Annotated in this window: 201 protein-coding genes, 1 tRNA gene, 1 rRNA gene and 1 pseudogene; 140 read left to right on the top strand and 64 right to left on the bottom strand. The window is 42.6% G+C overall.

The window, feature by feature from the left end; translation table 11 throughout:
• Positions 1-99: ribosomal RNA gene (gene rrf / locus KO473_RS18840) — 5S ribosomal RNA — on the top strand; the annotation flags it as partial.
• A 274-nt stretch (positions 100-373) separates the two neighbouring features.
• On the opposite strand, the gene KO473_RS18835 is transcribed toward rrf, so the two are convergent.
• On the bottom strand, positions 374-1,246 hold the full coding sequence (locus KO473_RS18835; protein ID WP_005781629.1) for an NAD kinase: 873 nt from the start codon (positions 1,244-1,246) through the stop codon (positions 374-376).
• A gap of 132 nt (positions 1,247-1,378) precedes the next feature.
• Here KO473_RS18835 and KO473_RS18830 point away from each other — a divergent pair, with 132 nt between their 5' ends.
• From KO473_RS18830 to folE, 14 genes are all read left to right on the top strand, one after another.
• Positions 1,379-2,092, top strand: coding sequence for a pyridoxine 5'-phosphate synthase (locus KO473_RS18830; protein ID WP_005781628.1), 714 nt, complete (start codon positions 1,379-1,381; stop codon positions 2,090-2,092).
• Positions 2,092-2,814 (top strand): MotA/TolQ/ExbB proton channel family protein, encoded by a 723-nt coding sequence (locus KO473_RS18825; protein ID WP_005781627.1) that lies wholly within the window; start codon positions 2,092-2,094, stop codon positions 2,812-2,814. Before KO473_RS18830 ends, KO473_RS18825 begins: the two co-directional genes overlap by 1 nt.
• Before the next feature lie 70 nt (positions 2,815-2,884).
• Positions 2,885-3,307 carry a biopolymer transporter ExbD gene (locus KO473_RS18820; protein WP_005808668.1) on the top strand — a complete coding sequence of 141 codons (423 nt, stop codon included), beginning with the start codon at positions 2,885-2,887 and terminating at the stop codon, positions 3,305-3,307.
• Positions 3,304-4,146, top strand: a complete 843-nt coding sequence (locus KO473_RS18815; protein ID WP_005821938.1) for a cell envelope integrity protein TolA — start codon at positions 3,304-3,306, stop codon at positions 4,144-4,146. Before KO473_RS18820 ends, KO473_RS18815 begins: the two co-directional genes overlap by 4 nt.
• Before the next feature lie 69 nt (positions 4,147-4,215).
• Positions 4,216-4,767 (top strand): DJ-1 family glyoxalase III, encoded by a 552-nt coding sequence (locus KO473_RS18810; RefSeq protein ID WP_005808664.1) that lies wholly within the window; start codon positions 4,216-4,218, stop codon positions 4,765-4,767.
• Positions 4,768-4,771: 4 nt separating this feature from the next.
• Entirely contained in the window at positions 4,772-5,434 is a 663-nt protein-coding gene (locus KO473_RS18805; protein ID WP_005808662.1) for a 2-C-methyl-D-erythritol 4-phosphate cytidylyltransferase, read from the top strand.
• A complete protein-coding gene (recG, locus tag KO473_RS18800; RefSeq protein WP_005781618.1) occupies positions 5,434-7,530 on the top strand; it encodes an ATP-dependent DNA helicase RecG in 2,097 nt (698 codons plus the stop codon). The genes KO473_RS18805 and recG overlap by 1 nt, the downstream gene beginning before the upstream one ends.
• A gap of 218 nt (positions 7,531-7,748) precedes the next feature.
• A complete protein-coding gene (gene ndk / locus KO473_RS18795; RefSeq protein WP_005781616.1) occupies positions 7,749-8,213 on the top strand; it encodes a nucleoside-diphosphate kinase in 465 nt (154 codons plus the stop codon).
• A 23-nt stretch (positions 8,214-8,236) separates the two neighbouring features.
• Positions 8,237-9,118, top strand: a complete 882-nt coding sequence (locus KO473_RS18790) for a M23 family metallopeptidase (RefSeq protein WP_005781615.1) — start codon at positions 8,237-8,239, stop codon at positions 9,116-9,118.
• Positions 9,119-9,222: 104 nt separating this feature from the next.
• Entirely contained in the window at positions 9,223-9,765 is a 543-nt protein-coding gene (locus tag KO473_RS18785) for a DUF1599 domain-containing protein (protein ID WP_005781613.1), read from the top strand.
• Positions 9,755-11,098, top strand: a complete 1,344-nt coding sequence (locus KO473_RS18780) for a BT_3928 family protein (protein ID WP_005808654.1) — start codon at positions 9,755-9,757, stop codon at positions 11,096-11,098. The genes KO473_RS18785 and KO473_RS18780 overlap by 11 nt, the downstream gene beginning before the upstream one ends.
• A 40-nt stretch (positions 11,099-11,138) precedes the next feature.
• A complete protein-coding gene (gene tpiA / locus KO473_RS18775) occupies positions 11,139-11,894 on the top strand; it encodes a triose-phosphate isomerase (protein ID WP_005781610.1) in 756 nt (251 codons plus the stop codon).
• A gap of 92 nt (positions 11,895-11,986) precedes the next feature.
• Positions 11,987-12,436, top strand: coding sequence for an SPOR domain-containing protein (locus KO473_RS18770; protein ID WP_005781608.1), 450 nt, complete (start codon positions 11,987-11,989; stop codon positions 12,434-12,436).
• Between the two features lie 2 nt (positions 12,437-12,438).
• Positions 12,439-13,023 carry a GTP cyclohydrolase I FolE gene (gene folE, locus KO473_RS18765; RefSeq protein ID WP_005821937.1) on the top strand — a complete coding sequence of 195 codons (585 nt, stop codon included), beginning with the start codon at positions 12,439-12,441 and terminating at the stop codon, positions 13,021-13,023.
• Positions 13,024-13,037: 14 nt separating this feature from the next.
• Here the strand turns inward: folE and dnaG are convergent, their stop codons facing one another.
• From dnaG to recJ, 8 genes are all read right to left on the bottom strand, one after another.
• Complete coding sequence (gene dnaG / locus KO473_RS18760) at positions 13,038-15,041, bottom strand: DNA primase (protein WP_122130975.1); 2,004 nt, start codon at positions 15,039-15,041, stop codon at positions 13,038-13,040.
• A gap of 742 nt (positions 15,042-15,783) precedes the next feature.
• Positions 15,784-16,557 carry a prephenate dehydrogenase/arogenate dehydrogenase family protein gene (locus KO473_RS18755; protein WP_005781592.1) on the bottom strand — a complete coding sequence of 258 codons (774 nt, stop codon included), beginning with the start codon at positions 16,555-16,557 and terminating at the stop codon, positions 15,784-15,786.
• A 15-nt stretch (positions 16,558-16,572) separates the two neighbouring features.
• Positions 16,573-17,634: a bifunctional 3-deoxy-7-phosphoheptulonate synthase/chorismate mutase type II gene (locus KO473_RS18750; protein ID WP_005808636.1), complete on the bottom strand. Its 1,062-nt coding sequence runs from the start codon at positions 17,632-17,634 to the stop codon at positions 16,573-16,575.
• A 22-nt stretch (positions 17,635-17,656) separates the two neighbouring features.
• The gene (locus KO473_RS18745) at positions 17,657-18,841 is read right to left on the bottom strand and encodes a pyridoxal phosphate-dependent aminotransferase (protein WP_005808632.1); all 1,185 of its coding nucleotides are present in this window, start codon (positions 18,839-18,841) and stop codon (positions 17,657-17,659) included.
• A complete protein-coding gene (locus KO473_RS18740; RefSeq protein ID WP_005781586.1) occupies positions 18,816-19,661 on the bottom strand; it encodes a prephenate dehydratase in 846 nt (281 codons plus the stop codon). The genes KO473_RS18745 and KO473_RS18740 overlap by 26 nt, the downstream gene beginning before the upstream one ends.
• Positions 19,662-19,975: 314 nt before the next feature.
• A complete protein-coding gene (locus KO473_RS18735; protein WP_005781582.1) occupies positions 19,976-20,938 on the bottom strand; it encodes a lipopolysaccharide assembly protein LapB in 963 nt (320 codons plus the stop codon).
• Positions 20,939-21,000: 62 nt separating this feature from the next.
• Entirely contained in the window at positions 21,001-22,905 is a 1,905-nt protein-coding gene (locus KO473_RS18730) for an ATP-dependent DNA helicase RecQ (protein WP_122130970.1), read from the bottom strand.
• Positions 22,902-24,620: a single-stranded-DNA-specific exonuclease RecJ gene (gene recJ, locus KO473_RS18725; RefSeq protein ID WP_005808615.1), complete on the bottom strand. Its 1,719-nt coding sequence runs from the start codon at positions 24,618-24,620 to the stop codon at positions 22,902-22,904. Before recJ ends, KO473_RS18730 begins: the two co-directional genes overlap by 4 nt.
• Positions 24,621-25,045: 425 nt before the next feature.
• Between recJ and KO473_RS18720 the strand changes: the two genes are divergently transcribed.
• From KO473_RS18720 to KO473_RS18710, 3 genes are all read left to right on the top strand, one after another.
• The gene (locus KO473_RS18720) at positions 25,046-25,213 is read left to right on the top strand and encodes a hypothetical protein (RefSeq protein ID WP_234060266.1); all 168 of its coding nucleotides are present in this window, start codon (positions 25,046-25,048) and stop codon (positions 25,211-25,213) included.
• Positions 25,214-25,293: 80 nt separating this feature from the next.
• Entirely contained in the window at positions 25,294-26,370 is a 1,077-nt protein-coding gene (locus KO473_RS18715) for a YhcG family protein (protein WP_122130977.1), read from the top strand.
• A gap of 111 nt (positions 26,371-26,481) precedes the next feature.
• Positions 26,482-27,054, top strand: a complete 573-nt coding sequence (locus KO473_RS18710) for a DNA-3-methyladenine glycosylase I (protein WP_032541847.1) — start codon at positions 26,482-26,484, stop codon at positions 27,052-27,054.
• Positions 27,055-27,382: 328 nt separating this feature from the next.
• Here KO473_RS18710 and KO473_RS18705 read toward each other — a convergent pair whose 3' ends face one another.
• On the bottom strand, positions 27,383-28,216 hold the full coding sequence (locus tag KO473_RS18705; RefSeq protein ID WP_005821928.1) for a DUF4373 domain-containing protein: 834 nt from the start codon (positions 28,214-28,216) through the stop codon (positions 27,383-27,385).
• A gap of 138 nt (positions 28,217-28,354) precedes the next feature.
• Positions 28,355-28,702 carry an SH3 beta-barrel fold-containing protein gene (locus KO473_RS18700; RefSeq protein ID WP_005821926.1) on the bottom strand — a complete coding sequence of 116 codons (348 nt, stop codon included), beginning with the start codon at positions 28,700-28,702 and terminating at the stop codon, positions 28,355-28,357.
• A 1,084-nt stretch (positions 28,703-29,786) separates the two neighbouring features.
• On the opposite strand from KO473_RS18700, the gene updY reads away from it, so the two are divergent.
• The 35 genes from updY (at position 29,787) to KO473_RS18530 (ending at position 62,887) form a co-directional block, all read left to right on the top strand.
• Entirely contained in the window at positions 29,787-30,326 is a 540-nt protein-coding gene (updY, locus tag KO473_RS18695; RefSeq protein WP_005808609.1) for a capsular polysaccharide transcription antiterminator UpdY, read from the top strand.
• A gap of 58 nt (positions 30,327-30,384) precedes the next feature.
• A complete protein-coding gene (locus tag KO473_RS18690) occupies positions 30,385-30,867 on the top strand; it encodes a UpxZ family transcription anti-terminator antagonist (protein WP_005821923.1) in 483 nt (160 codons plus the stop codon).
• Between the two features lie 170 nt (positions 30,868-31,037).
• Entirely contained in the window at positions 31,038-31,277 is a 240-nt protein-coding gene (locus KO473_RS18685; protein WP_005808604.1) for a hypothetical protein, read from the top strand.
• A gap of 674 nt (positions 31,278-31,951) precedes the next feature.
• Entirely contained in the window at positions 31,952-33,046 is a 1,095-nt protein-coding gene (locus KO473_RS18680) for a polysaccharide biosynthesis protein (protein WP_005808600.1), read from the top strand.
• Between the two features lie 15 nt (positions 33,047-33,061).
• Positions 33,062-34,192, top strand: a complete 1,131-nt coding sequence (locus tag KO473_RS18675) for an NAD-dependent epimerase/dehydratase family protein (RefSeq protein WP_005821921.1) — start codon at positions 33,062-33,064, stop codon at positions 34,190-34,192.
• Positions 34,193-34,196: 4 nt separating this feature from the next.
• Entirely contained in the window at positions 34,197-35,222 is a 1,026-nt protein-coding gene (gene pseB / locus KO473_RS18670) for a UDP-N-acetylglucosamine 4,6-dehydratase (inverting) (RefSeq protein ID WP_005821919.1), read from the top strand.
• Positions 35,223-35,228: 6 nt separating this feature from the next.
• Positions 35,229-36,392, top strand: a complete 1,164-nt coding sequence (gene pseC / locus KO473_RS18665) for a UDP-4-amino-4,6-dideoxy-N-acetyl-beta-L-altrosamine transaminase (RefSeq protein WP_005821917.1) — start codon at positions 35,229-35,231, stop codon at positions 36,390-36,392.
• Positions 36,393-37,229: an aldo/keto reductase gene (locus KO473_RS18660; protein WP_005821915.1), complete on the top strand. Its 837-nt coding sequence runs from the start codon at positions 36,393-36,395 to the stop codon at positions 37,227-37,229. It abuts the gene before it with no gap.
• Position 37,230: 1 nt separating this feature from the next.
• A complete protein-coding gene (locus tag KO473_RS18655; RefSeq protein WP_005821913.1) occupies positions 37,231-38,010 on the top strand; it encodes a cytidylyltransferase domain-containing protein in 780 nt (259 codons plus the stop codon).
• Positions 38,011-38,022: 12 nt separating this feature from the next.
• Complete coding sequence (locus tag KO473_RS18650) at positions 38,023-39,330, top strand: aminotransferase class III-fold pyridoxal phosphate-dependent enzyme (protein WP_005821911.1); 1,308 nt, start codon at positions 38,023-38,025, stop codon at positions 39,328-39,330.
• A gap of 6 nt (positions 39,331-39,336) precedes the next feature.
• Positions 39,337-40,287, top strand: coding sequence for a UDP-2,4-diacetamido-2,4,6-trideoxy-beta-L-altropyranose hydrolase (gene pseG / locus KO473_RS18645; protein ID WP_005821908.1), 951 nt, complete (start codon positions 39,337-39,339; stop codon positions 40,285-40,287).
• 38 nt (positions 40,288-40,325) lie between these two features.
• Positions 40,326-40,940, top strand: coding sequence for a UDP-4-amino-4,6-dideoxy-N-acetyl-beta-L-altrosamine N-acetyltransferase (pseH, locus tag KO473_RS18640; RefSeq protein ID WP_005821906.1), 615 nt, complete (start codon positions 40,326-40,328; stop codon positions 40,938-40,940).
• Positions 40,941-40,945: 5 nt separating this feature from the next.
• Positions 40,946-41,182 carry an acyl carrier protein gene (locus KO473_RS18635; RefSeq protein ID WP_005821903.1) on the top strand — a complete coding sequence of 79 codons (237 nt, stop codon included), beginning with the start codon at positions 40,946-40,948 and terminating at the stop codon, positions 41,180-41,182.
• A 1-nt stretch (position 41,183) separates the two neighbouring features.
• Entirely contained in the window at positions 41,184-42,206 is a 1,023-nt protein-coding gene (locus KO473_RS18630) for a 3-oxoacyl-ACP synthase III family protein (protein WP_005821901.1), read from the top strand.
• An 82-nt stretch (positions 42,207-42,288) separates the two neighbouring features.
• Positions 42,289-42,663: a hypothetical protein gene (locus tag KO473_RS18625; RefSeq protein WP_005821898.1), complete on the top strand. Its 375-nt coding sequence runs from the start codon at positions 42,289-42,291 to the stop codon at positions 42,661-42,663.
• Complete coding sequence (gene tnpB, locus KO473_RS18620) at positions 42,657-42,953, top strand: IS66 family insertion sequence element accessory protein TnpB (protein WP_005821897.1); 297 nt, start codon at positions 42,657-42,659, stop codon at positions 42,951-42,953. Before KO473_RS18625 ends, tnpB begins: the two co-directional genes overlap by 7 nt.
• A gap of 16 nt (positions 42,954-42,969) precedes the next feature.
• Positions 42,970-43,236 carry a hypothetical protein gene (locus KO473_RS23555; protein ID WP_005821895.1) on the top strand — a complete coding sequence of 89 codons (267 nt, stop codon included), beginning with the start codon at positions 42,970-42,972 and terminating at the stop codon, positions 43,234-43,236.
• Between the two features lie 21 nt (positions 43,237-43,257).
• Positions 43,258-43,929 (top strand): transposase, encoded by a 672-nt coding sequence (locus tag KO473_RS23550; protein WP_005821894.1) that lies wholly within the window; start codon positions 43,258-43,260, stop codon positions 43,927-43,929.
• 185 nt (positions 43,930-44,114) lie between these two features.
• Complete coding sequence (gene pseI / locus KO473_RS18610; protein WP_005808577.1) at positions 44,115-45,143, top strand: pseudaminic acid synthase; 1,029 nt, start codon at positions 44,115-44,117, stop codon at positions 45,141-45,143.
• Position 45,144: 1 nt separating this feature from the next.
• Positions 45,145-46,128 carry a glycosyltransferase family 2 protein gene (locus KO473_RS18605; protein WP_005821893.1) on the top strand — a complete coding sequence of 328 codons (984 nt, stop codon included), beginning with the start codon at positions 45,145-45,147 and terminating at the stop codon, positions 46,126-46,128.
• Position 46,129: 1 nt separating this feature from the next.
• Positions 46,130-47,401, top strand: coding sequence for an NAD(P)/FAD-dependent oxidoreductase (locus KO473_RS18600; RefSeq protein ID WP_005808573.1), 1,272 nt, complete (start codon positions 46,130-46,132; stop codon positions 47,399-47,401).
• Positions 47,402-47,404: 3 nt separating this feature from the next.
• The gene (locus KO473_RS18595; protein ID WP_005808571.1) at positions 47,405-48,493 is read left to right on the top strand and encodes a polysialyltransferase family glycosyltransferase; all 1,089 of its coding nucleotides are present in this window, start codon (positions 47,405-47,407) and stop codon (positions 48,491-48,493) included.
• A gap of 2 nt (positions 48,494-48,495) precedes the next feature.
• Complete coding sequence (locus tag KO473_RS18590; RefSeq protein ID WP_005808569.1) at positions 48,496-50,340, top strand: hypothetical protein; 1,845 nt, start codon at positions 48,496-48,498, stop codon at positions 50,338-50,340.
• Between the two features lie 4 nt (positions 50,341-50,344).
• Positions 50,345-51,628: an oligosaccharide flippase family protein gene (locus KO473_RS18585; RefSeq protein WP_005808567.1), complete on the top strand. Its 1,284-nt coding sequence runs from the start codon at positions 50,345-50,347 to the stop codon at positions 51,626-51,628.
• Positions 51,615-52,841 (top strand): hypothetical protein, encoded by a 1,227-nt coding sequence (locus tag KO473_RS18580; RefSeq protein ID WP_005821892.1) that lies wholly within the window; start codon positions 51,615-51,617, stop codon positions 52,839-52,841. The genes KO473_RS18585 and KO473_RS18580 overlap by 14 nt, the downstream gene beginning before the upstream one ends.
• 22 nt (positions 52,842-52,863) lie before the next feature.
• A complete protein-coding gene (gene wecB / locus KO473_RS18575) occupies positions 52,864-54,033 on the top strand; it encodes a non-hydrolyzing UDP-N-acetylglucosamine 2-epimerase (RefSeq protein ID WP_005808563.1) in 1,170 nt (389 codons plus the stop codon).
• Between the two features lie 3 nt (positions 54,034-54,036).
• Positions 54,037-55,158: a capsule biosynthesis protein CapK gene (locus tag KO473_RS18570; RefSeq protein WP_005808560.1), complete on the top strand. Its 1,122-nt coding sequence runs from the start codon at positions 54,037-54,039 to the stop codon at positions 55,156-55,158.
• Between the two features lie 13 nt (positions 55,159-55,171).
• Positions 55,172-56,026, top strand: coding sequence for a sugar nucleotide-binding protein (locus KO473_RS18565; protein WP_005808557.1), 855 nt, complete (start codon positions 55,172-55,174; stop codon positions 56,024-56,026).
• A 3-nt stretch (positions 56,027-56,029) separates the two neighbouring features.
• Positions 56,030-57,022, top strand: a complete 993-nt coding sequence (locus KO473_RS18560; RefSeq protein ID WP_005791043.1) for a hypothetical protein — start codon at positions 56,030-56,032, stop codon at positions 57,020-57,022.
• Between the two features lie 5 nt (positions 57,023-57,027).
• On the top strand, positions 57,028-58,041 hold the full coding sequence (locus tag KO473_RS18555) for an NAD-dependent epimerase/dehydratase family protein (RefSeq protein ID WP_005821891.1): 1,014 nt from the start codon (positions 57,028-57,030) through the stop codon (positions 58,039-58,041).
• A 27-nt stretch (positions 58,042-58,068) separates the two neighbouring features.
• Positions 58,069-59,019: a glycosyltransferase family 4 protein gene (locus KO473_RS18550; RefSeq protein WP_032537697.1), complete on the top strand. Its 951-nt coding sequence runs from the start codon at positions 58,069-58,071 to the stop codon at positions 59,017-59,019.
• A 6-nt stretch (positions 59,020-59,025) separates the two neighbouring features.
• Entirely contained in the window at positions 59,026-59,610 is a 585-nt protein-coding gene (locus KO473_RS18545; RefSeq protein WP_005821889.1) for an N-acetylmuramidase family protein, read from the top strand.
• A gap of 322 nt (positions 59,611-59,932) precedes the next feature.
• A complete protein-coding gene (locus KO473_RS18540) occupies positions 59,933-60,412 on the top strand; it encodes an HU family DNA-binding protein (protein WP_005821888.1) in 480 nt (159 codons plus the stop codon).
• A gap of 25 nt (positions 60,413-60,437) precedes the next feature.
• Positions 60,438-60,530, top strand: coding sequence for a smalltalk protein (locus KO473_RS18535; protein ID WP_005781518.1), 93 nt, complete (start codon positions 60,438-60,440; stop codon positions 60,528-60,530).
• A gap of 287 nt (positions 60,531-60,817) precedes the next feature.
• Positions 60,818-62,887, top strand: coding sequence for an LruC domain-containing protein (locus KO473_RS18530; protein ID WP_005821887.1), 2,070 nt, complete (start codon positions 60,818-60,820; stop codon positions 62,885-62,887).
• Positions 62,888-62,934: 47 nt separating this feature from the next.
• On the opposite strand, the gene KO473_RS18525 is transcribed toward KO473_RS18530, so the two are convergent.
• Entirely contained in the window at positions 62,935-63,369 is a 435-nt protein-coding gene (locus KO473_RS18525) for a thioesterase family protein (RefSeq protein WP_005821886.1), read from the bottom strand.
• A 79-nt stretch (positions 63,370-63,448) separates the two neighbouring features.
• Between KO473_RS18525 and KO473_RS18520 the strand changes: the two genes are divergently transcribed.
• The 11 genes from KO473_RS18520 (at position 63,449) to KO473_RS18470 (ending at position 80,073) form a co-directional block, all read left to right on the top strand.
• Positions 63,449-64,012, top strand: coding sequence for an L-threonylcarbamoyladenylate synthase (locus KO473_RS18520; RefSeq protein ID WP_005781511.1), 564 nt, complete (start codon positions 63,449-63,451; stop codon positions 64,010-64,012).
• Complete coding sequence (locus tag KO473_RS18515; protein ID WP_005781508.1) at positions 64,012-65,802, top strand: chloride channel protein; 1,791 nt, start codon at positions 64,012-64,014, stop codon at positions 65,800-65,802. The genes KO473_RS18520 and KO473_RS18515 overlap by 1 nt, the downstream gene beginning before the upstream one ends.
• Positions 65,803-65,846: 44 nt before the next feature.
• A complete protein-coding gene (fmt, locus tag KO473_RS18510) occupies positions 65,847-66,821 on the top strand; it encodes a methionyl-tRNA formyltransferase (RefSeq protein WP_005781505.1) in 975 nt (324 codons plus the stop codon).
• A 187-nt stretch (positions 66,822-67,008) separates the two neighbouring features.
• Entirely contained in the window at positions 67,009-67,659 is a 651-nt protein-coding gene (gene rpe / locus KO473_RS18505; protein WP_005781503.1) for a ribulose-phosphate 3-epimerase, read from the top strand.
• Between the two features lie 9 nt (positions 67,660-67,668).
• Positions 67,669-69,768: a ComEC/Rec2 family competence protein gene (locus KO473_RS18500; RefSeq protein ID WP_122130653.1), complete on the top strand. Its 2,100-nt coding sequence runs from the start codon at positions 67,669-67,671 to the stop codon at positions 69,766-69,768.
• 50 nt (positions 69,769-69,818) lie between these two features.
• Entirely contained in the window at positions 69,819-70,850 is a 1,032-nt protein-coding gene (locus KO473_RS18495; protein WP_005781501.1) for a bifunctional oligoribonuclease/PAP phosphatase NrnA, read from the top strand.
• A 204-nt stretch (positions 70,851-71,054) separates the two neighbouring features.
• Positions 71,055-71,699 carry a DUF4827 domain-containing protein gene (locus KO473_RS18490; RefSeq protein ID WP_005781500.1) on the top strand — a complete coding sequence of 215 codons (645 nt, stop codon included), beginning with the start codon at positions 71,055-71,057 and terminating at the stop codon, positions 71,697-71,699.
• A gap of 36 nt (positions 71,700-71,735) precedes the next feature.
• Complete coding sequence (gene glmM / locus KO473_RS18485; protein ID WP_005808542.1) at positions 71,736-73,124, top strand: phosphoglucosamine mutase; 1,389 nt, start codon at positions 71,736-71,738, stop codon at positions 73,122-73,124.
• 181 nt (positions 73,125-73,305) lie between these two features.
• On the top strand, positions 73,306-76,311 hold the full coding sequence (locus KO473_RS18480) for a glycoside hydrolase family 2 TIM barrel-domain containing protein (RefSeq protein WP_122130655.1): 3,006 nt from the start codon (positions 73,306-73,308) through the stop codon (positions 76,309-76,311).
• 39 nt (positions 76,312-76,350) lie between these two features.
• Positions 76,351-78,660 carry a beta-galactosidase gene (locus tag KO473_RS18475; RefSeq protein WP_122130656.1) on the top strand — a complete coding sequence of 770 codons (2,310 nt, stop codon included), beginning with the start codon at positions 76,351-76,353 and terminating at the stop codon, positions 78,658-78,660.
• A 216-nt stretch (positions 78,661-78,876) separates the two neighbouring features.
• Entirely contained in the window at positions 78,877-80,073 is a 1,197-nt protein-coding gene (locus KO473_RS18470) for a 6-bladed beta-propeller (protein ID WP_005808539.1), read from the top strand.
• Between the two features lie 131 nt (positions 80,074-80,204).
• Here KO473_RS18470 and hydF read toward each other — a convergent pair whose 3' ends face one another.
• The 8 genes from hydF to KO473_RS18430 form a co-directional block, all read right to left on the bottom strand.
• Positions 80,205-81,389, bottom strand: a complete 1,185-nt coding sequence (gene hydF / locus KO473_RS18465) for a [FeFe] hydrogenase H-cluster maturation GTPase HydF (RefSeq protein ID WP_122130657.1) — start codon at positions 81,387-81,389, stop codon at positions 80,205-80,207.
• Positions 81,386-82,804: a [FeFe] hydrogenase H-cluster radical SAM maturase HydG gene (hydG, locus tag KO473_RS18460; RefSeq protein ID WP_005781494.1), complete on the bottom strand. Its 1,419-nt coding sequence runs from the start codon at positions 82,802-82,804 to the stop codon at positions 81,386-81,388. Before hydG ends, hydF begins: the two co-directional genes overlap by 4 nt.
• Before the next feature lie 12 nt (positions 82,805-82,816).
• Positions 82,817-83,854 (bottom strand): [FeFe] hydrogenase H-cluster radical SAM maturase HydE, encoded by a 1,038-nt coding sequence (gene hydE, locus KO473_RS18455; RefSeq protein WP_122130658.1) that lies wholly within the window; start codon positions 83,852-83,854, stop codon positions 82,817-82,819.
• The gene (locus KO473_RS18450) at positions 83,835-85,304 is read right to left on the bottom strand and encodes a monomeric [FeFe] hydrogenase (RefSeq protein WP_032529799.1); all 1,470 of its coding nucleotides are present in this window, start codon (positions 85,302-85,304) and stop codon (positions 83,835-83,837) included. The genes hydE and KO473_RS18450 overlap by 20 nt, the downstream gene beginning before the upstream one ends.
• Positions 85,305-85,392: 88 nt before the next feature.
• Positions 85,393-86,172 (bottom strand): LytTR family DNA-binding domain-containing protein, encoded by a 780-nt coding sequence (locus tag KO473_RS18445; protein ID WP_005781490.1) that lies wholly within the window; start codon positions 86,170-86,172, stop codon positions 85,393-85,395.
• Positions 86,169-87,230 (bottom strand): sensor histidine kinase, encoded by a 1,062-nt coding sequence (locus tag KO473_RS18440; RefSeq protein ID WP_005808531.1) that lies wholly within the window; start codon positions 87,228-87,230, stop codon positions 86,169-86,171. The genes KO473_RS18445 and KO473_RS18440 overlap by 4 nt, the downstream gene beginning before the upstream one ends.
• A 28-nt stretch (positions 87,231-87,258) precedes the next feature.
• A complete protein-coding gene (locus KO473_RS18435; RefSeq protein ID WP_005808529.1) occupies positions 87,259-88,146 on the bottom strand; it encodes an efflux RND transporter periplasmic adaptor subunit in 888 nt (295 codons plus the stop codon).
• A 20-nt stretch (positions 88,147-88,166) separates the two neighbouring features.
• Complete coding sequence (locus KO473_RS18430; protein ID WP_122130659.1) at positions 88,167-92,486, bottom strand: CusA/CzcA family heavy metal efflux RND transporter; 4,320 nt, start codon at positions 92,484-92,486, stop codon at positions 88,167-88,169.
• A 178-nt stretch (positions 92,487-92,664) separates the two neighbouring features.
• Here KO473_RS18430 and KO473_RS18425 point away from each other — a divergent pair, with 178 nt between their 5' ends.
• Together KO473_RS18425 and KO473_RS18420 are read left to right on the top strand one after the other, a co-directional pair.
• Positions 92,665-95,007, top strand: coding sequence for a GH92 family glycosyl hydrolase (locus KO473_RS18425; RefSeq protein ID WP_122130669.1), 2,343 nt, complete (start codon positions 92,665-92,667; stop codon positions 95,005-95,007).
• A 62-nt stretch (positions 95,008-95,069) separates the two neighbouring features.
• Positions 95,070-95,612 (top strand): glutathione peroxidase, encoded by a 543-nt coding sequence (locus tag KO473_RS18420; RefSeq protein ID WP_005781482.1) that lies wholly within the window; start codon positions 95,070-95,072, stop codon positions 95,610-95,612.
• A 119-nt stretch (positions 95,613-95,731) separates the two neighbouring features.
• Here KO473_RS18420 and KO473_RS18415 read toward each other — a convergent pair whose 3' ends face one another.
• Together KO473_RS18415 and KO473_RS18410 are read right to left on the bottom strand one after the other, a co-directional pair.
• Positions 95,732-96,262, bottom strand: coding sequence for an NUDIX domain-containing protein (locus KO473_RS18415; protein WP_005808522.1), 531 nt, complete (start codon positions 96,260-96,262; stop codon positions 95,732-95,734).
• A 3-nt stretch (positions 96,263-96,265) separates the two neighbouring features.
• A complete protein-coding gene (locus KO473_RS18410; protein ID WP_122130670.1) occupies positions 96,266-97,486 on the bottom strand; it encodes an S-adenosylmethionine:tRNA ribosyltransferase-isomerase in 1,221 nt (406 codons plus the stop codon).
• 80 nt (positions 97,487-97,566) lie between these two features.
• Here KO473_RS18410 and KO473_RS18405 point away from each other — a divergent pair, with 80 nt between their 5' ends.
• The 5 genes from KO473_RS18405 to KO473_RS23545 all read left to right on the top strand — a co-directional run bounded on the left by KO473_RS18405 (position 97,567) and on the right by KO473_RS23545 (position 102,199).
• Positions 97,567-98,616, top strand: a complete 1,050-nt coding sequence (locus KO473_RS18405) for a DUF2027 domain-containing protein (RefSeq protein WP_005781479.1) — start codon at positions 97,567-97,569, stop codon at positions 98,614-98,616.
• Between the two features lie 198 nt (positions 98,617-98,814).
• Positions 98,815-99,942 carry an ATP-binding protein gene (locus KO473_RS18400; protein ID WP_122130660.1) on the top strand — a complete coding sequence of 376 codons (1,128 nt, stop codon included), beginning with the start codon at positions 98,815-98,817 and terminating at the stop codon, positions 99,940-99,942.
• Positions 99,943-100,759: 817 nt separating this feature from the next.
• Positions 100,760-101,338: a Crp/Fnr family transcriptional regulator gene (locus KO473_RS18395; RefSeq protein WP_065739519.1), complete on the top strand. Its 579-nt coding sequence runs from the start codon at positions 100,760-100,762 to the stop codon at positions 101,336-101,338.
• Between the two features lie 64 nt (positions 101,339-101,402).
• Positions 101,403-101,825 (top strand): GNAT family N-acetyltransferase, encoded by a 423-nt coding sequence (locus KO473_RS18390; protein WP_065739518.1) that lies wholly within the window; start codon positions 101,403-101,405, stop codon positions 101,823-101,825.
• A 134-nt stretch (positions 101,826-101,959) separates the two neighbouring features.
• On the top strand, positions 101,960-102,199 hold the full coding sequence (locus KO473_RS23545; protein WP_081305273.1) for a hypothetical protein: 240 nt from the start codon (positions 101,960-101,962) through the stop codon (positions 102,197-102,199).
• 134 nt (positions 102,200-102,333) lie between these two features.
• Here the strand turns inward: KO473_RS23545 and KO473_RS18385 are convergent.
• Positions 102,334-103,116, bottom strand: a pseudogene (locus KO473_RS18385) (tyrosine-type recombinase/integrase).
• Positions 103,117-103,664: 548 nt separating this feature from the next.
• On the opposite strand from KO473_RS18385, the gene KO473_RS18380 reads away from it, so the two are divergent.
• Both KO473_RS18380 and KO473_RS18375 read left to right on the top strand, forming a co-directional pair.
• Positions 103,665-103,937, top strand: coding sequence for a helix-turn-helix domain-containing protein (locus KO473_RS18380; RefSeq protein WP_005821865.1), 273 nt, complete (start codon positions 103,665-103,667; stop codon positions 103,935-103,937).
• Entirely contained in the window at positions 103,888-104,772 is an 885-nt protein-coding gene (locus tag KO473_RS18375; protein WP_005821864.1) for a type II toxin-antitoxin system HipA family toxin, read from the top strand. Before KO473_RS18380 ends, KO473_RS18375 begins: the two co-directional genes overlap by 50 nt.
• 247 nt (positions 104,773-105,019) lie before the next feature.
• Here KO473_RS18375 and KO473_RS18370 read toward each other — a convergent pair whose 3' ends face one another.
• The 9 genes from KO473_RS18370 to hemW all read right to left on the bottom strand — a co-directional run bounded on the left by KO473_RS18370 (position 105,020) and on the right by hemW (position 113,440).
• The gene (locus KO473_RS18370) at positions 105,020-105,373 is read right to left on the bottom strand and encodes a hypothetical protein (protein WP_005808506.1); all 354 of its coding nucleotides are present in this window, start codon (positions 105,371-105,373) and stop codon (positions 105,020-105,022) included.
• 265 nt (positions 105,374-105,638) lie between these two features.
• A complete protein-coding gene (locus tag KO473_RS18365) occupies positions 105,639-106,241 on the bottom strand; it encodes a lysine exporter LysO family protein (protein WP_005781476.1) in 603 nt (200 codons plus the stop codon).
• Positions 106,238-106,525 (bottom strand): LysO family transporter, encoded by a 288-nt coding sequence (locus KO473_RS18360; protein WP_005808502.1) that lies wholly within the window; start codon positions 106,523-106,525, stop codon positions 106,238-106,240. Before KO473_RS18360 ends, KO473_RS18365 begins: the two co-directional genes overlap by 4 nt.
• Before the next feature lie 37 nt (positions 106,526-106,562).
• On the bottom strand, positions 106,563-107,597 hold the full coding sequence (locus KO473_RS18355) for a DUF4249 domain-containing protein (protein WP_122130661.1): 1,035 nt from the start codon (positions 107,595-107,597) through the stop codon (positions 106,563-106,565).
• A 6-nt stretch (positions 107,598-107,603) separates the two neighbouring features.
• Positions 107,604-110,282 carry a TonB-dependent receptor gene (locus KO473_RS18350; protein WP_122130662.1) on the bottom strand — a complete coding sequence of 893 codons (2,679 nt, stop codon included), beginning with the start codon at positions 110,280-110,282 and terminating at the stop codon, positions 107,604-107,606.
• A gap of 2 nt (positions 110,283-110,284) precedes the next feature.
• On the bottom strand, positions 110,285-111,163 hold the full coding sequence (locus KO473_RS18345; protein WP_032536982.1) for a FecR family protein: 879 nt from the start codon (positions 111,161-111,163) through the stop codon (positions 110,285-110,287).
• Positions 111,164-111,174: 11 nt separating this feature from the next.
• Positions 111,175-111,612, bottom strand: a complete 438-nt coding sequence (locus KO473_RS18340; protein WP_122130663.1) for a hypothetical protein — start codon at positions 111,610-111,612, stop codon at positions 111,175-111,177.
• A gap of 124 nt (positions 111,613-111,736) precedes the next feature.
• Positions 111,737-112,294: an RNA polymerase sigma-70 factor gene (locus KO473_RS18335; RefSeq protein WP_005821857.1), complete on the bottom strand. Its 558-nt coding sequence runs from the start codon at positions 112,292-112,294 to the stop codon at positions 111,737-111,739.
• 12 nt (positions 112,295-112,306) lie between these two features.
• A complete protein-coding gene (hemW, locus tag KO473_RS18330; RefSeq protein ID WP_122130664.1) occupies positions 112,307-113,440 on the bottom strand; it encodes a radical SAM family heme chaperone HemW in 1,134 nt (377 codons plus the stop codon).
• A gap of 790 nt (positions 113,441-114,230) precedes the next feature.
• Here hemW and KO473_RS18325 point away from each other — a divergent pair.
• From KO473_RS18325 to KO473_RS18300, 6 genes are all read left to right on the top strand, one after another.
• The gene (locus tag KO473_RS18325) at positions 114,231-114,542 is read left to right on the top strand and encodes a hypothetical protein (protein ID WP_005808483.1); all 312 of its coding nucleotides are present in this window, start codon (positions 114,231-114,233) and stop codon (positions 114,540-114,542) included.
• Between the two features lie 6 nt (positions 114,543-114,548).
• Positions 114,549-115,535 (top strand): hypothetical protein, encoded by a 987-nt coding sequence (locus KO473_RS18320; RefSeq protein WP_005781464.1) that lies wholly within the window; start codon positions 114,549-114,551, stop codon positions 115,533-115,535.
• Complete coding sequence (locus tag KO473_RS18315) at positions 115,522-116,016, top strand: hypothetical protein (protein ID WP_005781462.1); 495 nt, start codon at positions 115,522-115,524, stop codon at positions 116,014-116,016. Before KO473_RS18320 ends, KO473_RS18315 begins: the two co-directional genes overlap by 14 nt.
• 272 nt (positions 116,017-116,288) lie before the next feature.
• Positions 116,289-118,445, top strand: a complete 2,157-nt coding sequence (locus KO473_RS18310; protein WP_005781460.1) for a translation factor GTPase family protein — start codon at positions 116,289-116,291, stop codon at positions 118,443-118,445.
• A 389-nt stretch (positions 118,446-118,834) separates the two neighbouring features.
• Positions 118,835-120,394, top strand: coding sequence for a sensor histidine kinase KdpD (locus KO473_RS18305; protein WP_005781458.1), 1,560 nt, complete (start codon positions 118,835-118,837; stop codon positions 120,392-120,394).
• Between the two features lies 1 nt (position 120,395).
• The gene (locus tag KO473_RS18300; protein ID WP_005781457.1) at positions 120,396-121,097 is read left to right on the top strand and encodes a response regulator transcription factor; all 702 of its coding nucleotides are present in this window, start codon (positions 120,396-120,398) and stop codon (positions 121,095-121,097) included.
• 75 nt (positions 121,098-121,172) lie between these two features.
• On the opposite strand, the gene KO473_RS18295 is transcribed toward KO473_RS18300, so the two are convergent.
• Positions 121,173-121,349 carry a hypothetical protein gene (locus KO473_RS18295; protein ID WP_005781456.1) on the bottom strand — a complete coding sequence of 59 codons (177 nt, stop codon included), beginning with the start codon at positions 121,347-121,349 and terminating at the stop codon, positions 121,173-121,175.
• Between the two features lie 138 nt (positions 121,350-121,487).
• Complete coding sequence (locus KO473_RS18290; protein ID WP_005781455.1) at positions 121,488-121,934, bottom strand: MarR family winged helix-turn-helix transcriptional regulator; 447 nt, start codon at positions 121,932-121,934, stop codon at positions 121,488-121,490.
• A 161-nt stretch (positions 121,935-122,095) separates the two neighbouring features.
• On the opposite strand from KO473_RS18290, the gene rpsF reads away from it, so the two are divergent.
• From rpsF to rplI, 3 genes are read left to right on the top strand one after another with little or no spacing between them, the layout of a single operon-like run.
• Complete coding sequence (gene rpsF / locus KO473_RS18285; protein WP_005781453.1) at positions 122,096-122,440, top strand: 30S ribosomal protein S6; 345 nt, start codon at positions 122,096-122,098, stop codon at positions 122,438-122,440.
• Positions 122,441-122,442: 2 nt separating this feature from the next.
• Positions 122,443-122,715, top strand: coding sequence for a 30S ribosomal protein S18 (gene rpsR, locus KO473_RS18280; RefSeq protein ID WP_005781450.1), 273 nt, complete (start codon positions 122,443-122,445; stop codon positions 122,713-122,715).
• Positions 122,716-122,726: 11 nt separating this feature from the next.
• Positions 122,727-123,170 carry a 50S ribosomal protein L9 gene (rplI, locus tag KO473_RS18275; protein WP_005781448.1) on the top strand — a complete coding sequence of 148 codons (444 nt, stop codon included), beginning with the start codon at positions 122,727-122,729 and terminating at the stop codon, positions 123,168-123,170.
• 230 nt (positions 123,171-123,400) lie between these two features.
• Here rplI and KO473_RS18270 read toward each other — a convergent pair whose 3' ends face one another.
• On the bottom strand, positions 123,401-123,619 hold the full coding sequence (locus tag KO473_RS18270; protein ID WP_005790940.1) for a hypothetical protein: 219 nt from the start codon (positions 123,617-123,619) through the stop codon (positions 123,401-123,403).
• A gap of 158 nt (positions 123,620-123,777) precedes the next feature.
• On the bottom strand, positions 123,778-125,451 hold the full coding sequence (locus KO473_RS18265) for a long-chain fatty acid--CoA ligase (RefSeq protein WP_005808472.1): 1,674 nt from the start codon (positions 125,449-125,451) through the stop codon (positions 123,778-123,780).
• 139 nt (positions 125,452-125,590) lie between these two features.
• Here KO473_RS18265 and mtaB point away from each other — a divergent pair, with 139 nt between their 5' ends.
• From mtaB to KO473_RS18245, 4 genes are read left to right on the top strand one after another with little or no spacing between them, the layout of a single operon-like run.
• Entirely contained in the window at positions 125,591-126,910 is a 1,320-nt protein-coding gene (gene mtaB / locus KO473_RS18260; protein ID WP_005808470.1) for a tRNA (N(6)-L-threonylcarbamoyladenosine(37)-C(2))-methylthiotransferase MtaB, read from the top strand.
• A gap of 2 nt (positions 126,911-126,912) precedes the next feature.
• Positions 126,913-127,809, top strand: a complete 897-nt coding sequence (locus KO473_RS18255; RefSeq protein ID WP_032537576.1) for a lysophospholipid acyltransferase family protein — start codon at positions 126,913-126,915, stop codon at positions 127,807-127,809.
• Entirely contained in the window at positions 127,802-128,833 is a 1,032-nt protein-coding gene (locus tag KO473_RS18250) for a glycosyltransferase family 2 protein (RefSeq protein WP_005808466.1), read from the top strand. Before KO473_RS18255 ends, KO473_RS18250 begins: the two co-directional genes overlap by 8 nt.
• A gap of 4 nt (positions 128,834-128,837) precedes the next feature.
• Positions 128,838-129,356, top strand: a complete 519-nt coding sequence (locus KO473_RS18245) for a methylglyoxal synthase (RefSeq protein WP_005781440.1) — start codon at positions 128,838-128,840, stop codon at positions 129,354-129,356.
• A gap of 563 nt (positions 129,357-129,919) precedes the next feature.
• Here the strand turns inward: KO473_RS18245 and KO473_RS18240 are convergent.
• The 5 genes from KO473_RS18240 to KO473_RS18220 all read right to left on the bottom strand — a co-directional run bounded on the left by KO473_RS18240 (position 129,920) and on the right by KO473_RS18220 (position 138,388).
• Complete coding sequence (locus KO473_RS18240) at positions 129,920-131,341, bottom strand: TlpA disulfide reductase family protein (protein ID WP_005821827.1); 1,422 nt, start codon at positions 131,339-131,341, stop codon at positions 129,920-129,922.
• A gap of 23 nt (positions 131,342-131,364) precedes the next feature.
• Positions 131,365-131,733 carry a dihydroneopterin aldolase gene (gene folB / locus KO473_RS18235; RefSeq protein WP_005781435.1) on the bottom strand — a complete coding sequence of 123 codons (369 nt, stop codon included), beginning with the start codon at positions 131,731-131,733 and terminating at the stop codon, positions 131,365-131,367.
• A 51-nt stretch (positions 131,734-131,784) separates the two neighbouring features.
• On the bottom strand, positions 131,785-132,816 hold the full coding sequence (locus tag KO473_RS18230) for an acyltransferase family protein (protein WP_005781433.1): 1,032 nt from the start codon (positions 132,814-132,816) through the stop codon (positions 131,785-131,787).
• 128 nt (positions 132,817-132,944) lie between these two features.
• The gene (locus tag KO473_RS18225) at positions 132,945-135,647 is read right to left on the bottom strand and encodes a 4-alpha-glucanotransferase (protein WP_005821823.1); all 2,703 of its coding nucleotides are present in this window, start codon (positions 135,645-135,647) and stop codon (positions 132,945-132,947) included.
• 197 nt (positions 135,648-135,844) lie between these two features.
• The gene (locus KO473_RS18220; RefSeq protein ID WP_032537575.1) at positions 135,845-138,388 is read right to left on the bottom strand and encodes an adenosylcobalamin-dependent ribonucleoside-diphosphate reductase; all 2,544 of its coding nucleotides are present in this window, start codon (positions 138,386-138,388) and stop codon (positions 135,845-135,847) included.
• Positions 138,389-138,636: 248 nt separating this feature from the next.
• Here KO473_RS18220 and KO473_RS18215 point away from each other — a divergent pair, with 248 nt between their 5' ends.
• Positions 138,637-139,425, top strand: a complete 789-nt coding sequence (locus KO473_RS18215) for an NADPH-dependent oxidoreductase (RefSeq protein WP_005821817.1) — start codon at positions 138,637-138,639, stop codon at positions 139,423-139,425.
• Positions 139,426-139,497: 72 nt separating this feature from the next.
• On the opposite strand, the gene dnaA is transcribed toward KO473_RS18215, so the two are convergent.
• From dnaA to KO473_RS18200, 3 genes are all read right to left on the bottom strand, one after another.
• On the bottom strand, positions 139,498-140,925 hold the full coding sequence (gene dnaA, locus KO473_RS18210; protein WP_005821814.1) for a chromosomal replication initiator protein DnaA: 1,428 nt from the start codon (positions 140,923-140,925) through the stop codon (positions 139,498-139,500).
• 348 nt (positions 140,926-141,273) lie between these two features.
• On the bottom strand, positions 141,274-142,167 hold the full coding sequence (locus KO473_RS18205) for an MlaD family protein (RefSeq protein WP_005821812.1): 894 nt from the start codon (positions 142,165-142,167) through the stop codon (positions 141,274-141,276).
• 19 nt (positions 142,168-142,186) lie between these two features.
• A complete protein-coding gene (locus KO473_RS18200) occupies positions 142,187-143,440 on the bottom strand; it encodes an N-acetylmuramoyl-L-alanine amidase (RefSeq protein WP_032537574.1) in 1,254 nt (417 codons plus the stop codon).
• Between the two features lie 108 nt (positions 143,441-143,548).
• Between KO473_RS18200 and KO473_RS18195 the strand changes: the two genes are divergently transcribed.
• The 5 genes from KO473_RS18195 (at position 143,549) to KO473_RS18175 (ending at position 147,855) form a co-directional block, all read left to right on the top strand.
• The gene (locus tag KO473_RS18195; RefSeq protein ID WP_005821805.1) at positions 143,549-144,442 is read left to right on the top strand and encodes a hypothetical protein; all 894 of its coding nucleotides are present in this window, start codon (positions 143,549-143,551) and stop codon (positions 144,440-144,442) included.
• A 51-nt stretch (positions 144,443-144,493) separates the two neighbouring features.
• Positions 144,494-144,889, top strand: coding sequence for a hypothetical protein (locus KO473_RS18190; RefSeq protein ID WP_005821803.1), 396 nt, complete (start codon positions 144,494-144,496; stop codon positions 144,887-144,889).
• A 201-nt stretch (positions 144,890-145,090) separates the two neighbouring features.
• Positions 145,091-146,194 (top strand): YhcG family protein, encoded by a 1,104-nt coding sequence (locus tag KO473_RS18185; protein WP_032537694.1) that lies wholly within the window; start codon positions 145,091-145,093, stop codon positions 146,192-146,194.
• Positions 146,195-146,296: 102 nt separating this feature from the next.
• Positions 146,297-146,767, top strand: coding sequence for a GNAT family N-acetyltransferase (locus KO473_RS18180; protein ID WP_005821800.1), 471 nt, complete (start codon positions 146,297-146,299; stop codon positions 146,765-146,767).
• A gap of 347 nt (positions 146,768-147,114) precedes the next feature.
• Positions 147,115-147,855 (top strand): CPBP family intramembrane glutamic endopeptidase, encoded by a 741-nt coding sequence (locus KO473_RS18175; protein WP_005821798.1) that lies wholly within the window; start codon positions 147,115-147,117, stop codon positions 147,853-147,855.
• Between the two features lie 63 nt (positions 147,856-147,918).
• On the opposite strand, the gene KO473_RS23540 is transcribed toward KO473_RS18175, so the two are convergent.
• From KO473_RS23540 to KO473_RS18165, 4 genes are all read right to left on the bottom strand, one after another.
• Positions 147,919-148,344, bottom strand: a complete 426-nt coding sequence (locus KO473_RS23540) for a hypothetical protein (protein WP_232303467.1) — start codon at positions 148,342-148,344, stop codon at positions 147,919-147,921.
• Positions 148,298-148,498, bottom strand: a complete 201-nt coding sequence (locus KO473_RS23535; protein WP_234060273.1) for a hypothetical protein — start codon at positions 148,496-148,498, stop codon at positions 148,298-148,300. The genes KO473_RS23540 and KO473_RS23535 overlap by 47 nt, the downstream gene beginning before the upstream one ends.
• Position 148,499: 1 nt before the next feature.
• Positions 148,500-148,730 (bottom strand): hypothetical protein, encoded by a 231-nt coding sequence (locus KO473_RS23530; RefSeq protein ID WP_005821796.1) that lies wholly within the window; start codon positions 148,728-148,730, stop codon positions 148,500-148,502.
• Positions 148,731-148,924: 194 nt separating this feature from the next.
• On the bottom strand, positions 148,925-151,231 hold the full coding sequence (locus tag KO473_RS18165; RefSeq protein ID WP_122130665.1) for a family 20 glycosylhydrolase: 2,307 nt from the start codon (positions 151,229-151,231) through the stop codon (positions 148,925-148,927).
• 462 nt (positions 151,232-151,693) lie between these two features.
• On the opposite strand from KO473_RS18165, the gene KO473_RS18160 reads away from it, so the two are divergent.
• Both KO473_RS18160 and KO473_RS18155 read left to right on the top strand, forming a co-directional pair.
• Entirely contained in the window at positions 151,694-152,230 is a 537-nt protein-coding gene (locus tag KO473_RS18160) for an HD domain-containing protein (protein WP_122130666.1), read from the top strand.
• A gap of 89 nt (positions 152,231-152,319) precedes the next feature.
• Positions 152,320-155,028, top strand: coding sequence for a putative LPS assembly protein LptD (locus KO473_RS18155; protein WP_005821793.1), 2,709 nt, complete (start codon positions 152,320-152,322; stop codon positions 155,026-155,028).
• Positions 155,029-155,224: 196 nt separating this feature from the next.
• On the opposite strand, the gene ung is transcribed toward KO473_RS18155, so the two are convergent.
• The gene (gene ung / locus KO473_RS18150; RefSeq protein ID WP_005821792.1) at positions 155,225-155,887 is read right to left on the bottom strand and encodes a uracil-DNA glycosylase; all 663 of its coding nucleotides are present in this window, start codon (positions 155,885-155,887) and stop codon (positions 155,225-155,227) included.
• Positions 155,888-155,893: 6 nt separating this feature from the next.
• Entirely contained in the window at positions 155,894-156,931 is a 1,038-nt protein-coding gene (gene asnA, locus KO473_RS18145; RefSeq protein WP_005821791.1) for an aspartate--ammonia ligase, read from the bottom strand.
• Positions 156,932-157,149: 218 nt separating this feature from the next.
• Between asnA and KO473_RS18140 the strand changes: the two genes are divergently transcribed.
• Positions 157,150-157,221 (top strand) — tRNA-Arg (locus tag KO473_RS18140).
• Between the two features lie 208 nt (positions 157,222-157,429).
• On the opposite strand, the gene KO473_RS18135 is transcribed toward KO473_RS18140, so the two are convergent.
• Together KO473_RS18135 and KO473_RS18130 are read right to left on the bottom strand one after the other, a co-directional pair.
• Positions 157,430-158,086, bottom strand: coding sequence for a hypothetical protein (locus KO473_RS18135; RefSeq protein ID WP_005821790.1), 657 nt, complete (start codon positions 158,084-158,086; stop codon positions 157,430-157,432).
• Positions 158,083-159,336, bottom strand: coding sequence for a C10 family peptidase (locus KO473_RS18130; protein ID WP_005821789.1), 1,254 nt, complete (start codon positions 159,334-159,336; stop codon positions 158,083-158,085). The genes KO473_RS18135 and KO473_RS18130 overlap by 4 nt, the downstream gene beginning before the upstream one ends.
• 182 nt (positions 159,337-159,518) lie before the next feature.
• Between KO473_RS18130 and KO473_RS18125 the strand changes: the two genes are divergently transcribed.
• Positions 159,519-159,698, top strand: a complete 180-nt coding sequence (locus KO473_RS18125) for a hypothetical protein (protein WP_005821788.1) — start codon at positions 159,519-159,521, stop codon at positions 159,696-159,698.
• 90 nt (positions 159,699-159,788) lie between these two features.
• Here the strand turns inward: KO473_RS18125 and KO473_RS18120 are convergent, their stop codons facing one another.
• Together KO473_RS18120 and KO473_RS18115 are read right to left on the bottom strand one after the other, a co-directional pair.
• Positions 159,789-160,304: a hypothetical protein gene (locus tag KO473_RS18120; protein ID WP_005821786.1), complete on the bottom strand. Its 516-nt coding sequence runs from the start codon at positions 160,302-160,304 to the stop codon at positions 159,789-159,791.
• A gap of 103 nt (positions 160,305-160,407) precedes the next feature.
• Positions 160,408-160,797, bottom strand: coding sequence for a hypothetical protein (locus tag KO473_RS18115; RefSeq protein WP_005821785.1), 390 nt, complete (start codon positions 160,795-160,797; stop codon positions 160,408-160,410).
• A gap of 153 nt (positions 160,798-160,950) precedes the next feature.
• Here KO473_RS18115 and KO473_RS18110 point away from each other — a divergent pair, with 153 nt between their 5' ends.
• From KO473_RS18110 to KO473_RS17915, 40 genes are all read left to right on the top strand, one after another.
• Positions 160,951-161,157, top strand: coding sequence for a hypothetical protein (locus KO473_RS18110; protein WP_005821784.1), 207 nt, complete (start codon positions 160,951-160,953; stop codon positions 161,155-161,157).
• 12 nt (positions 161,158-161,169) lie between these two features.
• On the top strand, positions 161,170-161,403 hold the full coding sequence (locus KO473_RS18105; RefSeq protein ID WP_005821783.1) for a hypothetical protein: 234 nt from the start codon (positions 161,170-161,172) through the stop codon (positions 161,401-161,403).
• 32 nt (positions 161,404-161,435) lie between these two features.
• The gene (locus KO473_RS18100; protein ID WP_005821782.1) at positions 161,436-161,993 is read left to right on the top strand and encodes a hypothetical protein; all 558 of its coding nucleotides are present in this window, start codon (positions 161,436-161,438) and stop codon (positions 161,991-161,993) included.
• Between the two features lie 16 nt (positions 161,994-162,009).
• Entirely contained in the window at positions 162,010-162,324 is a 315-nt protein-coding gene (locus KO473_RS18095; protein WP_005821781.1) for an AlpA family transcriptional regulator, read from the top strand.
• The gene (locus KO473_RS18090) at positions 162,308-162,541 is read left to right on the top strand and encodes a hypothetical protein (protein ID WP_005821780.1); all 234 of its coding nucleotides are present in this window, start codon (positions 162,308-162,310) and stop codon (positions 162,539-162,541) included. Before KO473_RS18095 ends, KO473_RS18090 begins: the two co-directional genes overlap by 17 nt.
• 18 nt (positions 162,542-162,559) lie before the next feature.
• Entirely contained in the window at positions 162,560-162,988 is a 429-nt protein-coding gene (locus KO473_RS18085; protein ID WP_005821779.1) for a hypothetical protein, read from the top strand.
• Positions 162,989-163,042: 54 nt separating this feature from the next.
• Positions 163,043-163,393 carry a hypothetical protein gene (locus KO473_RS18080; protein ID WP_005793652.1) on the top strand — a complete coding sequence of 117 codons (351 nt, stop codon included), beginning with the start codon at positions 163,043-163,045 and terminating at the stop codon, positions 163,391-163,393.
• On the top strand, positions 163,371-163,808 hold the full coding sequence (locus tag KO473_RS18075) for a recombination protein NinG (protein WP_005821776.1): 438 nt from the start codon (positions 163,371-163,373) through the stop codon (positions 163,806-163,808). Before KO473_RS18080 ends, KO473_RS18075 begins: the two co-directional genes overlap by 23 nt.
• Before the next feature lie 22 nt (positions 163,809-163,830).
• Positions 163,831-164,043 (top strand): hypothetical protein, encoded by a 213-nt coding sequence (locus tag KO473_RS18070; protein WP_032537572.1) that lies wholly within the window; start codon positions 163,831-163,833, stop codon positions 164,041-164,043.
• 2 nt (positions 164,044-164,045) lie between these two features.
• A complete protein-coding gene (locus KO473_RS18065; protein WP_250716580.1) occupies positions 164,046-164,390 on the top strand; it encodes a hypothetical protein in 345 nt (114 codons plus the stop codon).
• Positions 164,390-165,145, top strand: coding sequence for a site-specific DNA-methyltransferase (locus tag KO473_RS18060; RefSeq protein WP_005793656.1), 756 nt, complete (start codon positions 164,390-164,392; stop codon positions 165,143-165,145). The genes KO473_RS18065 and KO473_RS18060 overlap by 1 nt, the downstream gene beginning before the upstream one ends.
• Before the next feature lie 68 nt (positions 165,146-165,213).
• Positions 165,214-165,633, top strand: coding sequence for a PcfK-like family protein (locus KO473_RS18055; protein ID WP_005821775.1), 420 nt, complete (start codon positions 165,214-165,216; stop codon positions 165,631-165,633).
• 3 nt (positions 165,634-165,636) lie between these two features.
• Positions 165,637-166,920 carry a PcfJ domain-containing protein gene (locus KO473_RS18050; protein WP_005821774.1) on the top strand — a complete coding sequence of 428 codons (1,284 nt, stop codon included), beginning with the start codon at positions 165,637-165,639 and terminating at the stop codon, positions 166,918-166,920.
• Between the two features lie 668 nt (positions 166,921-167,588).
• Positions 167,589-168,530, top strand: coding sequence for a hypothetical protein (locus KO473_RS18045; RefSeq protein WP_005821773.1), 942 nt, complete (start codon positions 167,589-167,591; stop codon positions 168,528-168,530).
• 195 nt (positions 168,531-168,725) lie between these two features.
• Positions 168,726-169,007: a DUF3127 domain-containing protein gene (locus tag KO473_RS18040; RefSeq protein WP_005821772.1), complete on the top strand. Its 282-nt coding sequence runs from the start codon at positions 168,726-168,728 to the stop codon at positions 169,005-169,007.
• 19 nt (positions 169,008-169,026) lie between these two features.
• Positions 169,027-169,578 (top strand): hypothetical protein, encoded by a 552-nt coding sequence (locus KO473_RS18035; RefSeq protein ID WP_005821771.1) that lies wholly within the window; start codon positions 169,027-169,029, stop codon positions 169,576-169,578.
• Between the two features lie 14 nt (positions 169,579-169,592).
• Positions 169,593-169,871, top strand: a complete 279-nt coding sequence (locus tag KO473_RS18030) for a hypothetical protein (protein WP_005821769.1) — start codon at positions 169,593-169,595, stop codon at positions 169,869-169,871.
• Between the two features lie 475 nt (positions 169,872-170,346).
• Positions 170,347-170,649 (top strand): HNH endonuclease signature motif containing protein, encoded by a 303-nt coding sequence (locus KO473_RS18025; RefSeq protein WP_005821766.1) that lies wholly within the window; start codon positions 170,347-170,349, stop codon positions 170,647-170,649.
• A gap of 77 nt (positions 170,650-170,726) precedes the next feature.
• Positions 170,727-170,882 carry a hypothetical protein gene (locus KO473_RS18020; protein WP_225481586.1) on the top strand — a complete coding sequence of 52 codons (156 nt, stop codon included), beginning with the start codon at positions 170,727-170,729 and terminating at the stop codon, positions 170,880-170,882.
• Positions 170,883-170,930: 48 nt separating this feature from the next.
• Complete coding sequence (locus tag KO473_RS18015; RefSeq protein ID WP_005821764.1) at positions 170,931-171,323, top strand: DUF5053 domain-containing protein; 393 nt, start codon at positions 170,931-170,933, stop codon at positions 171,321-171,323.
• A gap of 302 nt (positions 171,324-171,625) precedes the next feature.
• On the top strand, positions 171,626-172,009 hold the full coding sequence (locus tag KO473_RS18010) for a phage terminase small subunit P27 family (RefSeq protein WP_005821762.1): 384 nt from the start codon (positions 171,626-171,628) through the stop codon (positions 172,007-172,009).
• Complete coding sequence (locus tag KO473_RS18005) at positions 172,006-173,628, top strand: terminase large subunit (protein ID WP_005821761.1); 1,623 nt, start codon at positions 172,006-172,008, stop codon at positions 173,626-173,628. Before KO473_RS18010 ends, KO473_RS18005 begins: the two co-directional genes overlap by 4 nt.
• Positions 173,629-173,668: 40 nt before the next feature.
• Positions 173,669-174,919 carry a phage portal protein gene (locus tag KO473_RS18000; RefSeq protein ID WP_216035135.1) on the top strand — a complete coding sequence of 417 codons (1,251 nt, stop codon included), beginning with the start codon at positions 173,669-173,671 and terminating at the stop codon, positions 174,917-174,919.
• 2 nt (positions 174,920-174,921) lie between these two features.
• Complete coding sequence (locus KO473_RS17995) at positions 174,922-175,518, top strand: HK97 family phage prohead protease (RefSeq protein WP_005821759.1); 597 nt, start codon at positions 174,922-174,924, stop codon at positions 175,516-175,518.
• Positions 175,519-175,528: 10 nt separating this feature from the next.
• Positions 175,529-176,773, top strand: a complete 1,245-nt coding sequence (locus KO473_RS17990; protein ID WP_005821758.1) for a phage major capsid protein — start codon at positions 175,529-175,531, stop codon at positions 176,771-176,773.
• A 24-nt stretch (positions 176,774-176,797) separates the two neighbouring features.
• Complete coding sequence (locus KO473_RS17985) at positions 176,798-177,085, top strand: head-tail connector protein (protein WP_229067008.1); 288 nt, start codon at positions 176,798-176,800, stop codon at positions 177,083-177,085.
• Positions 177,082-177,405, top strand: a complete 324-nt coding sequence (locus KO473_RS17980; protein WP_005821755.1) for a head-tail adaptor protein — start codon at positions 177,082-177,084, stop codon at positions 177,403-177,405. The genes KO473_RS17985 and KO473_RS17980 overlap by 4 nt, the downstream gene beginning before the upstream one ends.
• On the top strand, positions 177,402-177,857 hold the full coding sequence (locus tag KO473_RS17975) for a hypothetical protein (RefSeq protein ID WP_005821754.1): 456 nt from the start codon (positions 177,402-177,404) through the stop codon (positions 177,855-177,857). Before KO473_RS17980 ends, KO473_RS17975 begins: the two co-directional genes overlap by 4 nt.
• Positions 177,857-178,225, top strand: a complete 369-nt coding sequence (locus KO473_RS17970; RefSeq protein ID WP_005821752.1) for a DUF3168 domain-containing protein — start codon at positions 177,857-177,859, stop codon at positions 178,223-178,225. The genes KO473_RS17975 and KO473_RS17970 overlap by 1 nt, the downstream gene beginning before the upstream one ends.
• A gap of 31 nt (positions 178,226-178,256) precedes the next feature.
• Positions 178,257-178,736 carry a hypothetical protein gene (locus KO473_RS17965; protein ID WP_005821751.1) on the top strand — a complete coding sequence of 160 codons (480 nt, stop codon included), beginning with the start codon at positions 178,257-178,259 and terminating at the stop codon, positions 178,734-178,736.
• A gap of 66 nt (positions 178,737-178,802) precedes the next feature.
• Positions 178,803-179,420, top strand: coding sequence for a hypothetical protein (locus tag KO473_RS17960; protein ID WP_014299363.1), 618 nt, complete (start codon positions 178,803-178,805; stop codon positions 179,418-179,420).
• A gap of 100 nt (positions 179,421-179,520) precedes the next feature.
• The gene (locus tag KO473_RS17955) at positions 179,521-182,514 is read left to right on the top strand and encodes a tape measure protein (protein WP_252733285.1); all 2,994 of its coding nucleotides are present in this window, start codon (positions 179,521-179,523) and stop codon (positions 182,512-182,514) included.
• Positions 182,511-184,559: a hypothetical protein gene (locus KO473_RS17950; RefSeq protein WP_122130956.1), complete on the top strand. Its 2,049-nt coding sequence runs from the start codon at positions 182,511-182,513 to the stop codon at positions 184,557-184,559. The genes KO473_RS17955 and KO473_RS17950 overlap by 4 nt, the downstream gene beginning before the upstream one ends.
• Positions 184,556-189,019, top strand: coding sequence for a hypothetical protein (locus KO473_RS17945; RefSeq protein ID WP_122130954.1), 4,464 nt, complete (start codon positions 184,556-184,558; stop codon positions 189,017-189,019). The genes KO473_RS17950 and KO473_RS17945 overlap by 4 nt, the downstream gene beginning before the upstream one ends.
• 50 nt (positions 189,020-189,069) lie before the next feature.
• Positions 189,070-189,354, top strand: a complete 285-nt coding sequence (locus KO473_RS17940; protein WP_005821743.1) for a hypothetical protein — start codon at positions 189,070-189,072, stop codon at positions 189,352-189,354.
• 3 nt (positions 189,355-189,357) lie between these two features.
• Positions 189,358-189,690 carry a hypothetical protein gene (locus tag KO473_RS17935; RefSeq protein ID WP_005821742.1) on the top strand — a complete coding sequence of 111 codons (333 nt, stop codon included), beginning with the start codon at positions 189,358-189,360 and terminating at the stop codon, positions 189,688-189,690.
• Between the two features lie 288 nt (positions 189,691-189,978).
• A complete protein-coding gene (locus tag KO473_RS17930; RefSeq protein WP_032497314.1) occupies positions 189,979-190,413 on the top strand; it encodes a bacteriophage holin in 435 nt (144 codons plus the stop codon).
• Between the two features lie 885 nt (positions 190,414-191,298).
• Positions 191,299-191,793 (top strand): N-acetylmuramoyl-L-alanine amidase, encoded by a 495-nt coding sequence (locus KO473_RS17925; RefSeq protein ID WP_005821740.1) that lies wholly within the window; start codon positions 191,299-191,301, stop codon positions 191,791-191,793.
• Positions 191,790-192,254, top strand: coding sequence for a DUF6808 domain-containing protein (locus KO473_RS17920; protein WP_005821738.1), 465 nt, complete (start codon positions 191,790-191,792; stop codon positions 192,252-192,254). The genes KO473_RS17925 and KO473_RS17920 overlap by 4 nt, the downstream gene beginning before the upstream one ends.
• Before the next feature lie 404 nt (positions 192,255-192,658).
• On the top strand, positions 192,659-194,767 hold the full coding sequence (locus KO473_RS17915; protein ID WP_371820700.1) for an SLBB domain-containing protein: 2,109 nt from the start codon (positions 192,659-192,661) through the stop codon (positions 194,765-194,767).
• A 225-nt stretch (positions 194,768-194,992) separates the two neighbouring features.
• Here the strand turns inward: KO473_RS17915 and KO473_RS17910 are convergent, their stop codons facing one another.
• On the bottom strand, positions 194,993-196,327 hold the full coding sequence (locus KO473_RS17910; protein WP_005821732.1) for a site-specific integrase: 1,335 nt from the start codon (positions 196,325-196,327) through the stop codon (positions 194,993-194,995).
• A 229-nt stretch (positions 196,328-196,556) separates the two neighbouring features.
• Positions 196,557-197,285, bottom strand: a complete 729-nt coding sequence (locus tag KO473_RS17905; RefSeq protein ID WP_032537570.1) for an HAD family hydrolase — start codon at positions 197,283-197,285, stop codon at positions 196,557-196,559.
• A 97-nt stretch (positions 197,286-197,382) separates the two neighbouring features.
• Between KO473_RS17905 and KO473_RS17900 the strand changes: the two genes are divergently transcribed.
• Positions 197,383-197,889 carry a DUF5035 family protein gene (locus KO473_RS17900; RefSeq protein WP_005821730.1) on the top strand — a complete coding sequence of 169 codons (507 nt, stop codon included), beginning with the start codon at positions 197,383-197,385 and terminating at the stop codon, positions 197,887-197,889.
• Between the two features lie 84 nt (positions 197,890-197,973).
• Here KO473_RS17900 and KO473_RS17895 read toward each other — a convergent pair whose 3' ends face one another.
• The 3 genes from KO473_RS17895 to lysS form a co-directional block, all read right to left on the bottom strand.
• Positions 197,974-199,311 carry a glucose-6-phosphate isomerase gene (locus tag KO473_RS17895; RefSeq protein ID WP_005821728.1) on the bottom strand — a complete coding sequence of 446 codons (1,338 nt, stop codon included), beginning with the start codon at positions 199,309-199,311 and terminating at the stop codon, positions 197,974-197,976.
• Positions 199,312-199,358: 47 nt separating this feature from the next.
• A complete protein-coding gene (locus KO473_RS17890; RefSeq protein WP_005781396.1) occupies positions 199,359-200,354 on the bottom strand; it encodes an NAD(P)H-dependent glycerol-3-phosphate dehydrogenase in 996 nt (331 codons plus the stop codon).
• Positions 200,355-200,453: 99 nt separating this feature from the next.
• Positions 200,454-202,181, bottom strand: coding sequence for a lysine--tRNA ligase (gene lysS / locus KO473_RS17885; protein WP_005821724.1), 1,728 nt, complete (start codon positions 202,179-202,181; stop codon positions 200,454-200,456).
• Between the two features lie 107 nt (positions 202,182-202,288).
• Between lysS and KO473_RS17880 the strand changes: the two genes are divergently transcribed.
• Positions 202,289-203,677: an MATE family efflux transporter gene (locus KO473_RS17880; RefSeq protein WP_181996076.1), complete on the top strand. Its 1,389-nt coding sequence runs from the start codon at positions 202,289-202,291 to the stop codon at positions 203,675-203,677.
• A 79-nt stretch (positions 203,678-203,756) separates the two neighbouring features.
• The gene (locus KO473_RS17875; protein ID WP_122130950.1) at positions 203,757-205,967 is read left to right on the top strand and encodes a patatin-like phospholipase family protein; all 2,211 of its coding nucleotides are present in this window, start codon (positions 203,757-203,759) and stop codon (positions 205,965-205,967) included.
• Positions 205,968-206,672: 705 nt separating this feature from the next.
• On the opposite strand, the gene KO473_RS17870 is transcribed toward KO473_RS17875, so the two are convergent.
• From KO473_RS17870 to KO473_RS17860, 3 genes are all read right to left on the bottom strand, one after another.
• Positions 206,673-207,026, bottom strand: a complete 354-nt coding sequence (locus tag KO473_RS17870) for a hypothetical protein (RefSeq protein WP_044300621.1) — start codon at positions 207,024-207,026, stop codon at positions 206,673-206,675.
• Positions 207,027-207,679: 653 nt separating this feature from the next.
• A complete protein-coding gene (locus KO473_RS17865; RefSeq protein WP_122130949.1) occupies positions 207,680-208,249 on the bottom strand; it encodes a Crp/Fnr family transcriptional regulator in 570 nt (189 codons plus the stop codon).
• Positions 208,250-208,290: 41 nt separating this feature from the next.
• On the bottom strand, positions 208,291-209,643 hold the full coding sequence (locus tag KO473_RS17860) for an MATE family efflux transporter (protein WP_005821710.1): 1,353 nt from the start codon (positions 209,641-209,643) through the stop codon (positions 208,291-208,293).
• Positions 209,644-209,805: 162 nt separating this feature from the next.
• On the opposite strand from KO473_RS17860, the gene KO473_RS17855 reads away from it, so the two are divergent.
• Positions 209,806-210,435, top strand: coding sequence for an AAA family ATPase (locus KO473_RS17855; RefSeq protein WP_005781380.1), 630 nt, complete (start codon positions 209,806-209,808; stop codon positions 210,433-210,435).
• An 87-nt stretch (positions 210,436-210,522) separates the two neighbouring features.
• Here the strand turns inward: KO473_RS17855 and KO473_RS17850 are convergent, their stop codons facing one another.
• Both KO473_RS17850 and KO473_RS17845 read right to left on the bottom strand, forming a co-directional pair.
• On the bottom strand, positions 210,523-212,187 hold the full coding sequence (locus tag KO473_RS17850; protein ID WP_032536999.1) for a putative transporter: 1,665 nt from the start codon (positions 212,185-212,187) through the stop codon (positions 210,523-210,525).
• Positions 212,188-212,991: 804 nt separating this feature from the next.
• Positions 212,992-213,265: transposase (locus KO473_RS17845; RefSeq protein WP_371820690.1), on the bottom strand; the 274-nt coding region annotated here is incomplete at its 5' end.

The following is a 213,265-nucleotide window of genomic DNA, read 5'->3' as shown; positions in this document are numbered from 1 at the left end:
AGCATCAGGGTTCCACCTCTTCCCATTCCGAACAGAGAAGTTAAGCCTGATCACGCCGATGGTACTGCGTAACAGTGGGAGAGTAGGTAGTCGCCGTTTTCAGAGAGTTCATCCCCTCGGGTCAGAAGACACGAGGGGATGACTTGTTTATAGACGTAGGAAAAGAAGGAGGGAGGATAACAACCGAACTGATGCACTCGTTTATAAATAAAGAACTTTACTCTTCCGGATAAACAACATCCCCTGTCAATCATTTTATCAGCTTTATTCGGAATGTTTCTGGTTAAAAGAAGCTGTGTGGGACAGAACCCTAATGGCGAAAGTCAAGGAGGCTATGAGAAAAGCCTCCCTGTTATTAGTGATAAATGAAATATTATACTCTGCTGTCAGCTCCCCACATCATTTTAGTGCGAAGAGTGTCGAAAAAGATGTGATTAAAGCGTTTTACTACTTTAATGCTATAGTCAGCTCTCCGGATTGTGAGGCGGGTTGTTTCCTTACAGGTTTCGCTACTGCCGTCAATTGCAACCAGGAAATTGTGGCTACGACTTTCTACATCTAAAGTGATTTCCCAGTCATCACAGATCACTATAGGCCTTACGTTTAAACTGTGTGGAGCAACCGGAGTAATTGCGATGGTTTTGGAATGGGGAACAATGATAGGACCACCTACGCTTAACGAATATGCAGTGGAACCTGTTGGAGTGGCGATAATGAGCCCGTCAGCCTGGTAAGTCGTGAGGTGTGCTCCGTTAATAGCAGTACGGATACTGATCATGGATGAACTGTCCCGTTTTAATACGGCTATTTCATTGAGCGCATAAGGTGAATCTTGCAAATGTTTGTCGTCACAAAGCAATTGGAGTACACTCCGTTCTTCAACTGTATAATGGTTCTGGTAGATTTCTTCAATCGTTTCTTCCATTTCTTCCGGGGATACATCTGCTAAGAATCCTAATCGTCCGGTATTGATACCCAAAATAGGGATTCCTTTGTTACCTACCCGTCGTGCCGCTTTTAGAAAAGTACCATCTCCGCCGATACTGATCACCATGTCTGCATCAAAATAGTCTTCATCGAACAAATTATCCGCCTTGACGTTCAGTTTTAAGTCGGATTTCAGGAAACGATGAAATTCTCTGCATACACAGATTTCTGCTCCATGTTTTTCGAGCAAATTGAACAAAGTAGCAGCATGTGAAGACTTCTTGGCTTGGTATGTATTTCCGAAAATGGCAAATTTCATGTTGATAAAAGTTTCTAGTGTGTCGCAAATTTGGGATTTTTTTTCGGTATTGCTGTTATCTTATCGCTAATATTTGTACTTTTGCGCAAAACATATGGGTAAAAGGTCCGTATTATATTAAGACATGGAACTATGACTAAATTAAGTGTGAACATAAACAAAGTGGCTACCCTTCGGAATGCCCGTGGGGGAAATGTTCCGAACGTGGTTAAGGTGGCGTTGGATTGTGAGAGTTTCGGTGCTGACGGCATAACGGTTCACCCACGTCCGGATGAACGTCATATCCGTCGTTCGGATGTGTATGATTTGCGTCCGTTGCTTCGGACTGAATTTAATATTGAAGGATATCCTTCTCCGGAGTTTATCGATTTGGTGTTGAAGGTGAAACCTCATCAGGTGACTTTAGTGCCGGACGATCCTTCTCAGATAACTTCTAATTCAGGATGGGATACAAAGGCTAATTTTGATTTTCTGACGGAAGTCTTGGACGAGTTTAACGGGGCAGGTATCCGTACATCTGTATTTGTGGCAGCCGATGCGGAAATGATTGAGTATGCGGCAAAAGCAGGTGCCGACCGTGTAGAGCTATATACCGAACCTTATGCTACTGCTTATCCGAAAGATCCGGCAGCGGCTGTTGCTCCTTTTGTTGAAGCTGCTAAAGTGGCCCGCCGGTTGGGAATTGGTCTGAACGCCGGTCACGACTTGAGTTTATTGAATCTGAATTACTTTTATAAAAACATACCCTGGCTGGACGAGGTCTCTATCGGTCATGCTTTAATAAGTGATGCGCTGTATCTGGGATTGGAACGTACCATTCAGGAATATAAAAACTGTCTTCGCTAATGAATGCAATGCTACTATTAGCCCAAGTGGCTACCAACCTGGCTGATTCCGTTGCATCGGCCAACCCTGTACTGACTCCTGTATCTGCTCCGGCTGAAATGAATATGCTTGATATGGCTATTAAGGGTGGATGGATTATGATTGTTTTGGGAGTACTGTCTGTAGTTTGTTTCTACATCCTGTTTGAACGTAACTATGTGATCCGAAAAGCCGGTAAGGAAGATCCGATGTTTATGGAGAAGATCAAAGACTATATCCATAGTGGTGAGATTAAGTCGGCAATTAATTATTGCCGAACGATGAATACCCCTTCCGCCCGTATGATCGAAAAAGGGATTAGCCGTCTGGGACGTCCGGTAAATGACGTACAGGTTGCTATTGAGAATGTGGGAAATATTGAGGTGGCTAAGTTGGAAAAAGGCCTGACTGTGATGGCTACTATTTCAGGTGGTGCTCCGATGCTCGGTTTCCTGGGTACAGTAACCGGTATGGTGCGGGCTTTTTATGAAATGGCAAATGCCGGAAGCGGTAATATTGATATCACACTGCTTTCAGGAGGTATTTATGAAGCTATGATTACTACCGTAGGTGGTCTGATTGTCGGTATTATTGCTATGTTTGCTTACAACTATCTGGTGATGCTGGTAGACAGAGTGGTCAATAAGATGGAGTCCAGAACCATGGAGTTTATGGACCTGCTTAATGAACCTGCACAGAAATAAGGTGCTGAGATAAAATAGAGTGCGTAGCCAATTGGCACATTGACATATTGGCATATTGAAGAATTATTTTATGGCATTAAAGCGTCGAGCAAAAATATCACCCAACTTTAGTATGGCATCTATGACGGACGTCATATTCCTGTTGCTTATCTTTTTTATGATAACCTCAACTGTTGTGTCGCCCAATGCGATTAAAGTGTTATTGCCACAAGGCAAACAGCAAACTTCGGCTAAACCGTTGACAAGAGTTATCATTGATAAGGACCTGAACTATTATGCAGCGTTCGGTAATGAAAAAGAGCATGCTTTAGGCTTGGAGGAATTGACTCCATTCCTGCAAAGCTGTGCGGATAAAGAACCTGAGATGTATGTTGCTCTCTATGCGGATGAAACTGTGCCTTACCGTGAGATCGTTAAGGTGCTGAATATCGCGAATGAGAATCATTTTAAAATGGTGCTGGCTACCCGCCCGCCGGAAACAAGGAAGAAATGAACATAAAAAGAAAGAGTGAATATATAGGGGCGTTGGGTGCATTGTTGGTGCATGTGGCTATTATTGCTCTTTTGATTCTGGTAAGTTTTGCTGTTCCACGTCCGGACGAAGAAGCCGGCGGTGTACCGGTGATGATGGGAGATGTGGATGCGGCTTATGGAAATTATGATCCCTCCACTATGGTGGACGTAGAAGTAATGCCTGAAGAAGTGCCGGCTCCGCAACCCGTACCCGAAGTGGAAGCCGAACAGGAAATGATTACGCAGACCGAAGAAGAAACGGTTGCTATAAAACCCAAGGTCGAGCCTAAGAAGGAGAAGCCGAAAGTAGAGAAGAAGCCTGAAAAAACAGCCGAAGAAAAGGCTGCCGAAGCTAAAAAACTTGCTGAAGAAAGGGCAGAGCGTGAGCGCAAGGCCGCTGCAGAAGCTGCCAGTAAACGAGTAGCCGGTGCCTTTGGTAAAGGCTCGCAGATGGGGGGAAGCAAAGGTAGTGCTACTTCGGGTGAAGGAGTAGAAGGAAGTAAAGATGGCAATTCGTCGACCGGAGCAAAGTCCGGAGTCGGGGGATATGGAACATTTAATCTTGGCGGACGTTCTATAGGAGAGGGAGGTTTGCCCCGTCCCATATACAACGTTCAGGAAGAGGGGCGAGTAGTTGTTTCTATTACCGTGAATCCAGCTGGTCATGTGATTGCTACCAGTATCAACCGATTGACTAACACGGTAAATTCGACTTTGCGTAAAGCTGCTGAAGATGCGGCTAAAAAAGCACGTTTTAATGCCGTAAACGGAGTGAACAACCAGACTGGAACGATTACTTATTATTTTAATTTGAAATAATTAATGCTTAAAGTACCGTGTTTTTAGAAAGGTGGGCTTTGAGTTTATAACATCTAAATGATATAGATTATGGGAACAGTTTATGCATTTTTCGCAGACGGATTTGAAGAAATTGAAGCGCTTACTACAATTGATACATTGAGACGCGCTGGTTTAGATGTAGAAATTGTATCTGTTACGCCAGACGAGATTGTAGTCGGAGCGCATGATGTATCTGTGCTTTGCGATAAGAATTTTGAGAATTGTGATTTCTTTGATGCTGAGTTGCTGTTTTTGCCGGGAGGAATGCCGGGTGCTGCCACTTTGGACAAACATGAAGGGTTGCGTAAGTTAATTCTTAGCTTTGCGGAGAAAAACAAGCCTATTGCCGCTATTTGTGCCGCCCCGATGGTACTTGGAAAACTGGGACTTCTGAGAGGTCGCAGAGTAACCTGTTATCCCAGCTTCGAACAGTACCTGGAAGGTGCGGAGTGTACTAACGAGCCGGTTGTCAGAGATGGTAACATCATTACCGGTATGGGACCGGGTGCTGCGATGGAATTTGCATTGACTATTGTAGATACATTGTTAGGCAAGGAAAAAGTAAACGAGCTGGTAGAGGCCATGTGCGTAAGACGTTAAGCCTATGTATCGGACTGCTTTGATTGTAGCCGGGGGGAAGGGACTCCGCATGGGAAGTGAACTTCCCAAACAGTTTCTTCCCATTGGCGGAAAGCCTGTATTGATGCATACGTTGGAAGCTTTTCATCGATTCGACAAGAGAATGCAGCTTATTCTCGTATTGCCCCGGGAACAGCAGGGGTTTTGGCGGGAACTGTGTGAAACGCACGGATTTAACATCAGGCATGAAATTGCCGATGGAGGTGAAACCCGTTTCCACTCGGTTAAAAACGGATTGGCTTTGATAAACGGTATCGGTGGTATGGTGGGGGTGCATGACGGTGTTCGTCCTTTCGTATCGCAGGAAGTGATTGCCCGTTGTTTCCGGGAAGCTGCTGTGCGAAAAGCCGTAATTCCTGTCATCGATGTTGTAGAAACCGTGCGCCATCTCACAGGATCAGGCAGTGAGACTGTAAACCGTAATGATTATAAACTGGTTCAAACTCCCCAGGTATTCGATGCCGATTTACTGAGAAGAGCTTATGAACAAGAGTTTACTCCCTTTTTTACTGATGATGCCTCCGTGGTAGAGGCTATGGGAGTTCCTGTCCATCTGGTGGAGGGAAACCGTGAAAATATAAAAATAACTACTCCATTTGATTTGAAAGTAGCTTCAGCCTTGTTGTAATGTTCGATTTAGCTACACGAGACATAAAGTACTTATCCGGTGTTGGTCCGCAAAAAGCTGCGGTTCTGAATAAAGAGTTGGAGATTTATTCATTGCATGATCTGCTCTATTATTTTCCTTATAAATATGTAGACCGGAGTCGCATCTATTACATTCATGAAATAGATGGTAATATGCCGTATATACAGTTGAAGGGAAAGATACTTGGCTTTGAAACTTTTGGTGAAGGGCGCCAGAGAAGATTATTAGCACATTTCTCGGATGGCACAGGAGTCGTTGACCTCGTGTGGTTTCAGGGTATAAAGTATGTCACAGGTAAGTATAAACTTCACGAAGAATATATTATCTTTGGTAAGCCGACCGTGTTTAACGGAAGAATTAACGTAGCCCATCCCGATATAGATAATCCCGCTGATTTGAAATTGTCATCAATGGGACTCCAACCTTATTATAATACAACGGAGAAGATGAAACGTAGCTTTCTCAACTCCCATGCCATTGAAAAGATGATGGCAACCATTATCGGACAGATTCAGGAGCCTTTGCCCGAGACACTTTCACCTAAACTAATTGCCGACCATCATCTGATGCCTTTGACGGAAGCTTTACGGAATATTCATTTTCCTTCTAATCCGGAACTGTTGAGGAAGGCGCAATATCGTCTTAAGTTTGAAGAGCTCTTTTATGTACAGCTCAATATTCTGAGATATGCCAAAGACCGGCAACGTAAATACCGCGGTTATGTTTTCGAAACAGTCGGTGAAATCTTCAATACATTTTATTCTAAGAATCTTCCTTTCGAACTGACCGGGGCTCAAAAGCGGGTTTTGAGAGAAATCCGGCAGGACGTCGGTTGCGGAAAGCAAATGAATCGCCTGTTGCAGGGGGATGTGGGAAGTGGGAAAACACTGGTGGCCTTGATGAGTATGCTGATTGCCCTTGATAATGGTTTTCAGGCTTGTATGATGGCGCCTACTGAGATTTTGGCTAACCAACATTACGATACAATCAAAGAGTTGTTGTTTGGAATGGATGTGCGGGTGGAACTCCTGACAGGTTCGGTGAAAGGAAAGAAACGGGAAGCTATCCTTGCGGGACTCCTGACCGGAGATGTACATATATTGATCGGTACCCACGCCGTTATTGAAGATACTGTAAATTTTGCTTCTTTAGGATTGGCCGTAATTGACGAACAACACCGCTTTGGTGTGGCACAGCGTGCCAGACTGTGGAGCAAGAGTATTCAGCCGCCCCATGTATTGGTTATGACTGCTACTCCGATTCCACGTACGCTGGCAATGACACTTTATGGTGATTTGGATGTCTCTGTCATAGATGAATTGCCTCCCGGACGTAAGCCGATCTCTACTATTCACCAGTTTGATAACCGGAGAGAAAGTTTATATCGTTCGGTACGTAAACAAATTGAAGAAGGGCGCCAGATTTATATTGTATATCCCTTGATTAAGGAGAGTGAAAAGATTGATTTGAAAAATCTTGAAGAAGGGTATTTGCATATTTGTGAGGAGTTTCCCGACTGTAAGGTTTGTAAAGTGCATGGCAAAATGAAACCTGCCGAGAAAGATGCGCAGATGCAACTTTTTATTTCGGGTGAAGCGCAGATTATGGTAGCTACTACAGTGATTGAAGTAGGAGTGAATGTGCCTAACGCTTCGGTGATGATTATCGAAAATGCCGAACGCTTCGGACTTTCACAGTTACATCAGTTGCGTGGCCGGGTAGGGCGTGGAGCCGACCAATCATATTGCATTCTGGTCACTACCTATAAGCTGACTGAAGAGACCCGGAAACGTCTGGAAATAATGGTACGCACCAATGACGGATTTGAAATAGCTGAAGCCGATCTTAAACTCCGGGGACCAGGTGACCTGGAAGGTACACAGCAAAGTGGTATTGCTTTCGACTTAAAGATTGCGGATATTGCCCGTGACGGTCAACTCTTGCAATACGTGCGTAATATCGCAGAAGAAATAACGGATGCCGATCCGGGTGGCGTGTTGCCGGAGAATGAAATTCTATGGCGGCAGCTGAAAGCATTGCGCAAGACGAATGTTAACTGGGCTGCCATTAGCTGAAAAACGGTTAAACATGTAGCTTTTTTACATAAACATGTTGCATAACATATTTCTCTTTATTTCCTCTGTTTATGGAGGTTTAGAGAAATATTTCTTTAATTCTGCTATTTATCCTTATAAAAAATAGTTAAGAGGATACCTGCCGTTTCGCTTAGAAATGCTATCTTTGGAGGAATTTTAAAATAAATGAGCACTTTAACCTTTTGAAACTGTACGTTATGATGGAAAAAACATTGGTCATTCTGAAACCTTGTACTCTTCAGCGAGGACTGGTTGGCGAGATTACTCGTCGTTTTGAGCGTAAAGGATTGCGTTTGGCAGGAATGAAAATGATGCAGTTGACAGATGAAGTGTTAAGTGAGCATTATTCACACCTTAGTTCGAAACCATTCTTTCAGCGAGTGAAAGATTCTATGATGACGGCTCCCGTTATCGTTTGTTGTTTTGAAGGTGTGGATGCTATTCAAGCCGTTCGTGCATTGGCAGGACCAACTAACGGACGTCTGGCAGCCCCGGGGACCATTCGCGGAGATTATAGTATGAGCTTTCAAGAGAACATTGTTCATACCTCTGATTCGCCGGAAACCGCAGTTGTCGAATTAAACAGATTCTTTAAACCGGAAGAAATATTCGATTACAAACAGGCTACTTTTGACTACCTGTATGCAAATGACGAATATTGATTGAATTGAATTAAACAAGACGAATGAATTTCAATTGCATTAAAACAGTAATGATTGCCGCTGCGGCTATGATCAGCCTGAACTCTTTTTCTCAGGATTTGATTGCCCGTCAGGCACCGATTGACAGAAAATTAAAAAGTGTAGATTCATTAGCATTGCAGAAACAGATTCGCGCAGAACAGTCTGAATATCCTGCACTGAGTCTGTATCCTAATTGGAACAACCAGTACGTACATGCTTACGGAAAGGATGCTATAATTCCCGATTCTTATACAATCGATCTCACGGGCTTCCACATGCCTACTCCCAGTACCCGTATCACTTCTCCCTTCGGACCACGCTGGAGAAGAATGCATAATGGACTTGACATCAAAGTGAACATTGGAGATACTATTGTAGCTGCTTTCGATGGAAAGGTACGTATTGTGAAGTATGAACGTAGAGGTTATGGTAAATATGTCGTTATTCGTCACGACAATGGACTGGAAACCGTATACGGTCACTTATCCAAACAGCTTGTAGAAGAGAACCAATTGGTAAAAGCCGGTGAACCCATTGCCTTGGGAGGAAATACCGGACGTTCAACGGGATCTCACTTGCATTTTGAGACCCGTTTCCTGGGTATTGCCATCAATCCTGCATTAATGTTCGACTTCCCGAAACAGGATATCGTTGCCGATACATATACATTCAGAAAAACAAGAGGTTACGAACGTAACAAAGCCGGTTCACATGATACTAATATAGCATCGGACGGCGAAATCAGATATTACAAGGTTAAGAAAGGCGACAGTTTGTCCAGAATCGCTAAACTGCGCGGTGTTTCAGTTAGCACACTTTGCAAGTTGAATCGTATTACCACGAAGACAACACTTCGTCCGGGGCAAGTATTGCGCTGTTCATAATAGTTATACTACATAGACGGAAGAGGGCACTTTAATATTATTTAGAGTGCCCTCTTTTCATTTTTCTTTAATTATTGTTACCTTTGCACACTATTTGTAAGGAAATGAAAGATACCAGGCAACAATTTGAACATGTCATAGCATTATGCCGTGACCTATTCTCTAAGAAACTGCATGATTACGGTCCTGCATGGCGTATTCTGCGTCCTGCTTCCGTAACAGATCAGATATTTATCAAAGCCAACCGTATTCGTAGTATTGAAGTAAAAGGGGTGACTCTTGTCGACGAAGGAATCCGTTCCGAGTTTATTGCTATTGTCAACTATGGTATTATCGGGTTGATACAATTGGAACTCGGATATGCAGAGTCGGCTGATATAACAGTAGATGAAGCATTGGCTTTGTACGATAAGCATGCAAAGGAAGCATTGGAATTGATGCTTGCCAAGAATCATGATTATGATGAGGCATGGCGCAGTATGCGCGTTAGCTCGTATACTGATTTGATACTGATGAAGATTTATCGTACCAAGCAGATAGAGAGCCTTGCCGGTCAGACATTGGTATCAGAAGGCATTGACGCTAATTACATGGATATGATTAACTATTCTGTTTTCGGATTGATTAAGATAGAATTTGAAGGATAAGGAGCTACATATTATTCAGAAAGTATGGACCAATCTGTGCCGCTTCGTGCTGGCAGGGGTGTTCATCTTTTCAGGATTCGTGAAAGCAGTCGATCCGTTGGGATCGGAATATAAGATACAAGATTATCTGGACGCTTTCGGGATGGGAACGTGGTTTCCGGCCTTTTTCCCTTTGTTGGCGGGTATTGTTTTGTCAGCTGTCGAGTTTTCGGTAGGTGTGTTTCTGTTTTTTGGTATCCGGAAAACAACCGCTACCTGGTTGGCTTTGTTGCTGATGATCTGTATGACCCCTCTTACTCTGTATTTGGCATTGGCTAATCCGGTATCCGATTGTGGTTGTTTCGGTGACGCCTGGGTATTGACAAACTGGCAAACATTTTGGAAGAATGTTATTCTGCTGATTGCAGCAATTTCCGTTTTCCGGTGGAAGCATCAGATGATCCGTTTTATCAGTGCTAAGATGGAATGGCTCGTATCTCTATATACTTTCCTGTTTGTGTTTGCGCTTTCGTTCTATTGTCTGGGCAACTTGCCGATACTGGATTTTCGTCCTTATAAGATAGGGAAGAATATTCCGGAAAACATGAGTATCCCGGCAGGGGCAAAGCCGACGGTTTACGAGAGTGTTTTCGTGTTGGAGAAGAATGGTGAAAAGAAAGAGTTCTCGTTGGAAAATTATCCCGATAGTACCTGGAAATTCATTGAAGCGCGGACCGTTGTGAAAGAGAAAGGTTATGAGCCTTCTATCCATGATTTCTCAATGACTAATCTTGAAACAGGTGAAGATATTACAGATAAAGTACTGGCAGATAAAAACTATACATTCTTATTGGTAGCCCATCGGATTGAAGAGGCAGATGACAGTAACATCGATCTGATAAATGAGATTTATGATTATGCGGTAGAGCATGGTTATGGCTTTTACTGCCTGACCTCTTCGCTGGATTATCAGATAGAACAATGGAAAGATAAAACCGGAGCGGAATATCCGTTCTGCCTGATGGATGATATTACGTTGAAAACGATGATACGTTCCAATCCGGGACTGATGCTGATTAAAGAAGGTACCATTTTAAATAAATGGAGTGATAGTGAATTGCCTGATGAATATGCCCTGACTGACAAACTGGAAAATCTTGAACTGGGAAAACAGAAACAAGAGAGCGATGTGCATACGATCGGTTATGTACTCCTTTGGTTTGCTATCCCTTTATTGATGGTTCTGGGAGTTGATATTCTGGTTGTGAAGCGTCTTGAAAAGAAACGTAAAAAGGCTGCAGACAAAGCTGCCGGAAATTCACAAGTCTCTTCTGAAACGCAGAAGAATGAATAATTGAATCGTAAATTTATTAACCCTTTTAATAAAAAACAAAATGAGAAAAAACATTGTTGCAGGAAACTGGAAAATGAACAAAACCCTCCAGGAGGGTATTGCTCTTGCAAAAGAACTGAATGAAGCATTGGCTAACGAAAAGCCTAACTGTGATGTTATCATCTGTACTCCGTTTATCCACCTTGCTTCTGTAACTCCTCTTGTAGATGCTGCCAAGATTGGTGTTGGTGCTGAAAACTGCGCTGATAAAGAATCAGGTGCTTACACAGGTGAAGTTTCAGCCGCTATGGTTGCTTCTACAGGTGCTAAATATGTCATCCTGGGTCACTCAGAACGTCGTGCTTACTACGGTGAAACAGTTGAAATCCTGAAAGACAAAGTGAAATTGGCTTTGGCTAACGGTTTGACTCCTATTTTCTGTATCGGTGAAGTTCTGGAAGAACGCGAAGCTAACAAACAGAACGAAGTGGTTGCTGCTCAGTTAGAATCTGTATTCGATCTTTCTGCAGAAGACTTTGCTAAGATCGTTTTGGCTTACGAACCGGTTTGGGCTATCGGTACAGGTAAAACTGCTACCCCTGACCAGGCACAGGAAATCCATGCATTTATCCGTTCTGCTGTAGCCGGAAAATATGGAAAAGAAATTGCCGACAACACTTCTATCCTTTACGGTGGTAGCTGTAAACCTTCTAATGCAAAAGAACTGTTTGCCAACCCGGATGTTGACGGTGGCTTGATCGGTGGTGCTGCTTTGAAGGTTGCCGATTTCAAAGGTATCATTGATGCATTCAATTAATTAAAAGATTAAGAACTGGAAGTTGGGAATGTTGGTTATACCAATCAATCCATTCTCAATTTTCAGTTCTCCATTCCTCAATTGACAAGCTTATGAAGAAATTGAGCTTACTGTTTTTATTATTGGTTCTTGCGGCAGGCGTACAGGCTCAAAGCGATATTGTGAAGAGTCTGGAACGTAACGTGCCGGGGCAAGGGAAAGTGACCATTCATCAAGATCCACGCATTGCAGCTTTATTGGGTAGTGTTCCTCCCAGTACCGGTGAACAGAAGATACTCAAGTCTTCCGGATACCGGATACAGACTTATGCCGGCAATAATACTCGCCAGGCCAAGAACGAGGCGCATAACGTAGGCTCCCGGGTTAAGGAGTATTTTCCGGAACTTTCCGTTTATACCTCTTTCAATCCTCCACGCTGGTTGTGCAGGGTAGGCGATTTTCGTAGTATCGAAGAAGCTGATGCCATGATGCGCAAGCTGAAAGCAACCGGTGTGTTTAAGGAAGTCTCTATTGTTAAAGATCAAATCAATATCCCTCTGTAATTATGTTAGAAAAAGAAGAAATCAACTCTCCGGCTTTGGAGGATTTAAAGAAGCATTATCGCAGTATTATCACTCTTTTAGGTGAGGATGCCGAACGGGAAGGTTTACTGAAGACCCCCGAACGTGTTGCTAAAGCTATGTTGACTCTGACCAAAGGTTATCACATGGATCCGCATGAAGTGCTTCGTTCGGCTAAGTTTCAGGAAGAATACAGCCAGATGGTGATTGTGAAAGATATCGATTTCTTCTCTCTTTGCGAACATCACATGCTGCCTTTCTACGGCAAAGCGCATGTGGCTTATATTCCTAACGGTTATATCACCGGACTTAGCAAGATAGCCCGGGTGGTAGATATTTTCTCTCACCGGTTGCAAGTGCAGGAGCGCATGACGCTCCAGATTAAAGAGTGCATCCAGGAAACCCTCAATCCATTGGGAGTGATGGTTGTCGTTGAAGCCAAACACATGTGTATGCAGATGCGTGGTGTTGAGAAACAAAATTCTGTAACTACTACTTCCGATTTTACAGGTGCTTTCAACCAGGCTAAAACCCGCGAAGAGTTTATGAATCTGATTCGTCAGAGATAATAAATTCCGATGGGTCAGCGCAACACCACCCGGTCGCCCAGGCGTTTGGCCATCAGGTTCTGTATTTCCTTCATCTCCTTATACCGTTGCATGACGGCGTCACATTGAGCGTTGTCATTGGCTATCGCAGGATCTTGCAGCGCATACATGATGTGCTTCAGTTCTTCTGCCACGATGGCATTCTTGAAGTTGATCATCAGCATCGGAACCATTTCGTACAAACGCTCTTCGTCCGTTACCAGCTTTTGTGTTTTCGAGTGATATTTACTCAGTTGATACCGGTCGCTTGCCAGTTCGGTGGCTATTGTGCTGATAGCCGGATCGGGGTGCGCCACAAAGAAACGTTCGGAGGCGAACTCCTGTTCGCGGATATGTTCGGCGGCTTCCGAGAGGATACGGCGGTGCAGCGGGTTATGGAAAGCCAGTTCGTCTTCTTTCAGGTCGTTGATGACATACTCCACCACTGTGACCGGTACTTCGTTCCCCTCTTCATCCGTCATGTTGCACATCACCCTTTCTCCGTAGCGGATGATCATCTGGATGATAAGGCGTTCGTATTTGTAGAACTCCTGTCCCTCTTTGCCCTCCTGGGGGATAAACGACTGGTAGGTATCGATTTCTGCCTCTTCCGGCGGAAATGGAGGAGGTATCTCGCCTGCTTCCGGTACCGGAGCATGGTTGGCGACGGTCGGTTTATTCCCTTTCTCGGCCTGAAGTTCACGGCGCTTGGCCACTTCCGAAACCAACAGTTTGTCTTCTATCCGCAATAACTGTCCGCACTCTTTGATATAAACATCCCTGACGATGGCTTCCGGAATGACCGCGATGCTGCGTACGATGTCGTTTATCAGTTCCGCCCGTTTCATCGGATCTTTGCCCGCATCCTCCATCAGGAGTTGTGCCTTGAAACGTATAAAGTCCGTTTCGTGTTCCTGTATAAAGTTCTGGAACTCCGTGGCGTTGTGTTTCCTTGCAAAAGAGTCCGGGTCGTCGCCATCGGGCAAGAGGCATACTTTGATGTTCATTCCCTCTTCGAGCAACATGTCTATACCTCGGATCGACGCTTTGATTCCCGCCATGTCGCCGTCATAGAGCACGGTGATATTGTTGGTGAAACGGTGAATCAGCCGGATCTGTCCCGGTGTCAGGGACGTACCGGAAGAGGCCACTACGTTTTCCACCCCCGATTGGTGCATCGAGATCACGTCCGTATATCCTTCCACAAGGAAGCAGCGGTCCTGCTTTACGATGGCCTGTTTGGCAAAGTAGATGCCGTAAAGTTCGTTGCTTTTATGATAAATTTCCGACTCCGGAGAGTTGACATACTTGGCGAGTTTCTTGTTTTCCGTACTGAGCACACGCCCGCCGAACGCAACCACTTTGCCCGAAAGCGTGTGGACCGGGAACATGACACGTCCCCAGAAGCGGTCACGCAGTTTATGGTCGTCCGTCTCATAGCAAAGCCCCGTCTTTACGAGAAACTCTTTTTTGAAGCCTTTGCGCATCGCCTCCTGTGCCAGAGCGTCACGCCCTTCGGTGCTGAACCCCAGTTGGAATTTGTCGATAATATCATCGCGGAAGCCTCGCTGGCGGAAGTAAGCCAGTCCGATGCTGCGTCCGTCTACATGGTTTTTCAGGATATTCTGAAAGTAGTCGCGGGCGAAGTTGTTGACAATGAACATACTTTCGCGGTTGCTTTGCACCTCTTTCTCTTCATTGGTCAGCTCCCGTTCCTTGATTTCTATATTATATTTCTTGGCCAGATAGCGGAGTGCTTCGGGGTAGGACATCTGTTCGTGCTCCATGATAAAGTGCACCGCGTTGCCGCCCTTACCGCAACTGAAGCATTTGCAAAGTCCCTTTGAGGGAGACACGCTGAACGAGGGTGTTTTCTCGTTATGGAAAGGGCAAAGTCCCACGTAGTTCACACCGCGTTTGCGCAGCGTGACGAAATCCGAAACCACTTCTACGATTTGTGCGGCATCGAGTATACGGTCTATGGTTGCCTGGTCTATCATTGTTTTATCTCCTTGCGGATGCAAATGTACGTGATATTTCTTGGATAATCAAATGGCTTTTCAGTGGATTCGGCAAGCCGTGCCGATTTATCGGATATTTGCTTTATGTCGCAAATACGGATTGTTTTGCATTAAAAAGTCAGCCAATAAGGCTTTTGTCTGGCGGATACCCGATTGTTTTTGATCCAACGGGAGGAAGAAAAAGGAAATCGGCGGGCTTTTTCGGTTGGAGAGCCGGGCTTTTGAGTGGGCAGAGCCTTTGTCCGGGGTGAAAAGAGCCTTTGTTTTCCGAAAAAGACGGTTGCATTTCCACCGAAAGACGTAAGCATTTTCCAAAAATGATTACTTCTTTTTCAAATATCTCTATATGTTTTTCATAATTACATATATTGTTCCGTTTAAGATCCTGGTTTTCCCTGTTTTTCTCTCTGGTTGCTTGCCCGTCCCGGAACTTCCTTTTCTGCCAGAAAGGTACTCTCGTCACTCCTGAGTGGATAATATGATACAGGAAGAGCTCTTTTCTGCTCAATATGCTTCTTATATCGATAAATGCGATCAATCGGATCGGAGGAAAAATGAATTAGAGCCGTTTTTTCCTTCTTGCCTTTCCCTCGGGACTAAAGAATGAAAACTGAGCGTTTCTTATTATCATTTTGACATTTTGCTCATCCCGCAAATAATAAAAGAAAGGAGAGGGGTGTCTGTGGTGAATGACACCCCCTCATACTTATGATAAAGATTCTTATTTAATCTTTTCCCGTATCTTCGTCAGATACTTTTTCATTCCTTCCGCATCTTTACTCGTGATAATTTCAAGCAACTGTTTCAGCTCTGTGCGGATGTTCTCTACCTGTGACGGCGTGCGCGGATTGAACAGGATTTCCTGCAATAAGTAATCATCTTCGCTCAAAAGCCCTTTTGCAATAGCCATGTGCTTCTTGAATGTGGTTCCCGGTGCCTCTTGGTGTTTCATGACAGCTGCGAAAACAAACGTCGAAACAAACGGGATGGACAAGGAGTAAGCCACTGTTTCATCATGCTCGTCGAAGGTATACTCAAAAATATTCAGGTTCAGGCTATTGTATAAGTCTTTAAAGAATACTTTCCCCAAATGATCGCTCTCACTGATGATGATGGCACTTTCGCTGCTCAGATTGCTCAGACTGGCAAAAGTAGGGCCAAACATCGGGTGAGTGGAGACATAACGGAATCCGCTTTCTTCGTAGAACTTCTTCAGTCCGGTTTTCACCGAAGCGATATCACTCAGGATACAGTCTTTGGGCAAAACAGGCAGAATTTTGCGGAAAGCGTCCAGCGTATACTTCACTGTGGCAGCATTGATCACCAGTTCCGGTTCGAACTCCTTGATCTCCTCCAATGTTGTGAAGCGATACGTGTTGTACACGAACCGAAGCTGATGCGGGTTGACGTCGAACACGGCCGTCTCGTGCTGGAAACTTAGTATGTCAGTAAAGAAGGAGCCCATCTTGCCGGCTCCCAAAATTAGAATTCGCATAATATGAATGATTTGCTATTTATTGATAATCTCCATCTGTTGACGAACCGATTCTTCGTGGATGGCTTCGAAGATCACTTTCACAAACTCTGCACTCATGCCGCACTGTTCGCCCTGAGCACCGCGTTTCTCAAGAATCTCGTTATAACGTCCGGTCTGAAGCACTGTGATGTCGTGTTCTTTCTTATAAGTACCGATCTCACGTGCTACGCGCATGCGTTTTGACAGTTCCTGAATGATGTTATCATCGCATTCGTCAATCTGTTTACGCAGTACGTTCAGGTTCTCCGTTGTCTGCGTCTCTTTACGGATGACGAGCAGGTTGAGGATGTAGTCCAGTACGTCCGGAGTCACTTGTTGTGAAGCGTCGCTCCATGCACAGTCCGGGTTACAGTGACTTTCCACTATCAGTCCGTCGAAGTTCAGGTCCATGGCCTGCTGACAGAGAGGAGCTACCAGTTCGCGCTTTCCTCCGATGTGGCTCGGGTCGCAGAAGATAGGCAGTTCGGGGATGCGGCGGCGCAACTCGATAGGAATGTGCCATTGCGGCAGGTTGCGGTACAGCTTCTTGTCGTAGCTGCTGAAGCCGCGATGAATGGCTCCCAGACGTTTCAGTCCGGCGTTGTTGATACGTTCCAGAGCACCGATCCATAATTCCAGATCCGGATTTACCGGGTTCTTCACCAGCACAGGGATGTCTACACCTTTCAGTGCGTCTGCTATTTCCTGTACGGCAAACGGATTGGCGGTGGTACGGGCACCTACCCACAACACGTCGATGCCCGCTTTCAAGCATTCGTATACGTGCTTGGCTGTAGCCACTTCGGTAGATACGTACATGCCGGTCTCTTTCTTCACCTCTTTCAGCCAGGCGAGGCCTTCTACGCCGATACCTTCGAAACCTCCCGGTTTGGTGCGCGGTTTCCAGATTCCCGCACGGAAGATTTTTACTCCTTTGGCTGCCAGTTGTGTGGCGGTTGACATTACTTGCTCTTCTGTTTCGGCACTGCAAGGGCCGGCTATCACCATCGGGCGTTTATCTTCTACGCCCGGCAATAAGATTGATTCGAGTTCCATATCGATCTAATTCGTTTAGTTGTTATTTCATTATTGATTTGATTCTTTCCAGCGCTTCTGCCAGCTTGGCGTCTTTGCAGCAGAGAGAGATGCGGATGTATCTCGCTCCGTTGCTTCCGAAAATAAATCCCGGAGTGATGAAGACGCGTGCCTCCTGCAGCACTTTCTCTGTCAGTTCTTCTACATCGGCGCAACTTGCGGGGATTTTTCCCCAGAGAAACATGCCCACTTGCTTTTCGTCGTACGTACATCCTAACGTTTTCATAATCTCTCCGGCCAGGTGGCGGCGGTTCCGGTAGTTGACATTGTTGCCTTCGTACCATTCTGCATCCGCTTCGAGTGCTTTGGCAGCTGCCAGTTGCATGGCACGGAACATTCCGCTGTCGATGTTGCTTTTCACCTTCAGAATCCATTGTACAAACTCTGCGTTCGAAGCTAACATACCGATACGCCATCCCGGCATATTGTGACTTTTACTCATGGAGTTGAATTCGATACAGCATTCTTTGGCGCCCGGAACACTCAGGATACTGATCGGCTTATCGTTCAGGATAAAGCTGTATGGATTGTCGTTCACAATCACGATATTCTTGCGGAGGGCAAACTCCACCAGGCGTTCGTAAAGTTCCGGTGTGGCATTGGCACCGGTCGGCATATTCGGATAGTTGGTCCACATCAGTTTCACGCGGCTCAGATCCATCTTTTCCAGTTCATCGAAGTCCGGCATCCATCCGTCCTCTTCTTTGAGGTTATAGTTCACCACCTCGGCACCCAGTATTTTGCTTAACGAAGTGTAGGTGGGATATCCCGGATTGGGTACCAGTACCTGTTCTCCCGGATTGACAAAAGCGAGTGTCACGTGCAAGATGCCCTCTTTCGATCCGATCAGCGGCTGAATTTCTGTTGCCGGATTCAGTTCCACTCCATACCAGCGTTTATACCAGTCGGCAAAACCCTTGCGAAGTTCCGGTATGCCCACATACGGTTGATAACCGTGTCCGTTCGGGTCGTGAGCATTGTTACACAGCGTTTCGATGGTCTGCTCCGAAGGGGGCATGTCCGGGCTTCCGATTCCCAGGCTGATTACGTCTTTACCTTCTGCGTTCATCCGTGCCACTTCTTTCAGTTTCTTCGAAAAGTAGTATTCGCTTACACCGCCCAGTCTGTCGGCCGGCGCTACTTTATACGTTTGATTTTCCTTCTGCATATTCGCCTAATATTTTAAGTTCTTTCGTCAATGGAGTGATTGCTGTAATCGATTGTTTGTATCTCAGATAATCGTTGAAAGCCACATCTACGTAGAACTGGTATTCCCATTCCCGTCCGATGATAGGGAGCGATTGTATTTTTGTTAAGTTGATATTGTAAAAAGATAAGATAGACAGAACCTGTGAGAGGCTTCCTTCGGAGTGGGGGAGAGTGAAAACGATGTTTGCTTTGTTGAGAACGGTGTTTTGTTTTCGTATCTCGTCCACCTGCCATGGATCTGCCACTACCAGAAAACGGGTGAAATTATGTTTGTTCGTTTCTATGCCTTCTTGTAGTACTTTCATTCCGTACCGTTCGGCGGCGGCATGTGAGCAGATGGCGGCATGTCCTTTCAGGTTTTCCCGTTTGATGATTTCAGCACTCAAGGCCGTATCTTCAGCTTCTACCACTTTGATACGCGGGTGTTGGTTCAGGAATTCCCGGCATTGCATCAGGGCGATCGGGTGTGAGTTCACTTCGGTGATGTCATTCCAGTCCTCTTCGGGCAGGCAAACGAAGCTGTGCGAAATGCGTAATTTGTATTCGCCGATAATCTGCGTGCCGCTTTGGCGCAACAGTTCGTTGTTGTGCAGCAGGCTTCCTGCAATCGTGTTTTCAATGGCCAGCATCCCGATTGTCTGACTATCTTTCCGGATGGCAGCAAACACATCTTCAAAGTTGGCGCAACAGATTAACTCTATTTCTTCCCCTTCGAAGTACTTGTGTGCGGCTATATCGTGATACGAGCCCAGTGTTCCTTGAATTGCTATTCTTTTCATTCCTAATTGAGGTATATGGTATAAAAAAATCCCGCGTCCATGTCGGAGCGGGATTCATATTATTAGTTTCTCTTAATCTCAGTTCTTAAGCACCCTGTCACTTGATACATACAAACTCCCGCTCTACTTTCTGGCTAAAGTAAAAGTAAAAAAAGAAGTAATATGTAAAAGTGAATACGTTCATAACGTTTTGCTTTATTTCTTTGTTTCAGGGGACAAAAGTAATACTTTTCTTTTAAATGCAAGCAAAAAGCCACTTTTTTTTCATGTTTTCTTGCTTTTGCAGTATTAAACCGTCCTATGCAGCGGGCGGATTACAATCCCAATACGTTTGGAGTAGTCTCTGCCTGCTGATTATTGAACTGTCCGTTCAGGTTCTCCCCCTCTTTCGGGTTCAGTTCCAGCGATTTCTTCATATCTTCTACTGAGCCTTCTTTGTCACCGTTCAGCAGTTTGGCACGTCCTCTTTCGTGGTAGGCCGCAGCAAAGTTCGGATTCAGGTCTATTGCTTCATCGAACAGTTCGATAGCCGCAGACAGTTTCTTCTGTGTAATGAACAATTGTCCCAGATATAGATAGGCCTGTTCGTTGAAAGGGTTCATTTCCGTCACACTGAGGTAATCGTTTTCGGCTTCTTCCTGCTTTCCGGTGGCTTCTTTTATTTTGCCACGTAACAGGAGGGCAGCTTCTTCGTCCGGATTCTGCGCAAGTATGGCTTCAATATCTTCCATAGCCTCTGCGAATTGCTGCATTTTGTACAGTGCTTCGGCACGAAGCAGCCGGGCTTCCGTGAAATCATCTTTCAGCACAATGGCCTTTGTCAGATGGGCAATGGTCATTATTCCGTTATCCAATCCATGATTGGCTTTACCTAACAGGTAGTGTGCCATTGCGTTACCCTCTTCCAATGCGATGGCCTTCTGGGCAGCATCGGCCATTTCCTGATAATTTTCTTGCATGAAGCACAGATTGGCCAGCGTCAGGTACGTGCTCGTCAGTTCCGGTTCCAATGCAATCATACGTTCCAGCAGTTCATGTGCTTTCACGAACTCTCCGGTCTGCATGTAAATCTGGCTCAGATAGTTCAGTGTTTCGAAATCCTCTTCGATGGCCAGGGCTTCGTTGAAGCATTTAATGGCATAGTCCGGGCGTCCCATACGTTGAGCACGCAGGCCGTCATATTTAAATATCTCAAAGTTCTTTTTGGCGTTTTTCTGTTTTTCCTCCTCAGGGTTTTCTGTTTTACCTGAGAAAAAAGATTTAAAGAAGTTTGGCATGATCGATGTTTTTTTAGTTTGGTTGCAAATGTAGTAATTTCATCACATACCCTTACTGCTTTTCAGGAAGTTTTTTCGGTGAGCAACCCGTTCTCTGAACTTAGCAAGCCCTCGTCCAGCATAAACCGTACCACTTCGCCCAACTGTTCTTTATCTGTATTTATGTGCGAAGCTATCTCTGCCGGAGTCATCGGGTGTTCTTTCAGCAGGGTCGTTATTTGTTCCTTTAATTCGTCGAAGCTGCTTTGTGGCACGTCCGGTTGTGTGCGGTGGCTGAGGCAGACATCACATTGTCCGCAGTTGTGTTCGTTCTTCTCTCCGAAGTAGCGGAGCAACATCCGGCTGCGGCAGACATTCTCTGAAGTAACATACTCCACCATGGCATGAATACGTTTTTTGTAGCGTTCTTTCCTTTCTTCGTATACCGCCCGGGGAATCTGCAGATAATGCAAATCTACCCGTTCGCGCGTATATATAATGTAAGGTGTCTTTTTATGCGGAATGTAGTCGACGATACGGCGCTTGCTCAGCATCACCAGCAAGTCGTAAATCTGCTGCCGGGTCAGTCCTGTGCGTACCGACAGCGTTTGTTCGCTGATGTAGGCGTAATCTGTAAAAACACCCGTGTAGGAGCGAAGGATCATCTGTATCAGTTTCTCCGCAGGCTCACCCATTTCGCGGAGTTTATATAACTCATCCCGGCGGATCGTGAAGATGATTCGTGAAGCATTGTCCTGTTCGTCGGTATATTCCAGGTATCCGGCCTGTGTGAGTATCTTCAGAGCACTGTCGGCAGGTACGGGGAAGTATTTGAATTTGCGGCAAAACTCTTCCAGACTGAAGTCATACATGCATCCCAGTCCGTCGCCCATCGCCATTTGATAGTGGTATTGCAGATGTTCGTACACATCTTTTATATAATCCTTATCCGGAAAGGTATCCGCAATACGTTTGTTGAGTGTCGTTTTATCCGATTTTGCGTAGAGTATGACTGCGTATGCTTTCTGACCGTCACGCCCTGCCCGTCCGGCTTCCTGGAAATAAGCTTCGGGGGAGTCGGGGAGGTCCAGATGGATCACGATGCGTACATCCGGTTTGTCAATACCCATACCAAACGCATTGGTGGCTACCATGACCCGGCTCTCACCGTTTTGCCATCGTTTCTGGCGGAGATCTTTGGTTGCATTGTCTAATCCTGCATGATAAAAGTCGGCAGTGATTCCTTCATTTACCAGTAGCTCGGTGGTCTCTTTGGTTTTCCGCCGACTGCGTACGTATACGATTGCACTGCCCTGTATCCGGTTCAGGATGTGAAGCAATTCTCCGTTTTTATTATCGGTGGAGCGGACAATGTATGCCAAGTTTTTCCGTTCGAAACTCATACGGAATACATTTTCCCGGCGGAAGTGGAGACGTTCCTGTATGTCTTTCACCACTTCGGGGGTGGCGGTAGCGGTCAGTGCCAAGACCGGAGCATCCGGTACGAGATCCCTGATATCTGCTATTTTCAGGTAGGCCGGACGAAAGTCATATCCCCATTGCGAGATGCAATGGCTTTCGTCCACGGTGATCATGCTGATTTTCATGGACCGGAGTTTGGCCCGGAAAATTTCCGTATCCAGCCGTTCGGGAGAGATATAGAGAAACTTATAGTCTCCGAAGATACAGTTCTCTAATGCCACTACAATCTCTTGCCGTGTCATTCCGGAATAGATGGCTACCGCTTTGATTCCGCGTTTTTTCAGGTTCTGCACCTGATCTTTCATTAAGGCGATCAGTGGAGTGATGACAATGCACAATCCCTCTTTGGCAAGGGCAGGAACCTGAAAGGTGATTGACTTTCCGCCTCCGGTGGGCATCAGTCCCAGTGTGTCTTTGCCATTGCCAATGCTGGTTATGATGTCCTCCTGCAAATCGCGGAAGGAATCATAGCCCCAGTATTGTTTTAAAATCTCTTGATAAGTCACTCTATCGGCATGATATCTTCAATCTGCAACTGCACTTCCCCTCGTTTGTGGGTGTTCTCCTCAATGGTGTAGCAGATATCAAATGAGCGTTTGGTTTTGATGTATCTTACGTGCGAACTTTGTCCGAAAGCGATTCCGTTCATCACGTTGTTCGATTTGTTATCTACCAGTTCCAGCTTGATATGTTCCTGATCGCGTCCGACCACTTTGCTTGTTCCATAGTCGTACACGTGGTGTGTGCAGAACACCGGTTTCTGATTATCGGGACCGAACGGGTTGAATCGCTTCAATTCATTAAAGAACTTCGGAGTGATGTCTTTAAAGTCTATTTCGGCATCGATGTCGATCACTGCACTGGTCTGTTCAGGCAGTATGTGTTCCGACACGAAACTTTCGAACCGTTCGGTGAATGCCTGTACATTTTCCACTTTCATCGAGAGTCCGGCAGCATAGGTATGCCCTCCGAAGTTTTCGAGTAAGTCGCGGCAATGCTCAATAGCTTTGTAAACATCGAAGCCGGATACCGAACGTGCCGAACCTGTCGCCATGTCATCTGTCCGCGTCAATACCACTGCCGGACGGTAGTAAATTTCTGTCAACCGTGAGGCTACGATTCCGATCACTCCTTTATGCCAGTCTTCATTGTAAAGCACTATCGAACGGCGATCCACTAATCCTTCCAGCTCGGCTACAATCTTATTGGCCTCTTCCGTCATGCTTTTATCCAGATCCTTCCGGGTTTCATTGTATTGGTTGATTTGTCCGGCTTTCTCAAGTGCTGCCGAGAAATCCTTCTCAATCAACAAGTCTACCGCTTCTTTTCCGTTCTGTATACGTCCGGAAGCGTTGATACGCGGACCTATTTTGAATACAATGTCGCTCACCGTAATTTCTTTCTCCGATAATCCGCATACATCGATAATCGCTTTCAGCCCTACGCTCGGATTGCTGTTCAGCTGTTTCAGTCCATGATAGGCTAAGATACGGTTTTCGCCCATGATCGGTACAATATCCGATGCAATGCTTACAGCGGTCAGGTCGAGCAACGGAATCAGATGATGAAACTCGATGCCGTTACTGATGGCAAAAGCCTGCATGAATTTGAACCCCACGCCACATCCCGAAAGATGGGTGTATGGGTATGTATTATCCAGTCGTTTGGCATTCAGAATGGCAACGGCCGGCGGCAATACATCGTCCGGTACATGATGGTCGCAGATGATGAAGTCAATTCCCTTCTCTTTGGCATACGTAATCTCCTCCACTGCTTTAATTCCGCAGTCCAGCACAATGATAAGCCCCACTCCTGTCTCTGCGGCATAGTCAACTCCTTTTTTGGAAATTCCGTATCCTTCGTTGTAACGGTCGGGGATGTAATAGTCAAGGTTCGAGTAGAACTGTTGAATGAACTTGTAGACCAGTGCCACAGCGGTGGTACCGTCCACATCGTAATCTCCATAAATCAGAATGCGCTCTTTCTTTCCCATTGCCATGTTCAGGCGTTCCACTGCTATGTCCATATCCTTCATCAGGAATGGATCATGCAAATCGGGCAATTGTGGACGGAAGAATTTCTTGGCATCCTGTGCCTTTGTAATTCCCCTTTGCACCAAAAGTTGTCCCAGGACCGGGCTGATACCCAGTTCCTGAGCCAGTGCCCGGCTTGTCTCTGCCTGTTCTTGTGTAATGGGTCGATAATTCCATTTGTGATTCATTTTATATATTGTTTTTTCTTTTTATCTGTTCTCAGATGCCGGAAGTGCATAACTTTCCAACAAGCTGTAAAAGTACGAAAAAAACCGGAAGTGAGGGGTATATACTGAAAAAAATAATTGCCATTGTCCGAGATACAAAATACTATTTGCGCACATTTTAGAAAGATATTATCGGGACTTCGAGGCTTTTATACCGATATGGGCGGGATGTCCGGGCATTCATACGCCTTGGAAACGAGAAGTGATGCAGGAAAGCGGTTGTTGCAAACCGTATCTGCCAAAAAAACTGCCTGACTCCTCACGCATCGAATTCTGGTTTGACGTATTTGTAATTTGTTGATTGTCAATAATAAAATTAGTACCCATGCCGCACTGGAATGGGTAGGGGGATTGTACCCCTAAATCAAAGCTTAAATGAAAAAGCCGTGGTCATTACCGACTTTACCGATGAAAACGGTATCGACCGGATGAAGGAGCAGATACAGGAGAAGTACAACCGTATCAAAGTCTACGGGCGTCATATTGCCGCCGACGAATTGCAACGTATCCAGAACGATCCTGCATTGGCACATCTCATTCAGCAGAAAGGATAATTTCATGCTGTATATAATAAGGAAAGGATTTAAAATTGTATCTTCGCCATATAATTTAATGGTAATCTATGGATTGTATCATGCAAAACAATATATTCGACTATGCCGCACTGCTTAGACAGGTCAAAGCAAGAGTGGCACTCGCCCAGAAAAAGGCTATCTATGCCGCCAATGGAGAAATGCTTTCTATGTATTGGGACATCGGCAAGTTATTGTCCGAAAGCCAAACACAAATCGGCTGGGGTAACAATGCGTTGGAGCAGTTGTCCGGTGATTTAAAGAACGATTATCCGAAGGTGAAAGGTTTCTCTGTGAGGAACTGCCAGTTTATGATACAATTCTACAATGAGTATAACCAGCAACTTACAAATACGAAACAGCCTGTTTCGTATTTGGATGATGTTCCTTTATGCCTTCCTGTCACGCATTTGAGTTGGTCGCACAACATCGTATTGATGCAAAAAGTAAAAGACCTCAAAGCACGTAACTGGTATATGATTCAAAGTCTGAAAAATGGTTGGGGGCGCAATTTTCTGATTGAAGCCATCAATCAGGATTACTACCATGCCCACGGGGCACTGGCTCATAACTTCGATACCACTCTCCCCGAAATTCAAGCCAAGCAAGTGAAAGAGACATTGAAAGACCCCTACATCTTCGATATGCTTACATTCACGGACGAGTATGACGAACGGGATGTGGAGTTGGGCTTGGTAAAACATATCGAGAAGTTCCTTGTCGAGATGGGAGCCGGGTTTGCCTTCATGGGCAGACAATACCACATAGAGGTGTCCGGCAATGACTTTTATATCGATATATTGATGTACAACGCATTTATGCACAGGTATTTAGTTGTGGAATTGAAGCGGGGAGAGTTCCAACCCGAATATATCGGTAAGTTGAACTTCTATTGTTCGGCGGTGGATGACATCCTTTGCCGGGCAGGAGACAACCAGACCATCGGGTTGCTCCTTTGCCAGAACAAGAACCGCATCATGGCGGAATACGCCCTGCGTGATGTGCATAAGCCGATAGGCATTTCCGATTATGAATTGGGGAAAGCGTTGCCCAAAGATATTAAGTCAGGGTTGCCTTCCATTGAAGAGTTGGAAAGCAAACTCAGTCGGGAGTTGGAGGATAACACGCAAAGTATATAATTCAAATTTCGCAGGTTCAACTTGCCAGTTTCAATTTGTAAATATCACAAATATGGTTTGTTTATTCCAGAGATTTCTGTAAGTTTGTATTGTACTATAACTATCATAATTATGCAAGATATAATAAACGGACGTTGCGGTTGGTGCGGAAGTGACGAACTGTATGTGAAGTACCATGATCAAGAGTGGGGGAAGTTGGTGACCGATGACAAGACGCTGTTTGAGTTTCTTGTGTTGGAGAGTGCTCAGGCCGGCTTGAGTTGGATAACCATCCTTAAGAAACGTGAGGGGTATCGCAAAGCCTTTTGCAATTTCGATGCTGAGTCGGTGGCACAAATGACCGATGAAGATGTTGAACGGTTGATGCACTTTGATGGCATTGTGAAAAACCGTCTGAAGATCAAATCGACCATCACAAATGCAAGGTCATTTCTCGCCGTACAAAAGGAGTTCGGTAGTTTTTATGACTATACTCTATCATTCTTTCCCGACAGAAAACCAATAGTCAACAGTTTTCAGTCATTAAGTGAGATTCCGGTATCATCTCCCGAATCTGATGCCATGAGCAAGGATATGAAAAAACGGGGATTTAAATTCTTCGGAACTACGATTTGTTACGCCCACTTGCAGGCCTCCGGATTTATTAATGATCATCTGGCGGATTGCATCTGCCGGAATAGGTAAATAACAATATAACTATGTACAGTGGGAGAGGATATCTTATGCCTTTTGCCCGTTAACATTGTTAATGCCATTTTCCGATGGTTTTGTTCTTGTCTGCAAATAACAAGTCTTTTGCATTTAAAGAATTTGTTATTTGCAGACGAAAAACGAACTTTAACTCTGTGTTAAAACAAAGCTTTTACTGACAGATATTTTGTATTTTGAATGTCTTGTTTTTCAGTTTGTTAAGTTCGATCCTCACTTCTTAGCCTTACTGAAGGTCTTTGCGGGCTATAATCGATATACTTGCTTTTTTGTCAACTATAAACAGAGATCTTGCACTATCCGTTTATTTCCTTTTTGCCTTATTCAGTGCCGCAATCAGATACCTTCCTTTCGCCCCAATGTCACTCCAGCAAGTGTTGGCAATCAGCCGCCACACCGTTGTTCCCTTTCTTCCATAGTCCGACAGCCTGAGAATGGCGTTTACTTCGCTCACTTCGTTTATTCCCAATCTTTTTAGTGTGTCCGTCAGTCCCGGATAATTGTGCGTCATCGTATTGAAAGCGTATCCCGGTATCGGGAGAGAAGCAGAATCCTCCTTCCTTTCTTCCTCCTTCCCCTTGGGGGGAGCTGAGGGGGGAAATTCTTTATTTTCCTCTGCTTTATTTTCTTTTACTTTACTTTGTCCGGAATTGCATGCATTTTTTGCGTTAACGGCTACATCATGTACTACATTTCCCGGATTAACGGTTACATTTTCACCTTCCGGCGCTTCATCTTCCTGCTGAGTCAAGTCTTTCACCAGCAGATAGGGTAATGCTTTTAGATCCCTTTTTCTTCGCTTTGTCGCCTCCATCCATACCTTCTGTATGTTTGCCGAAGTCAGTATTTCGTTTTCCAGATAACTGTTTCTGTCCAATATTCCTTTGATGAAGAGAATTTCGATGATCCCCTGTACCTCAGCTACCTGCACTTCCCTTCCCGCCTTGTTGGCAAAGATCAGGCACTGTTCTTCATCCCAACGGATGAAGTATCCCTCCTTGTATATTTTACAAAGCAGCTTCAGTACGATTGCCGCCCCCTTTATTCCGTATTTTGCCTCTATCACTTCCATTGCGTTCTCTTCCATGAAGTTTACGCCTACCGGGAAATAGTTGATTCCGTCGTATGCTATTGCCATTGTTTTTTTAGATTAGTTGTTTTTTATCTGTAATACTTTTATCACAAATTACCCCGGATTCCCAAAGATGTTTTCATTTGATTCCTCAAAATAGAAATAATTCATCTGTGAAAATCCGTGTAATCTGTGGTGTCCGATCTATACTGTCGGTCTCCATTCCATAAAGTTCTCCACCTGGAATGTTGTCCATCGCTGTTCGTCCACATTCCAGTAGACTACGGCACCTTCCACAGCCATCGGATCGTACTTTTTGCGGAACTCCGTCTCGTAGTGGATCAGTGTTGTCTTTACCATCCGGAAACTCCCGTCCTGTTTTCGGTAAGCTACCGTCGCATGCCCGTATAGCATATGATCTAATAACGCTTCCAATCGTTCCGCCATCCATTCTGCACAGGACTCTGTGTATCCTTTTTCGAAGATGATGCGTCTTTTCCATTTCAGTCTCAGTGATTCGCTTTGTGAGGCGTGTCTTTTTCTCTTTTTCATATTCCTATGATTTAAAAGGTTAATAAATAGATTGTTGCCTCAAAGATAAGTCGGTCCGGACGTACTCCGGTTCAATAAAATTCATTGTACGTATTTCGGCGGTTGATCTTCGGTTTCGTATTTTCCTTTTCTACCTCTTTCCACAGGTTATTTATATAAGTCTTGATTGTGCTATAATCCAGTGGTTTAAATACTCCGTCTCTGAGTTTTCCGAAGAGCTCTTTTACATAAATGTAGCGTGTTAGTGAAGCCTGACATGTATTGATGTTTTGTAGCTTTGCATCTATGATATAGGATCTTATCAACGCTTTTATGATCCCTTCATTGTTGGAGATAATCCCTTGTATCGGTACTCCCTTTTTTCTTCCTCTTGTTTCTATAACTGTTTTTGTTATAGTTGATTGTGTTTTCTTATTGGCGTTTTTTTACACTTTTGTTCATGACTTGAGATAATACCTTTTCTTTCTTCATTGGATGATTTATTTAGTTAATATTTAAATGAAGTTAATATGTTGCAAAGGTAGAAAGGAATCTGTCAGTGAACAAGTAAATGTGAAATTAAAGGGGAAATGAATACTCTTCTATAATTTAATTATTTGATATACAATGTCGTATTGGCTAAAAAGATAAGTGTTTCAATAAACGTTCGTTTAATTGAACGCAAAGATAGAGGGTATTTTTAGAACTACAAAATGTTTAATAAAAAAAATGATTTTGCTCTTTTGATTGTTGTCTTAATATGCTAAACAATAGGTGTTTATGAATTAATAAAAAGCTATTTATTATCTGTCTGATTTTGTTTTCTGCCCTCTTCTGATTTATATACAAAAATCATGTGTTTTTAAACGAACGTCTATTGAAACATTTCTGCTTCATAATACGCTTGTTTACAAAATCTAAGATCAAAAATTCCCTGCTTCTTTATGAAGATGGTCTTTTTTGCTCTGAATTCCTTTTCAAACCGTCTCTCCTGCGATAGGGGAGTACCTGATGAAATGATATACGCTGCGAGGCAAATAATAGAATTAGCAAACTTGACCGGAAGGTATTTCACTACCCCGGTGTCCCCCAATCATATCCTTTCGTGAACAACAGCATTGATAAATCCTGGTACGCCCTTCGTATCACCTATAGCCGTGAGCTTGCTTTTAAGGAATACCTGGACTCCCGTGGAGTGAAGAATTTTCTTCCCATGCGCTACGAATACGTATTCCGTGGTGAGCGTAAGATCCGCAAACTGGTTCCTGTTGTTCACAACCTGGTTTTTGTTTATGCCACCCGCAGTGAAGTTGACGAAATGAAATCCACTGTCGGGGCTTCTCTTCCCATTCGTTATATCATGGACCGTGAGACCCGTCAGCCCATTACCATTCCTGAAGTCCAGATGCGTAGTTTTATTGCTGTTGCCGGTAATTACGATGAACAGGTTGTTTATCTGGACCCTTCCGCCGTTTCCATGAAGAAGGGAGACCGTGTCCGTGTCACCGGTGGCATCTTTGAGGGTGTCGAGGGTGAGTTTGTCCGTATCAAAGGTGACCGCCGCGTGGTGGTTTCCATCCAGGGGGTTATGGCGGTTGCTACTGCTTTCATTCATCCTTCTTTAATCGAGCTAATAAAGAATTAAAAACTCAGTGAACTCTGTGCCCTCTGTGGTGCATATTCCAATACGTAAATAAATCACCATGTTGTCTTTGCAATCAGAAATCGATTCTTTGTGCGCCGTTTCGCACGAACTTCTCCATTTAGGTCTGGATGGCGAACCCATCTACTCCGACCGTTTCCGTCAGTTGAATACGGATGTGTATCATCGTTGTGAGCATCTTTTCGGTTCGCACGGACGTACTCTTGAAGAGGAAGCTTCTCTTTGTATCGCTTTGTTGACCGGCTATAATGCTACCATTTATAATCACGGTGATAAGGAAGATAAAATCCAGTCGGTTCTCAATCGTAGTTGGGATATCTTGGATACACTTCCCGTCTCGCTTTTGAAATGCCGTTTGTTGGTAGCCTGTTACGCCGAGGTCTTTGATGAAGAGTTGGCAGCGGAGGCACACGCAATAATAGACGGTTGGAAGGAGCGGGAATTGACGAGGGAAGAGTTTGAGATTGTAGAGCATTTAAAGAATTTGGAGGAAAACCAGTATCCGTGTAGCGAGGTAGACTGATCGGTATAACCGTAAATTTAATGATACATCGTTTAAATGTGAAAATTTTTCGTAAATTGCTTGCCAAATTCTATCTTTAATTTCAAAGAAAGAGTTAAGTGTCCAAAAATGACGTCTTAACTTGTTTTCGATAAGACTTTACCTTTGCTGCACATTTTAAAAATAATTTTATGTACAGCAGCAGTGATTTTGAGAAGTTATGGTTCCTCTACAAGACTGAGGGTGAACCGAAAGGCATTTCGATCAATTCTTTTTGTTTGACCCACGGTGTTCCTTATCATGATTTTAATAGTTGGTTTGTGAAGACCCGTAAGAAAATTGTTCTGGTTCAGATTGAAGGTGTTCCTTCTTCAGATTCTCTTATGGGAGAATCCCTCGCTCCAGTTTGTGATGATGTTGTTCTAAAGTAGGCTATTCCCCGGAATGACTTCGGGTAATATTTTGGTCACCATTCAGACCCGTGACGGTCTTAATATCCGTAAGAGTAACTTGGACTATCGTGGTTTAAAAGCCTTGGTAGAGAAACTGGAGGGTTTATGTTGACGATTTCCGGCTCTATTATCTTCCCAGTTTTCACGATATGCGCTGCAAGGCTCCCCGTGCTTCAGAGCTCATCCGCTCCCGTTATCATCGTGATCCTCTTCGAGGGGATGTTTATATTTTCATGTCTAAAGACTAAAAAAGTTAAAATGATCCATTACGAGCGTCACAGGCGATTAACTGTTATGAGGCGTTATGTAGAACGTTTACCGAACAGATTATGAGAATCTGTTTCCTATGATGATCAGTCTAACAAATTAGTGAAAACAATTTAAAACTTAATATCCAAGGCAAGTGACGAGTGCCTATTGGCACTCGCCTGAAAGGGGGGTACCATGTTTTGGACGCTTACGCCCAATAGCTATGTCACTCATTTTTAAATGGGGGTAAGTAATTGGGTGCTTATATTTCTCCTTTCAGTCGAAAAGAGTGCTTAAAGGGCAAACTCAACAAACCCGCCGCTGCTCCCGAAAGGCTTCAGAGACTCCATAAGAATAAAAAAAAGAATTTTAATAGTATAAACCTAATTAAACAATTGAAAAATATGAGCTGTTTTGCAGGCAAGACCCTGTTGATAACAGGTGGTACTGGTTCATTTGGTAACATGGTACTTAAGCGCTTCCTTGAGAGTGATATTAAGGAAATTCGTATCTTCTCACGTGATGAAAAGAAACAGGATGACATGCGTCATCATCTCCAGAGTACCTATTCAGCTAATATCGCAAGCAAAGTGAAATTCTATATTGGTGACGTTCGTGATCGTAAGAGTGTTGATATTGTGATGCGTAGTGGTGTGGATTACGTTTTCTCAGCAGCTGCCCTCAAGCAGGTTCCTTCTTGTGAGTTCTTCCCAATGCAGGCTGTCGAGACCAATGTATATGGCACAAATAATGTACTTGAATCAGCTATTGAGTATGGTGTAAAGAATATCGTCGTTCTTTCTACCGACAAGGCTGCATATCCTATAAATTCCATGGGTATCTCTAAGGCTATGATGGAGAAGGTTGCTACTGCAAAAGGTCGTCAGCTTGGCGCTAATGCAGGCACCACTATCTGTTGCACTCGTTATGGTAATGTAATGGCTAGCCGTGGTTCTGTAATTCCTCTTTGGGTCGAGCAAATGATGGAGGGTAAACCCATAACTATAACTGATCCAAACATGACCCGCTTCATGATGACTCTTAATGATGCTGTTGATCTTGTTGTTTATGCATTTGAGCATGGTGAGAATGGTGACCTCTTCGTTCAGAAAGCACCTGCTGCTACACTTGATGTTCTTGTTCGGGCTTTGAAGGAAACATACGCAGAGCTTGATCCTAAATATCTTGATACAGAGGTTAAGGTTATAGGTACTCGTCACGGTGAGAAGCTTTATGAGACTCTTGTAACTCGCGAGGAGATGGCGCGTGCAATCGATATGGGCAGTTACTATCGTATCCCTTGCGATGGTCGCGATCTTAACTACGATAAGGTTGAGGGTGGCAATCCAGAAATTGACAAGATGGAGGAATATCATAGCCACAACACAGCTCGTCTTGATGTGGAAGGTATGAAGGTGCTTCTACACAAACTTACCTTCATTCGTGAGGACCTTGGACTCCAGCTACGAGCTAAGGCAAAAGAAATTCGTTCTGAATAATAGTTTTATTGACTAATGAAAATATTGGTAACAGGAGCAAAGGGATTCGTAGGAAAGAACCTTTGCTCTCAACTCCATAACATTGCTGACCAGAAGGCACGCTGGTACAAGCTCCCCGAGCCTATTGAAGCCATCTATGAGTATGACAACGATAGTACTCCTGAGAAACTGGACGAATGGTGCAAAAACGCAGATTTTGTCTTCAACCTAGCTAACGTAATCCCATTGCTTGACACGCTAAAGAAGTATCGCAATAGTTGTCCTGTCATGATCAGTTCGTCTTCTTTGGCGGCTCTTGACAATCCATACGGTCAGTCAAAGAAAGCAGATGAGGAGCTCATGTTCCTATACTCTCAGGAGATCGGAGCCAAAGTTCTTGTCTATCGTTTCCCAAATTTGTTCGGTAAATGGAGCGACCTTACAGACGTTGATATAGTTTCATGCATGTGTAATAATATAGCAAATGGACGTCCCATCCAGATGGACGATCCTAGCTTAATGCTAAATGTTTCATATATCGACGATGTAGTCGATAGTTTGATTTCTTGTCTTGCTGGTAAGGAATATAAGGAGGGCAAGTACTGCTACGTGCCTAATGTATATAAGGTACGTCTAGGCGATATTGCAGACCTTCTCTATTCATTTGACAAGGGGCGTTACGACCTGCAGATTCCTTGCGTTTCTGATGGTTTCCGTAAGGCACTCTACAGCACCTTCGTTTCTTACCTTCCAGATAATAAGATCTCTTATCCGCTTGAGATGAAGACCGATGATCGTGGCTCATTTTCTGAGTTCATCCGTACTGAGAACCATGGTCAGGTCAGTATTAATATCAATAAACCTGGAGTCACAAAGGGTCAGCATTGGCACCATAATCTTGTGGAACGCTTCCTTGTTGTCTCTGGCCATGGACTCATTCAGCTTCGCAAGGAGGGGCTTGATGAGAGTGGTCAGCCTTATCCTGTACTCAGCTATGAGGTGAGCGGTAAGCAACTGGAGGTGGTAGAAATGATAGCCGGTTACACGCACAATCTGATCAACCTCTCCGATACTGAGGATATGGTTACCGTCATTTGGGCAAACGGTTGTTTCGATTCTAACCGTCCTGATACTTATTTTGATCCTGTAGAACCAAAGAAAGATTAAGCCTATGTTCAATGATAAATCTATTCTGATAACAGGCGGTTCCGGACTCTTTGGTCGTTGCTTCATAGAGACCATTCTTCGTGACTATCCAAGCGTGAGACGTATCATCGTCTTTTCACGCGATGTACAAAAACATAATGAGATACAGCAGCTCTATCCTGAGAAGCAGTTCCCTCAGCTTCGTTTTTTCATTGGTGATGTGCGCGACCGTGAACGTTTGATTCGTGCTTGCGAAGGGGTTCATATCATCATCCATGCAGCAACCATTGCTTCAATCGAGGCTGCAGAATACAACCCAGAGGAGTGTATCAAGACTAATATCAATGGTGCCGAGAATGTTATTGATGCTGCACTCAAGGCCGGTGTACATGATGTGATTGCCCTTTCATCAGACAAGGCATGTGCTCCTCTCAACCTATATGGAGCTACTCAGTTGGTGTCCGACAAACTCTTTGTGGCAGCCAACAACATGAAGGGTTCTAAGGATATCAGTTTCTCCGTAGTTCGTTATGGTAACGTGATGGGTAGCAAGGGTTCTGTTATACCTCTTTTTCTTAAGCGTAAGGAATTAGGGGGGCGTAGCCTTCCTATTACCGACAAGCGCATGACCCGCTTCATTATCTCTAATCAAGAGGTGGTAACAGCGGTTGAGTTTGCTCTTGAGCATCATCTGGGTGGCGAAATATTTGTTCCGAAGACTCCATCTTACCGTATTACAGATTTGGCTACTGCTATTGCACCTAATATGGGACAAGAGGAGGTTGGTATTCGTCCCGGTGAGAAAATCTATGAGGAACTCATTTCAAGAGCAGAAAGTGGGAATACAATAGAAACGGATGGTTATTACGTTATCCTACCTTCCCTAACATATACTGGTCATCGAGCATTAGATAACTACCTTGAGCACTATAACGCTCAAGTTGTTACCGATGGTTTTCACTATTGCTCTAACGAGAATCCTGTATTCGAAACGGTAGAATCCCTTCGTGAAAAGATTCACCTCTACATCAAACCGGCAATAAAATTTTAATTACTTATGATAGACAAACCCATTTCATATGGTCGTCAATTCATTTCCGAAGACGACATTCAGGCGGTTGTCGAGACTCTGAGAGGTGATTACCTCACTTGTGGCCCCGCTATTGCCAAGTTTGAACAGGCTTTCTGTGAATATGTAAACGCGAAGTACTCTGTAGCAGTTTGCAATGCTACTGCGGCTCTTCACATTGCTGCCATGGCATTGGGTGTTAAGGAGGGTGATAATGTCATCTGTACTCCTATGACCTTTGCTTCTTCTGCCAACTGTATCCGCTTCTGTGGGGGGAATGTTAAGTTTGTTGATATCGACCCTGAGACTTATCTCCTTGATATCAATAAGCTTAAGGAGATTCTATCTACTGCTCCTAAAGGTACTTACAAGGGTATGGTACTCGTAGACTTTGCCGGATATCCTCACAACATGGAGGAGTACCGCAAGGTAGCCGACGAATACGGCATGTGGATTCTCGAAGATGCTTGTCATGCCCCTGGAGCATACTTTATTGACTCTACTGGCGAGAAGGTATATTGCGGATGTGGTAAGTATTCTGACATAACCGTCTTTTCTTTCCATCCAGTTAAGCACATTACTACCGGTGAGGGCGGTATGGCATGCACTCAAAATAAAGAGTACTATGAGAAGATGGCTCTCTATCGCACCCATGGTATCACGCACGAGGCAGAAAAGCTTCAGCGCGAGGATGGTCTTTGGTATTACGAGATGCAGGAACTTGGTTACAATTATCGTATCACTGATATTCAGGCAGCTCTCGGAACCTCACAACTCAAACGCGCACGCAAGAATGTAGAAATCCGTCGTGAACTCGTCCGTAAGTACAATGAGGCATTCGTAAGCATCTCAGAAATCAAAACCCCATACGAGGCCGCTGATGTTTATCATGCTTACCACCTTTATGTCATTCAGGTGGAAGACCGACTTGGCCTCTATAACTTTCTCCGTGAGAACGGGATATTCGCGCAAGTACTCTATTATCCGCTCAATCTCATGCCGTACTACAAGCAGTTTGGCAACAAGGAGGGCGATCTGCCAGTCGTTGAGGAATACTACAAGCATTGCCTTGCATTGCCTATGTTCCCAACTCTCACCGACGAACAGCAGCAGTATGTAATCAGTAAGGTTAAAGAGTTTATTTGCAAGTAAATGAGAAATTTAAGTAAACTTGTTCTCGGTACCGTTCAGTTTGGACTCCAATACGGAATAAATTCTGCTGGTCACCCTTCAATAGAACAGGTATCAGACATACTAAACAATGCCAAGACAGGGGGTATCTTGATTTTGGATACTTCCTCCGCCTATGGTAATGCAGAAGAAGTCCTAGGTTATGTAAAGGCTGGCGAATTTTTCAAGATTGTCAGTAAGTATTCAGAGTGTGATAAATCGGTTGCCGAGACTTTCGGCAACTCTCTGAAGTTTTTTAGTACAGAGCATCTTTATGGATACCTTCTTCATCATTTTGAGGCTTATCGTGAGAATAAGTCCATTTGGAATGATTTCGTTCAGCTTCAGAAAGAAGGCAAGGTAGATCGTATTGGTTTCTCTCTCTATGAACCTTGGGAACTCGATCTGATTCTCAAGGATGGTATTCCTTTTTCGCTCATTCAAGTGCCTTACAATATCTTCGACCGTCAGTTTGAGCCATACTTCAAACAACTTAAGGAGATGGGTGTGGAGATACATGTCCGCAGCACCTTCCTCCAAGGGCTTTTCTTCAAGGATAGGGAAACACTTCCTGAGAAACTTCAACCGCTCAAAAAGTATCTTATTCAGCTCGATGAATATGCAGTAAGCAAAGGTATCTCTGTAGGAGACCTTGCTCTTAACTACAACCTCCATAATCCATATATTGATGGTGTATTGATAGGAGTGGACAACAAAGAACAGCTTCTTCAGAATTTTGCTTCTGTAAAGGATATAGAAATTAATCCTAATATAAAGGTTGAAGAACTGGAATTATTAAAACCGGTTAATTGGAAATAATATGAAGATTTTAGCTATTACGCAGGCACGTTATGGTTCAACCCGTCTGCCTGCAAAGATTCTTAAGGAGGTGAACGGACAGACGCTTCTCGAAATCCATCTCAAGCGCATCCTTCAGTCAAAAACGGTAAGCAAACTTAAGATTGCCACTACCGACGAAGAAGGTTCTAAATACATTGTAGAGGTTGCCGATAAGGTTGGTGTTGAGTACTTCAAAGGCTCTGTTGAGGACGTACTTTCACGCTTCTACGGAACAGCAGAACCAGAAAAGCCTGATTATGTGATCAGACTTACTTCAGACTGTCCTTTGATTGATCCAAATGTTATTGATACCGTAGTTACATTCGCACTCGAACATCCAGAGTATGATTATGTGCATACCGATGCAAAAAGTTTCCCTGATGGCATCGATACAGAAGTTGTGAAATTTTCTGCTATTGAGAAGGCATATGAAGAGGCTGACTTGAAGTCTGAACGAGAGCATGTTACTCCTTATGTCTGGAAGAATGGAACAGCAAATGGAGGTAATATTTTCAAGACGTACAATTATCCAAATCCCGCAGGTGATTTCAATGCAGATGACTATCGCATAACTATAGATGAGCCGGAAGATTTTGAGGTAATAAAGACTCTTATCGAGCATCTCGGTATAGACAAGGACTGGAAGGCTTATATTGACTATCTCCTTGAACATAAGGAAGTTTATGCAATCAATAGCAAGTTTTCAAACAATGAGGGTTATGCCAAATCACTTGCTAACGATTCAGTAATTAATAAATAAATATTCAGTACAATGGGTAAAGGACAAGAGCTTTACAAAAAAGCAAAAACGTTGATCCCCGGGGGGACATCGTTGTTATCAAAAAGACCCGAGCAGTTGTTGCCCGAGAATTGGCCGGCATATTATAGCAAGTCAAAGGGATGTCGCGTATGGGATCTTGACGGTCGTGAGTATATCGACTGCGGTCTTATGGGTGTGGGTACCAACACACTTGGATATGCTCGTGAGGAGGTTGATGAAGCTGTGATGAAGGTTGTTCGTGATGGTAACCTTACTACTTTCAACTGTCCTGAAGAAGTTTATCTTGCAGAACGGCTCATCAAGATGAATCCATGGGCCGGTGGTGTACGATACACCCGTGGTGGTGGTGAAGCCAACTCTATGTGCATACGTATTGCACGTGCCTATACCGGTAAGGATAAGGTGGCAATCTGTGGCTATCACGGTTGGCACGACTGGTATGTATCTGTAAACCTTGGCGAAAACGATGCCCTTGCGGGACACCTTCTCCCTGGCATTCCTACAGCAGGCGTTCCTAAAGGACTCCGGGGCTCTTCTATACCTTTTCATTACAACAATTTCGAAGAGATAGAGAACATCATTCGCAATACGCCTGATCTTGCAGCTGTCAAGATGGAGGTTTGCCGCAATTTCGGTCCTGCTGAGGGTTATCTTGAGCATATTCGCAATCTTTGCAACGAATATGGTGTAATACTCATTTTCGATGAATGTTCTTCAGGTTTCCGAGAGACATTTGGCGGACTTCACAAGAAATATGGTGTTTATCCAGATATGACCATCTATTCTAAGACTATGGGTAACGGATACGTTATTGCTGCAGTTCTTGGAAAGAAAGAAATAATGGATGCTGCTCAGGGTTCCTGGATTAGTTCAACATTCTGGACCGACCGTATTGGACCAACTGCAGCACTTGCCGCCCTTGATGTAATGGAGAAGGAAAAGTCTTGGGAACAGATTACCGCAAAGGGGCTGCAGAACAAAGAACGTTGGCAGGCACTAGCTGATAAGTATGGTTTGAAGATAAATCAATGGGGTATTCCTGCACTTGCCGGTTACACATTCGACTCTCCTAATGCCCTTGCATACAAGACTTATGTGACCCAGGAGATGCTTAAGAAGGGCTATCTTGCAGGAACAATCATGTACACTTCACTTGCTCATACGCAGGAAATACTTGATGGCTATTTCGAGGCTCTTGATTCTATTTTTGCAGATATTCGCGATTTTGAGGATGGCAAAGATGTAATGGAGGCTCTCGAAGGACCTGTATGTCAGGCCGGTTTTAAGCGACTTAACTAATTTCAAATGACTAAACGAAAGATCTTCTTTCGGGCAGACGCGGGTGTGCGGATAGGTTATGGGCATTTCATCCGTACCCTTGCGCTTGCCGACATGCTCCGAGACGATTTTGATTGTACATTCTTCACTCAGTCTCCCTCTGAATATCAGCAGAGGGAGACTGAGAAAGTATGTTCTCTCGTAGCTTTACCATCCGACAATAGCAAGTTCGAAAAGTTTCTAGACTGTCTTAAAGGCGAAGAAATCGTTGTACTTGATAACTATTTCTACACTTCAGAGTACCAGAAACAGATCAAAGAGAAAGGATGTAAACTTGTTTGCATTGACGATATGCACGACAAGCATTACTATGCAGATGTGGTAATCAACCACGGCTTGACTGATGGGAGACTCTTTGACGTAGAACCTTACACGCGCCTGTGTCTTGGTCTCGACTATGCTCTACTTCGCAAACCTTTTATTCAAGCTTCAAGTACCGCTAAAAATCCTAATAGTTGGTTTATCTCATTTGGAGGAACAGACTATTTTAACCTGACAGAAAAATACCTCTCTATTTTGCAACAGGATGACAGAGTCAAGACAGTTACAGTGGTGGTAGGTGATGCTTGTCAATATATCGAGGATTTGCAAAACTATGACAAGGCAACTATTTTTAAGAACCTCACCGCTAGCCGGATGGCTCGCGAAATGCAACGGGCAGAATATGCTATTCTACCGTGCAGTACGGTTTGCATTGAGGCACTGGCTTGCGGATGCAAGGTTGCTGCAGGTTATTTTGTGGATAATCAAAAAGAATTTGCATACTCATTGAAAGCTGCTCATTTTATTTATGGGTTGGATAACCTTGGAAATAAAAGCAAAGGAATTGTGGATAATATGATCAGTTACCGATACAAGTTTCATCATTCGTTCCAAGGCATTCCAGTACGTTATGTTCACTTGTTTAAGACCATATAATCCCTAAGAAAATAGATATTTAAAAATAATAGTATCATATGCAAATAGACAGAAATACCATTTATACTTTAAGCGGCTACCAATTTAAGAACTTTAGTCTCTTGACGGAAGAAGAAGTGGAACAGGTATGGAAATGGCGTAATCATGAAGCCATTAGGAAATACATGTACACAACAGAAATCATTCAGTTTGAATCGCATGTGAAATTTATAACCTCTTTAAAGACGCGCAAGAACGTTTGTTATTGGCTAGTATTAAAGAGCGGGAATCCCATAGGTGTTATCAACTTGACGGACATAGACGATGGAAAATCATCAGCAGAATTGGGCTATTATATAGTTCCGGAAATGTTGAATGCTGGAATTGGTTTAGAATTCGCCTATTATAATTTCATGTTTGCATTCCAGACTATAGGATGCGCTCACTTGCATGGAGGTATAAACAGGACAAATATCAATGCACTTATGCTTGACAGCTATTTGGGTTGTAAAGTACGTCTTGACCAATTACAAACGGGAGTAGAATTTATAGCATGGGAGGCATATCGCGAAGAATTTCTTAGTACACACCAAGGCAAAAATGACATGAAGACATTTGTCAGATATGTGAAATCCCACCGCAAAGATTTTTTAATTTCTAATATAAATCAATAAGCAACATGATGTGCATTGACGAATTTGTAAATTTAATAAAAGAACAGTATTTTGATGCAGATAGCATTGAGATGGGCGCAGAAACCATTTTTCGTTCCTTAGATTCATTTGACTCTCTGACGGGAATGGCAATACTCGTGGAAATCAAGGAAAAGACAGGGGTAAGTTTAAGTGATGAAGAGTGGAAATCTTTCCATACAGTCCAGGATATTTATGATTATGTCATAGCTAAACAAAAGTAAAATGCAAGCATACTTAAATCATCTTTCTATTTACCTCCCTCAAGAAATAAGGACGAATGCTGACATTTCACGCGAGCATCCAGAATGGTCGGTAGAAAAAATATCGGCCAAAGTTGGCATTGAAACACGCCATCTTGCTGCAAGTGAAGAAACTGCTTGTGACATGGCATGCAAAGCTGGTAAACAATTGTTCGATGATTATAAAATAGACAAGGGAACAATTGATTATGTTATCTTGTGTACTCAAAGCCCTGATTATCGTCTGCCTAGTTCGGCTTGTATTCTGCAAGACCAGCTTGGACTACCTAAATCCTGTGGGGCATTCGACTACAACCTGGGTTGCTCAGGTTACATTTATGGTTTAGGATTGGCTAAGGGATTAATTATCTCAGAACAGGCAAATCGTGTGCTTCTGCTGACCGCAGAAACTTACAGCAAATATCTTTCTCCTAAGGATAAGGGAAATAAAACAATATTCGGTGATGCAGCCACGGCCTCACTAATATCCTCCGAATTAACAAATAGAGGAGTTAACTATTCCATTGAAAAATTAAGCTATGGCACCGATGGAAGCGGTGCCGCTTCCTTAATCATCAGGAATGGTGGCTCACGCCATCCACAGTGTGTGGCAGAAGACGTGTACGATGAAGAGGGTAATTTCATTTATAATCCTAACTATTTATATATGGACGGTAAGTCCATTTTCAATTTCACAGCTTTTGAAGTACCTCAACTAGTGAGAGAGAACTTGAAAAAGAATAAATTGCAAATAACCGACATAGACCTTGTCATTTTTCATCAAGCCAATGAGTATATGCTCAATACCGTGCGGAAACGTTGTCGGATAGAAGCAGAAAAGTTTTTTGTGGACATTCAGGATGTCGGTAATACCGTCTCGAATAGCATTCCAATCGCGATAAAAAAAGCGGAAGAGAATGGGCGTTTAAAGAATGTGAAAAAAATGCTTCTTTCAGGATTTGGTGTTGGACTTTCCATGGGAACAGTAGTATTAACAAAACAATAATTAGTTAGCGTCCAAAAATGACATATAGGATAAATGCTATAAAAGGGAGAACTTTGCTTCCGTTAAATGAAAAGCAAAGTTTATGTATAGTTACATTGATTTTGAGCGTCTGTTTTTGCGCTATAAATTGGAAGGCGTCTCTTCCGGTGTTTCGATTGAGCAATTCTGTTTGTCGAACCAGGTCTCTTATAACCTGTTTGCAAAATGGTACAAGGATACCCGCAAGAAGATAGTTCCTGCTCAAGTTTTGGGTGCTCTCTCCCCGGAAGCAGAAATGCAGGAAATTCCTTCCCCGCTTTCGGAAGGAACTCCGGAAGTGGACACCCGGCTTTCTTCGAGTACCGGACTTCGAATTCTGGTGGACATCCGCATGAGTAACGGTGTTCATATCAGTCAGAAAAATTTAAGCTACGCAGGTTTGAAAAGCCTGGTAGAGAAACTGGAGGGCTTATGTTGAATATAACAGGTCTCAACCGCTTTTTCTTTGTTCGCAATTTCCACGATATGCGCTGTAAATATGATAAGGTTTTGTCCATCATCCATCAGCAGTTGAATCGTGAACCGGAAGACGGGGATGTTTTTATCGTGATGCCCAAAGATTTACGTCTGGTCCGCTTATTCAGTTATGATCAACTGTCTTACAGTATGTTTGAGAAACGTTTCAGGCGCGGATACAAGTTTATGTATGTAACTGCTTTCTTTCGCAAGGAAGCTGAAGGAACGGGAGGGTACTCCTGCACCTTTTAAAGACCCATATTCAGATATGACACCCGAAGAGAAATCTAAAATGATAATGGAGCTGGTGGCTGCCCGTGAGCGGGATGCCGAACGCATCCAGCGTGACGAGGCCTGCATAGACGCACTGTTGTCCAAGGTTGACGAACTGTTGTCCTTGCAGAAGGCTGCCATGGCTGCAGAAAAGGAACTGGACGATTATAAAGCGATGAACAGTAATCTGTTGTCTAAAATAACAGCTTTGGAGGAGCGGCTAAAAGTCCGCAACAAGAACCTTTATGGATGCAAGAGCTAGAAGGGAATCCGTAAAAAGCGTGTGAAGGACGGAGAGGACCATACCCGTGACAAGGATGATTTCGATGGTACTCCGCAATCCATCGGATCTCCTTCTGCGGAGGCTGGTGGGGAAGCGGTGGAGGAAGAGGGTGCTGAAGCAAAACCAAAGGAGGCGCGTCTTTATCGCCAGGGACTTTCTTACCGTACCATGAGTGCCGACAATACGGTTTGTCACAACAGTGATATCGGCCGGCTTCCCGCAGGTGCCGTCATCATCAAACGTTTCCGTAAATATGCCTACGAGCAGGTAAGCAGGCTGGTGGAGCATGATTACGAGGTTATCCGCTATAAGACGCCGGACGGGAAAATCCACGAAGGCTATTTCCCTTTCAGCGGCCATCCTGAAATCATTGACGTTGTTCCGGGAACGCACGCCTCCGGTTCCAGAGGACGGGATGCTCTGAAGCATATCCTGGGTGACAGTCAGGTGAAAGCCCTTCAGTCGGACGGCTACAATGTATATATGTATCTGGATGATCATATGGTCGATATAGAACATCTTTGTTGCATGGCCCATGCCCGTGTCTCAGGGTGTATCATACCATCATCTCAACATGCAAGATGCAGGGTGTGGCTGTGCTGGATTATTTCAAGAGATTTTTCAGTGAGATTGTTAAAGGGCGTAGGGATTATGAACATTTATTGCCCTTGACTATCGGATTGAGCTAACAATAAACCTTAAAAATCAGTATCCTTTTTGACGTTATTTATTGGGAGACCACCTTGTGGCGGCTTTCCTTGGGCTATACGTCAAAATTGGATGCTAACCCACTTGAAGGTAGGATATCAAGTTTATCAAGAAGATGAAAAGTATTATTATTTAGAACGATATATATAATGAGCAAAACATTTATTGTCGCTGAACTTTCGGCAAATCATGGGCACAATCTTGAGACTGCATTAGTATCCGTTCGCGCTATTGCCGAAGCAGGTGTTGACGCTATCAAAATACAAACCTATACGGCTGATACCATCACTTTGGATAGTCGTAAGGAAGATTTCATAGTGAGGGGTGGTACACTTTGGGATAATACCAATCTCTATGATCTCTACAAAGAGGCTTATACACCTTGGGAGTGGCATCAAGCAATCTTTGATGAAGCAAAGAAATGTGGTCTTGTATGCTTCTCAACCCCATTTGACAATACTGCAGTTGACTTTCTTGAAACCTGTGGTAATCCAATCATGAAGATTGCCAGCTTTGAGATTACAGATGTTAACCTTATCCGCTATGCTGCAAGTAAGGGAAAGCCAATGGTTATTTCTACCGGAATTGCAACTCTGGAAGACATTGAACTTGCCATCAAGACTTGTCATGAAGCAGGCAATTATGATGTCACCCTTCTTCGTTGCGTATCAGCATATCCAGCACCATTGGAGAATGTCAATCTTCGCACTATGCTCGATATGAAGGAACGTTTTGGTGTTAAGGTAGGCCTCTCTGACCATACTATGGGCTCTGATGTGGTTCTTGCAGCAGTAGCTCTTGGAGCCGAAATGGTTGAGAAACATTTTATTTTCGATCGAACCATTGGAGGTCCGGATGCAGCTTTCTCAATGACTGTTGAAGAGTTTAAGGCAATGGTTATCAGTATCCGCAATGTAGAGAAGGCTCTGGGTGTTGTTGATTATCCAACCGATCCTTCTCAAATCAAAGGCCGCCAGTTTTCCCGTTCACTCTATGTAGCAGAAGGCATGAAGGCAGGTGATATCATCACCGAAATGAATGTCCGTTCTGTTCGTCCAGGATATGGTCTTCATCCAAAGTATCTTAATGAGATTCTTGGTAAGAAGGTGGCTTGTAATTTAGAAAAGGGGGAGAGAATAAGTTTGGAATATGTTTTGAATAATACAATTTCTAAATAATATGGCAAAACTCCTATCTGTAATCGTTCCTTCATACAATGTAGAACAGTATTTGAAGAAAACTGTTGAGTCTTTTTTGAAGTGTAAGACTTTATCTGAAATTGAGCTAATAATCGTAAGTGATGGTTCAACAGATAAAACAGTTGAGATTGCGAATAAGTATAAAGAAGAGTATCCTGAGGCTGTCGTTGTTATTGATAAAGAGAATGGAGGTCATGGCTCAACAATCAATAGTGGATTGAAAGTAGCAAAAGGTAAATATCTGATTGTTGTTGATGGTGATGATTGGATAGATGCAAATGCTATTGATTTGATTGTTAAACAGCTTAGAAATGTAGAGGTTGATGTAGTTATATCTGGTCACTATCGAAATTACATGGACGAAGGAACGGAGGAACATCGGGGTTACGACGAGGCTACAGGAGAGGTTCGAACATTAAAGTATCTTCTTGATAAGGGCTACCAGATTCCAATGACTGATACGTGTTATCGGACTGAGATGCTTAGAGAAATTGGATTACAGATTCAAGAGAAAACATTCTATGTGGATGAAGAATTTTGTACTATTCCATATCTAAAAGCCAATCGTTTCCTTTTTACAGGACAATCTTATTATCATTATCGTCTCGGTAGTGCGACACAAAGCGTTTCTCCCGATAATATGGTAAAGCGTGTTGATCATAGATTAAGAGTGTTCAATAAACTCTTTGATATTCTTAATACCGCTAAGTTTAATGTAAACAGTAGAGAATACTTTGTGCGTCGATTATCTGCTGTAGTGAATACCACCTATCTGATTTATTATGTTTATTATAGTAATCGGAAAGAAGGTCGAATTCTAGGCGATAATTTTTACATAAAACTCTGTGGCTTAAATAAGGAGTTAGCTGTCAGAACAAGTCGCATCAGAAATCAGATGAGGCTTTTAAATATACTTCACATCTCGCGTGAAGGTTATGAATTATTTAAGAAAATTATTCGCTAATATGGAACAGGTGCAATATCTAATCGTGGGAGCCGGTATTTCTGGCTTAAGCCTTGCTAGATCCTTAAAGGGAAAATCTTACTTAGTTGTAGAAAAAGAGCCCACTGCAGGAGGTCTATGTCGTACACATTATAAAAATGGGTATGTATGGGATTTTGCAGGACACTTTTTCCACTTCTCAAATGAGGAGATTAAATCTTTTTTTGACAAAAGAGTAAAAGCTGATGACCTTGTCTTCTGTAATAAAGAAACAAAGATTATTCTTAAAAATAAGTATATAGATTATCCTTTTCAGACAAATATTCACCAGTTGGAGAAGCAGGATTTTATTGATTGCTTATACGATCTTTACTTTAAGGACTCAAAGGAAAACTTTAAGGATTTTGAAGAGATGTTATATGCAAAATTCGGCAAGAGTATAACAGAACTCTTCCTTAAACCATATAATGAAAAGCTATACGCTTGTTCATTGAAGAAACTCGATACAAATTCCATGGGGCGCTTCTTCCCTTATGCCGATTTGAAAGATATTATAAAAAACATGAAAGAATCTCGAGATTCTTCATATAATAATTCCTTCGAATATCCCAAGAAAGGTGCTCAGGTTTTTATTGAGGCTTTGTTGAGCGATATTGACATGGACAATTTGATGCTTAATACTGAGGTTAAGAATGTTGATACAAAGAATAAGAAAGCTACAATTGAAAGTGATGGAGAAGAGATGACTGTAGAATATGAGTATCTTATTAATACTGTACCACTTAATGTCTTTACCGAGCTCTGTAATACCGAAGTCCCTGAAAACGTGTTGAGTTATAATCAGGTGTTAGTATATAACATTGGTTTTGATTCTGCATTAGAAGATACATCGAGCCATTGGATTTACTTCCCTGAAAAGAAGTATTGCTTCTACCGTGTTGGTTTTTATAATAATATTTTGTCCGAAACAAAGGGGAGTACATATGTAGAGCTTGGTTTTGATCCAAATACGGAGATCACAGAAGAAATAAAGGATATGTATTATCATAAGACTCTCGAAGATTTGCGAGATTGTGGTATAGTTTCCGATCAGAAGGCAGTTGTACATGAAACTCTGGTAATAAACCCTGGTTACGTACATATTACGGAGCAAGGTAAGAAGTGGGTGGAGAGATATATGGTAGAAATGGCGAAAAAGAAAGTATATTCTATTGGACGTTATGGTGCATGGACCTACTGTTCTATGGAGGATTGTATGCTTCAAGCATTGAAACTTTCAAAAGAGATTGGCTAAAAGATGATTGCAATAATTGTAGCGACACCGTTGCAGATGTTTAATGCAACGATGATAATGAGACATCATTATCCTAAGGCAAAGGCTGATTTATTCGTACTGAACATCGCATGTGACATGCATGACATAATCAGTAAATATCAGAAACTTTCTTTTGTAAATAATGTATACTATTTGGACGATGTATGCCATAGATTATCCAGAATAGGAATAATCCGAGACTTTTTAATAACCACGAAGAAACAGAAGCGTATCTTAGATTCTGTAAAGAATGTTGAATATACAAACCTGCTTTCCACATGGGTCGGAAAAACTAATACTTGGCTATTCTCTAAGTTAAAGAGGACAAATCCTGGCTTAAAGCTTCATTTTTATGAAGAAGGATTAGGGGTATATCTTAAAGGACTTTTCGATACAGTACATGGCTTAAAGTATATGTATTATCTCTTGGGATACAAGTATGAAGGAGACTATTTACAAGATCTGTATTTGTACAATCCAGACTTGGCATTTAATAATGAGATCATCAAGATGGTTTCTATAGGAAGTGCCAAAGAAGAAGATATAAAGTATATCAAACCTGCTTTAGAGGTCGACAATATACTTCAATACAGGACTAAAGGTGTTTATTTCGAGAATGATTTTCGTAATACGGAATTTGAGGGGGTTGATGAGAAACAGATAATTGATTTGCTCTACAAGTCTTTGGGAAAGGATCAACTTACAGTACGTATGCACCCAAGAAATCCAAAGGATAAATACCAGTCTCAAGGCTATATTATTGATCAGAACAATAAGAACTCATGGGAGGATATTCTTGTTGCTTTGGACAATCTGAATGATTTGGCTCTAATTACTCTCAATTCTACTGCAGTTTTTACCCCAAAGATGATTTATGGAAAGGAGCCTGTTATCGTTATTCTTGGGAAGATGATAATGAACGAATATTCTTATCAACCGTGGGCCCAGTATTTCTGGGATGATAAGTATTCAAAGTTTGTGCAAAGAATACATGAGAGCTACAACAATAAGAAAAAAGTAATTATACCTGAGTCGTTTGACGAGATGGTGACACTTCTTAAACAATTGTAACTATGGGAAGAATTGTTATTTCAAATCAAATAGAATCCCTTGCAAAAATAGAGAAGAAAAACGAAATGCAAGGCTTTGTCGTTAATAAGCAGACAAAGATCGGATCTCTGAATATAGTGTCTTATCATAAGAGACTAAGACGTATTGAGAATGTGTATATAAATGGCGATGATTATTGCATTTCTGCAGGAACTCTCACATATAATAAAGCGATTGGAACAGAAGCCTTGAAGGGAATATTTGAGGCATTTGATGGCGATGTGGATAAGCTTCGAAAGCAAATTTTGGGCAACTATTGCTTGTGTATATGTAAAAATGGCGTAGTTTCAATCTTTGTAGATAAATATCATGTGTATAAAGTATTCTATCAAATAGTTAATGGAAGAATCACTCTTTCTTCAGATTTGATAGATGTACTTCTTGGAATATCTGATTTTGATGAATCAGAGTATGACCTAATGCTTGAATCTTTTCAATGCAGTCCTTATGGAGAAAATACGTTTGTAAAAGATGTGAAAAAGCTATTGGGTCGCCAAATTATTTTAATTGATACAGGAAAAAATAATATTGAAGTTAGGAACATTGGATACGAACGTGAGCATAAACAGCACAATGATATAGATGCAGCAGCAAAGTTTATGGCTTCAAAAATCCAAGAGGGTTATAGGCAATTGACTGAAGGATTTGGGCAAGATGTAGGTATAAATATGACAGGAGGTTTGGATAGTAGAGTCGTGCTTGGAGGTTGTCTCGCGGCTGGCATAAAACCTACTCTTCTACATGCTCAAGGAAATTCTCCAGCAGTTACAGGAACAGAGGTTGGAGATTTAAAGTGCGTAGAGTCTATGTCAAAAAAAATAGGACTTTCAGTTTTGCTGATGGATTGGAAGTGTACATATCCTGATAACTTTAACCTATGGGATGATCTTTTTGCAAAGTATGGCTTTGATTACAAGTTTTATGGCGGTAATCCCAATTTTTTTACATCCTATGAAAGTTTGGGTAGCTCAATTCCATTGGTTTTAGAGACGGGGCTTTTTGGAGAATGCATGCGTATAAGGGAACAGTATAATGAAAGGAAGAACCCATTTGAAAATATTCAAGCTTTTTTGCAAGAGTATCAATTAAGTGGAACCAATAGCTCATATCTTGTGAGAGATGATTTTTACTCTAATTCTCATAATCTCTTTGATTATGTAAAAGATAAATTTTCCTCAGATTTGAGAGCCTTTGGTTTTAATCCAGATGGACCTCTTTCTATGGATCAGTTTGAAGAAATACGATATGTCCACCATAGATCGACTGATGCAGTATTAATCAATTTCCTGAATCAGTTGACAGGATGTATTTCAGTATTAAGTACGGAACAGGTGTGTGAGTATCTGTATGATTCTACTCGCGAGTTTAGAGCCTATGGAACTCTTCAGTTGAAGATTATTGAAAACTTATCACAAGAATTGTTCAATATTCCATTCTTTTCTCATTGCCGTGAATGTGTTGTAAATAAGTCTGATTGTAGATTGTATAGAAAGGTGTCGTTCAATGAAAGGGTAGGTGAGTTCTTGCGTACTCTTGGATTAAAAGATTCTTCTTTTTATTCGCTTTTGAGGAATTTGAAATACAAATTTCTTAAGAATGACTCTGGAGTCCAGCATAATATGGTGTATTCTTCTGAACTGGATAGGATATTACCTGCAGTTAAACAATCAATAGATGCTGATACAGATGTAATTCCTAAATACATCAATACTGACCATATTCCATCGGATGATTCTCTTATACACATTATCTATTATGCGATGAATATTCACGGATTAAAATTGATAAAACAAGGTGTATTTAAATAATTTAATGAAAGTATCTTTTCTTCAAAATAATTTTCTGCAAAAGTTAAGTGTCTATACCATATCATCTTATATAAATAAGGCAATACCTTTTCTGATGTTGCCGATACTAACTAATTATCTGTCAACTGACGAATATGGTGAAGTCTCTATGTTTTTAGCACTTATAAACCTTCTCGTGGCGGTTTTTGGGCTGAGCATAGAAGGTGCGCTTATGAGGAAATTCTATGATAAAGGGGAATCTTTTCCTGCTGTCTTATTCAATTACTTGTTTTTGCTTATATCTTCGTTTTCAGTATGCTCGGTGTTATTTGTGATATTTTCAAGTGAGATCGCAACATATAGTGGTGTGTCTGTACAGTACTTAGCAGCGGCAGTACTTAGCTCCTTCTTCTCTGTTGCCTGTTATTGCGTTAATTCTTTACATCAGGTTGAGGGTAAGGCTGCTGCCTATGCTATATTTACTAATGGCTGGAGTTTTTTGAATACACTTCTGTCCATAATTCTTGTAGTGTTCTTTAGCCTTGGTGTAGCAGGCCGTGTTTATGGCATTGCAATATCTACTATACTCATGGGAATTGTTGGAATCCTTTTGTTGTGTAAAAATGGTATTATACTATCGATAGATAAGAATTTAATCTCAGAGGAATTGATGGTATTTGGACTTCCTATGCTACCTATGAACTTGCGCGGAACTATTCTTGGGTTTACTGATAAACTATTCATTGCGAATATCATTGGATTATCGGCCGCGGGTGTATATACGGTGGGCAACCAGTTGGCGATGGTAATAGATGTTTTTGTTAGATCGATAGCACTTGCCTATACACCATGGGTATATGCAAAACTACAGGATGAAAGTCACGAATCCTTAAAGAAAATAGTGAGATTGACTTATACGCTAATTTTGGTAATAATCATCGTCTCTTTTTTATGGATAGCCGTTGCTCGTTTAGCATCGACACTGTTGATTAGTTCAGACTACGAGGATGCATTTGTATATCTTAACTGGCTTGTTGCCTGTAATGGTATTTTGGGTGTTCAATTATTGTTGGTAAATTTTGTTTATTATTCTAAGAAGACAAAGCTTTATTCCCTTCTGAGCACTTTTTCAATATTCCTGAATGTCTTTTTAAATTATGCATTCATTACGACTCGAGGAGCAATAGGGGCTGCTCAGGCAACTCTGGCGGTCTATGCCACAACATTGCTATTCACGGTGCTTATTGTATATAAGCAGTATAAACAAATACCTTGGTTTACAATATTCATTCGTCATGAATCAAAATAGTATTATATCATATACAAAAGCGCAAAGATATCAAGCTGACTTATTGTTATTTTTATGCGTCTTTGTGATAGATGCAATGAGTATACCATTGTCTCAAAATATCAAAGTAGCATTGTCTACAGTTTTATGTGGATTTATTGTATTGAAAGATGTAGCAAATGGGAAGTTGTTTAAAGACAATTATAAAACTAAATGGGTTTTAATGCCTTGTTTGTTACTGATAATACCACAACTTCTTTATTCTGATTTTGTACTGTCGTATGAAAGTAAAATCTTGCAAATTTGGGCGGGTTATATACTGTTCAAAAAGGTTCCCAAGGAATTATTTACCCAAAAGTATATAAAACTTTTGTATTATATATGCATTATTTCTATTCCAATATGGTTCTCCACAGTTATGGGATTAAATCTTTGGGCATGGGCTCCATCATCAGGTGATGGTCAATATAAAACCTTGTTCCTTTATTGTGTTGATACTTATGGTGATAACGGCAGAAATAATGGTCCATTCTGGGAACCTGGCGTATTCCAAATGTATATAAATATTGCTGTATTATTTTTGTTGTATTCGAAAAAAAATATAAATATAAAATATTTATTAGTTTTCGTTATAGCATTAGCTACAACGTATTCTACTACTGGTTATATATGCTTTGCATTAGTTTTGATAACTTATTATTATGATAAAAGTGACTCAATTAAAGGTTATCAGTTTTTTTTATTAATGCTAGGTGCAGTTGGTGTATATGTCTTTTTTACAACAAACCTAGAGCTGTATGATAGGGTATTTGGAAAGTTTGATTCTACTTCGGTAGCAAATGCATCCATGGTAATACGTGTAAATGAAATTATTTTTTATTATGAATTATGGAAATCAAACTTGGGCTATATGCTTTTAGGTGCCGGAGCTACAAATGCATATAATTTCGTTATGGGGCAACATTTCATAGCGGATGTATTCTTTGAAGGGTCTACACAAACAACACTTAGGGAACTTGCAAGTTTCGGTGTCGTATTTACATTTATTCGTTTATGCTTATTTTATCGATTCTCTAAGATTTTTTGTAAAAAGATTTTGGCGCGAGCTATTGTTGTATTGATTGTAATAATAATGATAAATACTGAAAGTATGATTTATTCGATGTTGTTTAACTGCCTATGGTATCTAGGTGCAAATGATATAGATAACAAGATTCTTCCAGATAATATATAGTTGAATAATTAATAAACATTATATGAAAGTAATGCTCGTATTTGGCACTCGTCCTGAGGCTATTAAAATGTGTCCACTAGTTAAGGAATTCCAGAAACACCCGTCAGAGTTCGAAACTATTGTTTGTGTAACTGGCCAGCATCGCGAAATGTTGGATCAGGTACTAAAGATCTTCGATGTGATCCCTGATTACGACCTTAACATTATGAGACTGGGTCAGAATCTCACCGATATAACCGCACGCGTCCTCACTGGTCTGCGTGACGTGTTCAAGGAGTGCCATCCTGATGTTGTACTCGTTCATGGCGATACCACCACCTCTACCGCTGGTGCCCTGGCTGCATTCTACGCCCAGATTCCAGTAGGTCACGTTGAGGCAGGTCTTCGCACAAACAATCTCTACAGCCCATGGCCAGAGGAGATGAACCGTCAGCTGACTGGACGTATTGCTACCTATAACTTTTCACCAACCCTTCTCTCTGAGAGCAACCTTAAGGCTGAGTCTGCCCTTGGCAATATTTATGTGACTGGCAATACCGTTATTGATGCCCTCCACATGGTGATTGATAAACTCAATGCTGACGAAGCTTTGGCTAAGGAGCAGGACAACGTGCTTACAGCTGCTGGTTATGACATAACCCGTCTGGCTGATGGCAAGAAGCTCGTTCTTATCACCGGCCATCGTCGCGAGAACTTTGGAGACGGCTTCATCCGCATGGTTACCGCCATGAAGGACCTGGCAGAAAAGTATCCTGAGGTGGATTTCGTTTACCCAATGCACCTCAATCCTAATGTGCGCAAGCCTATCCACGAGGTGTTTGGTGAAGATCTTACCCGTCCAAACTTCTTCTTTATCGAGCCTCTACAGTATCTAGAGTTCGTTCATCTTATGAGCAAGGCCAACATCGTACTTACCGATTCTGGTGGCATCCAGGAAGAGGCTCCAGGTCTAGGCAAACCAGTACTCGTGATGCGCGATACCACCGAGCGACCTGAGGCTCTCAAGTCAGGTACCGTACATCTTGTAGGTACTGATTATGAAAAGATTATGAAGGAGGTCAGTACCCTCCTCGACGATGCCGAGGCATACGCCAAGATGTCGCAGGCTGTCAATCCTTATGGTGACGGTAAGGCATGTGATCGTATCGTGAGAGCTTTGAAGGGTGAAGAAGTCGAACGTTATGGAGAATAAAATATGGTAGTACTCATTAGATGCAATGATATTCTATCTGATCCAAGAGCAATGAAATATGTTCGATACTTGCAAGAAAAAGGTATTGAACATAAGTTCATCGGTTGGGATCGCGACGGAAAGAATATAGATTTGCCTAATTCCGTCATGTGGAAAGAGCGAGCGGAATATAACGTTGGTGGTTTCAAGGCCGTTAAGAATCGTATTGGATGGATGTGGTTTGTGTATAAGCAGTTATGTGCATTGAAGCGTAAAGATGCAATACTCCATGGATGCGATATAGATTCTGCATTTCCTGCAGCCTTCTATAAAGCAACACATAATAATGGTAATAAGTTAATATTTGATGTATTCGATTGGTTTTCTGCTGCACTCTATAACCAAAAGTGGTATGTTTTGACAGCTTTTAAGCTTATGGAGAAATATACGACCAAAAGGGCTGATAGGGTTATTCTTTGTGAACCAGAACGTATTGAGCAAATACCATTTGAGATCCCTTCTTCAAAAATTAGTGTACTTCCAAATATTCCGTTTTTTGATTGTAGCGATTTTCTGACAAAAGACCAGGAGAAGCAATTCAATAACAATAAAATTACTTTTTCTTATGTTGGCGGCTTTTCAACTGATCGTTGTCTTTTTGAAATCGTATCATTGGCAGAAAAGGGGATTATTAATTTGTCTATTGCAGGTTTTGGTAACGCTAAATTAGAGGAAAGATTATTGAAAGACAATGGTCTATATCCAAATATCAGATATTATGGAAGGGTTAAATATGAAGATGGTCTGAATATATCTTATAATTCGGATATAGTATATGCAATGTATCAAAAAGTAAATCCTAATAATGTATATGCAGCTCCTAACAAATATTACGAGGCAATGTTTCTTGCTAAACCGATTTTTTCAACTAAAGGAACAATTGTTGAAAAGAAAGTATTGCAAAACAACATGGGCTATGTGTCTGATGAAAAGGAAGAGGATATACTTGCAGTCATAAGCAGAATTGATATAGATGATGCTTTAGAAAAAGGTGAAAATGCGAACAAAGTCTGGAGAGAAACATTCTGTAACTATACAAGAAGATATTTGGAAGGGGAATATCTTGAATTAAAAAAACTAATGTAACACATTTAAGGTAATGAAATTCTTTATTTGTGGGTGCAATGGTATGGCTGGTCATATCATCTCCCTTTATCTTAAGGAACAAGGGCATGAGGTGTTTGGTTTTGATTTGAAGGAATCTATTCTTATTCCCTCTATTGCATGTAATGCTTTTGATACAGAAACCCTTCGTAAGGTTATTGCTGAAGATAATTACGATACTGTTATTAATTGTATTGGTATACTTAATCAATTTGCCGAGCAGAATCATGCACTTGCTTCATATATCAATTCTTATTTTCCACACTTTCTTGCGGATGTAACAAAAGGAACAAATACTCAGGTCATACACATGAGTACTGATTGCGTCTTTTCTGGAGCAAGAGGGGATTATACTGAAACTGACCATCGAGACAACGAAACGTTCTATGGACGGTCTAAGGCGTTAGGGGAGTTGGATGATGATAAGAATGTAACGTTGCGTGATTCAATTGTTGGTCCTGATACAAACCCTAATGGTCCGAGCCTGTTGAATTGGTTTATGGCACAAGAAAGTGAAATAAATGGATTTACCAATAAGATGTGGACAGGCTTGACAACTTTAGAATTGGCAAAAGCGATGGAAGCAGCTGCAAAGGAGCGTGTTTATGGTATCTTCAATTGTGTACCTGATTATTCTATATCTAAATATGAACTTGTTTCATTATTTAATCATTATCTGAAGAACGATTCAGTAAAAATTAACCCAGTTCAAGGTACGCCAGCAAATCTCTCTTTGAGAAGAACTCGTTTTGAGTTGTCATACATCATTTCTGATTACGACACTCAAATTAGAGAACTTGCGGAATGGATTAAGTTACATAAAGATATGTATCCTCACTACAATCTGTAATATATGACTGTATTTGGTAATAAAAGAATCCTTTTGTTTTCCCCTTATGGTTGCACCAAACATTATGGTGTTGCCATTAAAGAGGAGTTAGAGAAGAGGGGCGCTCATGTAGATGAATATGATGAACGACCTTCTGAGGAAGCTTATATGAAAATCATTATACGCTTGCTAAAGAAGAAAGTTCCACAGATATTCCTGCGCTATATACAAAATGTGATAAAAGAGAATAAGACTAAAGATTACGATTATATCCTAATATGTAGAGGAGAGGCTTTTACTCCAGTAGCTATTGATTCTTTAAGGAAAGCATATCCTAGAGCGAAGGTTATTCTATATCTCTGGGATGTAATGCGTAATTGTGCTATGGATGATGTGCTTGCCTCATGCAATAAGGTAATGTCTTTTGATCCCGAAAATGCCAAAAAGTACAACGTAGGCTTTAGGCCGACATTTTTTGTGAATGACTACCTTCAAGTAAATGAATCGGTTGAGTTTGATTATGATTTGGAGTTCATTTGTACCTTATATCATCCTCGGCATAAAATGGTGAAGCAATTGCGAAAGAACTTTGAATCTCAAGGTTTAAGGTTCTATACGTATCTTTATGTCCCAGGCTTGATTCGTTACATACAGGAGTCGCTCTTTCACTTCCCGTTCTATAGTTTTAAGGAGATTAATCTGAAGCCGATTTCAATTCCAGAAACAGTTGAAGTTCTGAATAAGACAAAATGTATACTGGATGTCAATCCGCCATACCAAGTTAGCTTGTCCACTCGTGCCCACGAGGCAATTGCAGCCCGTAGGAAATACATTACTACAAATAAGCATATTATGGATTATGAGTACTATGATCCAAATAATATCCTAATCATAGATATTGATAATCCTGTAATTTCAAAAGAGTTTGTTCAGACACCATTTAATCCTGTAAGTGAGGAGGTTCTTTATAAATATTCTGTTGCCGGATTGGTGGATGATTTATTTAACAACATGTAGCTAATATGAATATATTGATAACTGGCGTTCATGGATTTGTTGGAAGTAATCTTGTTAAAGCATTGTCGTCAAACAATATAATCTATGGACTTGATATTGTCACCCCTGAGAAGGAGGGGGTGGCAAAGACTTTCTCATGGGATGAACTGCCTCAGTTGACCAACATGCAGATTAATGCAGTTATTCATTTGGCAGGTAAAGCTCATGATACACATAACAAATCAGCAGCTGATATTTACTTCAAGGTAAATACAGGCTTGACTCAGAAGATCTTCGACTGGTACATGGCTAATCCAACGCCAAAGAAGTTTATCTTCTTCTCTACCGTAAAGAGTGTGGCTGACCATGTGCCTGGGGATATCCTGACCGAGGAGTGTGTGCCTACTTCCGTAGGCCCTTATGGGGAGAGTAAGGTTCAGGCTGAGAACCATATTATCCAGAGTTTTGCTCCTGCCGCTATGGAGCGTCCGTTCCATAATTTCAGCGATGCTGATGTTTCAGATAGTTTCAAGGTTTCAGACGGTTCTAATAAGCAGGTGTACATTATGAGGCCTTGTATGATTCATGGACCTGGCAACAAGGGTAATTTTAACCTGCTGTATGGTGTAGTGAAGAAAGGAATACCCTGGCCTTTGGGCGCTTTTGAGAATAGACGCTCATTTACTTGCATTGACAATCTATGCTATGTGATTAATGGATTGCTTACAAAGGATGTGGAGAGTGGTATCTATCACATGGGTGATGATGAAGCACTCTCAACTAACGAACTGATTGAGCTGATCTGTGAGGCACTGGGTAAGAAGGCTCATATCTGGCATCTGCCTAAAGGATTGATGAACGGTATGGCAAAGTTGGGTGGCTGGTGTCATTTGCCATTGAATCCATTGCGTATGCAGAAGCTTACAGAAAATTATGTGGTCAGCAATGATAAGATTAAGAAGGCTTTAGGTGTCGATAAAATGCCTGTACGAGCAAATGAAGGGATAATGAAAACAGTACGTAGTTTTACTATCGAGTAATATGATGTTTAAAGATAAAGAAATATGGTGTATTATCTGCTAATCTTAGTTCTGCTATTCCTGGCAGAACTTTTTTATTTCTGTATTGCTGATAAATGTAATATTATCGACAAACCAAATGAGCGGAGTTCACACACCCGGATTACTCTGAGAGGTGGAGGAATCATCTTCTATTTGGGTGCATTGACTTTTTTCCTGACGAGTCAGTTTGAATACCCTTGGTTTATACTGGCTTTGACCTTGATCACTTTTATCAGTTTTGTAGATGACATCCGTTCTACTTCGCAAGGTTTGCGTTTAGTCTTCCATTTTATGGCAATGGCCCTGATGTTCTATCAATGGGGATTGTTCAGCTTGCCTTGGTGGACGTTGCTTGTCGCTCTGATCGTCTGTACGGGGATTATCAATGCCTATAACTTTATGGATGGCATTAACGGCATTACCGGCGGATATTCATTGGTTATCCTGATTTCTTTGGCATATGTGAATGCGGAAGTGATCTCCTTCACAGAACAGAGTTTTATTTATACGATGATTTGTTCTGTGTTGGTGTTTGACTTCTTTAATTTCCGTAAGAGAGCGAAATGCTTCGCCGGTGATGTGGGTTCGGTCAGTATAGCTTTTGTGGTCCTGTTCCTGATCGGGAGTTTGATTCTTCAAACTAAGGATTTCAGCTGGCTTGTATTGCTTGTTGTGTACGGGGTGGATAGTGTGTTGACGATCGTACACCGCCTGTTACTACATGAAAATATTGGTTTGCCTCACCGGAAACATTTGTATCAGATCATGGCCAATGAACTGAAGATACCACACGTGGCAGTGGCATTGACCTATATGTCGGTGCAAGCTGGGGTTGTAGCAGGATATTTGGCATTGCGGGAGTATGGATATGGGTATTTATTAGGGAGTATCTTGGTGTTGGGGCTATTATACTTCCTATTTATGAAGAGATTCTTCTATTTACATAAATCAAATTAATAACTCATGGAAAACTTAACAGAGAATGATTTTCAGCGTGTGGCAGATTGGCTTGGCGTTGAAATGGCAGTGGTAAAAGCCGTACAGACAGTTGAAACCGGTGGTCGTGGGGGCTTTGTGGCTCCGGGGCGACCGGTGATTTTATTCGAAGGACACATCTTTTGGCGTGAACTCAAGAAGCAGGGGCTTGATCCGGAGAAATATGTTGCGGGCAATGAAAATATTCTTTATCCTAAATGGGAGAAGGGGCATTATTATGGAGGGATAAGAGAGTATGAACGTCTGGAAAAGGCCCGGAAAATACATAAAGAAGCTGCTGACGCTTCCACTTCATGGGGAATGTTTCAGGTGATGGGCTTTAACTATGTGATGTGTGGGTATGGCAGTGTAGATGAAATGGTGAAAGATATGTGTACCGGAGAAGATAAGCAACTGGAGGCATTTGCGAGGTTTGTTAAACTTACTGGGTTACGGCCCAATCTGGAGCGGAAAGACTGGACCGGTTTTGCCAAAAGATATAATGGTTCCGGATATGCTCAGAATCAGTACGATAAAAAATTAGAAGAGGCTTATCGGAGATTAGCGAAGTAGAAAAGAGATATACCCGGTTTTCGGGTGTAGATTTTTGTTTCGTCCCCAACTTTATACTATATCGGGTATAAATCTGGGGACATTCCGTTAAACGGATATAATATGAATAATCGAACAATGGCAGAGTATGTGAAGTAGATGTATGAGAAAGAATTAAGTAATAACTCTGATAATGTGATGATTATAACTTGTTCTGTATAACTTGATCCGGACGCCTCATTTTCCTTTGTCATCTTCCTGCAAATGTGCACCTTTGCAATGTTGATCAACGCAATGTGAATAAAATCAGTGGTAATAACATTAAAAAAAGGAGATTAGGAATATGGCATTATTTTATAAAGCAGTAAAATCGACTATGGCAACTAAGGCTGGTGATAAGAAATGGCACTTGAATTTGGTGAAGGTAGGCAGGGTGGTATCTACTCAGCAATTGGCTGAAATGATTGCGGAAAAGTCGTCGTTGACTCCGGGTGATGTGCATAATGTGGTTCGGAACTTGATGACAGCGATGCGTAGTGCACTGCTGGACAGTAAGACGGTACGTCTGGACGGATTGGGTACTTTTACGATGAAAGCGCGTACACGGGGAAGGGGAGTGGACAAAGAGGAAGAGGTGAATCCGAATCAGGTGGCAGCCCTTCTTTGTCATTTTACTCCTCAATATACTCGTCCTGCGGCTATCGGTACTACCCGGGCTTTGTTTCAGGGTGTTGAGTTTCAGAAGGCGAGTGGGATCGGTGCTTCGGGCAATAATGGCTCCGGAGGTGGTGATGGAGACATAGTAGATGATCCGACTGCGTAGTTGCATTTTTAATAGGGTGAAAAAGATGAAGAAAAATAATTGGAACGTTATTTTGAAAGTGATTATTGCTGTAGCAAGTGCTATTGCCGGGGTGATCGGAGGGCAGGGATTGCTTTGATAGGCGGCTGACAGCTTCGGTTGGAATGATAAATGCCGGTGTCCGTTTAGAAGAATGGATGCCGGCATTTTATTATATTACCTGTAGAACCGGGAATGCAAAAGAGCATTAATAATAGGGCCTATATAGTGGTGTGAATGATATTATAAGATAAAGGAGAATAAAATCTACATTAAAATGATCAAATTTTGTAAGTTTCTGTTTTTTTTGATATTTTTGTACAGTGGAATGGATTACTGAGATTACTGATATATGGTGACCTCGCACAAACGAACAAACAGAGTCTTATGGGAAATAATGTATCATTGCTGAAGTATGCACTGCTGATAGTACTTTTTTGTACCTCATGTGTAAAAGAAAAAGATTTGTATGAACCGTCGGGTAAGAATCCTGATGATACGGAAGAACTGGATTTATCATTTAAATTCTCTTTGAGAACCGATAAGCAGATCGGTGTGATGGCTACCTCTGCGGATGAGAAGGTTGCTGAAGGCATCTTGATAGGGATTTATCCCCAACAACCTTATGAGGAGGATGGGACTATTGTCATTAAGCCTCTTTATGTTGGTTATACAGATGTGGATGGATGCATTTATGCTATTATATCTGTTCCGGTAAATGTCGATAAGGTATATATAACTTCATTGACTGCCGGTTTTCCCGGCGTGCAGGAGGTTGATGTGCAACCGGGAATGACGTGTGTCTTGTCTGCCGTACCCTTTCAAGTCAGTACCAATGCTTCTACTCGCATGGCTGTTGCCCGGGGCGGGGCAGAGTTGGCGATTCCTGTCAGCCAGAAGCTAAGCAATCTTTATGAACTGTATAGTCCATATGCGGATGCAGAAGTTGGGAAAGACGGCATCCCGCTTTTAAATGCTTCGCCGCTTGTTTCAAAAGAAGAATTGTCACCTAAATTTTTAAACCGGGTGAATAGTTGGTATCCGGAACAGAAGAATGTACAGGATGTGGATCTGAATAAGAGTTCGGATCTGGTGGTTACTGACGAACTGGGAGCAGAAGTGTGGGCTACGTATGTTGGTGATGGGGGATTCTATGTAAATAATAGGACTGTTTACAATGTTTTGACTTACTATAGTTATAAAGAAGGGGAACTCAATAAACGCGAAGATATACGGGGACATCGTATGACCTTACTGTTGCCGAACACCCATCAGGAAAAATGTCCGTCGGGACTGAAAGTGCAATTATTATATTGGGACGGAAACAAGTATGATACAATATTTCCGAAGGGTACACGCATCGGTTTTGCCGTGGCACGTGACGGGTTAAACATTACGAATATCGCTACTGGCGGTGTAAACTTGAAGAGCGCCTATAAATTCCAGAATCAGACATTTCCTAATGCGAATGTAAACGGATTCTATTATTCTACTCCAACCTTGAATACAACTAAAAAAACAAATGCCGTGATCCGTAGCATGTCCGATTACAACTGCTGCATTATGGGGTTTGATATCCGTCCTTATGGCGATGCGAAGGCTGATTATGATTTCAATGACGTGCTGATAAAGCTTACCGCATCACCGGTATCTGCCGTTAAACCGGAAGAAGATATTCCGGTAATTGATGAATTCGCTCCTTCGGAGGCTGTTTATGGAACACTTGCTTTTGAAGACCAGTGGCCTAAGATGGGAGATTATGATTTCAATGATTTTGTGATGAATTATGCTTATGAGCTGGAGAAAGGAGATGATAATTCTATTACTGCCGTGAAATTGACTTTCACACCAATTGCGAAGGGGGCAGCCCCGTGGACGCATATTGGGGTCGGGATTGAACTTCCGCTTTCCGAGGACATTATTGACCGGTCAAAACTGGAAGGTGCTATTATTGAGGAAGGGAATGAATGGGCCACTTTCATTGTGTGGAACGATGTAAATGTAGCTTTGGGGACTACTGAGGGATATGTGAATACGGAAGGGACGGCAACCGGAATTTCCGGGACTCCCGCTGAAATAACCGTTCGGTTGAAAACTCCTGTCAGCAATCTGCAGACTCAAAAATTTAATCCGTTTATCTTTGTCAACAGCCGTCAAAAAGAGATTCATCTGGTAGATTATAAACCGACAAAGCATGCGGATGTTTCACTTTTCAAAACAGAAAATGATCGCTCGGATCCTAAGTCCGGAGTTTACTATCGCATGGACAACCGCTATCCCTGGGCACTTGATTTCCCACGTAAAGAAGCCTCCTCACCGGCATGGAAGTATCCGAAGGAGAGAATTAATATCATACAGGCATATCCTAATTATGAAAAATGGGTGCTTGATCAATCGAACCTTTCGTGGTTTGATGCGAGTGTGTCGGGGAACGTGAATAAGGAATTCTTATATTAAGGAGAAAATAAAATCCTCCGTAGAAAAAGGCATCTACGGAGGATTATTTATTTTTTCTTTCTCAAGTCTCTTCCTTCAAATCGGCAAATTGCCTCTATCCACTCTTCGGTCAGTGGCTTGGATTGATGTTTCTCCAAGTCGAATGTCACCATGACCGAGCGACAAATACATTTCACTTCCATTGTTTCGGTATTGATAACCCGTTGCATCAGATGAAAACTTTTGGTTCCGATCTCACAGACGGCAGTTTGAACGGCAATGTGGTCGGACGAAAAAATCTGTGCCAGAAAGTCGGCTTCAATGTGTACTACTACAATACCATCTTTTTCCCAGTCAACCCCCGGACAAACCGAGGCAAAGTATTCTGTTTTGCCGAGGTCGTAGAATGAAAAATAGACGGTGTTGTTGACGTGTCCGAACTTGTCTACGTCATTGAATCGTAGTTGTATAGGTAAACTGTGATGAAATTCGATTTCTTCCATTTGTTTTCTCTTAACCTTTGTTATTATTGGGCAAAATTAGTATTTTTGCACGTTATTCTCACAAGAAATAGATCAAGAAATGATAGAAGACATTAAAAAAGCTTGTCAAGTGATGAGCGAAGGCGGGGTGATTCTCTATCCCACCGATACGGTTTGGGGAATTGGCTGCGATGCTACCAATGAAGACGCTGTGCGCCGGGTGTATGAGATAAAACAACGTGCTGACAGCAAGGCGATGTTAGTATTGGTGGATTCGCCGGTGAAGGTCGAATTTTATGTGCAGGATGTCCCTTCGATTGCTTGGGATTTGATGGAAGTTGCCGATAAACCATTGACTATCATTTATTCCGGTGCTCGTAATTTAGCTTCAAATCTGCTTGCCGAAGACGGTAGCGTAGGCATCCGGGTGACGAACGAAGCATTCTCCCGTCGTTTGTGCCAGCAGTTTCGTAAGGCTATTGTTTCGACATCTGCCAATATCAGTGGACAGCCGGGAGCTGCCAATTTCAATGAAATCAGCGAAGAAATAAAATCGTCGGTAGACTACATTGTCAATTTCCGGCAGGATGATATGAGTCGTCCTAAACCATCGAGTATCATTAAGCTGGATAAAGGTGGAGTGATTAAGATTATTCGCGAATAATGGAAAAAGAAAAGATAAGTTTATTACAGCGCTTTATTATTTGGCGCGAGAATAAGATTAAAGAAAAGCAGTTTATTCTCATTTTAAGTTTTCTGGTAGGTATTTTTACAGCTATTGCTGCATTGATCCTGAAGTTCTTCATTCATACGATACAGAACTTTCTCACAGATAATTTTAATACGACAGAGGCCAACTACCTTTATCTGGTCTATCCGGTAGTCGGTATTTTCCTTGCCGGATGGTTTGTGCGCAATATCGTAAAGGATGATATCAGTCATGGGGTTACGAAGATCCTTTATGCAATTTCACGTCGTCAAGGACGTATCAAACGCCATAATATCTGGTCGTCGACCATTGCCAGTGCCATTACCATCGGCTTCGGCGGATCGGTAGGAGCCGAGGCCCCTATTGTACTTACCGGATCGGCTATCGGATCGAATCTGGGAAGTATGTTCAAGATGGAACACCGTACGTTGATGTTGCTGGTGGGATGTGGTGCTGCCGGTGCCATTGGAGGTATTTTCAAAGCGCCGATAGCGGGATTGGTATTCACTTTGGAAGTATTGATGATTGATCTTACCATGTCATCTTTGTTGCCGTTGTTAATCTCGGCTGTTACGGCTGCTACTGTTTCGTATATTACAACCGGGCAAGAGGCTATGTTTAAATTTCATTTGGATCAGCCTTTTGAGTTGGAACGTATTCCTTATGTGATTCTCTTAGGTATCTTTTGCGGATTGGTATCACTCTATTTCACACGTGCCATGAGTTCTGTAGAAGGGGTATTTGGCAAACTGTCCAATCCGTATAAGAAGTTGGCATTGGGTGGTGTGATGTTGAGTGTACTCATCTTTCTTTTTCCGCCTCTTTACGGTGAAGGTTACGATACGATTGAATTATTGCTGAACGGTACGAGTAATGCCGATTGGGATACGGTATTGAATAACTCCTTGTTCTATGGATATGGCAATCTGCTGTTGGTTTATCTGGTATTGATTATCCTGTTGAAGGTATTTGCATCGAGTGCGACTAACGGTGGAGGCGGATGTGGTGGTATTTTTGCTCCTTCGTTGTATTTGGGATGTATTGCCGGTTTTGTTTTCTCCCACTTTAGCAATGATTTTGATTTTACTTCGACTTTGCCGGAAAAGAACTTTGCTCTAATGGGAATGGCAGGGGTTATGAGCGGGGTCATGCATGCCCCGTTGACCGGTGTGTTTCTGATTGCTGAACTGACCGGTGGATATGACCTTTTTCTGCCTTTGATGATCGTTTCGGTCAGTTCTTATCTGACAATCATTGTGTTCGAACCCCACAGTATTTATTCCATGCGTCTGGCCAAGAAAGGACAGTTGCTGACCCATCATAAGGATAAGGCTGTACTGACATTGATGAAAGTGGAAAATGTAGTCGAAACAGACTTTGTCTGTGTACGTCCGGAAATGGACTTAGGTGAATTGGTAAAGGCTATTTCGACCTCCCATCGTAATATGTTTCCTGTGACAGACAAGGATGGAATTCTATTAGGTGTCGTGCTGCTGGATGATATCCGGAACATCATGTTCCGTCAGGAACTTTATCATCGTTTTACCGTTAGTAAATTGATGACTTCTGTTCCTGCCCGTTTGTATGATACCGACAGTATGGAACAGGTGATGCAGACATTTGACGATACAAAAGCGTGGAACTTGCCGGTAGTCAACGAAGAAGGAAAGTATCTGGGATTTGTTTCAAAATCTAAAATATTTAATTCGTATCGCCAGGTATTGGTGCATTTCTCGGAAGATTGACGGGTTACAATTTCCGGAAACTTATAACTCATAGCTTTTTAAATATGAAAAAAGAAGATTTAAGAATCGTATATATGGGGACTCCTGATTTTGCAGTGGAGGCTCTACGCTGTCTGGTGGAAGGCGGCTATAATGTAGTCGGGGTGATTACAATGCCTGATAAACCTGCCGGCCGTGGACACAAAATCCAATATTCTCCGGTAAAGCAATATGCGCTGGATCATCAGTTGCCTTTATTACAGCCGGAGAAACTGAAAGATGCAGAATTTGTTCAGGCACTTCGCGAATGGAAGGCCGATCTGCAGATTGTTGTGGCTTTTCGGATGTTGCCGGAAGTGGTATGGAACATGCCTCGTTTTGGAACTTTCAATCTTCATGCTTCTTTGCTTCCGCAGTACCGTGGGGCAGCTCCTATCAATTGGGCGGTTATCAATGGAGATACGGAGACGGGGATTACTACTTTTTTCCTGAAACATGAAATCGATACAGGTGAGGTGATCCAGCAGGTGCGCGTTCCTATTGCTGATACGGACAATGTGGAAGTGGTGCATGACAAATTGATGCAGTTGGGCGGACGGCTGGTGATAGAAACGGTAGATGCTATTCTGGAGGGAAATGTAAAGGCAATTCCCCAGGAAGAAATGGCAGTGGTCGGCGAGCTTCGTCCAGCTCCGAAAATCTTCAAAGAAACCTGTAGGATTAATTGGAATCAGCCGGTGAAACGGGTTTATGATTTTATCCGCGGGCTTTCTCCTTATCCTGCTGCGTGGAGTGAATTACTTAATCCGGAAGGTGAAGCGGTTGTAGTGAAAATCTTTGAGAGTGAGAAAGAAGAGAAAGTACATGCACTGACTCCGGGGAGCATTATTACAGATGGAAAGCACTTCCTGAAAGTAGCCGTGTCGGATGGGTTTGTAAATATCCTTTCTTTACAGTTGCCGGGTAAAAAGAGGCTGAAGACAGATGAACTTTTGCGTGGGTTTCATCTGACTGAGGCATTTAGGATGAAGGCGGAATAATTGACGGTGAGGCTCTCTATCTTATGCTTTGATAGTGTAAAGGCAACGTACTGGAAAGCAGAGTCTGTCACTTGCAATTGTGGAATTAGAATAGAAGGAAAGAATTTCTGCCAAATAAACTGTTATAGAAGAGGGAGCTCTGATGTTTTTTTGTTAATTTTGTGCTATTATTAAAATATTGATGAATATGAAACCTATTATATCCCCTTCTATCCTTTCGGCAGATTTTGCATATCTGGCAAAGGATCTTGAGATGATTAACCGTAGTGAAGCCGACTGGGTGCACATTGACATTATGGACGGAGTATTTGTTCCGAATATATCCTTTGGCTTTCCGGTGCTGAAGTATGTTGCTAAGTTGACTCAGAAACCGTTGGATGTACATTTAATGATAGTCAATCCTGAGAAGTTTATTCCTGAAGTAAAGGCATTGGGGGCGCATATTATGAATGTACATTACGAAGCATGTCCACACCTTCATCGGGTGGTGCAACAAATCCGTGAGGCCGGTATGCAGCCTGCTGTTACCATAAATCCGGCCACTCCGGTAGCTTTGTTGCAGGACATTATCCGGGATGTATACATGGTGTTGATCATGAGTGTGAATCCCGGTTTCGGAGGACAAAAGTTTATTGAGCACTCGGTAGAGAAAGTACGTGAACTTCGTGAACTGATTGAGCGTACCGGATCGAAAGCGCTGATCGAGGTAGATGGTGGAGTGAATCTGGAAACAGGTGCCCGTCTGGTGGCTGCCGGGGCGGATGCGTTGGTAGCAGGAAATGCCATTTTTGCTGCTGAGAATCCGGAAGAGACGATTCATGCCATGAAAGGGCTGTAAGGCCGGCTTGTGAGCTTCCGGTATTTACATCGATATCCATTTTTACGCCTGCTATTACCTCTGATAGCAGGCTTTCTTGTTGGTAATTATTTGTTTTTCAAGGAGGTTTATATTCCGGATACCGTGTTGGTGGGAGTTTCTGCCGGATTATTTTTTCTGCTGCTGGCAGTCTATTTTTCACGTCGCTATTCGTTTCGGTGGATATTCGGCAGTGTTGCCTATCTACTTGTTTTTGGGGCCGGAACCGGCGGCATGAATCAGGTTTTACAACAAACTGTATATGCTTTCCAAAAACAAGAATGCGTTTATCGGGCTATCCTGACTGATCGGCCCGACGAGAAGGAACATACTTTTCTCTGTCCGGCATTTCTGACAGAAAAACAAGATTCAGTAGGAGTCGTACCGGTGAATCGGAAAGTATTGCTTTACATTTCGAAAGATTCACTCGCCGGAAGTTTACATAAGGGGGACGAATTAGTACTGATGGCACGCGTATCTCCACCTTCCAATAATGGTAATCCCAATGAATTTGATTATGCCCGTTATTTACGTTACAGAGGGATTGGAGGAGTTGCTTTTGTTGCAGAGGGAAAATGGCAGATAATCGGACACAGGATGTCCCGTTCCTTTCGGCAGATTGCATTGGACTGCCGGGACCGGATTCTGGATAAATATCGTGCTTTGAAGTTCGAACCGGATGAGTTTGCCGTACTTGCCGCGCTTACTGTTGGCTACAAAGAGGAATTAGGTGAAGATATTAGGGAGACTTATTCCGTGTCAGGGGCCAGTCATGTACTGGCACTTTCCGGACTTCATATCGGATTTTTATATATGCTGCTTCTTTTACTTCTGAAGTGGTTGCCGGGGAATGTTTGGGGGGTGAGGCTGTTTCGTGCGATAGTGATAATTACTGCATTGTGGGGATTTGCTTTCATTACAGGGCTGTCCCCTTCTGTGGTTCGTTCGGTTATTATGTTTTCATTGTTAGCTTTGTCGGTCTTATCCGGGCGTACGGGTATTTCACTTAATACGCTTGCGCTGACTGCATTTATTATGCTGGCGGTTCATCCTTTCTGGCTGTTTGATGTTGGATTTCAACTCTCTTTTTCGGCTGTTACTGCCATTCTACTGATATATCCCCGGTTGTTCAGGTTGCTTCCGATTGGTAATGGAGTATTAAAAAAAGTCTGGGCATTAATGTGTGTTTCGCTTGCTGCGCAGATAGGTACAGCCCCTTTGGTATTGTTGTATTTTTCCAGATTTTCCACCCATTTCTTATTGACTAATCTGTTGGTAATTCCACTTGTGTCGGTGATTATGTATTCAGCGGTTATTCTGCTGGTGGTCAGCCCTTTTTCTCAGCTTTATACTTGGTGTGCTGTGGCGGTGAAGTTTCTTATCGATTTACTGAATGCTGCGGTTCGTTGGGTAGAGCATCTACCGTTGGCATCTATCGATAATGTTTGGATTTATCCGGCGGAAGTTCTTGCCTTTTATCTGGCTTTGTTGGCCTGTATGCGTCATATGATGGTTCGTAGTGCGAAAAGTTTGTACCTTGTAGGTGTTTGCCTGTTGGTTACAGGTAGTCTTCATTGGGCATGGAGGATGGCTGACCGACCGGTGCAGAGCATTGTTTTCTATAATGTCCGGGGATGTCCGGTTGTACATTGCATTGAGTCTCAAGGTAAATCCTGGCTTGCCTATGCAGATAGCATTCCGGATGAAAGACGGCTTTCGCGTGCGGTAACCGGCTATTGGAACCGGTTACACCTGAATACCCCGATACCCATAACAAAAGACTATTGCTCTTCCGGCTTCTGGATGCAGGACCACCTGCTCCTGTTCGGTAATAAACGTATTTGTATGGTCAGTGATAACCGTTGGCGGAACAAAACTGTCGCTGAACCGTTAAACATAGATTATTTGTATTTGTGTAAGGGCTATACAGGACGATTGGAGTCATTGGCCCAACTGTTTCATTGCCGGGAGGTTATTCTGGATTCTTCCCTGTCCGCTTATTATAAGGGAGTGTTCAGTGAAGAATGCCGTCGGTTGGGATTGCATTTTATCTCCCTTTCCGACGAAGGTTCTGTGAGGTTTTTGCTCTAAGTACAAAGATTTATCGTATTTTTGCCAACTCATATTTATACAAACAAGTTATGCTGACTAAAGTAATTGCTCAAACCCATATTGATCATTTTACTAAATGGTTTGAACGGGCCGACAAAATAGTAATCGTATCCCATGTGTCGCCTGACGGAGATGCCATTGGATCATCGTTGGGATTGTATCATTTTCTGGATTCTCAAGATAAAATTGTAAATGTAATTGTCCCTAATGCTTTCCCCGATTTCCTGAGATGGATGCCGGGTAGCAAGGATATTTTGCTGTATGACCGTTATAAAGAGTTTGCCGATAAGTTGATTATGGAAGCAGACGTCATCTGCTGTCTTGATTTTAATGCATTGAAGCGCATTGACGAGATGGCTGATATAGTAGCTTCCTCACCGGGACGTAAAATAATGATAGATCATCATCTTCATCCCGAAGACTTTTGTCGGATCACTGTTTCACATCCTGAAATTTCTTCTACTTCCGAATTGGTGTTTCGCCTGATTTGCCGGATGGGATATTTCAGTGACATTTCCAAAGAGGGGGCTGAATGTATTTATACCGGTATGATGACAGATACCGGAGGATTCACTTATAACTCTAATAATCGTGAGATTTATTTCATTATCAGCGAACTGCTTTCAAAAGGAATCGATAAAGATGATATCTACCGGAAAGTCTACAATACTTATTCCGAAAGCCGTTTGCGTTTGATGGGATATGTATTATCGAATATGCGGGTGTATAAAGATTACAATTCTGCGCTTATATCACTGACCAAAGATGAACAGGGAAAATTTGATTATATCAAAGGCGATAGCGAAGGGTTTGTAAACATCCCGCTTTCGATTAAGAATGTCTGTTTCTCTTGTTTCCTCCGTGAGGATACGGAAAAGAAAATGATTAAAATTTCACTTCGTTCCGTAGGTAAGTTTCCTTGCAACCAGTTAGCTGCCGAGTTTTTCAATGGTGGTGGGCATCTCAATGCGTCAGGCGGAGAGTTTTACGGTACGATGGAAGAGGCTGTGAAAGTGTTTGAACAGGCATTGGAGAAATATAAGCCGCTTCTGAAACAATGAGGTCGCGGGTTGTCGGTTACAATTTATGAATAAGGAATGACAAGTGTATAACTTCTTGTTACTTTTGACTTATAGCCCATGGCTCCTTGCTCTTCCGTTAAAAGTTGAAAGTCAAAGGTTAAAAGACTTGAACTTTCTGCTTTTAAATCTAAAGATTCGACTAATTTAAAATACATTTGTACGGAATATACATAAGATACAGAAATGAAAAAACTTCTATTGTTATTTTTTTCCTTGTTAGCCTTCGGATATATGTTCCAGGCTTGCGACAATTCGAAGACTTATGCAGAAATGCTGGATGAAGAGAAAGATGCGGTAAACGCTTTTATTAAAAAGCACGATATCCGTACTATTTCTGAGAGTGACTTTGAAGCAAACGGATATAAGACGGATACGACCAAGAATGAATATGTAGCTTTCTCAAACGGAGTCTATATGCAGATTGTGGATAAAGGTATTGTTACCGATAAACCGGAAAATGACTCTATCAAGAATAACAATATTGTAGCCGTACGCTTTGTAGAGCACGATATCAAGGCTAACGATACCACTTGCTTCAATGTGGTGCTTCCCGGTTTCGAAAATTATCCGAACTACTATACTTATCCGGACGTTTTCCGTTATGTGGATAACGGTACTTCAGTAGCCGGTGTATTTACAGAGGGGTCGATGTATGCCAAATATGGTACGACGGATGTTCCTCCCGGATGGCTGCTTGCTTTAAAGTATGTTACCAATTATGCCCATGTGAGAATGATTGTACCTTCGAAGATGGGACATCAGAGTGCAAACCAATATGTAAACCCCTATTTCTACGATATTCGTAAATTTCAGAAAGCATTGAACTAAAACTACTAAATAACCAATTTTCTAAAACAACAACCTATGACTCTAATCAAATCTATCTCTGGTATCCGTGGAACCATTGGCGGAGGCGCAGGCGAGGGACTGAATCCGCTTGACATTGTAAAATTCACGTCGGCTTATGCCACTTTGATTCGCAAGACATGCAAATCGAACAGTAACAAGATAGTAGTGGGCCGCGATGCCCGCATCTCGGGTGAGATGGTGAAGAACGTTGTAGTCGGTACCTTGATGGGTATGGGCTGGGACGTGGTTGATATCGACCTTGCTTCTACCCCGACAACAGAATTAGCTGTGACAATGGAAGGGGCTTGCGGAGGGATCATCCTGACTGCATCACACAATCCCAAGCAGTGGAATGCACTGAAATTACTGAACGAACACGGAGAATTTCTGAATGCAGCCGAAGGACAAGAAGTGCTTCGCATTGCTGCGGCCGAAGAATTCGATTATGCAGATGTTGATCATCTGGGTTCTTATCGCAAAGATCTTACTTATAACAAAAAACATATCGACAGTGTATTGGCGCTTGACCTGGTAGATGTAGAAGCTATCAAGAAAGCTAACTTCACTGTAGCCATCGATTGCGTAAACTCCGTAGGGGGTATTATTCTGCCTGAACTGTTGGAACGTCTGGGAGTGAAACACGTAGAAAAACTCTATTGCGAACCAACCGGTAATTTTGCCCACAATCCCGAACCTCTGGAAAAGAATCTGGGTGATATCATGAACCTGATGAAGGGGGGAAAAGCAGATGTCGCATTTGTTGTTGACCCTGACGTAGACCGTCTGGCCATGATCTGCGAGAACGGTGTGATGTATGGTGAAGAATATACATTGGTCACAGTGGCCGACTATGTACTGAAACATACTCCGGGTAATACGGTATCTAATTTGAGCTCTACACGTGCTTTGCGCGATGTGACCCGTAAATATGGTATGGAGTACAATGCTTCTGCAGTAGGTGAAGTGAATGTAGTGACCAAGATGAAGGCAACCAATGCGGTGATCGGAGGTGAAGGTAATGGTGGAGTGATTTATCCTGCCAGCCATTACGGACGTGACGCTTTGGTAGGTATCGCATTATTCCTTAGCCATTTGGCTCACGAAGGCAAGAAGGTGAGCGAGTTGCGTGCAACTTATCCTCCTTATTTTATTGCTAAGAATCGTGTAGATCTGACTCCGGAAATAGATGTAGATGCTATCCTTGCTAAGGTAAAGGAAATCTATAAGAACGAAGAAATCAATGATATCGACGGTGTGAAGATTGACTTTGCAGACAAGTGGGTACACTTGCGTAAGAGCAATACCGAAGCCATTATCCGTGTATACAGTGAAGCATCGACTATGGAGGCTGCTGAGGAAATAGGACAGAAGATTATGGATGTAATCAATGAATTGGCTAAGTAAAGATTCTAAAAAATAATAGAAGGGCTGCATTGACGACGATGCAGCCTTTTTTATGAATTATAATGGAGTAATCTTCTAAAAATCATAAGATTGTCCATCTTTTAAGAAATAAAATCTATTTTTTGTAAATGATATTTCTTGTTCCTTTGTACCTTCAATTAACCCTCTTATATCGTATATCATGAAATTGAGACTTTCTTTGTTTACTATAGTGGTCGGTCTATTTTTCTTGTTTTCTGCTACGTCGGCTACCGCTGCACCTTTTACCTCTTCTTCGTATCCTGCTTATACTATCCCTGTGGAACAGGAAGGAGTTCGACAGCCTGTAATACTGCTAAATGGAATCTGGCAATTTAAATATTCACCCCAAAGCAAATGGACTACAATTAAAGTTCCCGGTGAGGCAGCTATGCAAGGATATGCCATAGAACACGACAAGCCTTTTTTCTACCGGAAATCGTTTACTATTCCTGCCGATTATGCCGGAAAACGTATTATTCTCCGTTTTGACGGAGTTTACAGCCATGCCAAATTAAGTGTCAATGGGCAGTTGGTGCGCGAACATCACGGTGGCTTTACTCGTTGGGAAACCGATATAACAGCACAGGCCCGTCCAGGGAAGAAAAATGAAATACAGTTGGAAGTGACCGACCGGCTGGATGAAATCTCTTATGCTTCGGGATATGCACATCACCCTGTTGGAGGGATTCTTCGGGATGTGACTTTGTTCACGTTACCTGTTACCCATCTTTACGATATTAGTGTAGAGACTCATTTGGACTCATTGTACCGGGATGCTGTCCTTCGTTTTGCCTGTACATCTGCCGGAAATGAACCTGCTGAAGTCCGGTTGCAGCTGACAGCCCCTGACGGAAAACCTGTACAACTTCCTCAGGATTGTTTTCCGTTGAAGGCCGGAGCAGAAGAACAGGTCTGGTCGCTGCCTGTTTCACGTCCGTTGAAGTGGGATGCTGAACATCCGAATTTATATACCCTGACTGTTGTACTTCTGCAGGATCGGAAAGAAATCAGCCGTTTTATCCGTAAAGTGGGATTTCGTGAAGTTAAAATAACAGGTAATCGTATGTTGGTGAACGGACAGCCTGTGAAATTGCGCGGAGCCTGCCGGCATGATATTCATCCCACTCTGGGACGAACCACTACCGCTGAATTGGACAGCCTTGATGTACTTCTGTTCAAAGAGGCGAACATGAACTTTGTACGTACGTCGCACTATCCTCCTTCTGAAAGATTCCTGGAATACTGTGACCGTTATGGGGTGTATGTAGAGAGTGAGACTGCTGTCTGTTTTGTAGATACTTATCGGCAGAAAAACTATGCTCCCGGTAAAACACAAAGCAATCCCGAATATACTGACCGTTATCTGGGACAGTGTCAGGAGATGGTGAAGAGTTTCCGCTCTCATCCGTCTATTTTGTTTTGGAGTATCGGTAATGAGAGTGTGTATGGTACTAACTTTCAGCTTTGTTGGGACTGGGTGAAGGCAACAGACACGACTCGTCCCGTTATTTTCAGTTATCCGGGATCGGTAGACACAAAGGAGAAAATTTATGATATACTCAGTATGCACTATCAGGATGTGAACGGTAACCTTTCGCAATGGGGAATGAATACCCGCCACTTTCAGGGACATGGGATTCCTGCTCTTTTTGACGAATGGGCACATCCGGCCTGTTATACTTATTCTACTTTGCAGACTGACCCGAATATCCGTGAGTTCTGGGGAAAATCACTTGACATGATGTGGAGTGGACTGTTTGATGCGCCCGGAGGATTGGGAGGAGCTATTTGGGGGTATGTAGATGAAACTTTTGCTTTGCCTGTGCCCAAAGCCGGTACTTCGTTCTGGAAAGAGTTTGCCCACACAGCCAAGCCCGAAGGCTATCAAGGTAATTGTGTAGGTTATGGTGAGTGGGGAATCGTAGATGTATGGAGACGTCAGAAACCGGAATTTTGGGCTACGAAGAAAGCGTATTCGCCGGTGCGTCTGTTAGTTGATGATATTCGTAACTTCACTTCCGGACAGCGTTTGGTGCTTCCGGTTTATAATCGCTTTGATCATACGAGCTTGAACGAACTTCAGATGAGTTATACTTATCGGGGGGTGAAGAAGAATCTTGCACTTCCGGCCATTCCGCCCCATCAGAAAGGGAGCATAGTGATCCCCGCTGGCCGGTGGGAAGAAGGTGAGCATCTGTTGATTGAATTTTGGACGGCCGATGGAAGCCTGATCGACACTTACCGTCCGATACTCGGAACGGAGAAGATTGTTTTTCCACCTGTGCTTGACGGAAATAAGCTATCGGTGGAAGAAACCGATGATTGGCTGATTATTCGTGGGGAAGGTTTTGAAATACCGTTCAGTAAAGAGACAGGGTTGATTACACAAGCCAAAGCCGGCGACCGGATACTGATAGAAAAAGGACCTTTCCTGAACTTGTATATTAACTTGAATCATTTGACAGGAGCGGAAGTACGCAAAGCAGCTACGCGGTTTATGATTTTGGAAGAGGACTGGAAGAAAAGTGCATTCAGTTACCGGCAGGAAACAAACGGAGATGTATATATCGACCTTGCCGGAAATTATAAGGAGGTAACTGTTGATTTTTCGATAAAAATAACTCCCGATGGACAGTTGGAGGTGGATTACCTGACAGATGGAGCTCCCAACGGATTTCTGCGTGAAACAGGTTTGTCTTTCCATCTGGCAGATGCCATACAGCAGTTGGACTGGAAACGTAAAGGGTATTGGAACTATTATCCGGAAAAAGCTTTTGCTGGAAATGAAGGAAAGACTGCTTTATACATTTCGAAGCAGGCTGCTTACGGTAAAGAACCCCTTCAACCTTGGGGAGACGATACACACAACTATTATTATTGGGCAGATGCAGGAGCCAATTGCCGCTACCCGTTGACTCAAACCGCTAAGGGGATGAAAGAAAACATCTATTATTATACTCTTTCGACAGCTTCCCCTTCTATCCATCAGCTTTCGGTTTTGTCTACAGATGCTTCGGTGGCATGCCGGATCAATAAACAACCGGATGACCAACTGATCCTGTATGTCAACAATTGCTGGGATTATCCCGAAATAGCATGGGGGAATTTTTGCAAAACCCTTGAAGCGCTGCCTTGCTTCGGAAAAATAAAGATGAGGCTTAAATAATAATAATTCAATAAAACCCAAGAACAATACAATAATAACATGAAAAAACTGATTTTACTTCTCGTACTGATTTTTTCGTTGCCTGTCGCGGCGCAGAACTTTACGATCGGGAAGAATACCTTTCTTTTAAATGGCAAGCCTTTCACCGTAAAGGCTGCCGAGTTGCATTATACCCGTATTCCGGCACCTTACTGGGAACATCGCATCGAGATGTGTAAGGCATTGGGCATGAATACCATTTGTCTTTATGTGTTTTGGAACATTCACGAGCAGACTGAGGGTAAATTTGACTTTACCGGACAAAATGATATAGCAGCTTTCTGCCGTCTGGCACAGAAGCACGGAATGTACGTTATTGTCCGTCCAGGTCCTTATGTCTGCGCCGAATGGGAAATGGGCGGACTTCCCTGGTGGCTATTGAAGAAGAAAGATATCGTTCTCCGTACACTCGATCCTTACTTCATGGAGCGTACAGCTATTTTTATGAAGGAAGTTGGCAAGCAGCTCGCACCTTTGCAAATTACCCGGGGAGGGAATATCATTATGGTACAGGTAGAAAATGAATACGGTGCCTATGCTGTTGATAAACCTTATGTCTCGGCGATTCGTGACATCGTGAAAAGTGCCGGGTTTACTGAGGTTCCCCTTTTCCAATGTGATTGGAGCAGTACTTTCGACCGGAATGGTCTGGACGATCTGCTTTGGACTATCAACTTTGGTACGGGAGCCAACATTGAGCAACAATTTAAACGTCTTAAGGAGGCTCGTCCGGACACACCGTTGATGTGCAGCGAGTTTTGGAGTGGGTGGTTTGATCATTGGGGGCGCAAACACGAGACTCGTCCCGCCAAGAGTATGGTACAGGGCATAAAGGATATGCTCGACCGCAATATCTCTTTCAGTCTTTATATGACACATGGGGGTACTACTTTCGGCCATTGGGGAGGTGCCAACAACCCTGCTTATTCTGCTATGTGCAGTTCGTATGATTATGACGCTCCCATCAGTGAACCGGGATGGGCTACAGATAAATATTTCCAACTGCGTGATCTGCTGGAAAACTATCTGCCTGCAGGTGAACAGTTACCGGCTGTTCCCGTAGCTTTTCCGGTCATAGAGATACCCGAGGTGAAGTTTACGCGGGTGGCTCCCCTCTTTGCCAATCTGCCGGAAGCGAAACAGAGCACGGATATACAACCGATGGAAGCTTTCGATCAGGGATGGGGAACTATTTTGTATCGGACTGTTTTACAGCAGCCTGTAGATGCCGGTACGACGATGAAGATTACAGAAGTACACGATTGGGCACAGGTTTTTGCGGATGGTAAACTATTGGCTCGCCTCGATCGCCGTCGTGGTGAATTCACTTTGCAGCTGCCAGCTTTGAAGAAAGGGACCTGCATCGATATTCTGGTAGAAGCTATGGGGCGTGTCAACTTCGATGAATCCATCCATGACCGTAAAGGTATCATTGAGAAAGTAGAACTTGTCTGTGATAAGCAAACCACGGAGTTGAAGAACTGGACAGTTTACAATTTCCCGGTCGATTACTCATTTGTGCAAGACAAAAAATATAAAAGTGGAACGGCCCAGACAATGCCTGCTTATTATAAGGCCACTTTCCATTTGGATAAAGCCGGCGATACGTTCCTTGACATGAGTACCTGGGGTAAAGGTATGGTATGGGTCAATGGTATTGCTATCGGACGTTTTTGGGAGATCGGTCCGCAACAAACACTTTTTATGCCCGGTTGTTGGCTGAAAGAGGGAGAAAATGAAATAATTGTCCTCGATCTGAAGGGACCTGAGAAAGCCTCTGTTCGCGGTCTGAAGAAACCCATACTGGATTGGTTGCGTAATGAAGGTGCTTCTACCCATCGAAAGAAAGGTGAACAACTGAATCTGAAGCAGGAAACTCCTGTTGCTACAGGTACGTTTACTCCGGGTAACGGATGGCAGGAGATCCGTTTGGATCGTCAGTATACCGGACGCTTCTTCTGCCTCGAAGCTCTTTCGGCCCAAGACGGAAAGAAGATTGCAGCCATTGCCGAACTCGATGTGTTGGGAGTAGACGGCAAACCGATTTCGCGTGAAAAGTGGCGGATACGTTATGCCGATAGCGAAGAGACGCGTAGTGGCAACTGTACGGGAGATAAAGTGTTCGATCTTCAGGAATCTACTTATTGGATGACTGTTGCCCGTGATGCTTATCCGCATCAGTTGGTTATTGATTTGGGAGGTGACTATACTGTAACCGGTTTCCGCTATCTGCCCCGTGCGGAAAAAGGATACCCTGGTATGATAAAGGATTATCGGGTGTATGTCAAAGGGGAAGAGTTTCAATACTGAAACAGGAATTTCCACTGAAGATTAGGTAGATAGATTGTGAATGTTATAAGATCCAATTATAACATTCACAATCTATTACGCTATGCTGTCTGATTTCAAAATTACAGAGATGTTTTCTTGAACATATCTTTTCGGTTCATAGAAAAATATTCGGGGGAAAAATGGTAACATAATAAATGTTTTGTATCTTTGACCAAAACATAACTTTAAAACATGATGAACACAAAATCTTTTTTCATGGTTGCCATTAGCGTATTTGTTTTGGCATCTTGTAATTTAAATCAAGTCAACCAAACGGGTCTATTAACCGCTTCCGTTCGTGAAGCACTTCATTCGCCGGCAACTTTGTCTATTGCTGATGAGATAGAGTCAGTCGAATATATCCCTTTAGAAATGACCAGTGACAATGCTTCATTGATAGACGGTGTAGTCGATTTTGCCATCACAAGCAAATATATTTATGTATTGGTGGGCAAGGAAGCTCGTATCGTACTGTTCGATCGCCAAGGACACTTCTTGCGTACATTTCTTCGCCAAGGTCAAGGTCCCGATGACTTTAATGGTATGATAGGTTTTATACAGGCTGATGAGACTGATAACCGTTTCTACGTCATCGGCAATAAGGTTGGCGTATATACATTGGAAGGCACGTTTGTGGAAGACCTACCTATAAATTCTCCCATCATCTATGCTCATCACCTCGGTAGTAAGCGCATTGGCGCCATCGCCATGCCTCTTATGCCTTTCCAGGGTGGCAGTTTTGGTATTGGTATATTTCAAGAGGATGGCGAGGCGATAATCACCAAGAATGATTTCTATTCGCCGTTGGTGCCTCGAGAAGATTCAGGCTTTACATTTGGAGTAATGGGTTCACCTTCAGGTGGAAAGCAGTCTTCAGTCTTGTTTAAAACAGCCAGTAACGATACTGTTTTTCGTTTGTCGGCAGACACCATACAGCCTGTTTTAGTGGCCGGATTAGGCAATTCGGATGAAGAGGTTATTCGTGGACTCAATATTCGAGATATTAAAAGGTTTCCTGCTGATGGCGATATTTTTGTAAGCGATATTTTTGAGACACCTCGTCGTTTTTATTTGCGCATGATGTTGAACAAGAAGTATTATGTGGCTTCGGTGGATAAACATAGTGGAGAAACAGTTGTGGAACAGTGTGATATTCCTGAGACAAGTGCTTTCAACTTAGCTGATATCAATATGCAGTTAGGCATGGTAGGTAGTAAGGGGTATAACCAGTTTCCGGTATGGGGGCGTTCTTTAGGAAATAATCTGGTGCAGGTTGTGACACCTTACGAGATAGAGACGTTTGAAGAACATACAAAAATTACTATACCACAAGAATTGCAAAAGAGAAACACGAATGAAAACCCGATTTTTATCATATATAAGATAAAATAATATTCTTAATATATCGGACTCCTTGGATAAATTCCCTGTTGTTTCAGGTTATGGTTTGATTGCACTTTTGCATCTGTAACATTGCAATAACCTTTTTTCTGAGCTAATACTATTAGGGTATTGGGGATAGCCTATTTATCTATCTGTTCTAAAATACCATTGATATATGCGATAACTACCCCATAGTTAGTCATCGGGACACCTTGCGTTTTAGCTTTGGCTATCCGGTTCAGAACATGTTTGCGGTTGAACATACATGCTCCACAATGGATAATCAGGTCGTAACAATTCAGGTCCTTAGGGAAATCATTTCCGGAAACAATATCGATATGCAGTTGCTCTCCGATCCGTTTGCGCAACATTCGCGGAAGTTTCACTCTGCCGATGTCTTCGGACAGGGGAGCATGGGTACAGGCTTCGGCTATCAGGACACGGGAGTTTTCCGTCAGTTGGTCTATGATATACGCTCCTTCGGTATAGTAGTCAATGTCTCCCTTGTACCGGGCGAATAATACCGAAAAGGAGGTCAGCCGGCTTTGTGGCGGCTTTTTCTCGTATACGGTCCTAAAGATTTGTGAATCGGTGATGATCAGTGCAGGAGGGGCTGACAAAACATTCAGGGCACTGTCTAACTGGTCGGTAGTGCAACTCAGGGTGATGCACTTCTTGTCGAGCAATTCGCGTAGCGTCTGTACCTGTGGCAGGATGAGCCGTCCTTTGGGAGCTTGAATATCTTGTGGCATGACGAGTAGAACTACATCGCCTTTGTTAACCAGATCGCCCACAATATCCGGCTGTCCGCCCAGTTCCGGTAGTTTTTGGAGGATGGACCTGCAGATAGAATCCATGCCTGTTTTCTCTTTGGCGCTGACAATCAGAGGACGTTCTCCTGTCTGCCGTTCCAGTTCGTTGGCTGTTTCTTTCGGGTTTTCTGACAGATCGGCTTTGTTCAGTATCAGTAGATAGGGGATGCCTTTTTCTTTCAGCAGTTCTATCCATCGCTTCTCTTCGGATAACTCCGTATCACAACAAACCATCAGTGCAATGTCGGTTTTGTCCACTGCTTGCACAGTCCGTTCGATACGCAGGGACCCCAGTTCACCGTTGTCATCGAATCCGGCCGTGTCGATGAATACACACGGGCCGATGCCGTGTATCTCCATCGGTTGGTATACAGGGTCGGTAGTGGTACCGGCGATATTCGATACCAAAGCAGCATTTTGATTGGTCAGTGCATTGATCAATGACGACTTGCCACTGTTTCGCTTACCAAACAGGGCAATATGCAGGCGGTTGGAGAGCGGAGTTGTTTTCAAAATCTGAAATCCCTTTCTCCCGCTGCTATTTGCTTCAGGTTTTCCAAGGCCCTTTCCCGGATTTTGGGATTGGGGATGTGTTGCATTTCTTGTTTTATCATGGCCGCTCCGCGGACTTTCGTTTCTTCCGAAGCATAATCTTCCAGATACTCCTGTAAGGTCATCAGCGCATTGGGTGAACAGCAATTGGCTATTTGCCCCGATTTGACAAGTGACATAAACCGGTCACCTGTGCGTCCCGCACGATAGCAGGCTGTACAGAAGCTGGGAATATATCCGAGTTTCAGAAGCCAGTTAACTACTTCGTCCAGTGTACGGGTATCGCTGACATCGAACTGCGCAGAATTTTCCTCCGGAGTTTCCGTTTCGGCATATCCACCTACGCTGGTCCGTGAGCCTCCGCTTATCTGTGAAATGCCCAGATCGAGTACTTTTTCACGGGTTTTTTGTGATTCGCGTGTAGAGATGATCATGCCGGTATAGGGGACGCTGATGCGAATGACCGCTACTATTTTCCGGAAGATTTCATCGGAAATAGCATTCTCGAAGTCTCCGGCATCGATGTCGTCTGCCGAACAGATACGTGGAACGCTGATGGTATGTGGTCCCACACCATAGACAGCTTCCAGATGTTCGGCGTGCATCAGCAGGCCTACAAAATCGTAACGATATGTATTCAGTCCGAACAGGACTCCCATTCCCACATCGTCAATTCCCCCTTGCATGGCACGGTCCATGGCTTCGGTGTGGTAGGCATAGTTGCTTTTGGGGCCTGTGGGGTGCAACTGTTCATAGTTCTCTTTATGATATGTCTCCTGAAAGAGGATATAGGTGCCGATACCCGCCTCCTTCAGTTTGCGGTAATTTTCCACTGTTGTGGCGGCGATATTTACGTTCACCCGGCGGATAGCTCCGTTTTTATGATGAATGCTGTAGATGGTGCGGATAGATTCCAATATGTAGTCGATGGAGTTACGCACCGGGTCTTCGCCGGCTTCAAGTGCCAGACGTTTGTGTCCCATATCTTGCAGGGCAATCACTTCCCGGCGTATTTCTTCCTGAGTCAGTTTTTTGCGGGCGATAGTTTTGTTTTTGAGATGATACGGACAATATACACAACCGTTGACACAATAATTGGATAGGTAAAGCGGAGCAAACATTACGATGCGGTTGCCGTAGAATTTTTGTTTGATTTCTTTGGCAAGACGAAATATTTCTTCAGTCAGGTCCTCTTCAACACATTCCAGCAATATGGCAGCTTCCCGGTGGGTGAGTCCTTTGCAAGTGCGGGCTTTCTCTATCAGTTCCCGAATCAGTTTCCGGTCATTTCGGTGCGCACGGGCATACTCCAGAGTTTCAATTATTTCCTGATGGTCGATGAAGTCGGTGGCATCAGGTGAATCTACTTTATACATATCATTTATTGATTAGTCGTTATAGTCTCCCCTGCTGTAGTCGATGTGGTATCCGACATCTGCCAGTTGCTTTTCCAGCAGGGCAAGTCCTTCGGCAGCTTCGGCACCGAAAGCTACTTTCTGGTCGTACAGGTCATATTTATTTCTCACAATAATGGGTGACAGATTGGGCATGACCACATTGGCTCCGGCAAGGATGCCACGTACTCTTCCATCCGGTGCCAAGCTTGCCAATGCCGTTGTCGAAGGGATCAGCGCCTGGGGGTGCATCAGCCTGAAGATGGAAAGCAGTAACAGGGTCAGTTCCACGCTGCCCGGCTTTTCGTCACAAAATGGAGTTCGCTGATGGGGAATGAAGGGGCCGATGCCAATCATTTCCGGATGAAAACTTTCAATAAAGCGGATATCTTCTATCAAGTATTCTACAGTTTGAAGAGGGCTGCCCACCATGATACCTGTTCCTGTCTGATAACCGATTCGTTTCAGCTCGTGGAGGCATTTGATACGCCTCTCGTTGGACATTTCGTAAGGGTGCAGACAATAGTAATGTCCCCTGTCGATTGTTTCGTGACGTAACAGGTAGCGGTTGGCTCCTTTCATGAAATAGCGTTCGTAGGCTTTCGGTGGTTTCTCGCCGATGGATAATGTAATGGCACACTCCGGATAGCACCGGCGGATTTCCGCGATGATCTCCTCCATGTCGTAATCAGATCGTTTCGGATCTTCTCCTCCCTGAAGAACGAATGAGCGAAAACCGAGCTTGTAGCCGTGTTCGCAGCAATCCAGAATCATTTCTTTGCTGAGGCGGTATCGGTCGGCTTGCCAATTATCCTTCCGGATACCACAGTATTTGCAATTGTTCCGGCAGTAATTACTTATTTCAATGAGTCCGCGTATGTAGACCCCTTTTCCAAAGTGTGCGTTGGCCACTTCGCGTGCCTGCAGGTTGATGTATGCCAGAGTTTCGTCATCATAATGCGATAGCAGGTGTGCAAACTCTTCGTTGGTGAGGGTGTGTTCCCCCTTTAATTTATCTATGAGTCTCTTCATATGATTCGCGGCGTTTTATCAGTTCCTGGTTCAACTGCCGGCGTCCGCCGACAGCGTCATTATGGGCGCTGGGGCCACTGATACATCCGCCTTCGCAAGCCATGACTTCGATGAATTGTCCTTGCGCTTTGCCTGTTTTGGCAGCAGCACGCAGTAAACCTATGTTTTTCTTATTCAGGTCTGAAACCTGGATGGCAGAGAATCTCTTTGCCTCTTCGCCCAGATATGCCTGAATCGCTCCCATCACGCCTCCGGCTTGTGCGAAGCCGTGTGCTTCGCGCACTGAAGTGTAGAGTACAGAGAACGGTTGTGTCTGTTCAAGCTGGATATCCAATCCTTCGAAGATGGAAGCCATTTCCTCAAAAGTGAGTATATAGTCTACACATTCGTCGCGACGGGCTTCTTTACGTTTGGCTACGCATGGGCCGATGAATACGATTTTTGCGTCCGGATGGCGTTCTTTGGCGATACGGGCGGCATAATACATCGGTGATCCGGTAGAAGAAACATAAGGCTTCATTCCCGGTATATGCTTGTTTACCAGTTCGATGTAGGATGGGCAGCAAGAGGTTGTCATGAATGGTTGTCCCTCTTCCAGCTTTTCTTTCAGTTCGGCAGCTTCGTGGCTTACGGTATCCATGGCTCCTTGAGCCACTTCGACCACATCGGCAAATCCCATTTGGCGGAGTGCACCGTATACTGCCTCGATCGATGTGTTGAATTGTCCGAGAATGGAAGGAGCGGGAATTGCAACCATTTTTTCACCGCGGCGGATACCTTCGAGCACATCAAAGGCTTGTGAGATTTCGAAGATAGCCCCGAAAGGACAAGCGTTGAGGCATTTGCCACAGTAGATGCATTTGTTTTCGTCAATGTGTTCGATACCGTTTTCGTCTTTGCTGATGGCTTTCACAGGGCAGGCTTCTTCGCAAGGTACCGGAATGAATACGATGGCGTGGTACGGGCAACTTTGATGGCATTTTCCACAACTGATACAGGCGTCATGGTCGATCTTTGCCTGTCCGTTTTTCCGGAAGCGGATAGCGTCTTTAGGACAGTTCATGTAGCAACTGCGAGCCACACAACCACGACAGAGGTTGGTTATCTCGTAATTGACCTGTACACAGGATGAACACGCCTCGTCGATGACACAGAGTATGTTTTCTTTTTGTTCGTTTTTACGCTCCAGGGCGTGACGGGCATACTCTGAAAGCGGAGTGAGTTCATCTGCTTCATCTGTCATGTCGAAGCCCAACAACGGGAACAGCTTGTATTTGTACACTGCACGCTCTTTGTGGATGCAGCAGCGTCCGAGCGGGCGTGAACGGCGTGGGCTCAGTTCAATGGGAAGTCTGTCAATTTCATTAGTCAGTTTGTTCTCTTTCCAGAGATTTACCAGTTTTGCCAGCAACTTGTGGCGTACAATCATTACGTTGTTGGTGAAAGCCATATTTGAGTATTTAGAATTAGGGTTACAAAGATACGGCTTGCAGGGGTATCCTGCAAGCTTGCATTAATATTTGTTTTTTATTCCTTAATTATTTAACACAGAACCACTCTTTAAACTCGGCTACACGTGCCTTGCTCACCAGAATCTTTTCCCCCGCAACCGGATGACGTAGATTGATGGAGAGGCGGCTGTTGAACCAGAGGTCTATATCCTTGATAGCTTCTCGTGAAAGCAGGTATTGTCGGTTTGCGCGGAAAAAGAGTGCCGGATCCAGACATTCCGTCAACTCATCAAGAGTCTGTGGAAAGGAGTATTCCGTATTATCTGTCAGGACAGCTTTCACCTGGCAGTCTTTGATATAGAACAACATGATCATATCGACCGAAACCGGGAGTAGTTTATCCCCTTTCACTGGAATCAGGAAATGGGTTTTATAGCTTTCTTGTTTTTTTAATGAACGTATCAGTTTCAACAGTTCGTCTGTTTCCAGGCCAGCGGGTCCGGATGTGTTGGAACTGAAGAGAGATAACTTTTCCAGTGCCTGTTCTACATCTTTTCGTCCGATGGGTTTCAGCAGATAATCGATACTGTTGACTTTGAAGGCCCGTAAAGCATATTCGTCGTAGGCAGTCGTGAAAATAATGGGACATGTGATGTGGATGTGTTCGAATATCTCAAATGCCGAACCGTCCGCCAGATGGATATCCATAAATATCAATTCAGGCATAGGGTGGCTGGCAAACCATTCGATGGTGCCGGCAATGCTGTCGAGTTCCGTCACCATTTCTATTTGCGGACAGACTTCGGTGAGGAGTGAAGTCAGATTCCGTATTGCTGCTTTTTCGTCTTCAATGATAATTGTTTTCATGGGTATTTCCGGATGAGGGGTATACGAACGGTAAAGTTACTATCTTCTGTGATTTGTATTTCCTGCCGGAACAAGAGATGGTAACGTTTGTCGAGGTTAGCCAGTCCGATGCCGGTACCGGTGGCTGCTGTCAGTTTAGGTTGGATAGGGTTACTTACAGAGAGGCTGCCCTCCGGATCGGTGACGATTGTGATGGTGAGCGGACGACGGTTACTGATTTCATTGTGTTTTACAGCGTTTTCAATTAACATCTGTATCGACATAGGTGGTAGAAAATAGTCTTCAAGGTTACATTCTATGTCAATTTCGAATTGCAGATTATCTTCAAAGCGCATTTTTAAAAGAAAGATGTAGGCCGATACAAAATCCATTTCTTCACGTAAGGTGACAGATTGAGATTCGTTGCCTTGCAATGTATAGCGTAATACGCGTGACAATTCTTGAATGTAATCTTGTGCCCGGTCTTGATTTTCACGGACGAGTGAACGCAGCGTGTTGAGCGAATTGAATAGCATATGTGGATTCAGCTGGTTTTTCAATACTTCGAACTGGTTGCGTATGTTCTCTGCCTGCAATTGTTCATTTTCAATGATTACTTGTTGTTGACGGCGGATCAGGTAGATGATGTAACAACTGCTGGTGACAAGGCATGACATGATAAAATCGCGTAATGGGTGCAGGTAGTGGTGTACCATGGCATCGATTGCGGGAATATCGAATGTTTTGTGCAGATAGACAAAACATTGTCCCAATAGGTTACTCAATATCCAGGTCAGTACAAAAGAGAGAACAATCTTTTGCCACGTGATTTTCATCGAGGTCTGATTGAAATGAAACAATCTTGTGTTGACAGCGAACAGGGCCAATAGTGAGAGGAAAGTGAAGATAATCTCGTTGGCTACATCTGCAAATTTCATGCCTGGGAAAAGGGTATGGCTCTCAAACCCGTCAAAGAGGGAGACGGATTCGGGGAAGTGGATAAGTACCGCCACAGCCATTGAAATGATAACCGTGGACAGAAGGTATTTATCGTTATATAGAGCTCTGATTCTTTTCATGGGAACAAAGATAAGATAATCTACCGGATTATTTCTGTATTCTTGCTGTTACATACATGCCGGGACGGAACTGTGGAGCGGTGCTGTCAATCCGGGCGTATACTTCGAGTGAACGACTCGTTTCATCTACTTTCTGCCCGATTGAGACCAAGGTAGCTTTAAATACTGTTTTGCCCATGCCGTTTACCCGGAATTGGACGGGGCTGCCTACCTTCATATCTGCCAGGTCTTTTTCATAAGTTGTCAGGCAGAGTAGGGGAGATGATTTGTCAATGACCTCACAAAGCGCTTCTCCGGGTTGAATGTATTTGCCTATATTCATGGTTACATCGCTGATATAGCCGCTTATAGGAGCTTTCACCTGCAACAGAGGCTGTATACCACTTTTCAATAATTCTTCAGGGGTAATACCTAATAAGGAAAGTTGTGCAGCTGTAGCTTCCAGTTTGCTTTTCATTGATAAGTAGTCTGCTTTGCTTTGTTGAAACTTTTTTTGCGAAGCGGCCTGTTCGGCTGAGAGTGACTTTTGGCGTTCATATTCCGCTTGCAAATATTCTGTTTGGGCATGACTGTCAAGGTAGGTCTGTTGCAACATGATGAAGTCCGGATTCTCAAGGGTTGCCAGCAGGGTACCTTTCTGCACCTGTTGTCCCGGTAAAAGTGAAGTGTTTCTTACTACTCCTCCCATGGTAAGGGCTACGGTGGCCTGGCGTTGGGGAGATAGTACGATAGTTCCGTTGAAAGATACTTGATTGGGTTTTGAGGTGGCTGATGTAATTCCATCCACTTGCGTAGCAGTAGTATCTGTTTGTACCTTAGCGATGGAAGGAGCTGTTGTTGCTGTTTCGGAAGTTTGTTTTGTCTCTTTGCATGCTATAAGAGCCAACAAGAGAATGGGATAAAATATTCTTTTCATATTATTTATGTTTCAACAGGTTATTGATAAAGTTCATACTCCAGTGAGGCGATGTTATATTGATATACCGTTTCGATATAACCTTTGCGTATTTCACGTGCGGCACTGACCGATTGGATAAATTCCGCGATGCTCGTTTCGCTGTGTTGCAATTGTAGATTAGCCACCTTGATTAATTCGTCTGCTTCTTTGAGTGCAGACGAGGTATAAAACCGGAGACTCTCTTCGTGACGGCGTAAGGTGGCACTCAGTTCAGTAACTTTATTGTTCAATTCGCGAATATTGGCTTCTGCTTGTATTTGTGCGGCAGAAGCGGCAAGTTTTGCTTGTTTGATCCGGCTCTTTTGTGGTAAGAAGTAGATAGGAAATGATACCCCCACCATCCATGCATTCAGGTTTTTCAGGGGCAGAATATTTTGGCGGCTATATCCTATGCTGAGTTCCGGAAAGAAACGACTGCGCTCTACGTTCAGTGCTGCCCGTGTTTCGGAAATCTGGCTGTTGAAAAATCCGAGATGGGCTTCGGATACGCTTCCTGGCTGAATATTTGTCGGGAAGAGCTGCATGCTCGTGTTTTCCGGTATGATGGGCGCATCTGCGTAGCAACTCCATTGAAAACGGGTAAGAGCCATTTTTTCTTCTTCTTGTGCCTGAAAGAGTCGGTTGTGCAGGTCCGCAGCCGATGTAGCCATCATGTTTTTTTCCAACAGGGTGATTTCTCCTTGTTCGTATCTCAGTTCGCTGATGCGCTTTAATTCAGCAGCCATGCGATCTTGGTCGCGATAAAGTGAACATATTGCTGAAGCATACTGATAATAAGCCCATGCACGTTTTACTTCTGCCGTTACTTCTTTTTCTACCATTTGGCGGTAGTAAGTGCCGGTTTGTACTTGACGGTTGATAAGGGTATTCTTGTAGAACGGTGTCAATAGTGAACCCAGGTTTTGTTCGAGAACCATTTCTTTATCTTTCTTGTTTTCGCCGTTCAGTTGTCCCCAGGAGTAACTGAATGTGGTAGGGGAGGCTTCTACAATCTCGCCTCTTGTGGCCTGTGCCTGCCGGATGGCGGTTGTGGCTGTCTTAAGCCTTGGATGGTTCTGTCTGGCTATTTTTATTGCTTGTTCCAGGCTGACGGTTTGTGGCGCTTGTGCTGTGACGGTGGCACTCAGCAGAAGTGCCGGTAGCAGGATGAACAGATGCAACCGTCTCTTAGGTTGTTTCCAACCGGCACTTGTCGCATTTACTATTTTATAAAAAACCGGAAGGATAATCAGGGTCAATATGGTTGATAGAATCAAGCCTCCGATTACAACAGTTGCCAGTGGGCGTTGTACTTCAGCTCCGGCGGATGTGGCAATGGCCATCGGTACGAAACCCAGTGAAGCTACCAGCCCGGTTAGGAATACCGGACGTAGCAGGTGTGGTGTTCCTTTTTTTATAATCTGATTAGTGGTCATGGCATATTTATTTTGTTTTCTTAAGTCGTTGAAGTGGTTAATCATCAGAATTCCATTGAGCACAGATACCCCAAACAATGCGATGAATCCTACTCCTGCCGAAATACTGAACGGGAGTCCGCGTAGCCAAAGAGCCAGGATACCACCTATTAATGATAATGGCACTGTAGAGAATACCACCAGTGTATAGGTTACATTCTTGAAAGCGAAGAATAAAATCAGCAGGATCAACATCAGGGCTACCGGTATTACGATAGTCAGTGTACGGATGGCGTTCTGCAGATTTTCAAACTGCCCCCCGTATTCAAAATAATATCCCGGTTTCAACCGGATGTTTTTGTCCAATGTTTGTTGGATTTCTGATACTACCTGTTGAATGTCGGCATCGCGCACATTGACTCCGATCACGATGCGGCGTTTAGTGGCATCCCGGTTAATTTGGAGTGGACCGCTTACCAGGTCAATACTTGCCACTTCGCTGACAGGAATCTGTACTCCTTCTGAAGTACGGATAAAGAGTTTATCGAGGTTCAGGTCTGCCACTTTCTCTTGATCGAGGCGTACTACCAAATCGAATCTTCTTTCGTTTTCAAATACTACTCCGCTTACTTCGCCGGCATAAGCTGTACGGATCATTGTGTTTAATTCCTCGATGTTAATGCCATAACGGGCTATTTTCCCCCGGTTGTATTTTACTACCAGTTGGGGTAATCCCATGGTTTGCTCGACAATGACATCAGCAGCGCCCGGAATCTGTTCGACAAACTTTGCAGCCTCTTTCGCTTTTGCATAAAGTTCGTGAGTGTCTTCGCCGTATAGCTTGACCGCTATGTCAGCCTTAGCTCCGGTCATCAGCTCGTTAAAACGCAACTGAATGGGTTGAGAGAAGTTGAATTCTGCACGGTTCTCTAAAGGCAGGAGGGCTTCTTTCATCTTTTCTACCATTTCCGCCCTGCTCGAAGCAGAGGTCCATTCCTTGAAGGGTTTCATTACAATCATCACATCGGCATCTTCCACAGCCATTGGATCGGTAGGAACCTCGGCAGTTCCGATTTTGGCAACTACATGTTTGATTTCCGGAAATTGATCCATCAAAACCTTTTCGGCCTGGTTGGATACTTCAATACTTTCAGAGAGTGAACTTCCGGCCGGTAATGTCATTTGCATGGCAAAATCGCCTTCGTCCAAAGTAGGGATAAATTCTGCTCCCAAACGTCCGAAGAATAAGAAAGAACCTATTAAAGCAGCGAAAGCTATAGTGACTGTCTGCCATTTGAAACGCAGGCAGAAGCATAGGCAACGTTGGTATATGACATTAAGTTTTTTAAAGAAACGGTCGGCAAACGTAGGTTTTACCACAATGGTGTGTTTCAGGAAGAGGGAAGCCATCATCGGTACATAAGTCAGAGAGAGTAATAGGGCTCCGATAATGCAGAATACCAGTGTCTTTGCCATTGGAGTAAAATATTTTCCTTCAATTCCGTTCAGAGTCAGGATGGGGAAGAATACGATCAGGATGATGAAAACGGCAAATGTAGCCGAACGTACTACCCCCGAAGCACCCTTCTCCACTTCTTCATCCATTTCTGTTTTCGATAAAGTGCGGCCTTTTAGTTTATTGCCGTAGAGGTGAGCTAATATACCTTCTACTATTACAATAGAACCGTCTACCACAATACCGAAGTCGATGGCACCGAGACTCATCAGGTTGGCTGTCACACCGAAAATACGCATAAGGATAAATGCAAACAGCATGGCCAGTGGGATAACTGAGGCTACGATGAGTCCTGCACGTACGTTACCCAGGAAAATGATAAGTACTACGAATACGATAATTGCACCTTCTATCAGGTTGTGTATGACGGTGGAGATATTTCGGTTGACAAGTTCCGAACGATTCAGATAAGGCTCTATACTTACCCCTTCGGGTAATAGTTTCTGTATTTTTTCCACCCTTTTTTCCAACTCTTGTGTCACAACGTTGGCGTTGGCTCCTTTCAACATCATCGCAATGCCTCCTACACATTCACCATTTCCGTCTTTGGTCATTGCGCCAAACCGCTTTGGAGCTCCAAAGCGGACAGTACCTACATCACTAATGTGCACAGGAATGCCGTTGCGGTTGGCAACAACAATCTGCTCGATGTCTTTAGTGCGGCTGATCATTCCCTCTGAACGGATATAATAAGCATTTCGAGCCTTCTCAATATAGCTTCCTCCGGTGTTCTGATTGTTTTTGCTTAAAGCTTCGAACACCTCACCGATGGTGATATTCAGCGAAAAGAGCGCATCCGGATCAACGGCTACTTCATATTGTTTCAGGTATCCGCCAAAACTATTAATTTCCACAATACCCGGTATGCCGGATAATTGGCGTTTCACCATCCAATCCTGAATTGTGCGGAGTTCCATCGCATCATATTTGTTTTCGTAACCGGATTCTACCTTTAGGATATATTGGTAGATTTCTCCCAATCCGGTAGTGATGGGCATCATTTCCGGCATACCCAATTCCGATGGAATTTCTCCTGCTACGGATTGTATCTGTTCGTTAATCAGTTGCCGGGCATCCAAGGTCGGTACACTCTCTTTAAATACAACTGTCACTACCGATAGTCCGAAGCGACTTACCGAACGGATATCTTCCACATTCATGATATTGCTCATGGCAATTTCGATGGGCATTGTGATCAGTTGCTCTACTTCCTGTGGGGCAAGTGTCGGCGAGACAGTTACGATTTGTACCTGATTGTTGGTGATGTCCGGTACGGCATCAATTGGCAAGGTCATCATCGCATAAATGCCTCCGATAAGAAGAAAGAGGGTAGTGAGTCCTACGAATAGTTTCTTCTTTATAGAAAAACGTACGATAGCTTTAAACATAATCCTTAAGTGTTTGAATATCGGTACAAAGGTAGATCGCTGAAACTTTTGTTGTTGATGAAAAATTGCGAGGTGGAAAGATTGGCAGGTGAAATGGCAAAATGTGGGAATGAAGTGGAACGGAATTGTTGAAAAAGGCTATCTTTGCATATCAACAACACATCACAATAATAAGATTATGAAGAAAAAAGCACTTTCCTTGCTGGCATTCATCCCGGCATTTATGACAGTGACGGCTCAACAGCCGGCGGTATCGGATGTATGCGCACTTGTCAATCCCATTATCGGAACCAATGGTATGGGGCACACCTTTCCCGGGGCCTGCGCTCCGTTCGGACTTGTACAGTTGAGCCCTGATACGGATACAATTCCTCACAATGTGGATGGAGTTTATCAAAAAAATGCATATGAATATTGTGCCGGGTACCAGCATCGCGATCAAACAATAGTAGGATTCAGTCATACCCACTTGAGTGGTACGGGACATTCTGATCTGGGGGATATCTTGATTATGCCTGCTACAGGTGAATTGAAACTGAATCCCGGAAGGGCGGACACCCCAGACGAAGGATACCATTCCCGTTTCAGCCATGAAACTGAAGTGGCTCGTCCGGGCTATTATGAAGTGGAGCTTACAGATTACGGTATAAAAGCACAGTTGACAGCTACCCAACGGGTAGGGATACATAAATATACTTTTCCGGACGGTGCCGACGGACGCATTATTCTTGACCTGGTACACGGCATCTATAATTATGACGGGAAAACGTTGTGGGCTAATATACGCGTAGAAAATGATACATTGCTGACGGGGTATCGTATCACGAACGGGTGGGCCCGCACCAACTATACTTATTTTGCCATATCCTTGTCTCAACCCATCAAAGACTATGGATATACAGATAAAGAGAAGGCTTTGTATAAAGGATTCTGGCGACGGTTCAATACCGACCGGAATTTCCCGGAAATGACCGGACGGAAACTGGTGGCTTATTTCAACTTCGATACCCGGCAGAATCCGGAACTGATAATTAAAGTCGCTCTTTCGGCAGTGAGCACAGAAGGGGCTTTAAAAAATTTGCAGGCTGAGGCTGGCGGAAAGACTTTCAGCCGGCTGGCAGCCGAGACACATTCGGCATGGAATCGTGAATTGGATGTGCTTGAGGCCAAAGGAACCCCCGACCAGCTTGCCATGTTTTATACTTCACTGTATCATACGATGATTAATCCGTCTGTCTATATGGATGTAGACGGTAGTTATCGCGGGCTCGATCATAATATCCATACAGCCGAAGGATTTACCAATTATACTATTTTCTCCTTATGGGATACGTACCGTGCAGAACATCCTTTTTTGAATTTGCTTAAACCCCGGCAGAATAGAGACATGGTGCAGTCTATGATTCGGCATCAGCAGCAGAGTGTGCATGGCATGTTGCCGGTATGGAGTCTGATGGGGAATGAAGGCTGGTGTATGAGCGGTTATCATGCTGTATCTGCTTTGGCTGACGCGATTGTCAAAGGTGCCGGAATATCCGTCCGGGAGGCTTTGCCGGCGATGGATCATACGGCAAATGTGTCTTATTATGAAGGCATTGAAGCGTATAAACGATTGGGATATGTGCCTTTTGATCAGAGTGGAACGGCTGCATCTACTACGTTGGAATATGCTTATGACGACTGGACCATTTACCGGGTGGCTTTGTTGGCGGGAGATAAACGGTTAGCCGATATTTATAAGAAAAGGGCGGATAATTATCGGAATGTTTTTGATGCTTCTGTCGGTTTTGCCCGCCCTCGCTATAGCAACGGCGAATTTAAGAAAGAGTTTGATGCTATGCAGACCTACGGTGAAGGTTTTATTGAAGGAAACTCATGGAATTTCTCTTTCCATGTGCCGCATGATGTAACCGGATTGATCGGGTTGATGGGTGGTGAAAAGAAATTTGTCAACCGGCTGGACACACTCTTCTCTATGGCACTTCCCCGGAAATATTATGAAAAGAATGAAGATATCGCCGAGGTGAGTTTGGTAGGAGGGTACGTGCATGGCAACGAACCCAGTCATCATATTCCCTATTTGTATGCATGGACTTCCCAGCCCTGGAAAACACAATATTGGGTGCGTGAGGTGATGAACCGGATGTACAAAAATGATATTGACGGCCTGGGGGGCAATGACGATTGCGGGCAGATGTCTGCCTGGTATCTGTTTACGGCAATGGGATTCTATCCCGTTTGTCCGGGTACCGATCAATACGTGTTGGGAGCACCTTATCTTCCATACATCCGTATGAATCTGCCTAATGGAAACACTTTTGAGATAAAAGCACCGAAAGTGAACGATCGCAACCGCTATGTTCGACAGGCAAAGCTCAACGGAAAAGTTTACGATAAAATGTATATTACCCATGCCGATCTCTTGGCAGGGGGAATACTTGAATTTGAAATGTCTGCTTCTCCAAACAAGAAGAGAGGGCTTGCCAAGGAGGCTAAACCTTATTCGATGTCTGAGGAGTAGAACGTTTTCAAACATTCTGTCCGGGCTGCTTGTTAATTATTTGATGAACCAAATAATAGAATATGAAAGCAATTTTTTCTTTTGTAGCAGTCTTGGTACTCTCATTATCGATGGCTGCGCAGAGTAAATCGTTCTATGACTTCTCTGTGAAGACCATAGATGGCAAAGAGTATAAACTGGCAGACCTTAAAGGCAAGAAGGTATTGGTGGTTAATGTCGCTTCCAAGTGCGGACTGACGCCACAGTATGCCGAGTTACAGGAGTTGTACGATCAGTATAAAGATCGGAATTTTGTGATTATAGCTTTTCCTGCCAATAACTTTATGGGGCAAGAACCGGGTACGAACGAAGAGATAGCCAAGTTCTGTTCGGCAAATTATGATGTTACTTTCCCGATGATGGCCAAGATTTCGGTAAAGGGTAAAGATATGGCTCCACTTTATCAGTGGCTGACTGAGAAGAAACTGAACGGGAAGCAGGATGCGCCCGTACAGTGGAATTTTCAGAAGTTTATGATTGATGAGAATGGAAATTGGGTTGGTTTCGCAGCTCCTAAAGAAAGTCCTTTTTCTGAGACTATTATCAGTTGGATAGAAAAGAAGTGATTTAATGTGTCAAAACTCACCACAGAGGACACAGAGTAACACAGAGACGATTTTAAGTTGTTGATTATTAATAAAAAGACTCTGTGCTACTCTGTGTTACTCCGTAGTGAAAAGAGTTTCTACACAGCCTCTTTGGGGGAAGTAGAAGAGAAAATCCCTGCTTTTTCTATTTCACTTTCAAAGTTCGGTGTGAAGACACCTTTTCCTAAATTCGTTTTGATTTCTTCATAGCTCCAGAAACGTCCGCCATCTAATTCATCGCTGGGATGTATTGCTCCGTCGTATACTGTTTTATGCACAAAGACTAACTCCCGTTCACGGGAAGACTCAAAGACATAACTTGTCAGGAGTTCCGGTGTGAAGTCCGTGATACCTAATTCTTCGGCGACCTCTCTCTTTAAAGCTATTTCTACACTCTCTCCCAGATCGATGTGTCCGCCTACGGCGGTATCCCATTTGCCCGGCTGTATATCCTTCCATTCAGGGCGTTTCTGCAAGTAAAGTTCACCTTTTGAGTTGAATACGTGCAGATGGACAACCGGATGCAATAGCTTGCTTCCGCTATGGCATTCGCCGCGTGTAGCAGCTCCTGTAATAGTTCCCTGTTCGTCTACGATGGGAAACATTTCCTGATTATTATCGCTTTGCATATCTTAAGGTATTAATAAGGATGAATCGCCGTAGCTCAGGAAGCGGAAATCGTGGCTGAGTGCATAGTCGTAAATTGTACGCCAGTTCCCTTTGACAAATGCCGAGACCAATAATAGCAGGGTGCTCTGTGGCTGATGAAAATTGGTAACCATTGCTTTGACTATTTTGTATTTGTACCCCGGAGCAATAATAATTTGTGTACTGGTGTGCAATGCTTCCATACCGTGACGGTCGAGATAACCTAATATCTTCTGTAAAGCTACAACAGGGCGTACGTCACATTCCGTTTCGTAAGGTTGCCACTGTTTTACACGCAATTGTTCTTCCGTAGCTTCCGGGTTGTTGGCCAGCGTTACACCGATGTGGTAGAGACTTTCAAGGGTACGTACGGAAGTTGTTCCTACGGCAATGGCACAAGCGTCGTGGTCTATCAGCTTTTTGATAATACTGCGTGATACGGATATATATTCCGTATGCATTTCGTGTCCCTCTATCTCTTCACTTTTTACCGGTTTAAAAGTACCGGCGCCAACATGGAGGGTCAGTTCCTCGAGGTCGATCCCTTTTTCGGTCAGGGCATCCAGTACACGAGGGGTGAAATGTAAACCTGCCGTAGGAGCGGCCACCGAGCCTTTTATTTTTGAATAGACTGTCTGATAGGTCTCTTTATCACTTTCTTCCGTATCCCGGTTGAGATATGGAGGGATGGGTAACTCGCCGAATACTTCAAGAATATCGGCAAAGGTGACTTCCGGATTATCCCAGTTGAAATCTATCCAATGACTGGTTCCACGACACTCGCCACGAGTAGCCGTCAGGGTGATGGGGAAACCTTTTACAGTCATTTCACGACGTAACGGACCGTCTTTCCATTTTTTCAGGTTACCGATCATGCAAAGCCACGCCGCATGTTCCGTTTGCTGGAAATTGAGTACATAGTCGTTAGGTTGAATCGGTTCCAGACAAAAAACTTCGATTAAGGCTCCTGTCTCTTTGCGGAAATGGAGTCGTGCCTGAATAACCTTGGTATTGTTGAATATCATCAGACTTCCGGCAGGCAAGTGTTCCGGTAAGGAGGTGAATACATCTTCGCTGACTTCGCCGTGACGGTAAATAAGTAACTTAGACTGGTCCCGCATAGGCAACGGGAATTTAGCGATACGTTCATCCGGCAATGAATAATTGTATTCGCTAATACGGATATGTTTCGGGTTTTCTTTCATCATTTCTTTCTTTGCGACGACAAAAGTAGTTATATTTGCCTTAATTTGTAGATTGTAAATGGTAAATTGTAAACAGAACGATGAAAATAGGTGATAAAGTGCGCTTCCTCAGTGAGGTGGGCGGAGGAATCGTAAAGGGATTCCGGGGAAAAGATATTGTATTGGTGGAAGATGCTGATGGATTTGATATCCCGATGCAGATACGCGAGTGTGTGGTGATCGATACGGATGATTATAATATGACCCGGAAGGCTGCTCCTGCGCCAAAGAAACCCGAAGAACCCGTCAAACCGGTAAAGCCTGAGATTCCGGTAGTTCGTCCGGCCGAAGTGCGGGGTGGTGATGTTTTAAATGTTTTTCTGGCTTATGTGCCCGAAGACGTGAAAGCTATCAGCAGTACTTCGTTTGAGGCTTATTTGGTAAATGACAGCAATTATTATTTGTATTATACGTATCAGAGTGCCGAAGGAAAGGCTTGGAAAACCCGTTCGCATGGACTGGTGGAACCCAATACGAAGCTTTTGCTGGAAGAGTTTACTAAAGATATGCTGAATGAAATGGAGCATGTAGCTGTTCAGTTCATTACTTTTAAAGATGGACGGACAGCACCTTTGAAACCTGCGGTTTGTGTGGAGCTGCGTATCGATACGGTGAAGTTCTATAAGCTGCATACATTCCGTGAGTCGGACTTCTTTGAACAGCCGGCTTTGGTTTATGATATTGTGAAAGACGATGTTCCTACCCGTCAGGTATTTGTTTCGGCTGAGGAACTGCAGTCTGTACTGATCCGGAAGAAAGAAGTGGATAAACCTAAGTCACAACCGATTGTGAAACGTGGTGGAAAGAATGAAATTCTTGAAGTGGACTTGCACATCAACGAGCTGCTGGATGACACACGTGGCATGGGGAATGCCGAGATACTGAATTATCAGTTGGATAAATTCCGTGAAGTGATGGAGAAGTACAAAACCAAACGTGAACAAAAAATAGTTTTCATTCATGGCAAAGGTGACGGAGTGCTTCGTAAAGCATTGATTGATGAATTAAAGCGAAAATATAGTAATTGCCGCTATCAGGATGCTTCATTTCAGGAATATGGCTTCGGAGCAACCATGGTGACCATTAAATGATGCTTCTATGCCTGTTTTTGGGATGTGCGTGTTTCTGAAATTAGAGAGGTGACAAAAAAGGAAATTAAGTGAATTGATGCAGTGTAAACGGGTGGAAGGATGAAGGAAATGTGGATAATTACTAAAATTATACATTGATGTATTATACATTGATGTATAATTTGTATCTTTGTTCTATGATAAAGAAGGAAACAGCTTATGAAATCACCTTTTCAGTATGGTACACTGGTCGATAAAGAGAATTTTGTCAACCGGGTAGAAGAACGCAAACAACTGAAAGAGTTGTTAGGTTCGGGTATTAACGTAATGCTCATCTCTCCACGTCGTTGGGGAAAATCTTCACTTGTCAAAGTAGCGATGGACGAGTTGATGCATGAAGATAAACAGGTTCGTGTCTGTTATATCGATGCATTCAGTATCAAGACCGAATCCGAGTTCTACCGGATCTTTGCCCGTGAAGTCATCGCTTGCGCTGCATCTACGCTTGAAAAACGATTGGAAGATGTAAGACACTTTTTGAAAACTGTTTCACCCAGTATCACGCTGAAAAGCACCCCTACCGATACGATGTCTTTTGACTTGAAATTCGAATTGGAAGAAAGGGATGTTATGGAAATACTGAAATTGCCCGAAAAGATAGCCATAGCCAAAAGCATACGGCTGATAGTCTGCATCGACGAATTTCAACAACTGGCACAACTATCCGGCTACAGAGATCTGGAAGGTAAAATGCGTTCTGTCTGGCAAAAACAGCAACAAGTATCTTATTGCTTCTACGGAAGCAAACGACACATGATGCTGGATATTTTCAACAACTCATCCAATCCTTTCTATCGTTTCGGGCAGGTACTATTCCTGCAAAAGATTAAGAAGGAGGAGTGGCTACCTTTTATCGTCAATGCCTTCAAGCGGACGAATAAAGAAATCAGCAAAGAGCAAGCCGAACAGCTGTGTGACATCGTGAAGTGCCATTCATGGTATCTGCAACAGTTGTGTTACTTCGTCTGGAGTGGCACTTCCGACAAAGTGACTGACGAAACCATTGAAATGCGTACCCGGCAATTGATAGATACCAATATGCCTATGTTCATGAATGATACTGAAAATCTGACCGCTGCGCAAACTGCCATGTTACGTGCCGTAGCCAATGGTGAATACCGCTTCAATTCTATTCCTGTAGTGCGGAAATATGAATTGGGAAGTGCACAAACCATCACCCGCAACAAACGCATGCTGACCGAACGTGATTTTATTGAGAAGGAGGGGGAACTGTATGTGTTTTCTGATCCTGTATTCGAACTTTGGTTTAAGAGGGAGTATTGTTGAGCTGAATTGTAAGGGGAAAACCGGCTGTTTAACAATGTTAATGTCAAATTCCGTTTATTTTATTCTTGTGTGCAAATAACAAGCCTTTTGCATTTAAAACACTTGTTATTTGCATTCAAAGAATAAACTTTAACTCTGTGTTAAAACAAAGCTTTTACTGACAGATGTTTTTAACTTTGAATAGTTTGTATTTCAGCTTGTTAAGTTTGATTTTTACTTTTAGCCTCACTGAAGGTCTCTGCAGTATAGAGCCAATATACTTGCTTTTTTGTCAACTATACACAGGGGATTTGCCCTATCCGTTTATTTCCTTTTGCCTTATTCAGTGCCGCTATCAGATACCTTCCTTTTGCCCCTATGTCACTCCAGCAAGTGTTGGCAATCAGTCGCCACACCGTCGCTGGTACTATTGTGTTATGATGTATTTTATTTTAATACAGTGATTTATGAAAAAGTGTTTTGAAAAGGGTAACGGTTTAACAACGTGTTAACTGCCTTTGTTTTCAGTGTTCTTTCATTCCTCAAATAACTCCATCACAAAGATTCTATCTTTTTCAGAAGTAACAAAAGTATTCTAAGAAAGATAGCTAAAAGTATGAAATCGAAAACAGAGCAACACATAGATACTTTAGTTTCTTGATAATCAAAAATATAAAAAACGACTATGAAAACTTCTGAAAAATATATTCAGTGAATATTAATTTATATCTTTGTCGCTGAAAATATATCTCACTGAATATGAAAAGTTAAATAAGGAGAACAGAAGTAATAGTGAATATATCAAATGAGTAAGTATATTATGAATTGCATTTAGATTATGCTTTTAGAAAAACTACTTAAAGAATTTAATCTTAGCATCAATACTTTTAATTTAGAGGAATCTAAGTTATTTGACCAATATTTTGAACGGATATTGATTAGTAAAGGTACATTTTTAATTAAGGAAGGAGAAACAGAAAGGTATAGTTATTTCGTTTTTGACGGGATATTACGTTGTTGGCTTTTTAATCATAAAGGAGAAGAACAAGTTTTTTGGTTTTGTAAAGAGGGTACGTTTTCAATGTCAAACATATCTTTTACATTACAAACAAAGTCTGCATTTAATGTGCAAACAATTGTAGATAGTGTTATTTACCGAATAGACAAGAAACAAGTAAATGAACTATATACTGCTATCCCTAAGGTGAAAACTGTATTTGAAGAATTGAATGCTATATTGTTGAATAAACTCTTGAAAAGAAATATCGACTTGATTAAATATTCTCCTGAACAGTATTATCTACGGATGATTGAAGAATATGGCATTACGTTAAACTATATACCACTAAAAGATATAGCTTCTTATTTGGGTATCACACCACAGGCTCTAAGCCGAATCCGCAAACGTATTTTTTAACTTAGGTTCAGTGCTTTGAATGTATGAATCCCGAACTTTGCGGTTTTGAATAGCAATAACAATCATGATTAGAAAAATTAAAATTACAGACTATCCACGTTTGATGGAAATTTGGGAAAGTGCAGTATTGAGTACACACGATTTTCTTAAAGAGGAAGATTTTCTATACTATAAGGAACAACTTCCAGTATATTTTCAGCATGTCACTCTATTCGGATTTGAACAAGAGGGAACCTTAATCGGATTTATGGGAATTGCAGAAGGAAATCTTGAAATGTTATTTGTAGACAATAATTATCGAGGCACAGGAATTGGGAAAAATTTAATTACTTATGCTATAGATAATTTACAAGTAACAAAAGTCGATGTGAACGAGCAGAATATTCAGGCTGTAGGTTTTTATAAATATATAGGCTTTAACATATACAAAAGGTCAAATGTAGACGGAGAAGGTAAAGAATATCCTATTTTACACATGCAGTTGTAGTTTCTGTTCAATTATAAACAGATTCCTTTAATTAAAGATGTAATATTCCATTTGAATGAAATGGTTTACGAAAAATCATTGCAGAGCTTAAATAAGTGCATCTATCGCTTACTTAAACTCTGTTTTAATTTATAATAAAACAATTATTACAACAGAGATTTTTCCGTCTATTGTCGGAATATTCGCAGCGTAAAGTTTCTGCATCCGAATTTGCAGAAGCTATTGAAGAATTGGCTACACATTTAGCTGATTTCAGTTTCAACGAACAGGATTATAGCGTTTTACTTCGTTATTTCTCCTTTGGTTTGCATCGGCTTAAATCGTATCGTGTGTGGTTTGAGCAAGAAAAAAATGCCCTATTTGCATTTAATTGATGAAGCAATAGGATTACTAAATAATGAAATGCGCATTGTCGAATGGCGTATTAAATACCCCGAACAGTTTCAGCAACACTGAGTAAGGGAAATTGGGTAACTGGCAAGGATAACTCCATATAGCAGGCCGTAGGCTACAAAAACGAGGTAAGAAGGTTAGGGTTCTTAGTTCGTTCCTCTTTCTCGAAACTCGCCAGATATGCTTCCGTAGTCCTCAGGTCGGTATGTCCCAAGGATTCCTTATATAAGAGATGTTGGCTCCGCTTCGTTTCAATACGGTAGCGTATGAGTGTCTTGCGGTGCATGTGGTGATATTGCCGATACCCAATTCTTCACCTATCAACTCCATATGCTTGTTGATTCGCTTGACAACATCGCATACAATCGCTTTACGCTCTATGGTTGTCTGATTCCCTTTCATATAGGGAAATATATAATTATCGGGTAATGGCTTGTTTCCCCACTTGCCAATTATTGCCTCTAATTGGGGGAAACAACCGCACGTATCTCTTACTAATGTACTTTGGTAGAACTGCATAGTACCGATTCTTTCTTCGTTTCTCAGTTTCTCGATCTTAGCACGTATGGCACACTGTTCAGGGTGTCACCGGTAGCCTTTCCTAAACGCAAATCGAGCGTATTGAAAGAGAATGTTCCTTTTCTGCTAGAGCTTCAACATTCATACGAACCAAAGAAAAACTGCTTTCAATGGCTTATCTGATTTTCCTGCTTTCAGAAGATTTGCTATCCGGCAGCTTGCTCCACTCTTCTTTCGTCATGCAGATACCAATAGAATAATACTTGGGCCTTCTTTGATAGTAAACCTTGATTTTAACAGGATATTTACCTTCTTTGTTGGCTGTACGTGCATCAAGTACCGTAGAGACCATGATACCGTCTTTTGAATAATTATACATAATTTTAGGATTACCCGCAAGCGGAATTGCTTACGATAGTCTATATATCCTCTTTTGAACGGAAATATAAACGTTTTAAAGCTTTTTGAATATTGGTTTTGAGTAGTTTAGATGTTAATTTCAAATGGGTAAAAAACAGAAAAAACACAATCAAGAAGATAACATATTAAAAATAAAGACTATATAGCTTTCCAAAAACAAAAACTGGGCATAAAATCATTATAAATAGAAATTAGGGAAACTCCTATAATAAATGTTAACAACAAGATCCTATAACATTAATTTCCCAGCCCTAAATATAGCAAACAGGATTTCAAATACTATTTTAAGATTTTATCTTAATGAAACATGAAATAATAAACAATAATATTTCATATATTTGGATAATTACAGCTGTTTTTTATAGAAATGACCGATACACTGACAAAAGAAAAAAGAAGCTATTTAATGTCTACAGAATGATTATTCTTTGATTTTTGATTTGGAGACCGTGAATTTATGATTAACTTTGTAAGTACTCATATTTTAGCAGTAATACCAATAAATATATGATAGATGCTTATATTTTATCGCTTATAAATAAAACACCCGACTCTTTAATGTCGGGTATTGCTCAGCGCGTTAAGCAAAGGCGATTGGAAAAGGGATGGACGCAAAATATGCTTGCAACAAAGGCAGGGGTTTTCTTGGCCTCTTACAGGCGTTTTGAGACATCTGGAGAAATATCTCTGCGTTCATTAGTAATGCTTGCTTTTGCATTGGAGATGACGGATGAATTTGAAAATCTTTTCAGTCGGAGGAAATTTCGGAGTGTTCGATGATAGTTTACCTGACGGTTGGGGGAATCTTTTGCTTGATCGTTATCTACAGGAAAAAGGAATAAATCCATATAAACTCAATGTTTTAGAACGGCTGTCGCTCATTGGTTCTACCGGACGTGGAGCATTGGAATATCGACCAGATAAAAGCATAGTCACAGACGATGAGTTTCTTGATTTTGACCGTTTGTCCAAAGAGGTTGAAAAGATACTTGAAAGCAAGGAGAGTGATGGCTCTGTCGATTTGCTTTATAAATATGGAGGTTCATCCGGTGGGGCTCGACCGAAAGTGTTTGCTAAGATAGATGGTCGTGAGTGGCTCGTGAAGTTTAAAGCAACAAGTGATCCTGTTAATGTGGGAGAAATAGAATATAACTACTCAATACTTGCTAAAGAGTGTGGAATACGAATGGCAGAAACTCGCTTGGTTAATGGTCGCTATTTTGGAGTAGAACGATTTGACCGAACCCCTCAAGGTAAAATTCATACTATAAGTGCTGCCGGATTGCTACACGCTAATTATAGGATACCGAGCCTTGACTACTCTCTACTATTAAAGTTGACACTGAACCTTACTAAGGACATGGAGCAGGTCGCAGAAATGTTTCGTTTGATGGTATTTAATGTCCTTATTTTCAACCGAGATGATCATGCTAAAAACTTCTCGTTTCAATGGATTGATGGAGAATGGAAACTTTCGCCTGCATATGACATTTTGCCAAGTAGCGGATTTAATGGCTATCATACTACAACTATAAATGGTAAAGGAGAACCGAAGCTTGCAGATATTATTACGTTGGCAAATGAAATAGGATTATCTAAACAGTATGTAAATTAGGCAATTGAAGAACTGATAGAAAAATGTACTGCGAAAAAGATGGTAAAATACAAATTAAGATAATTAGCTTGTATTGTTTGCTGTATATGGAGTAGATAGTGTGTTGACTATCGTTCTTCGATCTTGCTGAGTGGAATATAGTGCTAACCCTCTTCGCGGTTGTCGGTGATTGGTATAAAAATAAAAGACCGGTGTCAGTTCATTCGACGACACCGGCCTTTTATCCTTTTATTCATCAATCAAGTTCCTACTTTACTTCGATGCCCTTGTTCTTCAAAGTCATATTCAGTATTGTAGTATACTTCGTGTACTGTGCATCCGTCAACGTTTTTTTCATCAACTTCAGATTTCCGTAGACAGCGTTACGAACCAGGGTGTCTTTATTCTTTTTTGACGTAGTGGCTCTTCCCATCTGCTCGTCAAAGTAGTTACAAATGTTGGCTACTTCTTCTGCCTGTACAGAAGATAAATTCAGGTATTTACCCAATTTATTCACATTGATGTTACCTTCCCATTTTGCAACTGTAGGTTGATTTTCTGCTGCAAATGTGGTGGCAGCAAGGCAGAGTGCTGCTACTAATGTTAATCCTAATCTTTTCATAATACCTACTTTTTTAATTGTTATTCCTGAAAACTAATCTTTGTCCTTATCCTTATCATAAGGACCCTTAATACCTATTAAAAACAATTGTTAAGCTCTTAGCTTTTTCTTTTTACCTATGCAAATATACAAATATGTTGTTCAACATAAAAGGGATAGGGAAGGGAAGTAGGCAATAAGGTGTCATTTCTTGATGTATATCAAGAAAGAAGTGTGAAAAAGATAATCTTATTACGAAAATTGAAACAGTTTTGTAATAAGATGCCTATATGGAACAGAATAGTGTCACCAGAAACGGCACGCTAAAGTCCACAATGAAACCATGAAAGATAGAGACTATGACGAATTCCTGCCCTGAACAACGGGTGATAATGGGAAGAGTCGTATCCATAGTGGTAGCTCCTCCGACAGAAATGGGGGCCAGTTTTCCGAAGAACTTTACCAATAAAGGAGCACAAAGCAAGGCGATGATTTCGCGCATGATATTTGAGAGCAGTGCGATGGTTCCCAGTTCGGCTCCCTTGTATTCGGTGATGAAAATGCTTGAGAGTGAATAATACCCGAATCCGGAACCCACTGCCATGCAATCGGCCGGTGAGCGATGCGATAGAAAGAGACTGACTACGGCACATCCTGCCAGTGTGCCCAGAATGGTCATTACGGGCAGGAAGAGTAAGCGCGGATTCAGTGACCGGAAACTTTTCAATGTTTGCGGATCATTGCCTATGCTGATGCCGACACAAAACATCAGCCCGCATAAAGCATAAAAACTGAGTTTGCTTTGGCTGAAATCATATGGAATCAGATGATAAAGCCCGCACAGGGTGCCGATGATAAAAAAAGAGACGATAATAAGGCTGCCTTTCATGGCTTCACCTCCTTCTTCTGATAGCGTGCATAAAGCAGATACCATAGTCCCCATGCAGCCAGTGTGCTTCCGGCTACGGCTGCTGTGGTGATGATGAAGGCTTCCAGCCCGATGGCGTGCAGTCCTTTCACGATGGCTTCATTGCCTCCTACGTCGATGCCGAGGAGGAAGAGCAACAGCCATATTAATAATGTGATGACTTTATGTATCCATGTGAGCCTTTTGCTCCGTAACAGGTAGCCAAGCAGCATGCCTGTAAGCATGATTCCGATTATTATAAACATATAAATGTGCTTTTAGGGCACAAAGATAGTGGTTTCTTTATAAATCCGGCATCGTTGGGGGAACTGCGTGGTTTTTAACCGTCAGCATGTAGTTGGTTTCTGCGCTGAATCCAACCATTCCGGTACCGCCATTCACATTGCTGGGGAAAGCAATGGGCTCACTTAAGGTATTGTCATAGGCATCTGAGTCGAGCAGGTTCAGTGCTCTCAGATAATAATATTCTTTTTCGGTGATGCTGAGTATGCGGATATAGACATCTGTTTTTATCCATGTATATTCACTTCCCCAGAATCCCCATCCGTAAATATCGTTATAGACAGTCATTGTATAACTTCCGTCCGCGAAACGTGAGTCGTCAAATATGGCATACTTGTTAGTGACACTGCCGAACAGGCCGTTTTCGTCATCTTCTTCCGTACTTGGCTTGCCGTCGGTCAATACCACGTCTTCGTTTGTTTGCAACTTAAAACTTTTCAACATGGCCGATCCCCAGTTAATCTGCTCACCTTGTTGCCAATAGTATTTCCAGTATTTCCGCTGTTCCACAATGATCCGATAGAAATTCTTCTCTCCCGGACGGTCGTTTATTTTGATTTGATAACGGAGATGTCTTCTCGGCGGAGTCCCGTAACCATAGTTACTTGGTATTCTCATGATAGAGACTGTATCTACCTTTTCTATCTTCCCGACAGGTTGGGGTACGGTGACTTCTGCCCATGCATGATATGCACCGTCATCTGTCATGGCGTCTATGCGGACTACATCGCCCGGATGGAAAGTGCTGTTGATATAAAAACGTCCTTTATCGCTGCTGTACGGATCGGGGCGCAGCGTTTCGCTGAGAGAACCGTTAATGCGTACTTCCACAGTGGCTCCGTTGATTTGTCCGATTTGGTTTCTGCCGGTAAAGTTCAGGAACAGTTCGTTGTAAGTGCTATCGGCGTTGATGATGGCGTTCATCACCAGTTTAGGAGGATTCTCCTTCAGATCGAAAGGGAGATCGTGGTTGCAGGCTGTGGCAGATATAATAACCAGCAGGAACAGGAGTATGTCGTGAATGGATCGTTTCATAAATACTTAGAATTTATATGTATAACTGAATGAAGGAATACAAGGCAACAAGGTGAATTTCCGGATGACCGGTATGCGGTTGCCTTGTGCTTGTTCGCCTTGAGTATATTCAGTCTTTTTGTAGGTGCGGTATACCAAGGTAGGGTTCATGGCATTGTATACATTATATATACTGACGTTCCAGATACGCATGCCATGCCGTGTTTTCTTGCTGAAATTAACACCTACATTGAGCCGGTGCGTGGCGGGAAGGCGATAGTTGTTGCGGTGCTTGACATAATCTCCTTCTTGTATCGATGAATTGTTATCGCCCGGACGGATGATAGCCGTCAGTTCAGTGGGGATTGTGGTTGTACCTCCGGTGGTAAATATCCAAGAGGCACTTACGTCGATTCGTTCGTTGAACCGGTGGTTGAGGGTCAGGTCTATATTGTGCCTCCGGTCATATTTATATGGAAAGCGTGCCCCATTGTTTATCCCTCCTTTGGCAAACTTACGGTCACTCTTGGCCAATGTATATGCCAGCCATCCGGTTGTCTTCCCGATGGTTCTCTGTGCCATGAATTCTATACCCATGGAGCGTCCGCGTCCCATCTCCACTTTGTCTTCCCATCCGGTGGAAGAGCCGAGGAAACTGACTCCGTCTTTGTATTCAAGCACATTTTTCATCCCCTTATAGTAGCTTTCTACCGAGAACTCCCATCCGTCGATTCCTGTGTAATAGCCACCCAACGATACCTGATGCGCCTGCATCGGTTTGATTTTATTGGTTACCGGCACCCACAGGTCGGTGGGCATGGCGAACGGCATGGATGAAATCAAGTGTACATACTGGCTCATTTTGGTGTAAGAAGCTTTGATTACGATGTCCTTGTTGAGCTGATAGCGTGCGGAGATGCGGGGTTGTATGGAGAAATAGTTCTTCTTTTGCACTTGGAAAGTCGAGAAGTGCAGGCCCAGATTCATACGCAGGCGACTGCTTAGATTGAAGTTATCTTCAAGGTAGGCAGATGCTTCGTGGGCAAGGATTTCGCTGTTAGAGGCGGTATAATACGTCGTATCCCGCTCGATGGTTTCTCCGGTCTTGTCGAATATCTTTGAGGTGGATACTTCCGGACGGAAACTATGGTGCAGGTATTGCATTCCGAACTTGACATGGTGTGCGGGGATAGGATTATAGTCAAAATCTATCTGAGCACTCCAGTCCCGGATTCCCGATTTATAGTCGGCTTTATAGCGGTTCCAGGTTATTTGGTTGTTTGTATGTATCTCGTTCTTGGTGAACGTGCTGACGTCAAACTTATAGTTATTGAAAGCGACTGTGGTATTGCTGAACAGCTTGTTGTTAAAGATGTAATTCCAGCGTCCCGAAACGATGGTGTTGCCCCAGTTCATTTTTCCGCCGTCCTTGTACTTGTCTTCGTCACCGTAGTAAGTGTCGTCATACTTTGTCATGAAATGGTCTTTGCCATTGTATGCACTGAGGAAGAGGCGGCTCCGGTCGGAGAATTTATGGTTGATTTTGGCATTAATGTCATAAAAGTAATAACTGTACTTTTCCTCTTTCGGCATGAAGGGTTTGGCCAACAGGTCGATGTAGGAGCGGCGGGCAGAAATGTTGAAAGAAGTCCGGTCCTTGATGATCGGCCCTTCGAAATTGAGTTTGCTGGTCAGGAGTCCTATACTGACTACGCCATGATAGTTCTTCATGTCGCCATCATTGGTGCGTACGTCAATTACGGAGGAGAGGCGTCCGCCGAAGCGGGCGGGGAAAGAACTTTTGAAGAGGGTTACTTTCTTTACGGCTTCGGGAGTGAAGACAGAGAAGAATCCTAATAAATGGTCTACGTTGTACACCGGTACACCGTCCAGCAAGATCAGGTTTTGGTCGGGGCCGCCGCCACGTACATACAATCCGGCAGATCCTTCCATCCCGGCCTGTACGCCCGGCATCAACTGGATGGCTTTCATTACATCTGCTTCTCCCAATATGCTGGGAGTGTTTTTTATTTGTGTCATCGGTATCTCGCTGGCCCCCATTTGAGTGGCCATGATCCCCGATTCGGCCTTGTCCGATACGATGACCACTTCTTGCAGCATGTTATTGTCTTCCATCCGGATGTTCAGCAGGGTGTCACGGGTCAGGGTCAGTGCGTGTTGCTGGCTGGTGTAACCCAAATAGGAGAAGCTCAACTGAGCTTCTCCTTCCGGCAGCGTAATGCTGTAGAAACCGTAAGGATTGGTGGTGGTTCCTTGATGATGACGACTCTCAAGAATATTGGCACCAATCAGCGTTTCGGCAGACGCCCCGTCGGTTACGTATCCACTGATAGTAAACCTGCGGCTTACGGGTTTGGGGGGGATTTTTTGTAACAGGATGTGTTTCCCTGTTATTTTATAGCTTATCGGTTCGTTGGCAAACAACTGGTTCAGAACTTCTCCGAGAGGTTTCTTCTGTACGTTGAGGCTGACTTTATGGTCGAGTTTCACTTCTTCACCGTAGATAAAAGAGAAACCGGTGGCTTGTTCTATATGCCGGATAATCTCTGAGAGGCTGGTGTTTTGCAGCTTGAGGGTGATCCTGGGCTCCGGTGTCTGCGCGTTGATAGTTGAAAAGAATATGGAAACCACACACATCAGAATGTAACTTCTGATGTGGTGGAAATCCGGATTGGATTTTCTCATGTTTAGTTAAGTTTAGTAGTAATCGTTATTTCTTCATTGTTGTGTGAATAGTTGAATTTACCGACTGTATGCAGCAGATCGAGAATCTGGTCGAGTCCTTCTCCGTCGGAGAATCGTGCCGTGATCCGGTAGTTCTGCAATGCTTTGTCTGCTATGGAGATGTTTACACCAAACGTGTTGGACAACTGTCGGGCGATCTCCTGCAGGGGGAGGTTGTTGAAGACTAATTCGCCATTCCGCCAAGCTATCTCTTCGGCAGCGCGATCTGAAACTTCAAGGGTCATGCTCTTTTTCACCTTATTATATATAGCACTTTCGTTTGGCTTCAGAACCATGCGCACAGAATTGGCTTTATTGCTCACCACCACGGAACCTTCGAGTAGGGTGGTTTTCACTTCCGGATCGTCCGGATAGGACTCTACGTTGAAGTGAGTTCCCAGTACCTCTACATTGACCGACTCTGTCTGTACGATGAAAGAGTGTTCCCGATTCTTCGTCACTTCGAAATAGGCTTCTCCTTTCAAGTCTACTTCCCTGTGTTTCCCTTTGAATTTCTCGGGATAGGTGAGAGAGGAGAAATGGTTCAGCGTCACTTCCGTTCCATCGGGTAACTTTATAGTCCGTGTGTCGGCCAGTGTAGAAACGGTTTGCAACGCGGCAGGTTTCAGATAGCAATAAGTGCTCCATCCGATGTAGCAGAACAAAGCGATGGCGGCTACTGCCGAGAAAATACGTATAGAGAAAAGCCGGTGTGCCGGACGTGGCAATCGCTTCTCTAATATCTGATAGCTTGCCGCTGCCGAGAATCTTCCTCTGGGCGAGCGGGTGGAGGCTATGAGTTTCTCCAATAATCGGTTAAGTTCCTGGTCGGTATACTTCATTTTTTATTTCGTTATTTTTTCACCAGCCGGATAGACATTTGGGTCGTTTCCGACTTGCCGTTCTGAGGCCGGCAGACAAGCTGAATGTATTCATTCGTTCCCACTTTCTGGGGATAGACCATAATAGTGGCTTTGGCCGATTTACTGCCTCCCTTGATGGTGACTTTATTATCTTTAATCTTAAAAAACTGTGCCGAAGGGCTTCCGGGCTTCGTCGGACGTGAGGGTGATTCGATGAAGACAATCCGGTCTTCTTTCGTTTTATCAACCGCAATGATCTTTACTTGGAATTCGGCTTCCGCAGTATTCTTTTGGTAAGAGAAGTCCTGCGCTTTCTTTTCGAATCCCAGATATTCCTTGGGATAGGAGTTGTTGCCGTTTTCGCATGCAGTGAAACACAGTGCCATCGTAAGCAATGCAAAGGTTGTAGGTCTTAATAACTTCTTCATAAGCTAAGTCTTTGTGTTTTGATTAAAATGAATTTCACTGATAAAGACAGAGCGTTCGAAGGATCTCCCTATCGGGGATGTGCAAATAAAAGTTAAACCTTGTCCATCGTTTCCGGTCGGTGGTTCATTGTTTATCGTTCATCGTCAATATCGCTTCTTTCAGTCGGATTGTTGCTTTCTGGAGTTGGGCGTCTACGGTCTTTGTGCTGATGCCCAATTCTTCGGCCACCTGTGCATAGCTTTGTTTTTCTTCGCGGATGCGGATGAACACTTCTCTGCAACGTTCGGGCAGGCGGTCGAGCGCCTTCACATAGATGGCGAACAGCTCTTCACTGATCATTGATTCCTCGGGCGAATCGCTTTGTGCTTCCGGTTCCGGCAATACTTCGGTGGATACGGTTGTGCGCCTGTTCTCTTTTTCCAGATAGTTGAGTGAGGCGTTTTTCACCAGTATGAAGCAATAGTCCTCAATGCTTTTGACTTCGGGCAACGAACTGCGTTGTTCCCAGAGTTTCAAGAATACATCAAGTACGATCTCCTGCGACCATTCTTCCCGCTTTACGTAATAGTAGGCAATGCGGTAAAGCCGGTCGTACGTCATATCGTAGAAGGATCGGAACGCCGTTTGCGAGTCCAGCTCCTTCATTCGTCTTAATAGTTTTCGAACCTCTGATTCGGTCATGACTTTATAATTTTAGTTGTCCACCCGGAGAAGATCGCTCATGATGCTGTCGGAAATAAAAATTCCTTCTCGGGTAAGGCGCAGAGCACCTTCGTGTATTTCTAATTTGCCGTTTTCTAAAGAAGGACGTGCCATCTTGAGGCAGTATTGTTCCAGTTCGGTTCCATAATCGTTGCGGAGGCGTTCGAGTGAAATTCCCCATTGAGTGCGGACGGAGGTAATGACAAATTCATTGTACCGGGTAGTTAAATCCCGTTCTTCCCGTTCAAAGTCCCGTTTGCCACTTTCGATGCCTGCTATGTATTTCTCTATCGACGAACAGTTCCATTCGCGTGTTGCTCCGTCGAAAGAGTGTGCCGACGGACCACAACCGAGGTAACTGGCCCCTTGCCAGTACGAAGTGTTATGGCGTGAATACATTCCCGGCTTGCAAAAGTTGGATATTTCGTAGTGCTCATATCCTGCTTCCTGCAGCCGGTCCATCAATAAGGTGAAGAACCGGACACTGCTGTCCTCGTCCACTTCTTCAACCTGGTGTTTTTGCAACATTCTATAAATAGGAGTACCTTCTTCATAAATCAGGTGGTAGGCCGAAACATGCTCCACATTGAGGGCAACGGCCTGTTGCAGGTCCTTTTCCCAACGCTCTGCTGTCTCACCGGGAAGTCCGTAAATCAAGTCGATGCTGATGTTGCGGAACCCGTAGGTACGGCATAATTCTACTGCACGAATGGCTTGAGTGGCATTGTGGCGTCGCTTCAATAACGTAAGCGTGGCATCATCAAAAGTCTGGATACCCATACTGATGCGGTTGAATGGCAAGCGGGAGAGCATTTGCACATATTCCGGACAGAGGTCATCCGGATTGGCTTCAAGCGTTATTTCATGGCAATTTTCCATTCCGTATACACGCCGGACGGTGTCGAACACTTTCCGGAAGTCCTCTTCATCAAGTTGCGAAGGAGTACCTCCACCAAAGTAGAGCGTTTCTATGGGCTCTCCTTTCAGGTAAGTATATCTCATTTCCAGCTCCTTGCAGAGGGCTTCGATGTAGTGTCCTTTCCGTTCGCTTTGCGTGGTGGAGTAAAAATCGCAATAAATACAGCGTGTCTTACAGAAGGGGACATGTATGTATATGCCTGCCATGATAGTCTGAGTTATTTTTGCGTTTTAAATTGCAAAAGTAAGGTTTTCGTTTTAGTAAACAACTTTGCAGGGCATATATTCTTTCTTATTTAACGGGAGGAAAGTTCCTTTTTAACCATTTGACAATCTGATTATCCGATGATCTCAGAATGCTTTCGTTTTGTGCCGCTCTGAAGGTTGGAGAAAAAAACGCCTGCATTTGCCGGTAGGATTTTCCCATGTGTCACAGATCTGTGATATCTGTTCTCCAATAGATAGCTGTGCGGCGGAATCCTGCCCTTTTTCTTCTATTTCCCTCTTCTTTCGGTGATTCTGTTATATATGGTTTGACTGGCTTTACAGAACAACCGGAGGAGAAAGAGGCATCCATACGGCCTTTTTGTTATAACAATATATGTAATGAGGCAAAACATGAGGAGATTTTCGGAAATGAAGTAAGCATTTCCGGAAAGTGCTTACTTCTTTGGGTCCGAATACTTACTTCTTTTTCCGGAAATACACCGTCTGTTACTGAATCCTATTTCATTCAGTTTGGCAGAAGGTAGTGTAAGCAGATGTGAGGTGGATAATGCTTTTTAATAGATAATAAAGGAAAAGACTTTCATTCTGACAAACGGTTTATTCTCTTCCCGTTTGTATCAACATGTTACATAACATTGTTTAGTAACACTGTCAGTTTTATTGCTTTTCATTTGATTAATGCCTAATTTGCGCCTCAGTAAAAAAAGGGTATGCGAAAAACACATACTGAATCATTCATACTGAATCATTCATTTAAATCTTATATATCATGAAAAAGACCTTAAGAATTTGTTTAGGAGTGACTTTCTTTTTATTTGTTTCTGTTAATGTCTGTTTGTCTGCGTTGAAAAACAAAGATAAAAAAGCGAATATGAAGATGCTTACTTTAGAGTGTCTTGCAATGGGAGAAGGTACTGATACCGGAGAAGGAGGAGGAGGCAACTATTCATGTACAGTAACTGTAGAATGTGGATTTCCTCTATCTGGTTCAGTATCTTGTAGTGGTAAAAAATGTAGTAGAGGACTTGATTGGTTAAATGGTGCCTATGTTGAATGTGATGGAAATAAGACTTATTGCTAAAGGGTAATGAATAGAATATTGATTCTTATTATCGCAATTTTATGTTTTTCTTCTTGTAACAACAAGGAGAAAAATCGTAACTTAATGTATTGTCAGTCGGAAATTAAGATAGAAGAATATCCTGATTCTAGTTTCTTCTCCAACATTACGTGTATGACTTATTATAAGAATAAGATATATGTTTTGGATAAAAAACGGGGAGACATTGTGGCGTTAAGTGATAACTTAAAAGAGATGGAATATGTTAGCAAACATGGTGAAGCCCCTTATGAAACAACATGGCCATTTACCTTTAATGTACTGAATGACACGGTATATGTTGTTGATTTTGGAACAAAGTCAATGAAAAAATTTCATGGAGGAGTTTTCTATGGTGATTTTTCACTTTCAAATGCAAATGAAAACAGATTTAGTCTCAATGATTCTTTAATCTTTTTATCTGCGAATACGGATTCGACAAGTTTTCTAATGATTGATAAATATCACCCAAACAAACAAATCCCAATGGGAAAGGTTGTACGAGAAAAAACTCCTTTTAAAACCATTATATCTAACAAGAAACATATTCTTTATGATCAAGGCAAAGGGATATTTTCGATTTCAAATTGCTACCCTTATATAGAGCAATATAATATTCATGGAGAATATATTAAAACATTTGATATCTCTTCAATTCCTATAATAAAAGAAGCAACAGAAATTGCTAAAAAGAATTCTAATAAAGAGAAATCTGTCTATATATACATACGTGATGCTTATCTTGCAAATGACCATATATATATACTGTGTTCATCACGGAGCTCATCAGGCGATTATCGTGTAAATACTATTTTGAAATTATCAATCAATGACGAAATGAAGCATATCTCTACCTACATTCTTCCACATGATATATATTCTTCTTTTTGTGTTTCAGACACATATCTATTTGCTTCACAAGAAGTGGCAGGAGTAACCATTGAAAAAATAAAAATAGGTGATGCGAAAAAATAAATTCTTTACCTTATTTATATTGCTTTGCATTATATGGGGATGTAGCAATAATCAAAAAAAAGAAAATGATGTTACTAAAACTCCCCAAAAGGATGTTTATAACTTAATAGGGAAAAGGGTAACCTCCATTGATTCTATTGTGTCAAATAAGACTTGTAGAGTTATTTTTCTATTTAACTATTATGATTGTGGGAGTTGTATAGATTTAGGATTCTCTATTACAAAAAAAATAGATTCTCTTTATAGAAATAATAAAGTAGCTATTATTTCAACTATGGGAAGCCCTTCATCTTTCCAGAAACGTAATAAATATTATGAGTATATATATCTTGACTCAAAAGATCTGATAAGAAAAGAATTGAAATATGTTCCAACACCTATAATGCTTTTATTGGATTCTTCAAACTGTATAAAAGACTATATATTCCCTAATACATCAGATGATAGAGAAGTTGTTCCATTTATAGAATCTGTTTTATAAGGAAGCATAAGCCAAGAGGTATATTATATTGGTGTTACCAAGTTCGATAATACGGAAAGTTGTTATCCTAATTCAACTTCGTTTAGAGAGTGCCAAGAGTTTGTGACACTGTGATATCTGCTTAATAAACAGATCCTGTATGTTACATAACATTGTTTAGTAACACTGTCAGTTTTATTGCTTTTCATTTGATTAATGCCTAATTTGCGCCTCAGTAAAAAAAGGGTATGCGAAAAACACATACTGAATCATTCATTTAAATCTTATATATCATGAAAGTATATCAGACTAACGAAATTAAGAACATTGCCCTTCTTGGCAATGACGGCTCAGGAAAAACCACTCTCACAGAAGCGTTGCTCTATGAGAGTGGTATTATAAAACGTCGCGGCAGGATTACTGCCAAGAATACCGTAAGCGATTACTTTCCGGTGGAACAGGAATATGGATATTCCGTCTTTTCAACTATTTTTCATGTGGAATGGAATGGAAAGAAGCTGAACATCATAGACTGTCCGGGCAGCGATGACTTTGTAGGCGCTGCCATGACGGCACTCAACGTAACCGATACAGCTATTTTGCTGCTGAACGGACAATATGGACCGGAAGTGGGAACACAAAATCATTTCCGCTATACCGAAAAACTGGGTAAACCGGTAATCTTCCTGGTGAATCAACTCGATAACGAGAAGTGCGATTATGATATGGTGCTTGAACAACTGAAGTCCATTTACGGACCGAAAGTGGTTCCCGTCCAGTATCCTTTGGCTACAGGCCCGAATTTCAACTCACTGATCGACGTGCTGCTGATGAAGAAATACTCTTGGGGACCCGAAGGTGGAGCACCCACTATTGAAGAGATCCCGGCCGAAGAGATGGACAAGGCTATGGAAATGCACAAAGCCCTGGTAGAAGCCGCTGCTGAGAATGATGAAGGCTTGATGGAAAAATTCTTCGAACAGGATTCACTGACAGAAGACGAAATGCGTGAAGGTATCCGCAAAGGATTGGCTGCACGTGGCATGTTCCCCGTATTCTGTGTATGTGCAGGCAAAGATATGGGTGTACGTCGTCTGATGGAGTTTCTGGGTAATGTAGTGCCCGGTGTATCCGAAATGCCGAAAGTGCACAATACCCGTGGTGAAGTGGTGGAACCCGATCCCGATGGGCCTACTTCACTCTATTTCTTCAAAACAGGTGTGGAGCCGCATATTGGCGACGTTCAATACTTCAAGGTGATGAGCGGAAAAGTGCATGAAGGAGATGACTTTACAAATGCCGACCGCGGTTCGAAAGAACGTGTGGCACAGATTTATGCTTGTGCCGGTGCCAACCGTATCAAAGTAGAAGAGATGGTGGCCGGTGATATCGGCTGTACCGTGAAGCTGAAAGATGTTCATACCGGAAACACGCTAAATGGTAAAGGTGCCGAAAACCGGTTTAATTTTATTAAATATCCGAATTCTAAATATTCACGCGCCATCAAACCGGTGAACGAAGCCGATACAGAGAAGATGATGGTTATCTTGAACCGTATGCGCGAGGAAGATCCGACTTGGGTCATCGAACAATCGAAAGAATTGAAACAGACCATCGTACATGGTCAGGGTGAATTCCACCTCCGTACTTTAAAGTGGCGTCTGGAGAATAATGAAAAACTTCAGGTGAAATTCGAGGAACCGAAGATTCCTTATCGTGAGACCATCACTAAGGCGGCCCGTGCCGACTATCGTCATAAAAAACAATCGGGTGGTGCCGGACAGTTTGGTGAAGTGCACTTGATCGTAGAACCATATTATGAAGGAATGCCGGTGCCCGATACGTATAAGTTCGGTGGACAGGAATTTAAGATTAATGTGAAAGGTACCGAAGAAGTTCCATTGGAATGGGGCGGAAAATTGGTATTTGTTAACAGTATTGTCGGTGGTTCTATCGATGCCCGCTTCCTGCCTGCTATCCTTAAAGGTATCATGTCCCGTATGGAGCAGGGACCTCTCACCGGTTCGTACGCCCGCGATGTACGTGTCATCGTATATGACGGAAAGATGCACCCGGTAGATTCTAATGAAATCTCGTTCATGCTGGCCGGACGCAATGCTTTCAGCGAAGCATTTAAGAATGCGGGACCGAAGATTCTCGAACCTATTTATGATGTAGAAGTCTTTGTGCCTTCCGATAAGATGGGTGATGTGATGGGAGATCTTCAGGGACGTCGTGCCATGATCATGGGCATGAGCAGCGAAAACGGTTATGAAAAGCTGGTCGCTAAAGTGCCTTTAAAAGAGATGGCTTCTTATTCGACAGCGCTCAGCTCGCTTACCGGAGGTCGTGCTTCGTTCATTATGAAATTTGCAAGTTACGAACTTGTTCCGAGTGATGTGCAGGATAAATTAATAAAAGACTTCGAATCCAAGCAAACAGAAGAATAATGTGGTTACAGCCTGCCGGACTGCGGGCTGCAAATGGCTGAACTGCTGAGTTATAAAGCTACGAGGAGTGTACAATGTATGTGCAACTGCTCGTAGCTTTATTCTTTTAAGGCATTCTGCTTGTGGTTGTAGCTGCCGTTACATGCCATTGACAGTTCGTCGGTCGCCTCTTGAAACCTGCTTACTCATTAACAATGATTAAAGAAAGTAGATTTTCTGAAGAGAAATCTTTAATTTTTTATTAAATTTGCAAACCAAAGGCATGTACGTTTTGTTATAGTGGTCAGAATACGACCTAAAAAACGTCTTTCGGTTAATTATAGAGAACATCCTGTTAAAACAGGTTAAGCTGTTAGGAGTGTTAATTAGGGAGTGTTAATTTTGTTGCTATGAAAAAGTCAACAATCTGGATATTAGGCATTATTATGGGTCTTTCCTTTCTGAGTTTGCTCTATTTACAAGTGAGCTACATCGAAGAAATGGTGAAGATGCGTAAAGAACAATTTAATACATCCGTGCGAAATGCTTTGTTTCAGGTTTCAAAGGATGTGGAGTATGATGAAACGCAACGTTGGCTGTTAGAAGACATTACTGAAGCGGAACGTAGAGCACTGGCTCAGTCTTCTTCTACTACCGAACAGAAAAATGGTTTGATTCAGCAATCGGAGCGTTATAGGTTCAAGTCACCGGACGGAACCCTGTATTCGGAGTTTGAACTAAAGATGATTACCACCGAGCCGTCGAAGGTGCCAAAAGCCATGATTTCGGAGAGACATGGCCGGAATACCATTCCGCAGACATCGCGAAGCTTGACCGACGCTATTAAAAATAGGTATATGTATCAGCGTTTCCTGCTCGACGATGTAGCCTTGCGGATGATTTACAAAGCAAGCGATAAGTCGATTGGCGAACGGGTGAACTTTAAGAAGCTGGATAATTATCTGAAGTCTAACTTTATTAATAATGGTATAGAGCTGCTATATCATTTTTCGGTAATCGATAAAGATGGACGTGAGGTATATCGCTGTTCGGATTACGAAGAGGGAGGAAGTGAGGATTCTTATACCCAACCTCTGTTCCAAAATGATCCGCCTGCGAAGATGAGTATTGTGAAGGTGCACTTTCCGGGAAAGAAAGATTATATCTTCGACTCGGTTAGTTTTATGATCCCTTCGATGATATTCACTTTCGTACTGTTGATTACATTCATCTTCACTATCTACATCGTCTTCCGCCAGAAGAAGCTGACAGAAATGAAGAATGACTTTATCAACAATATGACACACGAGTTCAAGACACCGATATCTACCATCTCGCTTGCCGCGCAGATGCTGAAAGATCCCGCAGTCGGGAAATCACCGCAGATGTTCCAGCATATATCGGGAGTCATTAATGATGAAACGAAGCGGTTGAGATTCCAGGTGGAGAAAGTTCTTCAGATGTCTATGTTCGACAGACAGAAAGCAACACTGAAGATGAAAGAACTCGATGCCAATGAGTTGATTACCGGGGTTATCAATACGTTCGCTCTGAAGGTGGAACGCTATAATGGTAAGATTACATCGAACCTTGAGGCTACCAATCCTGTTATATTTGCGGACGAAATGCATATCACCAATGTGATATTCAACCTGATGGATAACGCGGTGAAATACAAGAAGCCCGAAGAAGACCTGGTGCTCGACGTGAGAACTTGGAACGAACCCGGTAAACTGATGATTTCGATACAGGACAACGGTATTGGTATTAAAAAAGAAAACCTGAAGAAGGTGTTTGATAAGTTCTATCGCGTGCATACAGGTAATCTGCACGATGTAAAAGGTTTCGGTCTGGGACTGGCTTATGTGAAAAAGATTATTCAGGATCATAAGGGAACCATCCGGGCGGAGAGTGAACTGAATGTAGGAACTAAATTTATTATTGCATTACCTTTATTAAAAAATGATTGATATGGACGAGAAACTGCGTATTTTATTATGCGAGGATGATGAAAATCTTGGCATGCTTTTAAGAGAATATTTACAGGCGAAAGGTTACTCTGCTGAGTTGTATCCTGATGGAGAAGCCGGATTTAAGGCTTTCCTGAAGAATAAATATGACTTGTGCGTGTTCGACGTGATGATGCCTAAGAAAGATGGTTTCACGCTGGCACAGGAGGTTCGTGCGGCCAACGCTGAAATTCCGATTATCTTCCTGACTGCAAAGACACTCAAGGAGGATATTCTGGAAGGATTTAAGATTGGTGCGGATGATTACATCACCAAACCTTTCAGTATGGAAGAACTTACTTTCAGAATTGAAGCGATCCTGAGACGTGTTCGTGGAAAGAAGAACAAAGAAAGCAATATCTATAAGATCGGTAAGTTTACGTTTGATACACAAAAGCAGATTCTGGCTATCGGTGACAAACAAACTAAGCTGACTACCAAGGAATCGGAATTGCTGGGATTGTTGTGTGCACATGCCAACGAGATTTTGCAGCGTGACTTTGCTTTGAAGACTATCTGGATTGATGATAACTATTTCAATGCCCGTAGTATGGACGTATATATCACCAAACTGCGTAAGCACCTGAAAGATGATGATTCGATTGAGATTATCAACATCCACGGAAAAGGTTACAAGTTGATTACCCCCGAACCGGAATCATAATGGAGAGGGGGATATACAGAAATAAAAAAGCCGGAAAACGAATGTTTTCCGGCTTTTTTATTTCTGTTGAAAATATTAATCCGCAATTCTTTTATTGATCGCAATGTAAGAAATGAGTCCGAGTACCACCAATACTATCGAGCCTCCCAGGATAGCGTTGTTGTTCACGTCTCCGGTCAGAGAACAAACAATCAGAATGATTATTCCGACTAAGATTAATATCAATCCTAAATTCTTTAATAAGCCTTTCATGTGTGTGTATTTTAATAGATTATTATATTCCAGTCACAAATTAACGCATAATTCTTTAACGAGCGAAATTATTTTCGCAAAAAAACCATTAATTAGCCATAAATAGTTGATTTGGTTGCTTTCACTTCTCCGTATTGATTAATCTTTGGTATTGAAAAATATCTTTCTCAATACTTCCTGGCTTACGCTTAATTCTTCGACTGTGATGCCGTGCAACGCCTCTTTCAGTGTCCGGTTGGCTATAACACGGGCTTTTTCTTCCAGTTCTTTTCCTGTTTTGGTCAGGTGGATCAGATTGGTACGACGGTCCTTTTTGTCGGAGATACGGACAACCAGATGCTGGCGTTCCATATTGTCGATTAAGCGGGTCATACTCGGTTTATCTTTAAAAGTTGCATTGCACAACTCTTGTTGGGTCACTCCGTCTTTTTCCCAGAGAAAAATAAGAACCGTCCATTGTTCCGGGCTGATCTCCAGACCGTTCTGTCTGAAGTTACGGTATAGCTTACGGTTGATGGCGGCAGAAACTTTGCCATTCAGGATAGCAAAGATTAGTCTGATATCAAAATTAAATTGTTCGATCATGAAATTATTGTTTAAGCAACTTTGCAAAGATAAATGTCTTCTTCGACAAATCCTATCCCGTGGCATAAAAAAAGATTAAATGTTTGCAGTTCAAAATAAAATGCCTACCTTTGCACCGCATTTTTAAAATCAAATAATTTATTTATTTAATTAAAACGAGTATGAATCAATACGAAACCGTTTTCATTTTAACTCCCGTTTTGTCTGATGTTCAGATGAAGGAAGCGGTAGAAAAATTCAAAGGCATTCTTCAGGCTGAAGGTGCTGAGATTATCAATGAAGAAAACTGGGGACTGAAGAAACTGGCTTATCCAATCCAGAAGAAGTCTACAGGATTCTATCAGCTGATTGAGTTCAATGCAGAACCTACTGTTATTGACAAGTTGGAATTAAATTTCCGTCGTGATGAACGCGTAATCCGTTTCCTGACTTTCAGAATGGATAAATACGCTGCAGAATATGCTGCAAAGAGAAGAAGTGTTAAATCAAACAAAAAGGAGGATTAATCATGGCACAACAAGTTCAATCAGAAATCAGATATTTAACTCCGCCTTCAGTAGACGTTAAGAAGAAAAAATACTGCCGTTTCAAAAAGAGCGGTATTAGGTATATTGACTACAAAGATCCTGAATTCTTGAAGAAATTCTTGAATGAGCAGGGTAAGATCCTTCCGCGCCGTATCACCGGTACTTCTTTGAAGTTCCAGCGTCGTATTGCGCAGGCTGTGAAGAGAGCACGTCACTTGGCGTTACTTCCATTTGTAACTGACATGATGAAATAAGGAGGAAAAGTATGGAAATTATATTGAAAGAAGACGTAGTAAACTTGGGTTATAAGAATGACATCGTAACTGTTAAGTCTGGTTATGGTCGTAATTACTTGATCCCCACTGGAAAAGCTGTTATTGCTTCTCCTTCTGCAAAGAAAATGTTGGCTGAAGAACTGAAACAGCGTGCTCACAAACTTGAGAAGATTAAGAAGGATGCTGAAGCATTGGCTGCTAAATTAGAAGGTGTATCATTGACTATTGCTACAAAAGTTAGCTCAACCGGTACTATCTTCGGTTCTGTTGGTAACATCCAGATCGCTGAGGAATTGGCTAAGTTGGGTCACGAGATCGACAGAAAGATCATCGTTGTAAAAGACGCTGTGAAAGAAGTTGGTTCTTATAAAGCTATCGTTAAACTGCACAAAGAAGTTTCTGTAGAAATTCCTTTCGAAGTAGTAGCTGAATAAGTAGTATATAATACCGAGATATAAGGAAAGGGTGTTCTTGAAAAAGAATACCCTTTTTTAGTATCCTTATGTGGCGTTACAATATTAGCTTTCTTTTGATTACGGTATGGGTGGTAGGTATCTGGAAGAACGTGTTTTGAGGAGGAGGGAGGAGAGCTAAGGACATAAAAAAAAGTCTGTACGTGCTTTTTGCACGGCAGACTTTCAATTCTCTCTAATGTTGTTCGAGATTATTCAGCTACAACAGTTTCAGTTACTACTGTAGTGTCAGCTGCGATAGTATCAGCTGCCTGAGCTGCTGCTTCAGCTGCAGCTGCTTCTACTGCTGCGATAGAGTCAGCGATACGGATAGAATCTGCAGTTGCTTTTTCAGCGTCAGCTGCTTTGTTACCACAAGATGCGAATGATACTGCTGCGATAGCTACGAACATCAAAACTAATTTTTTCATTTTCTTTGCTTTTTAAATCTGTAATACAATCAATTGCTTATTAAAACGATGCAAAGGTATGTACTTTTTGCATATGTTGTACTCCTAAACCCAACTTTTTTTTATTTTTTTTTTAGAAGAATGTTTCATTATGTTTTTTTGTATGTTTTAAAACATATCTAATCTTCTGCTATACTGTTATATAGATAGCGTTTGATACTTCTTTTCGGAGTCTTCTCAAACTCAGTGGGGTAGAGTTGAATCTGGCTTACTTTTTCGTAGGCTGCCACGCTATTATTCAAATTCTTCAGGTTTTCGTCCATAATCGTTTTCAGGTTATCTTCGTGGTTGAGTCCTAAAGAATCCAGCGCTTCATAATCGGCATATACCAAGGCAACCAGTTTCTTGTTTCGTTCTATGATAAGACTTTCGAGAATGAAAGGCAGATTATTAAGTTTAGCCTCAATTTCTTCGGGGAAGATGTTCTGTCCGCTCGAACTGAGTATCATCGTCTTCAGGCGGCCACGGATGAAAATATTACCTTCATCGTCCATAGTGCCTAAGTCCCCGGTGCGCAACCAACCGTCTTTAGTGAAAACTTCGCGGGTGGCTTCCGGATTTTTATAATATCCCGTCATTACGTTTTCTCCACGCACTTGTATTTCTCCGGTACCGGCTTCCGGATTCTCCTTATAAATACGGGCTTCCATGATATCGAGTATTTTACCTGATGAGGAAGGGACGAATTTATCCCAGGGAGCATAACTGATGAGCGGCCCACATTCCGTCATGCCGTAGCCAATGGTGAAAGGGAACTTGATTTTATGGAAAAACTCTTCTACTTCCGGGTTCATAGCGGCTCCGCCGATAATAATTTCCTTGAAACGTCCTCCAAGGGCATCGATCAGCTTCTTGCGAATCTGTCCGTATATCTGGCTGTCGAGAAGGGGGATGCTCAACGCCCATTTCATGCCTTTCTTGCTGATAATGGGTTGGATTACATTTTTATAGATCTTCTCGATGACAAGCGGTACTGTGATAATCAGGTTGGGTTTGACCTCTTCGAAAGCTTTCATTATGATTTTGGGGGAGGGAACTTTGCCAAGCAGGGTTACGTGCGTGCCAACTGCCGTAGCTGTCAGAAAGTCGAAAGCACATCCGTAAGCATGGGCAAGTGGGAGGAAAGAGAGCACTTTATCACCTTTTTTTAGCAATTCCGTTCGGATACCGAAAGTCACATTACCGGCCAGGTTGTTGCCGGTCAGCATTACCCCTTTACTGAATCCGGTAGTGCCGGAGGTATAATTCAGTAACATAACCTTGTCGTTGGACAAGGTGGTGTAAAGGACATCTTCTTTTTGGAATCCTTTCGGGTAAGTTTCTTCCATGCACTGATTGATATGTTTCAGGAATTTCTGAACCGTTTCGCCGTCGCGTTGGTGCAGGCAACGGAAGTCTGTCAGTGAAAAGACGGCACGGATGCCGGTCAGTCGTTCTTCTTCCAAAGTTTCCCAGATGGTGTCGCTGGTGAAAAGGAAGACAGATTCAGAATGATTTACGATATGGTGTACATCATTCGGATTGAAGTCTTGCAAGATAGGTACTACGATGGCCCCGTAGGTAATGGTCGCCATGTAGGCGATGCACCAACGGGCATTATTTTTTCCGATGACTGCGATTTTATCTCCCCGGCGCAAACTACAGTGCTTGAAAAGCAAATGAAGTTTGGCTATTTCTTCGGCTACTTCACCGTAAGTATAACTTTCCGGTTCACCATAATTGGTGTAGCAGGGCAAATCCCAGTTTTCACGGAAACTATTTTCGTAGAGTTTTATAAAGTTTTCTTTTATCATTGCACGTTTTTTGAAGATTTGTGCAAAAGTAGGTATAAACTTTCAGAATAGAAAACCTCTAACTCCTTTTAACTCCTTCTGCATCTTTACTCCTAATAATAATGTGTAACTTTGTACCGAATATGCGTTTTTACAGATTATGATAGATACCACTGTATTTCAAGATAAGACAGCCGTTTACTATACTTTAGGCTGCAAGCTGAATTTCTCAGAGACTTCGACGATTGGTAAAATCCTGCGTGAGGCAGGTGTGCGTACGGCCCGGAAAGGTGAAAAGGCTGACCTTTGCATTGTCAATACCTGTTCGGTGACCGAGATGGCGGACAAGAAGTGCCGTCAGGCTATTCACCGCCTGGTGAAACAACATCCCGGTGCGTTTGTGGTGGTGACAGGTTGCTATGCCCAGCTGAAACCCGGTGATGTGGCAAAGATAGAGGGAGTGGACGTTGTGCTTGGTGCGGAACAAAAGAAAGACCTGCTTCAATACCTGGGCGACTTGCATAAACACGAAGGAGGAGAGGCTTATACAACCGCAACGAAAGATATCCGTTCCTTTGCCCCGTCTTGTTCAAGAGGTGACCGTACCCGCTTTTTCCTGAAAGTACAGGATGGGTGCGATTACTTTTGTTCTTACTGTACCATTCCTTTTGCCCGTGGACGGAGTCGCAACGGGACTGTCGCATCTTTGGTGGAGCAGGCACGGCAGGCTGCTGCCGAAGGTGGGAAAGAGATTGTGCTGACCGGAGTCAATATCGGAGATTTCGGAAAATCTACCGGCGAGACTTTCTTCGATTTGGTGAAAGCACTCGATCAGGTAGAAGGCATTGAGCGTTATCGCATTTCTTCTATTGAGCCCAATCTGCTGACGGACGAGATTATAGAATATGTGTCCACCTCCCGCAGCTTCATGCCTCATTTCCATATCCCTTTGCAGTCCGGTTGCGATGAAGTGCTCCAGTTGATGCGCCGTCGGTATGGGACGGAACTTTTTGCTTCGAAGATTGCAAAGATAAAAGAGGTGATGCCTGATGCGTTTATCGGCGTGGACGTAATTGTGGGTACACGTGGCGAAACCGACGAGTATTTTGAAAAAGCCTATGAATTTATTTCCGGACTGGATATCACGCAATTGCATGTGTTCAGTTATTCGGAACGTCCCGGTACCCAGGCACTGAAGATAGACCATGTGGTGACTCCCGAGGCGAAGCATCAGCGAAGCCAGCGTTTGCTTGCGTTGTCGGATGGGAAAACGAAGGACTTTTATGCCCGTCATATCGGCCAGACCATGCCTGTCCTGATGGAGAAACCTAAGGCAGGAGCGCCTATGCACGGCTTTACGGCAAACTACATTCGTGTAGAGGTGGAAAGTGACCCGGCATTGGATAATCAAGTAGTAAATGTTCTCTTGGGAGATTTTAACGAAGATGGCACTGCACTGAAAGGAACTATAACACAATAAACATGAAATCGAAACTTCTTTATTTGTTAACCTATGTGGGGATGTGGCTTTTGGCTATTCTTCCGTTTCCGGTGTTGTATGCCCTGTCCGATTTTATTTACTTCTGGTTGTACCACGTGATCGGTTACCGGAGAAAGGTGGTGGGTACCAATCTGAAGAACTCTTTTCCGGAGAAGTCGGCAGCAGAATTGAAGGCCATTGAACGTAAGTTCTATCATTACCTTTGCGACTATATGCTCGAAGATGTGAAAATGTTGCGCATGTCCGAGAAAGAGCTTTGCAAACGTATGACTTACGAAAACAAGGAAGCTTATCTCCGGATGATTGACGAACGGGGCGGGATTGTCCTGCTGATCCCCCACTATGCTAATTTCGAATGGATTACGGGGATGGGGATGATTATGCGTCCCGGCGATGTACCTGTACAGGTATACAAACCTTTGAAAGATGTTTATCTGGATGGTCTTTTCAAGTACATCCGCAGCCGCTTCGGAGGGTACAACGTGCCGAAGCACTCCACCGCCCGCGAAGTGATCAGGCTGAGACGTGACGGCAAGAAGATGGCTATCGGACTGATTACCGACCAATCGCCCAATACGAACGAGGCGCACCATTGGACTACTTTTTTGAATCAGGACACGGTGTTCATGGATGGTGCCGAGCGCATTGCCAAGATGATGGACTTTCCGGTTTTCTATTGTGAGTTGCGCAAGGAGCGGAGAGGGTATTGCCGCGTAGAGTTCGATCTGGTCACTGATCGTCCGAAAGAAACCGCCGATGGTGAGATTACCGAAATCTTTGCCCGCAGATTGGAGCAGACCATCCGGAAGGAACCTGCTTACTGGCTTTGGTCACATAAGCGCTGGAAGCTGAAACGCCCCGAAAAGAAAGATGAATAAGATATCTGTCGTTATATTGAACTGGAACGGTTGCGAAATGCTCCGTTCGTTTCTTCCCTCCGTACTCCGGCATTCCGAGGCGGAAGGTGTGGAAGTTTGTGTGGCTGATAATGGTTCTACAGATCAGTCGGTAGAGATGCTGCGGCACGAGTTCCCTTCGGTTCGCCAGATTCTGCTGGATGAAAATCATGGTTTTGCCGACGGTTATAACTTTGCCCTCCAACAGGTGGAAGCCGAATATGTAGTTCTGCTGAATTCTGATGTAGAAGTAACAGAGCACTGGCTGCAACCGATGGCTGATTATTTGGATACCCATCCGGAGGTTGCTGCCTGCCAGCCTAAGATACTCAGTTGGCGACAAAAGGACCTGTTTGAATATGCCGGCGCTTCCGGCGGATTCATCGACCGTTATGGTTATCCGTTTTGCCGGGGACGGGTGATGGGAGTGGTTGAGGCGGATAAAGGACAATATGATACAGTATTCCCCGTGTTCTGGGCTACCGGTGCCGCCCTGTTCATTCGTCTGGCAGATTATCGTGAGGCAGGCGGGCTTGACGGGCGTTTTTTTGCCCATATGGAAGAGATAGACCTTTGCTGGAGGCTTCGTGCCCGTGGACGGGGGATCGTTTGCATTCCTCAAAGTACGGTGTATCATGTAGGAGGGGCCACATTGAAAAAAGAAAATCCGCATAAAACCTTCCTCAACTTTCGTAATAATCTTGTCATGCTCTATAAGAATCTTCCGGATGAAGAGCTGCCCAGAGTGATGCGGGTACGTTGCTGGCTCGATTACATTGCGGCAGCTACGTTTGTTCTTAAAGGACAGCTGCCCAACGCAAAGGCCGTTCTCCATGCCCGTCGTGAATTTAAACAATTGCGCGATAGCTTCCGAGATGCAAGAATGGAGAATCTCAGAAAAACTTCCTCACACTTTATTCCCGAACGGATAAAAAGTAGTATCTTAGTGCAGTTCTATGTGAAAGGGCGGAAGTTCTTTTCGCAATTACCAGATTTTAAAGGATAACGTTATGGAAAAACTAATTCGAAGAATCGGGCTGGTAGCACACGATGCTATGAAAAAAGACCTGATTGAATGGGTTCTTTGGAACTCGGAGTTATTGATGGGACATAAGTTTTATTGTACAGGTACCACCGGTACGCTGATACTGGAAGCATTGAAAGAGAAACATCCCGATGTGGAATGGGATTTTACCATTCTGAAGTCAGGTCCTTTGGGGGGTGACCAGCAGATGGGATCGCGTATTGTGGACGGAGAGATCGATTATCTTTTCTTCTTCACTGACCCGATGACCCTGCAACCGCACGACACGGATGTAAAGGCACTGACCCGTCTGGCAAGTGTAGAGAACATTGTTTTCTGCTGCAACCGTTCCACTGCTGATCATATTATTTCGAGTCCGCTCTTTGTTGATCCGGATTACGAACGGACACATCCGGACTACTCCGGCTATACGAAACGTTTCGAAAACAAACCGGTAGTTACCGAAGCGGTAGAATCGGTGAAGAAAAGAAAGAGAAAGAAATAAGAGCCTATTCGGCTGCAAGTATATTTCACTACAGAGTACACAGAGGGCACGGAGCTTTAATTATATAGAATTACTATATAATAACTCCGCGCCCTCTGTGTGTTCGGTGGTACATCTACTTTGTGGCGTATCGGTTTTGCCTGTCGTTTATCTTTCTGTTTTTGTCAAGAGCAGATTTATGTATTGTTAACTTCCAAGCCTTCATCTTTCCCGCCGTTGATTATCAATAGGAGAAAAAAGATTATCTTCTGATGAAAAAACATTTTCATGCCGGGAAATGTGTCCCGACATACCGGGAAAAGTATCGGAAGCAACCGTCTGAATGAGTAAAACTCAGGCTCTAAATGGGGGGAACACCGGCTCTGCAGGCTTTAAACCAACGCTCTTCCGGAATTTTTTGATGCAGGTACAAAAAAATAGGGAGAAACATTTATTCCTCCCTATTACCGTATTTTAATTCGAATATACTTTATGATTACATAGGCAAAGATACTCTGTTTTCTTGCAGAAGTCAAGCTTTTGCCTGTTTTTATTTTTCCAATGATCCGGTCGGGAATATGTTTTCACTCATTATAATAGGTGCTCAACTGTTCTATTACCTTTTCCGGTTCGTCCGGGGCGGCTGCGTGTCGGACAGCTATTTTTCCTGTTTTATCAATAACTACAAAGCAGGGGATACTCAGTATTTGCCGTTCGTTTCCAAGTTCGGCATACAACGATTTTCCTAACTTTTCGTTTACCAATAAGTGATAGCCTTTCAGTTGGTGATATCCGATGGTTTTCTCCCATTTCTCCTTGTCCTGAGGGCGGTCTATCGAGATGTATAGGTACACAATGTCCATGTTATGTGTTTTTTCTTTGAGGGCGGGCAGGTATTGGAACTTTTTGATGCATGGGCCGCACCAGGTAGCCCATACGTCGATATAGACCACTTTGCCTTTGAAGGGTTTTACCGCATCTTCCAGATTTTCAACTGTGGAGTCGCAAGGCAGAATGTGATAGTCCTTGTCGTCGATGCGGCTGTTTTGGAAGCGGAGGTTTTTATTAACGCCCGGTTCAAGAACAGATAGAAAGGGGCTATTGGGGAATTCGGCCTTATATCTTTCGTATAGTTGGGGGATTGAGGGAGTGTTTCTTGTTTGAAATTCGTCTTCGTAGATAAGTAGCGCTTGTGCATATTGCAGATTGTCGCCTTTGAAGAATTTCCGGTAACGGTCGAAGCGAAAGGAGCAATAGTCCTTTATCTCTTCGGGTTTGCCGTTTTCCAGTTTTATGAATTGTGCGCCGATCAAGTCGTTTATAAAGAGTCCGATTCCGCGGTAGGAACGCAGATAATCACTGTCTACGGGTTGATTGATGATTTCTGCAAGTTCTTTGCGCCAATTTTCGGTAAAGTTTTCATTTTTCACCAGATACATTGCGACGTGCAGAAAGATAGACCGATGGGTGTAATCGATGTGTGCACGCTGCTCTGCGAGAAACTCTTTGTCGAGTCCGGAGGCATTTACAGAGTCGAGTGCCTGTTTCATCCTGGCATCTGCCAACTGATGATATTGTTCCAATGAAGTCACCCCTTCGAGTTCGTGAGGCTGCATGTATATCAGATTGTCGCTATATTGCTGATAGTCGTCCACCGCTTTCAGACATCGGTTGTAGACCCGGTTGGTGCCACTGAAGTTGATCGTGTCTTTGGCCACAGCGATAGTATCTTTGCTTCCCGGTGTCAGGTAGAGCGTGAAAGAATTATTCCCTTTGGCCCATACATGAATCGTAGTGGGACGGCTCACGCTGAATTCATGAACGAACTGCCCCTGAGGGTCAGCTTGTGCCTTAGTGCCCAAGGTAATGAAGAACAGGTGATCTTTTCCTGTAGGCCAGTAAGCGATTTCGTTGTCCGGGGTGGTCTTGACTACAATTGTCGCAGTTTGTTGTGCGCTGATTTCTCCCGTTAGCAACAACAGGAGGATTAATAAAAGGTTTTTCATCGTATTAGTATATTAATGTTGATTCAGTCTCTCGTGCAATGCATCTCTACTCCGGCAGAGTCGATGTCTGCTCCCATGGGCGGATTCCTTTTCGACAGTTTGATTTCTATCTCACTGATTTTCGGGAAGTCCCGGAAGAGTCTTTTCACGATTCGTCCGCAGGCGTGTTCCAGCAGTTTAGAGGGAATATCCATTTCTTCTTTCAGCGCGGCGTGTATGTCTGCATAGCTGACGGTATCTTCTACTTCATCCGTTTCGGTGGCTTTGCCAAAATCGGTTTTCAACCTCAGGTTGATGATGAACTCGTTGCCAATCGCAGTCTCTTGTGGAGCTACTCCATGATAACTGTAGAAACGGACGTTTTCCAAAAAGATATAATAATGGGTAGTCATAAATATAAAGATTGATATTGTCTTCTGGCAAAGATAAGATAATAAATGCAATTATGATTCCTGTTGTTGCGATTGCTTGGTTTTGATAAAGTCTTTTTGCGCCACAGCCTGCGGAATCAGTTTCAGAAATATGGGAGTTGCGGCAATGCAGATTGTCAGGGTGAGCAATAGCAAGACAATGGCTTGTCCCCATTCATTATGGATAAACCGGCTGACAACCGGATATTCGAAATGTAAAAGGGGGGCATGTATTCCCAATGTAATGACCGAATAACGTCCCAGATAAGAGATGACAGGGAGCTTTTTAAACTTTTTGCAGAAAAGCATAATCATAAAGATGCCGGCAAACGCTGAGGCCCAGAACTGGAAAATGTTGCCTGCATAATTGTTGGTACGCATACCGACAAACGTGGCGGTGAAGTACATCACGACCAAGGCTGCCAGGATACATAGCGGAATCAGTTTGTCGAAACGGTGGGGAAAGAGGAAAAAGTTGTAACGGCGAATCCAGAATCCGGCCACATAGAAGGGCAGGGCGGTCATGGCTATGTCTATGTACAAGGGCAGTTCGATCTGGTGTTTACCCATATAGAATCCGGCGATTCCGATCAGGAGGGTGAGGGCAAACATCAAACCTAACTTCCGGTCGCGCAGGCTGTGGACCAGATAGAACAGGATATTGCAATTGAAAAGTGCCAGTAAAAACCAGATAGGAGGGTTGAACTTGATCAGGGCATGATCATGAAACACAACTAAAAGCTCTGTCCAACTGACCGGGAGTTGAAATACACCCGGAGCAATTTTCCATACAATATACTTCAGGAGGAATGCGCTGAGATAGAAAAAGAGGAAGGGGACGATCAATTTGTTTATCTTCCGGATGAAGAATCCGAAAAGCCCCTCGTACGACTTGAAGAAGATACCTGAGATAAAGAAATAAAGGGGCATACGAAAACTGGCGATCATCGAATGGTAATCGAGCTTTTCGAAAGCTCCACCGATGTGTGCCATCACCACCAGGATGATGCAGACTCCTTTCGTCAAGTCTACAAAATCAATTCGTTTGTTTTTGTCGTCTCCCATTCTGACTGTTTGTGCATTGGTGCAGCAAAGATACTGAATATTACTGAAAAGCAAGAGAGAAGAGCGAAAAACACACCGGTTCGCTCTTCTCTCTTTGTTCTTTTTCTTCCTTGGGAAACTGACGGATATTATTTTTCCGGATTTCTGCCGGTTTGCTTAACCAGTTCTCTGATTTTCTCATTCAAGCTTTCGGCTTTCATGAGCTGTTCCAGTGTCAGATGCATCCGGTAACGCCAGTAGTGACGGGGATTGGCAGGGACATTGATCCGTTCTTCCTGCACGTTCGGGTTGCGCCATCTTCCGTCCATCGACAACCAATCTTGTAGTGACAGAATGCAAAGGATGGAGTTACTGTAGAGGTGGTTGCGGACCACTTCTTCACACAGTTCCGGTGTTGCTACGGCAGGGGCGGCACCATAATGCCCCAGCATCTGATTGTAGTAACGTTGAGTCTGTTGATAATCCTCTTCCCACCATCCGCGTAAAGTCGACATGTCATGGGTAGAGAATGTGCAAACCGAGCGATACGGGTATTCGTTCAGACGACCGAACTCTTCAGTCGGGTTCTTGGGCATCCGCTGGATTTCGAGACTCAGAATGCGTAGGTCGTTCATCACCCATGCCACGCAATCCGGTATCATTCCCAAATCTTCACCACATACCAGCATGCGGGTCGACTGAGTCAGTTGTGGCAGTTTCTTCATGGCTTGTTGTTGCCAGAAGTCATTATGGCGATGATAATAATACTGATCGTAAAGCCGGTTGAATGCTGCTTTCTCCCAATCGTTCAGGGCACGGTAGATGAAGTCGTGCTGTACTCCGATACGCGGATGAAAGAGGTTCGTGTCCTTACGGTCGGGCACAAACAGTACGTCACTTATCAAGGCGTACAATCCGTCTCTGATCCATATGCTGTCTTCATCGTTCTTGCCGGCAAAGAAAGCTTCCACTTTGCGTTGAGTGTCGAACTCCGGACGCATGCGGTACACTTCGTACGTGTCGGTCGGCTCAATAAAGGTTTGTTTGACGTAGTCGGTGTGGGGACCAAACACCTGTCCGAGGAAGTACTCGTGGATATAAGGCGTCAGGAATTCTTCGCGGAAAGGTAATCCGTAGCTTTCTATTTCTTCACGGCTCATGGGCAGTGCGGGAACAAACTGTCCCAGTAATCCATGCACGGCATTCATCGGGATTTCCCAAATGCGGAAAAATCCCAGAATATGGTCGATGCGGTAAGCGTCGAAATACTCGGCCATCTTTTGGAAACGTTTCATCCACCATTTATAGCCATCCTTTTCCATTACGTCCCAATTGTAGGTGGGGAAACCCCAGTTCTGCCCGTTGACAGAAAAATCATCGGGTGGGGCACCGGCCTGTCCGTTGAGATTGAAATAATAGGGCTCTGTCCAGGCTTCCACACTGTTGCGGCTGATGCCGATAGGGATATCTCCCTTTAGTACCACTCCGTGCTCGCGGGCATAAGTGGTTGCTTCCAGCAGTTGTAAGTGGAGGTTGAACTGTATATAGAAATAGATGGCGATATTGGGGTAGACTTCCGTACCGGGACGGCAAAGCTCTTCAATCTCTTGTGCATTATATTCCGAATATTTAGGCCATTCGCGGAAGTTTGGTGTCCGGTATACGTCACGCAGATAACTGAAGGCAGCATAGGGTTGCAGCCATTCTTTGTTGGCCTCAAAGAAATCACGGAAGGCTTTCGAAGCCAATACTTTTTCTCCTTCTTGCTTGAATAGCTGATGGAAATATTCCCATTTTCCCCGGTTCACTGCTTCGTAGTCGATGGCAGAAAGTGAATTCAACTCTTTCTGTTTTTGGTTGAAAGCGGTAGCGACTTCTTTATCTTTCAGGGTACCCATCTGTTTAAGGTCGGCATACATCGGGTGGAAAGCATAGATGGAAATACTATTGTAAGGGTAGGAATCTGTCCATGTATGGGTCATGGTGGTGTCATTGATCGGTAGGATCTGTACCACTTTCTGGTTGGTACTGACTGCCCAGTCTACCATTCGTTTCAGGTCTCCGAAGTCTCCTACACCGAAGCTTTTCTCCGATTTGAGTGAAAATACGGGGACGGCCACTCCTGCACCTTTCCAGGCCGGAACGTCAAAGTAGACATATCGGTCGGAAATAACCAGTGTTTCGTTTGCTTTAATCTCGGGGGCAGCCATGTAACGGTTAGGATTGTTTTCCCAAGCTTCAGCTTTCTTCTCTTCCTTATTATATAATACAAATTTGTACTCTAATGGAAATTCCAGTTTAGATACATCCAATTCGGCTTGCCATTCCGGAAAGTTGATGTCGCTCATAGGCCATGCTTTGTCCGGATTCCAGTTGCCAAGGACTTTCTGATTGCCACAGATGGCCAAACAGTAGTTGCCGTTGATGCGTGGAGCATAAGCCTTGATCATCAATCCTTTTTTGTAACTTTTGGGGGTTGCACTCCGGTCACGGTGTGCCAGAAGCGATTCGGTGAATGCCGAACTATAGAAATACTGCTGCTCCGGAAGGTTCTTCCAGCAATCATTGATGCGCAGACTTTTTTTGTCATCCGCAGGCAGGTAGACACGCCGGGGGAAAGAGTTCCATTCAGTACGGATGTTCTTATTGTCGCGATAAATGTGATAACTGTATTCTATAACTCCTTCTGCCGGTGATTGAAGAGCTATTTCACTGCTCCAATGGATACCGTCTACTGTGGTGAGGGAGATAGCTTTATCCGGATCATTGTTTCCAAGTTCGGGTACAGAACCTAATATTCTGACTTCTTCTCCCCAACTTGTGCGATACTCAATATGAAATGATACTATCATATATATTAGATTTAATTTTTGACTAATGATTTTGCAAGTATAGAAATATTCTACGTATGTCGTATCTTTACTTTCATCGAACTACTTTAAAATAGTATGCAAACGTTTGTGTTGTTTATGTTATTAAACATTGAAAGGAGCCAAGAGGCTCCTTTCAACGCTTTTGCTTATATATTAATCATTTACAGGTTTGTTTTTTATCCGCACCTGGATGCACCGCAAGTGGTACAGATGAGGCAACCTTCCTGATAAACCAATGTCTCATTTCCGCAGTTCGGACATTTTTTGCCTTTAGCTTCCGTTCCGTCCTGCACATATTTCTTCAGCGCACGTTCTACACCATTCTTCCAGGTATTGATGTTTTCGCTGTCCAATTGTAGCGAACCTACCAGTTTGATGACTTGTTCGATCGGCATTCTCCAGCGGAGCACACCTGAGATCAGTTTGGCATAGTTCCAATATTCTTTGTTGAACTTCTCGGACAGACCTTCGATTGTCATTTTGTATCCGCGTTTGTTTTCAAACTGGAAGTCGTAACGTTTGTTTCCGTTCTCATCGACATTCTTGATGATGCGTCCGGTATTTACACTTTTCGGAATAATGATTCCTTCGTCGTCGTCTTGCAGACCGGTGAATATTTCGTAAGGTCTGCCGTCGAGCAGGCCGACCAAGGCTACCCATTTCTCTTTATTGTTCTGGAAACGCACAACATCAGCTTCAAGTATCGGCGGACGTACTTCGACTACCGTTGGCGGCTTACAAGGAGGAAGCTCTTCTTTCTTGTCTTTGTCGGACTTCGCAGAGATAAGCACTCCTGAACGGGAACCGTCACGGTAAACCGTACAGCCTTTACAACCGGACTTCCATGCTTCGACATACAGGCGGTTCACCAGTTCCTCGTCTACATCGTTCGGCAGGTTAATGGTCACACTGATGGAGTGGTCCACCCATTTCTGTATTTTGCCTTGCATACGGACTTTCATTAACCAGTCTACGTCGTTTGAAGTGGCTTTATAATAAGGAGACTTGGCCACCAGTTCGTCCACCTCTTCCTGAGTATATCGTTTGGCGGGATCGTAACCATTCGCTTCCATCCAGGTTACGAATTTGTGGTGGAACACGATGTATTCTTCAAAAGCGTCTCCGGTTTCGTCTACAAAGTCAACGCGTACGTTGGTGTCATTCGGGTTCACTTTTCTTCTGCGTTTATATACCGGAAGGAATACAGGCTCGATACCTGAGGTTGTCTGAGTCATCAGACTGGTTGTTCCGGTGGGAGCGATGGTCAGACACGCAATATTACGGCGACCATATTTCTTCATGTCTTCATACAATGCCGGATCAGCTTCGCGCAAGCGGTTGATGAACGGGTTGTTCTTTTCTCTTTCCGTATCGTATACATCGAATGCACCACGCTCTTTGGCCATATCTACCGATGAACGGTAAGCACCCAGTGCTACGGCTTTGTGTACTTTCTCGGAGAAATCTGTTGCTTCTTCTGTTCCATAACGCATTCCGAGTGCGGCGAGCATATCGCCTTCGGCAGTGATACCGACACCGGTACGTCTTCCCTGACCACTCTTCTTATAAATCTTTTCCCACAAACCGCGTTCAGTGTGTTTCACTTCTTCGTTTTCCGGATCCAGATCTATCTTCTCCATGATACGTTCTATCTTTTCCAATTCCAGGTCGATGATATCATCCATGATGCGTTGGGCCAGTGCTACATGTTTATGGAAGAGGTCAAAGTCAAAGTAGGCATCTTTGGTGAACGGATTGACTACGTATGAATATAGATTGATGGCCAACAGTCGGCAAGAATCGTAGGGGCATAACGGAATTTCACCACAAGGATTTGTCGAAACCGTTTTGTATCCCAGGTCTGCATAACAGTCAGGCACTGATTCACGGATAATGGTATCCCAGAACAATACGCCCGGTTCAGCCGATTTCCATGCATTATGCACAATCTTCTTCCACAAGTTGGAAGCATCGATCTCTTTCACCGTAGTGGGATGGTCAGAGTCAATGGGGTATTGTTGGGTATACTTTCTGCCTTCTACAGCTGCTGCCATGAATGCATCATCCAGCTTTACTGAAACATTGGCGCCTGTTACCTTGCCTTCTGTCATTTTAGCATCAATGAATGCTTCGGAATCCGGATGCTTGATCGATACACTGAGCATCAGCGCACCACGGCGTCCGTCTTGGGCAACTTCGCGCGTAGAATTGGAGTAACGTTCCATGAATGGGACCAGTCCGGTAGAAGTCAGGGCTGAATTTTTCACAGGAGAACCTTTGGGGCGGATATGGGAGAGGTCATGACCTACCCCACCACGTCTTTTCATCAGTTGCACCTGCTCTTCGTCTATTTTGATGATAGCTCCGTATGAATCGGCAGAACCATCAATACCAATCACAAAGCAATTGGAAAGTGAAGCAACTTGATAATCGTTACCGATACCTGTCATCGGACTGCCTTGCGGTACGATATACTTAAAATGGTCAAACAGCTCAAACAACTGTTCGGAGCTTAATGCGTTGGGGTACTTTGCCTCAATGCGAGCCACTTCGTTAGCAAGTCTCCAATGCATGTCTTTCGGTGATTTTTCGTAAATATTTCCGAAAGAGTCTTTTACTGCGTATTTGTTTACCCAAACTCGCGCAGCAAGTTCATCGCCCTGAAAATATCGTAAAGATTCTTCGAAGGCTTCCTCGTAAGAGTAAATTTGCTTTTCCACGATGCAATGTGTCTTAGATTTCTTTATTAATAAGTAAATATGTAGAAGCTTACTTATCATTAACAAACGTGCCTGCAAAGCTATGAATGTTTTTTGGTATATCAAAATAAAAACGAGATAATTTATTAACCGGTACTAAGTTATCCGTTTATAAATGATAAGCAATTGATAAACAAATGAATGGTGGTTTTGTTCAGTGCCTGAAGTTTTCCAAAAAGAAAATTAATCTAAATTGGAAATGAGATAGAATGATTATTCTTTTTATATCTTTGCAGAAAAAAGATATGATGGATACAGTTAAGAACAGAAGAACTATCCGCAAATATCAGCAAAAAGATATTACGTCGGATTTGTTAAATGATTTGCTTGAAACTTCGTTTCGCGCTTCTACGATGGGCGGAATGCAGCTTTATAGTGTAGTTGTCACTCGTGATGCCGAGAAAAAAGAAATACTTTCTCCGGCACATTTTAATCAGCCGATGATAAAATCGGCTCCGGTTGTATTGACATTTTGCGCAGATTTCCGTCGTTTCTGTAAATATTGTCAGGAAAGGGATGCGGAACCGGGATATGATAATTTAATGTCTTTTTTGAATGCGGCCATGGATACTTTATTAGTTGCACAAACTTTTTGTACGCTTGCCGAAGAGGCTGGATTGGGTATTTGTTATCTGGGTACTACTACTTACAATCCTCAAATGATAATCGATGCTTTACACTTGCCGGAACTGGTATTTCCCATTACTACTGTAACGGTGGGATATCCGGCGGAATCTCCTAAACAAGTAGATCGTCTCCCTATAGAAGGTATCATACATGAAGAGAGTTATCACGATTATACAGTCGAAGATATAAACCGGCTGTATGCTTATAAGGAGTCCTTGCCTGAGAATAAGCAGTTTATAGAGGAGAATCATAAGGAGACTTTGGCTCAAGTGTTTACAGATGTTCGTTATACAAAGAAGGATAATGAATTTATGTCTGAAAATCTGTTGAAAGTACTTCGCCAACAAGGCTTTATGAATGATGGGCAATAACTGGCGGTGATTAATAAACAGCGAACGATGAACAGCTTGCATGATTGGTTGCAAATGTTCATCGTTCACTGTTTATCGTTCACTGTTTATATTTCTTTTCTTTAGTAAAGTTTCTATGTTTTCCAGATCGGACCGGAAGCTCTTGTCAACTTCACATTGGCCTTTTACTGTTTTGCATGCATGTAAAACGGTAGCATGATCTTTATTTCCAATAAATTTTCCGATTTTAGAAGTTGAGAAGTCGGTATGTGTCTTGGCTAAATACATAGCCACCTGGCGTGCCTGTACGACTTCTCTTTTTCTTGATTTGGTATGGATGGCAGATGATTCCAGATCAAAGTGTTTGCAAACTACATTGATGATATCATCGATGGTGACAGCTTTTGTCTCACAACGAACGACTTTGCGGACAATACGTTGTGCCAGATCCAAATCGATTTCTTTGTTGTAAATAGTAGAGTGGGCCATGATGGAAATAACGATACCTTCCAGATCACGCACGCTTTCATTTACATTTTCGGCGATATAGTCAATCACTTCCGAAGGGAATTGTAATCCATCCCGATGAATTTTATTTCTTAAAATATTTTTTCTCAGTTCTACGGTCGGTTTCTCCAGTTCGGCTACCATTCCCCATTTGAATCGGGTTAGTAAGCGCTCTTCCATGCCTTGCAGTAATACGGGAGCACGGTCGGAAGTTAATATCAGCTGTTTGCCGTTTTGGTGTAGGTGATTGAAGATATGGAAGAAAGTGTTTTGTGTTTTGGTGACACCTGCAAATTCTTGAATATCATCAATAATTAATACATCGATTGTTTGGTAGAAGTTGATGAAGTCATTCGTTGTATTGTTGCGCACAGAGTCAGTGTATTGTACTTGAAACAAGTGTGCTGAAACATATAGCACTCTTTTATCCGGATACAACTCTTTGATACGGGTACCAATGGCGTTGGCCAAATGGGTTTTTCCTACTCCCGATGCACCATGGAGGAACAGCGGATTGAAGACTGTTTTTGCCGGATTCTCAGCTACAGCTTCGGCAACACTTCTTGAAAGCTTATTACTGTATCCTTCAATAAAGGTCTCAAAATTATAGTTCGGATTTAGATGTGGGTCAAGGTCCTGAACGGCCGGTGCCCGCAACAACCCCGGAGCTTTCCTTTCATCAATGCGGGGAAGTCCGGACTGGGGAATAGCCGTAGAGCGGGTAGTAGACTCCTGATTCACGGTTGCCCCTGAACTTTTGTCTACCAGCACGTTGTACATCAACTTGGTGCCGTCTCCTATAACCTTATATAATGTCTTACGTAGCAAGTCCACAAATTTATCTTCCAGAAATTCATAGAAAAACTGGCTGGGAACTTGTACGATCAACGTTTTGTCCTCATATTTTAAAGGAACAATGGGAACAAACCATGTTTTGTATGTCGACTCAGGAACATTGTCTCTAATAATTTCAAGACAGCGGTTCCATAGGCCGACATGACTCGATTCACTCATAGCGGCTGTAATACATTTATTAATTAAGCAAAACTTCTACGATTGCAAAATTGGGAATCTTATTCGAGAAAAACAAATCTCCTTTTTCTTGTATTTCTCACTGAAAGAATAATGTGTTTACTTTCAATGACTTATCCCTTCCCCATAAAATACTTCTCATAGGAAGCTATTGCTTTTTTATAACTACTTGTTAGTTAATCAATTATCAGAGAAATTTCCACGTACTGTTTTTGAACCTGATAAGCTGTACAGATATCCTTTCTGTCTATGGATAGACTTTTGAAGGATTTCATCCTGTCCTTGTTTTGTGGGCTCTTATTTAGATAAATTCTATTTAAGAGGTTTCACCTACTTATCTTTTTTGCCAAACAGAGAGAAGTGGACATATCGTTTGGGATGTTCCTTCAGGTCTTCAAGCAAACTTGCTGCATTGATGGTAGTTTGGTTCAGGTTATTGTATAATTGTGGATCGTTTAGCAGCAAACCAACGGTATTGTCTTTGCTGTTAAGCTTTTCTGTAAGCATTTTTACGTTACTAAGGGTTGCGTCTATTTTTTTGAACGTAGTGGCATAATCAATCTCTTTCAGATTGCCACTGATTACGACAAAATTATCTCCGATGGTATTCAGCTTCCCTGTTAATTGTGGAATGTCATTATTCATCAATACTTTCAGTTGGCGGCTGGTAACTTCCAGGTTAGCTGTCGTTTTTTCAATAGAATGTAGAGTTGCCGGAATACTTTGATCCGTCATAATCGTGTTCAGTGAAGTTAGGATGGAATCTAATTTAGGTAGCATCTTTTCTACAGCAGGCATCATAGCTGCTACTTTTTCCATCATTCCGTTGTTCAGCGTTCCGGGAATTGTATCACCTACCATGTAGCGTTCGCGCGGATTGTTAGCTAATAAGATATTCATTCTTACTCCGCCCATCAGTTCGGGCACCAATTCGGCAGAGCTTCCTTTCGGTATGCGAAGATCAGTGTCTACTTCTACTTCCACGATGACATTTTCCGGTTGGTTGTAATCATAGGCAATATCACGGACAATGCCTACGCGGACACCATCAGCGAATACCGGGCTCGATTGTGCCAGGCCGTTTACATTATGGAATTTCACATAAAAATAGCTGGCAGGCTTAAACATATTAATGCCCTTCAGATAGTTAATTCCGAAGACAAGTAAGCACAAGGCCGCAATACCTGCTATTCCTATTCTGACTTCTTTCGTAATGAGTTTCATGTTTTGTTATTTAGTCTTTTTATTTATTTCTTCTTTTCTTAAATTCGGCTATAGCCTCATTGATATTCATTTTCTCTCCGTTGCGGAATGCAATGATGAAAGCATCCTTAAATAATGGAGTCACCGTATTACGGCGCGTCCGCAGCACTTTGTTGTAATCAGGAGATGCCCCGTAAGTGTATTTGTATATTCCTCCTTCTTTATAGTAATCTACGTCTTTCAATCCCTTCAGTCGTTTGTCATTTTTGGCCAATGGACGTGAGGAAGTAAGTATTTGTATCTTAAACGTAATTTCGGAGTCGTTTGTTGTGCTTTCTGCAATAATTGGACGTTGAGTTTTCGCTTCTGCGATTAACTCTTTGGGGCGTGAAGAGTTTTTAGGTCTTTCTGCTGCTTTTTCTTGTGTACTCTCTGTCTGTGCAATTACAGGTGCTTCTGTAGTTTCTTCGTCATCATTTGGCAAAATGGTACGACTGGCACCGGTCAAACGGATTTCGTGTTCTCTTTTATAGGCCAGAAATGCCCGATAGATTCCTTTTGCTAAAGTAGTGGTTCCTTCGTCCGTATTCAGATAGCGTTCCTCTTCAGGAGTGGAAATGAAACCAAGTTCAACGAGAATACTCGGCATGGCACTGGCCTTTAATACCAGAAACCCGGCTTGATGTACACCACGGTCTATCCGTTTGCAATGATGACGAAACTGTTTTTGTACCAGAGATGCCAGATGCACACTCTGCTCCATGTACTTATCTTGCATGAATTCGAAAATGATATATGATTCTGCCGAATTTGGGTTGAACCCTGCGTAGCGGGTTTTATAATCATCCTCATATAGGATTACAGAGTTTTCCCGTTTGGCAACTTCCAGGTTAGCATCCGATTTGGCCAGACCTAATGTCCAAGTAGAAGCACCTTTGGCTGTCCGGTTATTGGCTAAAGCATTGGTGTGGATTGAAATAAATAGATCGGCTTTGGCATTATTGGCAATTTCGGCACGGCGATCCAGTGGTATAAAAACATCTTTGCTGCGGGTATATACTACTTTTACGTCGTTACAGTTTTGCTTAATCTGATTGCCCAATTTTAATGCTACCTTCAGATTGATATTTTTTTCTTTAGATATCTTTCCGATGGCTCCGGGATCATGACCGCCATGTCCGGCGTCAATAACGACAACAAAATCTTTTGCCCAGGCACTACCGACGTTTAGTGGAGAAACGAGTAGCCAAAGGCAAATCAGTATATATAATATGTGTGGTCTACGTAGTTCCATATAAAAATAATGTGCAAATGTAGCAGAATTTTGTTGAAAACTCACTATTTAGTGTTAAGTTTTGAGTTTTTTACCTTACTTTGCACTCTAAATTTAAATGATATAACGATGCTGAAGTTCTTGAAAAATTGGACGCTTCCGGTAGCGATGTTGTTAGGTGCCATTGGTTATCCTGTATTTATCAGCCTTTCTTTTTTGACTCCGATACTGATTTTCACTATGTTACTGCTTACTTTTTGTAAAGTGTCTCCTTGTGACCTAAAGCCTAAGCCCTTACATTTGTGGCTTTTGTTGATCCAGATATTCGGTTCATTGGCAGTTTATCTTCTTCTTTATCGTTTTAATAAAATTGTAGCGGAGGGAGCAATGGTTTGTGTTATTTGTCCTACAGCTACGGCAGCGGCGGTCATTACTTCTAAATTGGGTGGAAGTGCCGCCAGCCTGACTACTTATACGTTGATTGCAAATATTGGGGCAGCTGTTGCAGTTCCTATTTTCTTTCCGTTGATAGAGGCAAATCCGGATATTAGTTTTATAGGTGCGTTTCTGGTTATTTTGAGTAAAATTTTTCCATTGTTGATTTGTCCTTTTCTGGTGGCCTGGTTTTTGCAGAGGTTCATTCCGAAGGTTCATCGGGTATTGTTAAGTTATCACGAATTAGCATTTTATTTATGGGGTATTTCTCTTGCCATCGTAACGGCGCAAACTCTCTATTCGCTAATTAATGATCCGGCGGACGGACTGACAGAAATCACGATTGCAGTAGTCGCTTTGATAACTTGTTGTTTGCAATTCTTTTTAGGGAAAACCTTGGGTAGTGTCTATAATGACCGAATCAGTGGAGGACAAGCTTTGGGACAGAAGAATACGATTCTTGCCATTTGGATGGCTCATACTTATCTGAACCCACTTTCGGCTGTGGGGCCGGGGAGTTATGTTTTGTGGCAAAACATTATTAATAGCTGGCAGTTGTGGAAAAAGAGAAAGAATGATATGAAATAATGAATATAAGATATTGATATTTAGTTATGAGTGATAGCTTGGTTGCCTGATATGAATAAGTGGGCTAAGGTTATTTTAAATTATCTAAAACCAAATGGGAAGTTTATATTTGTGGAGTTTCATCCGATTGTATGGATGTTTGATGATGACTTTAAAAGGATTGAATATAATTACTTTAATTCCGGTGCAATTAGAGAAATTCAAGATGGAACCTATACGGATGGAGAAAACGGTTTGTTGCAGGAAGATGTAACGTGGAATCATAGTTTGAGTGAGGTGATAAACAGCCTTATACAAAGTGGGCTCACAATATCTTCTTTTGATGAATTTGATTATTCGCCCTATAATTGTTTTTCGAACACAGTAGAATGTGAACCTGGCAAATATAGGATAAAACATTTGAGTAATAATATTCCGATGGTCTATTCTATAATAGCTACAAAATAAATTTGTTAATCAAATATATACTAATACGCAGAATAAGTAAATTTCAAAAGAGTTAAGTTTATTCCTTTGTCTATATATTCAAAACGAACTAAACCTATTTACACTGACAGCAAGATATGTGCTGGCAAAAAGAAAAAAAATCCTTTGCTTTCTTTTCGCCAGCATTATTTTTGTACTTTTGCCGCATATAACAAGGCTCAAATGGATATAAATCAGAATTATATAGACGCAGTAAAGACCATAAAAGAAGCTATCCTACGCAGTCAGTATCGTGCTGCTGCATCGGTGAACAAGGAACAGCTGTCCCTTTATTACGGCATTGGGCGTTACGTGTCGGAAAATTCCCGTAAAGGCTTTTGGGGAAAAGGTGCAATTGAACAGATATCTTCCCTATTGCAGAAAGAACTATCGGGGCTAAGGGGGTTTTCGGCAACAAGCATAAGAAATATGCGTATTTTTTATGAGGAGTGGGATAAGGTTTTAAATCATCAGCCAACGGCGGATGATTTGGTGTTGAATGAAAAATTGCTTCTTGTAGAAATTCATCAGCCACTGGCTGATGAATTTAACTGGTCAGACTTCCTTTCAATCGGCTTTAGTCATCATACCGAAATAATATCCAAAGCTAAGACTTTGGAAGCAAGGCTATTTTATATACATGAATGCGCCATTCACTATTGGAGTAAATACACTTTAAGGGATTACTTAAAAGCAGACCTGTACAGCCATCGGGGAACTTTGCCTAACAATTTCGCACAAACATTGCCTGATACTAAGCAAGCTTTAAAAGCTGTTTGTTCATTCAAAGATGAATACTTGCTTGATTTCATTAATGTGGAGGAACTGAATGAGCAGGAGGAGGATTTAGACGAAAAGATAGTAGAAAAGGCGATTGTTGCCAATGTGAAGAAGTTTATCATGACCTTTGGGCAAGATTTCAGTTTTATAGGCAATCAATATCGCATGGAGGTTGCAGGGGAAGAAATGTTCATTGATTTGCTCTTTTTCAATCGGGAGCTTAATTCTTTAGTCGCGGTCGAGTTGAAATCAGGAAAATTCCGTGCATCCTATTTAGGACAGCTGAATACTTATCTATCCGCCTTGGATACATATATCAGAAAGCCGCATGAAAATCCCTCTGTTGGGATAATACTTTGCAGAGAAATGAATCAAACTTTTGTGGAATTTGCAGTTCGTGATTATAACAAGCCGATGGGAGTTGCTACCTACCGTGCATCCAAAGATATGCCGGAACGACTTCGTAACGCCTTGCCGGACATTGAGGAATTGAAAAAGCTATTGTAAGACAAAAGCCTTATTTGTTTTTTGGCAGGTAATTCCTTTTTCCTACTTATTACTGGGTTACTATACTGGCGATGTTGCCAGAAAATAAATAAGGATGTAATTATGAATATTGTTTCATTGCGAAAAAATCCTCAATATTTAGAGGAAGCGATTGCTTATTTCCAAAGTAAATGGGCTGACGAAGACAGTAAAATGGTCTATGACAACTGTTTTAGGACCTGTGTGGTGTCAGAATCTCCCTTACCACAGTTCTATCTTCTGATGGATAACGGAGAAATAATAGGTTGTGCCGGACTTGCAACAAATGATTTTAATTCACGAATGGATTTGTATCCGTGGCTGGTTGCCTTATTCATAGAGGAACGATATAGAGGACATAATTATGGAAGATTATTAATCGAAACCGTAGAAAAAGATACCCGACAATTGGGGTTTGGGAATTTATATTTGTGTACAAAGCATATAGGCTATTACGAACATTTCAGTTTTGATTATATAGGAGATTGCTATCATCCGTGGGGGGAACATACACGAGTTTATCAAAAACATATCACTTTCTCGGCTGATTTTTAGAGATACTTCTGGCATTTATGCGTTTGCCACAAGTTTAGTATATTCCTTTGTTTATATAGCAAATTAAACCTACTTCTATTGGAGGTAAAATATCTGTGGTAGTAAAAAGAAAAACAATCTTTTTCTTTTTACCAGCTTTGTTTTTATAGTTGGCTACCTTTTGTTATCTTTGTGTATCAGGCTCATTATTCGGTGAATATTTTTATTTTCTTACTATCTTATTACCCCGTTATTAATTATAAGAGTATATTTAGTTTGGTATATCTATAGCCGGTATAATGTACAGTGGAGATAAAGAATTTAAAGTGCCCTCTATCCGGTGGGACGGAACTATAAAATATTGGATTATGGATAAAATATTGCGAGCTTTCTGGAATCGTTATTTTCATTATGATTGGGCTTTTGGTCTGTTCCTGATTTTATTATTCGGTGTTCCCCGGTTTGTTATCGTCCTGCAATCTTACGTGACAAGAAGTTATGGTATAGTGATGTTTGTTTTTTTAGCCATGTGGTTTGTACCCTTTATTTTCCTTACCCGATACGGACGGAAATGCATTGGCATAAGGAGGCCTGATCACTGTGGACGTTTGTTTTTGTCTTTTATTGCGGGAGGGATGTCTTGTGCTGTTATATTTGCCCTTTTCTTTTTATTATATGATAAAACAATGGATAACGCGTTTGTATATATAGGAGGGAATAATCCCGGGGCATCCATTTCAGGACCTGACAAGCAGCTTTATTTTTGGATAGCTGTTATTCCAAGTATGATATTTAGCCCGATAGGGGAAGAGTTTTTATACCGTGGGGTGATACATGGCAGTTTTGTTCAAAGGTTTGGTGAGTCGAAGGCCTCTGTTTTAGATTCATTGGCCTTCGCTGTTACCCATGTTGCCCATTTTGGTATTGTTTATGTTTCTGGTATTTGGCAATTTCTTCCTTTCCCCGCTGTTCTTTGGGTTTTATCCATGTTTGTAGTCAGCCAGATTTTTTTCAGATGTAAGCAGTTTTGTAATTCCATTTGGGGAGCCGTGTTTGCACATGCGGGTTTCAATTGCTTCATGATGTATTTTATTTTTTATCAGTTATAGAACACACTCTCACTTTCTGAATTTAGTTAAGTTCTGATAGTTTCATGTGTTCTACATCGAATACTACTCGCTATTGATATATTCCGAATAACTTTTACGTAACTGATAATCTTTGCCGGAGAAGTTCATACGGTCGAAGTTGAGTGTACAGGTTTCGAATCCGTAGAAGAATGGAAACCCTAATAATCCGGATTGTCTGGTTATGGAATCCGCTGTATATGTATTGAAGAATTGTACCGGACAATCATTCACGTCCATCACTTTGACGGAAGCCGTGTCCGGTGTGTGTATGAAACTTCCTTCTCCGCCTGTGTCTAATAGATAACTCCGGTTGTTCGCGAATAGAAAAACACAAACGGTTTCTGCGAAACATATATTGGGATCGATGGGATGCCTTTGCTCCTCTTTTTTGAAAGTTAATTTGCCAAATTCGAATTCTATTTTAGAGATTCTCCGGAGTTCTTTTATTCCTATAGATGGTGTCGTCACCGGAAAAGATAGGATCCTTTTCAACAAGAGAAACATGGACTACCGTGTTGTGGAAAGTGATATTACCCAATTGTAAAGTCTCTACGAAACCGGTGGTAGCTTGTGAAGTACCGAACATGCCGTTTACGGATATGGTATCTCCTATACATGTCACGTTACATTTCGTCGGGGCGATTAAAATAATAATTCAATGATACTTTTGCATGTAACCGGGTTGCTTCATCCATCACAGAAGAAGAATCGTTATACAGTTTCCACAGTTGTGGAGCATCCTGATAATCGTCTAATGCTAATATTTTCGACCTTAAAGAAGTGGTTGTTTGTGAAAAGGCAGTCATTGAAAAACAAATTGTCCAAGTAAGAATGCCGAGCTTTAGTCTTGCCATAGTAGTATATGTTATAATTCAATTAGTTCTTGTGAGTTTATGTGTTTTTTATGCAAAGTCATCAGTGTCGGCATCAGAATCCGGCATCCTTTTTATATAAGCCATAGATTACACTAAATGTAGATAATCTGTCCGTCCTACCTTCAATGTAGTCTATGGCATATTAATGAAGTTTTGTTCGTTGACCCGAATCTTTAGTGTGCGAACAAGTCGTTTGTCGGAATTTCATTTCCTTCGCTACCTGTTACAGTCATTTTCAGTTGTCCACCGTTTTGGTCAAAGTATCGTACTTCTATCGGGTGGTATCCTTTGGCCAATGCTTTCTGTCCAATCACTTCGCGCGGTCCGTGCGGTCCGTCGTTGTTGATAACTTCTTCACCGTCTATCAGTAAGGTACTGCCGTCATCAGACAGCAGGGCAAAAGTGTATATGTCATCTTTCGGAGCATTGATAAATCCTTTGATTACCAAACCGATGTTTCCCTTTGCTTTTTCCGGGATCATTATTTTCTCAATGGCATAAGTTCCGTTCAGTGGAGCTTTGGGGATGTCAGCGCATTTGCTGCCTTTAAATTCATACCATTTAGCTTCCAGACCTTTGCTGGAAGGAGTGGTAGTTGTGGCTGGAGCATATTCGCTCTTAATGAAACGCGTACGTGCGATATCACCGGCTTTCCCGTTAGGACGGAACGTACGGAAGGTAAAATCGGTTGTTTCTTTCACTGGGATAGGACCTTCGTATTTGGATGATTGCAGCGTCGGAATGCTTCCGTCGGTAGTATAACGAATATCTGCACTCGGATCCAGGCAAGTCACACTAACACTTCCCTCACCAATGAAAGCGTTGTTGCGGTGGAAACCTTCCAGATCGGGGATACGATAATTGATACCCATGATGTTGAGGCGTTCGAACTGATTGGCCAACCGTTGCGCGAAGGTATTCCAGTCTTTCTGCGAAGCCTGGCTCCATCCCAATTCGGCAATAGCCAACAGACGTGGAATTGCCATGTATTGCATCCGTTCACGTGAGGGAATCCATTCGCACCAAATGTTTCCCTGTACGCCTTTGAGAAGTCTTTGTTGTTCAGGAGTCGCTCCTTCGATCGTCAGGTCGAGATCATAAATATTGCGTACAGAATTCTTGTCTTGTTGGTAATCCAGGTAGAATTGGCTGTTGGGGGAGAAGATGATTGAGTTGCCCTGTTGGGTAGTCTTTTTCGGAGCATCCTTGACCCAGCTTCTCCACCACATGACGGTAGCAGTCGGGCTTAATCCACCTTCGATGATTTCGTCCCAGCCGATCATCTCTTTGCCTTTTGAGTTGAAAAACTTTTCCATGTTATGGATAAACCAGGCTTGCAGTTCTTCTTCTGTCTTCAATTGGTTGTCTCGCATACGTTTCTGGCAGTCGGGACATTTTTTCCAGTTTGTCTTTTCCACTTCATCGCCGCCGATGTGCACATATTTATAAGGGAACAGGTCAATCAGTTCGCTATATATGTTTTTACAAAACTCTATTGCGGATTCTTTTCCGGGGCAAACGGGAGAAGAGAATGTGCTTCCCCAACCTACTTTGTCGGTACAGGCTACTCCGGAATAATTGCTGACGGCTGCCAGCATGTGACCCGGCATGTCAATTTCGGGAACAATGTCGATGCCGCGTACTTTGGCATATTCTATCACTTCTTTTATATCCTCTTGTGTATAATAACCGCCATACAGCGTGTCACCTTCCACGATGCGAAGTTTGTTTTCCGGAATCTGGTAATCGGGGTTATCTTCCGATTTAGCCAGTTCCATGCATGACCGGTCGTGTGAATTGAACGTACGCCAAGCTCCTTTTTCGGTGAGTAACGGATATTTTTTGATTTCAATGCGCCATCCCTGGTCATCTGTCAGGTGCCAGTGGAACTTATTCATTTTATAAAGTGCCATTACGTCAAGCAGTTCTTTTACTTCTTCTTTGGTATAGAAGTGGCGGGATACGTCGAGCATAATACCACGCCATTCGAAGCGCGGGGCATCTTCAATCTGTACGGCGGGTATGGCCCATGTCACGCTGTCCACCACCTGCTTCGATTCAATCTGAGGTGGAAATAACTGGCGGAGTGATTCGATACCGGCTATCACACCGTTATAAGAATTTCCTGTAATCTCTATTTGATCGGGTTTTGCGGTGAGCGTATATGCCCCCTCCTTGCCTTCTATAGCAGTGGTAGAAAGAGTGATGTTTCCTTTGCCTTCTTTCACCTGGATGTTATATCCGGTGGCTACTGACAGAATGCCTTTCAGGTACTCTGCCGCTGGAAGCAGTTCCGGATTGGTGGTACCGATGATGGTGTTTGGGGTTAATACAAACGCACCATGGTTCTGTTGCACTTTGTTTGGCAACGGTACAATAGAAACATCTCTGGTAGCGGGAGTGGGGCTACAGCCCGTCAGCAGTAATGCGCCGGTGAAAGCACAGGTTGCTAACCATTGTTTGTAAGATGGTTTTGTCATAAGGATAATTATTGGATTGTTTTTCAAATTAGTTTTAGTCTGCTTACTTTTACTGTATGGAAAGCACAAATATACAATCAATTCTTTTGATAATCTTCATTCCTGATTGAAAAACTGTTGCTATCTTTGCTCTTACGTAAACTTTCGCAGTCGGCTGTATGTTTCTTCTTCAGAAGAAATCGGTTTATTAAGTTGCTTTTTGCCTGTTTGTCAGTGTTTGTCATGGGATGGCTAATGCTTTTGACGTATTGCTTCTTTCGATTTATGTACGTGCCTTCTTGAGACCACGGCTGTGATTCAAAGAGATCGCAATTGTGAACTGATGGAACCACAGTTGCAGATTGAACTGAATAACAAACTAAAAACTGTTGATAAATGCGTGAAATTGATAAGATAAACAGTGTGAATTTGCTTACTGAATAAGGAATGAGCAAGCCGGAAATTATAAAAAGTGAATAGAATATGGGAGCGCTTGATTTAATTGATAAATATTATCCTCAGGATAATGAGTTAAGAAATATATTGTTGGTTCACAGTCGTTCGGTTGCCGATAAGGCATTATGGATAGCCGATAAGCACCCGGAGTTGAACCTTGATATTACTTTTCTGAACGAAGCTGCCATGTTGCATGATCTCGGAATTTTTCTGACACATGCTCCGGGCATTAAGTGTTTGGGTAAGGAGCCATATATTTGTCATGGATATCTGGGAGCCGAGCTGGTGCGCAAAGAAGGTTTTCCGCGGCATGCTTTGGTTTGTGAGCGTCATACCGGTGCGGGACTTTCACTGGAAGAGATTATTAAACAGCAGCTTCCTATTCCGCATCGTGAAATGTTGCCGGTCAGTATAGAAGAACAAGTGATTTGCTTTGCTGATAAATTCTTTTCGAAAACACATCTTGATCGTGAAAAATCGGTGCAAGATGCCCGTAAAAGTATTGCCCGGTACGGTGACGAAGGACTTCGACGCTTTAACAATTGGTGTGAGCTGTTTCTTTAGTGCCTAAAAAAGAATTAAAAATCAAGATTCTCAAGTATATTTGGTGAAGATTGTGTACTTTTGCCCCTTCAAGCGTAAACTATTAGTTAATGACGCCATTGAAAGCAAATACAATACTATCATTCATACTATTATTGATCCTCCTGATGCTTCCGGATGAAGCGATGGCTCAGCGTCGCCGTGTCAGAGAGGTGAAGGGACCTGTCACTTATTCGCCCCAGCAAACTGATTCATTAAAAGCAGACACGCTGAAGGCCGATACTTTATCGTTGCAATCTGCCGGAAAGAAGAAACAACCTCTGGATGCCCCTGTGGTTTATTCGGCTAATGATTCCATCGTCTTTACCGAAGGTGGCTTTGCGCATTTGTATGGCGATGGTAAAGTGAATTATGAAAAAATAGAATTGGGAGCACAGATCATCACCATGAATATGGATAGCAGTACGGTGTACGCTCGCGGTGTGACTGACTCGTTAGGGGTTGAACAAGGCAAGCCTGTGTTTAAGGATGGCGATACGCCTTATGAAACCAAAGCAATCCGGTATAATTTCAAAAGTAAAAAAGGATTTATCAATAACGTCGTTACCCAGCAGGGCGAAGGATATGTTGTGGGTAATAATGCCAAAAAAGGAGCTAATGATGAACTGTTTATGGAAAACGGACGTTATACGACCTGTGATCATCACGATCATCCACACTTCTACATGCAGTTGACCAAGGCCAAAGTCCGTCCCAAGAAAAATGTGGTGACCGGCCCTGCCTATCTGGTGGTAGAAGATGTACCGTTGCCATTGGCTGTACCTTTCTTTTTCTTTCCTTTTTCCAGCAGTTACTCTTCAGGTTTTGTGATGCCCAGCTACATGGACGACTCCAGCCGTGGCTTCGGATTGACGGGAGGTGGTTATTATTTTGCCATCAGCGATATAATGGATCTTAAATTGACCGGAGATATATTTACAAAGGGCTCGTGGGCAGGTAATCTGGAAACCAATTACAATAAACGTTATAAATATTCCGGTTCGTTACAGGCCGGCTATCAGGTGACTAAATTGGGAGATAAGGGCTTGGCTGACTATTCGGTTGCCAAGGACTTTAAGATTGTATGGAATCATCGGCAAGACCAGAAGGCCAGCCCGAACAGTACTTTCTCGGCAAGTGTGAATTTCGCGACCAGTAGTTATGAGCGTACCAATATCAATAACCTCTATAATTCTCAGCTGATGACTCAGAATACGAAAACTTCGAGTGTGAGTTACTCCCGCAGTTTTCCGGATCAGAAGCTGACGCTTGCAGGTACTTTCAACATCGCCCAGACCATGCGTGACTCTTCAATAGCTGTCACCTTGCCTGACTTGAATATCACGCTGAGTACTATTTTCCCTTTTAAGCGTAAACGTGCGGTAGGCGAAGAGCGCTGGTACGAAAAGATTTCCTTGCGTTACTCGGGACGTCTGACCAACAGCTTGAAAACCAAAGATGACCGCTTGTTCAAAGCCGGTTTCAGAGAGTGGGAGAATGCGATGCAGCATAACATTCCGGTACAGGCCACCTTTACTCTTTTTAAGTATTTGCAGGTAGTGCCTTCATTCAATTATACAGAGCGCTGGTATACCCGTAAGGTGATGAAGAGTTATGATGAAACTACCCGGAAATGGGATACACACCCCGGCGATACGATTCATGGATTCTACCGGGTATTTAATTATTCGGCCAGTTTGTCGTTGAGCACAAAGATGTATGGTATGTATCAACCGCTGTTTATGAAGAAAAAGGAAATACAGATCCGTCACGTCTTTACGCCCCAGATTTCATTGAATGGTTCTCCAAGCTTCGGACAGTTCTGGGAATACTATCGTGATGCGGACGGTAATGACCAGTATTACTCGCCTTATTCCAGCCAGCAGTTTGGTACGGCTCCGCGTGAAAAGTCCGGGACGGTCAGTTTCGATGTATCGAACAACCTGGAAATGAAATACCGTAACAAGAAGGATTCTCTTATGAAAATAAGCCTGATCGATGAGATAGGCTTCAATCTTTCTTATAATATGGCGGCACAGAAACAGCCGTGGAGCAACCTGAATATGCGTTTGCGTATGAAGTTTAAAAAGTTTAATAACTATACGCTGAACATGAACGCGGTGTTTGCCACGTATGCTTATACATTCGATAAGTCGGGTAATGTAATAGTGGGTGATCGTACCGAATGGTCTTACGGACGCTTCGGGCGATTCCAGGGATGGGGCTCTTCTATTAACTATACTCTTAACAATGATACTTGGAAGAAGTTGTTCGGAAAAGATAAAGATAGCGATCAAAAGAAGAAAAAGGATAGTGCTGAGGACGAGGGAGGAAATTCGACGGGTGACGAAGCGGTTACTGAAAAGAAAGTGGAGAAAGCGCAGGCAGACAGTGACGGATATCAGGTTTTCAAGATGCCATGGTCGCTGAATTTTAACTATTCGTTCCGCATTAGCGAGGATCGTAGTAAGCCGATCAACCGTAACACCATGCGTTATCCGTTTAAGTATACCCAAAACATCAATATGTCGGGTAATCTGAAGATTTCCAATAACTGGTCGTTTACATTCAATTCCGGATATGATTTCGAAGCGAAAGAGATCACTCAGACTTCTTGTACGATTACTCGTGATTTGCACTGTTTCAATATGTCAGCCAGTATTTCTCCTTTCGGACGTTACCGCTATTATAACTTTACGATCCGTGCAACGGCCAGTATCCTGCGTGATTTGAAGTGGGATAAGAGAAGCCAGACTCAAAGCAACATCCAGTGGTATTAATAAATATCTATAAACGTTCCTTGTTTTTGATACGTTATGAGTATTATTCACCACAGAGGACACAGAGGGCACAGAGTTTTAATATCTTGTTTATATGGATGTTTAAGAGAAAGATATTCTCTGTGTCCTCTGTGGTGAACTTGATTCGTTTCTGATACGATATACAGTTTTAACCTTTCTCTTCCAGATACCTTACCTACCAGTTTATCTCTGTTTTTCCGTGGGTTTTCAAGTATTCATTCGTTTTGCTGAAATGCTTATTCCCAAAGAAGCCGTTGTAGGCAGAGAGGGGAGAGGGGTGTGCCGAACTGAGTACCAAATGCTTGTTACGGTCAATAAAGGCACCTTTCTTCTGTGCATAACTTCCCCAAAGGATGAAAACCAGGTTTTCTCTTTCTTCCGCCAGAGCGCGGATAGCGGCATCTGTAAATTCTTCCCATCCGCGGCGTTGGTGCGAACCGGCCTGATGGGCACGTACTGTTAAAGTAGCGTTGAGCAACAGGACACCTTGCTCGGCCCACCGTGTCAGATTACCGGTGGGAGGTGTTGCCGTACCGATATCTTCTTTTATTTCTTTGAAGATGTTCACCAAAGATGGCGGAAAGGCTACTCCGTCATTCACCGAGAAACAAAGGCCGTGTGCCTGTCCGGGACCGTGGTAAGGGTCTTGCCCGATAATGACTACTTTTACTTTGTCAAAGGGACATAGGTTGAATGCATTGAATATCAGCTTTCCCGGAGGAAAAATCTGGTATTGGCTATATTCGCTTCTGACAAATTCGGTCAGTGTGCGGAAATAATCCTTCTCAAATTCCGGTTGTAAATGAGCTTTCCAGCTCTCTTCTATTTGTACGTTCATAGGCTATTAAATAAGGTGTATATTAAGGGCTGTACATTCACGGCGCATCTCTTCCGGCCAGATACTTGCCTGAATCTCGCCGATATGAGCTTTGCGTAAGTAGAACATGCACAAACGCGATTGTCCGATACCGCCGCCGATAGAGAGTGGAAGCGTATCATTCAGTAATCTCTTATGGAAATAAAGCTCCAGTCTCTGTTCCTGATTCTCTTGTTTTACCTGACGAAGAAGAGCCTCTTTGTCTACGCGGATACCCATTGAAGATAACTCAATGGAGCGTTGCAGCACATCGTCCCATAGCAACAGGTCACCATTCAGTCCGGGTAAGTCGTTCAGCCCTGTGCTGGTATAGTCGTCATAGTCCGGAGCACGTCCGTCATGCTTTTTGCCATCACTCAGCTTGCAGCCGATACCAATGATGAACACGGCTCCATACTTTTTACAGATGGCATGTTCACGGCATTTAGGTTCCATATCGGGATACAACTGGCGTAATTCTTCCGAATGGATAAAGTGCAACTTCTGTGGCAGGCAAGGCTTGATTTGCGGGTACATTTCGTACACCATATATTCCGTACGGATCATGGCGGCATAGATACGGTTGACGATCTCTTTTAAGAAGTCGGCATTGCGATCTTCGGCAGTAATCACCCGTTCCCAGTCCCACTGGTCTACATAAAGTGAATGAAGATTGCCCAGTTCCTCGTCTGAACGAATGGCGTTCATATCCGTATAAATACCGTAACCCGGCTCAATGTGGTAATCTGCCAAAGTAAGTCGTTTCCATTTAGCAAGTGAGTGGACTACTTCAGCTTGTGCATCGCCCAAGTCTTTGATAGGAAATGAGACAGGACGCTCGATGCCGTTCAAGTCATCATTGATACCCATTCCTTTGAGCACGAAGAGTGGGGCTGTGACACGTCGCAGACGCAGTTCTGAAGAAAGATTCAACTGGAAGAACTCTTTAATTTGTTTGATACCCAGTTCTGTCTGTTTCAGGTCAAGCAAGGGTTTATAATTCTGAGGTTTTATTAGGTAACTCATAGGTTTATTGATTGTTATTTGTCGGCAAAGATATGAATAATATCTATATCTGTACGAATAATAGGCTGAAATGTTATCAAATTGATCGTTTTATATAGCATAAGAGTTGCAAAATAATATTTGCGGATATGACGTTCGGTAGATAGATACTACAAAAAATGGTGAATCATTAGGAAAATGCGAAGTTTTTTTATACTTTTGTCGTCGCATAAAACAATGCTCCTGTAGTTCAACGAATAGAATGTAGGTTTCCGGTACCTAAGATAAGGGTTTGATTCCCTTCGGGAGTACATTTAAAAACGCTAATTTCTTAAATATAAGATGATTAGCGTTTTGATTTTATTGGGGTTGCACAACTTTTGCACAACATTTTGCATCGTATAGATGATTAATGAGCTAATGGAACATTGCCTAAATCAAGTAGAAGCATAAATAAATCCCGGGCCAATTAGGACCCGGGATATTTTATGGTGTTCGAATGAATAGCTATGATGATCCTTATCTCCTTGTTGGGGTAAAGTTAAGTTCAAAATCAGTTGAGATTGTTTTTCCTGATTTTGTCTGCACCTTAAAAGTGATACTTTGTCTACTTTGTAGTGGGTGTACCAGAAATTTAATATAACCCATCTGATATAAAAGAATCAGTTCTTCACCTTTTAAATCTGAAAATGACTTAGAATAAGGATAGTATTCCTTAGAGGGTCTATACGGGGCGGGTGTTGTGTCTTCTGTTTTAGGGTATTCTTTATACCCGCTTTTTATAAACTCCAATGGTGAGGAATAATACAGTATTGCAATATCATTTAGTGAACTTCCCTTTTTATGGTTATTGTCAAAATCGGTATTGCATATTAAATCAAGTGAAGTAATAGTATCAACTAGGCACGGATTAGAGAAAGGAACCATATAGCGATTATAGCTGACATCACCATATTTAGTGCAAAGTTCATCATACTGCGGGTTTCCCCTGGCAATATTTTCACCTTGAAACATAAAATACAATTCATCGTTGTTGCTTATGTTTCCGGATACAATTTCTTTAATATCAATAAATCCTTGTAGGAAGCTTTTTGAAAATAAAGCTCCTGTTATTTTTTGCTCTTCGCATGAACAAAGGGTCAAAAGTGACAATAATAATATATATATTTTTTTCATCGGTGTATATTGGTTATCATTCTAGGTTTAAATGCGAAAGTTGGGATTCTCTTTCCGTTAGTATCAGGCATTGTAACAAATGGTTGGTACCATCCATTATATAACCCTCCCCATCCATAGTTGTTGCGTACAAATAGAAAACGTCTCTTTTCAGAGTCACAGTCCATCTCGCCTCTTCTTGGTCTGCATATTCTAATGTTTAACATTTCATATCGATAGCCATCCACTACCCATGCATGGCCATCTGAATGTGTTTGAAAGATGAAATAGTCGCTTTCTTTATCAAATCCACATTGATATACTGGGTGCCCGGCTTTTAAAGACTCGACTAGTCCTTTGTCGCTATAGCTAATTAAATCACTACATGTATAGCCCATTTTTCTTAATAGACCTGGGATTTTTTCACTTTTAGCACCGCTTTCTTTCACTCCATATTTCATACCTACATTTAATCCCACTCTTCTAATAAAATGCGCTAATTGACTCGTTGCATCGGGGTACTTGTATTGGTCTGAACTACTTTTGATTTTATAAATGGTATTCCAATCATAATTATATCCTTCGAATGTGTTTGGATATTTATTATATGCACATATCTGTGCTGTTGCAATGGCTACACATCCGGCTTTGGCATATTCTGTGCCAATGACACATTCTTTATTATAAGGGTTGTTTTGTGACCACTCTATATCCATGAAAGGACCTACTTGTTCTAGTAATTCATTTCTGGTTTCGGGGGTTTCAGCGAATCTCGGATTATTTCCTTGATTATTGATATCATATAAAATAGTGTGTATAGCACTTTTTATGAACATCTTTAAAGCAAGAACCTGGCATGTGTCTTTTAAGTTAAAGTGTCCTTTATCTGAGTATGCATAAATAGGTGCGGTTCTGCTATCTGCCGCTGCTACTCCAAAGCCTCCATCTTTAAAATTGATAATGTATAGCAATGTATCGCTACTTAATGAATTTGCTTTCAATGAACGGGTTATTGCTGGTGTCGTTTTTACAACCTCGATGTTTTCGATTTCCGCCGAATAAGCATTCCGGGTACTTCCTTTTGTAGAGTTAATCACATCGAGGACTGTGAAGACAGCATCCGAGACGGGGATTTTATAAGAAATGTCTTTAAAACTCTCCGCTTTAGTTGAGTGATCAAAAGAAGCAATTACATTATTTTCTCCACAGGAGTAGAATAGTAGTGATGTGAAGATTATCACATACAGTTTGTTCTTCAGATTTTTATTCATAGTTTTTGATTGTTTATGCGGGATTGTAATTGAGCCATATTACATTACCGCGGGTTAAAAATATTTTTTAAGGGCTCTTTTGCATTTTCATTTGTAGTGTATTTAGGTTAATAACTATATTAGTTAATTTGTCCGACAACGCAGCGGTTATATTGTATATTCACTTAAAAACTTTATTAATTATGTCAGACGAAGAATTACGTATTCGGTGTATAGAGTTGTCCGTAGAATGCTTCAGTTGGTTTAAAGGGAACGAGCATGGTATAAAAGGTACTCCTATCGCATTAGCTGATCTTATGTATCAGTTCGTGAAAACAGGAAAGTCTCCAGATGCCAAACCCTATTACCCTCAACCACTGTAGTCCCTTTTATAAAATCTTTCAATTCCATATTCATGTGTTTATAGCCTTAATGTTGTTGCTATTACGGTTATTTACATTTATCCGTGACGGTTAATCTGTGATATACGGTTTATTCCTTTTTGTGACTGCATTCTTGTCTGTTTCGACACACACCTCTCCATACATTCCTGATCCGTGCCACGCTAGATAACCATAAGCGTGAACTCGTTTATCTTCCCCTTCATCAATAATATAGGAATGTTGCTTTTTGTTCCCTCTAGGCAAGAAACCTATATGGATTCCAGCATCGTTGTATACTGCTATTGCATATTGATCATATTCATTGTCAGTTTGCGCAATTGCATAACCGTTAAACTTTCCTACCATGGTAATTGGAAGATCTCTGTAATACGCCCCAGCTATTGGAAATTTACCGTATCCCTTACGTGCTGATAGACCGATGCATTTATCTCCGATATAATATTGCTGAGATTCGGTTAATTCGTTTCGCCGTGATATATGCTCTTGAGATTTCAGAATTTTATCTTTTTCGTTCTGCCAATCACTTTTCAAAATCAATATTACGGCAACAATAAAAACGAGTAATCCCATAATAATCCATTCCATATCTTGAGGTTTTAGCATTGATTAATTAATATCCACCCTCCCACCCATAGGCGTTAGGTTTGGTTCTTTTTTATAATTTTGTTATCAATATTAGGTATGAGTGTTAGCTTGCAAGTCCTTTATTCAGACTTTCTTTTTCTTTATACTTGGCTAATTCAGCCTCTAACCTTTCATTCTTTTCGATGAGAGCGTCTATCGATGCTCTTAATCTCTTGATTTCTTTTTCCATTTCTGTATTTGTTAATTCACCATCGACGTTGATAGGTGATATTTTGGTTTCATTTATTGTAGGCCTGATCATTTCTCCAATTTCACGGAATAGCCATTCAGAGGATAAATCAGTGTATAAAAGAAGAAATTCTTTAGCTCTATCTACGGTTATGCTTTTAGGCTTGGTGAAAGCGCCAACTCCCCAATTTAATTCTCGTTCTGCTGATGTCGGTGAAATCCCTTTATAATCAAGGAATTCTTTGATTTTCTCTTTGACTGTCATAGTGCGTTTTTTAATAAGTGTTAATTAAAGATTATATTCTTTGATAAAGTGAATATAAAAGAATATAATCTTTATATTTGCATCGTGATTAATATCAAACCCTATTAACCACGAATTACAATTTGAAATAATCAACAATTATAATATTAAATTATGGAAACAACAAATTTCGTGACCAAAAAATCATTGACCGGAACATTAGCCAACATGTCCGTAAAAGAAGTTATTGAAATCAACATCAAAGATTTCAAAGAGTACTCTATCCGCAATGCAGCTATTAAGCTGAAAAAGAAAGGATATCTATTTAGCGTGTCCAGCGCCGGCCGGATTGATACAACAGCAGTAATGAGATTAAAATAGGAAAGATTGACAGTGGAAGAAAAACCGAACTGCATCGGCAATTGCCGCCTCTGTCCTGATCTGTGCAAATGCCCGCCCGATCATCTTCATTGCGAAGATTGCGGAATCGAAATAGAACCGGGTGAAGGTATCAGTATCGAAGTTGAGGCTATCATATCCGGACATCCCGGCACTAAAATGATAACAGTATGTCCGGTATGTTTCGCGGATCATTACCAGGGAGATGAAACAATAGAATTTGAGTAATAACTAAATTAAAACAATAAGGAGAAATAACAATGACTACAGGAACAATTATCTTTTTAACATTAATTGCCGCCCTCGTGCTGGTACTTGGAGTGGCTGTCATTTGGCAATGTTGCAATATAAGGAACTTAATCGACGAATCCGCAAAAGAAAGTCGGAATGATATATATGGAACCTATAGTAGTTTAAAGCATCTGTTAGTGAAGTATATCGGTGAATCGAAGAAAGATCTTAGCCCCGACTCAGAGAACGCATCTAAATCCAGCCTCTGTCCTCTGGATTTAGATAGCACACGGAGTCTCCGTGACTGCTTGGAGGATATTTGTAAGTTCTACGGCATTCCAGTACATCTCTTAGCAAGGGGAATGCAAGAAGCGGGAAAAGAGCTTAATCTCAAATCAGAGAGTGTCTCTAAATCCGGCCTCAGCCCCGAAAGCGCCACGCCTAATGGTACTATTACGCCGCCTTCATCTCTTAGTGATATAGAACTTCGTAAATACTGCATAGAGCAGACCAATAAAGATCAGGTGTATCTCCGGATAGAAGATGCTCAGAGGCTTTATGACTACATTTTGAATGGTAATCAGTGAGGAAAGGAGGTAACAAATGAGCATTAAAGAAATACTGAGTAGTGATTCAAATTTAAGTGTAACAATAAAATCTACTGATTTGAAAGAGTTTGCGGATCATATTATAAAACAGACGATCAAAGAGGTTTTGGCCTCTAATATGAAGTCGGATGAAGAGTATTTAACCGTCAACGAAACCGCAAAGATGCTTTGTGTTAATCGTAGTACTTTATGGAGTTGGAACAAAAAGGGATACTTATGTCCTGTTGAGATAGGCGGGAAGCGTCGCTATAAAATAAGTGATATTGATTCAATTCTTAAAAATAAACGAACCGATGAAGAATATGAATAGTCTTTCTAAGCATCTGCTTATGGTCATCATATCCATAGTTACGGTTGCCGGTTGCATCTATGCCGGCAACGTAGAGATGAATGATGATATCCTCTCAGGTATGAGTTTTGAGAAGTACCAGTACATCCATGATCGTATCGGTGATCGTGCCACTTCATCGGATGTGGTAAAGGAGTATTTGCGTAATCGACAGTTCTATGATTCAATCGCCTATTAAATTCAAATCAGTTTAGAAATGAAGCAAAAGATAGAAGAAGTAAAAGGAAAAATTAATCGCTATTATAGCGACTTTATTGAAAAATGCCTTGAAGTACATGGCATTGATTTAACAACAATCATCAGTGATTGTGTAACGGCTGGTTATGAATCCCGTTCGGATGAAATCATAGAGCTTAGGAGAGAATTAGACAGCATAGAAGAAATGAATAGTGATGGTAATAAAATTCTGGATGCTATTAAGAGAATGGCAGCAGATGACAATAAAGGTTTGAGAATGACCACTACGATAGTCGATGTTAAAGATGATCCGCGCGGCTCAATCGTTGGCTTTGGGACTGAAAAAGTTTGCGGAGATGATGCCCTTACCCAAACAATGGGTTTACCAGGTAAGTATATGGCATGTGCCTTTTTTATAGATCGAGAAGAACTAAAGAAATACCTCTAAACGAATAAGATATGAAAAGTTAAATTCTTAATAAGAAAGAACTGAATCAATAAGATGAAGATACAAAACTTTAGTATTCCCCCCGAATGTCGGCATGCCTCTGTTGAGGCTGTAGACAATAGGTTAATAATCACATTTGAACCGGAGAATCTTTCAGATTTCTTCTGTCAGGAAACGGACCATATAGAGCAGACTCCCAGGATCGGTGATTTAGCTTTGTTCTGGGATACCGCCTATAGAGGTTCCGCCATTATTGCCCGACTGATAGATGAAGACCGTATAAACGGTGTACAGGCGTATCAGGCCGCCAATGATGTCTGGTACGAAAACGCCATCCGCTTTCGAAGTGACGAACAATACCGCTTAATAACTCAAAGGCATGATGTGGAAAAAGAAAACGACTGATTTAAAGAAGAAGTCTCCTAATCTGAAGAACAAGTTGGATACTGTGTTCAGCCGCTTTATCCGTTTACGTGACGCCAGGAAAGACGGGACATTTCAGTGCATCTCCTGTGGGAGAATTTTGCCTTTGGATCAGGCGGATTGCGGGCACTACATAAACAGACAGCACATGTCCACCCGATTCAGTGAAAAGAACTGCAATGCCCAATGCCGATCGTGCAATCGTTTCGATGAAGGCAACATGCAGGGGTATCGCCGTGGTCTGATATTGAAATACGGTGAACCTGCGGTTCTGTTGCTTGAATCCATGAAGAATCAGACAAATAAGATCTCCGACTTTGAGTACAGTACCATGATCAAGTATTATCAGGGCGAGGTTAAACGTCTGAAAGAAGAGAAGCAGATACGCCAAATATGACATATATGGAACTTTTGAAAATATGAAAGTGATACATGTGTATTTGATCTTCAAAAAGAAGAACTACTACTTCGGTTCTCTCAGTGCCATTTTTGAGCATCTGGATGAAACCGACATAGGAATTAAGAAGCGCACATTGCTGCATCGTTCGGATGAATCCACCATCTTGACAGATAGGGCGATCATCATAAAATCAACCCTGCTTAGATGCAGGAAATCAACAAAGAAAATATGATTATGAAACCAAAGAAACAATTAATTGAAACAGCCGTAAAAGATGGCAGTATAGACAGAATGAACATGCTTCTCTCAGCCGCGCATCTGTTGAATTGCGAGGCAAACAGCCTGATAGAGGAAGCGTCCGATGTTATGTTGGCCAAGGGTCTGTTACTTGGAAACCTGAAGAAGCTGCATAACGACTTTGTGAAATGTGCTGACCGCTATTTCAGAGAGTTCGCCACGCTTGTAACTACGGATAAATCCAAGATGGATATGTTTGGCGATTTGGATGGCTCCGACAAGTCATTCAGGGAGTGGGCCAAGGTGTCGGCCGATTGGGAACCTAAAAAGGAGGTTGAGTAATGAAAGATATCGAATTATTTAATAATCATTTCCAGAATTATAAAGTTTACGGGATTCCCAAAGCACAATTAATCATTGCAGATGTACCCTACAATCTTGGAAACAACGCCTACGCCTCCAATCCTTCCTGGTATGTCGATGGCGATAACAAGAATGGCGAAAGCGATCTGGCCGGCAAAGAGTTCTTTGATACAGATAAAGACTTCAGACCTGCAGAGTTTATGCACTTCTGTAGCCAAATGTTGATGAAAGAACCGAAGGAGAAGGGTAAGGCTCCCTGTATGATTATCTTCTGTGAATTTGAAGATCAGTTCAGATACATTGAACTCGGGAAACGTTACGGGCTGAATAATTACATAAACCTTGTGTTTAGAAAAGACTTCTCCGCACAAGTCTTAAAGGCAAACATGAAGATTGTCGGTAACTGTGAGTATGGTTTGCTTTTATATAGAGACAAACTCCCTAAGTTCAACAATGACGGACGGATGATATTCAATTGCTTCGACTGGGTGCGGGACGGTGAGACTCCCAAGGTGCACCCAACGCAAAAGCCGGTGCCGTTACTTCGTAGATTGATAGAAATATTCACCGACAAGGGTGATGTAGTCATAGATCCGTGTGCCGGTAGTGGTTCTACTTTATTGGCTGCCGCCCAATTGGGACGAAAAGCTTACGGGTTCGAGATTAAGAAGCAGTTCTTTGCTGATGCTAATAAATTGATATTATCACGTATTCAGCAATCGCTATTTGTATAACTCTCTTAATATCAAAAAATGAATATAAAACTCAGGATTTAAACAATACTGGTAACGATAGAGCAATTATGAAAGACAATTCATTTCAAGCCGCCATCAAGTCTTATCTTGATGAGCGTGCCAAGGCGGACGAACTCTTTGCCAAGGCTTATAACAAAGAAAACAAGAGTATTGATGAATGCTGCAGCTATATCTTGGGAGAAGCGAAAAAGAGGGGCAACGCGGTTGCCATCTCTGATGCGGAGGTATTCGGCATGGCGGTTCACTATTACGATGAGGATAATATCAAAGTAGAGAAGATACCCGCAAATACCGGATCCTCAGTCAGCGGGTTGTCTGCCTCTACGGTACTTACCGAGGAGGATAAGGAGAAAGCCCGTGAAGCGGCATTAAGACGCTTGGAAGAGGAACAGTATGCCTTGCTCAAGAAAAAGCCTACACGGGCAAAGAAAGAGATAATAGAAGTTCAACAGATGTCATTATTCTAAATTATGAAACCAAGGACCAAGTTACAAGTTCAGGTATTGGAGCAAAGCAGGTGTCTTCCTGATATTGATAGCTATATGCTTGCATGGGCTAAAACGGACTGCTTGGAACATAAAGGCTTTGCGACTAAATCACGGGTTGTTTGCATGGACTGCGGCCAGAGGTTCTCCCCGGATATTGTCAGGCGTAAACTGGCTGTATGCCCTCACTGTGGGGCAAAGTTGAAAGTAGAGCAATCAAGATGCACTACAGACAAACAGAGCAGGTATGTTGCGATCGCTGAGATTCATGGGGAGTTTCAGGTAATTCGGAATTTTGAGATTCGGGCGTACTATAAAGCCGGTGCGGTTCCAAAATACTTTATTAATGAGGTACTCCAACACTGGATACGGCAAGATGGAAAGAATACGGTTGTCGCATTGAATCACACTGTGAATTGGTATTGTGATTCCTGGGGCGGAGATATGGAGATACGTGTTGAACATAGACGTGGTTACTATTCTTCCGGTGTCAGGTATGATATTTATCCTTCCAGGCTGCATCCTGATTCTGAGTTCCGTCCGGATATAGGACGCTACGGTATAGACCACAGATTGCAAGGGCTTACGCCACTGGAAGCTATTAACATGATTCCTGATAACCCGAAAATGGAAACATTGCTAAAGGCAAGGAGGTACGAACTATTAGGGTATGCTTCAAATGAAAAATATAAGATTGAGCGTTATTGGCCGTCCATAAAGATATGCCTAAGAAACAAATACAGGATAAAGGATGTGAAAATATGGTTTGATTATCTTGATTTGCTTCGGTACTTCCACAAAGACCTGCATAATGCACACTATGTTTGTCCGGATAATCTTAAGAAAGAACACGATAAGTTGGTCATTAAGAAACGGCAACTTCAGGAAAAAGAAGAAGCTGAACGTAAACGAAAGAGGGCAATTGAAGACGAAGCTAAATTTAGAGCCCTCAAAGCTAAGTTTTTTGGGTTGCGATTTACTGACGGGTTTATTGAAGTGAGGGTACTTGAAAGTGTTCGGGAAGTCATGGAGGAAGGAGATGCACTTCATCACTGCGTATTTACGAATAATTATTACCTGAAGCCTGAATCCCTTATTCTCTCCGCCCGCATTGGTGACAAGCGTATCGAGACAATTGAGGTTGACTTGAAAACCTTAAATGTCGTACAGTCCCGAGGAGCCTGTAACCAGAACACTGAATACCATGACCGGATCATAGGGCTTGTGAAAAAGAACACAAGGTTGATCAAACAAAAACTTGCATCATGAAAGGAGTCCTGCTTAAATGCAGGAAACATGTTAAACAATAACCAATGCCGGTACTAAAGGATGCCGTCGGGAGTGTGCCCCGGTTAAGTTTTATATTTTGCAAACCACTCCCCGGGGACTTCTCCCCGGGATTCGGATTCCCCCGGAGTGGGAGGCTTAAAACGCTCAGCTTATGAATATCCCCCAAACCATCCCGCGTATTGATTGCAAGGCATTCGCCAAATGCGGAAAGAAGTCTTTATCCCATTGCAGGCGGTATAAACTTACGGACGAAGAGTGTATAAATTGCCGGTTGGTCCATCGACGGGAAAGAAACAATTACCGTACTTCCCCCGACGGTCGTTTAATGAAACGGTGTTCCATCTGTGGCGAGTGGTACTATCTTCACCGTTTTTACCCCAGAACTTTAAATCGGGGAGAGAAGGTCTATTCCACCTTCAGTTCTGAATGCAGAAGGTGTAAGTCTTTGAAAGCATCAACCTATCAAAAAGCAAGGCGATGAATAAGAATAAGGGAAAAGAAGAGGAAATCAGGCAGAAGGTAAAGTGTGATTGCCGGCAATGCAGACGCGCCGGCCCGGTTGAGAATTTCATGGTGTATTGCCCGATACATGACTGCGCCCGATCAACCGGTCTTAGAATGTGTATGTATTTTATAGAGAAGAAGAGATGTTCGACAAGATAACCATAAAGGCAACGATTGATACGGCGGATATTGAGACGATCGTCTTACGAAACTATTTGGAGGAGTGCACGGAAGGTGATGAAGTCTATTACAAGTCTACCGCTTACGCCAACTTTGACGGTTGTTTCATCGAGATTCGCGGTAACAGGTTACGGTGTACGTGTTCCATTTGCAAGCTCTATTCCAAGGGAAAGACTGGGAAACTGGATAACAGCCGCCCGATAACTTTCGCAATGGCTGTAAGGACAATCAAAGAGCTGCTGTTGAGGCTATGTGTCCGGATTGAGAATGCCGTGGTAACGTATTACGAGATAGGTATCACAATGAAGATGTCCCTTCCTGCCGATTGTTACATTAAACAGATGTATGAAGTCTCAGGAAAGCTCCTTTGGAACGATGCCAACTATTCGGCGTTCAAGCAACAGACAACGGAGAAAAGCAAGTATTTCCGGAAGATCCTGAAGGTCTATGATAAGAGCTTTGAGGCTGGGGAGAAAGGACGGAATGTCGGGGCTAACATTCTTCGTATCGAAACGATATACAAGCACCAGTCTGTTTCATTGATGGAGCTAACGGACAACCTCTTCTTGTCGAGGATCGGCCGTATATTCTATAAGGACTGGTCAGAAATATGCTTTACCAGAGAACTGTCTGCGGCCAAGGGCGTAAAGGTGTCCCAGCTTGAAAGGGCCAGGGAGATATACCGGATAGGAGTTACCCGGTACAAGGAGCGTTACAAGAAGCTTTATCTTTCGGGTAAGCTGACTAAAAAGCAATGGGAGACTATACGCAATTTTGCCCGTAGCTGGCCGGAAGAGCGTGAGAAGTACGTGGAGGAAATCGGTGACATGGAGCGTGAATTTAAGGACAAACTTTTATCAGGCTACCAGACAGGGATATTTACGCCCATTTGCAGAAAAATATAACATATTGAAAATCAGTATTTTATCTGTAAATACAAAAAGCACCTTATGGTGCGCAATTAAAATGTTGAAAATTAAGTGATTACGTTTTTAAAATCTAAAATTTAACACTTTTCGGCAACTTGTCCTATACAGCCCGCAGGGTTGTCGGGAACCGACTTATAAGGGCTGATAAATTATAATTTAAAAACTGAATATATGAAATGTGAAGCAGAAGGCAAAATTTTGGTGGAGCTGCCATCCACCGGTGGAGTTACCAGGGATGGTAAAGACTGGGAGAAGAGAGAGTACATCATGGAAACCAGCGAACGTTATCACAGCAAGATGCGCTTTTCCGTTTGCAGTTTTGATGGTCCTGTTGAGAACCCTCCCAAAGTAGGAGACAAGATCAGAGTTAACTTTACCGTTGAAGCCCGCGAATATAAAGGGAACTGGTACAATGAAGTAAGAGTGCATCGGACGGAGAATATTGAATGTTAAACTTATAAAGATATACGTTATGTTAGATTTGAACACCCTTCGTAACAGGGCTTATCAAAATGCCTGTGATCATGGATTTCATGATAGAGAATTGAGTGACAATCATTGTTTCATGCTTGTAATAACAGAGTTGTCCGAAGCTGTAGAAGCTGACAGGAAAGGCAGGCGGGCTGACAAAGCGGAATTTGAATTGGTTGTCAGTTCCAATTCCGATCATATGTCTGAGGCTTTTGTGGATGCTTTTGAAAGGCTGGTCAAAGATACGGTTGAGGATGAATTGGCCGATACGGTTATTCGTATGCTTGATATGGCCGGTCTTCGGGGTATTAATTTGAATGGTATATTCATTGTTGCATACATTGTAAGCAGGAAGAAGTCATTTACCGAGAACTGCTATGCTATCATCAAAGATATTGTGAATTACAAATACACAACGGAGGAATGTCTTAATTATGCTATTCGTCAGGTGTTTGAGCTTGCCGAATTTTACGATATGGATTTGGAGTGGCACATTGAGCAGAAGATGAAGTATAATGAACACCGTGGGAAAATGCACGGGAAGAAATATTAATTCTCGATACAGAAATGGAAACAACGATAGATAGTAATGGTCTGGGTGGATTTCAAACCAGACAGGATCGGATACTGTGTATTCGTAGTCAAATTAATCGCAGCAGTGAAGAGTTAGCCCGGATCAATGAAAAGCTGGGAGCTAAAGATACCCCCTCCTTGGAAGAGTGGCTGCGTCTTTCGGATATTCGTAATAACCTGATGGTTTCTATACACCGGAAGGAGGAAGAGTTGTCACGGCTGACGGATAGCCGCCGGCTTGATCAGCCTAGGCGGGCGAATTATAATTATTGATATGTTTTAGAGGATTAATAAGTCGTATTGGAATGGGAAACAAAAGAAGGTCAGTCCGATTTGATGAACATACTTGGATGCTATTGAAAGAGGTATCTGAGAAAATGGGAGTCAATATGTCAGTTGTAATCAGAAGCATGGTTGCGCGCAGTTTGAGGGAAATAACGGATGATTCCGGTAATCTGATTCTAAATGAGAAACAGGTACAAGCGAAATAGTTATTATCCTAAGGTGGCCGAAGCAATCGGAAAGAATTATCTTAAGCTTCGATCGCTTTGTTGTGTCGAATTCGATACGTTTCATGGCTCACTATCTCGTGAGGACATCTTTCAGGACACGGTGCTTTATGTCATTCAAGATGTTGAGGCCAGCCTGTTAGAATCGGAAGAGGATATTATAAAACACTTTTGCTATCGTTACAAAATGATAGCATTTCAGATAATTCAAGATTCTAAACAATTAAGAGAAATACCATATGCCGACTATTTACAAACCCAAAAAGAGGGAACAGAAGAGCAATAATATGTATGATGATGCCCGTCGTAAGATATATAATTCAGAGCGATGGCGCAGGCTTCGAGCATGGAAGATGGTGAATAACCCTCTATGTGAGGTATGCTGGCAAAAGGGATTGGCTACACCGGCTGAGGATGTTCATCATATCGTATCATTCATGACTACGAATGATCCTTTACAGCGTAAATCATTAGCATACGATTATGACAACTTAATGAGCCTTTGTAAGCAATGCCATCAGAATATACATAACTCAAAATAATAACAAAAAAGTTATTGGAATATTTGCTTAATAACAATAATGTTATTATATTTGTAGTGTCAAAAAACAAAAGCAATATGGGAGAAAAACCGGTAAGTAAAGAACGGATAAAGTTAGAGAAGGATTTGCTGTTCTACCTTCGCTACTACAAAGAGCTACAGGACAGAGGGCATTATAAACAAGAGCTTGATTATCAAATCGAGTTATTAACTAAAAAGTTAAAGGAAATGTAAGTTGTCAACCGCCTCCCTTGAAAGACAGGGAGGCTAAATAAAGAAGTTATGAAGACAGATATAGAAAGACTAAAGGAACGCTTTGCCAATGCTAATACCGAAGCGGAGATTGAGGCAGTAGACAAAGAGATGAAAGCTTTGGCGGATCAAGATATGGATCAGTTTGCGGAAGGTTTGATAGAATGCATCAAGGACACCAACAAAGAAGCGGATGAAATATTACTAAGAGAGAAGTTGGAATCGGTGTTGCCGTTTATCTCTGTTTCAGCATTAGCCAAAACATATTTTAAGAGGTCTCCCCAGTGGTTTTACCAACGTTTAAATGGAAGTATTGTCAACGGGAAGCCCATTCGGTTTAATGATGCTGAGTTAAAAACCTTGGCCGGTGCATTGACCGATATAGGTAAGAAGATAAGTCAAGCTGCTGCTTTTGTTTTTTGACGATAACTAAGCAATAGTTTGTGGCCCCATCTGTAAAGGTGGGGCTTTTTTGTTCCACTTTTCGTGGAACTATATGTTAAAACGCAGTCTGCTATGTTCCACGGCAGTGTTTCCGTGAAACACTGTGTTAAAACTGGATTAACATTGTTCCACGGGTATGGGGTTGAATTTTGAGCAAATCGACTTCCGAAACCTCGCCCAACCCTTCTTCACACGCACGGAATTTTTTCAAATTTTGAATTTGTTAAAGCATTAACGTTTTATTTGTCGGACATTCATGTGGTTATTATAAAAAACAGAATATGGTGAAATTTGTAATGCCCGATAATTTATCCGATGAAACACAGAAGTTTATAAAGGATGTGGTAAAAGAGCTAAATGCTAGAAAAGCTATTCAGAATATTGATCTCGGAGCTATTAGAATGCTTGCAACCAGCTACGAGATGTATATGCAGGCAACTGATATCCTGCTTAAAGAAGGCCCCGTTATTGAGATAAAATACGAAAAAGCAGCTAATCCGGCTCAAAATATTGCCACTAAAAACTATGCTCAGGTAATGAAAATCATGACAGAGTATGGTTTGACTATTAAAAGCCGTGGAAATATTAAGGCTATGAAATCAGAAGATAAAAATGATTCTCCTTTAGACCAATTTTTAAAGAAAGGGGCCCGTGAGAGACGATGAAAGGATACTATCAATATGCCGCTGATGTTAGAGATGGCAAGATTGTAGTGGGAGAGTTTATTAAGCAGGCCGTCGAACGGTTTTATGTTCTTTTTGAACGGGATGATATAGATTTTAGAGAGAATCGGGCGGATTATGCTATTGAATTTATTTCTTTGTTGAGGCATTACACCGGTCGTCATGCCGGAAAATCGTTTACGTTACTGCCTTGGCAAGAGTTTGCAGTAGCAAGTATCTACGGATTCTATAAAAAAGATGAGGATGGCTCTTGGTGCAGGTTGGTTTCATCTGTATACATTGAGATGGCCCGTAAAAATGGCAAGTCGGCTTTTGCGGCTGCACTTTGTCTATATCATCTTATCGCCGATGGCGAGTCGGCTGCGGAAGTCTACTTGGCGGCTAACAGTAAAGATCAGGCAAAGGTTAGTTTTACAATGTGCCGTAACTTTGTATCCGGGCTTGATCCTAAGCATCGGTATCTTGTGTCTTTCCGCGATCAAATAAACTTCGATAAAACATTGTCGTTTTTGAAAGTGCTTGCCGCTGATTCCAGCAAATTAGATGGCCCTAATCCGTCTATGTTTTTACTTGATGAATACCATGCGGCTAAAAATTCAGGTTTGAAAGATGTACTCCAATCCGGGCAGGGTATGCGTGATGATCCGATGAGTATCATTATCACTACCGCCGGTTTTGATAAATTGGGTCCATGCTACCAGTTTCGTGAAATGTGTACGGAAGTGTTGAAGGGCTTGAAAGAAGATGATACCCTTTTTGCTTTGATTTATGCTTTAGATGAAGGGGATGATTGGAAAAATGAAAAAGTGTGGGGCAAGAGTAATCCTAATTTAGGGGTCACAGTAAAGCCTAAATATTTGAGGGAACAGGTTCAAAAGGCAATAAATTCTCCTTCAGAAGAAGTTGGAATCAAAACGAAGAATATCAATATGTGGTGTGATGCGGAAACTGTTTGGATACCGGATCACTACATCCTTAACGCTTCTGCCAATCTTGATTTCGAGCAATTCCGGGACATGGATTGCTATGCAGGTATTGACTTATCAAGTACGAGTGATCTCACCTGTATGAGTTTTATGTTTCCGACTCAGGACAAATATTACTTTAAAACCCTGTATTATCTTCCAGAGGCGGCGTTACAAGAAAAACGATTTAAGGATTTGTATGGCGATTGGCGTAGGCAGGGATTGATTACCATTACGCCGGGCAATGTAACGGACTATGATTATATACTCAATGACCTGATGCGTATCCGGGAGATTGTTTTCATTCAAAAAGTGGCTTATGATGCATGGAACGCAACACAGTTTGTTATCAACGCCACAGATCAGGGGTTGCCGATGGAGGAGTTTTCCCAAGCATTGGGAAACTTTAACCGTCCCACAAAGGAGATGGAGCGCTTGTTATTATCCGGACGGGCAGTGATTGACAACAATGTCATTAACCGGCATTGTTTCCGCAATGTGATTATGGCACGGGATCGGAATGGAAATACCAAACCGTCGAAGCAGTTTGAAGAGAAGAAAATAGACGGAGTAATAGCCAAGCTGGAAGCCCTTGGCATTTATCTGATGTCTCCGCGGTACGGGGAATTCTATTAACTGTCGGACAATTTTCTGGTTAGATGGTAAAAGGAAAACAATGAAAATACCAATTCTAAATATTGAGATTAGAAAAGCGTCCAAACAGGAGGTATCTAATATAGCTGCTTGGAGTTTCGGTGGAAGATCGCTGTTGTTGAGCCGTGATAAGCCAATGTTGCTTTCTACTGTTTATCGGTGTGTGGACTTGATTTCTGACAGTGTGGCTGTCTTGCCATTAAAAACCTATCAATTGGATGAAGAAGGTTTTAAGAAGGAGTGTAAATGGCATCCAGCTTACCATGTTCTGAATACAGAGCCTAATGAAGACATGACCAGGTACGTCTTCTTTAAAACATTGATGGCCTCAGTCCTTTTAACAGGTAACGGTTATGCCTATATCGAAAGGGATGGGACGGATTTACAACTAATCTATGTTCCTTCTTTCCAAGTAGGTATAGAATGGATAGTAGATGCGAAAGGCATTCGTAGAAAACGTTACAGGATTACAGGGTTTAAGGATCTGGTACAGCCTAAGGATATGATTCATGTATTGAACTTTTCTTATGACGGAATCATTGGGGTGTCTACGCTGACCCATGCCCGGCAAACGCTGGGTATCGCCTCTGACAGTGAGGCGCATGCCGCAGGATTCTTTAAGGGTGGCGGTAACGTGGCGGGTATCTTGGCATTTGAGGGCCGCTTGGATAAAAAACAAAAAGACCAGATCTATGAAACTTGGGAAAATCGTACTTCTTCTGTAGGGGGGAAACCCAATGGCATTGCTGTGCTTGAAGGGAATATGAAGTACCAGCCGATCACTATCAGTCCCAAGGATTCGCAACTATTGGAGTCCAGGGAGTTTAATGTGGTGGATTTATGCCGTTTTTTCTCCGTCTCTCCTGTTAAGGCTTTTGACCTGTCTAAATCGAGCTACTCCACTGTTGAGGCTACGCAGCTTCAATACCTGACGGATACGGTGCTGGCTGTCATTACCAAGATTGAGCAGGAGATCAATCGGAAAGTTTTTCTTAAATCCGAACGTGGCCGGATATTGGCTGAATTTGATACATCGGCAATTTTGCGTACAGACAAAAAGGCGCAGGCCGCATATGCAAAGGATATGTTTTATGTTGCAGGGATGACACCCAATGAAATTCGCCGGGAGAATAATTTGCCCCGATTAGAAAATGGAGATAAAGCCTTTGTGCAAGTCAATACACAAACATTAGATCGTGCGGTAGCCGACCCTGTCATAGATAAAAATTCCAAGTTGTCCGACAGTTCTGTGGTTAATGAAGAAAAGGATTGATTATGGATGAAAAGAGAGAAATAAGAAATACTGCCTATCAAGTGGTGTCAGACGAAGAAAAGCGAACCGTTGAAGGGTATGCTTTGCTTTTTGGCGTGTCTTCGGACGGTTTAAGTTTTGAAGAGGTGATTGAGCATGGAGCTCTGGATGGTGTTATTGAGAAAAGTGATGTATTTGCGTTGCTAAACCATGACCAAAGTCGGGGGATTCTTGCCCGATGCAATCGGGGGACTGGCTCGTTGACATTATCTATTGATAGCAAGGGATTGAGATACCGTTTTGAGGCTCCAAAGACTGGGCTCGGAGATGAGCTGATGGAAAATATCCGGAGAGGCGAGATCGCCGAGAGTTCTTTTTGCTTTGATGTAGAGGAAGAGACTTGGGAAAAGAAAAGTGATGGAACATGGAAGCGGACAATATTGAAAATAGATCATTTATATGATGTCGCGCCTGTATATAATGCCGCATATAGCAAAACATCGGTTTATATGAGAGGCAAGGAGCAGGCCGAAGAAGATTTTCGTAAACAGGAAGAACAGAGAAAATCCGGAGAGTTGGATGAATATTACGAGAATATAGAAAAATTATTTAATAATTAATTTAACGATTATGCCAAGAGAAAAATCAATTACAGATTTAAAAGACGAAAGAACCCAGCTTTCTATCCGTGCTAAAGCGATAACTGATGGTGCGAGAGCCGAAAAACGCATGTTAAACGAGGGCGAAAATACGGAACTTGGAGAGATCCAGTGCCGGATGACTGACATTAATATGGAGATTGCAACCAAGGAGGCCGAGAACAGAGGTAAAGGGACTCCCCATGTAGAACCCGGTCAGGAACGCTTTTCTCTCCGTCGTTCATTGGCCAACTATATTTCCGGACAGGGACAGCATGATGCGGATGCTTCCGTTATTGAGGCGGCAACGCGCCTGCATAATAGCGCAGGGGTAACGAGGTCATCTCAAAATTCATTGGTAATCCCGATGAGCTTGGAGAAGCGGGCAATGTTTACGGCGGCAACCGAATCGGCTACGGGAGTAGTCATTGATCAGGAGCAGCAGGAATTGTTGCTGCCGCTTCAATCCTCTTTGGTCTTGGCTCAGGCGGGAGCCAGATTTATGACCGGTTTACAGGGGGATATTTATTGGCCGAAGTATAGCGGTTCCAATGTTTTCTGGGAGGGTGAAAACGCTAAAGCCAAAGACGGTGCCGGGCAATTCAGCAAAGGTGACGCCTATAAACCCAAGAGACTGACGGCTTATGTTGATATCTCCGAGCAGTTGCTTGTCCAGGAAAATACTTCGGTTGAGGCAATTATTCGACAAACGTTGGCTGCTGCTATTGCGCAAAAGGTTGAGCAAACCGCATTTGGTACGCACGCTCACAATGATAATACGCCCGACGGGCTGTTTCAGACAGTGCCGGCCATTAACGGTGTCATGGATTGGGCTAAAATTGTGGAGTTGGAAACCAATGCGGATATCAACAATGCGCTCTTTGGTAATTTGGCTTACATTATGCACCCGTCTTTGGTAGGTAAGGCCAAAACTAAAGTGAAAGATGCTTCCGGTGCCGGAGGCTTCATTTTTGGCGATAAGGGTGAAGGTACTCTTAACGGATATAAAGCGCTTCGCACCAATAACCTGCCTAAAGGCTTGCAGACCGCTAAAGATGAATTCGGCATTGTTTTTGGTAACTGGAATGACTACTTTATAGGTCAGTGGGGAGCGCTGGAAATCAAAGTGGATCCGTATTCCCGCATGTTGGAGGGAGTTGTACGTTTGGTGATTAATTCTTATTGGAATATGGGTATGATTCGCCCTGAGTCATTCTCCATTGCCTCAATGAAGTAAGCCATGAAGTACGTATCGTTAGATTTGGCGAAGAAGCACCTTTACATCGAAACAGAATACACCGATGATGATAGTATCATTGGTGTATATGTTGCCGCCGCTGAAGGGGCTGTAGCTAATCACATACGTCGGGATCTAGATACGCTGGAGGATAGCGAAGGGAAGCTGCCCGACCCTATTCTCTCAGCTATCCTTCTTGTTGCCGGAGGTTTGTTTCGGGATCGGGAAGTCAACTTTGTCGCGGAACGGGCGCGGGACAAAGTCGGTTTGCTGGACTATTTATTACAACCATACATTGATTACTCCAAATGAAAGCGGGACTGTTACGTGAGATTCTGGAATTCAGGGAAGAGGTGAAAAGCCAGGACCTGAACGGTTTTGTATCCAATAGATATGAAACGGTGTTGACTTGCAAGGCTTCGCGCCGGAAGATGTCTGCTGTTGCAGACAAGAGCGGAGTGAATGCCATGGAGCAATTTATTGGTAGTATTATAGTATTCCAGGTTCGGAATTATCCGGCGATTAAAGAAAACCAGAGGGTTGTTTATCGGGGAGTGGAATATGCGATAAAGATGATTGATCCACAAAGAGATAACACGCTTGTAATCACACTTGAAAAACTGAATATATGATACAGATAAGGACCATAGACAGGGAAAACATAATTTATTTGGTAGACCAGTTAGAGACCTTTGAGAAGGATAAGGCCATAAAAAGTGGGCTTCGGGCCGCTGTGAATGTTTTTCGTGTGAGAGGGCGTAGCAATTTACGTTCGCGTCTATTGCATCACGGGAAGCAGACCGGGCATTTGATGAACTCTTTTACCACCAGGGTTAAACGGAACAAATTAGGGGCTTTGGCCGGTTTTGATCGTCCGGGAGGAAATCACTCCCATTTGGTTGATGCCGGAACCAGGGCGAGAACTACCACCGGAAAGAAAAGCGTAAGGGCGGGGGCATCTCGCGGACTTATGCCTGCTAACCGATTCTGGGAAGATGCGAAAGTTTCTGAGGAAAAGAAGGCGATGGATGCTCTATATGCGGGGATTGAAAGAGCCGTGCAACGTATTAACGACAGGGGATAATGAACAAGTTTAAAGTAACAACAGAGGTACGGACTATCTTGCAGGATTCTTTGGGTATCAAGACAATGGTAGGTGATAAAATATTTCCGTTGGTTGCCCCGAATGGAACCGAGGGAGATTTTATTATATATCAACGGGATGGATTCAAGCAGGAGTACACCAAGATGGCAGTTGCCCGTCAGGTTCCGACCATATTCGTAACTGCCGTGAGTGATAATTACACCCGCTCCCAGGAATTGGCAAGTCTTATCTATGATGCTTTGGAGGGGGATTTTGTAGATCCGGTAATGAAAATCAGGATGGAAGATTCTACAGAGGATTATGAATCCGGAAAATATTTCCAAGTCTTGCAGTTTTCAATTGATTAATATGAAACGTAAAACTAAAATTTTAAAAACAATGGCAACAAAATTAGATTCCAGCAAAGACATTTATCGGGGGGAGCTTATGCTTTTCATCGGTGATGAACCTATTGCTTTTGCTTCCAGCTGCGGGTTGGATGTTTCAACAGAAGAGATTGATATTTCTAATAAAATGATGGGGGACTGGGCCGGTTCGCTTCCTGGGAAAAAAAGCTTTACCCTGTCAAGTGAATCATTGTTAACCCGAAAAGAAGGTGCAATGAGCTTTGACACTCTTTTGAGTAAGCAGATAGCAGGTGAGGTACTTGACTTCTTTTTGGGGAGCCCTGCGTCTGCCGATAAGGATAATTTCGGTGGAACTTTCACTAAGGATACAAAGCAAAAGAACTATACGGGTAAAGTAATTATCACGTCCTTATCCATTAAATCAGATAATGGACAGATTGTTTCATGCAGTGCTTCTTTTAAGGGAATTGGCGCCCTTGCCCCGGTTGAGCCTGTCGGGGTGGGAGGATAAGAAATACAATAATGATGAATATCGAAGGCGGTCCGTAGATGGCCGCCTTTTTAATTAATAAATTGGATGGAAGCAAGATTGACAATAAAGGCTGTTATCCGCTGGGAACAACTCAGGGGTAAATCATTTTCTTTAATGGACTATTCAGATAAAGAGGATGTAAACGCATTGTTATATACCTCCACAATAGTTGCTAAAGGAGAAGTATATACGTTTGATGTTTTTAAAAAGACACTATCCAACCGGAAATTGGTTCGTGAGATGGTATTGTCTTTGGAAAATAGGATGTCTGTATTGGCCCAGTTTCAAAATAAACGAGCTGGTACAGATAAGATCAATTCCGATACCACTCCGGGGATGATAGGCAATATCGTGTCAACGCTTATCATGTCCGGTCTGGATGCTACATATGCATTGGAGGAAATGGAGTTGTGTGATTTGCCCATGTATATTGAAGCCTATGAACGTAAACGTAAAGAAGAGATGGAAGCCAGCCGGTTATGGACATTCTTTACCATGTTGCCGCATATTGATTCCAAGAAGATGAAAAACGGGGCTATGGACCTGATAACATTCCCATGGGAGGAAGTAGAGGCGGCCAGGGAAGCGGAAAGAGCAATAAATGAAGATATAGACCGCTTCGAACAGTTTATGAAAGAGGGTAAGAAACTAATAAATAAATAGTATGGCAGGTAGATTATCATTTTCGATTGCGATAAACCTCCTGACTGAAAACTTCAAGAGAGGTACGAATTCCGTTAAAAACGGTCTAAGAGTGATGCAGATGCAGGTCTTAACTTTTGCGGCGGCACTGGGTGCCGGTGGATTGGGGTTGAGCAACTTTGTATCCCGTCTGATCGATGTTGCCAGGGAAACCAGCCGGGTTACCACTGCTTTGAAGAATGTATCCGGTAGCATGGTCCGGTTCGCTGATAACCAGCGTTTTTTGTTGGACATGGCGAAGAAATATGGTATTGAGATCAACGCGTTGACCGGGAATTACGCTAAGTTTACGGCTGCCGCTTCCATATCGGGCATGTCTATGATGGATCAGCGGAAAATATTTGAGTCTGTGTCCCGTGCAGTAACCGCATTTGGGATGAGTGCGGAAGATAGCAACGGCGTCTTTCTGGCATTATCTCAAATGATGTCCAAGGGAAAGGTTAGTTCAGAGGAGCTTCGTTTACAAATGGGAGAGCGCCTACCTATCGCTCTGCAAGCCATGGCAAAAGCCGCAGGGGTATCGGTAGGGGGGCTTGACAAGTTGTTAAAGCAGGGCAAATTAATGAGTAAAGATGTTCTTCCTAAGTTTGCTGAGGCTCTTGACAAGATGATTCCCAACGTAGATACGGATAATTTGGAAACTTCCGTGAACCGGCTTAAGAATGCATTCACTGAATTCGTGAATGGAACGGAAGTACAGAGCAAATATAAAGCCTTGATCGATTGGCTAACGAACGCGGTAAAGGTGGCGGCTGACAATATAAGATCGGTAATTACCTATACGGTTGCCGCCATCATGGTTATGGTAACAAGCCGGTTGGTGAATAAAATACTTCTGTCGATATCCCGGGCTGAGTTGGCTGCTAAATCCGCTGCACGCCGGGCGGCTAAAGATGCCGGCCAAAAATTCAATGAAATAGCGTGGAAAGCACAGAGAACTTCTGCCTCCATTAAAATGGCGTTCTCTAAGGCCGCCATGTCGATTAGGGCAACCCTGATATCCGTGGCTCCTACGGCTATATTGACGGTCATTGGGGCTGTAGTCGCTAAATTGTATAATGCCTATCGGGAGTCAAAGCGTATAAAAGGGTTATTCGATGAATATCAGAAACGAATGAATGATGTTCCCTCAAAAACTCCTGAAATAATCAAGATTCGCGCTCTGCAAGAGGAATACAATAAGACCAATGTCACATTATCAGATAAGAAAAGAATTTTAGCCCAGATAAATGGGATTTTAGGGACTGAATTGAGTGTTAATCAAGATGTTAACAAAGTTATTGAAAAGCGTATATCATTATTAGAAAGTGCAGCAAGAGCCGAACTGGCTGCTAAAGAGGTGGCTGATAGCGAAAATGAATTAGGAAAGATTGGTGGTAAATCATATAATGGCAAAACGATACGAAGTATGGCTCCGGACTGGGCGATGGCTCGCGGGGATTTAGTAAAAGAGGAAAGATTTAAAAAGAAATACGATGTGCATACCCAAGATGCTTTAGGCTGGGAAAACGGGCTTAAAGATGACTTGAATGCATTTATCGAACACGCCAAGATACTAAAAGACGCTAAAGGTCGATTAGGCAAGGAGATTGCTAATTCTGTGGCTACGGCTGATTCTACACCTCCTGAACCTGATTCTAAAAAGACGGAACTTCAAAAGGCCGAAGAGAAATACGCTAAATCCTTAAGGGAATTGGATGCCCGCCGGGAAGTCGAGAAGATGTTGGAGTCGGAATATTATAAAGCTGTCGATGAACTCGGGAGGAAGATGTTGATAGAGGCCAAAGCGTCAGGTGACAAAGAGATACTTAATAGCAAATATCTCAAAATGCTTCAGGATGTTATTGATCATCCTTTATATGATGAGGCGGCCGCAGAGATGGAGAAGGTGCAGAAGGAGTACAATGATAAGGTTAAAGAAAATAAAACCTTGCTTTCAAAAGGACTTATCTCTCAAAAGGCTTTCAATGAACATCTTGCGGGGCTATCGGTTGAGGCCGCTAAGTCTGCCGCAAGCATTAAAGGAATCGGTGAGAGGGCTGATGCTTTTATCAAGGACATGCTGGATCAGGCGATATCACATATCCCATCCGTGAAGATGAAATCACGCGATACCACTTTTGATTATAAAAAATCAAAAGTGGATATTGCCTCTGAGAATCTTGATAAAGCAAAGGAATACGCAAAAGAATTACAGGAACAGGCAAAGAAAGTAGGTAAGGAACTTTCGGATGAACTGTCAAATGCGATAGCCAATGTCCCTACTTTGGAGGAGGCTTTGAAATTAGCTAAAGTAAAAGAAGACGTGAAAAAATTCACTAAGGAGCTGGATGAATCGCTTTACTCAGGGATCAAGGATATCGCTACAAGCTCCGATCGTGTCGTATCGGCCTTTACGAGCCTTCGTGATGTGATGAATGATGTAGATGCAACGGGATGGGAGAAAATCATGGCCATTTGGAATGCAATGATAAATACGATTGATTCTTTTACGTCTATAGTTCGTACTATTGAGAATATATCAGTTTTGGCTAAAAAGTTGGCTGGCGCCAAGGAGGCACAGCAAGGACTTGAGAAAAGTACAGCAGGAACGGTTGCAGGAACAGTTGTTAAAATAGCCGCAGATGAGGTAGCGACAAAAATGGAATTAGAAAATAGTCAGAAGAAAAGTGCGGCGGCTGTTACAGAAATGGCATCGAAGAGTACAGCGGCTTATGCGGGAATACCTTTTGTCGGGGCGGCTCTGGCAGCGGGACAAATAGCGACAATGATGGCTATGATAGAAGCAGCGAGAATTAGCGCTCCCGGATTTAATTCAGGGGGGATCTATTTAGGGGGCACATCTTTTGGAGATAAAGGATTGGCGCGTCTGAATAAAGGGGAAATGATTTTGAATATGACCCAGCAATCTAATTTGTTTGATGCTATCAACTCTGGTAATTTGGGGAGTTCAAATAGGGTCCAAATAGAATTTGGGAAAGCCAAGGTGCTCGGACCGGATATTCTGCTCTCCATAAATAACACATTAAAAAAACAAGGAAAGAAACCATTATGAGCTACGGATTGATTTATACGATTCCTTTTGCAAGTCTCCGTAATAAATCTTGCATTATAGAAATAGAGAAAGAAGGGTATGTGGGGGCTCCTACTGAATTAGTGGGGGCTGGAAATCCATTTACTGTAGATATCGATGATGATGATTTCTTATACGTCCCGTCCAGGTTCAGTACGGCCAATATCCGGATAGTAGGTTCGGATTATTTGCAAAGTTTGTTTTCCACAGCTTATCAGCAATACCGTGTAACATTTAAGCGTGATGGCGTGGTAACGTGGTGTGGCTTTATCAAGCCGGAGTTGTACACACAAGATTATAGCAGTACTATATTCGAATTGGAACTTGAATGTGTCAGCGCCATGTCCGCTTTGGAGTATATCGATTATAAACCCAAAAACGGGACAGAAAGAGGGTTTGTAACTTTATGGGAATTATTAACCCGTTGTGTCTCTGAATCTCGAGGCTGTTATTCAAACGTATATATTCCACATGTTTACGCAAAGGATAAATCGAATTATACGGCTTGGACAAATGTTCTGAAGGACATGATGATAAGTGAACAGAATTTCTTTGATGAAGATGACAAGCCAATGAAACTAAAAGAGGTGCTTGAAGAGATATGCAAATTCCTCAATTGGACTTGTGTGGATTGGAGGGGTGATCTTTACTTCGTAGATGTGGATCATACAGGCGATTACTATAAGTATGCGTTGGACTTTTCCGCATATGCAACCGTGAGGGGATTTACTATCAACGTCCAAAAAGTTGGCTTTAGCGGCGATAATCATACGCTCGATATTTTGGGCGGTTATAATAAAGTAACAGTAAAAGACAGTAATTATCCGGTTGGGAATTTACTTCCGGAAGAGAGTTACGAAGATGCAAAAGTTCTTTCGTCACGTTTAAATACGAATAAAGATAGAAAATGTTACCGTCAGTTTCTTTATCCGAAAAACTGGAACATGTATCTGTATGATGGCGATACGGTTATCACCAATGACGATTTAGAGTTACGTGCTTATGATGCGCATAAACTTATAGGAGGAATACAGGAAAGGTACTGCAATTATAAAATAGTGGACGGTAAGCCGGATATTTCAGACTATTCGTTTACAAATGTTATACAAGCCAGGTGTTTGGGTGCTGTCGGTGACTTATCAATGATAGGCGGGCTGGAACTCTTAACAAAGATAATGGATTTTAAAGGTGCGTCCTCAGTGTACGAATCAGGGGCCTTTGCTGTATCTGGAAGCTATAAGACGATAGCGGATATGGATTTGATTCCTTGGGACAATAGCCGGGGCACGTACATGCCGTTGGCTGCTTGCCAATTACGGATCGGTAATAAATATTATGGCAGTACTAACGGATTGGCCCCATTCGCATGGTCTGCAAATCCCAATTATTTTTTTAGACTTCCCGCCTCCGAAGAGAATAACAAAGCCCGATTAGATTATGTATCCATTGAGAACCAAAAAACAATATATATGCCATATAAAGGTGTTTCAGGCGTAATAATCCCTATTGATACCCTATTATATGGCGAGCTTGAATTTACTCTTTACGCATCTAAAATACATAATGCTATTTTTATAAATGGATTCTTGTTAAAAGACTTTTCCTTTAAATATGGAAAGAGCACCGAGGCCGAAAAGACTACCGACAATACAGACCGTTATTATGAAAATGTCGTTAACGAAGACTACATTAACGAATTAGACGAAATCGAGTTTAAAATATCCAGTTACAACAATGATGGGGCATGCTATTCGAAAGTGATGATAGGAGAGGACTATCTTCGTGATAATTTGTATTCGGTACTGGTTGACAGGGCTATTCGTCCGGAGGAGCATTTAATCCAGCGTATAATCAATCGATATAGCACTACTCGTATCAAGCTAACACAAGAAATAGAAGAAACGATTGGTTTAACTCCTATTTCCAGACTGTCGGACAAATCTCTGGTTAATAAGATATTCATTAATGCCGGAGGAAGTATCGATTATAAGATGGAGCAGTTCCGGTGTATTATGATAGAGACATGAAAGACGTAAAGATTAAAACTACATCCATTCCTGCGAAACCCCGGTCAAAGAACTATCCGGCTGGGGCTGTTATCACCCGGACGGCTGGCGGCATTACTGTTAACGGCGGAGGCGGTGGAGGTGCTTCGGTTGACATTGTAAAGGCTACCGACACAAAGTCGTTTACCGATAGCAACGTACTGTCATCGCTCCGGACGCTGTTAGAGATCCGTTCGCGTATCATTGCCGAATCGGATACAACCACGGAATTAACCGATGATAATACGCTTTCTTCAAAGCGCACTTTGAAGGAGATAGATGCAGCGATTAAAGAGGCTTTGAAGAAGATAGATGATCTTTATTTAAGCAAGGTAAAAGCGGATATAGCTAAAGAGCCTATCACTTTCCTGAAAGGGCTGTTTGTTGGTGATGGGCTTACATTTATCAACGAAAGTGGCGACACGGAATTGCAATCTTTAGTTGCCCGGATGAAAGTTAAAGCCGCTACATTGGAAGTAACCGGTTCGGCCAATGTTGGCACACTCCATTCGGAAGGGAATATTTCAACAGGCGCGGATATTTGGGCTAAAGGTGACACGCATACTTTAAATTTACTCGTTCAGGCACTTGCAAAAACATACGATCTGAATGTTGAGCACGTCGCAACCCTGTTTCAAACCATAGTCAAGGACTATATCAGTTCAGAAAGATTCATCCCCGGACTGATGGGTGAAGGGATGAAGCTATACAAGGCTATCAATGGGGATTGGAACCTTGAAATAGATAATGCCGTAGTCCGTAAGGCCATGACCATTTTTGAACTTATCATTTCGAAAGTTCGTGCGGTTAACGGCGGTCTGGTGATTTCATCCGCCAACGGGCGTGTCAAGTCCGTTTCGGAAACATCCGGTGATCCGGCTTACTATGTTTTAGGTATAGAGGGCGACATGATGTTTGTCACTGATGACTTGGTACGTTGTCAGGTCTACACATCCGGACACGTTAAATACTACTGGGTTCCGGTTGCCTCGGTGAATGATGATTCGATTCTTATACTTAAATCCGTATTTCCCAATGGTACAACTCCGGCCGTTGGTGATGATCTGATTCAAATGGGTAACCTCACGAATCCGAACAGACAGGGCATTTTGTATCTCACAGCTTCGGAAGATGGTAAACCGCGCATTTCTGTACTGGACGGGGTAAACTCCACGTCTTTGGCCGGAAAGAACAAAGTGATTTTGGGTTGTCTCGATGGCATGACGGATACAGACTTTCCGGCTGACTTCCAACCCTCCGGATACGGCCTATATGCGATGAACTGTTTCCTGAAAGGGATTTTCATTCTGAGAAATGGAAAGAGCATCGAACAGGAGTTTAGTAATATTGCTACCGAGTTAGCGGCTATACCGGGAAAGATCGAGCTTGCCATACGCAGTATGAAAGTAGCGGACGTTAATCTGCTTTACGACTCTAACCACAAACTAAATGCCAACCCCTATCAAATGGGAGCGTATAAGTATGACGTTCATTTAGAAGCAGGCAAAACCTATACCCTTACAGTGTGCTATAAGTGTGCGGACTCTGATGTTATCAGGGCGTATAACAATCCTTCGTACGGCTGGATAGGCACTTTGCCGAAAAGCGCAGAAGAAACGGTACTTTCGCAGCCTATAACGCCTATTAATCCGGATGGGGCATATTTCTACTTCTATAAGTTTCCCCAACAGGAATCAACGGAGACATACATTAAATGGGCTGTAATCACCGAGGGTAGTGTGGGTGTAGCTAATTGGATACCGTCTGCAACTGAAAGAAAATTAAATATCGGAGGCGAAAATCTGATGTTACAATCCCAACAGGCGTTGGATGGATCAGGCGCACAATATGCGTTTCAGTTATCGAAAGCGTGGACGGATTTAAAAGGCAAAACCTTAACAATCTCGTTCGACTATGCGTATAGCAATCTAAAGATGGGATCATCACAAAGGTTCGGGCTTGAAAAAGCTATTTATAAATCGGGCACCTCCCAATATTACTATATCGGCGCATTTAAGTATGTAGATTCTACCAGCCCCACGGCTGACAAAGGTAGGTACGTCCACACTATCAAAGTCCCCGAAGATATAGAGGACTCTTTGGATACTGATATTATTGCATATATACAGTTAGGCGCTGGATCAGTTTGCCGGATCAATAACTTTCAAATAGAAATAGGAGACACGGCGACCGGATGGAAGCCTGCCCCTAAAGATTCTTTCACTGAGTCAAAAAAGTACACCGACACACAAATACTTGCCGTTGACGGGAAAATTGAACTATCCGTTAAAACTAAGGTAGAAAATTTGGGTATAGGTGCTAACAATTTGTATAGTTACACAAGTTCAACGCTTAATACTTTATATCCATCTCCTACTATTGAAAGGCAAATGTCTCTGCGTGGCTTCTATTTGGTTGGTTCACAAGGTAATGGAGGAGCTATGCGGATACCTAATATTATCCCGCCTATCCCCGGTAAGTATACCGTTTCCGGATGGATTAAAGGTAGTCAAAATACCCCAGTTGGTTTTACAATTGATGTGTGTGATTCTGAAAACGTAATTGTTAAATCAACAGCAGATAACCAATGGAGTTATTTCAAGCATACATTTAACGTAACGAAAAATACAGAGGAACAAAAGGATGTATATAATTTTGTTGATATAGAAAGAATTGATTGGGCTTATATATGGGTAAAAGACTTTAAAGTAGAAGCGGGTGAAATTGCAACCGCATGGAGTCCCAATTTTCAGGATGCAGTTTACAAAGGTGCTGAATATACCAATAGTCAAATTAGTGTAGTCGAAGGTAAGATAACATCCACCGTTGAAAAGATAAATACCGTTGCTGGACGTGTTACCGGACTTGCTTCACGCGTCGAACAGACCGAAAAAAGTATCACGTCTGTTGTTGGACGTGTAGACGTGCTGGATAAAACAGCCGTTAGGGTTGCTACGAAGGTTATTGATTTGGTTGGTTGGGATAACAATAAATTCTATCCTTTAGTTATCAACATAGGACAAAACCACAAAAGAAAGATTGAAATAGACCGTCCGTTAGATGGTGCACTTGGAAAGCCTTCATACAGTACTCACGATGGCGGTTTTTCTATGAACTTAACGTTTGAAATGTCCGGTAGCGGTTGGGGGAGCTCTGTTAAGACAACAAATATCTTTGACTATTATAAGGCATGGACTTCTACGGGTGCAAAGATAGTTGTTGATTTGGGACAAATAACCGAATCGTCACAATGTGTAATGGGCATCAGAGGTGGCTCTAAGTACTACGTATATTTGCATGACGAGGGTAATGCAGATAATATACATTACTACCAAACTGATTATACCGCACCATACGGGCAAAAGTTCCCCGTTCGCACCGATGGAACTGAACCCGTCCGCACATACGGATACTATACCGAAATAAAGCAGACGCAGGAAAGCATAGCTTTAACTGCAAACAAAGTGGACGATCAAGGTAGGCGATTAAGTGCGGCTGAGTTAACTCTAAGTTCAGACCACGCAAAATTAAGCGTAGTAGAACAAACGGCAAATTCCGCCAATTCCTTAGCAGGAACAGCGAACAGCAAAGCCAACACAGTAGACGGTCGTGTCACCGCCACCCAAAACGGCTTAGTCGAAACCGGAATCAACATCACGTCCCGAAAAATCATTCTGAAAGCCGATAACCTGCTATTCCAAAATAACACAGGTCAACAGACAGCCGCCATCAACGCAAACGGCAAACTGTCTGCCAATGTGATTGAAGCGGCGGAAGTGGTGGCACAGGCATTTTCAGCACAGAGGATCACAACCGGAAACCTTACGGTAACTGATGGTGCAAAGATCGGTGCCTGGAATATATCGGGAGGCTCTCTTGTTTCGGCAAGCAATTCGCAGGCTAAGATCCTGTTAAACATGTCCGGTAATAAATTCCTTCGTATTAACGAAGAGGGGGACAGCCCTACAACTTCACGCACAGCATTGATGTCCATACGAAACGACAATTACAGTGGTCTAAGTATTGAATCATACGGAAGTTCCGGTTTTGCTCTAAGATGTTTGGCTAACGCAGGCACTGCAAATTCGATAGAATCGTATGGAAGTCATATTTTCGCCCAAAGGGGCGGTGAAAAGTGGAACGCTCCCGGAATGCTGTGTACCGGATATGTATATCAAGCGGGTACAGTCACTAATGAATGGGGCAACGGGTGCACCTTAACCAGTGCACAGAAAATAGCTACTGGAAAATACAGGATATACCACAGTTTGAAGCATCTGCAGTACGCTGTTTTAGTACAAGGCTTAGGGGGGTATGGCTGGGTATTCGGTCAGGTAGAGACACAAAACAACTCTTATTTTGAGGTTTTAATGCTTGACGCAAACAAGGGTCCCCGTGATTGTCCATTCCGTGTGTTCGTTGTAGGTCGCAATGTTTGGTAAATGCCCATTGTGAGCGCAGATTACAATAATAAATTCAAAAGAAATAGAATATGAAAATCAATTTTAGAAGAATTAAAGTAAAAACAGCTATTGATGGAGAAATTAAAGAGTTCGACGTAGCTAAAACAGTAGGAAACGCTATTTACTGTAATACACCCGATTTGGGTGAATTGGAGTTTGCCCAACGGATATATAAAGAAGGTGAAGTTGAAGTTGACGAACAAGGTGCAAATATCATTCGAAATTACGTTGATCCGGCTCCGATCCTCGCAGTGGTGAAAACCGCTATTTATAATGAATTAGACAAAGTAATTATGAACTCTCAAAATCAATAAATTATGTTTCAAGAAGAATCAAGAACAGTTCAAGTAAACGGTAAAGCCGTTTCAGGAGATTATCAGTACAATGTAAACTACAGTGTCAATAACGATAATCTCAGTCGTCTTCATTGTGAAATCATTAAAACGGTCACGGAAGAGATTGACACCCCTACAGGTAAGCAACCCGTAACCTCCGGGCGGTATATCGGGTATTTGCTGTTAGAATCAGGCAGTAAACAAATGTCCCTTCCGGAGTCGGAGAATGTTGCAGCGCACTTTGAAGTATTCGATCAGATCACCAAAGAGGTAAAAGCCACTTTAGAGCCCAAACCGGCATCTAAATCCAAGTAACAAGAATCCGCCCTGTCTTCACAGATGGGGCGGAAAGATGCGGTATAAAGGAAATGAATAATAACCGTAGTTTATTCATACCGCATTTGATAATACTTATTTAAGATGTTCTCTCAATAACACGTAAATTCGTATAATTGTTGTACATTCTAATAAAAAAATTATATAGAGTAAAATAGTTCTTATCAACATAGGTTGCATCATAGCTATGATGGTTTGCTACTTTTAGGGAATTAGTTTCTTTAAAAAAATAATAAATATACTATTTAAATTTATATATCCAAGAATATGAAAAATTTGAAGATGATTGCATTGATTGCCTTGCCTCTTTCTCCTTTGCTGGAACTCTTTGAGCGCTATGTCTTTGGTGACTGGGAGTTTGTCAAATGGTTGATTGTCCTTGTATGTGTTGATACGGTGCTCGGCTTTGTCAAGCACTGGTTATCCAAAGACATCAGTAGTAAGGCATATGGTATGATTGGGCGTAAGCTTATCATTTACAGTTGTGTATTGATCCTGTCACATGTGATGGGTAATTTCTCGATCGCCGGTCAGGTGGTCGATAGTTTCGTCTGGTTCCGGTATTTCGCTTGTACGGCATTAATGATACGTGAGGCCTTAAGTATTATTGAGAACGTAGAAGAGATTTGCCCGGGCTTTTTCCCGAAGGCTATCATAAATAAGCTGAAGGGGTTCGATAATGTTTCGGGAAAGAAAGAGTAGTTTAGATAAAATCTCCCGTCGCTACGCTTAGCGACGGGGAATTACACAAACAAAACAAACAAATGTATAACTTTATCTTCCCAGACCAAGTTTACAAAATATAAAATATTGGAATACAAAGGTTGATTTTTATTTTTAATAAAAGTGTTAATAAAACCGCTAAAAGAATAATATATGCAATATTTTTACTCCAAGAATTAAGTCATAGCGATGTGGTTACAGTGCTTGGAACAAGTAATGTTCTGATAGTTAAAGTAATTCATTGTTTAGCGAGGTTGTTTTAGAATATTTTGACCAATTTGGGATAAATATCATCTCTTGAGACACTGTTGCAACATTCGGTGGCTATCATTACGGAATGGCTGATGTTACATTAGCGATGAAGAAAAAAGCAGGAGTTGTTATTGGACTATTTTTTAATTGAGTCGGTTTTTGACTTATTAATAATGGATGCACATAGCATTTATCTTAAATGCATTTATTATTTTGAAAGATATAGTTTTTCATCTGTATGCAATAAGATACGGCGTACTATCTTCACAGACCGCATAACCGTGTTTTTAAAGTTTAAGCATGTTATATAGCATATTTATTCCTATAAAAGTTCATTGTGTATCTATTAAAAATGCTTATAAACCTGTGGGATAATAATATTTTTTATCATGGAGATATTTTCATGGAGGGAATAAATAAGGATAATTATTGAGCTTGTGTAATGAATTTGTATTTAAAAATGTGAAAACAAGAAATAACGCTTCTACCTTCACAGGCAAAAGCGTTACAAACGGCTATTAAGGCAACAAAGTTATTGATTTATGTTATGTTTTATCTCCTTAACAACTTAACTCTTGAAAAGTTTTATAAACTAATAAAAAAATAAACAATATGAAAACAATTGATTCAATCATTATTCACTGTTCGGCCACGCGCTTCGGACAGGATTTGCGTGCAAAAGACATTGACCGGATGCATAAACAGAGAGGCTTTAATCAGATCGGGTATAATTACGTAATAGATATTGATGGGACTGTGGAGAACGGTAGGCCCTTGTCTGTGGACGGGGCACATTGCAATACGAAAGGGGACAGTGGGCGGTCGTATAACAAACATTCGATTGGTATCTGCTATATCGGCGGCCTGGATGTCAATGGGAAAGCTGCTGATACCCGGACAGAAGCGCAACGAATAGCTTTGCGCGATTTGGTAGAGAAGCTCTGTAGAGACTACCCTATTATCGAGGTACTTGGACACCGGGATACATCACCTGACTTAAATGATAATGGGGAGGTAGAACCGTTTGAATATATCAAGGCTTGTCCATGTTTCGATGTACGGAAGGAGTTCTCTAATTTTATGAAACCTGTAATCATACGGCCATGAAATCTTTGCCTTACATTATCATAATCATTCTTGTCCTGTTTATCGTATTCCGCCCGACAAGGGTGGAACGCGTACCGGGTGAAGTGGTCAGAGATACGATCATTACAAATCGTATTGATACGGTCTGGGGTACAGTTCCCGTTCCGGTTTATGAAAGCGTTGTAGATTCGTTCCCGTTCGTTGTTCCCGTCCCTGTACCGGGCGATACAGTCCGGGATACAGTGTATTTGCCTATTACGCAGAAAATCTACAAAGATAGCCTTTATACGGCTTATGTGTCGGGCTACCGGGCAAAGCTGGATAGTATAGAGGTGTACAGCAAAACGAGGACTGTGTTCGTCAGAGAGCGGGCAAAGCGGAAACGGTTCGGGCTGGGTGTACAGGTCGGATACGGCTTTTCTGGGAATAAGGCAAGTCACTATGTTGGGATTGGAGTGAGTTATGATGTGTTTGAGTGGTGATTGTGATAAATTATCTAAGAATATGAATTTTGTAACCTAAATGTCAATTTTATACCACTGTAGGTTTTATTTAGTCATTTTTGTATCTTGATAATAGTCGCAAAAGATATTTTCACTTCCTTTGCTTTTATTATTGTTTTTACTACGAAAGATGTAGGTTTCTGAAGGTTATGTTTGTTTTTTAAGATTTCGCATTGAGTGTGTTTTTAATGTAATTTGTATTTATTTATATTGTTATTCGCTTGATTAGTAATTAATTTTTAAATTTTAAACTTTGTATGTTTATGTTGTTACTTGTTGTTCTTTATTTTTTTGTATGTATTGAGAGAATTAATTCCAGAAATGGAAGGATGAGTAAAAAAGAATTGTTGTTCTTTCTATTTGTGCTTGCTGCAGGAGGAGTGATGGCACAGCAATATAGGGAAAGGGGGGATTTTGATCGTGGTGGGTATAGAAAATTTTTTGGACGCAATATATTTGCCAGCCGGAATTTGTCATTTGAGCCAAATTTAAATATTCCTACTCCGGAAAATTATAGGTTGGGGCCGGGGGATGAAGTGATTATCAATGTATGGGGAACTTCGGAAAATACGGTACGAGAGACTATTTCTCCGGAAGGTAATATCATGGTGGAGAATATCGGTCCTATCTACCTGAGTGGTATGAATATGGAGGAGGCTGAACGATATTTGCGGCATGAATTTAGTAAGATTTATGCAGCTATCTCCGGAGAATCGGCACATATCAAGGTGACGTTAGGAAAAATACGTTCCATTATGGTCAATGTGATGGGAGAGGTGGAAGTTCCCGGTACGTATCGGTTATCGGCTTTTGCATCGGTGTTTCATGCTTTGTATCGTGCCGGAGGAGTTAATCGTATAGGCAGTTTACGAACCATTCAAGTCGTACGAAGTGGTATGAAAGTAGCTGATGTGGATGTGTATGAGTATATTATGAAAGGAAAACTTACAGATGATATACGTTTGTCGGAAGGAGATGTGATTTTGGTATTCCCTTATGAAAATTTGGTTAGTATATCGGGAAAGGTGAAGAGACCGATGATCTATGAAATGAAACATGGAGAAAGTTTAGCTACTTTGATTGGTTATACGGGTGGATTTACCGGAGATGCTTATCGGAATACGGTCCGTCTGGTGCGTCGTAGCGGAAGGGAGAAGCAAATATATAATGTGGATCAACAGGATTACGATAACTTTATTCTGACTGATAACGATGAAGTGTCCGTTGAGGCGGTATTGGGACGTTTTTCAAATAAAGTAGAAATTCATGGAGCGGTTTATCGTTCAGGCATGTATCAGTTGGATAGTGTGACGGGGACTATAAAGTGGCTGATACAACAGGCGGAAGGTCTTCGTGGAGATGCTTTTCTTAATAGAGCCTTGTTGAGGCGGGAGCGTGAAGATCTGTCTCATGAAATGATTCCTGTTGATCTGAAAAAACTTATGGCAGGAACTGCACCCGATTTACCTCTGCAAAAGAATGATGTACTCTATATCTCAAGTATAAAGGAATTGGAAAAAGAAGGAGTTCTCTTCATTTATGGTGACGTGGCAAAACCGGGTTATTTTCCCTTTGCGCGGAATATGAGTGTTCAGGACTTGATTTTAAAAGCTGGCGGATTATTGGAATCGGCTTCGACTGTTCGTATCGATGTGTCACGACGAATTAAAGATCCTAAAAGTGTTTCTTCTTCTACTGTGATAGGGAAAAGCTTTACAGTAGAATTGAAAAATGGACTGTTGATAGGAGAGAGCAATACACTGAAATTGGAACCTTATGATATGGTGTTTGTACGTAGAAGTCCAGGGTATCAAAAGCAGGCAAATGTGACGGTCAATGGGGAAGTTACATTTACAGGAAACTATGCGCTGACTAAAAAGAATGAACGGCTGAGTGACTTGATAGCAAAAGCCGGAGGGTTATCGAAGAGCGCCTATGCGAAAGGTGCGCGTCTGATGCGCAGGATGACGGCGGATGAAATCCGGCAAAAGCAAGATGCAGTTCGGTTTGCAACAAAGGGAACCGGAAAAGATTCGGTCTCTTTATCTTCTTTGGAAGTGGATCAGACTTACTCTGTCGGTATTGAACTTGAAAAAGCTCTGGCAAAGCCGAAATCGGATGAAGATCTGGTATTACGGGAGGGCGACGTACTTTTTGTTCCTAAGTATGTCAGTACCGTGACTGTTAACGGTGCTGTGATGTACCCCAATACTGTGCTTTATCAGAAAGGAAGTGGAATTGATTATTATATAGGACAAGCCGGTGGTTTTGGAAACCGGGCCTTGAAACGGCGTGCTTATGTTGTATATATGAATGGTACAGTTTCCCGATTGAGAAGAAATACGGCAAATGCCATTGAACCCGGGTGTGAAATAATTGTGCCCAGCAAAGGAGAACGGAAGAAAATGACTACGGCAGGAGCTGTTGGCATGAGTAGCTCCATTGCTTCTATAGCTGCGATGGTTGCTTCAATGGTAAGCTTGGCAAAATAAAAGAATTGATCTATTTACCACAATGTTAGATAGAAAAATATAGAAGTACTTTTTTATTTATTAATTGTTTTTATAGTGGTGTTTGGATGGCTATTATCAGTTAGGACTATCCGATTGTATAAATTAAAAAAAAGAGCTGTCCGTGATTTTTGATTTGTATAAAATTACGGACAGTATTTTATGGAGGGAACTCAAATTTTAAATGTAATATATACAATTCGTTCATTATTCAAGCATATCAACAATTTCTTTCTTAATATCATCGTCTATCTCTCTATACCTAGTAAATGCCCTGCTACCTTCTGTATGTCCAGACAATGAACCTACTAAATTAGGGTCTTTTACTCTTTTATAAAGGTTGCCAATAAACGTCCTACGAGCCATATGTGAAGAGGATACTTCATAAATTGGTCGTTTTTCTTCTTCTCCTGTAGTGGGGTTAAGTATGGTTACATATCTATCTATTCCACATAACCGGAGTATATCTTTTATGCCGTCATTATACCTTTGAGCACTAATGAACGGGAATAAACGCTTTTTTGTATCAACGCCCTTATATTTTTCAATTAATTTTTTTGCACGTCGATTAAGAGGTACACGGACCACCGTAGGACGTTCATCTTTGATTTTATGTGGTATATATTCTACTGCTTCATTAATGATGTTGTCCTGGGTCATTTTTAGCAAATCAGAAACGCGGCATCCGATTAAGCACTGAAAGATGAAAATATCTCTTTGTATTGCTAATTGTGGTCGTGCTGAGAGATCAAAGTCCGCTATGATATTACGTTCGTCTAATGTTAGGTAGAAAGGGGTTCCGTACTTCTCTGTTGTATTGCCACTGTATTTTTCAAAAGGGCGATTGTTGGTTATTCCTTGTTTGTTGCACCAATTATAGAAAGCTCTAAATTTGCTGAAGAGTGCGCATATAGTATTATTGCCTCTGGGCTGAGGCTTTGGTACTTTGCGTATCGTACCGATTACTGCCGGGATTTTTTCGTAAATCTCAGGATATTCATTATAAAGTGTATGTTCATTACGAAGAAAGCTTTCTATATCTTCAATTGTATCGGTGTCTATCTTGTTAATGTCTAGTTTAAAATCTTTTTTATGGCAAGCTGAAATGAATAGTTCATATCGCTTCAATGATCGTAAGAGTACCTGAAAGTTTCTTTCTCTAACTTCTGACAACTTCTTCTTTTGCAGATAGCTTTCCATTAGATCGAAAAAGTTATTGTTGCTTTTATGGTACTTCTCGGGATGTAGATGTTCATCTGCAAGTTGTTCCAGCTTCTCGCTCGTTATGTCTGGGGTTTCATTGTAGATAGAAAGGAGTAGTTTTTTACGATCTGATATCGCTGTATTTAACTGTATGCGGTCTTCTGTTTTGACGATGCATTTAGCTTTATATTGCTCTCTCTTTTCATCCCATAAGGAAGGTAGTATTAAGAGTTCGGATTTGTGGTATAGTTGAACATTTCGTCCATCTGAAATACGAAACCTGATATTAGCTTCTCTGTCTTTTTTGCCAGTTCTAATAAATGCTTTTACGGTTGCCATTCTTTATTGTTTTTGGTTGTGCAAATATAAGGCTTTTGCACAACATATACGCAATATTGCACAACAAAACCAAACATAATTAGGAGTAATTGTTTTGTAAATGTGCATTAAATCAATAGAATATGTTTATTTCTGTTTTGCTTTGTTTTAAAAATATTACTCCCTTCGGGAGTACAAAGATATAGCTGATAATTATTTAATTATCAGCTATTGTTGTTTTAAGGGGCGGTTAATGTAAGAACCGGACTAACGCTTCCCATGACTCACATAGAGCTTGCATGGAAGGAAAGAGTAAATCGGCTCCGGAGTTTAACAGTACCTGCCCATCCAACGGACCGGTATTGACAGCAATGGTGAATATTCCGGCTTTGTGTCCGGCTTCTACTCCCAAAGGGGCGTTTTCGATGACAATAGCTTCATTAGGTTTCAATCCTCCTTTTTCCAGTGCCATCAGATAGGGTTCCGGGTTGGGTTTTCCGTATTTGACGTCGAAGGCAGTCACCATCAGTTCTTGTCGGAACATTCCCGGGAAATTGTGTTCAAGCCTGTCTAATAATGAAGCTTGTCCGGAGCCGGTGACTACAGTCGGGATGATACCTTCCGCTTTGATTTTTTGTAGTAGTTCCCAGGCACCCGGCATGCGTTCGGCTTGGGGATGCTTGTTGAACTCAATGCTCTTTTCATGATAAATACTCTCTATCTCTTCCGGCGTGGCATTGCGTCCCAGTTGGCGCTGACATACGATGTTGATGGTTCCCGCCCCGGTGCGGCCTTCGTGCAAATAAGCTTCTTTCTTGCTCAAATGAAGTCCGTGAGCTTCCATCGTTTTGTGCCATGCTTCGGCGTGATAAGGCATGGAGTTGAAAAGTACACCGTCCATATCGAAAAGAACGGATTTTAACTGAATGGATGGATAATGATTTTGCTTGAGATATTGCGCAATTGCTTCCTGAAACATGATATATACCTATTGATTTGGAGTGCAAAGATACGATTATTTTGGTGAATCGAACAGAATATGTATTTTTGCAAAATCTATTAAGTGATATGATTGCATGAGAAAACTATTTTTTCCCTTACTGTCGTTATGCTTGCTGACTACTGCTTGCAAAGATTCTGTTCCCAGTCCTACAATAGAAATGGAAGGGCTTTATGTCAATGGAGGAGAGATGGATTATGCCCGGCAAATGGAGGTATTGCCCCCTCTGAAAGTTGATGATGAACTTGAAATTTCATTGAAACTGGATGGAAACGGAGAAGAACTAAATACGTTTCTGGTGAAAGAGGAGACTCTGGGCAGTGAGGCAACCGCTGTGACGGTTGATTTCAATGAATTGCCGGAAGAGGCTCTCAGTGATGATAAGGAGTTTACGGATAAGGATAATGGTAAGTTAGGTTTTAAAGATGGAGTCTCTCAAACTAAAGTGGGGTTGCGGGCAAAGGTGCAGCAAGTGACCGAAGCTGGAGTGAAACTTAAATTCTATCTTTTCTCTAAGCCTGTTAATTGTGAAGGAGCCAAGTATGAGTTGGAAATCAAAACTTCCGATAAGCAAGACGATTGATCTGATGAATCGGTATATAATAGAAAAGAGCGGTACTCCGTAGTGTGCCGCTCTTTTCTATTATATACTTGTTTTATTGGGTTCTTACAATCTTGCCTGAATAGCTTTTGATTCTTCTTCGTATCCGGGTTTGTTCAGTAAAGCAAACATATTCTTCTTGTATGCTTCCACACCCGGCTGGTTGAATGGGTTTACGCCCAGCAGATAGCCGCTGATACCACATGCTTTTTCGAAGAAATAGAGTAATTGTCCGATGCTGTATTCACTCAGTTCAGGAATTACGATACGCATGTTAGGAACACCACCGTCTACATGAGCCAATTGAGTTCCCAGTTCGGCCATCTTATTCACTTCGTCTACGCGTTTGCCTGCCAGGAAGTTTAAGCCGTCCAGGTTAGCTTCATCCGAAGGTACTTCTAACTTATGGTTCACTTTGTCTACAGAGATCACTGTTTCGAAGATTGTGCGTTCGCCTTCCTGAATCCACTGACCCATCGAGTGCAGGTCTGTAGAGAAATCGACTGCTGCCGGGAAGATACCTTTGTTATCTTTTCCTTCAGATTCTCCGTAAAGCTGTTTCCACCATTCGCTTACGTAGTGAAGCTTCGGGCAGAAGTTAACAAGAATCTCTATTTTCTTGCCGTTCTTGTACAGTTCGTTACGAGTAGCGGCATAAATCGCTGCAGGATTTTCTGCGAAAGGAACATCGGCTCCACAAGCTTTCTCCATGTCGGCAGCACCGCTTACCAGTTGCTCGATATCGAATCCGGCTACTGCGATAGGCAATAAACCTACCGGAGTCAATACGGAAAAACGTCCTCCTACATTGTCAGGGATAATGAAAGATTTGTATCCTTCTTTATCTGCAGTAACGCGTGCAGCACCTTTCTTGGCATCTGTAACTGCTACGATTACTTTCTTTGCCATCTCTTTGCCGCGTTGATCTTCACACTGCTTCTTCAGCAGGCGGAATGCCAGAGCGGTCTCCGTAGTCGTACCGGATTTGGAGATATTGATTACACCGAATTTCTTGTCTTTCAGGAATTCTGTCAGTTCATACAGATAATCTTCACCAATATTGTGGCCGGCATAAATCATGACCGGAGCTGTTTTCTTTTCCTGTAACCAAGTGAAGCTGTTTGACAATGCCTCGATCACCGCACGGGCACCCAGGTAACTTCCTCCGATACCGGCTACGATCACTACCTCACAGTTGTCTCTCAATACTTGTGCAGTAGCCTTCAGGTCGGCCAGGTGCTCTTTACTGATAGAAGAGGGCAGATGCAACCACCCCAGAAAGTCGTTACCTTTACCAGTGCCGTTTTCCAGCGCTTCCTGTGCGGCTTTTACCTGAGCTTCGTAGGCAGAAACCGATTCCTTGGAAATGAATCCAAAAGTTTTTTCAATGTTCAAACTAATCATATCTTTCTTTATTTAGGAGTTAAAGAGTTATTTGTCTGCTTCCTTGTTTATCTAAACGAGTCAGTCAGCAATTTTATTTCAATCATCGGAGATATGCGCTCATATAAGATGTTGTATACAGCATCCAGTATCGGCATATTTACGTGATGATGTTTATTGATTTCCTTAATACACTTTGTTCCATAATATCCTTCCGCTATCATCTCCATTTCGATTTGGGCACTCTTTACAGAGTATCCCTTACCGATCATGGTACCGAATGTACGGTTACGGCTGAAGTTAGAGTAGCCGGTCACCAACAAATCACCCAGATAAACAGATTCATCTACGTTTCTGTTTATCGGATGTACCGTATTTAAGAAGCGATTCATTTCTTGGATGGCGTTTGATATCAGTACGGCCTGGAAGTTGTCTCCATATTTCAAGCCGCTGCAGATGCCTGCTGCTATGGCATATACGTTTTTCAGTACGGAACTGTATTCAATCCCTATCACATCGTCGCTGACAGAAGTTTTGATGAAGCTGCTGCCCAGTCTGCGGGCAAAAACACGTGCCTTATCCTTGTCCGGGCAAGCGATGGTGAGATAGGAGAGACGTTCCAGTGCCACTTCCTCGGCATGACAGGGACCGGCCAATACAGCGATGTTTTCGGGAGGAACGCCATATTCCTTGTTAAAGTATTCCGAAACAATCAGATTGTCATCGGGGACAATACCTTTGATAGCGGTAATAATGAACTTGTCTCTGATCCGTGTTTTCAGCTTTTTCAGGTGAGCTTTCAGATATGGAGAAGGGGTGACGAAGATTAGCGTATCAGACTCTTTCACCACATCATTGATGTTGGAGCTGAAATTGATGCGCTTCATGTCGAATTTTACGCCTGTCAGATAGGCTGGATTATGCCCGAGTCGTTTGAAATCGGCGATGCGGTCGTCGCGCCGCATATACCAATTGATAGACTCTTCCTGAGCCAGACACATCTTTGCGATGGCTGTAGCCCAGCTTCCTCCGCCCATTATCGCTATCTTACCGGGTAATTTCATTTCTATAAATTAAGAATTAAAAATGAAGAATGAAGAATGGTACAGGGAAGGCTGGAAGTCAAAAGCTCCGGCTTCTCATCGCCATTCTTCATTCTTAATTTATTTAATTTTCTGTATCCACTCGGCTACATCGTTAACTGACGGATTGGTCAGTTCCAATTTGTACTTCTTGTTGATGCCACAAATATCCTGGTGGAATTTCTGCGGATTAACCTCTTTCATGTCGGCCACCTGATTGTATCCTGCTTTCTGGATGACAGGTACCCACTCCTCGGCAATGCCTAACTCCATAAATTTGGAAGCACTGTCTTTCGGTACGACTTTCTCCGGACGCATCTGCGGGAAGAACAATACTTCCTGAATGGTCGATTGACCGGTCATCAGCATAGTCAGACGGTCCATACCGATACCCATACCCGAAGTAGGAGGCATGCCATATTCCAATGCACGAACGAAGTCCTTGTCGATGATCATCGCTTCATCATCTCCCTTTTCGCTCAATTTCATCTGGTCTTCGAAACGTTCCAACTGGTCGATCGGATCGTTCAATTCAGAATATGCGTTACACAACTCTTTACCGTTTACCATCAACTCGAAACGTTCTGTCAGTTCAGGGTTGGTACGGTGCTTTTTGGTCAGCGGAGACATCTCGATAGGGTAGTCAGTGATGAAAGTCGGCTGGATATAAGTTCCTTCACAGAACTCACCGAATATTTCATCGATCAGTTTACCTTTACCCATCGTATCATCGATCTCCATGTTCAGTTTCTTGCAAACTTCGCGAATCTGCTCTTCGTTCATTCCTGTCAGATCGTAACCGGTGTGCTCTTTGATGGCTCCCAGCATAGTGACACGCTTATAGGGCGCTTTGAAATTGATGATGTTGTCGCCTACTTTTACTTCGGTAGTACCGTTTACATCCAGACAGATCTTTTCGATCATTTTTTCGGTAAATTCCATCATCCAGTTGTAGTCTTTGTAGGCTACATATATCTCCATACAGGTGAATTCAGGATTGTGTGTACGATCCATACCTTCGTTACGGAAGTTTTTACCGATCTCGTATACACCTTCAAAACCACCGACAATAAGGCGTTTCAGGTAGAGCTCACTGGCGATTCGCATGTATAAAGGAATATCCAAAGCATTGTGGTGAGTCATGAACGGACGCGCGGCTGCTCCTCCGGCAATGGCCTGCAGGATCGGAGTTTCCACTTCCATGTATCCTTTTGAGTTGAAGTATTCGCGCATGGAACTGTACACTTTGCTGCGTTTGATGAAAATATCTTTAACGCCTTCGTTGACAGCCAGATCGACATAACGCTGGCGGTAACGGAGTTCAGGATCTTCAAAAGAGTCGTAAGTTACGCCGTCTTTGTATTTAACAATAGGCAGTGGTTTGATCGATTTGGCGAGCACCGTCAGCTTTTGTGCATGGATACTGATTTCGCCCATCTGTGTGCGGAATACGAAGCCTTCGATTCCGATGAAGTCGCCTAAGTCGAGCAGGCGTTTGAACACAGTGTTGTACATTTCCTTGTCTTCTCCCGGGCAGATGTCATCACGGGTGATATATACCTGGATGCGGCCTTTAGAGTCCTGCAATTCAATGAAAGAGGCTTTACCCATTATGCGGCGGCTCATCATGCGACCGGCTACGGATACCTGGCGGGGTGTCTCGTCATCTTTGAATTCGGCTTTAATATCAGTTGAGAAAGCATTGGTTACATACTCTGCTGCGGGATAGGGTTCGATGCCCATCGCGCGAAGTTCATTCAGACTGTTACGTCGGATGATTTCCTGTTCACTTAGTTCTAATATGTTCATTTCGTTAGATATTAACTCAATTTTGGAGGCAAAAATACGAAACTTTTCTTAGAAATACGGCATTGTAACTCTTATTCTTTATTCTTCACCTTTAATTCTAAATAGATTTGTATCTTTGCACCCTCAAAATAATAGGTATGACAGGACAAAAGACGCCCACTGCGCTGGGTACTGAAAAGATTGGAAAACTCTTGATGCAGTATGCCATTCCGGCTATTATCGCTATGACCGCATCTTCTCTTTACAACATGGTAGACAGCATTTTTATTGGTCACGGAGTGGGTCCGATGGCTATTTCCGGACTTGCTCTGACTTTTCCACTGATGAATCTTGCCGCTGCTTTCGGCTCCTTGGTCGGAGTGGGAGCCGCTACGCTGATTTCGGTCAAACTGGGACAAAAAGATTACGATACGGCGCAACGGGTATTGGGCAATGTGCTGGTACTGAATATCATTATCGGGCTTGCTTTCACCGTATTAACCCTTATTTTTCTTGATCCTATTCTTTACTTCTTCGGAGGCAGTGACGAAACGGTGGGCTATGCCCGTGACTATATGAAAGTGATTCTTTATGGGAATGTCATCACCCATATTTATCTGGGGCTGAATGCGGTACTTCGTTCAGCAGGTCATCCGCAGAAGGCGATGGTTGCCACCATTGCTACAGTGGTTATCAATACCATTCTCGATCCTTTGTTTATTTATGGTTTTGGTTGGGGCATCCAGGGAGCGGCCATTGCTACGATTACGGCACAAGTGATTGCCCTTGCCTGGCAGTTCAGGCTCTTTGGCAATAGGGAGGAATTACTCCATTTCCACCGAGGAATTTTCCGGTTGAAGCGAAAAATTGTTCTCGATTCGCTGGCTATAGGTATGTCTCCTTTCCTGATGAATCTTGCATCGTGTTTCATTGTGATTCTGATAAATCAGGGTTTGAAACGGTATGGGGGGGATCTTGCCATCGGGGCATTTGGCATTGTCAACCGTCTGGTATTTCTATTCCTTATGATTGTGATGGGACTGAACCAGGGTATGCAGCCGATTGCCGGATACAATTATGGGGCAAAACTATATCCCCGTGTCACCCGTGTGTTGAAACTGACCATCTATGGTGCGACCATTGTCACCACTACCGGTTTTCTGATGGGAATGTTTATTCCCGACCTGGCAGTGTCCGTCTTCACTTCGCACGAAGAGCTGATTCGCCAATCTGCCGAAGGTCTCCGCATTGTGGTACTCTTTTTCCCGATTGTCGGCTTTCAGATGGTCACTTCCAATTTCTTCCAGAGTATCGGGATGGCAAGTAAAGCTATTTTCCTTTCCATTACCCGTCAGGTACTCATCCTGATTCCTTGTCTGTTGATTCTACCGCGTTTTTGGGGGCAGACGGGTGTCTGGATCAGTATGCCGACTTCTGACCTGATAGCCAGCCTGATATCGGCTGCCATGTTGTGGTGGCAGTTCCGTCAGTTCCGTAAAGCGGCTGCCCGGACATAGGATTCTTCAGCCTGTGCTAAACAAATCATTGCCTGCATTTGTCTTTTATCTGTAACGATCTGAAAGCAATGTAGCAGCCATGAAAAAGTATGTAAGTTTCTTGTTGGTTTTATTTGTCAGTCTGTTTCTTTTTCTGCCCGCGTATGCGCAGCAGCGCAAATCAGTAGCTGTGGTGCTAAGTGGGGGAGGAGCAAAGGGGGTAGCCCATATCGGTGCCCTCAAAGTGATTGAGGAAGCAGGTATTCCTATCGACTATATCGTAGGTACCAGTATGGGGTCTATCATCGGCGGACTTTATTCCATCGGATATACCCCCTGTCAGCTTGATAGTATGGTCAATCACCAGAATTGGTCTTTTCTGTTGAGTGACCGTATCAGTTGGGAAGATCAAACGATGACTGAACGGAAGAATTCTGAAACTTATATTCTTTCTGTTCCTTTGAAAAAGGATTTGAAGGCGAATGTGTTCGGAGGGGTCATTAAGGGGCAGAACCTGGGTAATCTTTTCTCCGAACTGACTGTAGGCTATCACGATTCCATTAACTTCAACAAGCTGCCTATTCCGTTTGCTTGTGTCTCCGAGAACATTGTGAACGGTGAAGAAGTAGTGTTTCACAATGGTGTCTTGGCTACCGCTATGCGTGCCAGTATGGCTATTCCCGGCGTATTCACGCCCGTCCGTATGGGCGACGAGATACTGGTTGACGGAGGAATGAAAAACAACTTTCCCACGAACATAGCCCGGGCTATGGGAGCCGATGTGATTATTGGTGTCGATGTACAGAATGATCTCCGGACCGCGGATGAACTGAATAATCTTGGTGAGATATTCAACCAGATCATCAATCTGACCGGCCAAACCCGATATGAAGAGAATATAAAATTGGCAACGGTGTATATTAAAGTCGACGTAAAAGGCTATTCTGCCGCAAGTTTCAACATTCCCGCACTCGACACATTGATGCACCGTGGCGAAGAGGCAGCCCGCGCGCAGTGGACTGCTTTGCGCAGACTGAAGAAAGAGATCGGTCTACCCGAAGATTACGTTGCCCCCCGACACGGCCCGTTTACTTCTTTATGGTCCGAGAAAGATATATTTGTGAAAGAGATCACCTTTGACGGTATCGAAGACAGTGACAAGAAATGGATTATGCACCGCTGTCACCTGAAGGAGAACAGCCGGATGCGTATGGAGCAACTTTATGAAGCACTTGCTACATTGCGCGGAAGCCAGGCTTATTCCAATGTCAGTTACAAACTGACCGATACCGACCAGGGATATTTGCTACACTTTATTTTGGAAGAGAAGTACGAGCGTAATCTCAATCTGGGGATCCGTTTCGACTCGGAAGAGATCGCTTCATTGCTGTTGAATGTGAGCACCCGCCTCAATACACGTATTCCATCGTGGCTTTCACTGACCGGACGTCTTGGAAAACGCTACCTGGCCCGGGTGGACTATACATTGGCTCCGATGCAGATGCGAAATTTCAATCTCGCTTATCAGTTTGAGTATAACGATATTAATATTTACGATCACGGGAAACGTGCTTATAACACTACTTATAAATACCATTCCGGTGAGTTGGGGTTTTCGGATGTGTGGTATCGTAACCTTCGTTTTGGAGCCGGACTGCGTTTTGAGTTCTTCAAGTATAAGGACTTTCTATATAATGCGGGCGGGCAACAGTTGAAGGTGAAACCCCAACACTTCTTCAGCTATTATGCCCAACTGCATTATAATACTTACAATAAGGGATATTTTCCCTCGAAAGGGACCGATCTCCAGGGGAATTATTCACTTTATACCGATAACCTGACACAGTATAAAGGTCATGCTCCCTTTTCTGCTTTGACCGCCTCGTGGGCCAGTGTCTTTTCGGTTACCGACCGTTTTGCTTTGATTCCTTCTTTGTATGGACGTATTCTTATAGGCAAAGATATCCCTTATCCCTATCTGAATGCCATCGGTGGAGATAATTTTGGTCATTACTTGCCTCAGCAACTTCCTTTTGCCGGGATCACCAATCTGGAGATAGTCGATAATTCTGTTATCATAGCCGGTTTGAAGGTACGTCAGCGTATCGGGGGTAAGAATTATGTCACTCTCACCGGGAATGTGGCGTTGCGGGAAGATAACTTTTTTGATATCCTAAGTGGTAAGCCGGTTTGGGGAGGCAGCCTGGGATATGGTTACGATAGCTTGTTCGGTCCGTTAGAGGCCTCTTTCGGCTATTCAAGCAGGGCACACGATGTAGGATTCTATGTGAATCTGGGATATGTCTTTTAGAGTTTTCATCCTTTGCCGTTGATACCGGAGTTATCTTCCTATTCTTGAGATTCTTCCTCCTCGGCCGTTCTTGCCCACAGTAAATGCCCGGGGAAGTATTTGGATAGTGGGTAACGGTAAAACGTCATTTGGCTGACGCGGTGTGTAAACTTACGGTCGTCGATGAAATCTATTTTCGACACCCGTACTTCGTGGGGCAGTACATCCTCCGGGTGTTCAAAGCTATTGCTTGTGATGGAACTCCGGAAAATAAATTAATGCAAAGCCTTCTTATGGGAAAAATCATTTCGATCTTCCATCTTCCACTTGCTGTTTTAAGGCGAGAATACTGTACAGGCCATTAATTATCAACCATAAACTATGCATTTCTTAAGCAAAATCACCTCTTAAAGCATTTTGTTTTCCCTTCTTGTTCAACCGGAAATGGTGCAATCTACATCCGGTCTCGCGCAGGCGTGCCCATGAGCTCGGGTACACGGGACCGGATAAAGACACCTATACGAATGATTAAATGTTGATAATTAAGGAATTAAATATGTAATAGAATAAAGAAACGATTCATGTGAACTGGTTAAATGAAAGAAAAAGAACCGCTGTCCTCCGGGGGGTAGAGTGGCAGCGGTTCGGCGAGTCAACTGGTTTGGTGAGTCGGATTTAGATTTAAAGTCAATTATAAAAGAGAATTTATTATGAAAGATCAAAGTACTATAGTCCGTCTATAATGACAGGCGTTTTGTGATAATGGTTCTTTTTGCACATTTGATTGATCCGGGATATATATTTGGAAGTGGCATACGCCTGGCTTGGTGTACGTTTCAAGCATGAATATTTCACTTTGTGAATTTCTAAAAAAAGTTCGGCCACAAAGACAATCATGTCTGCACGTTCGATATGGGAGGGTGAACAGAAACACTCTGCATATTCGTAATCCCGGGTAGAGAGGGTATAATGCAGAATCTTTTTACCTCGCTGAAAAATAAAATCCAACCGATACCAACCGTTTGCGTTGGTTCTTCGCCGGTGGAAATACAAGATTTTGATAATAGATTGTTTGCCCATAGCTCAAACGTATATCGGGCAGGGAAGAATGAACGGCCCTGCTGACCCGTTTGAACTATTTGACATTCGATGCCGAAACAAGGAAAGAAATATGCTAACCCATTACGAAGTTAGACACGGGGGCAGAGCCGTCTTTATCCAGAAACTGTAGGTATATAAAATTATACACCTACAGCTAGTGTAAAAACAAAGGTTATTTATTTCCTTTGTTTCTGCCTTATAAATATCAAATAGTTCACCACAAAGATGGTGATTATTTCTGAAATAGCATAGCAAACGGACGAAAAATGTTCAATGAAACACTTTTATCAGGAGGATTGTTTACTGAACGCCGTTAGTATAGGGAGATTTAACGAAAAGAGAGCGGATCTGTGTTTACCCGCTTGCGTTATGTAAATTCAATGCAGAACAAGGAAAAAATATGTGCCGACCCATTTTTAAACATTCATCAGGACATGGACAGGCAGCCGGCCACCTTCGTGCGAATAAAGAACCTGCTATATTATAATAGATTAGTGAAATGCCATTGCGTCATATACTTCAATTCCCACCGGCTGGCTTGCATATATACTTTCTGTAAACAGGAGTTGATCCTGTATCAGGTTTGACATTTCTTTCTCAAAAGACGATTACATTTTTTGGGGGGAGGCCGATCACATCTTTATTTCTCCTCGGATTCTGCTCAGTGACTGTGGCGTTATCCACAGATAGGAAGCTATGTGTTTCAAAGGTACGTTTTGTAGCAGTTCGGGATGTTCTTTGATAAGTGTCAGGTAACGCTCTTTGGCTTTTGGACTTCCGGCACTGATCAACCAATTTTCAGTGCTGAGTAATTGTTGCTCCATCAGGCGGCGTCCCAGATTGGCAAGACCGAGTGATGAGGCATAAAGACCGTTCAATGTTTGTCCGGATATACAATAGGCTATGCTGTCGCACATCACCTCGATTGTGATGTGCGATGCTGTATTTTCCACGTATCCCCATACCGAAAAAGCGGCTTCGCCTTCCCCGGCAAACCAGATGGTGGTATCAACCCCGTCTTTCAGATAATGAGCGCGCCAGATGCCTTGCTTTATCAGATATAAATTTCCGTTTCTGGAACCTTCATGAACAATGACTTCTTTCTTTTTGAAACGCACCTCCTCCATATAATTGAGAAGAGTCTGCGTATCGGTTTCCGAAAGACGATAGCTATTCCTGGATTTTTCAATAAATGTTTCCATAAGGCTCTTTTACATCTGTTTGAACGATGCAAAGATACGCATCATCGGCGAGTGGCGAAAGAGTCTTTCAGGTAAATTCCAATAATCAGCAGCAAAGTCAGCAGTTCGGCAAGAGGGACGGCAAGCCAAATACCTTTTATTCCCAGTATCGGAGGCAGGAGCAGGAAGCCTGTCAACATAAACAATGTTCCCCGGAAAAGGGTGATGACAGTGGCTCGCCGGGCACGTTCGATACTTTGATAATAACCGATACCAACTATGTTGAGTGCAAAGAACAGATAACCGACTGCAAAATACGGAATTCCATCTACTGCAATGTCATACGCTTTGTAACTTTTGTCGATGAATAGTCCTACTATTTCGTGATTGAATACAAGAGTTGCAGTAAAGAATAAAATACCACATCCCAAAGCTGTTTTCAATGCCAGTCGGATGGTACGTGCCACTCTGCCCGGATTCTGTTGCCCGAAATTGTAACTGATGATGGGTTGTGCCGATTGGGCGATGGCGTTGTATACCATAAAGATAATAGGAAAGAAGTAACACACGATGCTGAATGCTGCTACACCACTTTCTCCCAAATGGCTGATAAATACGTAATTCCCCAAAAACATCATACTGGCTATAGATGCTTCGCTGATGAATGCCGAAGAGCCGAGCCTCACCATATAGCCGATATTGCGGAAGGTAAGCTGCATACTTTTCCGGCTGAGTTTGATACGATAAATGCCCACGTTGCGAGAAAAACGGAGTAGATAAATAAGAGTCATCAATCCGCCGACCATAGTTCCCAAACTGGTGGCAAAGGCAGCTCCCATCATCCCCCAATCTAATTGGAAGATGAAAATATAATCGAGTACGATATTGATAATGGCTGACACGGCATTGCACATCATAGCATAGTTGGGCGATCCGTCCAGACGGATATAAAACATGCCGGCACTCAAAAGCAGATAGAAAACGAGAAAAGGAACATACCAGTTCATGTATTCCACTACCAACGGCAGCAATCGTTCCGAACTGCCGAGTAATCGTCCTATCGGTTCTGCAAAGTAGCAGCAAAGTGCTGATAATACCAGGATCAGGAGGGATGAAAAGGCAAGTGCCTGTGTGATATTGATACTTGCCACTTTTCGTTTGCCTTGTGATAAATGGATGGACGCCACGACAGATGCACCCACTCCGAACATCAATCCGATGCCGGTGGTGATCATAAATAGCGGGGCCGTGATATTGACTGCCGCCAAAGCGTCGCTACCAATTCCTTTACCGACAAAGATACCATCGGTAATTACAAAAATGGCGGAAAAAACCATTCCGAGTACTGTTGGAATCAACAACTTCCTGAACAGTCTCGGGATTTCCATGTTTCCGAAATCAATACTGTCTTTCATAAAATCTATGTTTTTTTAGCGGATGCAAAGATACGTCTATGGAAAAGAAGAAAAGTTACCAATTGATAAGAAATGCGATGTGCCGGATATTGGTACATTATTTATTTCCTTCTTTCGGAAATAATGTGTATGTTTGCTATTGAACCAATATACAAATGTACTATGAACGGTAATTATGTCATCAATATCGGCCGTCAATTGGGCAGTGGCGGAAAAGAGATCGGGGAAAAACTGGCAGCCAGGTTAGGCATTGATTTTTATGATAAAGAGCTGATTAATCTGGCTTCAGAGGAGAGTGGACTTTGTCGGGAATTTTTCGAGAAAGCGGATGAAAAAGCTTCCCAAGGTATTATAGGTGGATTGTTTGGGATGCGTTTTCCTTTTATCAGTGATGGTGCTATGCCCTGTACCAATTGTCTGAGTAATGATGCTCTCTTTAAAATTCAGAGTGATGTCATCCGGCATCTTGCAGCAGAGAAATCTTGTGTATTCGTGGGGCGCTGTGCCGATTACATTTTGCGCGAACATCCCCGTTGCGCCAATATTTTCATTTCTGCTTCGCACGAAGACCGCGTGGCACGTTTGTGCCGTATTCATGGCATTTCCGAAGAAGCTGCTGAGGAAAAAATGAATAAGGCAGATAAGAAACGCTCCGAATATTATAATTATTACAGTTATAAAACTTGGGGAGCGGCTGCAACCTATCATCTTTGCATTGACTCTTCGGTATTGGGAATCGATGAAACGGTAAGGTTTATAGAAGAGTTTATAGTTAAAAAACTAAATTTATAAATCAGAATCGGGCATGCTATAATATGTTAATGGCCAACTACGGTGTAAATGAAAACACAGTAATTGGCCATTGCTATTTTTGATTTGTTACATCATTAACAACAAAATCATTTGTCCCGCAAGGATACGGAGGAACATAGACAGCGGATATACTGTAGAATAGCCTACTGCCGGAGCATCGCTACCGGTTGCCTGGTTGGAATATGCCAATGCGGGAGGGTCTGTATTACTACCCGCAATCAATCCCATCAGCATGAAATAATTAATTTTATAGTATGATCGTGCTATAATTCCGATAATCAGCAAAGGGATAATCGTAATCAGGAAACCACAACCTACATAAAGCAGACCGTCTCCATGGATCACAGTATCCACAAAATTAGCTCCGGCTTCGATGCCCACACTGGCAAGGAAAAGAACAATGCCGATTTCACGTATCATCAGGTTGGCACTTTGAGTTGTGTAGGTTACCAGATGTAATTTGTGTCCGAAACGTCCTATCAGGATAGCCACCACCAATGGTCCGCCGGCAAGACCGAGTTTTACCGGAGTCGGCATACCCGGGAATGCAATGGGAAGGCTGCCGCAAAGGATACCCAGGAAAATACCTACGAACAATGTGACAATGTTCGGTTCGTTAAGGCGCTTCAGTGAATTACCCAGTACACTCGCTACTCGTTCTACAGCATCTTCGGAGCCTACCACCATGACACGGTCACCTACCTGAAGTACCAGATTCGGGTTGGCAAAAAGATCGACACCCGAACGGTTCACACGCGTGATGTTGACATTGTACATGCTGCGGAAGTTCAACATACCAAGTTTCTTTCCATTAATTTCCGGTTTGGTTACCAGAATACGACGGGATACCATCGGCATATCTTGCTTTTCCCAGTCTACTTGCACTTCACGTCCGATAAAGGCTACAATAGCATCTGAGTCTTCTTCTGAACAGACCACAAATAATTGGTCGTTCTGTTCCAGAATAGTACTGTGATTCGGAATGCTGACGTGTCCGTCTTTACGGATGCGCGAGCAAACAAACGGACGTCCGAGGAAGCTGCTGATTGTGCCCAGAGTTTTTCCGTAGATGGCTTCATTATGCACTTCCAGGCTCATCAGGTGTGGTTTGTGGTGTGTACCGTCAGTTTCTTGATTCCAGTTTTCTTCTTCTTTGGCGAAATTGATACGGAAGATGTAGCGGACAGCAATGATGGAGCCTATAATACCCACTACTCCTAACGGATAAGCACAGGCATAGCCTAATGCGATCTGTGGCCCGGAGTAGCTCAATTGATTCAGTGCTTCTTGTGCGGCACCGAGCCCCGGGGTGTTTGTGACTGCGCCGTATAGGATACCCACCATCATAGGGAGCTCGATTCTGCCTCCCAAGATGAAATAAAGTGCCATTGCTACAGCGATGTTTAAGACTACAATTCCTACGGCCAGCATGTTCAGGGTCATTCCGCCTTTCTTGAATGAAGAAAAGAAAGAAGGCCCCACTTGGAGACCGATACAGAATACGAACAATATCAATCCGAATTCACGGATGAAATGTAGGATATGGGTATCGCCTGTGAAGCCAAAATGTCCCATCAGGATGCCGGCAAACAAAACAAAAGTAACCCCTAACGAAACTCCGAAGATTTTGATTTTTCCCAAATAGACACCTGCTGCCACTACGAAGGCGTAGAGGAAAACAATGTGGGCTACGGAGTTGGGGTTCCATAATAAATCTTGTAACCAATCCATAATATAGTAGTTTATAATTTTTTGTAAACGGGTGCAAAATTAGCTATAACCTCGGAGGTAATCAAATATTTGCCTGCCTTTTATTTTAGGGAAGCACGGGTGCACGGTTCTTTCATTTTACAACCGTCTTCTTCCCTTGTCTTTCCTCCCCCCTCAAAAAAAAGCCTTCCATTCGCACACGAGGCTGTGTCGAAACTTTTTTCACCACGGAGTAGCACAGAGCCTTTTTGCTAATAATCAACAATTTAAAATCGCCTCTGTGTCACTCTGTGTCCTCTGTGGTGAGTTTTGACAGCCTCTCGTTATTTCTTTTTAAAGAAAGAATTCGGGCGGCTATTACCGGAGAAGTGTAGTAGATTAACCATTGTCATAAAACTCTTTAGTCCATCCTGCATACCCGGGCCGGTGAGCCCGCATACCCGGGCCGATGGGCCCGCATACCCGGGCTGATGAGCCCGCATGCCCGGGCTGAGATAAAGATCCGGCCATTTGTACTAAAGATAGTAAGGAAAATGAAATGCTTTTAGAGAGATAAACGGATAAAAAATTGGATATATCCATTTGCTTTACAGTCTGTTATCACTGAAATGTCCCCTAAAACAGTGGGTGGAAGATGGAAGATAGGGGTGGAAGATAAATGGCATAAAAATCGCATCTTCCACCAAGTTATACATCTCACAATCAATAATATGTGTTCTGAAAGGTGGAAGATGGAAGATCGAAACGCGTTTTTTGTATGAGAGCAAGGCAGGTTAATGAAAGAGCCAGGGCGGACGCTCAATAAGTATAACATCTTATCATTTTCTATATTTTTTCAATACCAATGACTTTATCTCTTATTTTCTCATCCCATCCACATGCTTTCCTCTTTCCTGCCATTCCCAGTTTGATGTCACTCTGTTTCAATAGCATGAGTGCTAACTTTGATATGGCAGAAAAGTTGATAGCTGCATTTCCTATTTTCCTGTCATCATCTTCTCTGAATCCTATATCAAGTACCCAATGTAGGTTATTTTCAACCTCCCAGTGTGATCTAATCGATTTGAGTATGATAATCGGGTCAGGTTCCAATGATGAT

It is taken from the genome of Bacteroides sp. HF-4919, assembly GCF_018860125.1.
This window is presented reverse-complemented; position numbering and strand designations above follow the sequence as displayed.

What these genes read in the sequence shown, in the direction of transcription:
- KO473_RS17980 (WP_005821755.1), top strand. Translation starts at nt 177,082, where the DNA reads ATGAAAGCGGGACTGTTACGTGAGATTCTGGAATTCAGGGAAGAGGTG.
- KO473_RS18690 (WP_005821923.1), top strand. Translation starts at nt 30,385, where the DNA reads ATGTTGTCTTTGCAATCAGAAATCGATTCTTTGTGCGCCGTTTCGCAC.
- KO473_RS18600 (WP_005808573.1), top strand. Translation starts at nt 46,130, where the DNA reads ATGGAACAGGTGCAATATCTAATCGTGGGAGCCGGTATTTCTGGCTTA.
- KO473_RS18815 (WP_005821938.1), top strand. Translation starts at nt 3,304, where the DNA reads ATGAACATAAAAAGAAAGAGTGAATATATAGGGGCGTTGGGTGCATTG.
- KO473_RS18135 (WP_005821790.1), bottom strand. Translation starts at nt 158,086, where the DNA reads ATGAAAAAAATATATATATTATTATTGTCACTTTTGACCCTTTGTTCA.
- KO473_RS18020 (WP_225481586.1), top strand. Translation starts at nt 170,727, where the DNA reads ATGGGAGAAAAACCGGTAAGTAAAGAACGGATAAAGTTAGAGAAGGAT.
- tnpB (WP_005821897.1), top strand. Translation starts at nt 42,657, where the DNA reads ATGTTGAATATAACAGGTCTCAACCGCTTTTTCTTTGTTCGCAATTTC.
- KO473_RS18115 (WP_005821785.1), bottom strand. Translation starts at nt 160,797, where the DNA reads ATGACAGTCAAAGAGAAAATCAAAGAATTCCTTGATTATAAAGGGATT.
- KO473_RS18480 (WP_122130655.1), top strand. Translation starts at nt 73,306, where the DNA reads ATGAAATTGAGACTTTCTTTGTTTACTATAGTGGTCGGTCTATTTTTC.
- KO473_RS18000 (WP_216035135.1), top strand. Translation starts at nt 173,669, where the DNA reads ATGAAAATACCAATTCTAAATATTGAGATTAGAAAAGCGTCCAAACAG.
- recJ (WP_005808615.1), bottom strand. Translation starts at nt 24,620, where the DNA reads ATGAATCACAAATGGAATTATCGACCCATTACACAAGAACAGGCAGAG.
- pseC (WP_005821917.1), top strand. Translation starts at nt 35,229, where the DNA reads ATGATAGACAAACCCATTTCATATGGTCGTCAATTCATTTCCGAAGAC.
- KO473_RS17995 (WP_005821759.1), top strand. Translation starts at nt 174,922, where the DNA reads ATGGATGAAAAGAGAGAAATAAGAAATACTGCCTATCAAGTGGTGTCA.
- KO473_RS18110 (WP_005821784.1), top strand. Translation starts at nt 160,951, where the DNA reads ATGGAAACAACAAATTTCGTGACCAAAAAATCATTGACCGGAACATTA.
- KO473_RS18125 (WP_005821788.1), top strand. Translation starts at nt 159,519, where the DNA reads ATGTCAGACGAAGAATTACGTATTCGGTGTATAGAGTTGTCCGTAGAA.
- KO473_RS17950 (WP_122130956.1), top strand. Translation starts at nt 182,511, where the DNA reads ATGAGCTACGGATTGATTTATACGATTCCTTTTGCAAGTCTCCGTAAT.
- KO473_RS18430 (WP_122130659.1), bottom strand. Translation starts at nt 92,486, where the DNA reads ATGTTTAAAGCTATCGTACGTTTTTCTATAAAGAAGAAACTATTCGTA.
- KO473_RS18180 (WP_005821800.1), top strand. Translation starts at nt 146,297, where the DNA reads ATGAATATTGTTTCATTGCGAAAAAATCCTCAATATTTAGAGGAAGCG.
- KO473_RS18475 (WP_122130656.1), top strand. Translation starts at nt 76,351, where the DNA reads ATGAAAAAACTGATTTTACTTCTCGTACTGATTTTTTCGTTGCCTGTC.
- KO473_RS18400 (WP_122130660.1), top strand. Translation starts at nt 98,815, where the DNA reads ATGAAATCACCTTTTCAGTATGGTACACTGGTCGATAAAGAGAATTTT.
- KO473_RS18540 (WP_005821888.1), top strand. Translation starts at nt 59,933, where the DNA reads ATGGCATTATTTTATAAAGCAGTAAAATCGACTATGGCAACTAAGGCT.
- KO473_RS23555 (WP_005821895.1), top strand. Translation starts at nt 42,970, where the DNA reads ATGACACCCGAAGAGAAATCTAAAATGATAATGGAGCTGGTGGCTGCC.
- KO473_RS23530 (WP_005821796.1), bottom strand. Translation starts at nt 148,730, where the DNA reads ATGGCAAGACTAAAGCTCGGCATTCTTACTTGGACAATTTGTTTTTCA.
- KO473_RS18790 (WP_005781615.1), top strand. Translation starts at nt 8,237, where the DNA reads ATGAATTTCAATTGCATTAAAACAGTAATGATTGCCGCTGCGGCTATG.
- KO473_RS18335 (WP_005821857.1), bottom strand. Translation starts at nt 112,294, where the DNA reads ATGACCGAATCAGAGGTTCGAAAACTATTAAGACGAATGAAGGAGCTG.
- KO473_RS17870 (WP_044300621.1), bottom strand. Translation starts at nt 207,026, where the DNA reads ATGGGCAAACAATCTATTATCAAAATCTTGTATTTCCACCGGCGAAGA.
- KO473_RS18555 (WP_005821891.1), top strand. Translation starts at nt 57,028, where the DNA reads ATGAATATATTGATAACTGGCGTTCATGGATTTGTTGGAAGTAATCTT.
- KO473_RS18380 (WP_005821865.1), top strand. Translation starts at nt 103,665, where the DNA reads ATGATAGATGCTTATATTTTATCGCTTATAAATAAAACACCCGACTCT.
- KO473_RS18685 (WP_005808604.1), top strand. Translation starts at nt 31,038, where the DNA reads ATGTACAGCAGCAGTGATTTTGAGAAGTTATGGTTCCTCTACAAGACT.
- KO473_RS18015 (WP_005821764.1), top strand. Translation starts at nt 170,931, where the DNA reads ATGAAGACAGATATAGAAAGACTAAAGGAACGCTTTGCCAATGCTAAT.
- KO473_RS17975 (WP_005821754.1), top strand. Translation starts at nt 177,402, where the DNA reads ATGATACAGATAAGGACCATAGACAGGGAAAACATAATTTATTTGGTA.
- pseI (WP_005808577.1), top strand. Translation starts at nt 44,115, where the DNA reads ATGAGCAAAACATTTATTGTCGCTGAACTTTCGGCAAATCATGGGCAC.
- KO473_RS18300 (WP_005781457.1), top strand. Translation starts at nt 120,396, where the DNA reads ATGGACGAGAAACTGCGTATTTTATTATGCGAGGATGATGAAAATCTT.
- KO473_RS18320 (WP_005781464.1), top strand. Translation starts at nt 114,549, where the DNA reads ATGAATAGAATATTGATTCTTATTATCGCAATTTTATGTTTTTCTTCT.
- KO473_RS18190 (WP_005821803.1), top strand. Translation starts at nt 144,494, where the DNA reads ATGAATAAGTGGGCTAAGGTTATTTTAAATTATCTAAAACCAAATGGG.
- pseG (WP_005821908.1), top strand. Translation starts at nt 39,337, where the DNA reads ATGACTAAACGAAAGATCTTCTTTCGGGCAGACGCGGGTGTGCGGATA.
- KO473_RS18740 (WP_005781586.1), bottom strand. Translation starts at nt 19,661, where the DNA reads ATGAAAAGAATAGCAATTCAAGGAACACTGGGCTCGTATCACGATATA.
- KO473_RS18520 (WP_005781511.1), top strand. Translation starts at nt 63,449, where the DNA reads ATGATAGAAGACATTAAAAAAGCTTGTCAAGTGATGAGCGAAGGCGGG.
- KO473_RS18315 (WP_005781462.1), top strand. Translation starts at nt 115,522, where the DNA reads ATGCGAAAAAATAAATTCTTTACCTTATTTATATTGCTTTGCATTATA.
- folE (WP_005821937.1), top strand. Translation starts at nt 12,439, where the DNA reads ATGTTAGAAAAAGAAGAAATCAACTCTCCGGCTTTGGAGGATTTAAAG.
- KO473_RS18120 (WP_005821786.1), bottom strand. Translation starts at nt 160,304, where the DNA reads ATGGAATGGATTATTATGGGATTACTCGTTTTTATTGTTGCCGTAATA.
- KO473_RS18755 (WP_005781592.1), bottom strand. Translation starts at nt 16,557, where the DNA reads ATGCGAATTCTAATTTTGGGAGCCGGCAAGATGGGCTCCTTCTTTACT.
- KO473_RS18675 (WP_005821921.1), top strand. Translation starts at nt 33,062, where the DNA reads ATGAAAATATTGGTAACAGGAGCAAAGGGATTCGTAGGAAAGAACCTT.
- KO473_RS18100 (WP_005821782.1), top strand. Translation starts at nt 161,436, where the DNA reads ATGACTACAGGAACAATTATCTTTTTAACATTAATTGCCGCCCTCGTG.
- KO473_RS18050 (WP_005821774.1), top strand. Translation starts at nt 165,637, where the DNA reads ATGAAACCAAGGACCAAGTTACAAGTTCAGGTATTGGAGCAAAGCAGG.
- ung (WP_005821792.1), bottom strand. Translation starts at nt 155,887, where the DNA reads ATGAACGTACAAATAGAAGAGAGCTGGAAAGCTCATTTACAACCGGAA.
- KO473_RS17960 (WP_014299363.1), top strand. Translation starts at nt 178,803, where the DNA reads ATGGAAGCAAGATTGACAATAAAGGCTGTTATCCGCTGGGAACAACTC.
- hemW (WP_122130664.1), bottom strand. Translation starts at nt 113,440, where the DNA reads ATGGCAGGCATATACATACATGTCCCCTTCTGTAAGACACGCTGTATT.
- KO473_RS18655 (WP_005821913.1), top strand. Translation starts at nt 37,231, where the DNA reads ATGAAGATTTTAGCTATTACGCAGGCACGTTATGGTTCAACCCGTCTG.
- KO473_RS17855 (WP_005781380.1), top strand. Translation starts at nt 209,806, where the DNA reads ATGAACGGTAATTATGTCATCAATATCGGCCGTCAATTGGGCAGTGGC.
- rpsF (WP_005781453.1), top strand. Translation starts at nt 122,096, where the DNA reads ATGAATCAATACGAAACCGTTTTCATTTTAACTCCCGTTTTGTCTGAT.
- KO473_RS18495 (WP_005781501.1), top strand. Translation starts at nt 69,819, where the DNA reads ATGCTGACTAAAGTAATTGCTCAAACCCATATTGATCATTTTACTAAA.
- KO473_RS18175 (WP_005821798.1), top strand. Translation starts at nt 147,115, where the DNA reads ATGGATAAAATATTGCGAGCTTTCTGGAATCGTTATTTTCATTATGAT.
- KO473_RS18525 (WP_005821886.1), bottom strand. Translation starts at nt 63,369, where the DNA reads ATGGAAGAAATCGAATTTCATCACAGTTTACCTATACAACTACGATTC.
- KO473_RS18090 (WP_005821780.1), top strand. Translation starts at nt 162,308, where the DNA reads ATGAAGAATATGAATAGTCTTTCTAAGCATCTGCTTATGGTCATCATA.
- KO473_RS17990 (WP_005821758.1), top strand. Translation starts at nt 175,529, where the DNA reads ATGCCAAGAGAAAAATCAATTACAGATTTAAAAGACGAAAGAACCCAG.
- KO473_RS17850 (WP_032536999.1), bottom strand. Translation starts at nt 212,187, where the DNA reads ATGGATTGGTTACAAGATTTATTATGGAACCCCAACTCCGTAGCCCAC.
- KO473_RS18010 (WP_005821762.1), top strand. Translation starts at nt 171,626, where the DNA reads ATGGTGAAATTTGTAATGCCCGATAATTTATCCGATGAAACACAGAAG.
- KO473_RS18660 (WP_005821915.1), top strand. Translation starts at nt 36,393, where the DNA reads ATGAGAAATTTAAGTAAACTTGTTCTCGGTACCGTTCAGTTTGGACTC.
- KO473_RS17865 (WP_122130949.1), bottom strand. Translation starts at nt 208,249, where the DNA reads ATGGAAACATTTATTGAAAAATCCAGGAATAGCTATCGTCTTTCGGAA.
- KO473_RS18360 (WP_005808502.1), bottom strand. Translation starts at nt 106,525, where the DNA reads ATGTTTATAATAATCGGAATCATGCTTACAGGCATGCTGCTTGGCTAC.
- KO473_RS18095 (WP_005821781.1), top strand. Translation starts at nt 162,010, where the DNA reads ATGAGCATTAAAGAAATACTGAGTAGTGATTCAAATTTAAGTGTAACA.
- KO473_RS18415 (WP_005808522.1), bottom strand. Translation starts at nt 96,262, where the DNA reads ATGCAAAGCGATAATAATCAGGAAATGTTTCCCATCGTAGACGAACAG.
- KO473_RS17945 (WP_122130954.1), top strand. Translation starts at nt 184,556, where the DNA reads ATGAAAGACGTAAAGATTAAAACTACATCCATTCCTGCGAAACCCCGG.
- KO473_RS18625 (WP_005821898.1), top strand. Translation starts at nt 42,289, where the DNA reads ATGTATAGTTACATTGATTTTGAGCGTCTGTTTTTGCGCTATAAATTG.
- KO473_RS17955 (WP_252733285.1), top strand. Translation starts at nt 179,521, where the DNA reads ATGCAGGTCTTAACTTTTGCGGCGGCACTGGGTGCCGGTGGATTGGGG.
- KO473_RS18710 (WP_032541847.1), top strand. Translation starts at nt 26,482, where the DNA reads ATGCAAGATATAATAAACGGACGTTGCGGTTGGTGCGGAAGTGACGAA.
- KO473_RS17890 (WP_005781396.1), bottom strand. Translation starts at nt 200,354, where the DNA reads ATGAAATTACCCGGTAAGATAGCGATAATGGGCGGAGGAAGCTGGGCT.
- KO473_RS18435 (WP_005808529.1), bottom strand. Translation starts at nt 88,146, where the DNA reads ATGAAAAGAATATTTTATCCCATTCTCTTGTTGGCTCTTATAGCATGC.
- KO473_RS17905 (WP_032537570.1), bottom strand. Translation starts at nt 197,285, where the DNA reads ATGTTTCAGGAAGCAATTGCGCAATATCTCAAGCAAAATCATTATCCA.
- KO473_RS18200 (WP_032537574.1), bottom strand. Translation starts at nt 143,440, where the DNA reads ATGGAACTACGTAGACCACACATATTATATATACTGATTTGCCTTTGG.
- KO473_RS18355 (WP_122130661.1), bottom strand. Translation starts at nt 107,597, where the DNA reads ATGAAACGATCCATTCACGACATACTCCTGTTCCTGCTGGTTATTATA.
- KO473_RS18250 (WP_005808466.1), top strand. Translation starts at nt 127,802, where the DNA reads ATGAATAAGATATCTGTCGTTATATTGAACTGGAACGGTTGCGAAATG.
- KO473_RS18535 (WP_005781518.1), top strand. Translation starts at nt 60,438, where the DNA reads ATGAAGAAAAATAATTGGAACGTTATTTTGAAAGTGATTATTGCTGTA.
- KO473_RS18810 (WP_005808664.1), top strand. Translation starts at nt 4,216, where the DNA reads ATGGGAACAGTTTATGCATTTTTCGCAGACGGATTTGAAGAAATTGAA.
- KO473_RS18155 (WP_005821793.1), top strand. Translation starts at nt 152,320, where the DNA reads ATGACGCCATTGAAAGCAAATACAATACTATCATTCATACTATTATTG.
- KO473_RS17875 (WP_122130950.1), top strand. Translation starts at nt 203,757, where the DNA reads ATGAAAAAGTATGTAAGTTTCTTGTTGGTTTTATTTGTCAGTCTGTTT.
- lysS (WP_005821724.1), bottom strand. Translation starts at nt 202,181, where the DNA reads ATGAACATATTAGAACTAAGTGAACAGGAAATCATCCGACGTAACAGT.
- KO473_RS18375 (WP_005821864.1), top strand. Translation starts at nt 103,888, where the DNA reads ATGAATTTGAAAATCTTTTCAGTCGGAGGAAATTTCGGAGTGTTCGAT.
- KO473_RS18035 (WP_005821771.1), top strand. Translation starts at nt 169,027, where the DNA reads ATGTTAGATTTGAACACCCTTCGTAACAGGGCTTATCAAAATGCCTGT.
- KO473_RS18245 (WP_005781440.1), top strand. Translation starts at nt 128,838, where the DNA reads ATGGAAAAACTAATTCGAAGAATCGGGCTGGTAGCACACGATGCTATG.
- KO473_RS18230 (WP_005781433.1), bottom strand. Translation starts at nt 132,816, where the DNA reads ATGGGAGACGACAAAAACAAACGAATTGATTTTGTAGACTTGACGAAA.
- KO473_RS18025 (WP_005821766.1), top strand. Translation starts at nt 170,347, where the DNA reads ATGCCGACTATTTACAAACCCAAAAAGAGGGAACAGAAGAGCAATAAT.
- KO473_RS17935 (WP_005821742.1), top strand. Translation starts at nt 189,358, where the DNA reads ATGTTTCAAGAAGAATCAAGAACAGTTCAAGTAAACGGTAAAGCCGTT.
- pseH (WP_005821906.1), top strand. Translation starts at nt 40,326, where the DNA reads ATGCAAATAGACAGAAATACCATTTATACTTTAAGCGGCTACCAATTT.
- hydG (WP_005781494.1), bottom strand. Translation starts at nt 82,804, where the DNA reads ATGTATAAAGTAGATTCACCTGATGCCACCGACTTCATCGACCATCAG.
- KO473_RS18225 (WP_005821823.1), bottom strand. Translation starts at nt 135,647, where the DNA reads ATGATAGTATCATTTCATATTGAGTATCGCACAAGTTGGGGAGAAGAA.
- pseB (WP_005821919.1), top strand. Translation starts at nt 34,197, where the DNA reads ATGTTCAATGATAAATCTATTCTGATAACAGGCGGTTCCGGACTCTTT.
- KO473_RS18530 (WP_005821887.1), top strand. Translation starts at nt 60,818, where the DNA reads ATGGGAAATAATGTATCATTGCTGAAGTATGCACTGCTGATAGTACTT.
- KO473_RS18370 (WP_005808506.1), bottom strand. Translation starts at nt 105,373, where the DNA reads ATGAAAAGATTAGGATTAACATTAGTAGCAGCACTCTGCCTTGCTGCC.
- KO473_RS18160 (WP_122130666.1), top strand. Translation starts at nt 151,694, where the DNA reads ATGGGAGCGCTTGATTTAATTGATAAATATTATCCTCAGGATAATGAG.
- KO473_RS18030 (WP_005821769.1), top strand. Translation starts at nt 169,593, where the DNA reads ATGGAAACAACGATAGATAGTAATGGTCTGGGTGGATTTCAAACCAGA.
- KO473_RS18350 (WP_122130662.1), bottom strand. Translation starts at nt 110,282, where the DNA reads ATGAGAAAATCCAATCCGGATTTCCACCACATCAGAAGTTACATTCTG.
- KO473_RS18595 (WP_005808571.1), top strand. Translation starts at nt 47,405, where the DNA reads ATGATTGCAATAATTGTAGCGACACCGTTGCAGATGTTTAATGCAACG.
- KO473_RS18515 (WP_005781508.1), top strand. Translation starts at nt 64,012, where the DNA reads ATGGAAAAAGAAAAGATAAGTTTATTACAGCGCTTTATTATTTGGCGC.
- glmM (WP_005808542.1), top strand. Translation starts at nt 71,736, where the DNA reads ATGACTCTAATCAAATCTATCTCTGGTATCCGTGGAACCATTGGCGGA.
- recG (WP_005781618.1), top strand. Translation starts at nt 5,434, where the DNA reads ATGTTCGATTTAGCTACACGAGACATAAAGTACTTATCCGGTGTTGGT.
- rplI (WP_005781448.1), top strand. Translation starts at nt 122,727, where the DNA reads ATGGAAATTATATTGAAAGAAGACGTAGTAAACTTGGGTTATAAGAAT.
- KO473_RS18310 (WP_005781460.1), top strand. Translation starts at nt 116,289, where the DNA reads ATGAAAGTATATCAGACTAACGAAATTAAGAACATTGCCCTTCTTGGC.
- KO473_RS18395 (WP_065739519.1), top strand. Translation starts at nt 100,760, where the DNA reads ATGCTTTTAGAAAAACTACTTAAAGAATTTAATCTTAGCATCAATACT.
- KO473_RS18325 (WP_005808483.1), top strand. Translation starts at nt 114,231, where the DNA reads ATGAAAAAGACCTTAAGAATTTGTTTAGGAGTGACTTTCTTTTTATTT.
- KO473_RS18165 (WP_122130665.1), bottom strand. Translation starts at nt 151,231, where the DNA reads ATGACAAAACCATCTTACAAACAATGGTTAGCAACCTGTGCTTTCACC.
- asnA (WP_005821791.1), bottom strand. Translation starts at nt 156,931, where the DNA reads ATGAGTTACCTAATAAAACCTCAGAATTATAAACCCTTGCTTGACCTG.
- KO473_RS18700 (WP_005821926.1), bottom strand. Translation starts at nt 28,702, where the DNA reads ATGAAAAAGAGAAAAAGACACGCCTCACAAAGCGAATCACTGAGACTG.
- rpe (WP_005781503.1), top strand. Translation starts at nt 67,009, where the DNA reads ATGAAACCTATTATATCCCCTTCTATCCTTTCGGCAGATTTTGCATAT.
- KO473_RS18450 (WP_032529799.1), bottom strand. Translation starts at nt 85,304, where the DNA reads ATGGCTTTCACCAACAACGTAATGATTGTACGCCACAAGTTGCTGGCA.
- KO473_RS18785 (WP_005781613.1), top strand. Translation starts at nt 9,223, where the DNA reads ATGAAAGATACCAGGCAACAATTTGAACATGTCATAGCATTATGCCGT.
- KO473_RS18630 (WP_005821901.1), top strand. Translation starts at nt 41,184, where the DNA reads ATGCAAGCATACTTAAATCATCTTTCTATTTACCTCCCTCAAGAAATA.
- KO473_RS18085 (WP_005821779.1), top strand. Translation starts at nt 162,560, where the DNA reads ATGAAGCAAAAGATAGAAGAAGTAAAAGGAAAAATTAATCGCTATTAT.
- KO473_RS18735 (WP_005781582.1), bottom strand. Translation starts at nt 20,938, where the DNA reads ATGCCAAACTTCTTTAAATCTTTTTTCTCAGGTAAAACAGAAAACCCT.
- KO473_RS18590 (WP_005808569.1), top strand. Translation starts at nt 48,496, where the DNA reads ATGGGAAGAATTGTTATTTCAAATCAAATAGAATCCCTTGCAAAAATA.
- KO473_RS17930 (WP_032497314.1), top strand. Translation starts at nt 189,979, where the DNA reads ATGAAAAATTTGAAGATGATTGCATTGATTGCCTTGCCTCTTTCTCCT.
- hydE (WP_122130658.1), bottom strand. Translation starts at nt 83,854, where the DNA reads ATGAAGAGACTCATAGATAAATTAAAGGGGGAACACACCCTCACCAAC.
- KO473_RS18340 (WP_122130663.1), bottom strand. Translation starts at nt 111,612, where the DNA reads ATGAAGAAGTTATTAAGACCTACAACCTTTGCATTGCTTACGATGGCA.
- KO473_RS18205 (WP_005821812.1), bottom strand. Translation starts at nt 142,167, where the DNA reads ATGAAACTCATTACGAAAGAAGTCAGAATAGGAATAGCAGGTATTGCG.
- KO473_RS18470 (WP_005808539.1), top strand. Translation starts at nt 78,877, where the DNA reads ATGAACACAAAATCTTTTTTCATGGTTGCCATTAGCGTATTTGTTTTG.
- KO473_RS18745 (WP_005808632.1), bottom strand. Translation starts at nt 18,841, where the DNA reads ATGCAGAAGGAAAATCAAACGTATAAAGTAGCGCCGGCCGACAGACTG.
- fmt (WP_005781505.1), top strand. Translation starts at nt 65,847, where the DNA reads ATGAAAAAAGAAGATTTAAGAATCGTATATATGGGGACTCCTGATTTT.
- KO473_RS17895 (WP_005821728.1), bottom strand. Translation starts at nt 199,311, where the DNA reads ATGATTAGTTTGAACATTGAAAAAACTTTTGGATTCATTTCCAAGGAA.
- ndk (WP_005781616.1), top strand. Translation starts at nt 7,749, where the DNA reads ATGATGGAAAAAACATTGGTCATTCTGAAACCTTGTACTCTTCAGCGA.
- KO473_RS17940 (WP_005821743.1), top strand. Translation starts at nt 189,070, where the DNA reads ATGAAAATCAATTTTAGAAGAATTAAAGTAAAAACAGCTATTGATGGA.
- dnaA (WP_005821814.1), bottom strand. Translation starts at nt 140,925, where the DNA reads ATGAGTGAATCGAGTCATGTCGGCCTATGGAACCGCTGTCTTGAAATT.
- KO473_RS18270 (WP_005790940.1), bottom strand. Translation starts at nt 123,619, where the DNA reads ATGAAAAAATTAGTTTTGATGTTCGTAGCTATCGCAGCAGTATCATTC.
- KO473_RS18580 (WP_005821892.1), top strand. Translation starts at nt 51,615, where the DNA reads ATGAATCAAAATAGTATTATATCATATACAAAAGCGCAAAGATATCAA.
- rpsR (WP_005781450.1), top strand. Translation starts at nt 122,443, where the DNA reads ATGGCACAACAAGTTCAATCAGAAATCAGATATTTAACTCCGCCTTCA.
- KO473_RS18560 (WP_005791043.1), top strand. Translation starts at nt 56,030, where the DNA reads ATGACTGTATTTGGTAATAAAAGAATCCTTTTGTTTTCCCCTTATGGT.
- KO473_RS17860 (WP_005821710.1), bottom strand. Translation starts at nt 209,643, where the DNA reads ATGAAAGACAGTATTGATTTCGGAAACATGGAAATCCCGAGACTGTTC.
- KO473_RS17920 (WP_005821738.1), top strand. Translation starts at nt 191,790, where the DNA reads ATGAAATCTTTGCCTTACATTATCATAATCATTCTTGTCCTGTTTATC.
- KO473_RS18255 (WP_032537576.1), top strand. Translation starts at nt 126,913, where the DNA reads ATGAAATCGAAACTTCTTTATTTGTTAACCTATGTGGGGATGTGGCTT.
- KO473_RS18545 (WP_005821889.1), top strand. Translation starts at nt 59,026, where the DNA reads ATGGAAAACTTAACAGAGAATGATTTTCAGCGTGTGGCAGATTGGCTT.
- KO473_RS18705 (WP_005821928.1), bottom strand. Translation starts at nt 28,216, where the DNA reads ATGGCAATAGCATACGACGGAATCAACTATTTCCCGGTAGGCGTAAAC.
- KO473_RS18680 (WP_005808600.1), top strand. Translation starts at nt 31,952, where the DNA reads ATGAGCTGTTTTGCAGGCAAGACCCTGTTGATAACAGGTGGTACTGGT.
- KO473_RS18390 (WP_065739518.1), top strand. Translation starts at nt 101,403, where the DNA reads ATGATTAGAAAAATTAAAATTACAGACTATCCACGTTTGATGGAAATT.
- KO473_RS18065 (WP_250716580.1), top strand. Translation starts at nt 164,046, where the DNA reads ATGAAACCAAAGAAACAATTAATTGAAACAGCCGTAAAAGATGGCAGT.
- wecB (WP_005808563.1), top strand. Translation starts at nt 52,864, where the DNA reads ATGAAAGTAATGCTCGTATTTGGCACTCGTCCTGAGGCTATTAAAATG.
- KO473_RS18805 (WP_005808662.1), top strand. Translation starts at nt 4,772, where the DNA reads ATGTATCGGACTGCTTTGATTGTAGCCGGGGGGAAGGGACTCCGCATG.
- KO473_RS18060 (WP_005793656.1), top strand. Translation starts at nt 164,390, where the DNA reads ATGAAAGATATCGAATTATTTAATAATCATTTCCAGAATTATAAAGTT.
- KO473_RS18410 (WP_122130670.1), bottom strand. Translation starts at nt 97,486, where the DNA reads ATGAAAGAAAACCCGAAACATATCCGTATTAGCGAATACAATTATTCA.
- KO473_RS18005 (WP_005821761.1), top strand. Translation starts at nt 172,006, where the DNA reads ATGAAAGGATACTATCAATATGCCGCTGATGTTAGAGATGGCAAGATT.
- KO473_RS18295 (WP_005781456.1), bottom strand. Translation starts at nt 121,349, where the DNA reads ATGAAAGGCTTATTAAAGAATTTAGGATTGATATTAATCTTAGTCGGA.
- KO473_RS18830 (WP_005781628.1), top strand. Translation starts at nt 1,379, where the DNA reads ATGACTAAATTAAGTGTGAACATAAACAAAGTGGCTACCCTTCGGAAT.
- KO473_RS18240 (WP_005821827.1), bottom strand. Translation starts at nt 131,341, where the DNA reads ATGAAAAACCTTTTATTAATCCTCCTGTTGTTGCTAACGGGAGAAATC.
- KO473_RS18040 (WP_005821772.1), top strand. Translation starts at nt 168,726, where the DNA reads ATGAAATGTGAAGCAGAAGGCAAAATTTTGGTGGAGCTGCCATCCACC.
- KO473_RS18770 (WP_005781608.1), top strand. Translation starts at nt 11,987, where the DNA reads ATGAAGAAATTGAGCTTACTGTTTTTATTATTGGTTCTTGCGGCAGGC.
- KO473_RS18365 (WP_005781476.1), bottom strand. Translation starts at nt 106,241, where the DNA reads ATGAAAGGCAGCCTTATTATCGTCTCTTTTTTTATCATCGGCACCCTG.
- dnaG (WP_122130975.1), bottom strand. Translation starts at nt 15,041, where the DNA reads ATGATAGACCAGGCAACCATAGACCGTATACTCGATGCCGCACAAATC.
- KO473_RS17910 (WP_005821732.1), bottom strand. Translation starts at nt 196,327, where the DNA reads ATGGCAACCGTAAAAGCATTTATTAGAACTGGCAAAAAAGACAGAGAA.
- KO473_RS18565 (WP_005808557.1), top strand. Translation starts at nt 55,172, where the DNA reads ATGAAATTCTTTATTTGTGGGTGCAATGGTATGGCTGGTCATATCATC.
- KO473_RS18750 (WP_005808636.1), bottom strand. Translation starts at nt 17,634, where the DNA reads ATGGAACTCGAATCAATCTTATTGCCGGGCGTAGAAGATAAACGCCCG.
- KO473_RS18345 (WP_032536982.1), bottom strand. Translation starts at nt 111,163, where the DNA reads ATGAAGTATACCGACCAGGAACTTAACCGATTATTGGAGAAACTCATA.
- KO473_RS18185 (WP_032537694.1), top strand. Translation starts at nt 145,091, where the DNA reads ATGGATATAAATCAGAATTATATAGACGCAGTAAAGACCATAAAAGAA.
- KO473_RS18075 (WP_005821776.1), top strand. Translation starts at nt 163,371, where the DNA reads ATGTGGAAAAAGAAAACGACTGATTTAAAGAAGAAGTCTCCTAATCTG.
- KO473_RS18650 (WP_005821911.1), top strand. Translation starts at nt 38,023, where the DNA reads ATGGGTAAAGGACAAGAGCTTTACAAAAAAGCAAAAACGTTGATCCCC.
- KO473_RS17915 (WP_371820700.1), top strand. Translation starts at nt 192,659, where the DNA reads ATGGCACAGCAATATAGGGAAAGGGGGGATTTTGATCGTGGTGGGTAT.
- KO473_RS18055 (WP_005821775.1), top strand. Translation starts at nt 165,214, where the DNA reads ATGAAAGACAATTCATTTCAAGCCGCCATCAAGTCTTATCTTGATGAG.
- folB (WP_005781435.1), bottom strand. Translation starts at nt 131,733, where the DNA reads ATGACTACCCATTATTATATCTTTTTGGAAAACGTCCGTTTCTACAGT.
- KO473_RS17965 (WP_005821751.1), top strand. Translation starts at nt 178,257, where the DNA reads ATGGCAACAAAATTAGATTCCAGCAAAGACATTTATCGGGGGGAGCTT.
- KO473_RS18715 (WP_122130977.1), top strand. Translation starts at nt 25,294, where the DNA reads ATGCAAAACAATATATTCGACTATGCCGCACTGCTTAGACAGGTCAAA.
- KO473_RS18585 (WP_005808567.1), top strand. Translation starts at nt 50,345, where the DNA reads ATGAAAGTATCTTTTCTTCAAAATAATTTTCTGCAAAAGTTAAGTGTC.
- KO473_RS18215 (WP_005821817.1), top strand. Translation starts at nt 138,637, where the DNA reads ATGATTATTCTTTTTATATCTTTGCAGAAAAAAGATATGATGGATACA.
- KO473_RS18405 (WP_005781479.1), top strand. Translation starts at nt 97,567, where the DNA reads ATGAAAATAGGTGATAAAGTGCGCTTCCTCAGTGAGGTGGGCGGAGGA.
- KO473_RS17925 (WP_005821740.1), top strand. Translation starts at nt 191,299, where the DNA reads ATGAAAACAATTGATTCAATCATTATTCACTGTTCGGCCACGCGCTTC.
- KO473_RS18130 (WP_005821789.1), bottom strand. Translation starts at nt 159,336, where the DNA reads ATGAATAAAAATCTGAAGAACAAACTGTATGTGATAATCTTCACATCA.
- KO473_RS18420 (WP_005781482.1), top strand. Translation starts at nt 95,070, where the DNA reads ATGAAAGCAATTTTTTCTTTTGTAGCAGTCTTGGTACTCTCATTATCG.
- KO473_RS18290 (WP_005781455.1), bottom strand. Translation starts at nt 121,934, where the DNA reads ATGATCGAACAATTTAATTTTGATATCAGACTAATCTTTGCTATCCTG.
- mtaB (WP_005808470.1), top strand. Translation starts at nt 125,591, where the DNA reads ATGATAGATACCACTGTATTTCAAGATAAGACAGCCGTTTACTATACT.
- KO473_RS18570 (WP_005808560.1), top strand. Translation starts at nt 54,037, where the DNA reads ATGGTAGTACTCATTAGATGCAATGATATTCTATCTGATCCAAGAGCA.
- KO473_RS18635 (WP_005821903.1), top strand. Translation starts at nt 40,946, where the DNA reads ATGATGTGCATTGACGAATTTGTAAATTTAATAAAAGAACAGTATTTT.
- KO473_RS18605 (WP_005821893.1), top strand. Translation starts at nt 45,145, where the DNA reads ATGGCAAAACTCCTATCTGTAATCGTTCCTTCATACAATGTAGAACAG.
- KO473_RS18445 (WP_005781490.1), bottom strand. Translation starts at nt 86,172, where the DNA reads ATGAAAACAATTATCATTGAAGACGAAAAAGCAGCAATACGGAATCTG.
- KO473_RS18045 (WP_005821773.1), top strand. Translation starts at nt 167,589, where the DNA reads ATGTTCGACAAGATAACCATAAAGGCAACGATTGATACGGCGGATATT.
- KO473_RS18825 (WP_005781627.1), top strand. Translation starts at nt 2,092, where the DNA reads ATGAATGCAATGCTACTATTAGCCCAAGTGGCTACCAACCTGGCTGAT.
- KO473_RS18305 (WP_005781458.1), top strand. Translation starts at nt 118,835, where the DNA reads ATGAAAAAGTCAACAATCTGGATATTAGGCATTATTATGGGTCTTTCC.
- KO473_RS17900 (WP_005821730.1), top strand. Translation starts at nt 197,383, where the DNA reads ATGAGAAAACTATTTTTTCCCTTACTGTCGTTATGCTTGCTGACTACT.
- KO473_RS18070 (WP_032537572.1), top strand. Translation starts at nt 163,831, where the DNA reads ATGAAAGTGATACATGTGTATTTGATCTTCAAAAAGAAGAACTACTAC.
- KO473_RS17970 (WP_005821752.1), top strand. Translation starts at nt 177,857, where the DNA reads ATGAACAAGTTTAAAGTAACAACAGAGGTACGGACTATCTTGCAGGAT.
- tpiA (WP_005781610.1), top strand. Translation starts at nt 11,139, where the DNA reads ATGAGAAAAAACATTGTTGCAGGAAACTGGAAAATGAACAAAACCCTC.
- KO473_RS18195 (WP_005821805.1), top strand. Translation starts at nt 143,549, where the DNA reads ATGCTGAAGTTCTTGAAAAATTGGACGCTTCCGGTAGCGATGTTGTTA.
- KO473_RS18425 (WP_122130669.1), top strand. Translation starts at nt 92,665, where the DNA reads ATGAAGAAAAAAGCACTTTCCTTGCTGGCATTCATCCCGGCATTTATG.
- KO473_RS18080 (WP_005793652.1), top strand. Translation starts at nt 163,043, where the DNA reads ATGAAGATACAAAACTTTAGTATTCCCCCCGAATGTCGGCATGCCTCT.
- KO473_RS18835 (WP_005781629.1), bottom strand. Translation starts at nt 1,246, where the DNA reads ATGAAATTTGCCATTTTCGGAAATACATACCAAGCCAAGAAGTCTTCA.
- KO473_RS18440 (WP_005808531.1), bottom strand. Translation starts at nt 87,230, where the DNA reads ATGAAAAGAATCAGAGCTCTATATAACGATAAATACCTTCTGTCCACG.
- KO473_RS18265 (WP_005808472.1), bottom strand. Translation starts at nt 125,451, where the DNA reads ATGATAAAAGAAAACTTTATAAAACTCTACGAAAATAGTTTCCGTGAA.
- KO473_RS18820 (WP_005808668.1), top strand. Translation starts at nt 2,885, where the DNA reads ATGGCATTAAAGCGTCGAGCAAAAATATCACCCAACTTTAGTATGGCA.
- KO473_RS18490 (WP_005781500.1), top strand. Translation starts at nt 71,055, where the DNA reads ATGAAAAAACTTCTATTGTTATTTTTTTCCTTGTTAGCCTTCGGATAT.